This window comes from Bacillus sp. PK6-16 (genome assembly GCF_056530295.1).
In genome coordinates, this window is sequence record NZ_CP096511.1 from 173015 (window position 1) to 403700 (window position 230686).

Genomic DNA, 230686 nt, shown 5'->3' on the forward strand with positions numbered 1-230686 from the left:
GCACATGTTACGAATGAACAAGGTGCCATCTATTTAAGAGCAGATGAGCTACGCGGGGCACGTATTTATTTAGATGTTGTTAGTGTAGGAGCTACGATTAATATTATGCTAGCAGCTGTACGAGCGAAAGGTAGAACTGTTATTGAAAATGCAGCGAAAGAGCCTGAGATCATTGATGTAGCTACATTGTTAACAAGCATGGGAGCACGTATTAAAGGTGCTGGTACTGATGTAATCCGAATAGATGGTGTTGACTCTTTACATGGTTGTCACCATACTATCATTCCAGATCGTATTGAAGCTGGTACGTATATGATTCTAGGAGCTGCATCAGGAGGAGAAGTAACGGTTGATAACGTTATTCCTCAGCATTTAGAATCAGTTACTGCAAAGCTAAGAGAAGCTGGTGTTCAAGTTGAAACGAACGATGATCAAATTACGGTGAACGGTAATAGAAAGTTAAAAGTAGTTGATATCAAAACGCTTGTATATCCAGGTTTTCCAACGGATTTACAACAGCCGTTTACGACGCTTTTAACAAAGGCACACGGGACGGGAGTTGTAACAGATACAATTTACGGTGCCCGTTTCAAACACATTGATGAATTACGTCGTATGAATGCTCAAATTAAAGTAGAGGGTCGTTCGGCAATTGTAACTGGTCCTGTGTTACTGCAAGGTGCAAAAGTGAAGGCGAGTGATTTACGAGCAGGAGCGGCACTTGTTATTGCAGGGTTAATGGCAGATGGAATTACAGAAGTAACAGGACTTGAGCATATTGATCGAGGTTATGAGAATATAGTGGACAAGCTTAAAGGGCTTGGTGCAAACATTTGGCGAGAACAAATGACAAAGCAAGAAATTGAAGAAATGAAGAACGCATAAGTGATACTTCCGCAAGGGGGAAGCGAAGCATCACTACTTGCGGAAGTACACTTTATAGAAAAACACGGTTCACAAAATACGGCAGAAATATAAAGGCTTAAAGGAGAGGGATTATCGTGGAAAGAAGTTTATCTATGGAGTTAGTACGTGTAACAGAGGCTGCAGCTTTATCATCAGCGCGTTGGATGGGGCGCGGGAAAAAGGATGAGGCAGACGGTGCAGCAACATCAGCTATGCGTGATGTATTTGATACAATTCCGATGAAAGGTACAGTTGTAATTGGTGAAGGTGAGATGGATGAAGCACCAATGCTATATATCGGAGAGAAATTAGGTACAGGATATGGACCACGTGTAGACGTTGCGGTTGATCCTTTAGAAGGGACAAACATCGTAGCAGCTGGTGGCTGGAATGCTCTTGCTGTCATTGCAATTGCAGACCACGGTAATTTGTTACATGCCCCTGACATGTACATGGATAAAATCGCGGTTGGCCCAGAAGCAGTTGGGGCGGTCGACATTGATGCGCCTATTATTGATAACTTACGTGCAGTTGCGAAAGCGAAAAATAAAGATATTGAAGATGTTGTAGCGACAGTTTTAAATCGTCCACGTCATCAAGAAATTATCGAAGAAATTCGTAAAGCTGGTGCGCGCATTAAATTGATTAATGATGGAGATGTAGCTGGAGCGATTAATACAGCGTTTGATCGTACAGGTGTAGATATTTTATTTGGATCTGGTGGAGCACCTGAAGGTGTATTAGCAGCAGTTGCTTTAAAATGTTTAGGTGGAGAAATTCACGGAAAACTATTGCCACAAAACGAAGCTGAATTAGCACGTTGTAAAAAAATGGGTATAGAAGACATTAATCGTATCCTTCGCATGGAGGACTTAGTAAAAGGTGACGATGCAATCTTTGCAGCAACAGGCGTAACAGATGGAGAACTATTACGCGGTGTTCAATTTAAAGGTAGCGTAGGAACAACGCAATCCCTTGTTATGCGCGCAAAATCAGGCACAGTTCGCTTCGTAGATGGTCGTCATAGCTTAAATAAAAAACCGAACTTGGTTATTAAATAAAAAGCGTAAGCAGCTCGTTCAGAATGGGAGGGGGATGGAGCTTCTGACGTAGAGGCGCTTTTTGCCTCGTAGGAAGAAGTGAAGCCATCGACCATTCTAGCTGCTGAAGCTGGATTAAGTAAAAAGCGGAGGTGGCTTGCTCAGAAGGGGTGAAATGACTGACCCTTCTAGCCACCGACCATTCTAGCTGCTGAAGCTAGATTAAATAAAAAGCGTAAGCAGCTCCTTCAGAAAGGTTAAAATGGTCGATCTTTCTAACTATCGGAGCTGGAACTAAATTAAATACGAAGCGAAGACAAATTTTCTTGTCTTCGCTTCTTGTATTTGTGTTCCAACGTATTGATTAAAACTAGATAAAAGGGTTACAATAGTGAATATTACCCTACTTGAACTTATTGCCTTTCATTATTAATTATTTGCCTTCCGTATTTTTTCCCTTTACCCATGAAAAAAGAGAATAACGTTAAAGTGTGGTGTCTGAATGAATTTGTCAATTGCAGCATTAGAAAACATGAAATTAAAAGAGTTATACGAGCTTGCGAAAGAATTTAAGATTTCGTATTATAGCAAGTTAACGAAAAAAGAGCTGATTTTTTCTATTTTGAAAGCTCGAGCAGAAAAAGAAGGTTTCTTTTTCATGGAAGGCGTATTAGAAATTATTCAATCAGAAGGATTTGGATTCCTACGTCCTATCAACTATTCTCCAAGCTCAGAAGATATTTATATCTCAGCTTCGCAAATTCGTCGTTTCGATTTACGTAATGGAGATAAGGTTTCTGGTAAAGTACGACCTCCGAAAGAAAATGAACGCTATTTTGGGTTATTACAAGTTGAAGCTGTAAACGGAGATGATCCAGATTCAGCAAAAGAGCGTGTGCATTTCCCTGCATTAACACCATTATACCCAGATCGCCAAATGAAATTGGAAACGGAACCGAAAAAGTTACCGACACGCATCATGGATTTAATCGCACCAGTTGGATTTGGACAACGTGGTTTAATTGTTGCGCCTCCAAAGGCTGGTAAAACAAGTCTATTAAAAGAAATCGCGCACAGTGTTACAACAAATCATCCGGAAGCAGAACTAATTGTACTTTTAATTGATGAGCGTCCAGAGGAAGTAACAGACATTGAACGTTCTGTTAAAGGAGATGTTGTAAGTTCTACTTTTGATGAAGTACCAGAAAATCATATTAAAGTAGCTGAGCTTGTGTTAGAACGTGCGATGCGTCTTGTAGAGCACAAGAAAGATGTTATCATTTTAATGGATAGTATTACCCGTTTAGCTCGAGCTTACAACCTCGTTATTCCACCAAGTGGTAGAACATTATCAGGTGGTATCGATCCAGCTGCCTTCCATAGACCGAAGCGTTTCTTTGGAGCTGCACGTAATATTGAAGAAGGCGGTAGCTTAACAATTTTAGCAACAGCCCTTGTTGATACAGGATCACGTATGGACGATGTTATTTACGAGGAATTTAAAGGAACTGGAAATATGGAACTTCACTTAGATCGTTCATTAGCTGAACGTCGTATCTTCCCAGCGATTGATATTCGTCGTTCTGGTACACGTAAAGAAGATCTATTAATTCCAAAAGAACATTTAGACAAGTTATGGGGCATTCGTAAGACAATGCGTGATACACCAGACTTTGTTGAAAGTTTCTTACGTAAGCTTCGTCAAACGAAGACAAATGAAGAGTTTTTACAAAACATTGTTGCAGACTCGAAAAGGTATGTAACAACTAAGTAAAGGGAAAAAAATCAGGACTCGCTTATTTTATAGTAAGCGAGTTTTTTATGCTGTTTAGGTGATATTAAAGAGAGAGATAAGTGAGAGAACCTTAGCCAGTCAGAGCTAAACGAGCCGTCTACACTTTTAATTTCAAAAGACAAAAACAGGTAGTTGCAAAATGAAGTTAGCCTTGTTATAATTTCATCATATGTGTTTCATCAATATAGTTGTGTATGCAGCTGAAGATGAAAAACTCTGTTTCGAAAATGATTCAGGGCGGAAGGAGATGAAAAGAATGAAAGCAGGAATTCACCCAGATTACAAGAAAGTTGTATTCATGGACACAAACACAGGCTTCAAATTCTTAAGCGGATCTACTAAAGGATCTAACGAAACTGTTGAGTGGGAAGATGGTAACACTTATCCATTACTAAAAGTTGAGATCAGTTCTGATTCTCACCCATTCTACACTGGACGTCAGAAGTTTGCTACTGCAGACGGACGCGTTGACCGCTTCAATAAGAAATACGGTCTTAAGTAATAAAAACATAAAACAGGCAAGTGTATGTATTCGCTTGTCTGTTTTTTTTGCGAAAATATTATACCTTTACCCTACTTTTAACTGAAAAGTAGATGAAAGGAGAGCTTCATGTACTTAATAAATCAAAATGGCTGGATTGAAGTGATTTGCGGTAGTATGTTTTCTGGCAAGTCAGAAGAGCTAATCCGCCGTGTGCGCCGTACGCAATTTGCAAAACAACATGCAATTGTATTTAAACCATGTATTGATAATCGATATAGTGAAGAAGATGTTGTATCACATAACGGATTAAAGGTAAAAGCAGTTCCTGTTTCAGCTTCAAAGGATATATTTGAACATATTACAGAAGAGCTGGATGTTATTGCAATCGATGAGGTGCAATTTTTTGATGGGGACATTGTGGAAGTGGTGCAAGTATTGGCAAATCGTGGCTATCGTGTCATTGTAGCTGGTTTAGACCAAGATTTCCGTGGTCTACCATTTGGACAAGTTCCTCAGCTGATGGCGATTGCTGAACATGTGACAAAACTACAAGCAGTATGTTCTGTATGTGGATCTCCAGCAAGTCGTACACAACGATTAATTGATGGAGAACCAGCGGCATTTGATGATCCAATTATTTTAGTTGGAGCTTCAGAATCGTATGAACCACGTTGTCGTCATTGTCATGCAGTACCTGCAAACAAAGATAAGTAAAACTCGCTGCGCAAGGCGGGTTTTTTTCAAAATAGAGAGAATGAGCGGTTTGAGCCGCTTGCGCTTTTAAATATATCTAGTTCTGGTGGCTAGCTCTTCGCATCTAAGAACCTTCCGCCCGAAAGGTAAAAAGCACCTTTAGGTCGAAAGAACCTTAGTTGGTCAGAGCTGAAAGAGCCACCGCCACTTTTAAATATATTATCTAGCTCCAGCGGCTAGAATCTCCGGCCATTTCGCTCTCTCGCTCGAAGCAAAAAGCGCTTCAAGGTCGAGAGCTCTAATGGCCTGCGATTCTGAGCGAGCCGCTTGCGCTTTTAAATATATCTAGTTCTGGTGGCTAGCTCTTCGCATCTAAGAACCTTCCGCCCGAAAGGTAAAAAGCACCTTTAGGTCGAAAGAACCTTAGTTGGTCAGAGCTGAAAGAGCCACCGCCACTTTTAAATATATTATCTAGCTCCAGCGGCTAGAATCTCCGGCCATTTCGCTCTCTCGCTCGAAGCAAAAAGCGCTTCAAGGTCGAGGGCTCCAATGGCCTGCGATTCTGAGCGAGCCGCTTGCGCTTTTAAATATAATTTGCGTTTTTTTGAGTAAGTACCATATACTATTTGTATTAGATACTAGGATGTAGAGGTGAATGATGTGTTAGATCGTTTGCAAGCTGTAGAAAATCGTTATGAGAAGTTAAATGAATTGTTAAGTGATCCAGCGATTATTAGTGATTCAAATAAGCTTCGTGAATATTCAAAGGAACAATCTGATATACAGGAAACGGTAGAGGTGTATCGTGAGTATAAGGATGTTCGTGAGCAATTAAAAGATGCGAAAGCAATGTTAGAAGATAAGTTAGACGCAGAAATGCGTGAAATGGTAAAAGAAGAAGTTTCTGAGTTAGAATCACAAGATAAAACATTATCAGAGCGTCTGAAAATTTTACTTGTTCCAAAAGACCCTAATGATGATAAGAACGTTATCGTTGAGGTTCGTGGAGCTGCTGGTGGAGACGAGGCAGCTTTATTTGCTGGTGACTTATACCGTATGTATAGCCGTTACGCTGAGGTACAGGGCTGGAAAACGGAGATTATTGAGGCTAGCTATACAGAGTTAGGTGGATATAAAGAGATTATCTTTATGATTAATGGTAAAGGTGCTTTCGCGAAGCTGAAATTCGAGAATGGTGCTCACCGTGTACAACGTGTTCCTGAAACGGAATCTGGTGGACGTATTCATACATCTACAGCAACTGTAGCTGTATTACCAGAGGCAGAAGAAGTAGAAATTGATATTCATGAGAAAGATGTTCGTGTTGATACATTCGCTTCTAGTGGACCTGGTGGACAGAGCGTTAATACAACGATGTCAGCGGTGCGTTTAACGCATTTACCGACTGGTGTAGTTGTATCTTGTCAGGATGAGAAATCACAGATCAAGAATAAAGAAAAAGCGATGAAAGTATTACGCGCACGTGTTTATGATAAGTTTAGACAAGAAGCGCAAGCTGAGTATGATCAAAACCGTAAACAAGCTGTTGGTACGGGAGATCGTTCAGAGCGTATTCGTACGTATAACTTCCCGCAAAACCGTGTTACAGACCATCGAATCGGTTTAACGATTCAAAAGCTAGATCAAATCTTACAAGGTAAGTTAGATGATTTCATCAATGCCTTAGTGATGGAAGATCAGGCTCAAAAGATGGAGGCAGCTGAGTAATGCGTGTCTATGAAGCCCTGAAATGGGCTTCTTCTTTTTTACAGGAAAATGGACGAGATGAAAATGCGGGAGAAATTGTCCTTTGTCATGTATTAAAGGTGAACAGAACAGGATTACTTATGAATATGCGTGAAGAAATAACTGAGGAACAAGAGAAAAGCTTTACGGAGTTTATCCATAAGCATGTAGAAGGTATTCCTATTCAATATATGATTGGTTATGAAATGTTTTATGGACGGTCTTTCTTTGTGAATGAAGAAGTATTAATACCAAGGCCGGAAACAGAAGAGCTTATAGTGGGAGTATTAGAAAGAATCGAGCGCCATTTTGGTGATGAGAAACTACATGTAGCAGATATAGGTACAGGTAGTGGAGCGATTTCTATTACGCTTGCTTTAGAAAATAAAAATCTTCATGTGTATACAGTAGATATTGCACAAGAGTCGATTGAAGTTGCAAAAGAAAATGCAAAAGCTTTAGGTGCAGTAGTAACGTTCTATCACGGTGATTTATTGTCACCATTTCATAAAACGGGTCAAAAGCTAGATGTTGTTGTTTCAAATCCTCCATATATACCGGAAGAGGATTGGCGTGGTCTTTCTCCTGTTGTGAAAGAGCATGAGCCGAAGAGAGCACTTGTTGGTGGTGAAGACGGATTAGATTTCTATCGCCGTTTTATGGAAGAATTGCCGAATGTGTTGCAGAAGAAAGCGATTGTGGCGTTTGAAATTGGAGTAGGACAAGGTGAGGATGTAAAAAAATTGTTACAACAAGCTTTTCCACATGCTCATGTTGAGGTTGTTTTCGATATTAACGGAAAAGATCGTATGGTATTTGCAGAGATGGAGTAAGGTTCACACCTTACTCTATTTTTTTTTGTGGGAAAATTCATATAGATTTTGAATTTAATAGTTTAGAAAGATGAAAGTCTGTCCACACTGTTTGTAGAAGGGACGGTGGAGGAAATGAAAAAACAAGTTATTGCTTATCTTCTTATACTATTAATTGGTGCACAGTTACTTGTGCAGTTTGGATATATGAAAGCTGATGCGAAAGGGCCTTCAGTTATTCCGAAAGAGGCCGTTCGATTAAGAATTTTAGCAAATAGTGATTCAGATAAAGACCAGGCATTGAAGCGTAAAGTGCGTGATGAAGTAAAAGCACAAATTGATGGATGGGTAGCAGATTTAACTTCATTTGAAGAGGCACGCAAAGTAATTCAAAGTCATATTCCAGAAATCGAGAAAACGGTGGAAAATACGTTAAAAAGAGAAGGAAGTAAAGATTCATTTCAAGTGAAATTTAGTAAGAATGTAAAGTTTCCTACAAAGGTATATGGGAATTTTATTTATCCGGCAGGGGAATATGAAGCAGTCTTAATTACAATTGGGGAAGGTGAAGGGGCAAACTGGTGGTGTGTATTATTTCCACCGATGTGTTTCTTAGATTTTTCAAGTGGTACAGCTGTAAGGAAAGAAGAACATGTTGTGAAGGCTGAATCTCCTGAAGAGGAGCAAGTAAAACAAATAGATAATGAAGAAGTAGTAAATGTAGAAGAGAAAAAAGAGGATGAGGTAAAAGAAACGAAAGTTGTAAAGCGGGAAGCAGTAAAAAAAGTAACAGCTTCTGAAAAGAAAGTAGTGAAAAATGAAACAAAGGTCGAAGAGCAGCCTGTAAGTAAAGAAGAAACAAAAAATGTGGAAAAAGTGGAGAAACCTGTGGAGAAAAAACAAGAAAAGCAAAATGAGTATGTAAAAGTAGAAGAGGAAGAAAAAAAGCCAGAAGTTAAATTGTTTATTGTAGAAGCTTTTACATCTTTATTCTCTAAATAGTACTATTAATAAATCCCTCCTCATATATAAAAATGAGGAGGGATTTATTATGAAGAAAGTGTATTTTGCTACGAAAGCAGATGTGGAAAGATTACATTCTTTTTTCGGACAAGCTAATAAAAAAGATGATAAAATAAATGAGTTGTACGCACAATTTATGATTTTGGAAGAGGCGGAAGAAATACGAGCTGTAATTGGTTATGAACAAAGTGGGGAAGATGTACTTATTCGTTCTTGTTTATTCACACCTCATGTGGATAAACAGACTTTCTTATATTTTTTTGAAATGTTTTTGCAGTATATGAAAGAAAAAAGTGTTCAACAATTGTACTTACTAACAAATCATCCACAATCTGTACCGATCTTTCAGTTCTTTGACTTTTTTACTATAGAAAAGGATGAGGTTCCAGAGGGAATTCAACAGCTAGAACATTTTTGTAAAAATATAAAAGAGCAGAATGCAATAATACTAAATTGTCAGCTATTCACAAAGTTATCCACGGATTAATTGGGTTTATCCACATTTTGTGGATAAACCTTGTTTGTCTTTTGGATAAATCTCATAGTAAACTAAAAATAGACAAGTATTTAAGGCTAGAAAAGGACGTGGAAAAAAATGCATACAAATATGTGGGTTGTGGATAATGTTGTGGAAAGAAAAAAATATTATCCACAGTTACAAGAAGCAGCAAAATTATTAAGAGAAAATGAGGCGGTTGCTTTCCCTACGGAAACAGTATATGGGTTAGGGGCAAACGCGATGGATGATGAAGCAATCGCGAAAATTTTCGAAGCGAAAGGAAGACCGAGTGATAATCCACTCATTGTCCACATAGGTACAAAATCTCAGTTAGATGGGATTGTGACAGAAATTCCACCAGTTGCAGAGAAGTTAATGGCGCATTTTTGGCCAGGACCATTAACAATTATTTTGCCGAGAAAAGAAGGAATTTCAGAGAAGGTGACGGCAGGACTTAATACGGTTGGAGTAAGAATGCCTGATCATCCAATTGCACTTGCTCTTATTGAAGAGGCGAATGTACCTGTTGCGGCACCAAGTGCGAATCGTTCAGGGCGTCCAAGTCCAACATTAGCTTCTCACGTATATGAAGATTTGAATGGGAAGATTGCAGGTATTGTTGATGGTGGTGCAACTGGAGTAGGCGTTGAATCAACTGTAATTGATTGTACAAGCACGGTTCCAACAATATTACGTCCAGGTGGGATTACGAAAGAACAATTAGAAGCGGTGATAGGTACTGTTTCTTTAGATCCAGCTTTAAAGGATGAGAAGGAAAAACCGAAATCGCCTGGAATGAAATACACACATTATGCGCCGAAAGCACCACTTAGTATTGTTGAGGGCTCACGTGAGTTTATTCAGCATCTTGTGGATGAGAAGAAGAAAGAAGGATTTAAAGTAGGCGTATTAACGACAGAAGAGTACCAGTATGTATATAGTGCAGATGTTATATTATCTTGTGGTGTTAGAAGTGACTTAGCTAGCGTTGCGACTAAATTATATGATGTACTTAGAACATTTGATGCAAGTGAAGTGGATGTTATTTTTAGTGAGTCATTCCCTAATGAAGGAATAGGGAATGCAATTATGAATCGTTTAACAAAAGCGGCAGGACATCATATTATTATTGAATGATAAGGTAAGATTAGCAAACAGAATATTTCTCCTTGGATAAGCATATTGTGAAGTAGCACGTCCAAGGAGGGGCATGAATGACGTTTGAACAGCTAATACCTTTAATAATTATGGCATTCGCCTTAGGGATGGATGCGTTCTCGGTGAGTCTTGGTATGGGGATGATGCCCCTAAAGTTAAGACAAATCCTGTATATTGGTATGACGATAGGGATATTTCATATTATTATGCCGTTTATAGGAATGGTACTAGGTCGTTTTTTATCAGAGAAATATGGAGATATCGCACATTTTGCGGGTGCTATTTTATTAATCGGACTAGGGTTTTATATTGTATATTCGACCATTTTACAAAATGAAGAGACTAGAACTGCCCCTATTGGAATTAGTTTATTCGTATTTGCATTTGGCGTCAGTATAGATAGTTTCTCAGTAGGGCTTAGTCTTGGTATTTATGGGGCACAGACAATTATTACGATTTTACTGTTTGGATTTGTTAGCATGTTATTAGCGTGGATTGGTTTATTAATTGGGAGACATGCGAAAGATATGCTCGGTACATACGGTGAGATAGTAGGTGGTATCATTTTGGTTGGGTTTGGATTATATATCCTTTTTCCTATATAATTTTATGTAGGAGGGAATTATGAACAAGCTATTGGAATGGTATGTTAAATTTTTAACCTTCTTTCCTCGATGGCTAAGAAGACTTATAATTTGGGGTATTATTTTGCAAATTTCGATGTTAGGTTGGATTAAGTTAATTCGTGAATGGTGAGATAGTTCCTTTCTGTGAATATTTTGTTTGTACTATATTTATTACGCTAAAAATTACAGATATAGAAAGGATGAGATGAATGACGAGATTGAAGCAAGTTTTTGGTATTATTATTAGTTTTTTTGTTTTTTGGTTTAGTATGCTCGGTGTACAAATGTTTGCTGAGTTTTTAGATATTGAGTCATTGAAATTTGTTGCGGGAAAGACTGAGGCGGCGCGTGCCTTTTACTCTCCGTACCCGTTTTTAATTGTTTTTCTTATTACATTGCTTTCCCTATACTTCTTCGTAATTAAGCTAGGGAAGCCGAAAAAAGAGAAAATGCCTACTTTAGAGGAAAAGAAGGAAGAATTACAATGATAAAATCCCCTGCTAAAAAGCAGGGGATTTTATATTTGAGTGATGGAAGGAATCTAGCTGCCTCCGCTTTTAGATGTTATCCAGCTCCAGCGGCTAGAATCTCCGGTCATTTCGCTCTCTCGCATGAAGCAAAAAGCGCTTCAAGGTCGAGAGCTTGAAGTGCCCTGCGATTCTGAGCGAGCCGCTTCTGCTTTTAGATATATCTAGCTCCAGCGGCTAGAATGGTCGGTGGCTTCGCGTCTTCCTGCGAGGCAAAAAGCGCCTCTACGTCAGAAGCTCCATCCCCCTCCCATTCTGAGCGAGCCGCTTTCGCTTTTAAACTGGCCTAACTAATTCAAATTGTTCTCCTAATTTTGCATAGTTGTGTCCTGCTAGGCGGCTTATTGGTTTGAGTCCTTCGGCGTGAATGCGCCCTTTTTCATATAGATGTTCGGCAACGTGGAAACGAACGACACGTCCAATTAGTAGATCACAAGCTGGTGAGTCTTCTGTTCCACCAAGTGGAATTGCACGTTCTAATACGCATTCCATTCGAATATTTGCTTCTTTTACACCTGGAACGGAGATGACTTCACTTTCAATTGGTGTTAGTTTTGCTAGTTCAATTTCACTTTCATTTGGCGGGAGATTAGCTGCTGTTTCATTAATTGCTGCTACATATGATTCGTCAGAAATATGTACGACAAATTCACCTTTTTCAATTGCGTTTCGGGAAGTGTCCTTTCTTTCTCCGGCTTTTCGTTGTACAGATACTGAGATAAGTGGTGGATTAGCAGCGACAATATTAAAATAACTATATGGTGCGCCGTTTAATACACCGTCTTTTGTTAAAGAAGTAACGAATGCGACAGGGCGAGGGATGATACTTCCGGTAAGTAATTTGTAATTATCTTTTTCAGTTTGTTCATTTGGATTAATGGATAACATGCTTGTAATCCCCTTTCTAAATATGAATACTTATTGTTTGTTTACAAGATAACGATGAGAAAATCCTGCTGGAAATAATATTTTGTTTCATAAAAAGAACTTACTTCAATTGTAATGAAGTAAGTTCTTTTTCAAGAATCTCAAATTTGAGATAAAAATTAAAGTAAAACGTATGCGCCAGGTCCGATTAAAGCTACACCAACAGCAACAGCGATTAACATTAAGTTATATTCATATCCGTTTTGTGTTACCCAGTAACCATTTTTTCCGTGAACAGTGAAGATAGCCATTAACATTGTTCCAACGATAAATAATGAACCAACTACAATGAAAATACCTGATGCGAATAAGAAACCACCTAGTAATTCAGTTGCGCCAGCCATAAATGCCATAAATACACCAGGACGTAAACCGATTGACTCCATCCAGCCACCTGTTCCTTTTAAACCGTAACCGCCGAACCAACCAAATAATTTTTGAGCGCCATGACCCATGAATGTAATTCCTATAATAAGACGAATAATAAGTAGACCGAAATCCATCATTTTTAAAAACCTCCTAAAAGTTATTAACTTACCTTACGTAAGTAATAATAAAATAGTTACTTACTATAGTCAAGTGGATTTTGAAAAAAGTTTGAATTAAATTTTACAAATTAACAATAAAAAATAAAATGTAGTAAAGACCTCTAGACAAGTTGGGTAAAAAAAGAGAAAATATAAATAGAAGTTAACTTCTAATTGTTATTCAGACAATCAGAATTGACTGGAATTTTGTGAAGCGCTACAATAAGAGTCTATTAGTAATGACATAATTTATTTCGAAAGCGTTTTTACAGTATAATATTCGAAGTATGAAGTCTTACATGTATCCCGAGTTTTACTAGGGATTGCCCTATAAACTTTTAGGTAAATTATAAGGAGGACTATCCTATGTTTAAAAAATTATTCGGTCTTGGTTCAAAAACAAATGAAGAAACAATCGTAGCTCCATTAACTGGAGCAGTGAAAAATATTGAAGAAGTACCAGATCCAGTATTTGCTGGTCGTATGATGGGTGACGGTGTTGCAATTGATCCTACTGAAGGTGTAGTTGTATCTCCAGTTGATGGTGAAATCGTACAATTATTCCACACAAAACATGCTATCGGAATTAAAGCGAAAAACGGTACAGAAATTTTAATCCACGTTGGATTAGAAACTGTAAAAATGGAAGGCGAAGGTTTCGAAGCTCACGTTTCTGAAGGCCAAGCTGTAAAAGCTGGAGATAAATTAATCTCATTCGACTTAGAATTAATCCGTGAAAAAGCGAAAAGCACAATTACTCCAATTGTTATTACAAACACAGATGCAGCTGAGTCTATTAAGACAACTGTAGGCGTAGCAGCTACAAAAGGTTCAACAGAAGTAATGAAAGTTACAATGAAATAATTGCAATATAAGAGGAATCTGTTTCGTATGAAATGGATTCCTTATTTTTGTTGCGTGTTCAGTATGTATGTTAAAATACTCTAGGCACTTGGAAATAGGGTTTCACATATATGTGGATAAGGCGCATTTTTCTTAGAAAAAATATAAGAGAAATGCGCCTTTTGTATATTCACATTTCTTTTGTTCTATTCTAATGTAAGTTATGATGAATGATAAGAAATCGAATATAGGGGTGGGTTTGAATGAAACGAGTGTTATTTGTTTGTACTGGCAATACATGTCGTAGTCCAATGGCTGAGGCGTTGCTTCGTCATCACGGAGGAGATAAGTTTGAAGTGCAATCTGCTGGTGTTTTCGCCTATCCTGGGAGCGATGCATCGGTACATGCGAAGGAAGCTTTAGCTGAAAAAGGAATTTCAATTGATCATGCGGCGCAGCAAGTAAATGAAACTTTGCTTGATTGGGCTGATATTGTCGTAACGATGACAGAAAACCATAAGCAAATTGTGCTTGGGCATTATCCGAGCGTTGAAAAGAAATTAAATACGTTATATGGATTAACTGAAGGTATAGGCAAGGACATTTCAGATCCATTTGGAGGCTCGCTTTCTATTTATAAAGAAACGTTAGATGAGATGGAAAAACTTGTACAAACTTTACTGAAAAAACATTCAGTAGGTTGATGTTTCGTGTATAATACGATATTGGAGATCACTTCTTCCTATATGAGGTAGCGAGTGTGAAATGAAGATAATTGATTGAAACTTTGGAGGGGTAAAAATGAAAGTAGTAATAGCATCTGATCATGGCGGTATGAATATCCGCAAAGAACTTGTAAGTTTATTAGAAGAGTTAAATATTGAATATATTGATTTAGGTTGTGAATGTGAAGCTGGTTCTGTTGATTACCCTGACTTTGCGTTTCCAGCAGCTGAAATGGTAGCGAATGGTGAAGTAGATCGTGGTATTTTAGTTTGTGGGACAGGCATTGGTATGTCAATCGCAGCAAACAAAGTAAATGGTATCCGTTGTGCGTTAGTTCATGATACTTTCAGCGCGAAAGCGACGAGAGAGCATAATGACACTAACATGCTAGCAATGGGCGAGCGTGTAATTGGTGCTGGTCTAGCGCGTGATATCGCGAAAATCTGGTTAACAACTGATTATGAAGGTGGTCGTCACGAAAACCGCGTAGGAAAAATTAAAACATACGAAACAAAGTAATAGATTCTAACTATCAGTAGTGTGAAATATAATTTGGTGAACCAACCTGTGAAAGGAAGAGGCGTAATGACAGAAATCGTAAAGGTAAGAGAACAGCTACAAATGTCGCTTTCTGATTTCCAAGAACAAGCTTCATTACAAAGCGGTCAAGTTTTTGTAGTGGGTTGTAGCACGAGCGAAGTGCTAGGCGAAAGAATTGGAACATCAGGAACGATGGAAGTAGCAGAGGCGATTTTCTCTGAGTTAAAACAATTTCAAGAGCAAACAGGTATTGAATTAGCGTTTCAATGTTGTGAGCATTTAAACCGTGCTTTAGTAGTTGAGAGAGAAGTAGCGATAAAATATCAATTTGAAATTGTAACAGTTACGCCTGTTAGATCAGCAGGTGGTGCATTGGGGACATACGCGTATCACAATTTGAAAGATCCGGTAGTAGTTGAGTTTATTAAAGCTGATGCAGGAATGGATATTGGTGATACATTTATCGGTATGCATTTAAAGCATGTAGCTGTTCCGGTTCGTACAAGTGTGAAGGAAATTGGAAGTGCGCATGTAACGATGGCCAAAACACGTGGAAAACTAATTGGTGGAGCACGTGCTGTCTATGCGGCAGTGGAAGAGACTACCACTTGCCGTTAAATATGAGAAATTAGGAAGTCATATAGTACCTGTTTATCATAAGGTAAAAGGTATGTTGTCTGACTTTATAATAGAAGAAAGAAAAGACCGATTTTCGGTCTTTTTTTTCTTTTATGATATAGAAAGTCATGTTAGAATGTAGTTGAAAACATGAAGGTTCGAAAGAATTACAACCTGAATTTTCGTTTTTTCTGAATAAATAAGAAAAAACTGTTGGGAATCGATGTAATTCGTTCAGAAAAGGGGGATTTTGGTGGATCATTTAAAACGTCAAGATGAAAAGGTATTTGCTGCAATTGAGGCAGAACTAGGAAGACAGCGTTCAAAGATTGAGTTAATTGCTTCGGAAAACTTCGTAAGTGAAGCAGTAATGGAGGCACAAGGTTCTGTTTTAACGAATAAGTATGCTGAAGGATATCCTGGAAAACGTTACTATGGTGGCTGTGAACACGTAGACGTAGTAGAAGATATCGCACGTGATCGCGTGAAAGAAATTTTCGGCGCAGAGCACGTAAATGTTCAACCACACTCTGGTGCACAAGCGAACATGGCAGTATACTTCACGATTTTAGAGCAAGGCGATACAGTACTTGGTATGAACTTATCTCATGGTGGTCACTTAACACACGGAAGCCCTGTTAACTTCAGTGGAGTACAATATAATTTCGTAGAATATGGCGTGGATGCTGACTCTCACCGTATTAATTACGATGATGTATTAGCAAAAGCGAAAGAACATAAACCAAAATTAATCGTTGCAGGTGCAAGTGCATACCCTCGTGTTATCGATTTCAAGCGATTCCGTGAGATTGCAGATGAAGTGGGCGCTTATTTAATGGTTGATATGGCACATATCGCAGGTTTAGTAGCTGCTGGTTTACATCCAAATCCAGTACCACATGCACATTTCGTTACAACGACAACACATAAAACGTTACGTGGTCCGCGTGGTGGTATGATTTTATGTGAAGAGCAATTTGCAAAACAAATTGATAAATCAATCTTCCCTGGTATTCAAGGTGGTCCACTTATGCACGTAATCGCTGCAAAAGCTGTTGCATTTGGTGAAGCACTTCAAGATGATTTCAAAACATATGCACAAAATATCATTAACAATGCGAACCGCTTAGCTGAAGGTCTTCAAAAAGAAGGACTTACACTTGTTTCTGGTGGAACAGACAATCACTTAATCTTGATTGATGTTCGTAACTTAGAAATCACAGGTAAAGTAGCAGAGCACGTATTAGATGAAGTTGGTATTACAGTGAACAAAAATACAATTCCATTTGAAACAGCAAGCCCATTTGTAACAAGTGGTGTACGTATCGGTACAGCAGCTGTAACATCTCGTGGTTTCGGTTTAGAAGAAATGGATGAAATTGCGTCACTTATTGCTTATACATTAAAAAATCATGAAAATGAAGCTGCGTTAGAAGAAGTACGTAAGCGTGTAGAAGCGTTAACTAGCAAATTCCCAATGTATCCAAATCTATAATAGATTGAAGAAGACTGCCGAGACTTAATTGTTTTGGCGGTCTTTTTTTTGGACATATATTATTTTTAAAGTATGTATACAAATGATGAATAAATTTTGGCGATATAATGAAGGATACAGCTCCCATAATTGGTAAAGATACTAGATAGATTCATTGTAAAATCATGATTTTGCCAAATTTGCCCTTGAATATTAGTAGCGTTTTCTTTACAATCGTAAATAGTGTAAAAAAGCGTGCAAACGCATGAATATCATCTAAAGGAGAGATTCACATGGGAAAACTGTATGTATTTGATCACCCGTTAATTCAACATAAGATTACATATATTCGCGATAAGAATACAGGTACGAAAGATTTTCGTGAATTAGTGGACGAAGTAGCAAGCTTAATGGCTTTCGAAATTACTCGCGACCTTCCACTTAAGGACATTGAAATTGAAACACCTGTAAGCAAAGCGACAACAAAAGTGATCGCTGGTAAAAAACTTGGTTTAATTCCGATTTTACGTGCAGGTTTAGGAATGGTTGATGGAATTCTGAAATTAATTCCAGCAGCAAAAGTAGGACACGTTGGTTTATACCGTGACCCTAAAACATTGCAACCGGTAGAATACTATGTGAAACTTCCAACGGATGTAGAAGAGCGTGACTTTATCGTACTAGATCCGATGCTAGCAACAGGTGGTTCTGCGGCTGAAGCAATTAACTCTCTGAAAAAGCGCGGTGCGAAACAAATTAAATTAATGTGTATCGTTGCAGCTCCAGAAGGGGTAAAAGTAGTACAAGAAGAACATCCTGATGTTGATATTTATGTAGCAGCATTAGATGAGAAATTAAATGACCACGGATATGTAGTACCAGGTCTTGGTGATGCTGGTGACCGTTTATTCGGAACGAAGTAAGACAACTGACGAGCAGGGGAGATTCCCCAGCTCGTCTTTTTTGCTGTAAGCAAGTAGGGGAGGGGGAGAGGATAAATATACATCGTATATACAACATAAGTTGCATACACCTCACATATAATATAGAAGTCTTACGTCTGAGGAACACTATATTATGGAAGAAAAGCGTTATATCTCGAAAATATAATAGTGACAAACTTGTGAACATTTCCTTCTATTATAAAGAGAAAACTGTTAGAAATTGCATATATGTAACCAGTATTTAGAAGGGGAACGTTTTCATTTTTGGGAGGAAATGCCTAATACTCAAATTTTTAGATTTTTTACGATTTCTCGTTGACACTGTTAATACCCTATTGTATGCTAACAACGGGGATAGATGGTAGGGCTTTCAGTGACAAAATTACATCTATTCCGTGACGAAAATGTAAACTTTTTGTTTTGTATAGGATTTATGCAAAAAAATGAGTTATTATTAACACATCGTGAATGAGGGTTACATATTGGAGGGATGAATCCTTGCAAAAAAACGATCGCAGCCATATAAAAGCTTATGCTTTAATGTCAGGTATTCTTGCTCAATTAGTCGGTTCTATTCTTGTTGGAATCTTTGGTGGGCAGTGGATTGATAATAAGGTTGGAACGTTTCCGTTGTTTCTTATTATAGGGTTATTACTCGGACTAGGAACAGGGGTATACGCAATGATTCGACTCATTCGACATTACTATTCGGGAGAGCAATGATGATAGACGTACATGGACTTGTCCAAAGACAAAAGAAATATATGTACTACTTGCTTGCGCTTCTAGTGCTAGGATGGGGATTTACCTCTTACAAGGATGTATTTCTTGGACTGATTATCGGTACGATTTTCAGTTTTCTTAGTTTGCGCATCATTGCACGTAGAACAGACAAGCTGCTAGATCGCGTAACAAATGGAGAAAACGTGAAGTTCAAGGCAACAGCGGTAAGTACATATTCAAGATTCGCCACGATTGGGTTATTAATTTTATTTGCAGCCAAATATCAAGAGTTAATCGCGATGTGGGGCCTAGGTGTAGGATTGCTGACAGGATACCTTGTCATGATCATAGATTTTCTTTATTTAGAGTATAAGAGCAGGGAAGAGAGGTGAATTACTAGTGGAACACGGTAAATTAGTTGAATTTCTAGGTTTAACGTTCGATTTGTCATCAGTTATGATGGTTACTGTAGCAGCAGTTATTGTTTTCTTAATCGCTGTTATCGGAACTCGCAGCTTAGCTCTTCGCCCAACCGGGATGCAAAACTTCATGGAATGGGTGTTTGACTTCGTGAAAGGGATTATCAATAGTACGATGGACTGGAAAACAGGTGGACGTTTCTTAACGCTTGGCGTTACGCTTATCATGTTTATCATCGTATCGAACTTCCTTGGTTTACCATTCATGTATTCAGCAACTGAAGCTGGCGAACATATTGCATGGTGGAGATCACCAACGTCTGATCCAGCAGTTACATTAACATTAGCCGTGATGGTAGTTACCCTCACCCATTATTATGGAATTAAGATGAAGGGTACGAAAGAGTACGTAAAAGGTTATTTCCAACCTATGAAATTCTTATTCCCATTAAAGGTTATTGAGGAGTTTGCTAACACATTAACGTTAGGTCTTCGTTTATTTGGTAACATTTATGCAGGTGAGATCTTATTAGGATTACTTGCTAAGTTGGGCGGAGCATCAGTCCTTGGGGCATTAGGTGCGCTTGTACCAATGTTAGCATGGATGGGATTCAGTGTATTCGTTGGATCAATCCAAGCATTTATTTTCGTTATGTTAACGATGGTTTATATGGCTCATAAAGTAAGCCATGACCATTAATATAATTTAAGTAAGAAAAAATTTATTTTTTTATAATACAAAGGAGGACAAATTAAATGAGTTTAGGTGTAATCGCAGCTGCAATTGCAATTGGTTTATCAGCATTAGGTGCAGGTATTGGTAACGGTCTTATCGTATCACGTACAATCGAAGGTGTTGCTCGTCAACCAGAATTAAAAGGCGCACTTCAAACAATTATGTTCATCGGGGTTGCTTTAGTTGAGGCACTTCCAATCATCGGTGTAGTTATTGCATTCATCGTAATGAACAAATAAGGGAGACTCCCCTTACATAGATGGCGAAGAGTGTTTTTCCGAACTTTCTTCGCCATTGCTTTATGAACGAAACGTATGTCTTTTTTTTTCATATGATCAATTTAGATATTTTGAAGGGAGTGAATCCTTGTGCCAACTTTATTATTAGGAGCTTCCATTCCATTTGGAACGATTGCTTATACATTGTTCATTTTCTTACTTCTATTAGTAATGCTACGCAAATTTGCGTGGGGTCCTTTAATGGGCATTATGAAAGAACGTGAAGAGCATGTTGCTAATGAAATCGACGCTGCAGAAAGAAATAATGCTGAAGCGAAGAAATTAGTAGAAGAACAACGTGAGATGTTAAAACAATCGCGTGTTGAAGCACAAGAGTTAATCGAAAGAGCGAAAAAGCAAGCTGTAGATCAAAAGGATGTTATTGTTGCTGCTGCGAAAGAAGAAGCAGAATCAATTAAAGCATCTGCTGTACAAGAAATTCAACGCGAAAAAGAGCAAGCAATTGCTGCTTTACAAGAACAAGTCGCTTCTTTATCTGTTCAAATTGCTTCTAAAGTAATTGAAAAAGAATTAAAAGAAGAAGATCAAGTGAAGTTAATTCGCGATTATATTAAAGAAGTAGGAGAAGCGCGATGAGCAATGGGATTGTAGCAAAACGTTATGCTGTCGCTCTTTTTAAAATTGCAAAAGAAAAACACGTATTAGAAATGTTTGAAGAGGAATTACGCCTTGTACAAAACGTTTATGTAAAGAACGGAGAACTACATAGCTTTTTAACGCAACCGAACATTTCAAAGGAACAAAAGAAAACGTTTCTTGCAAACGTATTCGGATCTGTTTCTGAATCTATTTTAAATACGTTATATATTTTAATTGATAACAAACGCATTGATATCTTACCTGAAATTGCAGATGAATATGTTGTTCTTGCTAATGAAGAACGTAACGTAGCGGATGCAACTGTATATTCTACTCGTCTTCTATCAGAAGAAGAGAAGCTTAACATTGCTGAAGCATTTGCAAAGAGAACGGGAAAAGATGCAATTCGCGTGAAAAATGTTGTAGATGAAGATTTACTAGGCGGAATTAAAGTACGTATTGGAAATCGCATTTATGACGGAAGTTTACAAGGAAAATTAGCACGTATTCAGCGTGAATTAATGAAGAATAGATAGGGGTGAAGCACATGAGCATCAGAGCTGAAGAAATTAGCGCACTGATAAAGCAACAAATCGAGAACTATCAGTCTGAAATCGAAGTTAGTGATGTTGGTACAGTTATCCAAGTTGGTGACGGTATCGCGCGTGCTCATGGTCTTGATAACGTTATGGCTGGTGAACTTGTAGAGTTCTCTAACGGCGTTATGGGACTAGCACAAAACTTAGAGGAAAACAACGTAGGTATTATCATTTTAGGACCTTACACAGAAATCCGTGAAGGTGACGAAGTTCGTCGTACTGGTCGCATCATGCAAGTACCAGTAGGAAAAGAACTAATTGGTCGTGTTGTAAACCCATTAGGTCAACCAGTTGATGGTTTAGGCCCAATCAATACAACAAACACTCGTCCAATCGAAAGTCCAGCACCAGGTGTAATGGATCGTAAATCTGTTCATGAGCCACTTCAAACAGGTATTAAAGCGATCGATGCTCTTGTACCAATTGGCCGTGGTCAACGTGAGTTAATCATTGGTGACCGTCAAACTGGTAAAACAGCAGTTGCACTTGATACAATCATTAACCAAAAAGATGAAGATATGATTTGTATCTACGTAGCAATTGGACAAAAAGAATCAACTGTACGTAACGTAGTAGAAACACTACGTAAGCACGGTGCATTAGATTACACAATCGTTGTAACTGCATCTGCTTCTCAACCAGCTCCATTATTATACCTAGCTCCTTACGCTGGTGTAACAATGGGTGAAGAGTTCATGTACAATGGTAAACACGTATTAGTAGTATATGATGACTTATCAAAACAAGCAGCGGCTTACCGTGAGCTGTCATTACTATTACGTCGTCCTCCAGGTCGTGAAGCTTACCCAGGGGATGTATTCTACTTACATTCTCGCTTATTAGAGCGTGCAGCAAAATTAAGTGATGCAAAAGGCGGCGGTTCTTTAACTGCACTACCTTTCATCGAAACACAAGCAGGGGACGTATCAGCATACATCCCAACAAACGTAATTTCTATTACGGATGGACAAATCTTCTTACAATCTGACCTATTCTTCTCTGGCGTACGTCCAGCGATCGATGCGGGTACTTCTGTATCTCGTGTAGGTGGATCTGCTCAGATTAAAGCAATGAGTAAAGTATCAGGTACACTTCGTCTTGACCTTGCATCTTACCGTGAGTTAGAAGCGTTCGCTCAGTTCGGTTCTGACCTTGATAAAGCAACTCAAGCGAAATTAAACCGTGGTGCTCGTACTGTTGAGGTATTAAAACAAGGATTACACAAACCGTTACGTGTAGAGAAACAAGTTATCATTCTTTACGCTTTAACACGTGGATTCCTAGATGATATCCCAGTAGTAGATATCACTCGTTTTGAAGAAGAATTCCATGCTTGGTTAGATTCTAATGCGACTGACTTATTAGAAGAAATCCGCACAACTAAGAAACTTGCGGATGACGACAAATTTGCAGCGGCAATCAATGGATTTAAAAAAGTATTCGTAGCTTCTGAATAATAATAAAAAGTGAAGCCGACTGTTCAGCCCCATCGGCTAAGAGGCGGAACTAGATTAATAAAAGCGGAAGCGGCTCGTTCTGAATGTGAGGGGGATGGAGCTTCTGACGAAGAGGCGGTGTTTGCCTCGTAGGAAGAAGTGAAGCCACCGAACATTCAAGCCGCTGGAGCTAGATAGTATATATAAAAGGCATCTCGGGCTCTGAGATTGCTAAAGGTCATGTAAAGGAAAAGAGTAGGTGCACCTATTCTTTTCCTTCAATCATGAGCAAGAATATCTTGCAACGTAGATTAGGAAGAGGATTCTTACTAATCGTGCCAACTTCCGGAAAAAAGGTGGTGAAAACCTGTGGCATCTTTACGCGATATAAAAGCGAAGATTAACTCGACAAAGAAAACGAGTCAAATTACGAAAGCGATGGAGATGGTATCTGCATCTAAGTTAAACCGTGCAGAGCAAAATGCTAAATCTTTCGTTCCGTATATGGAAAAGATTCAAGAAGTAGTAGCGAGCATTGCGCAAGGAAGCAAAGGGATTAATCATCCAATGCTAAATGCGCGTCCTGTAAAGCGTACAGGATACATCGTTATTACGTCTGATCGCGGACTAGCAGGTGGTTATAACAGTAACGTATTACGTACAGTAAGTAACGTAATTCGTGAACGTCATAATATGGATTCAAACCAATATTCTATTATTGTGCTTGGACGACTAGGACGTGATTATTTAAAACGTCGCGGCTTTAACATTATTGATGAAGTAGTTGGATTATCTGACCACCCATCATTTACTGATATTAAAGACCTTGCTTCTCGAGCAATTGCGATGTTCGCAGATGGTGCTTATGATGAGCTGTACATTTACTACAACCATTACGTAAGTAAAATTTCACAAGAGGTAACGGAAAATAAAATTTTACCGCTTACTGATGTGGCGTCTGACAAACCGACGACAGCTTATGAATTCGAACCTTCTGAAGAAGAAATTTTAAAAGTACTATTGCCACAATACGCAGAAAGCTTAGTGTACGGTGCATTACTAGACGGTAAAGCAAGTGAGCACGCAGCGCGTATGACAGCAATGAAGAGTGCTACAGACAACGCAATGGAAGTTATCGATTCACTTACACTTTCATTCAACCGTGCGCGTCAGGCAGCGATTACGCAAGAAATTACGGAAATCGTTGGTGGAGCAGCAGCGTTAGAATAGGATTAAAAAGCGGAAGCGGCTCTTTCAGGAGAGTCGCGTAAGCTAAACTAATAAAAAATTAAAAGCTAATCTCTCTGATAGAGGTAGCTAATTAAAAGAAAGCTAGGAGGGAACCCGATGAATAAAGGGCGCGTTACGCAAATCATGGGTCCGGTTGTAGACGTTAAGTTTGATGGCGGAAAGCTACCAGAAATCTACAATGCCCTTACGGTAAAACAAAGCAACGAAAACGGAAGCATGAACTTAACATTTGAAGTTGCACTTCATTTAGGTGATGATACAGTTCGTACAGTTGCGATGTCTTCCACAGATGGACTTGTTCGTGGCACAGAAGTAGAAGATACTGGTAAAGCAATCTCTGTACCAGTTGGTGATGCAACACTTGGACGTGTATTCAACGTATTAGGTGATGCAATTGACTTAGATGGTGAACTTCCTGCGGATGTACACCGTGATCCAATTCACCGTCAAGCACCTGCATTCGAAGAATTATCTACTAAAGTAGAAATTCTTGAAACTGGTATTAAAGTAGTAGACTTACTTGCTCCTTACATTAAGGGTGGTAAGATCGGCCTATTCGGTGGTGCCGGCGTAGGTAAAACAGTATTAATTCAGGAGTTAATCAATAACATCGCACAAGAGCACGGTGGTATCTCTGTATTCGCTGGTGTAGGTGAGCGTACTCGTGAGGGTAATGACTTATACCACGAAATGAGCGATTCTGGCGTAATCAAGAAAACTGCGATGGTATTCGGACAAATGAACGAGCCACCTGGAGCACGTCAACGTGTTGCATTAACAGGTTTAACAATGGCTGAGCATTTCCGTGATGAGCAAGGACAAGACGTACTTCTGTTCATCGATAACATCTTCCGTTTCACGCAAGCGGGTTCTGAAGTATCTGCCCTTCTTGGTCGTATGCCATCTGCGGTAGGTTACCAACCAACACTTGCAACAGAAATGGGTCAATTACAAGAGCGTATTACATCTACAAATAAAGGGTCTATCACGTCTATCCAAGCGGTATATGTACCAGCCGATGACTATACTGACCCAGCACCAGCTACAACGTTCGCTCACTTAGATGCAACAACAAACTTAGAGCGTCGTTTAACGCAAATGGGTATTTACCCAGCCGTAGATCCATTAGCATCTACATCTCGTGCACTTTCTCCAGAAATCGTAGGAGAAGAGCATTATGAAGTAGCTCGTCAAGTACAGCAAACTTTACAACGTTATAAAGAACTTCAAGATATCATCGCTATCTTAGGTATGGATGAGTTATCTGAAGAAGATAAGTTAGTTGTACATCGTGCTCGTCGTATTCAATTCTTCTTATCTCAAAACTTCCACGTAGCTGAGCAGTTTACAGGTCAAAAAGGTTCTTACGTACCTGTAAAAAATACAGTTAGTGGTTTCAAAGAAATTCTAGAAGGAAAATATGATGACCTTCCAGAAGATGCATTCCGCTTAGTAGGTGGCATTGAAGAAGTTATTGAAAACGCGAAGAAAATGATGGCGTAAGGCCTTAGGAGGGACGAAGTATGAAGACATTTCCAGTCAGTATTGTAACTCCTGATGGACCGGTTTACGAAAAAGAAGTAGAAATGGTAAGTGTAAAAGCAGAGAGTGGGGAAATGGGGATCTTACCAGGTCACATTCCAACTGTTGCACCATTAAAAATTAGTGCAGTTCGTCTGAAAAATGGTGGACACACTGATTATGTAGCAGTAAGCGGTGGCTTTATCGAAGTTCGTCCAGATAAAGTGACTGTATTATCATCATCTGCTGAAGAAGCAAACCATATCGATATCCATCGTGCAAATGAAGCGAAGCGTCGCGCTGAGCAACGTCTGCAAGATAAACAAGCACATGTTGACTTTAAACGTGCAGAAATGGCATTACAACGTGCTGTGAACCGTTTGAACGTTTCCGATATGAAGTAAAAAAATCCGTAAGGGCTTTGCCTTTACGGATTTTTTTTTGTGTATTTTATGGATAATTTTACAAAACTGGTATAATTATATTGATGCTTGTATAAGTAGAAGTGTACAACAATTTATATTTCATAAAGGGGATGGATCAATGATTGGTGAAATGAAGCGAGAAGCATTGTACTCTTTAAAGGGAAAATGGGGACTAGGTGTTGGATCAACAATTTTATATTTTATTTTAAGTTATGTTGTTTCGCTGGCTGCAATGCTTATACTATTAATTCCAGGAATTATTATATTTCTCTCAGTTGTAAGCTTAACTGGATCATTTGAAGAGGAAACGATGTCAATTGGAGCAGGTATTACCTTTGGAATTTTTTATTGCATTATGATAATTTTGAGTAACGCATCGTATGGGATTACGTCATATGGTTATACAAATGTATTTTTACAGATTAGTAAACGAGAAGATGCTAAAGTAGATTACTTATTCGAAGGATTTCGTGGCTTTAAAAGAATGATGAAAACAATGTGGGCAATGCTTGCGATTTTGTTATATACAGGTACATGGATTCCGATGCTGTTAATAGGCTTATTTGCATTGTTAGGTGAAGAAGGGAATACGTCATTTGCAATAGCTTTCTTCGTACTATTAGCAATTTCAATTGTTGGTATGATTGTGATGTATTTTTCTTATGCACTGACGTACTATGTGATGATTGAAAATCCAGAATATAGTGTTTCGCAGGCGATGAAGGAAAGTAAGAATCTTATGAAGGGTCATAAGTTAGATTTGTTTCTTTTATGGCTGAGCTTCATAGGATGGGCTATTTTAGCGCTGCCTACTTTTGGAATAGGATTTCTTTGGCTTAGTCCGTATATGAGTACGACGACAGCACACTTTTATCGCTACATTTCAAAAGGTGAATTTCAATAGGAACATGCTATACTAATAGAATTATTGTGTATAGGAGGCGAGGCTACGCATGATTAGTGATTTAAAAGGAGAAGCACTAGATTCATTAGAAGGGAAATGGGGATTAGCTGTTGGAGCTACACTACTCATTTCAATTCTTATCACGGCTTTTAGTTTTAGTGTTGATTGGGGATTTTCTTTAATTTTCGGTTGGCAAAAAACAAATGGTTCACTTTCAACGAATATTCTTTCATTTTTTGTTACTGGACCGTTAACTTTAGGTGGATATTACCTTGGTTTAAATATCCTTCGTGAAAAGCAAGCTAGTATTGGTAATGTATTCATTTGGTTTTCAGAGGGAAAGAGATTTCTAAAATCATTTTTATTATATTTATTAGTAAATCTTTATCTTTTCTTATGGACGTTATTGTTCATTATTCCAGGTATTATTAAATCATTTTCTTATGCGATGACATACTTTATTATAAACGATCATCCTGAGTATTCACTGAACCAAGCTATTACAGAAAGTCGTCGTATGATGGATGGACATAAGATGGAGTATTTCATTTTATGTTTAAGTTTTATTGGCTGGTTTATATTAAGTTGTATTACGTTAGGGATTGGATTCTTATGGTTAATTCCATATTTCTATACGACATCTGCAGCTTTTTACGAAGAGATTGCAGAAGAATATTATGAGAAAAAAATTTAGCACTATAAAACCCCCAGTATGAATTATTTGTTCATACTGGGGGTTTTTTGTAGAAATTTTATAAATTGATTACTAGTAAGTGGTTTACTGAAATAGTAACCTTGCATATATTTACAGTTATGTTTTTGCAGAAACTTAAGCTGTTTTTCGGTTTCAATTCCTTCGGCAACAACTGAAAGATTTAAAGTATTTGCGAGGGAAAGTATTGTAGAAACGATGGCTCGTTCTTCAGGACGATGATCAGCTAATTGTGTAAATTCTCTCGGTACTTTTAATGTGTCGATTGGAAAAATTGATAAATAAGCAAGAGAAGAATACCCAGTACCGAAGTCATCAATGGAAGTTTGGATACCGTACTCTTTTAATTGCTTCAGTCTCAATAACGTTTCTTTCTCGTCAATCATTGCAATTCTTTCTGTTAACTCAAGTGTTACATATTTTGGGTCGACTTGCACGTCGTTTAATATTTGTGAAATGTTTTCGATTAATTGATCTTGCCGGAATTCTTTTGCGGATAAATTAACACTTATTTTTAAATTTTGGTAGCCAAAGGTATGCCATATTTTTAATTGGAGACAAGCTTCTTGTAATACCCAATGTCCAAGTGGGACTACTTGTGGCGTCTCTTCTACAATTGGAATAAACTCACATGGTGAAATGTCACCTAATAGCGGGTGTTTCCATCGTATTAAAGCTTCAGCACCGATAATTTTATTTGTTGTCGTATCAATTTGTGGTTGATAAACGAGATAAAATTCTTTGTTTACTAAAGCGATTGGCAAATCTTTTTCAATTCGAGCTTTTCGTTCCATTTTTTTATATAGTTCTTTCGTGTAAAGAGAGCTACCGTTTTTTCCTTTATTCTTTGCCTCGTACATGGCCATATCAGCATGCTGCAAAATGGATAGCGCATCTTCACCTGCTTCAGGATATATTGCAATTCCGATGCTCGGTGAGATTTGTAAATGTTGATTTTCGATTTCAAATGGCTCATTCATGGACGCTACAATCCTATCAGCTATTTTTTGGACATCTGGCTTTTTTTTGTAATTCTCGATAAGGATTGTGAACTCATCCCCAGCTAGCCGCGCGAGTTTCATATTTGATGTTGCTATTCTTTCGAGCCTTTTTGCTACTGCGATGAGCAATAGGTCTCCTACTCGATGACCGAGGGTATCATTAATAACTTTAAAACGGTCTAGGTCGAGAAACATAACAGCAAAAGGCTTTTTCGATATTTTTGCTCGTGCAATTGCCTGTTCTAAATGTTGATGAAATGCACGTCGATTTGCAAGCTCTGTTAAAGTATCATGGTATGCTAGGAAGTTGATTTGTTCTTGTTGTTGTTTGCTTTCCGTAATATCTTTAATCATTAAATAAACCCCAGAAATTTTCTCCTTTAAAAAGATCGGTACGGCGGTAACGTGCAAGTAGTAAATATCTCTGTTTTTATGGTAAGCCCGTATTTCTAAAGAAATAGAATATCCCTTTTTCACGCGATGAAAGGCGTTAATCATTTCTTCTAAATCTTCTTCGTATATGAGTGAGTAGTAAGGCTGGTTTAATAATTCATTCGTTTGATAACCGAGTAAAGTAGTACCAGCGTTATTTACTTTGAGAAAATTACCGTACAAATCTAATGTGAAAATTGGATCGGGATGATGCTCGTATAAAGATTTAAACATTTGTTGATTATGATAGAGTTCATTTTTCTGTTCTACTAAATCTTCTGTACGTAGTTTAATTTGTTTCTCGAGTTCTGAGTTGAATTGCATTTGAGCGATCAATAATATTTTATTTTGTTTTCGAACTAAACTATGACGTATGAGAACGAAAGAAAAAGTTATTATAAGTCCGATTACTATAATAGGCGCAAAAACGTATTCAACTAATATAAAAACAATAAGCATTACTACCGAAATATACGGTAATGATAATCGGATTGATTCGCCAATTTTAGGTGTTAGTAGTACTTGTTCTTGTTTTTCAGGCTTTTTTGTATGGAGAATACAGGCGATTGCTACTAGTACTAAGGTTACTTGATAGAAAGGAGTAACTGTAAACATAGAATACTCTGGTATGAAGTATTTTATATAAGCATAAATCGCATCTGTAGTAGCATATAAAATTAAAGCACTGCCAAGAAGTGCACCGACCTTTTTAGGTAATAAGGATAGTGGTTTGAATAAAAGGTTGATTCCTATTAAGAGAAAGAGTAAATCAGCCATTGGATAGGTAAGTTGAACAAATATGTCGATATAGGATGTTGTAAAGATATGAATAGTTCGTTCAATAAGTAAGTAGTAACTTAAAGTAAATTGGGCTGTAACGATAATACAAATATCACATAGCATAAAAAGTTTTTCTAATAAATCTCGGTTATAAATGATTTCGTATAGAAAGGCAAACGTAAAGCTAACTAAAAAAAGTAAGTAAAAAAAGTCAGATGGATCAACGAACGTATAGAAGTCCTTTACAATTAAACGCTGATAGGCAACGACTATATCACCGATAAAATAAGAGAGAGCTCCAACAGATAATATGATCCAAAATAAACGAGATAGCCCTTCTTTCATGTTTGAAAAATAAAGTATATAACTACAAGCGATAATATCAATTAATAGGGTGCTCGTTCCGATTAATAGCTGAAAAGGAAATGAGTATTCATATACAAAAGGCATTGCTACATAGTGAAGCGTTATAGACAGCAATACAATGCTTATAAGAATACTTACATGTGTTTGTTTTTTCATTTATATCACCTACGGTTTCTTGAAAAGCATATATAAGTTTTATATTTATTTTGCACAATTATAGCAAGTTGTAAAGATAGATTTTAATAATTCTTGTTTCTGTCTCCCAACATATCGACATAGGAATTTGAAGTTTGTTATAATGATTAGAATAGTTGCATTATTTAGAAAAATTTAAAAATAATAATTACTGCAACTAGGACATATTGTTTACTATGTGAACTTGTTCTTAATTTAGGGGGGAGGGTTTCACAATGGCAAGTGTATATGAAAATAGTTATATGATCGTTTTGATTTTCTTGCTATTAGGTATATTGCTGCCGGTAGTGGCTCTTACATTAGGAAGGATGCTGCGCCCAAATAAACCAAGTGCAGCAAAGGCGACGACGTATGAGAGTGGAATTGAGCCTTTTCATGATGCAAATATTCGGTTTCATGCTCGTTATTATATTTTCGCTTTATTGTTTGTGATCTTTGATGTAGAAACTTTATTTTTATATCCTTGGGCTGTTGCGTATGACAAGCTAGGTTTATTTGCATTAATTGAAATGCTCATCTTTGTTGTAATGTTGCTAGTTGGATTAGCGTATGCTTGGAAAAAGAAGGTGTTACAATGGTTATAAATTTTGAGGAATTACATCCAAATGAGCGAGCAGAATTAGAACGAAATATCTTTTTTTCTACATTGGAACAGTTGAAAGGATGGGCGAGGAGCAACTCTTTATGGCCGATGACATTCGGACTGGCATGCTGTGCAATTGAAATGATGGGGGTAGGCTCATCACATTACGATTTAGATCGATTTGGGTCATTTTTTCGAACTTCACCAAGGCAATCGGACGTCATGATTGTATCGGGAACAGTAACGAAGAAGATGGCTCCTATTGTTCGGCGTTTATATGATCAAATGCCCGAACCGAAATGGGTTATTGCGATGGGATCTTGTGCGACAGCAGGTGGTCCGTATGTAAATTCATATGCTGTTGTGAAAGGTGTAGACCAAATCGTACCAGTTGATGTGTATATTCCTGGTTGTCCCCCAAATCCAGCTGCTTTAATCTATGGAATTAATAAATTAAAAGAGAAAATTCGTTACGAGGCAAAGACCGGAAAGCAGGTGACGAATAAATGAGTAATCCAAATAAAGATTTAGAGGATCTGAAAAAAGAAGCAGCTAGGCGTGCGAAAGAAGAAGCGAGAAAACGCCTTGTAGCGAAACACGAGGCGGAAATAAGTAAACTTGAGGAGGAAGATCAAGAAAAAGAGAAAGCGCTACCAAAAAATGATGATATTACTATAGAAGAAGCAAAACGACGTGCAGCGGCAGCTACAAAGGCAAAAGCGGCGGCGTTAGCGAAACAGAAAAGAGAAGGAACCGAAGAAGTAACGGAAGAAGAAAAAGTGAAAGCCAAGGCGAAGGCAGTAGCAGCCGCAAAAGCAAAAGCGGCGGCGTTAGCGAAACAGAAAAGAGAAGGAACCGAAGAAGTAACGGAAGAAGAAAAAGCGAAAGCCAAGGCGAAGGCAGCAGCAGCTGCAAAGGCAAAAGCGGCAGCGTTAGCGAAGCAGAAAAGAGAAGGGACAGAAGAAGTAACGGAAGAAGAAAAAGCGAAAGCCAAGGCGAAGGCAGCAGCAGCTGCAAAGGCAAAGGCAAAAGCGGCAGCGTTAGCGAAGCAGAAAAGAGAAGGAACCGAAGAAGTAACGGAAGAAGAAAAAGTGAAAGCCAAGGCGAAGGCAGCAGCAGCCGCAAAAGCAAAAGCGGCAGCATTAGCGAAGCAGAAAAGAGAAGGAACCGAAGAAGTAACGGAAGAAGAAAAAGCGAAAGCCAAGGCGAAGGCCGTGGCGGCCGCCAAGGCAAAAGCGGCAGCATTGGCGAAGCAGAAAGCCTCGCAAGGTGATGGGGATTCGGGAGATGAAAAGGCAAAGGCAATTGCAGCGGCAAAAGCGAAAGCAGCAGCGGCTGCAAGAGCGAAGACAAAGGGAGCTGAAGGTAAGAAAGAGGATGAGCCGAAGCAGGAAGAACCGTCCGTAAATCAGCCGTATTTAAATCAGTATGTTGAGGCTATTAGGGAGAAGTTAGGAGAGGGTGCATTAGTAGATTCCTACATTAATAAACTGTCAAAGGATGTGCCAACTCTTGTGGTGGATCCCGAAAAGTATTATGAAGTGATGGAGTCACTGCGATGCCATGAGGGACTTGCTTTTGATTATATGTCAGAGCTACATGCGACGGATTTTGTGACACATATGGAAGTGTATGTTCATTTGTTTTCATATGGCAAGAAACAATCGGTAGCGGTGAAGGTAAAGCTAGACCGGGAAGCGCCGCAAGTCGAATCTGTGACAGCGCTTTGGAAAGGAGCTGACTGGCCGGAGCGAGAAGCATACGATTTGCTCGGCATTGTATTTAAAGGGCATCCGAATTTAACGCGTATTTTAATGCCAGATGATTGGGTAGGATATCCGCTTAGAAAAGACTATGAACCGTATGATGTGGAGGTGTAGCTATGATCCGCACGGAAGAGATGCTTTTGAATGTAGGACCTCAGCATCCGAGTACACATGGTGTGTTCAGGCTCGTAATTAAGATTGACGGGGAAATTATTAAAGAAGCTACACCTGTTATTGGATATTTGCATCGCGGGACGGAAAAGATCGCTGAGAGCTTACAGTATACGCAAATTATCCCTTATACAGATCGAATGGACTATTTATCAGCCATGACGAATAATTACGTCATTTGCCATGCTGTAGAGACGATGATGGGGCTTGAAATTCCAGAGCGTGCCGAATACTTGCGAGTACTTGCGATGGAGCTAGGAAGAATTGCGAGCCATCTCGTTTGGTGGGGGACGAATCTTCTTGATATAGGAGCGGTCAGCCCGTTTTTGTACGCGTTTCGTGAACGAGAGATGATTATAAATTTATTAAATGAATTATGCGGGGCACGGCTTACTTTTAACTATATGAGAGTTGGCGGTGTGAAGTGGGATGCGCCAGATGGTTGGATTGAAAAGGTGGAAGAGTTTGTTCCGTATATGAGAGAGCAATTAGCAGGTTATCATGATCTTGTTAGCGGTAATGAGATTTTCTTAAATCGTGTGAAAGGCGTTGGTATATATAGCGCGGAAGAAGCGATCTCGTATTCTTTAAGCGGAGCAAATTTGCGGTGCACTGGAGTAAACTGGGATCTTCGCAAAGATGAGCCGTATTCGATTTATGATCGTTTTGATTTTGATATTCCTGTTGGAAGCGTGGGAGATGCTTGGGATCGCTACGTTTGCCGAATGCAAGAAATCGAGGAGTCTTTAAAGATTGTTGAGCAAGCGGTTCAGCAGTTCCCGAAAGATGGAGCTGTGCTGGCAAAAGTACCGAAAATTATTAAGGCACCTAAGGGAGAAGCATTTGTACGTATCGAATCGCCGCGCGGAGAGATTGGTTGTTATATCGCAAGTGACGGAAAGAAAGAGCCGTACCGTTTGAAGTTTCGTAGGCCATCTTTTTATAACTTGCAAATTTTACCGAAGTTATTGAAAGGTGAAAACATCGCTAATTTAATTACGATTTTAGGTGGAGTTGATATTGTACTTGGGGAGGTTGATGGCTAATGATTGAGACGCTCTTACAATCACCTTCAAGCTGGACGAATTTCTTCATTTTTTTCGGATTAGCGGTACTTCTACTATTTGCAGTCCTTGGCTTCGTTACATATGGAATCTTGGCAGAACGGAAAGTGATGGGATTTATGCAAGGGCGGATTGGACCAAACCAGGTTGGAGGCCGATTCGGTTTACTGCAAACGGTAGCTGATGTTTTAAAACTATTATTGAAAGAAGATAGTATTCCGAAAGCAGCAGATAAACCGCTGTTTATATTAGCGCCTGTCATTGCATTTGCACCAGCATTTATGGTGCTTGCGGTTATCCCGTTCACTGATAAATTTCAATTTGCAGATATTGGAGTCGGGCTACTTTATTATATTGCTGTTTCCGGTATTACGACGATAGGTGTTGTAACTGGGGGATGGGCATCGAATAATAAATATTCCCTTTTAGGAGGGATGCGTGCAGCGGCGCAAATGATTTCTTATGAGATTCCGCTCGTAATGAGTGTAATTGGTATCGTTTTGCTGGCTGGTAGTCTGAATTTAAATGAGATTGTAGCGGCGCAGGAGAAGGTCTGGTACATTTTCGTACAGCCAATTGGCTTCGTCGTTTTCTTAATCGCAGCAGTTGCAGAGTTAAATAGGACGCCATTCGATTTGCCGGAAGCGGAGTCAGAACTTGTTTCTGGATATCATACGGAATACTCAGGTTTTCGCTGGGCGTTTTTCATGCTTTCAGAGTACGTATATTTCTTCGGGATGGCATCGTTAATTACAGTGCTCTTTTTAGGCGGATGGAATCCAGTCATGTTTCTTGGATTTATCCCAGGTGCCGTATGGTTTGCTTTGAAATTTAGCAGTGTAGTCTTTCTATTAATTTGGTTCCGCGTTACGTTCCCGCGTATAAGAGGTGACCAGTTAATGGAGTTTGGATGGAAAGTATTATTGCCGATTGCACTTGCAAATATTTTCTTAACGGCATTGATTAAGGAGTTATTCTTCTAATCTATGAGGGGGGTGCCAGTAAGAGATGAAAGGACTATTTAAAGGGTTAAAATATACATTAAGTAATTTGAGCAAGAAGAAGGTAACGTATGATTATCCAAATCAACCGTTGCCGTTGCCAGACCGTTTTCGGGGGATTCAAAAATTTTATCCGGAGAAATGTATTGTTTGTAATCAGTGCTCTAACATTTGTCCGACAGACTGTATTCAGTTAACAGGAAAGAAACATCCGGATCCTACGAAAAAAGGAAAAATTATCGACACGTATGATATTAATTTTGAAATTTGTATTCTTTGTGATTTATGTACAGAAGTTTGTCCGACAGAGGCAATTGTCATGACAAATAACTTTGAACTCGCGGAATATTCACGTGATGACTTATTTAAAAATTTGCAGTGGCTTGACGAAAACGACGAAAACGTCAGGAAGGAGAATAAGGCATGAATGGCGAGTTTGTAGCATTCTTTATACTATCCTTGTCTGCAATTATCGGCGGTGTTCTTATGTTGAACTTAACGAAAGTTATGCACATGATGCTAGCTCTCGTTCTGACATTTCTCAGCATTGCAGGTTTGTATTTTCTTTTGTCAGCCGAATTTATAGGCGTTGCACAAATTTTACTTTACTCTGGGGCAATCACAATTATTATGATTTTCGGCATTATGTTAACGAAACATAACGCGGAAAATGAATCGCGTCTTACTCTTCGAAAATGGATTATCTTCTTTGCAGTTGTAGCATTTGGAGCGGTTATGTATTTCGCTGTTAATAATGTTGATTTTGCAAATGAAAGCACACAAGGAAGTTTACCTCTCCATGAAAAAAACACACTTCAAATCGGTACACTTCTCTATTCAAAATATATTATTCCATTTGAACTAACTTCAGTTATTTTACTTGTAGCACTCGTTGGCGCAATTATACTTGCGAAAAAGGACGAGAAAGAGGAGGATTCCAATGAGTAGCGTTCCAGCTTCTGCATATTTAACACTTGCGATTATTTTGTTTTGCATCGGTCTATTTGGAGCTTTAACAAAGCGGAATACAGTAATCGTATTAGTTTGTATCGAATTAATGCTGAATGCTGCCAATTTAAACTTAGTGGCGTTTAGTAAATTAGGCTTATTTCCGAATTTAACAGGTCAAATTTTCTCACTGTTTACGATGGCTGTAGCGGCAGCGGAAGCGGCGGTAGGACTCGCTATTTTAATTGCTTTATATCGTAATCGTACGACAGTTCAGGTGGATGAAATGGATACGCTCAAAGGATAGCATTGTGACCGAAAAAGGGGGAAGGAAACAATGATCGATTATGCATGGCTCATACCGCTTTTCCCACTCGTTTCGTTTTTGTTACTTATTATATTCGGGAAGAAAATTAGAGAAGGAAGCAGCGTACTTAGTATTTTTTTCGTCTTTCTCTCCTTTATACTTGCGGTACTTGTGTTAATAGAAAGGTTTTCAGAAGCAAGCGTGAAGCATAAGTGGGTGTGGCTTAGAGCTGGAGATGTGGATATATCATTCGGCTTTGAAGTGACTGCATTAGGAGCTTTAATGTTATTTATCGTGACGCTTGTGAGTCTACTTGTACATGTGTATTCGAAAGGTTATATGAAAGGTGATGAACGATTACCGACCTTTTACGCATATTTAGGACTCTTTACATTTGCGATGTTAGGGCTTGTTATATCAACGAATTTATTACAACTTTATATATTTTGGGAATTAGTTGGCCTTGGCTCATTTTTACTTATCGGTTTTTATTTCTTTAAAGAAGAAGCGAAGGCTGCTGCAAAAAAGGCTTTTATTATGACCCGTATTGGGGATGTTGGTTTATTTATCGGGATGATTTTAATTTTTTGGTACGCAGGTAGTTTTGAATATGACGCAATATTTAGGGCGATTTATACAGGGGATCTACCTCCTTACATGATTACAATAACAGCGATATTAATTTTTATCGGGGCGATGGGGAAATCAGGGCAGTTCCCGCTTCATACGTGGTTGCCAGATGCAATGGAGGGGCCAACGCCCGTTTCGGCACTTATTCACGCGGCGACGATGGTCGCAGCTGGCGTATATTTAGTAGCGACGATGTTCCCTCTATTTTCAGCAAGTACAGTGGCGATGCAGACAGTGGCAATCGTTGGAGCTTTCACTGCAATCTTTGCGGCCTCTATCGCTCTTGTGCAAACAGATATAAAGAGGGTGCTTGCTTATTCTACAGTTAGCCAGCTCGGGTACATGATGCTCGCGTTAGGTTCTGCCGGTTATGTAGCTGGTATATTTCATTTAACGACACATGCTTTTTTTAAAGCACTACTATTTTTGGCGGCAGGAAGTGTAATTCATGCTGTGCATACGCAAAACATTAATAACATGGGCGGTTTACAGAAGAAGATGAAAGTAACTGGTACGCTATTTTTAATAGGTACCCTTGCCATTAGCGGTGTTCCGCTGCTTTCCGGTTTTTTCAGCAAAGATGAAATTTTAGCTGCGACGTGGATGAATGGCAATTACGTTTTATTTACTTTAGCGGTAATTGCGGCGTTTTTAACAGCGTTTTATATGTTCCGCCTTTATTTTCTTGTCTTTACTGGAGAAACGAAGACGAAGGAAGAAGTGCATGAATCGCCTCGCGTTATGACGTATCCAATGATTGTTCTCGGCGTTCTCGCAGTAGTGGCAGGATATATAAATACACCATGGTTTGGGACGTTTCTCGGAGATTGGTTGACGAAAGATGTAGGGTTTAAGGTTGAAGAAACGCATGGACCAGTTTGGATTATGATTGTTGCGACACTCGTTTCATTTGCGGGAATCGCTCTTGCATATTTCATATATAGCAAGAAATCAATTTCTAGGAATTGGGCTGGGGGTACGGAAACATCGCTTTATAATCTTTTGAAAGAAAAATATTATGTGGATGAACTATACAACATGACGGTGATCCCTATTACGAAAGGAATCGCTCATGTGCTTCGCTTATTTGAATTGTATGTAGTCGAAGGAATTGCAGTTTTAATTGCAAGTGTAGTGAAAGGCACAAGTAACCTTGGATCGAAACTTCAAAACGGGAATGTACAAGTGTACGGTACTGTAACGGCGGTTTCGCTCGCTGTACTCGTCATTATTTTGCTCTATACGGGAGGGGATTTACGATGAATGATTTGTTGTTAACGTTCTTCATTTTTTCCCCGCTTTTAGGAATTTTATTGCTTGTATTAACACCGAAAAAGGAATTGCGTACAGTGCGAGCGCTTGGCTTATTTGGGACGGCACTTCCATTTGGAATCGCTATCGTCCTCGCTTGTACATATGCTTCTGGAAAGAATTTGTCACTATTCGATGAAAAGATGAAATGGATTAAGTTCGGCGATTTTACAGCGGTAGATAAAAGGTGGTTTTCTATTTATTACGAGCTCGGTATTGATGGTTTGTCGCTTGTCATGATGGTACTGACGGCTCTTCTAGCGATGCTTGCAGCAATTGTAGCCTTTTCTATTAAAAGAAATTTAAAAGCATTTTATATGCTGTTACTCATGCTAGAAATAGGAATGCTCGGCGTCTTTGCTGCTCAAAACTTAATGTTGTTTTTTATCTTTTTTGAAATTACGTTGCCACCAATGTTCTTATTAATTGGAAAGTGGGGAAAATTGTCGAGTGAAAAGGCTGCGTATAGTTATTTAATATATAACGGTATTGGCTCAGCTATTTTGCTCATTGTTTTCTCAATTTTGTTCGCGAAAACAGGTACAACAAATATTGTGGAGCTGAAAGAGATATTAAGAAGCGTAAACGCAGAGGGAGCACTCGTCATCCCAAGTAGTTTGCAGCTTAGTGTATTTATTGCCATAATGATTGCTTTTGCAATTAAACTACCTGTTTTTCCGTTGCACCGCTGGATGGTCAATGTACACATAGAAGCGCATCCAGCTGTAGTTATGCTTCATGCGGGTGTTTTGCTGAAGATTGGAGCGTACGGTATTATTCGCTTCGGGAAAGGGCTATTCCCGGAATATTTTCACGATGTTGCAACACTAATTGCGATATTAGGCGTAATTAATTTATTATACGGTGCCTTTTTAGCGCTCATCCAAACAGACTTTAGGAAAGTACTGGCTTACTCTAGTATTTCGCATATGGGAATTGTGTTAATGGGACTTGCGTCACTTAATGCACCTGGTACACAAGGAGCGTTATTCCAGGTTGTATCGCACGGTTTAATTGCAGCCTTGCTGTTTTTCTTACTCGGTGTTATAGAACAACGTTTCGGAACATCAGACATTACAGCGCTTGGTGGACTCGCAAAAAGTGTCCCAGTACTTAGCGGCTTCTTCTTAGCAGGAGGAATGGCATCGCTCGGATTACCAGGGATGTCTGGGTTTGTTAGTGAATTTCTTGCCTTTCTCGGTTTATTTCAAGGAGAGCCCGTCATTGCTGCAGTCGGTGTGATTGGTATTATTTTAACCGCTGTATATGTATTAAGGGCGACACTTCAAGTGACATTTGGAAAGAAAGAGTGGGAAGCAAAATCTGATATACACGGATGGGAGTATGTCCCTGTTTTACTACTTATCTTTTGTATTATTGCAATTGGAGTTATGCCAGAAATACTAGGGGATCCGCTTCAAAATACATTGAAAACATTGGGGGTGAAGTAGGATGGATATGAATACGTTACTTAGCTTATCGTGGCATCTAATGGTGCCAGAATTTATTATTCTCGGCGCCGCCATCCTCCTTTCCATATGTGATTTATTTTTTAAGCTGAACCATAGATATGTAGCTCTTGGTGCGATTGCTGCCATCGTATTAGCAATCGTGTCATTAATTACTCTATATAGCGAACCAGCAGGAGATATTTTAAATGGATCGTTTGTGTTAGATGGATTTTCAAAAGGGTTTAAAACGTTGCTATTAGGTGCCTCAGCCCTCATTTTATGCACCGCAATGAGCGATGATAAGAAGAATCCAATCGAAGATAAAGGTGAATATTATTATTTATTTTTAATGGCACTTCTTGGTGCGATGTTCATGGCTTCTAGTGTTGATTTTATTACCCTTTTCGTTGGTTTGGAGTTACTTTCACTTTCTTCTTATATTTTAGTAGGAATACGAAAAAAGAGCCGTGCATCAAATGAAGCGGCAATGAAATACGTCATTAGCGGAGGAATTGGAACGGCGATTACGCTCTTCGGAATGAGTTATTTATACGGTATTACAGGTTCAACTAACATTGTAGATATGCAAAAGGTACTCACTGGGGAACTCGCTAGTGGTATTCAGTTATTGTTAGCTCTCGCATTTCTTTTATTGCTAGTTGGTCTCTCATTTAAAATTGCCACAGTGCCGTTTCATATGTGGGCACCTGATGTGTATGAAGGAGCGGCTACACCAGTTACTGCTTTTCTTGGAACGATTTCTAAAATTGCCGGGTTCCTACTCATTATTCGTTTGTTCCTTATGATCTTTGCAAGTGTATTAATACAAGGAGATATGCAATCTTTATATGGGCATATGAGTATATATATTGCGGTGCTAGCAAGTATTACGATGATTGTTGGGAATGTAGTCGCATTAAAACAATACAATATAAAGCGTTTATTTGCTTATTCGGGCATTGCTCATGCAGGATATTTACTCGTTCCACTTGTGGCATTATCACCATTTACGATGGATAGCATGTGGTTTTATATGCTGGCATACATGCTTATGAATATAGGGGCATTTGCTATCATCCACGGCTTAATCTTACAAAATAATGAGGAAAATATAACAATTTTCACAGGTTTATATAAAAGGTCGCCATTTACAGCGATAATGATGACAATTTTTATTTTATCGTTGGCTGGGATACCAGGAACGGCTGGCTTCATTGGAAAGATTAATATCTTTTTAGGCGCACTTCATGTAGAGCCAGCACATTACGTACTAGCTTCGATTATGATGGGTACGACAGTTGTTTCATTCGTATATTATTTCCGTATTTTACAACAAATGTTTTTCCGCACCGGAGAGACAGAAGAGAGAATACGGTTACCGTTAAATATAAAGGTTGTTATGAGTCTTTGTGCAATTTCGATTGTAATACTAGGGATTATGCCGATGATTGGGTACAATTTCTTTTATGAATATTTTCCATTAATGAAAGATTTCTTCTTCTTAGGGAACGTGGTACAATAGTGAAAATAAAAGGTGTGGAGTCAGTACTCTGCGCTTTTTATTTTGTGTTAACTTGTAATGTAGATATACGTTTTTAGAAAGAAAATCACGATGTAAAATGTAAGATGTCTATGTGCATTTGAAAAAGTGTAGCTCCTACTTATTATGGTATCGTTTTTATATTCTTTCATAAGTAGTAGCTGAGTAAAAAGGGGTCGATTTTTTGGCACAACTTTTAGGGCAACAAGCACTGATTGCCATTGTTTCGCATTTATTGTTTATTACCATTACGTGGTGGGCCTTACAAGGCATTCACATTGAGCGTTTAATGAAGTCCGGAAAAGTGCTGCAGACGCGAGTATTACTCATCTTAATTACAATTGCAATTGGGACATCTGTAAGTAACTTTTTCCTTGATTATTTAGGCTATTCGAAGAGTTTAACGTATTTAGTAAAGTAAGTGTATAGAACCTCAAATCTCCGTTAACAATGGGGATAGGAGGGGATGAAATTGAAGCTTAAAGCCATTCTTATTGTTGCACTTAGTGTTGTTTTATTTTTGGTCGGATATAGAGAGATGAAACCGATAAGCGATGAACAGAAAATGGAGAGCATGATCAAGGCTTTAGAGAAAAATGATGCTAAAGTAGAAAAATGGTCATGGTTAGCGAGAGAAACAAAAACAATTTCTAACATACATACGTTTCAAAAGTTGTTAAACGATGTGAAGGAAAAGGCAAATATTCAAAAGTGGGAAGTAGAGCAATCTCCAGATGGATATAAAGCTACATCCTATAAAAAGCTTTCTTCTTATGAAGAACGAGTAGTAGTAACTTGGAGTAAAGAAAATACTAAAGAAAACACTTTCATTATCTTTGAAGTAAGTGGGGCGAAATGGGACCCGAAGTATGTTCAAAACATGAATAAAATTTTTAGTGAAAAACCTATAATTTACACTTGTGTTCAAGGTGTACTGAATGATAAGATTGAAGGTGTTTTGCAAAATAAAACCAATCAGGTTTTGAAAGATCTTTCAGCAAGAGCGATCGAACAAGTAGAAGAAAGAGCATTTGTGTCAGTCTCCGCATACAATAAAAAGTGGGATGACGCTCTTTCAACAAATAGAGAGAAAATAAATGTGCAAATAGCAATACGTTCTACAGACAACAAAGATACAATTGTGGTTGGCACACCGATCATAACTTCTGAGTATTGAGTGAATAGATACTGAAAAAAGGACACGGAGGGGAATAATTTGGAAAAGATCATCGTCCGTGGCGGAAAGCGGTTAAACGGCACAGTGCGTGTTGAGGGCGCAAAAAATGCTGTATTACCTATAATCGCTGCAGCCCTATTAGCGAGTGATGGAAAGAATGTACTATCTGAAGTACCAGTTTTGTCTGATGTATACACAATTAATGAGGTATTACGTCATTTAAATGCTGAAGTAGTATTTGAAAATAATCAAGTAACAATCGATTCTTCTAAAGAACTAAACATTGAAGCACCATTTGAATATGTACGTAAAATGCGTGCATCTGTTCAAGTAATGGGACCATTATTAGCACGTAACGGTCGTGCTCGTATTGCACTTCCTGGTGGATGTGCAATTGGTTCACGTCCAATTGACCAACATTTAAAAGGCTTCGAAGCAATGGGAGCAAAAGTACAGGTTGGTAACGGTTTTGTTGAGGCATATGTTGAGGGAGAACTAAAAGGAGCTAAAATCTACTTAGACTTCCCAAGCGTAGGCGCGACAGAAAACATTATGTCTGCAGCTACATTAGCAAAAGGGACAACAATTCTTGAAAACGCAGCGAAAGAACCAGAAATCGTTGACTTAGCTAACTTCTTAAATGCGATGGGAGCGAAAGTACGCGGAGCTGGAACTGGAACGATTCGTATCGAAGGCGTTGATAAATTATATGGTGCAAACCACTCTATTATTCCTGACCGTATTGAAGCGGGAACATTCATGGTTGCAGCAGCAATTACTGGTGGAGACATCTTAATTGAAAATGCTGTACCTGAACATTTACGCTCAATTACAGCGAAAATGGAAGAAATGGGTGTTAAAATTATTGAGGAAAACGAAGGTGTACGTGTTATCGGCCCAGATAAGTTAAAAGCGGTTGATATTAAAACTATGCCTCACCCAGGTTTCCCAACAGACATGCAATCACAAATGATGGCATTATTACTACAAGCTGATGGAACAAGCATGATTACAGAAACGGTATTCGAAAACCGCTTTATGCACGTTGAAGAATTCCGTCGTATGAATGCTGATATTAAAATTGAAGGTCGTTCTGTTATTATGAACGGTCCAAACAGCTTACAAGGTGCTGAAGTAGCAGCAACTGACTTACGTGCTGCAGCTGCATTAATCTTAGCTGGTTTAGTATCAGAAGGTTATACTCGTGTAACTGAGTTAAAACATCTTGACCGTGGCTATGTAAACTTCCATAAGAAATTAGCTGCATTAGGTGCAACTATTGAACGTGTAAACGAAAAAGTAGAAGAAGTGAAAGAACAAGAAGTTTCTGATCTTCACGCTTAATTGAAATAGTCTCTATGTCTTTTGACATAGGGGCTATTTTTTTTGGTTATTACTGTTATAGTCAATAAATTCTATACTTATGCACGTACCAGTAAAAATATTTAGAAAATTTCCGTTTTATACTCTTCCCCTTAAGTATGTTCTAAAAGAAAGAGTTGTTCCATAAGAATGAATGGAGTAAAGCTTTTATATTGGGGGAAAATAGGATGAAATTTTCAAAGCCACTTTTTATTACAGTAGCGCTCTTAATAGCGCTCGTTATCATTGTACCTGCAGCCCTTGTTATTCCATTTGCGAAAGCAAAAGTAGGGGAAGAAACGGCCTCTAAAACTCCTCCAGCGATAGAAAGCATACCAGCTCCAGGAAAAGTAGATACAGCTGTTCAAGTTGCTGTATATCGCGAAAAACAGAAGAAGGTAGAAACATTACCAGTGGAGGAGTATGTGACAGGTGTAGTAGCTTCTGAGATGAATGCCAGTTTTGAAATAGAGGCACTAAAGGCGCAGGCATTAGCAGCGAGAACATTTGTAGTACAACGTATGCTAAGCGGAGGAAAGAAAAATAATGCGGACGTGACAGATACGGTGAAAGATCAAGTGTACAAAAGCAAAGATGAATTGAAGAAGCAATGGGGTAATAACTACGAAAATAATTTGAAGAAAATCGAAGAAGCCGTTTCAAAAACAGCAGGACAAGTTTTAACGTATGATGGAAAACCAATTTCAGCATCCTTCTTTTCAACGAGTAATGGCCGAACAGAAAATGCAGCTGACTATTGGGGAAATGATTATCCGTACTTGAAAAGTGTAGATAGTCCGTGGGATCAAGCCTCTCCAAAGTTTACGAGCGAGCAAACATTTACAGTAGCTGATTTTCAAAAACGTCTCGGTGTGAAAGTGCTAGCAGACGGGAAGGTTGGAAATATTAAAGACCTTACGGAAGGAAAGCGCGTAAAGGATGTAGCTTTTCAAGGAAAAACATTAACTGGAAAAGAAGTTCGTGAAAAGTTAGATTTACGTTCTTCTGATTTTACGTGGAAACAACAAGGAGATAAAATCATCGTTACGACGAAAGGTTTCGGTCACGGCGTTGGTATGAGTCAATACGGGGCGAACGGCATGGCAGCGGAAGGAAAGAAATATACAGATATCGTCGCTCATTACTATAAAGGCGTTGAAATAAAGACGATGAATGATTATGAAGGAAAATTGATGGTGAAGAAATAGGTGTCAGAACTCTGGCACCTATTTTTTTTCTGTTTAAAATATCATAATTTTCCATTAACTGTTTGATATAATAGGATAAAAAGGCATTTGGGGGAAATGAAATGGCGTTACTAGAGTTGAAACAATTAGGGAAGGCGAACCAGTTACCGGCAATTGAGCTAGAGGTGGAGAAGGGACAATGTATTGTTTTGCAATGCAATAATCATACAGCTAAAGTGTTACACCGCATCATTATTGGTGAAGAAGAGGCGTCGACTGGCAATGTACTGTTTGAAGGAGAAGCAATTGGAAAGAAAAATTATTCCCGCATCGGTTTTTGTTTTTTGAAAGATGAGGCATATGATCGTTTGAAGGTGAGAGAATACTTCAAATTTCTATTAGGGCTTTATGAATCAAAGATAAGTATAGAAGAAGTTGTGCAGTCTGTTGGTCTCCTAGATAAACTAAACGTTAAAATAGAAAAATTATCATTTTCAGAGAAACGCCGTCTTCATATCGGACGAGTGATGATTCATAATCCGGATTTAATCATTTTGGAAGAACCGGAGCAAAATGTAGATATAGAGAGTACGGTTATTATTCGAAAAGCAATTATGAAAATGAAAGAGCAAGGAAAGGCGATTTTTATTACGTCATCTTTCCTATCCGATGCCCTTTCGTTAACGGAAGATGTATACATACTAAACAATGATGGTGTGAAAAAAGTAGAAATTGAACAAGAGGAAGCAGAAAAAGTCGATGAAGAGAAGGTCGTTCAAATAATTCCGCAAATGAAGTTAGAAAGAATACCTGCGAAAGTGAACGATAAAATCATTTTACTTGATCCGATGGAAATCCATTTCATTGAAACGCAAAACGGAGTGACACATATTCACGTTCGTGAAGGAGATTTCGTATGTACATTAACATTAAGCGAACTAGAAGCAAGGTTAACAGGTTTTGGTTTCTTTAGATGTCATCGCTCGTATCTTGTGAATTTACAAAGAGTGCGAGAAGTGATTACTTGGACTCGTAACAGTTTTAGCTTAATTTTAGACGACGAAAGAAAAAGTTCAATCCCGCTTTCAAAAGGACGAATGGATGAATTAAAAGGTGTGATTGGGCTATAAAAAGTGCTCCAATAAGCTCAACATGCGATTCATTCACCGGTAAAAATACTCCTTTTACCGGTATTCTACTGCGTAATCCCTTTGTTTTTCATATGATTGAGTCAAGAAAAGCGAAACAAACGAACGAAAAGCGCTAAAGCGACTTTCATCTATAAAGAAGAAAAACAAAGGGGATGAAGAAATGACATTGGCAATTGAAATGAAAGATGTAATGAAAAGTTTCAGTGGAAAAACGGCACTTCGAAATGTAAATATTGAGGTGAAGCAAGGAGAGATATTCGGATTCCTCGGACCGAGTGGATCTGGTAAGACGACAACAGTAAAAATTTTAACTTCTCAATTGCTTCATAGTGTTGGAACGGTAAGAGTATTAGGGAAAGATATTACAGGACCAAGTAGCATCGATTACAAACGAATTGGTATTTTAACAGATAACAGCGGCTTATATGAAAGACTTAGCATTTATGATAACTTACTATTATTTTGTGACTTATACGATTGCAAAAAAGAACGAATCGATGAAGTACTAACACAAGTAAATTTATTAGATGATAAAAAAACACCAGTAAAGAAACTATCAAAGGGAATGAAGCAACGCGTCACACTAGCGAGAGCAATCCTTCATAAACCAGATATCCTCTTCTTAGATGAACCAACATCTGCACTTGATCCAGTAAACGTACAAAACATTCATAAAATCTTAAAAGACTTAAATGAAGAAGGAACGACGATTTTCTTAACGACTCACAACATGGATGAAGCAGAAACGCTTTGTAACCGTATTGCCTTCCTTTGTGGCGGAGAAATTGTAGCACTCGATACGCCAGAGAACCTGCGCTTACAATACGCTAAGGATCAAATAGAGGTCGTATTAAAAGGTAAACGAAAAGAAGTAGTGCAAAAAGATGAATTAGGCGCAAATCGTATTTCAGAATGGATGAAAAAGGGCGAACTGTTATCTATTCATTCACACGAACCAACGCTAGGCGATATCTTTATTGAAGTTACTGGGAGGGGATTATAATGACATTTTCAATGAGACGTGTATCAGCTATTTTTAGAAAAGAAGTACAAGATTTTAAGACAAATTCACAAGTGTTGTTAATGGCATTTTTACCAATTATACTTTCATTTTTGTTTAGCAGATTTGGAGTGGGAAAGGAAATGTTAGGTATTACTACTATAACGGCCTTCCTATTTGTCGCAGGCTTTGTTCAATCTATGGTAATTGCAGAAGAAAAAGAAAAACATACATTGCGTGTATTAATGCTATCACCGGCATCTTCGGTTGAAGTTCTACTTGGAAAGAGTTTATTAACATCGGGTCTGACGATGGTCATTTGTATTGCAAATTTATTCATTTTAGATCAGTTAAATATTAACCTTCCATTGGTAGGATTGATATTCTTATGCGGAACTATTTTGTTTATCGTACTTGGAACAATGATCGGATTACTTGCATCTTCTGTACCACAAACATCAATAATTGGAATGCCGATATTAATGACGATGTATTTGGCTGTACAGTTTGAGCCAATGGTTGAAAATAAAGTAATTAAGACGATGATTGGATATCTTCCAACATCTCATATTGTGAAAGCACTTAAAAGCTTAGTAGGTGGGGCGGGATTTAGTAGTATTAGTGGGCATGTATTAAATGTTGCAGTTTGGCTTATTATATCGCTCGTTGTATGTTTAATCGTATACAAAAAGAAACAATTAGACTAAAAACTGAGCTAAAAGTGCTCAGTTTTTTCTTTTTTCTATCATTTCCTCGGAAATTTTACAGTTCTTATACATATTTTTACAGATTTTGTCGAAAAGTAATTAGTTATACGTTGTATAGGATACGTGAATATTGTTCAAAATGATTGCTGAGGTGATGATGGAATGCGAGGAAGAAATAATAAAAAGTCGCAAAAGGTAGTACATTTATTTCAAAAAAGATGGGTGTTTCCGGCACTATACATTGCTTGTGCAGCGGTAATCTTAATGGTTGCGCTATGGTTCCAAGGAGCTAATCCGAAGAAGACTCCAAACCACGATCAAGCAACACCGTATACACAATCGGAAGATCCAGCAGTACCAGTAACGAAATCTTCAGAAGTAGTGAAAATGCCAGCTGCCGCGAATGCGGAAGTAGTCGTACAAAAGAAATTCTATGAAGATGCAGCAACTGAGGCGGAACAAGAAAAAGCACTTGTCTTTTATAACAACACATATTCCCCGAACAAAGGAATTGACATTGCTGCGAAGAATGGAAAAGAATTCAATGTTGCTGCTGCTTTAAGTGGTACAGTAACGAAAGCTGAAAAAGATTCACTTCTTGGTTATGTTGTAACAGTTGATAGTGGAAATGGTGTAGCGGTATCTTATCAAAGCTTAGGCAGTGTGAAAGTAGAAAAAGGTGCAAGAGTTGCACAAGGTGAAGTATTAGGAACATCCGGTCTAAGTGCAATGAATAAAGAGGCAGGCTCTCACGTTCACTTTGAAGTACGTAAAGACAATGTGGCTGTGAACCCTGAACGTTACTTAAATAAATCAGTAACAGAAATTAAAGCTGATGCAGGTGCTGCAAAGGCTACGAATGCTTCTGGTAAAAAAGCTGATGACAAATCTCAAAAAGAAGAGAAGTCAACGAGCACGAAACCTGAAAGTAAAACAGAAGACAAGTCTCAAAAAGAAGAGAAATCAACAAGCGGTTCAACTAGTGACAAAAAAGAAGAACCGAAGAAAGAAGAAAAATCAACAAATGGTTCTACAGAATCATCTAACGATTCTTCTTTACAAGAATAAGAAAGTGAAAAAGTCAGTTCTCACTAGGAGAGCTGATTTTTTTATTTCTATATAAAAATACTCAATTTCGAGAAAAAAGTTGCAAAAACAAGGAAAAATGACGAGATTCTCGAATATATATTACAAAAGGGAGGGGATACTGTGTCATTTTTATTTGTTCTGTCGACTGCTATTATTTTATTGTTTGTTTTATTCACCTTATATTATTATATTGCCGGTAAGAAAGAGGTTCCCCACCATCAATTATTAGAAGAAGAGTTTGAAAGAGAAGAATGACGCCTTACATATAAGGTGTCATTTTTTTTCGTCAAAATAGTCACTGTTAACGTATTTCTCACAAAAAAACGTAATTTTTCTTAACTTAGTCCGCAAAAATAGTGAACATGTAGCATATATCAGTAGTGCGGGCAATACAATGGTATAAACCAAAGCAAAGAGAGTGTTTGAGGTGAGAAATCGTGAATCATTTCATTATAAATCCAAGAATGTTTAACGCTTACAAACAGCACTCACACTTACTTCTTAGTCGTATGCAGCGAGGCTCATTTCACCCTTCTCACATCCAAATTAGGGAGGCGAGTGGTGTGCACGATTACATCAAAGAGAGAACTATCAAGATTGGTAAGTATATCGTGGAGACAAGAAAGACAGTGCGTGTCATTGCAAAGGAATTTGGAGTATCAAAGAGTACAGTCCATAAAGATTTAACAGAACGTCTACCAGAAATTAATCCAGAGCTCGCAAATGAAGTGAAAGAAATTCTTGATTATCATAAGTCTATTCGTCATTTAAGAGGTGGAGAAGCAACAAAGCAAAAGTATAGAAAAGAAGATGTAGAGAAGCCTGTACGTCAATAATGTTACAGTAGCAAACATTCCGTTCACATTCGGTAATATTTTTCAGAAGAATTCTTTTTGCGAATATTACGTTTCTGTTAAATTTATGATAAAATCAGAAATTAGGTGAAAAGAATTCGGGTGTAACCTGATTTTGAATATCGAGGAGGAAAAAACGGGAATGTTTGCGCGAGATATCGGAATTGACCTAGGTACGGCTAACGTATTAATTCATGTTAAAGGTAAGGGTATTGTATTAAATGAGCCATCTGTTGTGGCAATTGATCGTAATAGTGGTAAAGTATTAGCAGTAGGTGAAGAAGCAAGAAGTATGGTGGGACGTACGCCGGGTAATATTGTAGCAATCCGTCCACTTAAAGATGGTGTAATCGCAGATTTCGAAATTACAGAAGCAATGTTAAAGTATTTCATTAACAAATTGGACGTAAAGAGCTTCTTTTCAAAACCTCGTATTTTAATTTGTTGTCCAACAAATATTACATCAGTAGAACAAAAAGCAATTCGTGAAGCTGCTGAACGTTCAGGTGGTAAAACAGTATTTTTAGAAGAAGAACCAAAAGTAGCCGCAGTTGGTGCTGGTATGGAAATCTTCCAACCAAGCGGTAACATGGTTGTTGATATTGGTGGAGGTACAACAGATATCGCTGTACTATCTATGGGTGATATTGTTACCTCTTCCTCTATCAAAATGGCTGGCGATAAGTTTGATATGGAGATCTTAAACTATATTAAACGTAAGTATAAGCTATTAATCGGAGAACGTACTTCAGAAGATATTAAAATTAAAGTTGGTACAGTATTCCCAGGTGCACGTAGCGAAGAACTTGAAATTCGCGGACGTGACATGGTAACAGGCTTACCGCGTACAATTACAGTATGCTCTGAAGAAATTACAGAAGCATTAAAAGAAAATGCAGCTGTTATTGTACAAGCTGCAAAAGGCGTATTAGAGCGCACACCACCAGAATTATCTGCAGATATCATCGATCGCGGTGTTATTCTAACAGGCGGTGGAGCTTTACTACACGGTATCGACATGCTTCTAGCAGAAGAACTAAAAGTACCAGTATTAATTGCTGAAAACCCAATGCACTGCGTTGCGGTTGGTACAGGTATTATGTTAGAGAATATCGACAGATTACCAAAGCGTGCTTTGAGATAATTTGAAAGAACTAAGGCTAATGCCTTAGTTCTTTTTTTTCGTTTTTATATTTTTTTATTTTGATTTTTTGCGAAAATGGAAGGAAAATAGAGAAATATGAAGGAAACAGGTAAAATATTCATATATATGGTTAAATTTAATATTTCCTTAATTGAAAACGTTTATAATATAATGAGTCGAATACGACATTAAGGCAAATAATGTTTCAATACATATTGCCTTTCCCTAATTTGGGCATACACTCCTTTCCACCTCCGTGTCAGTTGCAAAAATGTGCAACTATTTTAATGGAATAGAGTGTGTGCATTTTTTTTTTTTTTAGGAAGTTGTGCTAAATATAAAATGTTACTTTGTAATGACAAACAATAAACAAAATGGGATAATAGCAATATGTCCAAGTGGTAAGACCAATATTAAAAAAGGGGCGATTGTTACATGCTAAATATAGAACAAATTAAAGAAATCATTCCTCACCGCTATCCATTTTTACTTGTTGATAAAATATTAGAAGTAGATGAAGGCAAAAGAGCGGTTGGGATTAAAAATGTATCCGCAAATGAAGAATTCTTTAACGGACACTTCCCTGACTATGCAGTTATGCCTGGTGTACTTATTGTAGAAGCATTAGCGCAAGTAGGAGCAGTTGCAGTATTAAAGAAAGAAGAAAACCGTGGAAGACTTGCTTTCTTTGCAGGTATCGACAATTGCCGTTTCAAAAAACAAGTACGCCCAGGTGATCAGCTTCGTCTAGAAGTAGAAATGACACGCGTACGCGGCCCAATTGGAAAAGGAAAAGCAATCGCAACAGTAGATGGTGAAGTTGCATGTGAGGCAGAAATTACATTTGCAATTGGTGATAAAAAAGAATAGATAGTACTAAAAAATCTCCTTGTGAAAAGACAAGGGGATTTTTTGTTTACTGCTATATAACGATGAAAAGATAATATGCAAACTAATCAGAAAATATCTTGTAAATAGATGGTAATTACCATATACTTACTTTATTATTTATTTAGAAAACAGGATAAGTGATAAAGGTAATAAAGAAATAAAGGCATTGTCATATTGTTAAGGTACTTAAGTAAGACAAAGTAGAATGTTATTGATTATGATGAGATATGGGGAAATCAGCAAAAATATTAATTAGACGTATGAAATCGAGCATAAAAGAGAGAAAAGGGAAATGTCGCATTTCACAAAAGGAGATTATGAATATGTTCGGGAGAAAGAAAAGAAAACCATTACGACAATTAATTACACATAAAGAGTCTAAATCGCGTATTACAGAACAATACCGTAACATTCGTACAAACATTGAGTTTACATCTGTAGATAATCATGTTCGTTCTATTATTGTTACTTCAGCCGATCCAGGTGATGGGAAAACGACAACAATCTCAAACTTAGCAGTTGTTTTTGGACAACAAGGAAAGAAAGTTTTATTAATTGGAGCTGACTTGCGTAAGCCGACGATACAAAACTTATTTGCCATTCATAGTTCAAATGGGTTAACGAACTTATTATCAGGACAAGCAAAACTTATGCAATGCATTCAAAAAACAGATATAGAGAACGTATACTTAATGGCAGCAGGTCCAATCCCGCCAAATCCAGCAGAACTATTAGGGAGCCGGGCAATGGACGAGGCGTTGCTAGAAGCATATAACGTGTTTGATATTATATTAATCGACACACCACCTGTCCTTGCGGTTACGGATGCACAAATACTTGCAAATAAATGTGATGGAATCGTACTCGTTGTACGAAGTGAAAAGACAGAAAAAGATAAAATCGTAAAAGCGAAACAAATATTAGATAAAGCATCAGGCAAAATACTTGGTGTCGTTTTAAACGATAAAAGAGAAGAAAAAGAGCAGTATGGTTATTACTAAAATATGAAAAAGCCAACAAAATTTTTGTTGGCTTTTTTGTTTTCTGAAAATTATTTATCAAGTTATACAGTGTAAAAAGCATGATATGATAAAATTTTTGGGAAATCATTGGAATGTGTTGTCATATTTAAGATTATTTTGTAAGATTAAACTTGTTTCTTGTGAACAAATACAGAACTGAATTATTAAAAATAAAAAATGTAAGATTTATATGTTATAATTTTTCCTATGTGTAAATTTTAGAAAGTTGGAGGAACCTATGGAAGAAACAATTAGTTTAAAAGAGTTATTTCATATCTTAAAAAAACGTTTAGCAATGATCCTCGTAATCGCCTTTGGTGCAGCTATTGTAAGTGCTATCATTAGCTTTTTCTTCATGACACCAATCTATCAATCTTCGACGCAAATTCTTGTTAACCAGAAGAAACAAGAAGGAACAGCCATTCAGTTGGGGGAAATTCAATCAAATATTCAATTGACGAATACATATAAAGTTATTATTAAAAGTCCGGTTATTTTGGATCAAGTGAAAGAAAAGTTGGGATTAGATCTTACGACTCAAGATTTAAATGGGAAAATTGAAGTAGTAAATGAAAAGGATTCACAAGTCGTAACTGTAACAGCAATAGATAAGGATCCAAAACTTGCTCGGGATATTGCTAACAAAACTGCAGAAGTATTTAAAGGTGAAATTGCAAAAATCATGAGTGTTGATAACGTAACAGTATTATCTAAAGCAGAAGTTGCAGAAAATCAATCTCCAATTAAACCGCGTCCAATGTTAAATGTGGCAATTGCTTTCATTGTTGGTTTAATGGCTTCGATTGGTCTTGCGTTCTTACTAGAATACTTAGATAACACAGTGAAAAAAGAAGAAGATGTGGAAAACTTACTCGGCTTACCAGTATTAGGTATTGTAGCTCGTATGGATGAAGAAACAATGAACGTGAAATCACATGCTCCATCATCAAGAAAAGTGAGGGGACAAACAATTGGCTCTTAATTTATTTAAAAAGAAAAAGAATCATCGTCAACGTCGTCAATTAATTGCTCATCAACAACCGAAATCACCAATTTCAGAACAATATCGTAATATTCGAACGAATATTGAATTTGCAGCTGTTGATACGAATTTACATTCATTAATGGTCACGTCTGCAAATCCAAGTGAAGGGAAAACGACAACGACAGCGAATATGGCTGTTGTGTTTGCTCAACAAGGAAAAAAAGTATTATTAATTGATGCAGATATGCGTAAACCAGCAATGCATCAAATGTTCCAAGTAGATAACATTTTCGGATTAACGAACGTATTAACACATAGTGAACGTTTAGAGAAATGTGTGCAAACAACACTAGTTGATAATCTACACTTTTTAGCTTGTGGTCCAATCCCCCCAAACCCAGCTGAATTGTTAGGTTCAAAATCAATGAAAGAACTTCTTGGACAAGCATATAGTATGTACGATCTAGTTATTTTTGATATGCCGCCAATTTTAGCTGTAACTGATGCGCAAATTATGGCAAATGTATGTGATGCTTCCATTCTTGTTGTTCGTAGTGAATCAACAGAGAAAGAAACAGCGGTAAAAGCAAAAGGATTGTTAGAATCGGCTAAAGGTAAATTGTTGGGCGTTGTTCTAAACGATCGTGAACGTGAAAACGGCTTATATTATTACTACGGTGCAAACTAATTTTAAAGTGAGATATGGTAGAAACATATCTCCTTTTTTCCCTTGAATATGAGTGATATCTCATATTCAAGGGAAAAAAGATCTTTATATGAGAGAAGGAGGATGAAACAAATGATAGATTTACATTGTCACATTTTACCTGGCATCGATGATGGTGCACAGACAGTGACTGATAGTTTAACGATGGCACAACAAGCCGTGTCAGAAGGAATACATACAATTGTCGCAACGCCGCACCATCAAAATGGAAAATATGTAAATGAACATACCTCAATTATTCATCACGTAAAACAACTAAACGATGAACTACAACAACATAATATCCCACTTACTATTTTACCTGGGCAAGAGGTCAGGTTATATGGCGATTTATTAGAAGACTATGAAGCTGGTAAAATCGTTACTTTAAATGAAACAAATAAATATATATTCATTGAATTTCCATCGAATCACGTACCTCGTTATGCTGAACAATTATTATACGAATTACGTGTAAAGGGAATGATTCCAATTATTGTTCACCCAGAACGTAATGCCGAGTTAATCGAGCGACCAGATAAGTTATATAACCTTGTTAATAAAGGTGCATTAACACAAGTAACGGCAGGTAGTTTATTAGGGAAATTCGGTAAAAAAATTAAAAAGTTTTCACTTCAACTTGTAGAACATAATTTAACACATATGGTCGCTTCAGATGCACATAACACAACTTCAAGAGGATTTCATTTAGCGGAAAGCTATGAATTAATTGAGAAAGAATTTGGAACGATTGTTATGAGTGATTTAAAAGAGAATCCGTATTTATTAATTAGTGGTAAAGCAATTTATAAAGAAGATCCAGAACAAATTCGTCGTAAAAAATTGTTCGGTATTTTTTAAATAAAGAATTGGTGATGTCTCCTAACCGTTATCAATGGGGGCACTCGGTCGTGCTGTGGGTAGAAATTTTTATTTCGAACCTACCTTAGACGCTTGTCGTCGGGAGTATGACGTGAGGATGGGTTAGATGCCCATAATTTATTTATGTTAGAAACTCTACTTATGGAGTTGTAAAGACGACCCTATAAGTAGGGTTTTTGTTATTGTTACATATGGATATAATAATATTTTTGGGGGGTACTAGATTTGAAAGAAGTAAGAAAAGCGATTATCCCAGCAGCTGGTCTGGGAACAAGATTTTTACCAGCAACGAAAGCGATGCCGAAAGAAATGTTACCTATTGTTGATAAACCAACAATTCAATACATAGTAGAAGAAGCGATAGAATCAGGAATTGAAGATATTATTATTGTTACTGGAAAAGGAAAACGCGCCATTGAAGATCACTTTGATCATTCTTTTGAATTGGAGCAAAGCTTACTAGAAAAAGGAAAGCATGAAATGCTTGAGAAAGTGCAAGCTTCTTCAAAAATTAACATTCATTACATAAGACAAAAAGAACCAAAAGGTTTAGGACATGCAGTATGGTGTGCACGTAAATTTATTGGAAATGAACCATTTGCGGTATTACTTGGTGATGATATTGTGCAAGCAAAAACACCGTGTTTACGTCAATTAATGGATCAATATGAGGACACACAATCATCTGTTATTGGTGTACAAACAGTACCAGAAAGTGAAACACATCGTTACGGTATTATCGATCCAGTTGAACAAAATGATCGCCGTTATCAAGTGCGTCAATTTGTGGAAAAGCCAGCTCAAGGGACAGCGCCATCTAATTTGGCAATTATGGGACGTTACGTATTAACGCCAGAAATCTTTATGTTCCTTGAGAATCAACAAACAGGTGCTGGTGGGGAAATTCAATTAACAGATGCAATTCAACGATTAAATGAAATTCAGAGAGTGTTTGCTTATGATTTTGAGGGAACACGTTATGATGTGGGAGAAAAACTTGGATTTATTAAAACAACCATTGAAATAGCATTACAGCAAACTGAATTGAAAGAAGAGTTAATAGATTATATACGTGTACTTGCAATGAAGGAAAATGTACATGTATAAAAGTGAGGTGAAAGGGATTGGATCTGGCAAAAATCTCAAGTAGAGATGTGGCAAAAGAAAAAAGTGAAGAAATTGATTTTGAAAAGGTAAATAGTCGTAAAGTATATTTAGTATCTAAACGTTGTATGGATTTTATTGGGGCATTATGTGGATTAATTGTATTATCGCCAATTTTTATTGTTATAGCATTTTTAATTAAATATGAAGATTCAAAAGGCCCTGTGTTTTTCAAGCAAGTTCGTGTTGGTAAAAACGGAAAAGAATTTTATATGTACAAGTTTCGTTCAATGGTAACAGATGCGGAAGAAAAATTACAAGATTTATTAAAATATAATGAAGTATCTGGCGCAATGTTTAAAATGAAGGAAGATCCTCGTGTCACAAGAATCGGTAAATTTATACGAAAAACAAGTCTTGATGAGTTACCACAACTATTAAATGTATTAAAAGGTGAAATGAGCTTAGTTGGTCCACGTCCACCACTTCCAAGGGAAGTGAAGGAATATACACAATATGATAAACAAAGATTATTTGTTACTCCTGGATGTGCAGGACTGTGGCAGGTAACTGAGAGAAATAGTGTAGGTTTTAAAGAAATGGTAGAGTTAGATTTAGAATATATTAATAAGAGAAGCCTATCCTATGATTTGAAGATTATTTTGAAAACAATTCAAATTATGATTAAGTCTAATGGTGCATCTTAGTAGTTAATGACAGAAAAGAGGTCGAAGAAAATGGATAAAAAGATATGTGTAATGGGATTAGGATATATTGGTTTACCTACTGCAAGTTTACTAGCAACAAAAGGATTTCAAGTGCATGGTGTTGATGTAAATAAAAATGCAGTTGAAATGATTAATAGTGGAAAAGTACATATTTATGAACCAGATTTAGATATTTTAGTTAAAGCAGCGGTACAAAGTGGGAAATTAAAAGCTTCATTACAGCCTGAAGAAGCAGATATTTTCATTTTGGCAGTGCCAACACCATTTAAAGATGGTCATAAACCAGATTTAGCATATGTAGAGGCCGCTGCAAGAACAATTGCGCCTGTTATAAAAAACGGAGATATTATTATTTTGGAATCAACAAGTCCAATCGGTACAACAGAAAAGGTTGCAGAATGGATTTTAGAGGAGCGTTCGGACTTAACAACTTCTGAAGAGATGCATAGTGATAAAGGAAGAGTTTATGTGGCTCATTGCCCAGAACGTGTATTACCAGGGCATATTTTAAAGGAACTAGTAGAAAACGATCGTATTATTGGTGGGTTGAATAAAGAATCTACCAAACGTACGGTTGAATTTTATAAACAATTTGTAAAAGGGAAAATTCTTGATACAAATGCAAGAACAGCAGAAATGGCGAAATTGACTGAGAATTCATTCCGTGATGTAAATATTGCTTTTGCAAACGAGCTATCATTAATATGTGACAAGTTAAATATTAATGTTTGGGAATTAATTCGTTTAGCAAATCGTCACCCTCGTGTGAATATTTTACAGCCTGGCCCGGGTGTAGGGGGACATTGTATCGCTGTAGATCCTTGGTTTATTGTAGATGCTGCACCGGAAGAAGCTAAACTTATACATACTGCAAGAAATGTGAATGATTATAAACCAACGTATGTAGTTGAAAAAGTAAAAGAAAAAGCGGATAGATTTAAAAATCCAGTCATTGCTTGTTTGGGATTAGCGTTTAAAGCAAATATCGATGACTTACGTGAAAGTCCTGCAGTGGATATTGTTAAACAACTGGCCGCATCTGGTGTAGGAGAAATTATTGCAGTAGAGCCACATGTTAATAAGCTACCAACAATTTTGGAGAATCAAGGGATTTCACTTTTGCCAGTTGAAGAAGCGGTAATAAAATCTGACATTATTTTAGTAATGGTCGACCATGAAGTTTTTCTTTCAATCGATTTTGATCAATTGAAAGAAAAAGTGGTTATAGATACGAAAGGTTTCATTAAGTAACGTGTAGTTATTTTGGAGGACAAAAATGTCTCATTTAGTAAATAAAATCAGTAAATTAAAGGGTAAACCAATTCATGTTATTCTGCATAAGGTTTTTCAAAAGTTATATGATAAATTTTATTATAGAATAAGAAAGATAATGGTTTATAGAAAAATGGTGGATGTAGAAGCAGAGCTTTTTAGAAATTTTGAGCCATCAGGTACATCTTTATTTGATTCACAAGATAGTAATTATTATGTGGAGAAAATAAAAGTATTGTCTGCTGAAACTACTATCATACAGGATGCAGAATTAATTTGTTGTCACGTTTTTAATCTTTTGGGATCGGGAGAAAAGGAATTAGGGAGAAAAATTCCTTGGAATAAAGATTTTAAGAGTGGATATATATGGGAAAATGAGTTTTATAGGGATATTAAAATTATAGAATTAAACAATAATGCGGATGTAAAAGTACCTTGGGAGCTATCAAGGTTTCAACACATCAATACATTAGGAAAAGCATACTGGATTACAAAAGATGCAAGGTATGCAAGGGAATTCCAAAATCAAATTATAGATTGGATTGAAAAGAATCCAGTTGAACTATCTGTAAATTGGGCTTGTACAATGGATGTGGCAATTAGGGCAGTGAATTGGATTGAGGGATATCAATTTTTTAAAGATTGTAAAGAGATTGACCAAGATTTTTGGATGATATTTCATAAGAGTATTTATCAGCATGGGAAATTTATTTTTAATAATTTGGAGAATAAAGGGGACTATACTGGGAACCATTATTTATCTAATATTGTTGGATTGATTTGGATTGGAATATATTTTGGAAGTTTTAAAATATCTAATTTATTGGACAGAAATATTCCACGAAGATGGTTAGATTTTGGTCTTCAAGAAATAAAAAAAGAAATGCAAATTCAAGTAAACCCCGATGGAACAAATTATGAAGCTTCGACATCTTATCATAGATTAGTAACGGAATTGTTTTTACTGACAACAATTTTATGTGATAAAAATAATATTAGTTTTTCTAATGAGTATATGGAACGTTTAGAGAAAATGTGTGAATTTATTATGCACCTCACTCAACCAAATGGAAGAAGTCCATTAATTGGTGATGCGGATGATGGTAGATTAATTATTTTTTCAAAGTATTATTCATGGGATAAAAGTGATTTTCGACACCTGTTAGCGGTTGCTGGTGAATTTTTTAATCGAAATGATTTTCGACATCATGGGAAAGTTTACAAGGAAGATGCTTTGTGGACGAATGGTAATTGGACTGAAATACAGCACAATAATAAACCAGTTGTTCAATCAAAAGCCTTTGAAGATGGAGGGTATTACCTCTTGAAAAATCAACAATTTCATTGCTTTATTCGAAGCGGAGAGCTTTCCTTTAGAGGAGAAGGTGTACATAGTCATAATGACCAATTGAGCTTTACTTTAAATGTAGCTGGAGAAGATATCTTTATTGATCCAGGTTCGTTTATTTATACAGCAGATTATAAAATGAGGAATTTATTTAGAAGTACTTGTATGCATAACACTATGGAGATATCTGGATATGAACAAAATGACTTTGAAGTACATAATTTATTTCGGATGAAGGAGCAAACATTTTCAAAATGTATATCCTTTAGTGAAAATAATTTTGTAGGTAATCACCGTGGTTATTTGGATAAAAATGGTGGGATACATGAGAGAAGTTTTTTACTTAGTAAAGATAAACTGAAAATTATCGACACTTTACTTGTTGATAAGCAATCTGTGTCTTATAAATTAAATTTTGTACTAGATCCTGATTCAATAGTTAGTTGTAATAATAATAAAGTAAATATTGTTAAGAATGATGTAAATCTTGTTTTGGAAATAATTGGAGATGCGGTAATAGCGCTAGAGGATGTTTACGTTTCTGGTGGCTATGGTAAGAAAAGAAAAAGTAAAAAAATTGTAGTGGAAAGTTCAGGTCAATCTATAGAAACATATATTTATTAATTAAAAGGGTGGTTAACTTGAGAGGCGTCATAAAAAGATTACCGTATAAAATTAAGCTTCCTCTATTGTACACAGCTTCTTTAATTCCACAGAATTTAAGACAAGGTAAGGAATATAAAGAATATGCTAGTTTTTTAGCAGGTTCTGATTCGTGGGATAGCAAAAAAATAGTAGAGTTTCAAAATTTACAGCTGAGATTATTAATTAAGCATGCATATGAAAATGTTCCATTTTACACAGAGGTATTTCATGATTATGGAATAAAGTCAGAAGATATAAAGGATATAAGGGATCTAAAACGATTACCTCTAATTAATAAAGAAATTGTTAAATTAAATAGAGATAAATTTATAGCAAAAAATTTTAGTAAGAATGATTTGAAGCCAACACATACAGGTGGTACCACATCGAGTCCTATGCATTTCTTTAATACAGATACAACTAATAATAGGGAAATTGCCTTTTTTAATCGTATATGGAATAAATATGGATACACTAACCAGGTATGTTTAGTATTAAGAGGGGCTGCTGGTAAGGAGGATGAGCTTTATAGATACAATCCTTACCAAAGGAGAATTGCAATTAATACTAGAAATTTAGATGATTCAAAGATGGAAGGTATTTTAAAGGTTATTGAAAAATTCAACCCACAGTATCTGCAAGCGTACCCATCTTTGGTATATCTATTTGCTAGGTATATTAATGATAAGGGTATTTCTGGAAAAATCGGAAACTTTAAGACAATTTTTTGCTCGTCTGAAAGAATGTATGATTTCCAAAGGAAAGAAATAAAGAGAGCGTTTAACGCAGATGTAATCGATTATTATGGGCATAATGAAGGTCTGATTTTAATGGAATATTGCCCTCAATGTAATTTATATCATGTTATACCTGAATACGGGATAACGGAGTTTGTTGATTCAAATGATGTATTGGTTTCTGGTAAAGGAGAAATAGCAGAAATTGTTGGAACTGGTTTTAATAATTATGCTTTTCCTCTTATCCGTTATAAAACTTCAGATATGGCTACTATTTCAGGGACAGACTTTAAGGGTATATGCGGTAAACCATATTTAAGTGTTCAAGAAATAGATGGAAGATCAGGGGATTTCTTAATAACTAAAAGTGGTAAATGTTATTCACCAACAGTTTTGGAATTTGCAATGGATTATGTTGAGAATTTCAAAGACTTACAGTTGATACAATCGTCTTATGATAAGGTAGAAGTTTTAATCGTACCCACTGAAGGGTACACAATTAAAGAGGGGAACCAATTTATCAATGAGTTGGCAAAAATCATTGATGATAAAATAAATATTGATATAAAGATAGTTGGAAAAATTGATCGTCCTTCAAATCAAAAGCATAGGTTTATTATTTCTAACATAAAGTAGTTTAATGCACTAACCGTGTTATTTATTGCAAATAAACATGAAGGAGCGCTCTATTCATGAAAGTCTCAATAGTTGGTTCAATCCCACCTCCAGTAGGTGGGATTTCTATTCATATAAAAAGGATAAAAAGGGTACTTGAAGTAAACGGAATTGAAAGCTGTGTCTATAATGAAGGTGGATGGGGAAATAGACAGGAACGTATTTATCCTATATCTAGATATAGATCTTTTATATTTAAGATACCTTTTATTCAAGCAGATCTTTTGCATATCCACTCTATAGATATGAAGCTTCGTATCTTATTAGGGGCTTATAAGCTTTTTGGAAAGAAAATTATTTTAACTATACATGGTGAAAGTCTTTCAGATCAACTAAAAACGTCAAATGCTCTTATGCGATTTTTACTAAGAATGAGCCTAAAGAAAATTGATAAGGTTATTTGTGTAAATCAATCATTATTGGATGAATTAATTTTATTAGGTATGGATAATTCAAATATGACCGTTATACCAGGATACATTCATCCTAAAGAGTATGAAGAAGATGTGATGGCAATACCCCAAAACGTCCATAACTTTATTGAAAAATCTCCGTTTCTTATTACGGCCAACGGATGTATTAGGTTCTATAAGGAAGAGGATTTATATGGGGTAGACATGCTTATTAATATGATGTATAAATTGAAAAATCAAGGGGTAAAGGCTCACTTACTATTTGCATTATTAGATAAGAAGAGTCAAACCGCAGAAGAGCGTGAATATTATAAAGAGCTTCAAGATAGACTACGTAAATTAGATTTAGAAGAGAATTTTATGTTTTATGAAGTGGAAAATACAGAGTTATATCCTATTTTACAAAAGAGTCAATTGTTTATTAGACCTACAAATACAGATGGATTAGGAGTATCTATAGCGGAAGCACTTTATTATAATGTTCCTTCAGTAGCAAGTAATGTATGTAATCGGCCTCAAGGAACGATATTATTTCAATCAAGGAACGATTTAGATTTATATCGGGTTGTAAATGATATCATTTGTAATCACTCTCGTTATGTAAAAAGAATAAGTAAGATAGAGATTAAGGATTATTCAAACGAATTAGTCGCAGCTTATAAAGAAATTATTAATGAATAGTTACTAAATATATGTATAAAAGGAGGAGAAAATGGAGTACAAAATTATTAGTAATAAAGAAGAATTCTATGATTTAAAAGGAGTATGGGAAGAAATGGAACGTGCAGATAGTACCATTTCTTACTATAGTACTTTCCATTTTAATTATACGTGGTGGGAAGCTAATAGAAAAAATATAAATCTTAAATTGTTTATAATTTGTGTATACCATAATAATTCAATAGTTGGAATAGCACCACTAATGCTCGAGAAAAATGGTAATATATTAAATTACTGGAAATTAATCTTTTTGGGAAGAGGGGACTCATTAAACTTTATTATTAATAGGCAACAAGGAAATGAAAGTAAAATTATAAAGGAAATCTTCCTAGGAATAGAACAAAATTCTAATATGTGGGATAAACTAGAGCTTACACATATTTCAGAAGAAAGTTTATTATTTTGGCATCTAATGAAAAATAATAAATATAATAAATATACTAATTATTTGGTGCAAAATCCTAAGATTAAACTACAAGATTATCGGAACTTTGATGAATTTAAAAAGAATAATGTACCCGCTAAAACAAATAAATTTGTTAATAAATTAAAAAAAGAAGTAGGATATAAATTTGAAGTAATTAATAATAAGTATGATAAAAACATATTTAAGGAAATAATTGAAATTCATAAATTAGAACAAGAATTCTTAAATCAACAAAAAGGAAGAACAGAAAGAGAAAGTCTATTTGAAGATCCTAGCAAAGCAGATTTCTTATATCAATTATTTAAGGATAACGAGAATATTCTTACTTTTGTTTTGTATTCAGGTGCAGGTGAAATTATAACTTATAATACCTGTTATAAATTCCACGATAAACTACATTTTTGGAATACGGGTTATCATCCTAGTTATGTAAATTATAATTTAAGTAAAGTTCGGATGTATGAAATTATAAATTATCTTTTTGACAATCAATTATATTACACAATTGATTGGGGAGCTGGAGGGTATCCTTGGAAGTTTGAATGGACGAATACATATTTAACTACGTATGCATTATCTATGTGGAATCCTAATAGTAAAAAAGCGTATTACATTAATAGATTGGCAAAAATCAAAAAGAAATTAATTTAAGGAAAAGTGGATAATATGAAAAGTGATAGTAAGAAGCTAGTTTCAAGTGGTGTGGTATATTTTGTATTTTCTATTTTGACTCAGGTTATCAATATGTTGTTAATCCCGTTGTATACCAATAATTTATCACAAATGGAGTATGGGAAATATGAATTATTGAATACCATTCAACAACTATTAGGGCTAGCAATTACAGTTGGAGTATATTCTGGATTAAAGAGATTTTATTATGAGACAGAGAATAAGCACCTATTAAAGAATACGGCTTTGAATTTTTCATTTTTATGGGGGGCTAGTGTATATGTATTTATCTATTTTCTCAGTCCAACCATAAGCGACTATGTCTTTAATGGTGAACAAGCAGCAATTGGTTATATAAGACTTATTGTAGTGAGTTCGATATTAACTTGCTTAATATCTATTTATACCAGCTTTTATGAAATGGAATTTAAGGCATTTCGTGCTGCTGTTATTCAACTATCTATCTTGACGATAACTTTTGGATTAGCATTTTATTTTGTAGCAATCAGAGAAGAAGGAATAATAGGTGCGCTCAAGTCTATTTCTATAGCAAATCTTATCGTTTTTGTAATATTATTCGTAGGTGATTTTAGAAATTATAAATTTAAAATAAATACGGGATATTTGAAAAATATGTTGAATTACGGTGGAGGGCTGTTATTAGGGCAAATATCGGCGTGGGTATTGAATTTAATTGATCGCTTTTTTATTAAAGACCTAATTAGTTATTCAGCGGTAGGGATATATTCATTATCATATAAAATAGGTATGCTGATTAATCCAGTTTTTATTGCTCCATTTGCACAAGTATTTACATCTTTCAAATTTAAGGCGTATAAAGAAGTTAACGGTAAGGAAAAAATACAAAAAATGTTTCATATTTATAATATGATAGGGTGTTTTTGTGTATTTGGTTTGTCGATTTTTGGGAAAATAGGAGTTAATATTTTAGCAAATGAGGAGTATTTAGAGGCATATAAAATCATTCCTTTAATTGCAATCTCATATTTTATTTGGGGTGTTGGACAGTTTTATTCTTTAGGTCTGCATATCGCTAATAAAATGGTTTCAAATTCTTTAATAGTGGTAATTAGTGCAGTTGTAAATATACTTCTTAATATTATATTAATTCCTAAAATTGGTGTTAATGGGGCAGCTATAGCTACTATTATCGCCTATATGATTGCCAATGTCTTTTATTATTATTTTAGTGAAAAGTACTATAGTTTAGGGCTAGGAATTTTTTATCCATATAAATATTTTATAGTATTTATTCTTTTATACGTGGTTTATTATTATTTTATTTCCTCCTTAGAAAATTTATATATAGAATTTTTCTGGAACCTTATACTATGTGTTATGTATATTGTATTACTAATTGTATTTAGGTTTACCAATATAAATGAAATCAAGATGCTTGTTAATAAGATTTTATCTAAAAAAAAATAAGGATAGTTGGGTGTTAATAGGTGACTACGAGTGAAAAAATTATATAGTAAGATTTATGGTAAGTTTTTTTTGATAATTAACGAATATTCTTTGCACATTGAAAATTATAAAATAACAATAGATTCAGGATATACCTTAAAAGAGATGAATAAAGACATTTTAATGGAATTAAAAAAGCAATACTATAATGAAATTGATCAAAAGAAATACGAAATTTTATTAGAGAGATTGCTAAATACCCATAATGAAATAGGGTATGTGGTAGTAAATAAACAGGAAGAAATATGTGGATACTATCATTTAGTAAAAAATGAAATGAAAAGTGGAGGATTAGGTAGACGGATAAATTTATCAAATGATACTGTTGTATTATTTGATGATTATACTTTTTTAAAGCATCGTGGGAAAGGTGTACATAAATATTCTATTGAGGCTAGAATAACTAAGGCACAAAAAATGGGGTTTAAAAAAGCAAATGTACTAGTTTATGAAGGGAACATTCCTTCTGAAAAAGCATACACATCATTTAATTTTAAAAAGAGCATTAGATACAAAGTGCTAAAGATTCTAAAACGTAAATTTATTTTTGTTAAGAGGTTAAAAAATGAATATTAAAATGGCAAAATGGCTAAATAATGCAGATGCACCAGTATTATTTATGATAGATGATTTGGCGAATGTTTGGGTGGATACAAATAAAGATGGAAAATTAGCCTTAGGTGGCGATTGGGGTTTCTGGAAAAACGAAGAAAAATCCTCTTTTCGTTATCTAAATGAAGTAATACTGAACGATTTTCCAAAAGTTAAAGTTACTTTTTTTGTTCCTGTGGGGACTAGGGTCGGAATGATAAAAAATCCAATACTTCCTTTCATATCTAAAAAGATAGATGCTGATGAAGAAACAAAAAAATTTTTTATGGAAATCCATGAAAACCCTAAGTTTGAAATTGCATATCATGGCACTACTCATGGTGAGGTTGGAGAATCAAATTTAGATTTTAAACAAGAGTGGGAATTATTTAGGGATGTAGAAGAAGCAATTAGAGTAGTAGAACACGGGAAGGGAATTTATAAAGATGCAATCGGAGTAAACCCCTCTGGTGGGAAATATTGTGGATATACTAGTAATGAATTTTCAGATGTGAGTATAGATAAAACAGGATTTACTTGGTGGTGCAGATATTGGAATCGTGGAGTTGAGGATGAATTAATTCCAAATATAACAGGGAACGATACAAATAAGATAACAAACTTTGACGTTAAAAAATTTGGTGACAATAAAGTAATAGATATACCCTCAACTATAAACGGGGCATTGTTAAATGATTTATTGAACAAGAATGATAAATCATTTAAAGGATTTATTAAAAGTATGTTGAAAAATCTTTTAATTAAAAAAAGGATGAAAGAATTAGATTTTTTATTAGAAAATAATTTAGTTATTAGTATTCAAGAACATATAGCACCTTCACGAGACGATGGCAGGAGACAAGGACCAAATATTTTTGATGATAGGTGCAGTTTATTATATATATTTAATTACTTGAAGGATAAAAATGTTTGGTATTGTACAGGTAGCGAATTAGCTGAATACGTAAGGACAAGGGACAATTGTAAGTTTAAACAAATAGATGAAAAAAGCTTTATAATAGAAAGCTCGGGGTATAAAAGTAAACAATTAATATCCTTATGTATAGATGAAGAAACAGTAAGTGGCATTCACCTTCCAAATGGCATTTATATTAAAAAAGATAAAAAGTATATTAATGTTCCAATTTTAGAGGGAATTTATACTTTAGAACAAAAAAAGTCTAACTTTAAAGGGAGATAAGATGTATAGCACAATTTTGAAATTACTCTATTTCTTTACTTTTGGATTAATTGTTCATAAGCAATTAGGTAATGCTAATGAAATATTAATATCAGCTTCGAGTGTTATAAGTGTAATATATATATTTGTTTTTCTATTAAATTTGTTGAATAAACATCAAAAAATTCCTCTCTCTCGCTTGGAAAATTTTTTGATTCTATTTGTTGGTTTATATATTGTATATACTTCTTTAAATGCACTATATGTTGATAAATCAGCTATAACGCAGCTTTTAATTGATAATATTTCTTATATCACATTTACTTTACTTCTTCTTGACTTTAAAAGGTACGAAGATATCAGAGAAAGTGTATTTCATTTTGTTACTTTGCTTTTTAGTGCATGTTTAATAACAGCGTTGTTTATTTTTTTAATGGGATATAGTAAGTTGGAAATTTCCTCTTCATCCCTGCATTTTATTTCATCTCAAGATTATTATTTTATGTTTGGTGAAAAAAGGTTATCTTGGTTAATGACCCATAAAGTAAGATTTGCTGTTTTTTGCTTGCTAGGAATTTTATTTATATATTATCATCAAAATTTCAATAGATTTTTAAAAATAATTTTTATTTCTTTGGGATTAATAGATATATATTTATCTAATTCTATGACAGTCTTGTTTTCGTCATTAATTTTATTCTTGTTTTTAGTGAATTTTAAAACTATTAATTATTACGTAAAATGGCTTGTTTTTCTAAGCTTTTTAGGTGGAGGTACTTTCTTAGTCTATAAATATTTATCAATATTGATTGAAAAAAGGGATATTTTCACTTTTGGTGGTAGACGATTTATTTGGCAGTCTGCAATAGAATTTATTCAAAGTAATCCATGGGGTGTAGTCAATATTTCTGAAAAATATGGTTTAACGACTTCATATTACGGAGGAGTAATATTTAATAATGCACATAATATATTTCTAAATGAATTTATGAAGCACGGTATTATAGGAGGAACACTATTTGTAATTATATACATGCTTATACAATTACAAATTTTTAAAAGTAATAGTAGGATGATAGGAGTTATCCTAGCTTTATTTATTAGCTGTATGATGGATGTTGTTTTTAGCATGGAGATGTTACCTATATTTTTATATGCTGTGCCATTAATTTTTTATGCGAATGACTTTAAATCAAAATTATAGATAGTTTTTAAAATAGTTATTTTATTGAAATGTATTATATAAAGGTGTGAAAAAATGAGAATTTTATTTATATCAACACAATTGCCGCCATTTATTGGTTCGGCTAATATAAGGGCGTTGAATTATATAAATTACTTAAATCGTTTAGGGCATGAAATAGATGTAATAGCAGTAGATTATCCAAGGGATTCTATAGCATATGATGAAAATTCTGAAGATGTATTTGATCGGGAAGTGAAAATACATAAGATAAGTCCAGGCTTAATTTATAATATGTCCTATACAAAAAAAATGAGTAACAAGATAAGTGATACTGGTACAGTTGAAAATAATAAGCCTAGTTTTAAAAAGAAAGTGGGCCTATTTGTTAAGAGGAATATTTTAATCCCAGATCCGTTTGTACAATGGATAAACCCAGCATTTAAAAAAGCATCATCGTTAGTTAAAGCTAATGGAGTATATGATTGTATGTTTTCGATGCATGAAACACCTTCCAGTCATGTCGTTGCTTCTAGGTTGAAGCGAAGGTTCCCTAGTATGAAGTGGATTGGGTATTGGAGTGACCCTTGGAATGGTGATAGCTTAAGAAAAGGTAGGTCGTTATTTAAAACAATTTTAGAGGAAAAGATTGAAAATAATATTGTAAAAAAAGTAGATAGGTTTTTATTTACAACAAATAGTACGCGTCAAATGTATATTGATAAATATAAGATAAATCCTGATGATACGGATATTGTATATCGAGGTTATGATGAAATTATATATTCAAATATAGAGAAGGAAAAGGAATTACCAGTAGAATTAAATAAGAACAAAATTAATATTGTACATACGGGAACAATTTATAAGGAATTACGTGATATTACGCCATTGTGTAAGGCTCTTGAAAAATTAAAGTATGATGATTATAATTTGTTCAAAAAAATACATGTGTTATTTATAGGTCAATTTACAGACACTCAAGATGAAAATAGGGTTAAAAATTTAGAGAATGTCACAGTAAAGCCCCTTATGCCATATAAAGATGCATTAAGGTATGTTGTACACGCTGATGCTTTGTTACTATATGGAAACAAAAATAGCACGCAAGTTCCTGGAAAAGTGTATGAATACTTAGGAAGTAAGGCTGCAATTGTCACTCTTCTAGGAGATGAGCAAGATGAGCTACAGCCATTAATGAATCAAGTGAAAAAAGGACCGGTAGTTTTAAATGAAGAAGAGAGCATTTTAGAGGCTCTTCAAGATATAGAGAGGAATTTGAATTCAGACCAAAATAATTGGAGTAAAGCAGCGGTAAATTACAGGTGGGATAATGTTGTTAAGGATTTAGAGGATAAAATTTTTAATTAATACAGGTGGATGTTGCATTTTGGTTGATTGATGTCTTTGAAAAGGAGGAGTATATATGATTTCAATTTTAAACTTCCTTATTAGTAAACTAAAGAAAACAGAATATAAATTAGACAGTAGTATAAAAACAATTGATATATTAGGGATTGTTTGGATAAGAGTCCTATATTTATGGCGGGGGATATACAGAAGAATTGGTACGGATAAATGTGGTAAGTTTTTATTTGTTGGAAAAAAAGTAGAACTAAAAGGGAAACGTTTTATAAAATTAGGAAATGGGATTACGATAGATAATCATGTTAGTTTAGATGCATTATCAATAGAAGGAATTTATATTGGAAATAATGTGCACATCGGCACATATACTAAAATGGCTTGTTCAGGTAGCTTGAAAAACTTGGGGAAAGGTTTGAAAATTGGGAATAATAGCGGAATAGGAGATTTTTGCTTTTTTGGAGCCGCTGGTGGAATTCAAATTGGTAATAATGTAATTATGGGACAAAATGTACGATTTCATTCAGAAAACCATAATTTTGATAGATTAGATATTCCTATTAAAGAACAAGGAGTTACGAATAAAGGAATCACCGTTGGAAATGATTGCTGGATAGGATCCGGAGCGGTCTTTTTAGATGGAGTAGAGGTGGGTGATGGCTGTGTTATAGGCGCAAATACCTTGGTAAATAAAAATATTCCAGCCTATAGTGTTGCCGTTGGAAATCCAGTGAAGATTGTTAAAAGTCGTCTTGAAATGAAGGAGAGAATAAATTGAAAATATTACATATCTCACTGGGGTTGCCGCCATATCGTACAGGTGGTTTAACGAAGTACGCAACGGATTTAATGTTTCAACAATCCAGTGAGCATAAAGTATTTCTTTTATATCCCGGAAAAATTACTATTTCAAAAAAAATAGCAATCCAAAAGAATAAACCATTTGGAAACATAGGGGTTTATGAATTAGTAAACCCGTTACCTATTCCTTTGTTAAATGGTATTAATCAACCACAATCATTTATGAAAAAAGTTGATAGGGGAATTTATGAAGCGTATTTAAAGCAAATAAATCCAGATATAATTCATGTCCATACTTTGATGGGAATACATAAGGAGTTCTTTGAAGCAGCAAAAGATCTATCTATAAAACTAGTATTCACTACACATGATTATTTTGGCCTTTGTCCTAAGGTCAATCTCATGGATGCAGAAGGAAATATTTGTGAAGATTTCAATTTTGGTCATAATTGTCTATCGTGTAATGTTAATGCCCTTAGTTTTCCGATGATTTATGTTATGCAATCCTATCCATATCGATATTTAAAGGATAGTAGAATTGTGAAATCATTACGTGAATTTAAAAAAAAACAAGTTAAAAAGAGTATAGGAGTACCTATTATATCGGAAGATGCAATAAAATCAGATGATAATTTAGCTACTCAATATGTGGAATTACGTAAGTATTATTTAGAGATATTTAAAATATTAGACTGTTTTCATTTTAATAGTTCCGTCGCAAAAGAGCAGTTCGAAAGCTTTTTAGATGTAAAAGGAAAAGTGATTTCCATTAGTCATAAAGATATTTATGATTATCGTCAAGAGCGTTTATATGAAAAGAAGAATAGCTCAATTTTAAGGTTTGGATACCTGGGTCCTGTAGATGTATATAAAGGTTTTTATACTTTAAAGGATACATTGGATTTCTTAAAGAAAAATGGATATGAAAATTGGCATTTAAGTGTATATGGTGGTTTTATAAATGATCCAGAAACGTATAATCCAAAGAATTATACGTTTTATGGGCGATATGAGTACAGTCAATTAGAAGAAATGTTTAATGGAATTGATTTGTTAATTATTCCAAGCATTTGGAAAGAAACATTTGGCTTTATTGGCCTAGAGGCTCAATCTTATGGTGTTCCTATTATGGTTTCTGAAAACGTCGGATTTAAGGACTTAATAGAAGACGGTGAAACTGGATTTATTTATAAGACGGATGGAAATGATTTTGCGAATAAATTGTCTCTAATATTGGACAATCCTTCGGTATTGGCAAAAATAAATGAAAATATATTAAAAATGAAATTCCCTTTCATTATGAAAAAACATACTGACGAAATAATAAACCTATATCAAGAGGTAAGAGCAGGAGTAGAAGAATAAATGAAACATGTATTTATCATCGGATCTAAAGGAATTCCCGCAAAATATGGTGGATTCGAAACATTTGTAGAATACTTAACAGCTCGAAAACAAAGTGAAGATATTCAATATCACGTATCTTGTCTAGCTCATGATAATGATGAGTTTAAGCATAATAATGCAAGATGTTTTAATGTCAAAACACCTGAAATTGGTAGTGCTAAAGCAGTAGCATACGATATTTTAAGTTTAAAAGAGTGTATCCGTTATATTAAAAGAAATAGCCTTACAAATTGCATTGTTTACGTGCTTGCTTGTCGTATTGGTCCATTCTTTTCCTTCTATAAAAATAAGCTAGAAAAAATGGGTGTAAAAGTATTTGTAAATCCAGATGGGCATGAGTGGAAAAGAAGTAAATGGAGCCCTGCTATCAGAACATATTGGAAAATATCTGAGAAGTTAATGGTTAAAAATGCAGATTTGTTAGTATGTGATTCTAAAGGAATTGAGTCATATATTAAAACAGATTATAAAAAGTATAACCCTAAGACGACATTTATTGCTTATGGCGCGGATGTTACATCGTCATCTCTAAAAGACGAGGATGTAAAACTAAATGAATGGTATAAGAAACATGATATAAGCGCCAATGAATATTACTTAGTAGTTGGTCGTTTCGTTCCAGAGAACAATTATGAGTTAATGGTCCGTGAATTCATGAAATCAAATTCTAAAAAAGACTTTGTTATTATCTCTAATGTCGAACAAAATCAATTTTATCAGGATTTATTAGCAACGACGAATTTTGATAAGGATCCTCGTGTTAAGTTTGTTGGAACTGTATATGATCAAGAACTATTAAAGAAAGTTCGTGAAAATGCATTTGCATATTTCCATGGGCATGAAGTAGGTGGAACGAATCCATCATTATTGGAAGCATTGGCGTCTACAAAATTAAATATGCTTTTAGATGTGGTGTTTAATAAAGAGGTTGGGGAAGCAGGAGCTGTTTACTTCTCTAAAGAAAGTGGATCCTTAGCTAACTTAATTCATGAAGTTGAGCAATATTCACAAGAGCAAATTAATAAATTAAGTAATAAGGCGAAAGATAGAATCATCCATGAATACTCATGGGAAAAAATTGTAACTGATTATGAATCTTTATTTTTAAAGTCATAAATTAGAAAGGGGATGAATCCGGACAGATTTATTCCCTATTTCTATGATATAAAAGGAGAGCGAGCAATTTATGAAAGGTATTATTCTAGCTGGAGGTAGTGGAACACGTTTATATCCACTAACACAAGCAGTATCAAAACAATTATTACCTGTATATGATAAGCCAATGATTTACTATCCATTATCAGTATTAATGCTTGCTGGTATTCAAGAAATTTTAATTATCTCTACACCACAGGATACACCTCGTTTTAAAGAGTTATTGGGAGATGGTTCACAGTTTGGGATAAAACTAGAATATGCTGTGCAACCTTCACCCGACGGTTTAGCTCAGGCATTTATTATCGGAGAAGAGTTTATTGGCGATGATTCTGTAGCTCTTGTTCTTGGTGATAATTTATTCTATGGACACGGTTTAACGAAACTATTACAAAGCGCCGCAGAACGCCAAGAAGGGGCAACCGTCTTTGGATATTATGTAAATGATCCAGAACGTTTTGGGGTTGTAGAGTTTGATGAAGGTGGGAAGGCCATTTCTATTGAAGAGAAGCCTCAAGAGCCAAAGTCACATTATGCTGTAACAGGTTTATATTTCTATGATAATCGTGTTATAGAGATTGCGAAGAATATTAAACCATCACCCCGTGGAGAGTTAGAAATTACTGATATAAATAAGGTTTATTTACAATTACAAGAGTTGCACGTTGAAATTCTTGGCCGAGGTTTTTCTTGGTTAGACTCTGGCACGCACGAGTCATTATTAGAAGCATCTCAATTTATTGAAACAATTGAAAAACGTCAAAGTTTAAAAGTAGCTTGTTTAGAGGAAATAGCATTTAGAAAAGGATATATTACCCGTGAGCAATTATTTGAATTAGCAGAGCCGATGAAAAAAAATCAATACGGTCAATACTTGATTCGATTGGCAGAACAAAGTAAACAAAAACAACCAATTTATCAATAAAGGAGTACTTATAATGAAGATTGTTGAAACTAAAATTCCTGATGTAGTTATTTTAGAGCCTAGGGTATTTGGCGATCATCGCGGATATTTTATGGAAAGTTATAATAAAGAGGTTTTTGATAAGCTTGGTTTAGATTACGAATTTATTCAGGATAATCAATCTTTATCTGTACCAGCCGGAACATTACGTGGATTACATTTTCAGTTAAATCCTAAAGCACAGACAAAGGTAGTACGCTGTATCACAGGTGCTATTTATGATGTAGCTGTTGATATTCGGAAAGGTTCACCTACATATGGACAATGGGTTGGTGTTATTTTAAGTGAACATAATAAACGCCAATTAGTCGTGCCGAAAGGATTTGCACATGGATTTTGTACATTAGTGCCAAATTCGACAGTGGCTTACAAAGTAGATGAATACTATTCTCCTAATCATGATGCTGGTATTCTATGGAATGATCCAGCCTTAGGAATCGATTGGCCGGTGAGTGAACCAATCCTTTCGGAAAAGGATACTAAACATCCATTATTAGAAGAAGCAAATATTAATTTTGTGTACGAGAAATAAGGAGGAATAACATGAAAGTATTAGTAACAGGTGGCGCAGGGTTTATTGGAAGTAACTTTGTTCGATATATGGTGAAGAAGTACCCAGAATATAATATTGTAAATTTAGATTCGTTAACATATGCAGGTAATTTAGAAAATCTAAAAGATATTGAGGAATTATCTAATTATAAATTTGTCAAAGGCGATATAGCAGATCGTCAGTTTATTAACCAATTATTTAAAGAAGAAAAGTTTGATTATGTGTTAAATTTTGCAGCAGAGTCACATGTTGATAGAAGTATTACAAATCCTGATATTTTTATTCAAACGAATATTCAAGGTACACAAGTATTACTAGATGCTGCTAAAAATGCGGAAGTAAAAAAATACTTGCAAGTTTCAACAGATGAGGTATATGGAACTTTAGGCGAAACAGGTTACTTTACGGAAGAAACACCTTTGGCATCAAATAGCCCGTATAGTTCAAGTAAAGCTGGTGCAGATCTATTAGTTCGTGCTTATCATGAAACGTTTGGTTTACCAGTAAATATTACACGTTGTTCAAATAATTACGGACCATTCCATTTCCCAGAGAAGTTAATTCCTTTAATGATTATTAATGCACTAAATGATAAACAATTACCTGTATATGGTGATGGTTTAAATGTACGTGATTGGTTACATGTTGAGGATCATTGTCAGGCAATTGATTTAGTACTTCATAAAGGTAAAAATGGTGAAGTGTACAATGTTGGTGGAAATAACGAACGTACAAATATTGAAATCGTAAAAACAATCTTAAAAGCATTGGACAAGCCTGAATCTCTGATTAAGTATGTTACAGATCGTCCAGGTCATGATCGCCGTTACGCAATTGATGCGACAAAACTCCGTGAAGAATTAGGTTGGTCACCAAAGTACAATTTTGACACAGGTATTGAGCAAACTATTAAATGGTATTTAGAAAATCAAGATTGGTGGAAAAATATTATTTCTGGAGAGTACCAAGAATACTTCAAGAATCAATATGCGAATAGATTAGAGGTATAAAACATGAAGGTGTTAGTAACAGGAGCTAAAGGTCAGTTAGGACAAGATGTAGTAAGTTTATTAAAAGAACAGACATGGGAAGTCTTTGGGTTCGGCAGAGAAGAGTTAAATATTACAGATGAAAAACAAGTAAGCGAGAAAGTATTATTAATTCAACCCGATATTATTATTCATACGGCAGCATATACACAAGTAGATCAAGCGGAAAGCGATGAAGAATCTGCTTTTAAAGTCAATGCTGAAGGAACAAAATACTTAGCTCAAGCTGCTGAAGCAGTAGGGGCAAAGTTTTGTTATGTAAGTACTGATTACGTTTTTGATGGAACAAAAGATACTCCATATAAACCGGATGATCAAACGAATCCTCAGACTGTATACGGTAAATCAAAATTAGTTGGAGAACAGTATACACAAGAGTATTGTTCAAAAAGTTATATTGTTAGAACGTCTTGGGTATTTGGTTTATATGGTAATAATTTTGTGAAGACGATGCTACGTTTGGCAGAGGAGAATAAAGAATTAGGGATTGTTCATGATCAAGTGGGTTCACCAACTTATACCACTGATTTAGCAAGATTTATTATTAGTCTTGTACAAACTGATAAATATGGAGTATATCATGGTTCTAATTCAGGGGTGTGCTCTTGGTATGAGTTTGCAAAAGAGATATTCAAGCAATCTAATATTGAAATAGTGGTCAATCCACTAAAGACCGAAGACTTTCCAAGGCCTGCCGCACGCCCTAAATACTCAGTGCTGGATAAAGGGATGATTGAAGAAAATGGATTTGAATCGCTTCAAAATTGGAAGGAAGCTTTAAAAGATTTTCTCAAGAAGCTATAAGATAGTGGAAGAATCAGTAGTTTACAAATGATTTGTAAATCTGTATAGTTTTATGTGGAATAATAGTAAGAATAAGGTTGTTGAATTTGTTATTTGAAAGAAGGAAAAACGATGAAGAAAAAGATTCTATTTTGGATTCTAGGTATCATTGGTGTTCTTGTTATTGCTGGTGGTGTATATGCGTATACTGTTTACTCTAATGTATCTAATACGTTAAATACAGTGCATAAGCCTTTGGATCGTGATAAGTCTGATAAACGAGATAAGAAAGTAGAAATTGCGGATAATAAACCTATATCTATTTTATTGATGGGTGTAGATCAAGAAGGTAATGGAACAGGTAGATCCGATTCACTTATGCTATTTACCTTAAACCAAAAAACAAAATCTATGAAAATTACAAGTATCCCACGAGATTCTTATACGGAGATTGTAGGGAAAGGGAAAAAGGATAAAATCAACCATGCATATGCTTTTGGTGGTATTGATATGGCTGTAAAAACAGTAGAGAATTTTCTTAACGTACCAGTCGATCATTACATCGAGGTAAACATGGCTGGATTCAAAGATATTGTAGACGCTGTTGGTGGTGTTGATGTAAATAATGATTTGGAGTTTACATCAAGGGAGCAACATTTTGCTAAAGGTAACATCCATTTAAATGGTGAAACAGCATTAAAGTATACTCGTATGCGTTATGAAGATCCACGTGGTGACTTCGGTCGTCAAATGCGCCAACGTCAAGTTATTCAAGCTGTAATTAAGAAGGGTGCAAGTGTATCTTCTCTAGCAAGCTACGGTGATGTATTAAAAGCAATTGAGAAAAACGTAAAAACAAGTTTAACGCAAGATCAAATGTTTGATATTCAAAAGAATTATAAAGATTGTATGGAGAACAGTGAAGAAATTCAAATTCCAGGCGACGGCCACAAAGCCGCTGATGGTATTTGGTACTACTATGTTCCAGAGGCAGCAAAACAAGATATAACGAATAAGTTAAGAGCACATCTTGAATTAACTAAGTAATATGTAATAACCCAGCTCCTTTGGAAGGAGTTGGGTTTATTTTTGCATGGATTTATATTAGTATTATATATTGTGAGATTAATAGATGAGGTGAATCGATGAATAAGAAAGCAGTACTTGTCCTTGTTGTTTTTGTATTGTTTGTTGCTTCGATTGTGAGCGGTAAATTGTACTGGAATAAGAAAGTTGCAAATGCAACAGGACAAACGAGTGAAGTAACGAAAACAAAGACTGAAGTGAAAGATAGCGGAGCAAAGAAAGAAGAGAAAAAAGAAGAGAAAAAACAAGATGCGAAGTCATCTTTTAATGAAGCATACGCGAAGAATTTGCCAGATGCAGTGAAAGAGAAGTTAAAGAAAGCTGCTGAGGATAAAAAGGCAGTAAACCTTATTATTGTTGGTGATGAAGCTTCTTCATCTGAAAAAGGTGCTTGGGCAGCTAAGTTAACGTCTAATTTAGAAACTGCTTACGGTAAAGGTTTATGGAATGTGACTGTAAAGGAATATAAGGGTGAAAGCACAGAAGAGTTAATCGCGAATAAGCGTGATAAAGAGATTGCGAAAGAGAATCCAGATGTAATTTTATTTGAGCCACCATTTATTACTGATAACGGTAAAACTGGTAATGGGAACTCTGTCGCAAATACACAGAAGTTCGTTCAAGCACTTTCTACTAGTGCAAAGGGTGCTACAATTATGATTCAACCATCAAATCCAGTGTATGGTGCGAAAAATTATCCGAAAGCGATTGAAGCATTAAAACAATTTGCAACGCAAAATAATTATACATATATTGATCATTGGGGAGCATGGCCAGATGCATCGACAAAGGCTATCCTACCATATTTAAAAGAAGAGTTTGGTTTCCCAACTGCTAAAGGTCATGAAGTTTGGGCACAATATGTAACGGATTATTTTGTAGCTAAATAATAAAAGGGGAGAGGGTATCGTCGACAAAATATGTTCGACAATACCTTCTCTTTTTTTATAGGATTTTTGCTATACTAAACTGTACTATAATACATGATGGAAGGAGGAGAATGATGAAAATACTTGTGGTTGATGATGAATCGAGTATTCGTAATTTGATTCGGATGCAGTTGGAGATGGAAGGTTATGAAGTGTTGGCAGCGGCTGATGGGAAAGAAGCTTTGGAGCGATGGAATGAAGGACCGGATGTATTGATTTTGGATGTTATGCTTCCGGACACGGATGGGTATGAGTTGCTTCGTTTGTTCCGTGAGAGGGATAGGGATATTCCGGTGCTTATGTTAACGGCAAAGAGTCAGATGAATGATAAGTTGCTTGGCTTGCAGCTTGGTGCTGATGATTATGTGACGAAGCCGTTTAATTATGCGGAGCTTATTCTTCGGGTTAAGAATATGGCGCGGCGTGTAAAGAAGACGGAGGCGGCTGTAAGTCATGAAGTAATTGAGGCTGGAGAGATAGTGATTTGTCCTAAGGAAAGAAAGGTACATGTGAGTGGACAAGAGATTCAGTTAACGTACCGAGAGTTTAATTTATGTCAGTTATTTGTTTCAAATCCGCAGCGTGTGTTTATGAGGGATGAGTTACTTGAGAAAGTATGGGGATTTGAGTATATCGGAAATACGAGAGCAGTTGATATTATGGTGCAGAGACTTCGAAAGAAGCTTGGGACGAGCGGAGAATATATTAAGACAATTTATGGCGTGGGCTATAAACTGGATTGTTAAGTGGTGATGGTATGTCTTTAAAGCGAAATATGGTGTTTGGAATAGTTGGGCTGTTAATTCCGATTTTTGTTCTTTTATATGCAGTTGTTTATATTACGTTAGAAAAGAATATGTATCATAACGCAGCAGATTCTTTAGAAAAGTTAAGTGTAGAAGCACAAATTTATACGATGAATTATTTAGAGAAGGAAGCAGAAGTGGATACGCTTGGTCCGAATTCACTTTTAATTGCGTCGTATTTAGCGAAGCGTATGGATGTCCGTGTGCAGATGATCGGGAAGAATGGCGATGTTGTTGCAGATACACAAAAAGGAGCATTGCTTCACCGTAACATCGACATTGAGAGTTCCTTGAAGGGGAAGAAGTCTTATGTTTTTGAGGAGGCGGATCCCGCGCCCATTCTTTTGTTTTCAAGCCCAGTATATTATGGAAACGATGTCATTGGAAGTATTCGTTTTATAAATGAGTTAACGGGTGAGAAGGAAGTTTTAACAAATGTGAGCTGGACGTTCTTAATGACATCTCTTTGTTTAGTAGCTACCGGTATTTTCTTTGCGATTCGTTTGGCGAAGTCTCTTCATAAACCGATTGATCAGTTGAGACAAATGGCACAGAGGCTCGCGAATGGTGATTATAAGAGTAAGATTGAGTTAAATGAGTACGTGGAAATCGCTCAGCTTTCAGCATCTTTTAACGCGATGGCCGATGGAATTGAACTGCATATTAAGCAATTGCAGGAGGAGAAGGAGAAGCAGAAAGATTTCCTAGACCGCATTACGCATGAGTTAAAAACCCCGCTAACGGCAATTATCGGTTATGTTGATTTAATTCCGAAGTTACAATCGAAAGAAGATGTACAGGAAAGTCTTCGTTATGTGGCTGTGGAAAGTGAGCGTTTATTATCACTTGTAGAGGAATTGCTTAAGTCCTCGAAATATGGAACGAGTACGTTTGAAGTGTCTCCTACAGTTGTGAACTTAAAGGAATTGGCAGAGGAAGCAGTTTCAATTGTGAAACCTCGTCTAAATCAGTTTGAAATTGAAGTGGTAAATGAGTTAACGGATGTACATGTTGTTGCGGATTTTGATAAGACGAAGCAAATTTTCTTAAATGTGCTTGATAATGCAATTAAGTATAGTGATGCTTCGCACATTCGTATGAATGTAATTGTAAATGAGCATGAAGCGAAGGTTTTTGTTCATGATGATGGGATCGGTATAGATGAAGTGGTGCTTGCAGAGTGGAATGAGTCTCCGAAAGGAAAGGCACTTCCTTCTAGTTATGGGAATGGTTATGGTTTGTATATTTGTCAGGAAATTATGAATAAGCAGGGCGGAAGCATGCGGATTGAGAGTAGTGAAGAAGTAGGTACTACAATATTCATTACATTTTTGCTTCCGAGAAGGATGGAAGACATAAAAAACTTGAAAGCGGTTAAATGATACATTTATGAAACAATTATGCGGTATTTTCGAAACAACGTTTTTTTATCTTGGAGGTAGGCAGAAATGAAAAGGCTATCATTTCAAATTCTTATGTTTGTCATTTGTATGATTGTTTCTCTTGTTTTGTTTTATGTTATGGAGAAGCAAATCTATAATCGAATTAACATTGTAAATGATAAACAAGCCGTTTTACAAAGGGTGAATGAATCTCTTCCAATTGAAGTGAAAGTAAGACATGAAAAGTGGGGGGAGATCGTTGTAACGGATGAAGTTCGTTTGCATACGATTGTTTCATTCTTTGACCGAATTCGAATAGAGCCTGAGAGCGTTAAGAGCCAAGAACAAGTATTTACTGGAGAAGTAACGTACTTGAATGGACATAAGCGTACTTTTGCAGTAGGTGACTTGTTCCAGTATGGGGAAAATGTATACGGAAAGAATGGCATGGATCCGATGATTTCAGCACTTCAAACGTATTTATTAAGCCTGTATTACACGCCAGAGCGTATTAGTGATTTCTTTGCTTCAGCAAAGGATGTCGTAGTACGTCAAGGTGATGTGGTACGTACTATCAATCTTACGCACATACTTGATTCTATTCGATACGCAAAGCAAATTACAGATTACGGAGAAATTCAGAAGTTATTACAATCGCAGAATGAACCGATTGCTTATATTACAGCTTATAAAACAGGTAAGCGTGTAAAGAATAATCGTGAAGATATTCTTACGATTTCTGTGTATCCATCTTACTTTGTTGTGCAATATCTCGGTGATAATAACGGAAATGTCATGTATATGAAAAGCTCTCTAGCAGAGTTATTCGTAAAGGAGAATGCGTCATGAGAAAGATAGCCTTTTTCTTCTTTTTGCTAGTAATTGGAGGAGCGATGTCTAGTTGCTCTCGAGATACAACCTCTATTAAATATAGTAAAAATGGTCTCCCTATTTTGGATGATCGTCATATTGTTGCGTATGTAGCGGCTCGTGAGGAAGTTGGTGAAGCGTTACTTTCATCATTTTGTAAGCCGCGCGGATGTACGTATGAATTTATTCGTCTTTCAACAGAAGAACTTCTTCGTAGAGTGGAAGAAGAAGCCGGAAATCCGAAGGCGGATATTATTATTGGCGGTACAGTAGATGCGCATCAAATGATGAAGCAAAAAAATCTTTCTATTCCTGTGATAAGCCAACATGCAAATCGTATTTCAAAAACTGTTAAAGATAAAGATGGTTATTGGTACGGTTATGAAGTGGAGAAGCTGGCAATTGCGATTAATAAAGAGCGGTGGAACGAGGAAATAGCGCCGCTCGGTCTCTCGTATCCGTTAAGATGGAAAGATTTATTGAATCCAGTATATAAAGGAAAGATTGTCATGCCCGATCCAAATGTTTCAGGTACAGCATATACGTTTTTTCAATCACTTATTGATACGTTAGGTGAAGAGGAAGCGAAGGAATATGTGAAGAATCTGGCGGAACAAGTTGGAGAAGTAACAGTGAATGGTTACATCCCAGCAGAACTTGTTGCGAGCGGTGAATATATGATAGGCATCAACTTTATGGGAGATCAGAGAATGCTTCAAAAACAAGGTTTTCCGATTTTAAGTAACGAACCTGAGCAAACAGGGTTATCTGTTAATGCGATTTCGAAACTAAAACGTGCACCGAGTGGTATTATTGCGGATTTATTTATTGATTATTGTTTATCAGAAGAAGCGGGGCATATTTTAGAAAAAGTGTCGTTTGGCGTACCAACGATGTTTGCGAAGAATGAGAAAGAAATAGAAGGACAGCCGGTTAGAAGAACGAACCAAAATATATCAAATAGCGGAATAATCGAGATATGGAATAGACAGCGTCTCTCTCTGAAGTGAGAAAAGGAGACGAAATTATATGTTTAAATGGCTCAAGCCAGCACCTGCAATTGAAAGATTGCCAGCGGATATGATCGATCGTGTATATCGATTACTACGTATTCGTGTGTTAATCGGGATTTCAGTTGGATATGCTGCTTATTATTTAGTTCGTAGTAACTTTACGTTATCAAGTACGTATTTAGTACAAGAATATGGTTTTAGTACAGCTGAAATTGGTCTACTAGGTTCAGTAATGGCAATTGTTTATGGATTTAGTAAGTTCTTTATGGGGAATTTATCAGATAAAGCTTTCGCCCAGCGCTTTATCGCAGTCGGTTTATTCTTATCAGGGCTTGTAAATATTTGTTTCGGCTTTGCATCATCATTTGGGATGATTGTTACATTACTTGTTGTTAACGGTATTGTACAAGGTATGGGAGCACCACCTTGTAGTATTGTTATGACGAAATGGTTCTCGAAGAAAGAACGCGGTACGAAAACAGGTCTTTGGAATATTTCACACAACGTTGGTGGAATGCTTGTGCCACCACTTGTCGGAATTGGTGTAGGTATTTTCGGTGAAAATCATTGGCAAGGCGGCGTGTTTATTTTCCCTGCGATTATCGCAATGGTAATTGCAGTGCTTGTTTGGATCAATGCGAAGGATACACCAGAATCTGAAGGTCTTCCTCCAATTGATGAGTATCGTAATGACTATGAAAATCTTGAAAAAGCAGATAATGCTAACAAGATGTCACCAAAAGAAATTTTAATGAAGTATGTAGTGAAAAATAAATTTGTATGGTTCTTATGTATTGCGAATGCTTTTGTTTATTTAATTCGTTTCGGTGTTATTAACTGGGTTCCACTTTATTTAACGACAGTTAAAGGATTTTCAAAAGCAGAAGCGCATGCGGCATATGCAATCTTTGAAGGTATGGCAATTCCAAGTTCATTAATCGTTGGTTTTTTAAGTGATAAATTATTTAAAGGAAAACGTATGCCATTATGTATTATTAGTATGGTTGGAGTTGTTATTGGTACGTTTATATATTGGCAAGCAACTAGCGTACTTGTTGTAAGTATTGCAGTTTCTATTATCGGTTGTTTAATTTATGTACCACAGTTCTTAATCGGTTTAAGTGCGATGGAATTAGTACCGAAATTTGCAGTAGGTACGACAGTTGGTATGTGTGGTCTATTCGGTTATGTAGGCGGAAGTCTTGTAGCTAACGCAGCAATTGGTGTTATTGTTGATAGTTCTGGCTGGGATGGTTGTTTCATCTTACTATTAACAGGAGCGGTTTTATCAACAATCTTCTTATTTATTGTTCAACGTGGACATGAGAGAAAAGATCCTAAAGCGGCGTAATATTTTGTTTGAAAAGCTATCCAATTGTTATATTGGATAGCTTTTTCTATATAATATAATCTTTTCTTAAATCTATCTTAAAAGATATAATGTCATATTTCTAATCATTGGAATTTTTGTTACAATATAAATGGATGTGTAAAACTTTGTAAAAAGATTGTAATAATATGTATTTTGTTTTCAGAAAGTTTTATACAATTTTTATATTAAACTATTAAGTTATAAAAAAGGAGCGGTAATATGTTACCAAATACGGTTCGTACTCCAAACAAGAAGAAGAAATGGATTATTATTGGGGTTATTGCACTAATTGTTATTGTAGCGGCAATTAATATTTTTGTTATGCAAGGTAAGAAGAAGGGTGCATCAACAAATGCTGATGCTGTAAGTTTTGAGAAAGTGACAGAGCGTAAGCTGAATAATACGAAGTTAATTTCTGGTCAGGTGAAGCCTGGTAATATTGAAAGCTTCTATGCAGATCCGGCCAAAGGGAAAGTGAAAGATATTGAGGTAAAAGAAGGGCAAGAGGTAGAGAAAGGCACGAAGTTATTCTCTTATGATAATGAAGAGATTAACCTTCAAATGAAGCAAGCTGAGCTTGATCAGAAGATGGCGGATATGCGTTATGATCAAGGGAAAAAGAAGATTGATTCGTTGAAGAAAGAAATTAAGAAGGCGAAAGATAGCGGAGCTGGGAAAGAAGTAACAGATCCGATGGACGAGCAAGTAAACGAGTTAGAGATAGGACAAAAAACAATTGACCTTGAGAAAGAAAAAGGAAAGTTGCAGAAAGAAGAGTTAAGTAAGAAGCAGAAAGAACTTACGATTTATAGTAATTTCGCTGGTGTTGTTCAAAAGTTAGATAAAGATGCGGCACAAAGTTCATCTCAAGCGTTAGGTGGTCAAGGAAAAGCGTTTTTACAAGTAGCTTCTAAAGATCCATTCCAAGTTCAAGGTACGTTAACTGAGCTTCAGAAGTCACAAATTCAAAAGGATCAAACATTCACTGTAACGGCGAAAGCAAATAATAAGAAGAAGTGGACAGGTAAGATTACAGAGGTAAGTGAGTTCCCAACAAGTGCAGAGATGGCGCAAGCTGGCGGCATGGGTGAAGCAACTCAAAATATGTCTCAGTATACATATAAAGCAAGTCTTGATAGTCAAGATGGTTTATCTCCAGGTTATCATGTTTCATTGCAAGTAAACTTAGAGAATAAGAAGATGATTGCTGTCCCAAGTAAGAGCATTGTAGCAAAAGGCGATGATGCATTTGTTTATGTTGAGGATAAAGGGAAGCTTCGTAAACAAAATGTGAAAAAAGGTTCTACTGATGGAGATTGGACAGAGGTTGTAGAAGGCGTAACAGTGGGGCAAAAGGTGGTTAAAAATCCTTCCGACGATGTGTATGACGGAATGGAAGTGAAAGAGAAATGATTACGTTAAATCATATTGCTAAAACGTATTATCAAGGAAAATTGGCAGTGCCGATTTTACACGGTATTAGTTTAACGATTCAGAGCGGTGAGTTCGTTTCGATTATGGGACCTTCTGGTTCTGGTAAGTCGACGCTTATGAATATTATCGGTTGTTTAGATCGTCCAACAGAAGGTGAATATATGCTGAATGACGTGAATATCTTAACAGCAGACGAGTCAAAGCTTGCTTTAATTCGTAATGAATATATCGGTTTTGTGTTTCAGCATTTTAATTTGCTGCCGCGTCTTTCCGCAGTGGAAAATGTTGAGCTTCCGCTCGTATATGGTGGCGTGAAGAAAGCGGAGCGTCGCAAGCGGGCTTTGGAGGCGTTAGGTAAAGTTGGATTGGCAGATCGCGTGCATCATTTACCAAATGAGTTATCAGGTGGACAGAAGCAGCGTGTAGCAATTGCAAGAGCGATTGCAAATAATCCAACGTTCATTATGGCCGATGAACCGACTGGTGCACTTGATACGAAGTCTGGTGAGCAAGTTATGGATATTTTCACGAAGCTTAATGCAGAAGGTACGACGATTGTTATGGTTACGCATGAAGAGGAAGTAGCAGCGTATTCTTCCCGCCGCATTGTACTGCGAGACGGGAAAGTTACAGAAGATAGAAGGTGTGCGATATGAGTTTACTAGATAGTATAAAAATTGCCTTATCTTCTATTTTAGCTCATAAACTACGTTCTGCTCTTACGATGCTCGGTATTATTATCGGGGTAGGTTCGATTATTACTGTCGTTGCAATTGGGCAAGGCGGGGAAGCGATGTTGAAGTCGAAATTCGCAGGTTCTGGTGGTAATAACCTTATGCCAATTCAATTTAAAACAGATATTAATGATGAATTTGCTATAGGTGGATTTGAAATACCGAAGTTAACGGAAGAGGATATTTTGGAAGTAAAACAAGTGAAAGATGTTTCACACGTTATTACAACAAATTCGACGACAGAGACACTTGATGTAAATGATAAAAAAGCAAGGCTGAATGTTATTGGACTTGATAATGAATATTTTGCGGTTAATAAAGTAAAGGTTGTAAAGGGCCGCTCCTTAAATGAATCAGATATTTCTCACGCGAATAACGTTGTGATGATTAGCACAAAAACAGAGGAGACGTTATTTAAGGACGTAAACCCAGTTGGACAAATTATTGAGATGAAGGGACAGCCAATGCAAATTATTGGTGTGTATACATCTGATAATGAGTTTATGGGATTTGAAATGGAAGAAGCGTTAATCCCTCTTACATTATGGCCTGTTTTATACGGAACTGATGATATTCAAAATATCGCCATTCAAGCTAAAAATGTAGACAATTTAGAAGCAGCAGGGAAACGAGCTGTTGATGTATTAAATAGTCGTAAGCCAAGTGAAATCCCAGGTAAATATGAACTGGTGAATTTAAAAGAACTCCAAGAAAATGTTTCTAAAGTAACTAGCATCATGACGATGATTATCGGTGGTATCGCTGGTATTTCATTAGTCGTTGGTGGTATTGGTGTTATGAATATCATGCTTGTATCTGTAACGGAGCGTACGCGCGAAATTGGGATACGTAAAGCGCTTGGAGCAACGCGTAGTAAAATTTTATTACAGTTTTTAATTGAAGCAGTTATGTTGACGCTTCTAGGTGGTTTAATCGGAATTGGCCTTGGGTATGGCGGAGCATATATCGTTTCTACATTCGCAAAATGGCCACCACTCGTTTCATGGGAAGTTGTCGTTGGAGGCGTACTGTTCTCGATGACACTTGGTATTATTTTCGGATTAATTCCAGCAAATAAAGCTGCGAAATTAGATCCAATTGAAGCATTGCGTTATGAGTAATTAATAGTGTAGTAGAACTACACATTACCGTTCTAGTGGGCGGTTCGTAGCCTCTTGCGTGAGGAAGTGAACCGCCCGTTAGAACGGGTTATATAAATAGAAGGAGGCGTTATAATGGAAGCTAATTTGAATACGCAAAAAGTTGGTGGAGAAAAGCCATCATTGTTCGGAATGATCACTTCTCCTGGAGTGCAGTTCGAAAGAATGAAAACGAGTAATGCAGTTTGGGGAGCGTTTTGGCTACTTGTTTTATTAGGTGGACTTATTGGGGGATTTGCTGCTTATGTATATTCTCTAACACCTGAAGCAATTGAGCTCAATAAGGAGTTAGGTGTTACTGTTTCAGCTGGAATGACATATGGTATGGGATTCGGTGTAGGTGCTCTTGGTATGGGATTTAGTTTCTTACTAAGTGCTGTAGTGTATAAAGTATTAATGGTGTTTATGAGCAATGATACTTCTTATAAAAAATTATTGGCGATTACTGTATATTCAAGTGTTATTTCATTAATTGGTGTATTAATAAATATAATTTTAGCTTATATTTTAGGTGGATCGGGTCAAGAAATGTACACTGGCCTAGGACCAATTTTCGCCTCGAGTAGTGGTGTTGTAAAAGGTATTGTAAGTAAATTTGAAGTGTTTACAATTTGGGGATATGTAGTTACATGGCTAGGTCTTCAAATTACAGCAGGTTTGACTAAAAAGCAGGCAACAATTATTACTATTGTTTTCTTTGTTTTAACTCTTGGAATCGGAGCTTTACAAGGTATGTTCCAATAAGGAAATAAGATAGAAAAGGTGGCTCTTCCAAGAGTCACCTTTTTTATTTTTACCCCTATTTCAAATACCACCAACAAAATTTCAAATACTATCTAGTGTAATTTTAAATTCTGTCGGTAGTATTTGAAATTACTCACAGTGAAATCTTTTCTTTATTTTTATATTGTGAAGGTACCGCGGAATACTAGAAAGGTATACCTTTTAGAAACGGGTACTGTGTGAAGCCAGCGACTTTTACAGAGGCAGTTGTTTTATATGAAGGGATGATTGTAAATCAAATAAAGAAATTAGGTATTCGTAAAGATTATGAAGAGTATTATCAATGTGGTTTAATTGGTCTTTGGCATGCGTATGAAAGATTTGATGCAAAGAAGGGGTATTTCCCTGCATATGCAGTTGTAACGGTGCGTGGTTATATATTAGAGAGATTGAAGAAAGAGTTCGCAGTGCAGGAGAGATGTGTATGTGTAGGTGAGTATGAGGATATCTTTCATTTTGAGGATGTTGAAATAAGAGTGAAGGATTTTATGAGCGTGTTAGATGAGAAGGAGAAGTATATTATTTTTGAACGTTTTTTTGTAGGGAAGACGATGGGAGAAATCGCTTTAGAGACGGAAATGACATATTATCAAGTAAGATGGATGTATCGGCAAGCACTTGAGAAAATGCGAGATAGTGTAAGAGGATAAATATTAATATAAGAATGGAAGGCAAGAGATGTTGCTTTCCATTCTATTTGTTAGTTTAATGTAGTAAATGTAACAAGGGGTTTTTAAATTGTAGTGAATCTTGCATGTTCATACGAGATAGTATGTATCCAGCTTTTAATAATTGTTGCTGCAATTTATGGGGACTGATAGATATTGTTGTTGTAGTGCCATTTGAAAAATGTATTTTAGCCTTTTTAATCTTTTGGCAAAAGTCTATATCGTGTATGTGGTTATAAAATAGCCATATACAGTTTGGAGATGAAGGAGATTCTGTTGGAAAAGTACAAATGTATTCCCGATGATTAATTGGAATTGGAACGTTTTGTTTGAATCTAAAATTTGTTTGGACTGCATTACGCCTGCCTTGATAAGTAGAGTGAATATGGGTTAAGCAAGATTTTTTGATGAGTTGTAATGCGGTTTGGCAGGAACGAAGATCATTTCCGCTACTGTCGATAAGTTTTGTACGATAATAAGGGTGATTGTATGGAACAAGCATCATAGTAGAACTAGAAATAATAATGTTATTTTCATCATTCATGATTTTAAGTCCTCCCTTATGAAATTAATATTTCGAATATAATTATATACGGAATAAGTAAACTTGGTGTTAATATTTTGTTTTGTATTGTAAATTTTGGCTATTCGTTTACAATCAATAGGTGATAGTCTTTCTAATTTGCATCGCTTGTACATATATATGAAAATAGAAAAGAGTAGGCGGTGATATAGTATGAAGAAAAAGTATATTATTATGGCTTTAGTTGTCGTTCTCCTAGTATATTTAGCAAACAGTAATCCGAGTAAAGGAGAATATACAGAATGGGCAGCGAAGCAGTTTATGAAGCGTAATGATGTGAGTAAGAAGCTAGATGAAGTTCAAAAAGAGAATGAAGAGGGTCTCCTTGGCGACTTGGCATCGGCCGGTAAAAAGTTAGCGAAAAAGTATGTTGAGCCACAAGTTGGGTTATTAATCGATCATTATACGAAGCGAAATGATTATATATTCTTCTCAACATATACGACTGAGTTTGATATAGGGGAAGAACATTATAAGTATGTATGCGTCGGTTTTTCAAAGATTTTTATCCCGATTGAAATGCCGAAGAAAAAAGACGAATCTGCAAAATGATGCAGATTCGTCTTTTTTATTTTATAAAGTAATTTGAACTTCAGATACATTTTTTTCTATAAGGCGAGCTCCCTTTTTTCTTGTATTTTCATCAATGGATGAAAATACAGATGAGGCAAGGATTGTATCCATTACTTGATTTACGACTTGTGCATCGATTGGTGTGATGGGCGTATCGATAGAAAAAACGACTGTTTTTCCATCTTCTTTTGCGAAAATCAACTCTAGTACTTGCATGTGTTATTCCCTCCTTTGTATTTATCCCGCTATTTACGGATTTGGGTCTGCCGGTTAAATTGCGGGCTAATAATCAGCGGGGATGAATAAAATCCCCACTGATCCAAGTTTTACTTTATAGTTTAGAAAGATCTGATGTGCTTACAAGTTGTACAGCGTGAAGTGGTGATGCTTGTAAGGAAGCTAGAGCATGAGCTACATTGTGTACTTGATCTAAGCTCGCATTTGTTTTAACACGTTTAAATTGTTTGCTCTTGAAAACTGTTTTGCCGTTCTTATCTAATCCGTTGTTTAAGACAAGACGTAAAGTTAAATCCATTACGATTGTTTCAATTGCCATGTGTATCACCTCCTTTCACTTTATAAATAGGGCATGAATGTCATGTTTTGGCGTGAAATTTTTTCTTTTTTTTGGTACCCTTAAAAGATTAAGAGAGGAGAATTCTGGATAATGAATCGTAAATGGTTATTTTGGATTCCTGTATTACTATGGATGGGGCTGATTTTCTATTCTTCGGCACAACCATATAAAAAGCAGGATATGCGTTCAGATATTGAACAATATGTAAATGTTGAATTTGTGAAAGAGCATTTTTCATGGGTATCTATCGATTATGGTGGAGGAACCCCTGTTAGTATTGCGAATAAAGGTGTAGGCGGATTTATTGAGTTTTTCCTTCGTAAAGGTGCTCATTTTATGGTGTTCTTTATGCTAGGTTCATTGATTTATTACGCTTTTCATCGATCAGGTCATTCGAGGAAAAGATGCTTTATATATGCCCTTCTTTTCGTTGCGGGTTATGCAACATTTGATGAAATTCACCAATGGTATACGGGGGACCGTACACCAATGTGGCAAGATTCATTGCTTGATACGTGCGGCGGGTTAACGGGGATTATAATAAGTAATTGGTTTTGGAATAGAAAAAAGCGCTAATCTCATTTCGAGATTAGCGCTTTTTTTGCGGGGAGTAAAACCTCCACTGATTAAAGTTTCACTTTATCCCGCATTAACGGGCAGTAAGACCCCCACCTCAAAATTCAGCGAAAGCAAAGGAGTTAGGGAGGTGATCAACTGCCCGTAAAAGCCCGATTGGTTCAACTAATAATCAGTGGGGATGAACAAAACCCCCACTGATTAAAGTTTCACTTTATACACCAAGTAATTCTTTTAGTTCGTCTGTTGATAGTTCAGTCATCCAGCTATCGCTTGTGATGACCGCATTGTTTAGAGATTGTTTTCTTTCTAGCATTTCATCAATTTTTTCTTCTAATGTTCCTGTTGTAATGAGTTTGTGAACATGAACAAATCGTTTTTGACCAATGCGATATGCGCGGTCTGTTGCTTGATTTTCCACAGCTGGGTTCCACCAACGATCGTAGTGAATGACATGGTTGGCAGCGGTTAAGTTTAATCCTGTTCCGCCAGCTTTTAAGGATAAGATAAAAATGTCATACGTTCCGTTTTGGAACTCCTCAATCATCTTGTCGCGATCTTTTTTCGGTACACTACCGTTTAAGAAGAGGACACGCTGGCCGAATTTTTCTTCTAGCACACGTTTTAGCATGTTCCCCATGCCGATATATTGAGTGAAGATGAGGCAACTTTCATTTTGATCTTTTATATTTTCGATGAGCTCCATTAACGTTTTTGTTTTCATAGAGCGTTCAACGACATTTTGTGGCTCTTCTTCTTTTAAATAAAGAGCTGGATGATTACAAATTTGTTTTAGCTTGTTCAGCATAAGTAATATAAAGCCGCGTCTTTCAATTCCACTTAATCCTTCGACATTTTGCAGTGTATCTTGAACAAGTTGTTCATATAAGGAAGCTTGTTCACCAGTAAGAGGACAGTAAGCTTTTTGTTCTTGTTTATCTGGTAAATTTAATGCGACTGTTTGATCTTTCTTCGTTCGGCGCAGTAAAAATGGTGAGATAAACCGTTGAACTTGCTGAATTTTTCCTTCATCACGATCTTTTTCAATCGGTGTGACGAAGCGACGTTGGAATTGCCCTAAGCTTCCGAGATATCCATGATTAATAAAGTCGAAAATGGACCAAAGTTCAGCGAGGCGATTTTCCATCGGCGTACCAGTTAAAGCGATTTTGTGATTTGCTTGTAAGTTTCGTACTGCTTTTGACTGTTTCGTATGTGGGTTCTTAATATTTTGTGCTTCATCCAAAATAACAGCATCCCAGCATAATGAAGTTAGTTCTTCCTCATCGAGCTGAGCCAATGCATAAGATGTTAATACAACATCTGCCGATTGAAGGAAATCTTCAAATGAATTGCCTTTATCTCTATTACTTCCGTAATGTAATTGAACACGTAAATTCGGTGCGAAACGCTCAAATTCTTTTTGCCAATTTCCAAGAACAGATGTCGGCGCTACGATTAATGCAGGGCCTGTTTTGAGATTGTTTTCTTTTATATATAGTAAGTAAGAGATTGTTTGAATACTTTTCCCGAGTCCCATATCGTCAGCTAGCAATGCTCCAAATCCAAGCTTTCGTAAATATAATAGCCATTCAATGCCGTGTTGTTGATACGGACGAAGTGTTGCGTTTAGTGAAGTAGGGACATCTACTTTTGGAATATCTCCAATATGAAGTAGCTTTTGGAATAGTTCCTCATAATATCCATCTAGTTCGATTTCAATATCAGTAAAAGGACTATCATCTTCTACAATTTCTGTTTCAGCCGTATTTGATAAATGTTGTTGCAAAACATCTTTCATCTCTAGTCCGTATTTATCGGCACGGTTCATGAGTTTCCTTACTTCTTCGATAAAGGCTGGATCTAGTCGCATCCATTGACCGTTTATATTAAATAGACGTTTGTTTTGTTCAACGAGTTCAAAAAACTCGCTTTCTGATAAATCAATGCCGTTCGTCGAAATTCGCCAGTCAAAATTAACGAGCGTATTCATACCGAAGAACGATTGTGTTTGTACTGTATTTTGCTTCAGCTGGACACGTAATTTCGGTTTTGTTGCTTTTAAATTTTGCCACCATGATGGTAGTAAAATTGTAATGCCGGCTGCAAGTAATTCATTGCTTGCTTCTGTTAAGAAGTTCCACGCTTCTGTTTCAAAGAGCTCATTTCGGAACGTATCTCCTTCTTTTAACCACGGTATGAGCTTACTAAAACCTTCTTGTGTTTCTGTAATACGTTCTTCGTAATCGTGCCATCTTTTCGGTAAGGAATCGATGTTTTCGTATACATATATGCGATGCGCCCCGCGCTTTGGTGTCACGATTGTTTCAAGCTTCCACATTTCAAATTCTTCTTGTGGTTCTTGCAGTCTTAGTCCGATTGTAAACGGAAGATCATCTTCAATATAACCAATTTTTCGAAGCCAATCTTCTTCATGTAGTGCTGTTTCCAATTGTCTTTTCGTAAAGTCGTAATGTTCATATAGTCTTTTAGCATCTTCCCAGCCGTCATTTGAGCGATTATCTTGTAATATGCTTTCATTAACTGCTGCTGAGAAAAGAGATGCTAATGTGTCATCTTCAATTGGCGTATTTTGAACTTTCCAAGATGGTTGCTTGGGCCAGTGCTCCATATCTGGTACGAAGCTACCACTCGTAAAGGCATCCCATAATTCATTTGCATCTTTTGTAAGTGCTGTAATAGGGCCGTTCAGTTGAATATGTGCAAAGGAATTCATCGGTTTGTTTGCAATGTATTCAAAGGCTTGTGCATTTGTTAGTAGCACACCTTGTTTTCCTTCGAAGGTTGCTTCTTTTAGAAACGTACCGTAGAAAGAAGTGGAGTGCCATGTGAATGCATTTCGTTTCCAACTTGTTACGGATAATGGAGTACCGCTGTCATCTTCTCCCCAAAGGAACCAACCTTGACTAACATGCTGGAGCCTAATTGTTACTTCAGTTTGATTGATCATCGATTAATTTTCCTTTCCGTAATTCCTCTTGTAGTGCACGCAGACGTGAATGGAGATTGGCGATGTGAATAATGAAAGCATCCCATTCATCGGTGCGTTTTAATCGTTTATATAATGTACGTAATTTCTTTAAGTAACGAACTGCGCGTCTATATGATTTACGATTTCGTTCTTCAATTGCCTCTACAGCAGCAAGATGATAAAGAGGAAGTGCTGCTTCTGGCGCTTCTTTCTCAATATCTTTCAGTGGTTCTTTTAACAGTTCAATTGCTTCAAACCCATATAAGAGATGAAGCTCTGCCCATGTGTGATACTGTTTTTTCGCGAGTACGTACTGTTCATAGTTTGTGAAACTATACGGTAATAGTTCTTGTAAAATCATTTCAAAACCAGCTTGTTCATTTGTATGTGTTGCGTATGTTTCATACATGATTACAAATAGCCGAACGATATCTTTTATAAAAATCGTATTTTCGTGATCTTGGAGCGTTTTCTTTACTTGTTTATACGTAAAGGAAAGCCAGTTTTTTGCACGATCCCACTGCATGGCACTTAATAGTTCTTCTAACCAATAGAAGTATAGACTCACAACAGAAGCAGGCTGTTTTTTTAGTAAGTCCATCGCTAGTAGATCTTCTTCATTTAAAAAGAGAAGGTGAGAAGACGCTAATGCTTTAGATAGTGGATTGATTTTCGTATCGATTCGTTTTTCTTCCTCTTGTATTTTCTCTTTATTGTTTAAAAGTTCACTCCATATGTGGCGATAAATGAAAAATCGCTCTTGTGTATAAGCGTCGGTAGAGAAGAATACTTCATGAACAAGACGAGCTGTTTCTTGCAAAATTATTTCAGACTCTGAAGGAATCGCTTCTGATTGTAAGTCCCGAACGATGGATTCCACTTTGTCTACAAATAGGCGAACGACATTAACAGGTTGGTGATAAGAATACGTTTTGTTTGCTTCGAATGCCTGGATTTCTTCTAATAATTTTTGAAAGCAGTAAAGTGCTGCATGTAACCTGAATAATTCATGTATGGCGATGACGCGCGGAGCTTTCCGCTCAAGCTTCGTATAGAAATCTGTAAAGATACTCATAAGAAAATACATTTGTTTATAAGTAAGGCGAGCTTGTTCTTTTTTAAATGATTCATATTCTTTTTCAAAATATGATTCCCAACTTTTATAATCCGTTTCTTCAAAAGCTGATGATTGCAATACTTGTCTTGCAGTTCGAATAGGAGGAAGGGAAGGTTTCGTATTATTTTTAAATAAAGTTAATACATCTCCTACTTGCCCGAAACTAGACGCTGCAGATAGTAATACAGCGAGCATATGCTCACATTGTGTTGGTGCGAAGCAATCACAATAACTTTCAGCGACATTACGAATCGGAATATGAACGCTATATACGTTGCCTTCCGCATCTACAGTTCCTGATAGTGTATAACCATCAAAGTCAACGTTGTAGACAACACCACTACGATATAGGTGCCGAGCTGTAGCGACATGTTCCTGATCAGCTGTTTGCTGTGGATCTAGTCCTTGAACGAACTCATTCGCAATCATCATAATTTCATCTTTCGTAATTGAGTGTTGCAGCATAATATTCCTCCGTACACATATTTCTTTCCTTTACCATTATAAACAAAAAATGCTCAAAACAGAAAAAATGAAATTTGGATTACATAACTTGAAAATCATGGTAATATATAAAATGTTAATTTCATATATGAATATATATGTATAGGAGGAGAAATGATTTGTCAGATTTACAGACGAAATTAGGTAGTGGAATGAATAAGTTACAAGAAGGAATAGAACAAGGGAAAATGAAGTTGCAAGTTGCACAAGAAATTGCTCAATTGAAAAAGGGAATGCAAGTGCAAATGCAGAAAAAAGCAGAGGTTCTATTAGAGGTTGGACAGCAAGTGTATGTTCAATTAAGAGGAAGTGGAGTAAATGAAGCGAGCTTAAAAGAAATGATTGCTCCAGTTCAAGAATTTGATGTAGCTATTTATCAAGCAAGAAAGCGCATTGTTGAATTGCAAAAACAACAAGGTGAAAAAGCTACATGCGAATGTGGTGGACCTTTATCAATAAATGATAAGTTTTGTGGTTCGTGTGGAAAGCCTAACCCGATGTTAGCAGTAGAAAATGAAGGTGAAACGGTAAATTGTATTTCATGTAATGAGCATATCGATAAAAACTCTACTTACTGTCCAGTTTGTGGAATTAAGCAAAGTGGGGAGTGAATTAAATGTATTGTCGCACATGTGGAAAACAACATGGTGAAGAAGTAAATTATTGCCCAAATGAAGGTAGTATGGAGATTGCAGGAGCTATAGATGCAGTAACATTAGAAAAAGATACTGCAAAATACTGCAGAGGTTGTGGCAGTGAAAATGCTCAAAAAAATTTATATTGTCAAAAGTGTGGGTATTCTTTATCTGTTGTGAAGAAAAAAGAACAAACTGTAAAATTGCCTACAATGGATGGTGCTCCTAAAGTTGAATTTAAAGCAGATAAAGCCGTTTTACAAAAAGGTTTTATTGGTGGGGCTGTTGCAAGTATTCTCATGTTAATTGCTGGTTGGATTGGTAGTTTATTATTTGCCTCTATGTTAAGTGAGATGTTTAGCAAATTTGCGAAAGAATTAGAAATGTTGCCAAGTTTTTATTCGAGTGCAACTTCTACGATGTTAAGTTACCATTTACTTGGTTTTACAGCTAACGATGATAGTGGATTGATATTTTCTTTATCTTGGCATACTCCATTTACATTATTATTAATCATTCCATTTATTATTTTCGCTGGTACAGGAATTTGGTTAGGGAAACAGCATGTTGCGAAAACGATTAAAGATCAAATCTTTATGGCAGCAACAGTTGGTATTATTTATGGAGTCTTTTTATTCATTATAAGTTTTATAGCATCACAATCTTTTGCAATCCCATTCTCAGAAGCAGGTAAGATTACGGTTGGCTATTCAGCGATGAAGAGTTTATTGAGTGGTTTTGTATGTGGGACATTATTTACCTTATTAGGATTTATTGCTCATACAAGCAAAAACAATATGGCAGCAGCATTTCAAGAGTTAATGCCATATGGAGCGTCTGTTTATTACGGTGTTTCGGCTATGATAAAAGGACTTTTAGTAACAGCAGTAGCGGTTTGTATTATGGCGTTAGTAAGTAAGGAAGACGGTATTGAACCATTAAAAGAAATAACAACTTTAAAATCTGAAAGTACATTATTAGCATTAGAGTTAACACCTCAATTATGGAGTATGGCTCATTTTGCGCCGTTAGAAGTATCAAGTCCAGCACTTAGTAAGGAATTTACTAGAATTGGTAAGAAATCAAATGCATATGAGAGCACACTATCGTTTTCATTTATATCAGGCGTCTCTGTAAATGGCGTAGAGCTTAGAGAGATATTGATTTCAAAAGGAGCAAATGAGGAAAGCCTTGCAGAATTTGATAGAGTGAATAACGTATTCCATTATGGTTTATTACTGCTTATTATTCCATTGTTCTTTATGTTTAGAGCGGGAAGAAAGTTAGCTAAATTACCGACTGCCAATATATATATTACATTAGCGGTATGTAGTGGTTCTTACACAATTATGATGATTGTAATGAATATGATTTCTAAGTTCCAAATTAATGTTTCAGGAACGGTAACAAGTTTATTTGGAACAAGCGGAACAGTACTATCTATGCAAAATTCATTTACATATTTAATTTTGTTTAGTTTTATTGTGACATATGTAGCAGCATTTGCTGGAATGAAATTAGCTAAAAAATAGGAGGAGAGCACGTTGAAGTTTTGTGGAACATGTAAAAAGAACGTTGCAGACCATTTGAACTTTTGTCCTGAGTGTGGGAGTAAAGTAGAAGTAATCGTTGATAACACTGCTGCTTCATATACAGAATTACAAAGTGAGACAAAATCAGTGAAAAGTAAGAAAAATTTATTTTTAATCATTGGTTTTGCCATTATTGCTGCATTATTATTTGGGGCATATAAATTTGGAGCATATAAGTTTTCAAAAGAAAAGCAAGTAAATGTAATGATTGAAGCATTCCAAAAGAAAGATATTAATGCAATTGATGAGTTTGTAAAAGCAAATGATTCAAGCTTAAAGATTAAGACAGAGGATCTTAAAGCGTACATGCGTTATTTAAAAGAGAATCCTTCTTACAACAAACAATTACTGTCTTATTTACAGAAAGAGACAGTAGATCAAAAGTTAACAAAAGATAAATCTTCATTTAAGGACGGGGAAATAGTAGAAGAGGGAAAAGAGTGGTTCTTATATCCAAAGTATAAGTTCAGCATGAAATCTTATTATATGAGCGTTAGTACAACTGCAAAAAATGCAGAAATATATGTGAATGACAAAAAAGAAGCAGAGCTTTCTAGTGATAAAACTTCGAAAGAGTTGGGGCCATACTTCCCAGGTACATATGTTGTAAAGGCAACGGCGAAGGCAGAACTTACTGAATTAGAAACAGAGAAAGAAGTAGATGTAGCGGATGAACAGAGCGAGAAGGTGAAAGTGGATTTATCGCTTGAAGGCAAGTATGTAAGCATTTCTTCTGATGAAAGTGATGCAACTGTATTTGTGAATGGGAAAAAACGTGGAAAATTAAATTATGGAAGTTATAAACTTGGTCCTGTACCAACAGATGAAACAGTAGAAGTACATTTAGAGAAAACTACTGATCTTGGTGTGATGAAATCTGAAAGTGTTAAAATTGGAGACCAAAGCACATATTACTTAAAATTCCCGAAAGAAACATCAAGTTCAGCAGTGGGCGAATTTGTAAGAAATCATATTTATGATAACGTACGTGCAATTTCATTAAATGATTTTAGTTTAATTGAAAATAATTATGATAAGAGCGGAAAATCGTATAAGGAAGACCGTGATTATATACAGTATTTACACAAAAAAGGAATTACAGAAGACTTATTAACAATGGAAGTTCGTAATGTAGAGCGTCAAAGTGCTACGAAATATAAAGTAACGACATATGAAGAGTACCATATTCGTTACGGTGATGGATCTGTGAAGTTCAAAAGTTTTAATAACGAACATATTGTAACTGTGAATGGAAATGGAAAGATGTTGTATCATTCTCTTGGTGCAAATAATACGTTGAAATCAGAAGATGTATCTGGTCCAACTCGTTAATATGTGAGAAGCTGTTCAATATTTGAACAGCTTCTTTTTTGTAGCTAAATCGATATTTCGTGTCGAACCGTTGATATATCGTAAGTTATGATAGATATAATCGGAAAATCGTTGATATATTGCGATTTATGATAGATATAATTGAAAAATCGTTGATATATTTTTTTACAATTATGAGTGTGTTTCCTTTAGTATCGCTTGTACATACGAATCATGTAATATTTGTTCTATAATTGGTAACATGTTTTGTTCAAATGGAATGTCGATAGGAAATGGCTTTTGAGAGCCTGGTTTTATTCCATATTGCACAATTTTGTAATGTGTATTGTTTTCAGACTTGAGCACAATTAACTTATAGCGATTATCATCGCCAGCGAGTGAGAAATCAATAGAAGTAGCGTTATATGTTACTTCATCTTTATATATGTACGGTTTTGGCGTACCAATCCAGTCTACTTTTGCTTGTACATTCATGGGCGTAGCCTCCTTATATGTATTATAAATAAATAAAAGCCAGCTCTCAATAAAGAGAACCGGCTTGTAATTTAGCAGTCATTGGTTATTTTAAAATTTTCACTTTAACAGTTTTGCGTCCCCATTTTTGAGCAGCGCTATCTGATCCAAGTAAGATATCAATACGGTTACCTTTAATTGCACCACCAGTATCTCCAGCGATAGCTTCTCCGTAACCTTCTACCCATACTTTAGATCCTAATGGGATTACTTTCGGGTCAACAGCGATCATTTTCATGTTTGGATTCGCAGTTAAATCATGACCCATTGCAGTTAATACACGGCCGCCATATGTGCCACCGTTTTCGCTCGGGTGAGCTGTATATGCTGTAGCTACAACTGTTAACTCACGACCACCAGATGGTGTGCTAGTTTCAGCAGCTTTCACAGCAGGCTTAGCAGCTGGTTTTGCTTGTGCTACAGGTGCTTGAGCCTTAGCTGGTGCTGCAGCTTTAGCAGGAGCAGTTGTTTCTTGTTTCTCAATTACAGGTGCTGTACCTGTTAAGAAAGGAACATGAACATAAGCTGTTTTCCCGTTATATTCAAATTGTAACCACTCATTTTGTACTTGGTTCGTTGTTTCGATTACATCGTCTTTCTTCAACTTTCCAAGAACCTCTGAGTTTGTGTTCGCTTCAGCACGTACGTTTAATACGTTAGCTGTTACGTAGTAGATGCTTTTTGTGAACTCTGCACTTACGAATGCGTCTTTACCGTCTAAAGTAATTTTTGACCATCCGTTCTCTGTATTTTGAACATCTATTTTATTACCGTTTAGTAATTTACCGACAACTTTTGATTCAGTAGTAGGGTTTTCGCGTACGTTTAGTACGTCTGTTGTTACAACAGTTTCTGCATTAGCAGATGATGTGAAAATCCCAAGACCAAAAACTGCTGCTGTTGCTATACCAATTAATTTTTTCATGATAGCCTCCATTGCGTTTGTTTTCGTGTCCTCATTATAGCAACAGATTTTTTCGGATTTGGGGAAAACACACAATTACAAACCATTCGTAATAAGTCGTTAACATCCTGTAATATAACAAAAAATATAGGAAAGCGTTTTTCATTCTATATGACTCATAGGTTTCTAGTTATATTCAAAATATTTAATACAACATGTTTTTTTCGACGTAAATAAAAATATTACAGGAATGTTACATGATGTTTACTAAACGATTACATTCCTTGAGTATTTTACCGTTTTATGGGTAATATAGTTATATAAACATAAACATTTTGTTTGTGAAGCTATAAACACGTGCTATATACTAGCAAAAAAACCGCATAATTGTTACAAAACGAAAGGGTTGCAAGGAAGAACTTTGCCCTTTTTTACATATGTAACACATCCTTTTTTAGGAAAATACATTCCTATCCGCGTTTTTCTCACACAATTTGACAGCAGTATTTCTAACTTGTAGCTCTTGCAGAGTGAAAAGGTTATACGAAAGGTAAGGCTGTCCATAAGAATTCGAATTGGTGAAGGTGAAAGTAAGAAAATCACCGCAAAATTATAGTTTTCTATCCGATTTTACATATCGGAATTTATGTTATTTACAAAAGCGAAACCTACGAAGGGGGATTTGATGAGGAAACTGACAAAAACATTCATCGTTTCATTAACATTATGTATTGCATTTACAATTTGGGGGATTATTCCCGAATCTATTATTGGAAAAGGTAGCTTAGGAAATGTAACAACCGCAATTCAAACTGCATTAGTTAGTAAGTTCGGGTGGTTTTATATTATTTCCGTGTCTATTATTTTAGGTGTGTCTATCTTTTTAATTGTTTCGAAATACGGTTCTATTCGTTTAGGTAAAGATGATGATGAACCTGATTATAGTTATATGACATGGTTTGCTATGTTATTTAGTGCTGGTATGGGTATCGGCTTAGTTTTCTGGGGCGTTGCCGAACCATTAAACCATTTATACGCACCTCCGTTTGGAGATAGTGCAACTGAGGAAAGTGCGCGCCTTGCACTGCGTTTTTCGTTTTTCCATTGGGGATTACATCCTTGGGGACTATATGCGTTTGTAGCGTTATGTATTGCTTACTTTACTTTTAGAAAAGGAAAAGCAAGTACGATTAGTGCGACAGTAGGTCCGTTATTTAAGGGCGGGGAACACGGGCGTATTGCTCATTCATTTGATGTGTTAGCTGTTTTCGCAACTGTATTTGGTGTTGCAACGTCATTAGGTCTTGGTGCGAAACAAATTGCAGGTGGTGTTAGTTATTTAACATCTATCCCGAACTCATTAACGACTCAGTTAGTTATTATTGCAATCGTAACAGTATTATTTATGTTATCTGCGCAAACAGGTCTTGATAAAGGAATTAAATATTTAAGTAATACGAATATTATTTTTGCATTTGCACTTATGATCATTGTATTATTTGCAGGTCCAACAAACTTTATTATGAATTACTTCACTTCAACAATCGGTTCTTATATTCAGGAATTGCCAAGTATGAGTTTCCGTTTAAGTCCATTAGACGAAGGTGGGAATCAATGGATTCAGTCATGGACAATTTTCTATTGGGCATGGTGGATTGCGTGGTCACCGTTCGTAGGTACGTTTATTGCTCGTGTTTCACGAGGTCGTACAATTCGTGAGTTTGTTATCGGTGTGTTACTTGTGCCGACCGTAATTGGTGCACTTTGGTTCTCAGTTTTCGGCGGAACAGGTATTCATATGGAGCTGTTTGGTGATGCACATATCTTCGACAAAGTGAAAGAAATGGGAACAGAAGTAGGATTATTCGCTATGTTCGATCAGATGGGCAGCTTTGGATCAGCTTTATCAGTTTTAGGTATTTTACTTATTGCAACATTCTTTATTACATCTGCAGACTCTGCAACATTCGTTTTAGGGATGTTAACGACACATGGTAGTTTAAACCCACCAAATCGTATTAAAATGATTTGGGGTATCGTTCTAGCCGCGATAGCTTCTACGCTATTATATATTGGTGGATTAGAAGCCTTACAAACGGCAGCTATCATTGCAGCATTCCCGTTCGTCTTTGTTATTTTCTTTATGATGGCAGCATTATTTAAAGAGTTACAAAAAGAAGGACGTATGAAGCGTCATTAATAATAGAAGGAAAAGAGCTGATTTCATATCAGCTCTTTTTTATTTCTCTATTTGCCTGTAAAAGTACGATTGGTGATGGCTAATGAAAGTTTCACTTTATATAGAAGGAATTTGAAATGCGGGTAGGGGAAATAAAATACTTTACCATATAAGTAGTATGCCTTTTATACGAAGAAAAAACGATAGGTTTCGACAATATTCGATACCTTACGAATTCTATTCGTATTTTTGTCAAAAATATGTCGGAAATGTGTTGTCACGTTTATATATATGTGCTATATTATTTCCTGTAAGCGATTTCAAATAGTTTTAAAGCGCATTCAAGGGGGACATCTAGAATAATGAAACGTTACGAAAGAAAGTGGAAGCATATTTGTTTGAAACGTGTGGCACATCGTAGTGTCCAAGAAAGCACGGAACCTAAGACTGAAACGCGCAAAGAACAGCAAGAGAAGCAATTGGTTCTACAAAAATAGCAATCACTTTTTCGTATATAAATGAAGGTCGATCGTTCGTTGGGGGATGGACGTGAAATTACTTTCAGCTAAGGGGTATTGTCTGATATATAATTTATACGGCAATAAATAAGCACAGAGCATACGGCGCTCTGTGCTTATTGTTATTATTTATCTTTTTTGAATCGAACTGTCTTATCCCAGCCAATGACTTGTTTCTTGCTCTTTGCACGTAAGTATAAGATTAAGCTACGAATAAATAAGTACGTAAAGAGCTGTGCGTACGTAAAGTACATAATAACGCTAATAAAAATATTAGTCGGTGTAAAGGTTCGTTCGACACTCTGGGCACTAAATAATTGAGAAACATATGTAATATATGCGACATACCACATAAATAGTAGCGGAATGCTATATTGAATTTGGAATATCCCGAGTAGCCCAATTACAAACCAAACGTTTGAAATGATTAGGAATAGCCAAAATACAACATACACTAGAACTTGTTGTAAGGAATGGACGAGAAGTTTTCCTTTAAAGAAACTTAATGACGAGAACATTTTTTCTAAAATGTATAAATTCCCTTGGAGCCAACGTGTACGTTGTTTAATAAGAATTTTTAAATGCTCTGGTTCTTGTTCCCAAGTAACTGATTCTGGGACGATTGGTAAGAGATAACCTTTTTGTGTAATTCTTAATGTTAATTCAGCATCTTCTGCAATTGCATAAGGGTCATAGCCACCAAGCTCTTCTAGTGCGGAGCGACGAAGAAGCATATTTGTTCCTGTCAGTGAGCCTGTTTGGAATAGTAACCAGCGTCCAGATTGCATAAGGAGCTGGAAGATTTGAAATTCCAGTGAAATCATTCGCGTCAGCCAGTTTCGCTTTTCGTTTACTGTACGAACATGTCCAACAGCTCCAACAGCATCTTCAGTTGTTTCAGCGTGCTCTACAAGCATTCGCAGTGCGTGTGGTTCAGGTTGGTTATCTGCATCGTACACACAGAAGTATTCACCATCTGAAATACTAAGGCCGTAGTTTAATACGCGTGATTTACCCTTCGGTTCACCGGACGGAACACGAATGTGACGAATGTGGGCATAAGCTTTGTCGAAATCATCGCCGATTTCAGGTGTTTCATCTTGAGAGTTATCATTTAATAAATAAATGGTTAGCTTTCCTGGATATTCAATCTTCGCCATCGCCTCTAAAGTATCTTTAATAACGACCCCTTCATTATGAGCAGGTATGAAAATATCAACGCTCGGATAATGTTCTAGCGTACGATCTTTTCGTTTACTATTTCGGTGAATTAAGCCCGCGATTGTTAAGAAAGAGTAGTAAACGAGTAAGCCAGAGAATAGAAAGGCCGTAAAAATAAGAACATATTTAATTGAAAATGTGATACTGATCCAAAAAACGAGTACGCAAAACAGAAGAAATAAAAGAAGTATAACGAGAGTCATCATAACAATGTCTGTCCTTTGTTTCCAATTTGCTCACGTGAAATTTTTATATCTCGGATTGCTTCAGCTGCAAGCCATTGCTCCATTTTTGGCTTTAGGCGGTTCATTACAATATCAGCACCAGCTTCATTTGTGTTTTGTAATAAAATAACTAGCGTATTATTATCATATTCAGCAGCAAGGTCAAAATCATTCCTTACCGTTTCAACTAATAAGGAAGCTACACGGTCCATAACACTTTCCTTCGTATATTTACTAAAGGAAGTGAAATCAAAGTAAATAATAATGCCTGTTTCGTTACGACGATTCATTGCAGTCGTTAATAACGCTTGGCGTCTCTCGAATTCTTGTCTCGTTAGTAATTTTGATTCTCCAATATATTGTTCCAACGTTCTCACACGCTCAGTTAAAGTTTTATTTTCATGAATCACTTTTTTCAATAGGTGAGTTGTTATGTATACAATGAAGAAGTTAGCTGCCATCAGGAAGTGGGTAATCATATATTGCCATTGAACTGATGTACTCCATAAATGAAGCCATGCTTGATAAAATAAATAAAATACGGAAATGATGGTTCCTAGTATGAAGAAAATAAATGCTGTTTTGTCAGCTAAAAATAAGAATAGTACATTTACGATTACGTATATTATTGTAAAAATGAGCGCATGCTCATAATTCGTCACATGTACAGTAGTAAAATAAAATACAATTTGTAGAATCCACATAGAGAGGATTTTATAGAACTTATCTTTCACAAAACTTTCCTCCTTAAAGCTATTTCATCCATAGATACTTGTAGTATGCGCAATTATTAAGAAATTGACTATGTCGTTAAATTCTTTTGAAGGGCAACAACAAGTAGTATTTCTATTTTCATCAGAAAAATAAAAAGATCTAAACATTATTGTATCATAATGTTCTTATATTTGGGATAAGGTGGTTGATAGATATATATAATACGTTTGGATTGCATGAAAAAAGTCTTCTCTTGGAGAAAGAGAAGACTCTATATAAGTTTATAGGAACATCATACCTGCAACTGCTGCGTTTAAGAAGTTCGCTAATGTACCAGCGATAACTGCTTTAATCCCTAATTGTGCAATTTGTTTACGGCGAGTAGGAGCTAAAGTTCCTGTTACACCTAATTGAATTGCGATAGAAGAGAAGTTTGCGAATCCACAGATTGCAAATGTTAAAATTAGATTTGTTTTGTCAGAGAACTCTGCCATGTGTGGCCCTAAGTTTGCGTATGCAACGAATTCGTTGATTGCAAGTTTTTGACCGATAAAGCTTGCTGCTTGTACAGCTTCACCAGGAGAAACCCCGATTAAGATTGCAAATGGTGATAATAAGTAACCGAAGATTAAATCAAGGCTAAGTTTAATATCGAACAGAGAACCAACCCATCCTAATAATCCATTTAATAAAGCGATTAATGCGATGAAAGCCATTAACATTGCTGCTACGTTAATAACAAGTTGCATACCTTCAGATGCACCGCGTGCAGCTGCATCGATAACGTTTGCGTCTTCACGTTCTGTAGAAAGTTCAACGTTATTATCTACTTTTTCTGTCTCTGGCATAATGAGTTTCGCAATTAATAAGCTTGATGGAGCTGCCATTATTGCAGCTGCTAATAAGTGCTCTAACGGAATACCCATTGCTGCATAGCCGACAAGAACAGATCCAGCAACAGCTGTCATACCGCTTACCATAATAGTGAAGAATTCACTATTTGTTAAGCGTGCTAAGTAAGGTTTAATTAAGATTGGAGCTTCAGTTTGTCCTAAAAATACAGTCGTTACTGAGTTTAAGCTTTCTGCTTTAGAAGTTCCAAGAAGTTTACTTAATGCACCACCAACGACGCTAACAAATTTCTGCATAATACCAAAATGATATAAGATTGCTACTAATGAACTAATAAATACGATTGGAAGTAGTGCTTGAATAAAGAATACAAATCCCCAAGGTCCTTTTGCGTTGACTAAATCCCCAGCAACGAACTTAATTCCCTCGTAAGAAAAATTAATTAATCCTTGAACACCGTCAGCAGCGTGTTTTAAACCTGCTTTACCAGCATCCCATCGTAATACGATAAATGAAAATGACATTTGTAATGCTAGCGCGATTAAAATTGTGCGCCAATTAATAGCTTTGCGGTTGGAAGATAGTAAGAATGCAATTGCTAATACTCCAATCACGCCGCCAATTCCCCATAAAAGATTCATGCAGTGTATGCTCCTTCCTCATAGTAAAAACAGTGTATAAACCAGTTGTCTATACGTTTACGAATATAACATCTTAAGTAACTTATCATAATGGACATCGGAGGTCAAACGTCTAATGAAAAGTTTAAATAAAAAGAAAATTCTTCAAAAAAACACATATGAAATAAATAGACATGAAATAGGTTATGTTTTTTATGGGAATATATACATTATGATAACGTTATGCATTGTTTTTGCAGAATAAAGTGTATGAAATGGAAGAATGGATACATTATTTTTGTAGAGAGAAGGTAGGAGAAAGGGAGTAATATGTTGAACTCATAGTAAAAAAGCCTTCTAGTAAACTAGAAGGCTTTGAAACTATTAATTAAGGTGCTTTCGTGTATCCTAAGAAGTGGCTCTTCCAATAAGATTTACTTAATGAATCGATTGCTACACCGTTATCTCCAGCTTGGATAAATGATCCGCCCCCAAGGTAGATACCCATGTGAGAAGGACCAGATTTATAAGTGTTTTGGAAATAAATTAAGTCACCAGGTTGTGGACTTGAAGTTTTTGGTAGGCTACTCCAATATCCTGCAACACTTTGGCGGTTAATGTTATGACCAAATTTCTTAAATACGTGGTAGATGTAACCACTGCAGTCAACACCGTTAGCAGAACTTCCGCCCCAAACGTATGGTACACCTTGCATTGATTTTGCATATGCAAGTACGGAAGAACTGTCGCCGCTATTGTTGCCTGTATTATTATTGTTGTTATTGTTTTGATTGTTATTTTGGTTATTGTTAGGCTTATTATCTACTGCGCCTCCAACTGGTGTTTTAGATAGGTAACGTGTTCCGATATAACCAGTTTGACCGTTGTAGTTAATTTTGCTCCATCCAGAGTTTTCAGAGATTACTTGAACCTTCTGACCTTGTGGAAGTGCGCCTATGATTCTATAATTTGTACCTTCGCCGCTACGTACATTTAGTGCAGAAGCATTAATGTAGTAGTCACCAATTGCCCCTTGGTTAGGCTGTTCAGGTTGTTTTGGTTGCTCAGGAGTAGTAGTGCCACCTTTAACGAATTTTACAAATTCGCTGCTAACAAAGCCTGTTTTTCCTTGGTAATTTACTTTAAACCAACCGTTTTCAGATCCAACTACGTTTAATGTTGTACCGTTTAAAACGCCACCAATTACACTATGATAAGCAGCAGGGCCTGTACGAACACGTAAAGATGTAGCGTTAACTACATAAGAACCGCCAGTTTGAATAGTTCCATTATTGTTTTGCTCTTGTTTGTTGCCTTCTGTAACGTTTTCGTTAGAACCGCCTTTTGTTACGTAGTCTTTGCTTATATAAGCAGTTTGTCCTGCGTAATTGATTTTGAACCAATCTTGAACTTCGCCAACAACTTGTACTACTTGTCCTTTTTTGACAGAACCTACAGTTGTGTGAGAAGTGCTAGGACCAGTACGAACACGAAGGGAAGATACATTTACTGTATAGTTTCCGCTTGCTGGTTTTACTTCTTGGTTGTTATTATTCGTATTGTTGTTTGAAGAACCTGCATTAGAAGAAACGCCAGATACGAATTCGCCACTTACATAACCTACTTGTCCATTATGGTTAATTTTCACCCAACCATTTTCTTGTCCAATTACGTTTAATGTTTGTCCTTCATATACACGTCCAGAAACAGAACTAGAAGTGTTAGGAGCTGTACGTACACGTAATACATCAGCGGTAACTTTATTGTTTCCACCTGTGCTTACATTGTTGTTTGCTGCTCCACTTTTTGATACAAATTCGCCACTAACAAAGCCTGTTTTTCCGTTAATGTTAATTTTGAACCAACCATTTTCTTCGCCAATCACGTTTAGTGATTGACCGTTATAAACGCGTGAGATGATGTCGTGAGAAGTGCTTGATCCCGTACGAACATGTAATACGCTCGCGTTTACCGTATAAGATGAGTTGTTTGACGCAGAAGCTTGGACAGTTGTAGCAGCCTTTTGTGTATTTTGTTCAGGTGCAGCTTGAACACTATCAAGTGTAGGTGCTGCTCCTCCTGCTACAGACACTGCCGCAAGACCGGCAAGATACTTTTTCATAATTTGTCGATTCCTTTCTGTCTGTAATGTAGTGAAGAAATATTTACCAACTGTTAAAAATTCTAAAGAGCATGTCGATTACTGTCAAGGCTTATGTGGGAATCTGAATATGACAAAAAGATTACAAGAAAAAATCAAGGCATAAATTTACACCTTGATTTCCATTTAAATGCATATATTGAATGTGAAAGGACAGAAATTATTCGGTTTTAAGAAGATGCCATATTGGATTGTAACAAGATTTGATTAAATGATTTTTGCAGTTTTTTGGTGATAGGCCCAACTTGCCCATCTTGAATCGCGGTTCCATCAAGGTGGGTCATTGGTAAAATTTCAATCGTTGTGCCTGTAAAAAAGCATTCATCTGCTTGATAAACGTCACGAACGCTGAAAAGTTCTTCCTGTACAGGTATGTGAAGAGTATTCGCTAAAGAAAGGACATATTGACGAATAATGCCATTTAAAATAAGGTGATTGGCTGGATGTGTGTAAAGAGTTCCGTTTTTAATTAAAAAGAAGTTGGAATGGCTTCCTTCCGTTACAATACCATTCCTTACGAGAAGTGCCTCTTTACAGCCTTTTCGTTCAGCTTTCGTAGCAGCTAGTACGTTTGGTAATAAATTTAATGATTTAATGTCACAGCGTAGCCATCGAGTATCGGGTTCTGATATAGCGCGTATACCATATTCAATCCATAACGCTGGTCTTTCTTTTTTTGTAATATAGGCATAAATTGTTGGAGGGTTGTCATATGAAAATATATGTGTGCGAGCTTGTACACCACGAGATACTTGCAAATAAATTGTGCCATCTTCATGGAAATGATTTTGTTCAATTAATTTGTAAAGTAAAGTGATGAGCTCAGCTTTTGAGAAAGGGAGCGATAATTCTATTTCTTCCATGGATCGATATAATCTCGTTATGTGCGGATCTAATAAATGAAAGTTCCCTTTATATAGGCGAATAACCTCGTAGACACCATCTCCGAACTGCGAACCTCTCTCTTCAAGTTCTATGTACGTTTGTTGTTTTGTTGTATCAATAACTTCATCATTCCAAAGTACAAATTTTTCGTATGCCAATTTCCGTCCCATCCTTTCGTAAGTACGTAAGTAACGTGAAACTTTCATTCATGCGAGATAAAAATTACTATAGTAATTTTTATGTAAGTAATTCTCTACATATGACCGTATATGTATTTGTAAATCATAGAGAAGTAAGGATGATTTACCCCGCATTAACGGGCAGTAAAACTCCTACTTAAAAATTCGATTGAAGCAAAGAAGTGAAGTGGGAGAATAACTGCCCGATTAGTGAGGACTGATTAAATTTTCACTTTACAGCATTTTGTATATACAAATTCGAAAATAAGAATGAGAATCCTGCTTTTAAATAAAAAAAAGCAACATTCTTATGGAATGTTGCACAAGGAGGGTAGCTATCTTTCATAGGGACATTGTCTCGTTGAATGTTTTGTGTATGGAAACAAAACATGTTGAAAGACAATTATAAGAAAGTAGAAACAAAAGATTTACACACTTCTTTAAGGGATCTTACGAAAGATGAGAGATAAGAAATATGTAGAACCTCGTTTACATATTTTATTATAGAGATTCTTCATTAACACTATGTGAATATTTGGTAAAGGTTATGTAATTTTAAAGTTAATGAATATAAGTAGTTGTATGGAAGAAAATAAAAAAAGAGGCTGAGATTACTCAGCGCTCTTCTTTTCTTCTTTAATAGCTGTTTTTACTTCACCAGTTTTGATCTTATTACTTTCAGAGAAGCGAAGTAAGTCACCTTCAATGATTTTATCAGACATGTTCAATTCATTTTGGGCACGATCAATTAGTGGTTGAGATTCTTCTTTCGGTAATTGTACAACTTCGCCAGTAGCACGGTCATAGAATGTACTGTTTGTGTACATGTATTTATCTGTAACGAAGCTACCGTCACGAAGAACAACAAATCCTTTATTATCAGGTGAGAATACATCATGACCGAATCGAACGTCATTTGTAGAATCTACACCAAGTAAGTTTAGAATAGTTGGTTTAATGTCAATTTCACCAGTTGGTTTCGAAATTGTTTTACCTTCTTTTTGACCTGGAACGTGAATAAACATCGGTGTTTTTTGTAAGTTCATATGGTCAAATGCAGTGATTTCTTCTTTTCCTAAGAACTGTGCCATTGCACGGTTATGGTTTTCAGAAATACCGTAGTGGTCACCGTAGAATACGATTACTGAGTTGTCGTAAATACCTTCTGCTTTTAGACGTTCAATAAAGTGTTTCATTGCTTCGTCTAAGTAACGAGCAGTTACCATGTAACGGTCAAATACGCCATCACCAGAATTGTATTCGTCAATTAATTTCGTATTATCATCGTAAGTGAATGGGTAATGATTCGTTAAAGTAAGGAAGCGAGTATAGAATGGTTGCTTCACTTGTTTTAACATATCAACAGATTGATCGAAGTACTCAATATCTTTTAATCCCCAGTTTAATTTTGTTTCCGGTGTAATCTTGTAGTCAAGCTCGTTGTAGTAACGATCATAACCAAGTGCCGGATACATAATGTTACGGTTCCAGAATGTTGCGTTGTTTGCATGGAATACTGCAGTGTAGTATCCTTGCTGACGTAAAATTTCTGGAGTTGCTGTATATTCATTGTTACCGTGTGTGAAGAATACAGCACCGCGGTCTAGTGGATATAAAGAAGTATCTACTAGGAATTCAGCATCAGATGTTTTACCTTGACCTGTTTGATGGAAGAAGTTATCAAAGTAATAACTTTCTTTCGTAAATTGGTTTAAGAATGGTGTAACTTCTTGTCCGTTAACTGTTGCACCAATTAAGAATGTTTGTAATGACTCAAGAGAGACAACAATTACGTTTTTCCCTTTTGCAGTACCGAACATATTTGGATCTGGTTTACTTTGTGTTGTTTTTACGTAGTTCTCTGTTTCTTGTAATTTACTACCGTCAGCGAATGCTTTTTGTGAACTTGATTTTGCTTGTAAGCCAAGATCGTATACTTGGTGTACATATAATCCTAAGTTTTTAACAAGCATAACGCGGTCGAATGAACGTGTTAATAGTTCTGGGCGTTCAGCTTCTGCAAGTCCTAAGTTTGCGAAGAAAATAGCAACTGTTGATACGAAGTATAGAGAACGCATCGGGCGTGCTACACGCTCTGTAGGTGCAAAGTTCTTCATTTTCTTCAATAGAACGAAGAATATGATAATGTCTGCAAATGCAAGGATAATTTTGTAGTTAAATAATTCTTTCACACTAGAACCTAAACTTCCGAAGTTAGATGTTTGTCCTAGCACCGGTAATGTAACGAAGTCATTGTAGAATCCGTAGAACATTACGTTACCAACAAGAACGATTGTTAAGACAAAATTAATTCCAAGTGCTATATAGTTACGTTTTTTCCCTTTTGCAAATAATGCAAGACCAACAAGCAGTAATGATGCTGCTAATGGGCTAAGGAATAAAATGAATTCTTGCATGAAAGATTCAAGTTTTAAGTCAAAGCTTGTGCGTGTAATAAGGTAAGTTTTCAGCCATAAGGCTAAAGCTACGAATAAAGTGAAACGCACATTTTGAAATTGTGATTTCAAGGTTTCTTTCATTCATTTCCACCCTTTCTCTATCAGGCTTGGTCGATTTTGGAGCGAAAAATGTTAAAATAAAAAATACATAGTTTTCTTGGCCATAATTAAAGGTTCTATATTCACCCATATACGACTATAACTATGCATACCCTTTTGGTTTCTTTTGTTGCTCATAAGCATAACGTCATTTCTGTATTATACAACAAAATTCATTTCTGAGAAACACTATAACATTTTACATTTTTTGTATAAGATTTGTCACTACCAGAGAAAACTTTAACATTCGTTTATATGTCCGTCAACTAGAAAATATAACAAAGGTAGAGCAGAATGTTAAGTGGAAGTGAAAATTTTCTTTGTTGAGAAATAAGAAACGAAGATGGGTAAGGGTTATCTAGAAATCTATTATATGAAGGAAATCGTGTGAAAATTAACGAACACTTGTTCTTTTTAAGTTTGTTTGTTACAATGAAAGTTCATTGATAGGTTTTGTGTAATTTCCATGAACTTTTACTGATAACATATTGTAGCTTATTTCTTTTTAAAAATAGGGAGGCTTTTTACATGAAACAAAAATTTTCAGTTGAAGCGTTTTGGAAGAAAGTAAAACATGTTGCAAAGCAAGCAGGGCAGTCGGTCATTTATGCAAGTTTATTACTGTTTTACGTTTTGCAAAGACCCGATGTTCCAAAACGAGTGAAAATTATTGTAATTGGAGCACTTGCTTATTTTATTGCACCGATTGATGCGATTCCAGATTTCATTGCTGGAATTGGCTATACGGATGATTTAGGGGCGTTAACGGCCGCACTAATACAGGTGTCGTTATACGTCAATGAAGATGTGAAAGATAAGGCACGAGTGAAGTTGGCAGAATGGTTTGGTTCGGATATAGACACAACATTTATCGATCAGAAATTAGGTCAATAGGTGAAATCTGTCATGAGGTGACAGGACGAACGTAAGCGAGGAAGTGCATTATGCCATCAGGAAGAACGCATACGAAAATAAACTTAATATCCCTTCCGGTTGTTTTGTTTTTGCTCTTTTCGTATGGATTAACAAATTTTGATTTTTTATTAACTTTTGCAATTGGTTTTTTAGTAGGTACTTCATTTTTAACACCAGATTTAGATACGTACAGTAATGCTTATAACAAATGGGGTTTCTTACGTATATTTTGGTATCCTTATAAGAAAGTAATGCCACATCGATCTTTCTTTACGCATACGATTATACTTGGTGATGTGATTCGTATTGCGTACATGTTAATTGTCTTTTCTCCATTTTTATTACTATTAAATGTAATCGCATTGGATGGTAATTTAATAGAAATTGCGCAGAAACATGAGGTTGAAATTGTAACATTCTTAATGGGAATTGTTGTGGCAAGTACGCTCCACATTATAGCGGATAAAGTGAATACACGCCGAAAGAAAATGATGAGAAAAAAGAAGAAACGCAGAAGATAAAGTGAACGAATTAGGAAAAGGGCCCCTTGCAATTTGCAAGGGGCCCTTTTTAAACAAACATTTGTTTAAAATTAAGCTTTCAGCACTTTAATTCCTTTTACAATGTTCCAGATGAAGTAGTATAAGCTGATGATTCCGCAAATAGCTAAGACAATCATTGATCCAATTCCAAGTGTTACATCTGGTTGATCAGATCCAAGACCCATAATTCCTAAAATAGTTACGCCAATGAATGTAGCGATACTTGGAATGATGTGTGTCCATAGAGCACGTTTTGCATGTGGTTTTGTTTCAGCGTCTCCTACAATCCAAACGATAATAGGGAATAAGATAGGGGCAAATAGTACACTAAAGTATGATAACGCAGCTAATATTTTATTTCCGTTCATATATATCACCTCATAAATAATTTCTGTTGTTATACTATTATTATGCAATAATTTTGGCAAACTTCCTATCGATGAACATTACAAGAACGTGACGATTTTGTAAGATTTTCTGTTAAATAATAAAATTTTCAAAAAAATCTTTTTTAATAGAAATTGTTATGGTACAGTATAAATGAAAGTTGTTGAAAACGTTTTCTTAAACGTTTTTTTATTTTAGACTTAAAGGTATGATGACCTGATAGTCTATTGATGGGGTTATTCTATTCAAAAGGGGATTCTTTAGGGGGAGAGAACAATGAACACATGGACACAAGTTTATGATCCATTCGGAAACATTTGGATTTCGGCAGCGGTAGCACTTATTCCGATTATCTTTTTTTTCTTAGCTTTAGCAGTTTTCCGCATGAAAGGGTATGTGGCAGGATTTATTACAGTTGTACTTACAGTTTTAGTAGCGTTATTCGCTTATAAAATGCCGTTCACGATGGCAATGGCAGCGACCGGATATGGTTTCTTATACGGATTATGGCCAATTGCTTGGATTATCATTATGTCGGTATTTTTATATAAAATTTCTGTGAAAACAGGTCAATTCGATGTGATTCGTGCATCGGTATTATCGATTACGAACGATCATCGTCTACTCGTTATTTTAATTGGATTTTCATTTGGAGCATTTTTAGAAGGAGCGGCAGGATTTGGGGCACCAGTAGCGATTACAGCAGCACTTCTTGCGGGGCTTGGGTTAAATCCTTTATACGCAGCAGGTCTTTGTTTGATTGCAAATACTGCACCAGTGGCGTTCGGAGCGATGGGAATTCCGATTACAGTTGCTGGACAAGTAACAGGTATTGATCCACATAAAATTGGACAAATGGCTGGGCATCAATTACCGTTCCTATCATTATTTGTGCCATTCTTTATCGTATTTTTAATGGATGGATTTAAGGGGATACGACAAACGTGGCCTGCGTTATTTGTAGCGGGTAGTTCATTTGCGATTACGCAGTTCATTACAGCGACATTTTTAGGACCAGAACTTCCGGATATTACATCGGCACTTGTAAGTTTAATTAGTTTAGCGCTGTTCTTAAAAGTTTGGCAGCCGAAAGAAATTTATCAATCTGGGCAAGCAAATAGTGAAGTAGCAGCAACAACGACAGTAGCATCGATGCCGAAACTAACGTTTGGAAAAGTAGTGAAGGCATGGTCCCCATTTATCGTATTAACGGTTATGGTAGTCATTTGGAGCCAAAGTTTCTTTAAGGCATTATTCACTCCAGGAGGGGCTTTAGAAAGTCTTGTATTTAAGTTTGAAATTCCAGGTCTGCATAATCTAGTAATGAAAGCAGAGCCAATTGTAAATAAACCAACGCCTTACGAGGCAATTCTGAAGTTTGATGTATTATCGGCAACCGGAACAGCGATTTTAATTGCGTGTATCATTTCCATGTTTATTTTGAAAATGAATGTAAAAGATGCAGTAGTGACATTTAAAGAAACGTTAAGCGAATTAAAAATGCCAATTCTATCTATCGGATTCGTACTAGGGTTTGCATTTATAGCAAACTATTCTGGTCTATCTTCTACGTTAGCGTTAGCATTAGCCGGAACTGGCGGACTATTCCCGTTCTTCTCACCATTCTTAGGCTGGATTGGCGTATTCCTAACAGGGTCTGATACGTCTGCGAATGCACTGTTCTCAAATTTACAAGCCATTACAGCGCAGCAAGTCGGCGTATCTGAAGTGCTTCTCGTTGCAGCAAATACAACAGGCGGTGTAACAGGTAAAATGATTTCCCCGCAGTCGATTGCGATCGCTTGTGCAGCGGTTGGTCTTGCTGGAAAAGAATCGGATTTGTTCCGTTTTACAGTGAAGCATAGTTTGTTTTTCGTAATTATTGTTGGTATTATGACTTATGTTCAGGCTTATTATTTAACGTGGATGATTCCATAAACAACAAAAGAAATAAACTTTTAATTTTCCAAATTATGGTGTATGATAGAAAGGTATTGAAAATTAAATCAGTGATAAACTAGGGGTGCCTAACGTATGCGTAGGCTGAGAGAGAAGCGCGTGAACTTCTTAACCCTTTGGACCTAATCTGGCTCGTACCAGCGTAGGGAAGTTAACGGCTTTACATAATGATGTCTTTATGAGCCAGGTCCTTATTTTTTTATGGACCTGGCTCTTTTTATGGAAGATGCGCAAATTGGGAATACCGACAGTAGTGGATAGGGTTGTTCAACAAGCAATCAGTCAAGTGTTTGGTTCAATATTTGAAAAACAATTTAGCGAATCTAGTTACGGCTTTAGACAAGGGCTCTTTTATGTTTGTATTTCGGAACTTCATCATATTTCTTTAAATAATAAGCACGGTAAGTAGCTTCACGAAATGGTACAGAGTTGGCAGCTTCAACCATGTAATAACGAAGATACTGGTTTCCCGTTCGTGTCATGGGTGTTCGTTCCGATTCAAAGTTTCCAGATTGCGATTTTTTCTAGTAAAGACCGGTGTATTTGGCCAATTGTGCTTCGTTCTCAAAGCGTTCAATTTGTCCAACTTCCGCAATGATTCCCGCGGCGTATACGACTCCAATGCCTGGAACACTTGTTAAATATCTCGCTTCTGGAATGGCTTAGAATAAAGCAGTAATGCTTTTTTCTATCTCTTTGATTTGTTTTTTCAATGTTTGAATCAATCGTGCATAAGTGGCTAATACAACGTCCACAGAGTCTTGAACGACCTTACCTAGTCGGTAGGAGTCACGTATGGCTTTCTTGATGGTTTTCGCTAAATCTTCCGGGTCGCTAAAGCGTCCTTTCCCCTTTTTCTGAAGAAGAGTAGCGAGTGCTTCTAGATCCATTTCTGCGATTTCATCCAACGAAAGGGAATCTGAGAGTATTTCCATCATCGTCGCACCAAAAACAGAGGTATTTAACTCTTTCGATAACGTATTACATTTGTAGTAAAGGTTCTTCAGAAAGTGTTGCTTACATTCTGTTTGCTGGTGAACGAGTTGATATCTAGATCGTGTTAAACGTTGAAGGGCAACGTATTTTTCCTCCTTGATAAGAAACTTATTATACCGTCCGATTCGTAAAAAATCGGCAATACGGAAAGCATCTATTTTATCGGTCTTATCTTCTTCAAAGAGTTTTTTATACCGATGGATGGCTTTTGGATTTTGTACGACCACTTCCACGTCTAAAGCCCTCAAATCCTTATCTTCCGTTAGGAACATGGAAGGACGGAAACTATAGACGGAAGTAGATTCCATACCAATGACAATTTTTTTATAGTTGTACAACTGATGAAAATGGAGAACATCCTCCTTAATGGCGTTGGCACCATTCACATCGTTTGAAAGACAAATTTCTTTCAAAACAGTGTCATGACTGTCAAGAAAACATACATCAAATTTTTCAGAGCTTACATCAATAGCTACGAATAATCTCAAAGAAAGGACCTCCTTTCTTTGAATAGTATTTGGAATGAGCTTGGATACTGTGGGATCTCCCTAGAGTCAAAAACATAGCCACAACCTCGCGTATGAGTATTCAATGATTGCCTTCATCTAAGCTGCCCCTCCCACCATTATGAGAGGTAAGTGAAGGAAACCGATACAGCTTGTGCGTATGCAGTGCATTTTGGTCTGGGTCACAGTCTTTTAACGTGGTCGAACTACAGGAAGAGTAAGCATATTCCCGATGGATCCATTTCCATACTTCCATTATCTAGGGAAATCCCCCAGTATCCAAGACTGAATTTTACCCATACATCATTTTTTTGATGTAGCTCTTGAAGATAAAAACTATTTAATTTTCAAGGAACAGTTATTAACTTAAAACTTATTATACGAGGAGGGTGTATCATGAAAAAAATATGCTTTGTATTAATTGTCGACGCTGGTATAAATTATGGTTCAATATTTTCTCTACCATTTTTAAGGAATCAGGATGATTTGAAGGGATATTTTTCTAAGTATTATGATGTTTCAATTAATTATATTAGGGATAAAAACTCAGTTGACTATTTGGTAGTTCCAAAACCGTGTCCAGCTTTTGATAATGAAAATAATCTTCCAATAATTGAAGTACCAGCAATCTTATTTATGGAAAAGAATTTTGAAAAAATAAAGACTTATATAGACAATTATTTTTCTAATAACTCATAAAGAAAATAAAAGTACAGTAAAAAGAAGTCCGATAAAAAATGAGTGGTGTAGAATATTTCTATTAATCATTCGTTTTTTATTATATTTACATATATTTTTTAAAAGAGGATTATAGACGTTCTGAAAAAAAATAATTATAACAAGAACAGTGTTCGTGCTACTATCTACGGTTATTTTTTGTACTAAGTAACCCTTTAACTAACAAGACAACAAAAATAATTAATATATTAAGGAAATTAAGTTACAATAAATGTAAGAGATTTTTCTTTGAGTTTTAGCTCTGAATAATAAAGATAGTTAAATCACTAAATGGAGGAGCGGGTCAATTTTGTTCCTTGTATAGTAAATTGTTACCTATCTCTATTGCAGGTTGTATGGCAGGTAACAGTAGCAGTTGTAGCGAAATACAGCAGAGACAAAGGCTCTTTGGCAAACGGGACTGATGAATGTATTTGGCAAGTAAAAAATGGTTCTTCCCGGAGTTAGTTGAAAAGTCTCATTCTCTCCAAAAGTAGAATCTTTGTCCGCAATGTGGAGAATTTGCATCGACCATACATGATTCTTTTAATAAGCTTTAACTTGTTTATGCTCCCTTCGGTAAGACCATTATTATTCTCATAAGTTACCGTATTTCTGACAGCTTCAATATCCCGGGCTAATCCATTCGTAAAGCTCTTAAACTCTTGCATATTAGTATTCTTAATTTTCTTAATACAATGATTGAGATTCTCAACACTTTTTGTGGTGAAGATGTTTTTAAACTCCCATGTTAAATCATAAACTATTTTTACAATAGGGTGTTCTTCGTAATTATTGTTGGTATTATAACGTATGTTCAAGCATATTATTTAACGTGGATGATTCCATAAAGAGAAAAAGAAATAACCTTTGCATTTTTCAGATTATCGTGTATGATGGGAAAGTATTGAAAATTAAATCAGTGATAAACTAGGGGTGCCTAACGTATGCGTAGGCTGAGAGAGAAGCGCGTGATCTTCTTAACCCTTTGGACCTGATCTGGCTCGTACCAGCGTAGGGAAGTTAACGGCTTTACATAATGATGTCTTTTATGAGCCAGGTCCTTATTTTTTTATGGACCTGGCTCTTTTTATTTTGGCATGCGCTGGCCATATCTCGTCCTTGTCACGAACAGGGGAGGCAACAAAGGTTATGAAACAGTCTGTTTCAGCTGAGCAAATTGAATTGAAATCGAGTTTACCAGGGAGTAAGAAAGTATATGTGGATGGACCACGAGAAGGCATGAAAGTACCGATGCGTGAGATTGAACAAAGCGAAACAAATGGCGTTCCAAATCCGCCAATTCGTGTGTATGATACGAGCGGCCCTTATACGGATCCTGAGTATAAAGTGGAGTTAGAAAAGGGAATTCCAACGCCGCGTCATTCTTGGATCATGGAGCGCGGGGATGTAGAGACATATGAAGGGCGCGAGGTGAAACCAGAGGATGATGGTGTGAAAGTGGCTTCGAAACATACACCTGTTTTCCCGCAAATGGATCGCCAGCCGCTTAGAGCGAAGCAAGGTGCAAATGTTACGCAAATGCATTATGCGCGTAATGGCATTATTACGTCTGAGATGGAATACGTTGCAATTCGTGAAGGAGTAGAGCCGGAGTTTGTTCGTAAGGAAATCGCAGAAGGCCGCGCTATTTTACCAGCGAATATTAATCATCCAGAAGCAGAACCGATGATTATCGGGCGTAATTTCCACGTGAAGGTAAATGCAAATATCGGAAACTCTGCTGTATCTTCTTCTATTGCAGAAGAAGTAGAGAAGATGACGTGGGCAACGCGCTGGGGTGCAGATACAATTATGGATTTATCTACAGGTAAAAACATTCATACGACGCGTGAGTGGATTATTCGTAATGCGCCTGTACCAGTTGGAACTGTGCCGATTTATCAAGCGCTTGAAAAGGTAAATGGAATTGCAGAAGATTTAACATGGGAAGTGTACCGTGATACGTTAATTGAGCAAGCGGAGCAAGGCGTTGATTACTTTACGATTCACGCTGGTGTATTGCTTCGTTACATTCCAATTACTGCAAAGCGTACGACAGGTATCGTTTCGCGTGGTGGTTCGATTATGGCGCAGTGGTGTTTATTCCATCATAAAGAAAACTTCCTATATACTCATTTTGAAGAGATTTGTGAAATTATGAAGCAGTACGATGTTTCGTTCTCTCTTGGAGATGGATTACGTCCAGGATCGATTGCAGATGCAAATGACGAAGCACAGTTTTCTGAGCTTGAAACACTTGGTGAATTAACGAAGATTGCTTGGAAACATGATGTGCAAGTTATGATTGAAGGGCCTGGGCATGTACCGATGCATTTAATTAAAGAGAATATGGAGAAAGAGCTTGATATTTGTCAGGGCGCGCCTTTTTATACACTTGGGCCACTAACGACAGATATTGCACCAGGTTATGACCATATTACATCGGCAATTGGAGCTGCGATGATCGGTTGGTTTGGAACGGCGATGCTTTGTTATGTAACGCCGAAAGAACATTTAGGTTTGCCAAACAAAGATGATGTACGCACGGGTGTTATTACGTATAAAATTGCAGCGCATGCGGCTGATCTTGCGAAAGGACATAAAACGGCTCATCAGCGTGATGATGCACTTTCAAAAGCACGTTTCGAATTCCGTTGGCGCGATCAATTTAATTTATCTTTAGATCCTGAACGTGCGATGGAATATCACGATGAAACGTTGCCTGCAGAAGGGGCAAAGACAGCTCACTTCTGTTCAATGTGTGGACCGAAGTTTTGTAGTATGAGAATTTCACATGATATTCGTGAATATGCAAAAGAAAATGATTTAGAAACGACAGAAGCAATTGAAAAAGGAATGAAAGAGAAAGCAGAAGAATTTAAAGAAGCTGGTAGTCATTTATATCAATAACACGTTACACCTCTTTACTTGATTGATCACACTGTAGTACCTAACTTTATTATAGAAGAAGCCCCATTTGCTAAGACGGTAGCAAATGGGGCTTCTGTTGTTTATAAGGCAAAGAAGAGATGTACCCAGTAGAATAAGAGGAATAGTGTGACGACTGTTGTGAGCGGGATAACGATAAGGGATACACTTAAATAGTCTTTCCATTTTACTTTAATTTTGTTTTGTTTCAGAATATACATCCAAATGAGTGAAGCTAGTGTACCAATTGGTAGTAATAGTGAACCGATGTCACTACCAATGATGTTTGCAAGATAGATTGTTTTTAATGTGACTGGATCTAGTCCCATTTCTGTTAATGTGATTGTACCAATCATAAGGGCAGGATGGTTATTGAAGACGTTAGAGAGGATGGATACAAGTCCGCCCATTGCAAAGCTAGCATAGAGTAGATGCTGATTCACAATTGGCTCGAGCCATTGTACAAGTGCAGCTGTTAATCCTGCGTTGTGGAGTCCGTAAATAATGACGTACATAGAGAAGGCGAAAATTAAAATGTGCCACGGTGTCTTTTTCAAAATGTCGACAGGGTTTGTTCGTAAGTAGTACCATCTCCAAATGAGAAGAACGAGTGAACCAAGTACTGCAACGATTTCAATTGGGATGGATAAGAAGGATGCAACGAATAGAAGACAGCGCATCAGGAAGACGAAACCTAATACTTTTAACATGAATCTTGTCCGTTTTTGTTTCGTATCAACAGAATTATTTCCTTTTAGTGGATGGAAGTTTTTCGTGAAGAAAATTTCTTCAATATCATATGAAGAAACAGGTAATTTTTTCGGAAGTTTTTTCTTCAAAACTGTATACATGAGCCATGACATAAATAATAAGCCTAATGTTGCAGGTACAAACATCATAGCAGTATGCATATAAAGAGTCATATTAACGATATTTAATGCAATTAAGTTTACGATATTACTTACACCAATTGGTGCACTAGATGCGGTAGCGATTAAAGCTCCGCTTAATAAATAAGGAATTTGTTGATGTGGTTTTAATTGAAGGTTTTTTAGAAGAAGAATTAAAATGGGAGTTGTAATTAAAATACTACCGTCGTTATTAAATAAAAGAGTCATAAGAAAACATAATAATTGAATATACCAGTATAGACGGCGTCCAGAACCTTTCGCTAGATTTGCCAGTTTCGCTGCGGACCAATGGAAGAAGCCGAAGCTTTCTAATATAACTGCCATGACGATGGTCGCTAATATTGTTATGGAAGCACCGCCAATTTTACTTATAATATCCATGACGTCTGGTTTTGATACAAGTCCAGTAATTATGATGATACCAGCTCCGATTGCTGCTGGCCACGCCTCATTCAAACCTCGAGGCCGCCAAAAGATAACGATCATCGTTAAGAAGAATACAATAATAGTAATCCATATTTCAATGCTCATATTTTGCCTACCTTTCTATTTTCCCTTGAACAGATGTAGCTTGTCTCAAGTTTATATTGGTAGTATATTCAGCAAAAAATAAGAAGAACTAGACGTATAACGAGATGAAGCGAATATGTGTTTTTCAAGCTAAAGGACAAGTGTCACGAATAGTGAAATAACTATTATGAGAGGAGTCTATAAATTATTGGGGCAGTAAAATAGTAAATGAAATTTATATGGGCAATTATGGAGATATATTGACGCAACTTAAAATATATCAGCGATTATTGAAATATATCGGCGCAACTTAAAATATATCAGCGATTATTGAAATATATCGGCGCAACTTAAAATATATCAGTGATTATGGAGATATATCGGCGCAACTTAAAATATATCAGCGATTATGGAGATATATCGACGCAACTCAAAATATATCAGCGATTTTTAAAATATATCGACTTATCGACAAAACATGACAAAAGGAGTCTATTCCAAAATGCCTTTTGGGACAGACTCCAAGACTATATTATTTTTCCTTCAAAAAAGTACGATCCTTCAAGAATAAATTCCAGAAGAAAATAAATCCTGGTAATAAAATTGCAATCCCAATTGCGTATAGAATGAGCAGTGCATAGAACGTTTCTGTCGTTGTGAAGCTTGTAAATACAGTTACGTCAGGATAAATAATATACGGTAAATGCGCGACGCCGTAAGCGTAGCTTGCAAATGCATATTGAGCGACGACAGCTAAAACGGCAATGCGAGGGTATCCTAGTGTATTGTATTTTTTGTTTGTCCACCAAAGGGACGAGTATCCGATAACGAATAAAACAATAGAAACTGTAAACCACGGGAATTGCTTTATTAATCCTTGCATAAGCCAATGTGTTTCTGGGTCCATTACAACGAGGGCGATGATTGCTGTAACGAGCGTTGCAGGACCAAGAATGATAGCATTTCTTCTATAAATTCTATACGTATCTTCTGAACTTTGTTCTCTCGCAAAATCAGCAAGAAAGAGAGAGGAGAGAAATAGTTCAGACGTTAGTCCGAAAAGCATATAACAGTAGATAACCGGGCTAGAAAGAAGTTTTCCATACAGGAGTACTTCTTTTCCTTCAGACATTGTAATATAGGCTCCCTCTGTAACGGGTAAAACGGTAATTAATAGTGCTGGAATTAAGAGACCAGTAATACCTGAAATAACCCGAAGAAGGTACTGATATTTTGGCAAGGAGTAAGCAAATACCATAAACGTACTACGTACTGCAACGAGCACTAAAATTAACATAACTGGTACGAACATTACTGTCGCAAGAGTAAAGGCCGCTTTCGGAAAGAAGCCGAGAAATGCGACAACGACGAAGACGAGAAACGTATTTGTTACCTCCCAAGTTGGTGATAAGTACCGATTCGCAAGTTTAGCAGCGAGCGTCGGATGTTTTGCGTATACCATGCCCCAAAAACCAGCTCCAAAATCAATGGACCCTAGTATACTGTATACGAAAATAAGGGCCCATAAGATGATGATTGCAATACTTTCCTCATGCATGAGAATCGCCTCCTTGATGTTGTAAATCATTCTTTAATGGATGTCTTCTAAAGAATGTCCGTAGAACAATGACTGTTAAAATAGCGAGTCCAATATATAAAATGATGAACAAAACAAATAAAGGACCGACGAAATCGGCGCGTGTAGATGCATCGACGGTACGTTGCATACCATAAATTGTCCATGGTTGACGACCGCTACAACTGAAAATCCATCCGAATTCAATACCGAGCATCATAATTGGTCCGCATGCGGTAGCCCCCCAAAGTAGCCACTTCGGTAGTTCTGTTCCCTTTTTTCGGTAAACGAAGTACCAATATAAGAGCGCAATTGCTGCAACTGCAAAGGTAAACGCAGCGGTGCCGACCATTAAGTTGAATAGTGTATGTGTATAAAATGGTGGCCATGTTTCTTGGGGAAATTCCTTTAGACCTTTTACGACAGTGCTAGGGTCTAGTCCCACTAATAAGCTAAGCATGTTGGGAATTTCAAGTGCATAGTTTAGTTCAAGTGTATTGGGATCCACAACTCCGCCAATGGATAGCGGTGCGTGTGATGTCGTTTCAAATAAAGCTTCAGCAGATGCAAGTTTTTCAGGTGAGTGTTTATGTAAGGCGATCGCTGATTCATGTCCTGAAAGCCACATCGTAGCGCCTGTAATAAATGTAACGACAAGCCCTAATAGCAGCCCTTTTTTATGATAAGCAATTTCACGTGTACTTAAATTTTTCTTCAATAATTTAAATCCAGCGATAGAAGCAATGACAGCCGCACCAGTTGCATAAGCCGTAATAACGACATGGAATGCACTTGTACCAAAACTCGGATTAAAGAAAGCTTTCCAAGGATCAACGTTAAAAACAGATCCATCTGGATTCATTGAAAAGCCTGCTGGTGTATTCATCCATGTATTTGCTGATGTAATAAGCACGGCGGATGCCGTGGCACCAAGCATGACGAAAAATAGCGAGATTAATCTCATAAATGGAGGAAGTTTATCGGCTGCATATACGTAAATCGACATGAATAAAGCCTCCAAAAAGAAGGCGAAAATCTCAATTTGGAAGGGAACAGAAATAACTTGCCCAACAATTTTGGCGAAACCAGGCCAAAGAAGTGAGATTTGCACACCAACGATTGTTCCAGTTGGAATTGCTACACCGAGAAGAATAGCAAACGCCTTTGTCCATCTTTTCGCCATAATGGCATAGTCGGAGTCTTTCTTCCAGTGATAGAGTATTTCGCTTATAAAAATCATCAATGAAAGTCCGACCCCAAGTGTTGCAAAGATAATGTGGAATGCTAATGAAGAACCGAAAAATGCTCTTGCTAATGTTACCGTATCCATATGTAAACTCCTCTTCTTTTTTGCCATTATTTTCTGATTGAATTGGAAGATTTATTCAAAAAAACTACCAAAAATATATATGTATTTAAAAAATGAATATGATAATATAATGTTGTAATATTTTGAATAGAAAGAAATAAATAGTTGGTCATGTTTTGTTTGTTTTTTGCTCAGGAATCTTTTATAATCTTTTATGCGAACATAAGTTCTGTTTTTAGAATGAAGAAGTTTATGTGAAATGGAGAGGGTGTTTTATGTATCCTGAAGTCATTAAAAAGATGGCATTTTCAAAAGAGCATAGAGATTTATTATTGAAGCTATATAATAAAGAAATTACACGTCGTGAATATGATCGACTTGTACAATCGCTATATAAACCTTCTAAAGAGGTTTGCGAGGGATAGAAATGGGGGGAGACAATCTAATAGATTGTCTTTTTTAAATTTATGTATGTTCTGATAAAATTAAGGTTAGCCTTACTAGGGAGGTGAAAAGATTGCGGAAACGTTTATATATAGGGATTGGAGTTATCTTCTTAATCGCTTTAGGTGGAATTGTATTTTGGTCAGCTTTACAAGGAAACCGTACAGAAAATTTTATTTTAAGACATATGGTGAATGACAATGGAACACTTGCCACGTATCGTTTAGTAGATACTAAGGCAGGTACGGGTGAAGCTAAGGGACGTGAAGCTTTATCAGAATCGGCGGGATTATGGTTACAGTATACACTTGATAAAGATGATCAGGCGTTATTTGATGAGCAAGTAAAGGTTATTCAAGATAATTTCATATATAAGAATCATATTGTTTTATGGAAACTCTCTGAAAAGGGAGAGAGGCAGTCAGCTACAAATGCACTTATAGATGATCTTCGTATTATAGAACAATTATATCGTGCTTATGAAATGTATAAGGAAGAGCGTTATAAAAACCTTGCCGATCAATTAAGTGATGCTGTACTTCGTTATAATAAAAAAGATAATTATTATGTTGATTATTATGATGCAGATGCAGGGAAACAAAATAATTTTGTAACAACATCATACATAAATCCGCGTGCATTCTCCTATATGAAGAAGTACGGCAAAGTTTCTGCTCAGCAATATCAGGAAGTCGTTCAATTTTTAGCAGATTATCCAAGGCATGGCTGGGCATTCCCAAAAGAGTATAAAGAAGATGGTACATTTACGTACGATAAAGAAGTGAATCTTATTGACCAATCATACGTTGCATATCATCGAAGTTTAGGTGGTCTTTCATCAGCTGCTTATTTGGAATTTATAAAGAAGAAGTTCCAGGAGGATGGAAAGCTATACGGTCGTTACAATTTAGAAACGGGAAAACAAACTGTGAATTATGAATCGCCGGCCGCGTATGGACTAACGATTTTGTACGTACTACAAACAGGTGATACAAAGTTTGCGAAGGAATTGTATGATCATATGGTCACATTCCGAAATGACAACGTATTTAGTAGATATTACGGTGGATATGTAACAGGTGAAAATAATAATACGCATATTTTTGATAACGTACTACCACTTTTAGCTGAAATGGAATTAAAAAAGAGTGAACAATAAAAGGTGCCACCATATGAGGGTGGCACCTTTTATTTGTTCATATAATTTTACGTCCTAATATTAGAGAAGTAGTCAATCACGAATTCACGGAATTGCTGAGCTGTTTTTGATAAGTAGCGTTTTTTTGACCAACTTAATCCGATGGTTCGCTGACAAGTGGGTTCAATAATACGCAACTTGCTCGATGCTAAAGTAGAGTTTTTTAATAAAGTTAAACTTGGAACAAAAGCGATGCCGAGACCTTGCTTAATGAGGTCACTAATCACGGTCGGTTCATCGACTTCAAAAGCAATATGTGGAGTGAAACCAGCTTCTTTACAAAATTCATCCGTTAAGTGCCGAAATCCATAACCAGTGTTCATACTAATGAACGGTTCGTCCTTTACTTCATGGAGGTGGATATTTTCTCGGCCTGATAAACGATGGCCTGAAGGGACGACTAAGAAAATTTCTTCTGTAATAAGTGGTTCCCAAACAATTTCTTCTCCTTCAATTGGCACAGAGGAGATACAAAAGTCAATTTCTATATTATCTAGTTGTCGTTTCATAGAAGGAGTGGATGCCAGAAATTGTTGGAACCGAACGTTAGGATGTTCTAGTAAAAAAGAGCCAAGTAGTTCTGGTAATATTCTCGGAATAGAAACGGCTAGTGTAATAGAGCTTTGTTGTAATTCGGCTAAATCTTTAATTTCTCGTTCCCCTTCGCTTAATTCATGAAAAATACGCTCTACTCGTTTTAAAAATACTTTTCCGAAAGAATTTAAAGTAATCTGTCGACCTTGGCGATCAAATAAAGGAACGCCTAAATCCTTTTCGAGTCTAGCTATTGTTTTGCTGAGTGAAGGTTGTGCGATATGCAATTCTTCAGCTGCCTTTGTCATATGTTCTAGTCGTGCGACTGTCTGAAAGTATTTTAACTGGAGCAGTTCCATTTCGAGTCTCCTTTCTATAGACCAAAAGGAATGAATTAATAATTAAAGATGTATTATACAGTATGGAAAGTGACGTGTATAGTAAATCTGTTAAACCATTCTAATGGTGTTAAATTCGGAGAAGGAGTATGTTTCATGAAGGGAATTCAACTTGTATTTAAAGATTGGAAAGCGATGTGGCACCATAAACATGGACGTATCGCTTTAATTTTTTTATTAATCGTTCCGTTAATTTATTCAGGATTCTTTTTAGCTGGATATTGGGATCCGTACGGAAAATTAGATAAATTACCTGTTGCGGTTGTGAATTTAGATAAAGGTGCTGCGATGGATGAGAAAACAATTCATGCAGGAGACGATTTTGTAAAAAATTTAAAGGAGAATAAAGAACTGGCTTTTCATTTCGTATCAGAAAAAAATGCTGATGAAGGGCTAAAAGAAGATAAGTACTATATGGTTGTTACGATTCCAGCTGATTTCTCTAAAAAGGTAAGTACACTTATGGATGAGAAACCAGAACCAGCACAATTGCAGTACAAAGTAAATCCGGGTAAAAACTTTGTAGCAGCGCAAATTGGAACGACAGCTGTTGAAAATATGAAAACAAAAATTTCAAATAGTATTACGAAATCTTATACAGAAGGTGTGTTTTCAAAGTTTCAAGACTTAGCACAAGGGTTGAGTGATGCAAGTAATGGTGCTGGGAAGTTACATGAAGGAACGACAGATGCAAGAAATGGGGCAGATCAGCTTGCAGATGGTATTCATCGTTTAAGTGACGGGACATCAAAAGTGAAAGAGGGAAGTGAAAAACTTGCTTCTAGCAAATCAGCCTTAACTGACGGAGCGAATGAGCTAAGTCAAGGAGCAACTTCACTTCATAGCGGTATGGAGTTATTAGCACAAGGTGAAAAAACGTTACAATCAGGGGTTAGTGAATTAAGTGCTGGTACAAATGAATGGGTGAGCGGAAGTGAGAAGCTTGCTGAAGGCCAAGTAAAAGCGGATGGTGCAGCTAATAGTATAAAACAACAATTAGAAGAGTACGTGAAAAATCATCCAGAAGTACAGCAAGATCCCGCTTTTCAAAAAATTGTTGCTACGTCTGATGGACTAGCTAAAGCAACAAGTATTTTAAATAATAGCCAACAACAATTAACACAAGGTGCGCAGAAGCTTGCAAATGGTCAGCATAAGGTTGAAGAAGGTATGAATACATTCGGAGTTAAGTTAAATGAAGCTACTGCTGGAACGAAAAAAATAGCAGATGGTGCTACAAATTTAGCTAGTGGATTTACGAAATGGGGAGCTGGATTTACATCATTACAAGAAGGTGTAAATCAACTTGCGAGTGGCGGAACAGAGCTGAATCATGGTGCTGATCAGTTAACGAACGGACTTGTTAAACTTGATGATGGTGCGAAAGAACTTTCTAGGAAATTAGGAGAGGGCGCAGAGAAGATAGCGGATATTCGTAATGATGATGCACGCAATACGATGTTCTCAGAGCCAGTTCAGTTAGTGAAGTCAACAGTTTCTGACGTGCCTAATTACGGTTCAGGTATTGCACCATATTTCTTATCGCTTGCATTTTATGTTGGCGGAATTATGGCATCGAATATTTTACCGCTTGGCCGCAGACAAAATATGAAGGTAAGCGGAACGGTACATTTTATTAATAAACTAGGATTGGTATATTTAATTGGACTTATTCAAGCGCTACTCGTAGATGTAGTTGTGCTAGGTGTTATGAAATTAGAAGTCGCAAGTGTGCCACTTTTTGTTTTATCAAGTATTGTTATTTCCTTTACGTTCATGACATTTATTCTTATGCTAGTAACAGTATTTGGTCTTGTTGGAAAGTTCTTAGCGGTAACCCTTCTTGTCCTGCAATTAGCGACGAGCGGAGGTACTTTCCCAGGAGAATTAAATATAGCTGTTCTTAGTAAAATTGGACAATTTCTCCCAATGTCTCATTCTCTTAGAGGATTACAAGATGTTATTTCTTTAGGAGATTGGTCGCAATTACAAATGCAAATTTTAATATTGTTATGTTATCTCGTTGTTGCCGGTGGAATTGCTTGGATCACGAGTCATATACAGCATAGAGAAACGAATGTAGAACAAGTTTCTTAAGATGAAATAAGCTATCCGATTTTTTCGGATAGCTTATTTTTTATTTACGTTCCATTACTGCAAAGTAATTATTTTCATTATCAGCAAAGTTGAATGCTCTACCAGTAGGTAAATCTACAACCTGTCCAACTGTGACATTTTTCTCAGAAAGATCTTTATATAGACGGTCTAAGTCATTTGAGAAGAACATAAGTGAAGGTGTATTTAGGTTTAGTTCAGGTTGCATCTTCGCGATTAACGCTTTATCGTGAAGGACGATGCTTGTTCCTGCTTCTTTCGCCGGTGCAATTTCAATCCAGCGGAAGCCATTTCCGTTATTTTCTTCCGCAATGATTTGGAACCCTACTTTTTCTGTCCAAAATTGTACTGTTTCGTCTTGGTTATTTACATATAGCATAATTTGTCCAACTTGATTAATCATAGGTGTCTCTCGCTTTCTTTTTATATGCGTATTATTATATCAAATATATGGCTTGAATAGTTTTTTATGATTTTTTCGGAATACAACCTTCGTCCATTTCATCTTTGTTGTAGGAGAAGGTCCTGTAATCCAAGTATGAAATGGTATTGTGCTACAAATGACCATTGTTGAAATAGAGATAATGGCCGTTAACACAAATAGTAATAGGGTATATAATATAGTATTTTCTTGCAGCGTGAATAAGGAAAGAAGTTTTGTGCATAGTTGCAAGAAGAATAAATGAGCTAAATAAGCACCATACGTGTAATTTCCAATGAAACGTAACGTTTTATATAAGAAACCACGACGCTGTACTATCATAATAGATAACACATACAGTATGATAATTTCGCATACTATATATAAAAACATAGATGGTTTTAAATAGGTAGAAACAGTTAAATGGATAGAGTTTGCTCCGTAAAAACTAAACAACTCATAATTGATGAATAAAAATAAGATGAAAAATAATATTGTTATAAGCGGGATATGTTTCATGACGAATAGCCGCCAAGTTTTTAGTGCTACAGCGGCAATGCCGCCCATAACGAAATAGAATGAGTAGAATAGAAATGATCGATCTGTATAATGTAAAATTGTTGAACTTGTTAATTTTTCTCCATTAAAAATATAGTGAGAAGAGAACCACATTAATAGAAAATATAGGCAAGCGAAAAAGGTCATATATTTATATATGTCTTTTTTATTTTCTGTTCGTTTTTGAAACCAATAAAAAAGTGTGCATAGTAAAGGGAACAATAAGTGAATTTGGAACATCATAATAACGTACCAAAGATGGGGCGCGGCTGTTCCGAGTAATAAACTTTTTATTCCACTTTGTAACGTAATAAGATCGTTTGTTGTTAATAAGTAAAGAATAGACCAAAAGAAATAAGGAATGAGTAAGTGTGTCGCTTTTTCAGAAATATATTCTTTATATACTAATTGCTTCGTATAGTGACGAATTAAGTGAAATCCAACGATAAATATGAATGCTGGTGCTGAGAATTTTGCAAGATTAAATAGCATGCCCATAATGAGGGATTGCTCAAGTAGGACATTTCCTTGATTCATTGTATATAATAAGGAACTTTGCAAAACGACAGCGAGAAATGCAATGCTTTGCAAAACTTTAAATTCAGGTGCGCTTTGTGTCATCGTGTTCATCTCCTTTTCCATACATGATTATAGTACGGAGAATGGATAATGGATGTGGAATATTTGTGAAGATTGTAACAAATTTGTGGCGAGAGGAGCTATCAACTTATCAACAAATAACGAAAGAAAGAGGATGCTCTAAACGAGCATCCTCTTTCTATTAAGCAAATTTGTTTTTGATCCAATTCTTACCTTCTACAAGGCGAGCTGTCATTACCGCACAAGCGTTATCTGCTGTTACGTTTAACATCGTTGCAGGTGGATCAATGATTGTACTAATTGCTGCGATAATTGGCAGTGCTTCTGGCGGGAAACCGTATAGAGATACAATTAACATTTCACCGATCATACCGCCGCCGGGAATAGCACCCATTACTGTTCCTACTAATAGAGAAACAACAAGTGCGATTGCTAATGTTTTCGGTCCTTCGAATTCCATGTTGAAAATACCGAATAAGAAAGCAATTTTTAATACGCCACCTAAAACAGAGCCGTCTTTATGAAGTGTAGAACCAAGAAGGACAACTGTTTCGCGAACGTCTGAAGAAATACCCATTTTCTTCGTTGCTTCTAAGTTCGCTGGAATACTTGCGGCACTACTACAAGTTGCAAGTGATGTAACTGTAGGAGAGACCATGTTCTTCCAAAATACTTGTACACCTTGTTTGCGACCTGCAAGGTATGCATAGAACGTGAAGAATACAAAGAAGTAGATAAGAGAAGCTGGATAGTATACCATTGCTGCTCGGAAGTAAGTTCCAAGAAGTTGTGGTCCGAATTCACCAACTAATGCTGCGAAGTAAGCAGCAAGTCCGATTGGAGCGTAGTACATAATGAAAGATACAACCTTCATTGAAATCTCTGCACCAGCCTGTAGGAATGTAGCGAATGGCTTTCCTTTTTCGCCAACTGCTGAAGTTGCAATCCCCATTAAGATAGAGAAGAAAATAAGAGCTAACATATTTTCACGAGATAGTAACTTAGAGAAGTCAGATACTGTTAAAATACCGACGATTTGATCTGCAACACTAACAGCTTTGCCGGCTTTGTCAGGTTGTGTTAGTTCTAGTACAACACCTTGTGCTGGCGGGAATATTTTCACAACAATAATCATAAAAATAGCAGCTAAAATACTTGTAAATAAGAAAGTCCCAGCCATACTAGACATAATTTTACCGAAACGTTTTAATCCATCCATATTAGCAATAGACGATGCGATGCTAAAGAACACTAGAGGTACAACAATCGTAAACATTAAGTTTAAGAAAATGTCACCAAGCGGCTTTAAAGCAACTGCATCGGCACCCATGAAATAACCAATGAAACCACCAATTAGGATAGAAGATAATAAAATAAGTGGAAAGCGATATGCCTTCATAAATATATCCTCCTATCAATTAAAAAAAGTCATACTGAATCATTATAGCGAGTTAGAGTTCTCTTTACTAGGAGAATACGGATAGATGGAATAGCGCGAAAACCAAGAAATTTTTGTTTTTAAGCTCGGCATACAGCAGGAAATCTAGACATATATATTTGTAACCTAGTGGTGGCAAGGAGTGCACCATAATTTAGGTAGAGAAAAAAGGGGAGGGAAGCGGGATGAATATTTTACTTTGCTGTGCAGCGGGAATGTCTTCCAGTTTGATTGTTACAAAGATGGAGAAAGCAGCAGAGACAAGAGGGATAGAAGTAACAATCTGGGCAGTATCAGGTTCTGAAGTGAATAGTCATATTGATAAAGCTGATGTCCTTTTACTTGGACCGCAAGTACGTTATTTATTACCGAAAATGAAAGAATTATGTAAGGATAAAGGGATACCTGTTGATGTCATTCAATCTGTTCATTACGGACTTTGTAATGGAGAAGCTATCTTGCAAGCAGCTTTGTCAATGAAACCATGAGGAGAGTGGGATAGATGATACGGTTTTTAGAGAAGTATGTGATGCCGGTAGCAGGGAAGGTTGCAGAGCAGAGGCATTTACAAGCAATTCGAGATGGAATTATTTTAACGATGCCTTTCTTAATTATTGGATCGTTTTTCCTCATTATTAGTGCACTGCCGATACCGGGATATAACGAGTTTATGGCAGGTTTGTTTGGTGAGAATTGGCAGAGAGCTTTAGGGTATCCAGTTAGTGCAACTTTTAATATAATGGCTTTAATAGCTGTTTTTGGAATCGCTTACAGGCTTGGAGAGTATTATAAAGTGGATGCTTTAGCATCCGGGGCATTGTCGCTTGTGACGTTTTTACTTGCGACGCCATTTCAAGTTGCATATATTATACCAAGTACAAAAGAAAGTGTACTTGTAGAAGGCGCTATCCCAGCTGCATTAATGGGAAGCCAAGGGTTATTTGTAGCAATGATTATTGCACTTATATCTACTGAACTGTATCGATTTATTGTACAAAAAAAGATAATTATAAAGATGCCAGAGACAGTTCCACCAGCTGTCACGCGTTCATTTGCGGCACTTGTTCCAGGATTTATTGTTGTAACAGTTATTTGGATTTTACGCTTAATTATAGAAAATACTTCTTTTGGCAGTATCCATAATATTGTAGGGCAAATTTTACAGGAACCACTTAGTGTACTTGGTGCTAGTCTTTGGGGCGCAATAATAGCAGTTATTCTCGTTCATGTTCTTTGGTCGTGTGGAATTCATGGTGCTACTATTGTTGGTGGTGTAATGAGCCCCGTTTGGTTGTCGTTAATGGATCAAAACCGAGTCGCTTTTCAAGCTGGGCAAGATGTACCAAATACGATTACGGCACAGTTTTTTGACTTATGGATTTATATGGGCGGTTCTGGTGCAACGCTTGCTCTAGTTGTCGGAATGTTACTATTTGCACGAAGTCAACAATTAAAAAGTTTAGGGAGATTGTCAATTGCACCTGGTATATTTAATATTAATGAGATGGTAACTTTTGGTATGCCGATTGTAATGAACCCACTTTTACTAATTCCATTCATATTAGTTCCAGTTGTGTTAACAATTGTTTCTTACTTTGCAATGGAATGGGGATGGGTCGCACGTCCGAGTGGGGCCGCTGTACCTTGGACGACACCTATTCTTTTTAGTGGATATTTAGGATCGGGCGGGAAAATTTCAGGTGTTATTTTGCAACTTGTTAACTTTGCGCTAGCATTCTTCATTTATTTACCGTTCTTAAAAATATGGGATAAACAAAAACTGGCGGAAGAAAAGGGGGAGTAAAGAACTAAAATGGATACGATAGAGACGAAAGCTTTTCATTTAATCTTGCATGGGGGAAACGCGAGAAGTTGTTCAATGGAAGCAATTGATTGTGCGAAGCGTGGGGAGTTTACAGAAGCTGAAGCTAAATTACAAGAAGCACTAGAGGAATTAAAAGAGGCGCACCGTGTACAAACGGAGCTTATCCAGAAAGAAGCTGGTGGCGAAAAGACCGAAGTTACTCTTTTAATGGTACACGCGCAAGATCATTTAATGAATGCAATTACGGTGAAAGAATTAGCGAGTGAGTTTGTAGAGTTATATAGGAAGATGTCGGTGGATGAATGAACCTTGCTTATGCAAGGTTTTTTTATCTCGAATTAACGGGCAGTAAAACACCCACTAATTAAAATTTCATTTTATGTATGTGCCCGTACCATCAGCGAAATGTTCATCCCACTGATGGTATTTTACAATCCTCCTTTTTTCGGATGAGTAAGAGTTATAATTAATCGGCAGTAACAATTTCTCCTATACCACGAATTAATCTTTTTATATGCATCCGCTCCGGTTTTAATATATTTACGATATAATCAATCGATATTTGTGGTTCAACGGTTGTACCGCAAGTATAACAGTCAATAGCTGCAAAATTTTGTTCCGGGTAAGTGTGAATGGAAAGATGGCTTTCTGATAATAACACTAATACAGTAACACCATATGGCTGGAACTCTTTTTTACTTACGTTTAAAACATGGGCACCAGAGTAATCTGCAGCTGTAACTAGATGATATTCTAAAAATTGCATATCATCTAATAGGGAAAAGTCCACTCCCCACAAATCTACTATTATATGCTTGCCAAAAGTAGAATATTCCATAGGGTAGCACTCCTTATTATAATATTGTCAAAACTTCATTTCCTGTTTGTAGCATTGATGTAAGATAAGATTTGATTCTGAATTTAAAAGAGCGAGGTTACGTTGTTCTAAATGTTCTTCTTTAAATTGAAATAAAGGAAAAAGAAGAGCAGGCAATGTTCGAGGAGTTGGTACTACATATAATTGTTCAATTTGATCGAGTACATGTGCAGAATTAGTAGCAAGATGAAATCCCCAGTCAGTTCCGAAAGAAGGAACGATTGTATGATAACTCTTCACAGTTAATCCAGCGTGTTCAATTGTATTACCGATACTCCAATATACTAGAGGTGCATCAGCAGGTGAATTAGATTGACAGACGAAAGCACCGTCTTCTGTTAAGAATGTAGCTATACGAGCAAATAGTTCGCTTGTATATAAAGTACTTAATAATTCTGTCGCTGGGTCTGGAAAATCAATAATGATTACATCGTATAAAGATGAAGATGAATTTAGAAATTCTTTTGCATCGCATACGTGCACGTTCACACGATTATCAAAAAAAGCATTTTTGTTTAAAGATACTATTTCTGGAACATTACGTGCCATATTAATCATTGCCTCGTCTAAATCAACAAGGTCTACATGTAGCACAGTTTCATATTTCAAAACTTCTCGTAAGGCAAGGCCATCGCCACCACCTAATATGAGAACACGTTTTGGATCAATTACTTTTGCCATAATCGGATGTACAAGTGCTTCATGATAAATTTGCTCATCAACGGAACTGAATTGTAGTTGCTTGTCCAAGTATAAGCGAACATCGTTTACTTGGACTAAATTAATATTTTGATAATTACTCTTTTCTTCAAATAGGCTCGTATGTTCACCAGCTTGTATTTCCTTTAGAGAAATTTCATCCCACACATCTAAGCTGTGTGAATCTGTAGGTACTATAGTTACATTTTCCGATTGTACTTGCTTATCTTGCTTATTCTGCTCATCCTGTTTGTCTTGTATATCATGCTTGTCCTGCTGTTCTAGTTCAAATTTGTCAGAGTCTAATTCAGAACGCTTGTCTTTTTTATAGCTTGTTATTCTATAAATCTTTATTTTGCTTTGTTTTCTATGTTTTGGCATAGGAATCCCCTTTCGAATTGTGTTATTTTATTCTATTTTATTTTATGTAATCTAGTAGAGTTTGCTTGGACAATAGAATAGATAGAAGACTGAGCCCAAGAAAATGTTGTTTTTTACTAGATTCCTACGATAAAAAAGTTTTTTTAGTGTTTTTTCATATTAAACACAACTAGACAACTAAACACTAATCTATTTTCATACAGTTATGTGTTAAAAGCGTGTTGTTTTATAACACACTGTGTGTTTTTTGGACGACACACTAATTGAAAGCGTTAACACACAAAGAAAATAGTCGAAAAAGTGCTGATTTTAGTGGTTTTAAAAAGTTGGCACGCTAATTGCATTAATAAATAGCGTAAAGAAAAATAAATAAAACATAAATTTTTTATACTACACAAGGGGGATTTTCAAATGAATATTTTATTATGTTGCTCAGCAGGGATGTCTACAAGTTTACTAGTTACAAAAATGGAAGCGGCTGCAAAAGCTCGCGGTTTAGAAGGCAAGATTTGGGCTGTATCTGGGGATGCAGTAAAAACGAATATCGATCAAGCAGATGTATTATTACTAGGACCACAAGTTCGTTACATGCTTTCTTCAATGAAAACGCTTGCTGATGAGAGAAACGTTGGAATCGACGTTATCAATCCAATGCACTACGGCATGATGAATGGAGAAGCAGTTTTAGATCACGCATTAACACTTAAAAAATAATTAGGGGGGAAGCGAAATGCAAAAGTTTATTGCATTCATGGAGAAATATATTGTTCCTGTCGCTGGTAAAATCGGGTCGCAACGTCATTTAGCTGCGATCCGTGACGGATTTATCGCAGTTATGCCACTTATTTTAGTTGGTGCACTGGCATCACTAATTAATGGTTTTCCATCTGAGGCTTTCCAAGATTTCATGAAAGGTTTGTTTGGTGAAACGTGGAAACAAGTTGGCGGTGGAATGTGGACTGGTTCTTTCGCGATTCTAGCACTAATCATAGCATTTACAACAAGTTATAACTTAGCAAAATCTTACGGCGTTGATGGTTTGTCAGCAGGTATTATTTCATTTGGTGCGTTAATTATTCTTACGCCAACAACACCGAAAGAAGGCGGATTGAACTTAGCTTGGACAGGTGCACAAGGGTTATTCGTAGCAATTATTGTAGCACTCCTTGTTACTGAAGTATTCCGTTTCTTCGTACAAAGAAACATTACTTTTAAAATGCCTGATGGAGTACCACCAGCAGTTTTAAGATCTTTCGCAGCTATAGTTCCAGCATTTGTTATCTTAACAGTAGTTGCAGGTATTCAATTAGCAGTGAAATTAGCTGGTACAAGTGTTCATGAATTTATCTTTAATACGATTCAATCACCACTGCAAAGTTTAGCAGGGACATTACCAAGTGCAATTGTCATTGTACTCCTTGTTCATCTTCTTTGGTTCTTCGGTTTACATGGTCCAAATATCGTTGGTGGTATTATTGAGCCGTTATACTTACCAGCATTAGAGAAAAATATGAAGTTATTCCAAGGTGGCACATCTGCATTTGATGTTCCAAATATTGTTACAAAACCATTCTTTGATACTTTCGTATATCTTGGTGGTTCTGGTGCAACATTAGCGTTCTTAGTAGTTGTATTACTTGTAGCAAAAAGTGCACAATTACGCGGTGTATCTCGCTTATCAATTGGTCCAGGTGCATTCAACATTAACGAACCAGTAATCTTTGGTACACCAATTATTTTAAATCCAGTTTTATTCTTGCCGTTTATCATAACACCAATTGTATTGGTAATTACTTCTTATACAGCTATATCTATTGGTTGGGTACCAAAAACAGTTGCAATGATTCCATGGGCAACACCACCAATTATTAGTGGTTATCTTGTAACAGGTGGACATCTTTCAGGTGCAATTCTACAGTTATTCAACTTTGTAATTGCGATGGTAATCTACTATCCATTCGTTGTATTATGCGACCGTTCTGTTGTTCGTACTGAAAAAGCAGCAGCACAAGGAAATAATAATTCTGTACCTATGTAACACAGTAATTGTTCTCACAGATAACACTATCTGTGAGGACAATCACCTTTATATCATGTTCAAAAAGATGAAAAACATCTATATGAACACTAAACTATCATTAATAAATTCATACTTTAATAGACATGTTCAAACTGAAGGGGTATTTAAATCGGTTGAACCTTATAGAGAGGGCGGTAATTATGATGACTACAGCAGAACAAATTCCATTCCAATTGATTTTAAATAGTGGTAACGCACGAAGCTTTGCGATGGAGGCACTTCAATTTGCCAAACAGGGGAAAATGGCAGAAGCAGATGAAGCGATGGTAAAGGCAAAAGAAGCGATTAATGAAGCGCATCATTTCCAAACAGAGCTCATACAATCAGAAGCAAGAGGAGAAAAAACAGAGGTTAGTGTTCTTTTAATTCACGCACAAGATCATTTAATGAATGCGATTACAGTAAAAGAATTAGCAGCAGAGTTTATCGATCTTTATAAAAAGCTTGAAGCGAAAGGGGAATAAAGCATGACTGGAATTAAAATTGCTACAATCGGCGGTGGATCTAGTTATACACCAGAGTTAATTGAAGGATTTATTAAGCGTTATGATGAGCTTCCTGTTCGTGAAATTTGGTTAGTAGATATTGAGGCAGGAAAAGAAAAGTTAGAAATCGTTGGTAACTTAGCGAAACGTATGGTGAAAAAATCAGGCTTACCAATCGAGGTACATTTAACACTTGATCGCCGTGAGGCATTAAAAGATGCTGACTTTGTAACAACACAACTTCGCGTTGGTTTATTAGAAGCACGTGCAAAAGATGAAGCAATTCCGTTAAAGTATGATGTAATCGGTCAGGAAACGAATGGTCCTGGTGGTTTATTCAAAGCGTTGAGAACGATTCCTGTTATTTTAGATATTTGTAAGGATATGGAGGAGCTCTGTCCAAATGCATGGTTAATTAACTTTGCAAATCCAGCTGGTATGGTAACAGAGGCTGTCCTTCGTTATACAAATATTCAAAGAGTAGTTGGTCTATGTAACGTTCCAATCGGAATTCGTATGGGTCTTGCAAGATTACTTGAAGTAGATGCGAGTCGTGTTCACGTTGATTTCGCAGGTTTAAATCATATGGTATACGGACTAGATGTATACTTAGATGGTGTAAGTGTAATGGACCGTGTGTTAGAGCTTGTGACAGATCCAGAAAAACAAATTACGATGGAAAATATCGCAGCGCTTAACTGGGAGCCAGACTTTATTCGAGGACTTCGTGCGATTCCATGTCCATACCATCGTTATTACTACAAAACACGTGAAATGTTAGAAGAAGAGAAAGAAGCTTCTGTTGAAAAAGGTACACGTGCAGAAGTAGTAAAACAATTAGAAAATGATTTATTTGAGTTATATAAAGACCCGAACTTAGATATTAAACCACCACAATTAGAAAAACGTGGCGGAGCTTATTATAGTGATGCAGCATGTAGCTTAATTACGTCTATTTACAATAATAAAGGTGATATCCAGCCTGTTAATACACGAAACAACGGAACAATTGCAAGCTTACCACATGATTCAGCTGTTGAAGTGAACTGTATTATTACGAAAGAAGGTCCAAAACCAATTGCAGTTGGAGACCTTCCAGTACCAGTTCGCGGTTTAGTACAACAAATTAAATCATTCGAGCGCACAACAATTGAAGCTGCTGTTACAGGGGATTATCATAAGGCGCTGCTTGCTATGACAATCAATCCACTTGTACCATCAGATAAAGTTGCAAAACAAATTTTAGATGAAATGTTGGAAGCACATAAAGAGTATCTTCCGCAGTTCTTTAAAAAGGTAGAGAAGTAAAAGCGGCGCTATTTAGCCCGCTTTTTTTATTCTATTAGGAGGTATTATGATGATTAAGTTAATTGTAAATGCAGATGATTTCGGTCTTACAGAAGGTACAAATTACGGCATTATTGATGGGCATATAAATGGACTTGTCAATTCAACGACGATGATGATGAATATGCCAGGAACAGAGCATGCGGTACGCTTAGCGAAAGAGTATAACCTACTCGGAGTAGGCGTACATCTCGTATTAACGGCAGGAGAACCACTGTTAAAGGATGTACCGTCACTCGTAGGGGAAAACGGATCGTTTCATAAACAAAGTGTTGTAAGGGAAGGGAATATAAATCCAGAAGAAGTTGAGAGAGAATGGACTGCTCAAATTGAGAAGTTTTTATCTTACGGATTAACACCAACTCATTTAGATAGTCATCATCATGTGCATGGTTTACCGATTTTACATGATGTTCTTGAGAGATTAGCGGCTAAATATAATGTTCCGATTCGTCGTTGTGAGGAAGATAGAGCGGTGCATCCATTTTCTGATGTGTTTTACAGTGACTTTTATGCGGATGGTGTGACGGAAGATTACTTTGTGAAGTTAAAAGAAAGAGTACAAGGTGAACAAACGGTAGAAATTATGGTTCATCCAGCTTATATTGATCCAGAGCTTGTGAAGCGTTCTTCTTACGTAATGGATCGTGTGAAGGAATTGCGTATTTTAACAGAGAGTGAGTTGCCAGAAGGCATAGAGCTTGTGAAGTTTTAATAGAAAAAACGACGGCTACATCATGCCGTCGTTTTTTCTATTTATAAAATGGACAGAATATATCCGCCAAAGGCTCCCAGTATAACGATAACCCAAGGTGGTGTTTTCCAAAAAGCTAGTAAGCAAAAAAGAAGCGAAGCGAAAACGAAATCTGAAGCATTTATAACTGTACTCGTCCAAATAGGATCGTAAAAAGCGGCAATTAAAATACCAACAACTGCGGCGTTAACACCAAGTAGTGCGCCTTGTATGAATGATATTTTTCTCACACTGTTCCAAAATGGTAAAACACCAATAACGAGTAAGAAAGCAGGGAGGAAAATCGCAATTGTTGCGAGTGTTGCCCCAAGCGTCCCGTTTAATACTGCTCCTATATAAGAGGCGAATGTAAATAGTGGTCCTGGTACTGCTTGTGTTAATCCGTATCCAGCTAGGAACTGTTCTTTCGTCATCATTCCGTTTTGTACGAACTCACCTTCAAGAAGGGGCAGCACGACGTGTCCTCCTCCAAATACAAGTGCGCCAGAGCGATAGAAACTATCAAATAAAGCGATGTAATAAGAAAACGGTCTTAATATCGGTAGCAGTAGTAATAGTCCAAAGAATAAGACGAGACAAGAAACTGCTATCTTTTTTGAAATAGGTACTTTTATACTTTGAGATTGGCTAATTGGTTGGTTGCGATATAAAAACCAACCGATAAAGCCACATAGTATAATAAGGATGACTTGTGTCCAACTACTTGGCCATAATAAGGCAATTGCGGCAGTTACAATCGCAATCGTCGCACGGTTGCGATCTGGAGTTAACTTTCGCGCCATTCCCCATATGGCATGAGCGACAATAGCTACTGCTACAAGTTTTAGTCCATGAATCCAGCCGGCACTTCCAAGATCGAACTGATTAAGGAATGAGGCGAAGAAAACCAAAACAAGTACAGACGGTAAAGTGAATCCAATCCATGAAATAATAGCTCCTAATAGTCCGCCTCTTAATAATCCAACCCCCATACCGACTTGACTGCTGGCAGGACCAGGAAGGAATTGACATAGCGCTACTAAATCTCCATAGCTTCGTTCATCCATCCATTTTCTTTTTTGCACGTATTCGTGGTGAAAATAGCCGAGATGAGCGACAGGACCGCCGAATGAAGTAAGTCCTAATTTAAATGAGACGAGAAAAATCTCTAATAATGTGTGAAAGATGTGTTTGTTTTTTTTCAAAATAACCTCCTATAATGTTTTTCTATGTGCATTATACAAGAGACTTTCAATCTACAGGAACGATTTTAATGTAAAGATTTTGTGAATCTTTTCTTTGTAATTAAAATTGAAAAAGTCATAAATGATTATGTCTAAACCATAAAGTAGTAGAAGTAGTGCTGGGAAATTTATATAAGGAGAATGCCTTATGACAACACATTTCTTTGCCAGGTTAACAGGTAAGAGGGAAGTGCCTCCTGTAAATACAGAAGCTTTTGGGGTAGCAGAGTTTATTTTTAGTGATGATTTAACGAAATTGCATTACAGAGTAATACTAAAAAATATAGAAAAGGTTACATCGTGTCAAATTCATTTAGGGAAGTCTACTCAAATTGGTCCTGTTGTTTTATATTTGTATGGTCCACTGGAGCAAGGGATTAGTTTGAACGAGGGAAGTATTACTGGTGTAGTGAATGTAGAGGATTTTGAGGGACCTTTACAAGGGAAATCATTTGTACATTTACTTCAAGAAATTATTCAAGCAAATGTATATGTTAATGTCCATACGAAATCACAAAAAAGAGGAGAAATAAGAGGGCGAGTTAGAAAAGTAAAGAAGTAGAGGAAAAGGCTGTCCATATGTTGGAACAGCCTTTTCTCATTATATAAGGTGCTAGTTTTAGCGATTATTGTCGGTAAATCGATATGTTTTGAAAATCGCTGATATAATCTGAGTTGCGCCGATATAACTCACGTTACGGTCGATATTTTTAAAAACGGCCTCAATTAATTTTTAACAGGCTGATTTTTAATAAAGAAGTCCATAACGTAAAATACTTCGTCATCAGGTATTTGTATTTCAAATGTATTTTCAATCGGTTGCAATGCTTTTTTTACTTTCATATACATCCAGTATTCATCTTGTCTTCTTTTCTCTTTATCAGGGTGAGGAAGAAGGCTTTCTCCTTTTTGAAGGCGGTCAACCATACAGCTCATATGCAGAATAACCCCCATTAAGCTATCAGGAGTTAGCTGTAAGGAAATTAATTCTTGAATTGTATTTAATGCGTAACGAATTGTTTTAATAAGTAATGTCCCATCGTTACGCTGCATTTGTTGTTCAAGAATATCCGCCATTTTTGCATATGTTTCTTCATACGTAATTAATTCTTGAATGGGCTGAATCGCTGTGTAGTTTACGATGTCTTGGAAATGATATGTTAAGCACGGCACTTGCACATCGAAATTCGTGACGATACAAATGATATTACGCTCTTTTTTTATGTTCTCGATCATTTTCGTTAAATCTTTTTCATGGACGATACTAATCGGAATAATTTCAATTAAGTCTTTATCAAATCGTAAATAGTTCTCTAACATTTTTTGAATAGCTAAAGCACTTCCTTCACCAGTTAAACAAGCTGTTAAAATAACAGATTTCATTGGAGAGAGAGGTTTTTTCTTGTCTTCTTGTACGTTTAAGTAAAACGGTGTTAAATTTTTTACTGTTTCATACAGCGCATCTAATGAATAACCGAGCTGAGCTTTTCGAGCTGCTTCTAGTGCATGTGGTGTGCTTGTCATCGAGAGAACACGTACAGGGATTTTGAACTCCGTTTCTAATATGTCACCGATATAAGCAAGTGATCCCATATCGACAAGTAAGAGAAGCCCATTTACATTTTGTAGTGTTTTCATATACACTTTCACACGTTCCAAGAAATCTTTCGGTGATTCGTGTAACGGCATATCAATACCGGTTACTTCCTCAATGCCGAGAAGTTCGTTTGCAACGTTTGCCATTTCAGTTGCGATACCATTACCGTGTGCTAATATTAATACTTTTACTTCTGTTTGTGAGGCAGGAATTGGATCAACAACGAAGAACATTGTTAAAAAGCCAGCTTCATCAATAGGCATTGTTATTTGTAATTCTTCCTCCAGTAGTTGAATGCATTGCATAGCTACGGAAAAAGCTTCTTTATATTTCGTACGAATTTGATTTAATTGTGGGTGATGTATTTGTTTTCCGCTTTGTAAACGTTGTAGAGTTGTCTGTACATGTAAACTTAAAGCAAGAAATACTTTTTCATCAAACGTCTTAGATAAATGCTTTTCAGCAAGTTCCGCTATTTTTTCACATACGGAAACGATATTACGATCCACAATTTTAAAAACATTTTCATGGCTTGTTTTTTTGGATATTTGGTTAAAATATTGTACGAAAAAGCTTTGAACATCATTTTCTATTAGTAATTCTAATTCTTCCTCTTCAATACCACGTGCTTGAAGTTCTTCGTATTTATAGTCAATATAATCGTAAATAGAAGAGCGTTTTTCATCTTCTGTTTTATGATTACTCCAACCTTCCTCACCTGTAAATACAAATGTTTCATTTGGTATTTGGTATAAGTGACGGCTCTTCCTTTCAATGAACAACCCTTCTTTCATATACCAAGGTAAATCTGTACTTGAAACATAGACAGAATCACGTTTCTTTGTGACCAAATCAGAATAGGCTTTCGCACAGGCAATTTGAACATCTGTTTTTAATTGACCGATGTTATTGGGACAATTGTAAAAGACGAAAGCACGCATTGCATTTGGGCTAACGTGAATGTCTTTTCGCAGACGAATTGCTTCATTTGTGAAAAATAGCTGTAGTAAAGCAAAGCGCTCTTTATGTGTACGCTCACGAAGTGGTGGCAGCGTAACAGTCATCGGTATACGTCTTGTAAATGTTTTTAATAAAAATGAATTTGGTTCTTCTGTTGTTGCAGTAATGATTAATACTTGTGCTTTACGTTCGTTCTCTGTTTCTCCAAGGCGGCGGTATACTCCGCGGTCAATAAAGGTGAAAAGCATTTCTTGTCCCTCTGGAGGCAGGCGATGTACTTCATCTAAGAAAAGAATTCCTTCATGTGCTTTTTCAATTAACCCTTTTTGATCACTTGCTCCTGTATAAGCTCCTTTTTTAATCCCAAATAATTGCCCGAGTAGTAACTGTGGGTTATTTGCATAATCAGCACAGTTAAAGACGATAAATGGTGCATCTTTGGGAAGCTGTTTAACTTCAATTGCATATTCGTGCATTAAAGAAGCAAACATAGACTTTCCGACCCCTGTTTCTCCCAGTAGTAAAGTATGCATACCGTTTGGAGGATAGAGAATAGAAGCTTTCGCTTTTTCAATTGCAATTTTAAGGCTCGTATTTTCAATTGCAAATGTATCCAATGAAGTTATGTCTTTTGAATGCGTTTCCAACGAAGTGTTCGTTTCTATGTAAAAACGAACAGGTCGCGTATTTGTTTTTAATAAACGTTTATCTTTTACAAGTTTGTTTAAATCGCTACTTACATTGGCGCGATCTAGTTGCAGAAATGTAGCGAGTTCTGATGCGGTTACACCTTCTGTATAATTGCCTTTTTGTATTGCGTTAAAAATGAGATCTATTCGTTTCATTTCTATTCACCTCGAAACTTCATCACTATTTAAAATTTTACACAAAAATGGGAAGGGTGGGAAGAGAAAAATAAAACAGCTTTAGCACATAGGCACTAAAGCTGTTACAATCTTGTGTCTTTCCAAAAATTTACCTTGAGATGAGAAGAAGGATTATAGGGAAGAAGTTTGTATCCTTGTGACTGTAAATAATCAATTACTTTTGGCAGTATTTGTACGGTTACACTCGAATCATGCATTAAAATGACTTCGACTTGTTCATCACTTTGATTACGTACTCTTTCGAGTATGGCAGAAGGATTGTCATAGCTTTTCCAGTCGTATGTATCGATCGTCCAATCCCACATTTTATACTGGGCCGATACAAGTGCGTCACGGTAATTCTTTTTTAAGTAAGGCATACTACCATATGGAACGCGAACGAGATGTGTATTTAATTTCGTAACTTGCTGGACAATGCTTTGTGTTTGCTCCATTTCTGCAATTAAAGTGGAAGGGTCACCAGTGTAAAGGCGTTTTACATCGTGTGACATACTGTGAAGTCCGATATAATGTCCGTCTTTAATTAATCGTTGCATTGTCTTTTTATAATGTGGTACTTTTCCACCAATAACAAAGAAAGTTGCTTTTCCGTTCTTTTCTTTTAAGATGTTTAAAATTTGTGTAGTATATTTGTTTGGCCCGTCATCAAATGTTAAGTACGCAATTTTTTGTGTAGGAGAAGTTGTTTCAGTATTTGGATGATATTCAGCAGGAATAACAGTTGTTGCTTCAGTATTAGATGATACGTACATAGTAATCGTTAAAAATAAAATAATACATTGAAATACTCGCTTGATCATAACATTCACCCTCAGTTTGACAATCAAGATGTAAAAAAGAAAACTTGATACTTTTCTTATTATGTATATCTTTCTCCAATAGAGGAACTCTCAAACAATCTATATTTTGGAAATATAAAATGAGAATAAAAAATAGCATCCTCTTATAAGAAAGAGGATGCTATTTGAATATTTCATAATTGAAAAGGCTATACTACAATTAGTCTTCGCGTTTTTTCACTTTTTTATAAAAGGAAATGATTGGTTTGTAGCGTTCATGTACAAGCCCGATTATTTCAGCGATGATTTCTGTGAAGAAAATCAAAGCGAAAAGAAGAATAATGGATAGCCATAACGTTGCACTAGTGAAAATAATGGCATTTACACTAAAGAAAATACCGAATGCGTATATAATTAGTACCGTTTTGCGATGAGAGAATCCCATTGCAAGTAAGCGGTGATGTAAATGCGATTTATCTGGTGCTGAAATAGGTTTTTTATTTACGATACGACGGATGATTGCAAAGATCGTATCAAATATAGGTACACCTAAAATGATAATTGGAACGATAAAACTGAATAACGTTACACTTTTGTATAATCCAAGTAACGATATAACAGAAATACAGTATCCTAAAAATAGTGCTCCTGTATCTCCCATGAAAATTTTTGCTGGATGGAAGTTGTAGAATAAAAATCCAATTGTACTTGCTAATATAATTAATGCGAGTGGCAAGATAATAGCTGTTCCAGTACCCCATGGGCTAGTGAAGGCCATATATGCTAGCGTTGCAAGTACGATAGATGAAATCCCAGCAGATAATCCATCTAAGCCGTCAATTAAGTTGATTGCATTTGTAATACCTACAAGCCAAAATACTGTAATTGGATAAGCAAGCCATCCAAGTTCAGTATCCCCAAGGAATGGGATATATAATACTTGCACTAATAATCCACTTTTTACAATCATAATGGCAACTAACAGTTGTCCACCGAATTTTACTCTCGCAGATAACTCGTACATATCATCTAAAATTCCGATGATTACAATGATAATCGCACCTAGCGTTATCGATAACATTCTTTGCTCATATAAGCCGCCGACAACAAATCCTACAGCTACACCAATAAATATTGCTAACCCGCCAAGACGTGGCATAATCTTTTGGTGCACTTTACGTGCGTTTGGCTTATCTGTCGCTCCTATTTTAAAAGCTAATTTAATAACTAAAGGAGTAACGACGAGTACAGTGATGAAAGATGCCAAAATGGCATAAATCACTTGTGAGTCCATTAATACCCCACCCTTTATAGTCTAACGTAATTTTTTTTTGAAAATATATTTATCTGAAAATTATGATGTTTATTTACAGGCTCATAACATATGGTATCACAAAAAGATTAGAATTCAATCTTTTTTTCTTTTTACGGTTAATGGAAGCGAATAGAATATATGACAATTGTATATAGAATGTTGAATCATATGAGAAGGTTAATCGTACTGGACTTCGGAATGTGACATTTCCTCTTTTTCTTCGATAGTGAATACTTTTATTTCAGTATTATAAGTGTTGCACGTAGAAATGAGTAAGTTTCGTGTTAAAATGTGGGAATTTATTACGCGTGACCTGGCAGCCTGATTCTCACTGATTAAGTTTTACTTTATAGTGCATTTAATTTTACAAAAACTTTAAAAAAAGTAAGGGAAGTAATTCATATAATGAAGAAGGAAAAGGGTTTTCTCATTTTTAACGTGAGAGGGGGAAGCACAGGGAGAGTTCTATATTTCATATCTTTTCTATTGTAAATTCCTGTGCGAAAAGGAAATGAAAATTACGATAGTAGGTACTGGATACGTTGGATTGATTACAGGAGTAGGATTGGCAAAATTAGGGCATTCAGTTACATGTTTTGATATAGATGATGAAAAAATTGAACGGATAAAACAAGGGGATTTACCTATTTATGAGGTTAGATTACATGAATTAATAAATTATGCATATGAGAATAATGCTTTAACTTTTACATCAAATAAAGAAGAGGCATTTGATGATGTAGAGTTTATATTTATTGCAGTTGGAACACCACCCTTATTAGATGGGACGGCAGATTTAACGTATATTCAGAGTGCTTGTAACGATATTGGATTATATGCGACGAACGATATTATTGTTGTTACGAAAAGTACAGTTCCAGTAGGTACAAATGATGTAATGAAGGGATGGATTGGGGAGAAGTTAAAAGGGAGGCATACAGTACATATCGTATCGAATCCAGAGTTTTTGCGTGAAGGTTCAGGTATTTATGATTTCTTTCATGGAGATCGTATTGTAATTGGAGCGGATAGTGAGGAAGTAGCAAGAAGAGTAGAGAGTTTGTATAGTGAATTATGTTTAGAGACGTATGTTACAGATATTAAAAGTGCAGAGATGATTAAATACGCGTCGAATGCCTTTTTAGCTACAAAGATTAGTTTCATTAATGAAATTTCAAATATATGTGAGAAGGTAGGCGCGAATGTATTGGATGTTGCCAAAGGGATGGGAATGGATAAGAGAATTGGTGCATCTTTTTTAAATGCGGGCATTGGCTACGGAGGGTCGTGTTTTCCGAAAGATACGAAAGCGTTGGTGCAAATTGCGGGAAATGTTGCTCATGATTTTCGTTTGTTAAAAGCGGTTATTGAAGTAAATAATAAGCAACAGCTGCTATTGATTGAAAAAGCGAAAAAAGTTATGAACATGAGTAAAAAGCGGATTGCAGTTCTTGGCGCATCCTTTAAACCGAATACGGATGATATTAGAGAGGCATCATCTCTTATTATAATAGAAGCATTACTTAATATAGGTGCAGAAATTGTTCTTTACGACCCAAAAGCAATTCAATATGTAAAAAATATATTTGGAGATGCTATACAATATAGTAGATGTATAGATGAATCGATTAGAGATGCGAGTGCGGTTTTCATCGTAACAGAATGGGAAGATATTCAAACTTATCCGTTAGAAAAGTACGTACAACTTATGAGGGAGCCTATTTTATTTGATGGGAGAAATTGTTATACTGATGAAGATGTTAAGAAACAAAAGATAGATTATTACTCGGTGGGAAGAAAAAGTATTTGTAATAGAAAAGTTTCTGTTATGCGTTAAAAAGGGATGTACTCATGCATATTTTTATATGTCATAATAGAAGCTGTAATTAGTGAAAGAAAAGAGGCAATCACATGACTGAACGTTTAAAAGTAATGACAATTTTCGGGACACGTCCAGAAGCAATTAAAATGGCACCTCTTGTATTAGAGTTGCAAAAACACCCAGAAAAAATTGAATCGATTGTGACTGTAACAGCACAGCATCGCCAAATGTTAGATCAAGTATTAAGTATCTTTGGAATTACGCCAGATTTCGATTTAAATATCATGAAAGACCGCCAAACTTTAATTGATGTTACAACGCGTGGTTTAGAAGGTTTGGATAAAGTAATGAAAGAAGCGAAGCCGGATATTGTACTTGTACATGGTGATACAACAACAACATTTATTGCAAGCTTAGCTGCTTTTTATAATCAAATTCCAGTAGGTCATGTTGAGGCGGGCCTTCGTACGTGGGATAAGTATTCTCCATACCCAGAAGAGATGAATCGTCAATTAACAGGTGTAATGGCGGATCTGCATTTCTCACCAACAGCAAAATCAGCAACGAACTTACAGAAGGAAAATAAAGATGAGTCACGTATTTTCATTACAGGAAATACAGCGATTGACGCGTTACAAACGACTGTAAAAGAAACATATAGTCATCCTGTACTAGAGAAACTTGGAAATGATCGTCTTGTACTTATGACAGCTCACCGCCGTGAAAACTTAGGTGAACCGATGCGTAATATGTTCCGTGCAATTAAGCGTCTTGTTGATAAGCATGAAGATGTACAAGTTGTGTACCCTGTTCATATGAACCCTGTTGTTCGTGAAATAGCAAATGAAATTTTAGGTGAACATAACCGTATTCATTTAATTGAGCCGCTAGATGTAATTGATTTCCACAATGTTGCAGCTCGTTCATACTTAATGTTAACGGATTCTGGTGGTGTACAAGAAGAAGCTCCATCACTTGGGGTACCAGTTCTTGTTCTTCGTGATACAACAGAGCGCCCTGAAGGTATTGAAGCAGGTACGCTGAAATTAGCAGGAACAGACGAAGAGACAATCTTTGGTCTTGCTGATGAGTTGTTATCAGATAAAGAAGCTCATGATAAGATGGCGAAAGCATCTAACCCTTACGGTGATGGTCGTGCATCAGAGCGTATTGTAGAAGCGATTTTACAACACTTTAATAAGTAAATAAAAAAAGGCCCAATCGGATAGATTGGGCCTTTTTTTTACGGCTGATTGCGCATAATCCACTCTGCATGAGCATTTGTAGAAGGTGGCGGATCAGTTGGTGTTTTATTTTGGTTTGTCTCTTTTTTTGTTTGTTCGTTAGAGTTAGAACTTGAATTTGAATCAGGATTTGAGTTGTTTTTTGTAGTTGGATTTTTTGCTTTTTCTCCTAATTCTTTTTCAATTTCGTTACGCACCGTTTCTACACTGATTGGATCTGGAAGGAAGTAATAAATACCGCCTATCTTTTTGTCTTCGCCTTCAAGCTTTAACGTTTGCATTGTAGAAGGATCAAATCCAGAAAGTTTATTGTAAAGAGCAAGTCCGTCTGAAATAGGAATGTCGGTTTTTATATATTTTCCAACGACAGCTGTTAAATCTTTAATTTTAAATACAGTAGAGGTGGAGTTTAGTTTATGAGCAACAGCGGCCAGTAATTGTCTTTGTCTAGCAGCTCGACCATAATCGCCATTTGGATCTTGCTTTCGCATACGGACGTAAGCAAGTGCTTCTTCACCGTTTAAGTTTTGCTGTCCTTGCTTAAATTGAATTTTTTTGTAGTAATCCACGTCAGAGCGCTCCCAGAAATCGAAGGGTACGTCAACGGTAACGCCGCCAACAGCATCAACGATACCTTTAAAGCCTTGGAAATCAATTTTCAGATAATGGTCTACAGGAACTTTTAGAAAGCCTTCGACAGTTTTGATTGCCATTTCTTCTCCGCCGTAAGCATGGGCAGCGTTAATTTTGTCTTCCTTATTTTTGCCAACAATTTTAACTCGAGAATCACGAGGAATACTCATAAGTGAAATCTTTTGCGTTTTTGGATTGACTGTTGCAAACATTAATGAGTCTGTACGACCATTTTGACCATCTGTCGCATAATCTTCTATACCCATAATGAGAATTGTAAAAGGTTCTTTTGTAATTTCTACATCTTTGTTTCTTAAATCTGATTTTTCACGAGTAAAACCACTATACATCCCCATAAGAGAAGAGTAAGAATTTAACACATAAACTCCTATGCTGCCAAATAAAAATGCGAAAATAAGGAAGAAGAAAAGTTTCCTTCTTCGCTTCTTTTTTATTCTGCTATTTTGGAGATGATAATAACGTTCTTCCATATATAATCTCCTTAGTTCGTTAGTTCATTTGTAGGGAAGTAATTCACTACATTAATCTTTGAAGGTGATAAATGGGTTATGCTTAGATAACATCTTGTTCTAAGTACAACATATCTCCTTCTGTGATTGTACATTTCCCGTTTGTTAATTCAATCATCCAATCTGCAAATGCTTGTTTGCCGTCTTCTTCTACATACGTATCAAATGTGACATTTTCTAGATAATGAATATCTTTAATGGCATATTTTGAATTGCGTAATTCATTTTCCACTTTGCCAAGTAATGTGTAATCAATCTCGGTTTGCATCACACGCATTAGTTTTCGCTGGACAACACCGACATGATTAATGCCTTCGCTTGTACACTTTCCATATGCACGAATTAATCCACCTGCACCAAGTTTAATGCCACCAAAATAGCGTGTTACGACAACAACGGTATCTTTTAGTCCACGTTTTTTAAGTACTTCCAGCATTGGTACGCCAGCTGTACCGCTAGGCTCGCCGTCATCATTTGCTTTTTGAATATGATCTTGTTCGCCAATTAAATAAGCGGAACAATTATGTGTTGCATTCCAATGTTGTTTTTTTATTTTTTGTATAAATTCTTGAGCCTCTTCCTCAGTCGTTGCTCGGCTAATATAACAAATAAATCTTGATTTTTGAATGACGATTTCGTGTTCGCCGTAGTCTTTGATTGTTAAATATTGTAATAACACTTGTGTACGCCCCTATCTATCAAAATGACTAGTACTTTCCATTTTAAAAGCGAGCCTTTTTATATTCAAACATTTTTTCTAAATATGCTGAAGTTTTTGGTGAGTATTTTATCTTTTTGTTGTAATTTGTCGAGATGGTAGGTATAATTTCAACCGGCATTTTCATGTATGGATGCACCATTTGTAGTTTTCGTGTAAAATTAGGAAATAAAACTTTTTATAAGGCAGGTACGAAAATGAAAATAGCTATTGTTACTGATAGTACGGCATATATACCGAAGCAAATTCGTGATGAACTCAATATATATATGATTCCATTAAACGTTGTGTTTGGAACAGAATCTTATCAAGAAGAAGCTGAAATTTCAGCAGATGATTTTTATGTGAAAGTACGTGAACAAGAGGAACTTCCAAAAACTTCTCAACCAGCAATCGGAAAGTTTGTTGAGCTATATGAAGAACTAGCTAAAGATTATGATGCAGTTATTAGTATTCACCTATCAAGTGGAATTAGTGGTACATATCAAACATCAACGACAGCTGGACAGATGGTAGAGGGTATTGATGTATACACGTATGACTCTGAAATTAGTTGTGAAGTACAAGGATTTTATGTGCGTGAAGGTGCAAAGTTAGCAAGTGAAGGAAAGAACCCAAAAGAGATTATCGCTCGTTTTGATGAAATGAAGAAAACGATGGACGCCTATTTTGTAGTTGATGATTTACATCATTTACAACGTGGTGGTCGATTGAATAGCGCGCAAGCTTTCATCGGCAGTCTGTTACAAGTGAAGCCAGTTTTATATTTTAGAGATAAAATCATTATTCCGTTTGAAAAGATTCGTACACGTAAAAAAGCATTAAAACGTATCATTGAAATTTTTGATGAACAAGCAAGTAAAGGTGTACCTATGGAAGCAGTTATCATTCATGCACAACGTGAAGAAGAAGCGAATGAATGGAAGAAAGAATTAGAAGCAAAATATCCTCACGTCACAATTCGTACAGGTTATTTTGGAGCTGTAATTGGTACGCACTTAGGTGAAGGTGCATTAGGTCTTGGATGGTATACGAAGTAATAAAGATATAAAAAGCTCTCTTTTTAAGAGGGTTTTTTTACGGGTATGTTACGTTTAGTTGACAAGTTAATATTTGGAAATGGTAAAATGTACGTAAAATAAAATAATGAGGAAAGTTTTATAACTTACTTTTTACAAGAAACTATATTATAATAGAAGAGAGGTGAAACATATGGAGCATAATTCTTGTTTATGTCCAAAGTTTGAGTCAGCTTTTACTCTGCTTAGTAAGAAGTGGACTGGCTTAATTATTAAATCTTTGCTTGAAGAGTCGAAACGTTTTAGAGAAATCGCAGATATTATCCCAAATATGAGCGATCGTATGTTGTCAGAGCGTTTGAAGGAATTGGAAAGCGAGGGCATTGTAGTTCGTAATGTCTATCCAGAAGTACCAGTTCGAATCGAGTATGGCTTAACTGACAAGGGAAAAGCGTTAGAAAGTGTTATGGATGAGGTCCAAAACTGGGCTGAGAAATGGATGAAGTAGCATTTCATTTGTATTCGTATATTTAATAAAACGTAAGGGATTCCTTACGTTTTTTCTTTTTTTACAGAAGTGAGAAAAGTATATAAATTTCTACACACATATACAAATTTTGCGCTAGAGATACATATAATATTACATTTGTTTTACAAAAACGTAACATTAGCAAAAAAAATCCCGAATTATGGTATAAATTTTATAGGTTATATACGGAAAAAGAAAAAGAAAGCGGTGTAAAAAATAAAATGAAAAAGCTAAAAATGACATCTTGCGCATTAGTTGCAGGGTTAATGTTTTCTGGGCTAACACCAAATGTATTTGCAGAAGATAAAATTTCTGACGTGAAATCACAAATTAATACACAAAATGACACTTTACATAAACAACAACAAGAACGTGATGAATTACAAAAACAAATGAATGACTTAAACAAAACAATTCAAGGTTTAGATAAATCTGTTCAAGAGAATGCTGCAAAGCTTGATGAAACAACGAAAAAAGTTTCTGATACTGAGCAATTAATTGAAAAGAAAAATAAAGATATTGCAGAATTACAAACAAAGATTGCAAAACGTGAAGAGCTATTAAGAAAGCGTTTAGTTGCACTTCAAGAACAACCAAATACGAACGTTGTAACAGAAGTTCTTGTAAACTCTAAAAACGTTGCAGATTTAGTTGATCGTTTAACTTCTGTTTCTAAAATTCTTGAGTCTGATGAAGATATCATGAAAACACAACAAGAAGATCAAGCTAGTGTGAAAAAAGATGTTGCAACGGTAAAAGAGAAACAAAAAGAATTAAAAGAAGCACAAGCTCAAATTGAAACTGCTAAGAAAGAACTTGACGCTGAAAAAGAGAAAAAAGCAGCAGCGGTAAACGATTTAAGCGGTAAAATGGATACAGTTGTAACTTCAATGACAAGTACGGAAGGTCAATTGAAAGAGCTTGAGAAACAAGCATTACAATTACAACGCATTGCAGAAGAAGAAGCACAAGCAAAAGCTGCACAAGAAGCTGCTGCTCAAAAACAAGCAGAGCAAGCTGCTAAAGCTGCACAAGCTCAGCCAGCACAAGCACCTGCAGAGCAAGCTGCACCAGCAAACAATGGTGGACAAGCTCAAAAAGAAGAGCCTAAAAAAGAAGAACCTAAAAAGGAAGAGCCTAAAAAAGAGGCACCTAAAGCAGAAAAGAAAACACCAGAGCAAAACTCAGCACCAACTCCACCGGATACTGGCGTAATTGGTAAAGCTAAGCAATATTTAGGTAAGCCATATGTTTGGGGAAGTGCATCTCCATCAAACGGTGGTTTTGATTGTAGTGGATTCATTTCTTACATTTTTGGTGTAGGTCGTCAAGACGTTGCAGGTTACTGGAACTCAGTTTCTAAAGTAGGTAGCCCACAACCAGGAGACTTAGTATTCTTCCAAGGTACTTATAAAGCAGGTCCATCTCACATCGGTATTTACGTTGGTAATGGTCAAATGATTCACGCTAGTGATAAAGGAATTGCGTACGGTGATATTAACAGCTCGTATAACCAAAAACATTTCTTAGGATACGGTCGATTCTAGGATTTATAAAAGAATAAAAAACGTGTATAAAGTCGATAGCTTACTATTTTATAAGTAGGTTATCGGCTTTTTTGAGTTTTTACGAGATGATGAGAAAGGTTTATAGTAGTGCTGGAGGTGATTGTTGATGCTAGCGGGGAAACAGTTGCTATTAGACGAACTTTCTTCAGATTTACAGAGGGAATTAAATGATTTGAAAAAGAAGGGAGAGGTCGTGTGTGTACAAGGTGTAAAAAAGAAGGCTTCTAAATATATGTGCCAACGCTGTGGAAATGTAGACCGGCGGCTATTTGCGTCGTTTTTATGTAAAAGGTGCAGTAAAGTGTGCACATATTGCCGGAAGTGTATAACGATGGGGAGAGTAAGTGAATGTACTGTACTTGTTCGCGGGATTGCTGAAAGAAAGAGAGAAAAGAATTCAAATTTGTTACAGTGGAACGGGACGTTGTCTACTGGCCAGAATTTGGCGGCGCAAGGAGTTATAGAGGCTATTAAGCAAAAAGAATCATTTTTTATTTGGGCTGTATGCGGGGCTGGGAAAACAGAGATGTTGTTTTACGGTATTAACGAAGCGCTTCAAAAAGGAGAAAGAGTTTGTATCGCAACGCCAAGAACGGATGTTGTTTTGGAATTAGCACCGAGATTACAAGAAGTATTTCCATATATAAAGGTAGCGGCTTTATATGGAGGGAGTGTAGATAAAGAAAAAGATGCAGTATTAGTCGTTGCGACCACGCATCAATTATTACGTTATTATAGGGCGTTTCATGTCATAGTTGTAGATGAGATAGATGCTTTTCCATATTGTGCAGATCAAATGTTACAGTACGCGGTAAAACAAGCGATGAAAGAAAAAGCGGCGCGTATTTATTTAACTGCGACTCCAGATGAAACGTGGAAGCGAAAATTTAGAAAAGGTGAACAAAAAGGTGTTATTGTTTCTGGACGATATCACCGTCATCCGTTGCCAGTTCCTCTATTTTGCTGGTGCGGAAATTGGAAGAAAAGCCTCAACCGTGAAAGAATTCCTCGAGTTTTACTACAATGGTTAAAGATGCACTTAAACAAAAAGTATCCTGTTTTTTTATTCGTTCCCCATGTACGATATATAGAAGAAATAAGCTCGTTATTGAAATCATTGCATAATAAAGTTGAAGGGGTACATGCAGAAGATCCGATGAGAAAAGAGAAAGTCGCAGCGTTCAGAAAGGGAGAAATCCCATTATTAGTTACAACGACAATTTTAGAGCGAGGCGTAACGGTGAAAAATTTGCAAGATGCAGTTTTAGGGGCGGAAGAAGAAATATTTTCAGAAAGTGCGCTCGTACAAATTGCGGGCCGAGCAGGGCGGAGCTTTGAAGCACCGTATGGAGAGGTCATTTATTTTCACTATGGCAAGACAAAGGCGATGGTGCGCGCGAAAAAACATATTCAAGGTATGAATAAAAATGCGAAAGAACAAGGATTGATCGATTAATGCATTGTTTACTTTGTGATGAGTGTTTTGTAGAAAAGGTTAGTTGGTACACTTTTTTTGTAAAGTGTCATAGAAAATATATATGTGATAGATGTGAGCAGAAACTTTCCTATATTATAGGAGAAATTTGCATGGAGTGCGGGCGACCTTTAGAATTTGTTCCTGCCTCATTTCAAGAAGACGGTATTTGTATAGATTGTATAAGGTGGATGAAAGAGGAGAAGTATCGTTCTTTTAAAAACCGTTCGTTATATATGTATGATGATGAGATGAAAGAAATAGTAGCGCAGTTTAAGTTTCGGGGGGATGCAGAGTTAGTGCACATTTTTTATCGTCCTTTTCGAAGTTTATTTCAAAAGTGTTTTGCCAATGTTTCAACTGTTATCGCTGTTCCGCTTAGTAAGGAAAGGGAAGTTGAACGTGGTTTTAATCAAGCTGAGTTATTAGCAACTTGTTTGCCTGTCAAAATTTCTTATCCATCATTAAGAAGAAGGGAAACAGAAAAGCAAAGTAAGAAGACACGTAAAGAAAGGGTGTCAGGAAGCAATCCTTTTTATTTTCAGGGAGAAGAGATGTTTTCTGGGCAACATATTTTACTCGTTGATGACGTGTATACGACAGGGATTACGGTCAGGCAAATCGGAAGTTTGTTATATGAAAGAGGGGCAAGGGAAGTATCTAGTTTGACACTTTGTAGAAGTTAATATGGCAGTGTCGAAAGGGATAAGAAAAAGGCGATAAGTCTTCTTTGACTTCATATGTTGTCATTCGTTATAGTCAAAATATGGGGCGAATACCCTGATTTTTAGAGTGAAGGGAATGGAATGAACATGCAAGGAAGAGTGAAATGGTTCAATGCAGAAAAGGGATTTGGGTTTATTGAGCGTGAAGATGGTGACGATGTATTTGTCCATTTTTCTGCTATTCAACAAGATGGGTATAAGTCATTGGAAGAAGGGCAACAAGTAGAGTTTGACATTGTAGATGGAGCACGTGGACCACAAGCAGCTAATGTTGTGAAACTGTAGGGTATATTGTTTTGGGAAGAGAAAGCTGCGTTTGTGGCAACGTTATATATATGTAGTAGAACCTCTTGTTTTTCGCAAGGGGTTTTTGTTATAGGGTAAGTTGTCAAAAAGTTGTTTCTTTTCTGTAACGAATTGTCCACAGAAATATTCGTTATTCACGATGTTAATAGGATAAAATAAAGATAGAAACGATGCATCTTTTCATTTCAACAAAAAACGATAAAAAAATCGCAATTCCACTAATTTTTTTAAAAAAGTTAGAAGGAGTTTTTAAGCCAATGTCGAAATTATAGTACATAGGCTTGAAAGGAGGAATTCATCTATGAAATTCAACATTCGTGGTGAAAATATTGAAGTAACTCCAGCATTAAAGGAATATGTAGAGAAAAAACTAAGTAAGTTAGAGCGTTATTTTGATACATTCCCAGAGATTAAAGTTAATTTAAAAGTATACTCTGACAAGCAACGTGTCGAGGTAACAATTCCATTTACTGATTTATTACTTCGTGCAGAAGAAACTAATAGCGATATGTACGCTGCTATCGATTTAGTAGTTGATAAAATTGAGCGACAAATTCGTAAACATAAAACAAAAGTAAATCGTAAGTTACGTGAGAAAGGTTCTATAAAAACGAACTTTATCCTTCCAGAAGCAGTAGCTGTTTTGGATGAGGTAGAAGAAGATGAATTAGAACTTGTACGTACAAAACGATTCGATTTAAAACCGATGGACGTTGAAGAGGCAATCCTGCAAATGGATATGCTAGGACATAATTTCTTCGTCTTCACAAATGCTGATACAAACGAAACTAATGTTGTATATGGCCGTAAAGATGGGAAATACGGTTTAATCGAAACTAAATAATAATTCGAAAGCGCAGCCAAATGAGGCTGCGCTTTTTTTGCTGAAAATAGATTTTTAAAAAACTTTTCTTAATTTAGAACGAGACAATCGGCCGATTGTTGTCATAGTTATAAGACAAGTGTTACAATTATCATTAGGTATATACATTTTAGTTTTTTTAATTAGGAGAAAAATTGGCATAACATACATTTGATTTTTATAACGACTGATTGTAATAGAGAAAAAGAAAAACAATCGGAAGTTTTATTTTAATAAAAAGAGGAGCGTATTTCCTATGATCGGTATTTTAAAAAAGGTGTTTGATGTAAATCAACGCCAAATTAAACGTATGCAAAAGACAGTTGAGCAAATTGATGCATTAGAGTCATCTATTAAGCCACTAACTGATGAACAATTAAAAGGAAAGACGCTTGAATTTAAAGAACGTCTAACAAAAGGTGAAACAGTAGATGATCTACTACCTGAAGCTTTTGCAGTTGTTCGCGAAGCGGCAACTCGTGTTCTTGGAATGCGTCCATATGGCGTACAGTTAATGGGTGGTATTGCCTTACATGAAGGGAATATTTCTGAGATGAAAACGGGTGAAGGTAAAACGTTAACATCTACATTACCTGTATATTTAAATGCTTTAACAGGAAAAGGTGTTCACGTTGTTACAGTCAATGAATATTTAGCACAACGTGATGCGAGCGAAATGGGACAACTTCATGAGTTCCTTGGCTTAACGGTAGGAATTAACTTAAATAGTATGTCACGCGAAGAGAAACAAGAGGCTTATGCTGCTGATATTACGTATAGCACAAATAATGAGCTTGGATTCGATTACTTACGTGATAACATGGTTTTATATAAAGAGCAGTGCGTTCAACGTCCACTTCACTTTGCTATTATCGATGAAGTCGATTCTATTTTAGTCGATGAAGCACGTACGCCGCTTATTATTTCAGGACAAGCTCAAAAATCAACAGAGCTATACATGTTTGCAAATGCATTTGTTCGTACGTTAGAAAATGAAAAAGATTATTCATTTGATGTGAAAACGAAAAATGTAATGCTAACAGAAGATGGTATTACGAAAGCAGAGAAAGCTTTCCATATTGAAAACTTATTCGATTTAAAACATGTAGCACTTCTTCACCATATTAATCAGGGGCTTCGTGCACACGTTGTTATGCATCGTGATACAGATTATGTTGTACAAGAAGGCGAAATCGTAATTGTAGACCAATTCACTGGTCGTCTTATGAAAGGTCGTCGTTATAGCGAAGGATTACACCAAGCGATTGAAGCAAAAGAAGGTGTAGAAATTCAAAATGAAAGCATGACGCTTGCAACAATTACATTCCAGAACTACTTCCGTATGTATGAAAAATTATCTGGTATGACTGGTACAGCGAAAACAGAGGAAGAGGAATTCCGTAACATTTACAATATGAACGTTATTGTAATTCCGACAAACAAACCGATTATTCGTGATGATCGTGCCGATTTAATCTTTAAATCAATGGAAGGTAAGTTCAATGCTGTTGTGGAGGATATTGTAAATCGTCATAAAAAAGGACAACCTGTTCTTGTAGGTACAGTTGCAATTGAAACTTCAGAGCTTATTTCAAAAATGTTAACGCGTAAAGGTGTACGTCATAACATCTTAAATGCGAAAAACCATGCTCGTGAAGCAGATATCATTGCAGAGGCTGGTATTAAAGGTGCTGTAACAATCGCGACGAACATGGCAGGTCGTGGTACAGATATTAAGCTTGGAGACGATGTGAAAAACGTTGGTTTAGCAGTTATCGGTACAGAGCGTCACGAAAGTCGTCGTATTGATAATCAGTTACGTGGTCGTGCTGGTCGTCAAGGGGACCCTGGTGTTACGCAGTTCTACTTATCGATGGAAGATGAATTAATGCGCCGATTTGGTTCAGATAATATGAAAGCAATGATGGACCGCCTTGGTATGGATGATTCTCAGCCGATTGAAAGTAAAATGGTTTCTCGTGCGGTAGAATCTGCACAAAAACGTGTTGAAGGAAATAACTATGATGCACGTAAGCAGTTACTGCAATATGATGATGTACTTCGTCAGCAACGTGAAGTTATTTACAAACAGCGTCAAGAGGTAATGGAGTCTGACAACTTACGCGGCATTATTGAAGGTATGATGAAATCTACAGTAGAACGTGCTGTTGCTCTTCATACACAAGAGGAAATTGAAGAAGATTGGAACATTAAAGGTCTTGTTGACTACTTAAATACAAACCTTCTTCAAGACGGAGATGTAAAAGAAGAAGAATTACGTCGCCTTGCTCCTGAGGAAATGAGCGAGCCAATTATTGCGAAATTAATTGAGCGATACAATGAAAAAGAAAAGCTTATGCCAGAAGAGCAAATGCGTGAGTTTGAGAAGGTTGTTGTATTCCGCGTTGTAGATACGAAATGGACAGAGCATATTGATGCGATGGATCACCTTCGTGAAGGTATTCATTTACGTGCTTATGGTCAAATCGATCCACTTCGTGAGTACCAAATGGAAGGGTTCGCGATGTTCGAGTCAATGGTTGCTTCTATTGAAGAGGAAATTTCTCGTTACATTATGAAAGCTGAAATTGAACAAAACTTAGAACGTCAAGAAGTTGTTCAAGGTGAAGCTGTTCATCCTTCTAGCGATGGCGAAGAAGCAAAGAAAAAGCCAGTTGTAAAAGGTGACCAAGTGGGCCGCAACGATTTATGTAAATGTGGTAGCGGTAAAAAATATAAAAACTGCTGTGGTATCGTTCAGTAATATAGGACGGTAGCTTAGGCTGTTTTGCAAACTTTTATATCAAAAATGTATAATTAAGAAGGATTAAACTCTCTCCGTAATAAGTGGAGAGAGTTTCCCTTGTTTTCATACGAAAGTAACAGCAATTACATAGAGGTGAAGGAAATGGAATTAGTAGAAATTAGACAGGAATTAGAGAAAATGGCTAAGCGATTAGCGGCTTTTAGGGGGTCTCTTTGACCTCCCTACTAAGGAGAAACAAATTGCAGAATTAGAAGAGAAAATGATGGGCGCAGGATTTTGGGATGACCAACAAGGCGCACAAGCTGTAATTAATGAAGCGAATGCGTTAAAAGATATGGTTGGAAAGTTCCGTCAGTTAGATGAGACGTTCGAAAATTTAGAAATCACGCATGAGCTTTTAAAAGAAGAGTATGATGAAGATTTACATGAGGAATTAGAATCAGAAGTAAAAGGATTAATTCAAGAAATGAATGAGTATGAGCTTCAGTTACTATTAAGTGATCCTTATGATAAAAATAATGCGATTTTAGAATTACATCCAGGTGCAGGTGGAACTGAGTCACAAGACTGGGGTTCTATGCTATTACGTATGTACACACGCTGGGCTGAAAAACGCGGATTCAAAGTAGAAACGGTTGACTATTTACCAGGTGATGAAGCTGGTATTAAGAGTGTAACTTTATTAATTAAAGGTCATAACGCTTACGGTTACTTAAAAGCAGAGAAAGGTGTACATCGTCTTGTACGTATTTCACCATTCGATTCTTCAGGGCGTCGTCATACATCATTCGTATCTTGTGAAGTTGTACCAGAGTTCAATGATGAAGTTGAAATCGAAGTACGTACAGAAGATTTAAAAATTGATACGTACCGAGCAAGTGGAGCTGGTGGACAGCACGTAAATACGACAGATTCAGCAGTTCGTATTACACATACACCGACAAATACGGTTGTAACATGTCAGTCGGAGCGTTCTCAAATTAAAAACCGTGAGCATGCGATGAAAATGTTAAAAGCGAAATTATATCAAAAGAAACTAGAAGAGCAACAAGCAGAATTAGATGAAATTCGCGGAGAGCAAAAAGAAATCGGATGGGGTAGCCAAATCCGTTCTTACGTATTCCACCCGTATTCTCTTGTAAAAGACCATCGTACAAATACGGAGGTTGGTAACGTACAAGCTGTTATGGATGGAGAGATTGATCCATTTATTGATGCTTACTTACGTTCTCGCATCTAATAAGCGAAAAAAAGCCAACGAAATTGTTGGCGCATGCTGAGGACAATAGAGGATATAAAGAATTTGATTTTATTTTTATAGATGAAGTAAAGAGGAAGAGAAGTTGGAAACGACAACTTCTCTTTTTGATGGGATTATATGTAGATTACAATGCTGTATATTGTTTTGTAAAAAGTAGAGAATAGTAAAATAGAGCGGTAATATGGTAAAGATTTATATAGAACTTTTCTAATTTTCCTTTTAAAAAGGATGCTTTATAGAAGTTTTTTTAGTTGTTCACAGAATTGAAACAACTTATGAAAGCTTTATTTTATCAAGGTTCTCACTGTATTTTTGAGGAATATGAAATACACCTTAGTTTTTCTATATAAAGATAATGCTTATAATGAAAATGAGTGTGTTAGGAATAAAAAGAATATCAACAATGGGGAGCGATAGAAGTGAAAAAGAAATTGTTGGCTATTGCGCTAGGGACATCGGTTGTTTTTGCTTTAGGAGCATGCGGAAATAAAGAAGAGAGTAAGTCTTCGAAACAGTCTGCAAGCACAGACAGCGCAGAACAAATTTTCCAAAGAAGTTGTGCGGGATGTCACGCAACAGATTTATCAGGGGCAACTGGACCTGATTTAAGAAAAGTAGGCGGTAAGTACGACGCTGCAGATATCGAAGAGATTATTAAAAAAGGCCGCGGTTCAATGTCACCAGGACTTATTCAAGGTGAAGATGCGAAAAAAGTGTCTGAATGGTTAGCTGAACATAAATAAAAAAGGTGAAATGGACGAGTTGATAATATAGTCAACTCGTTTTCCTTTTTTCTGGTATGTAACATAACTGTAACAAAAATGTATCCAAATTGGAAACCGTTTGATGTTACAATGGGGTTTGTAGAATTTTGCTGAAATATATTACATAGAGTGGTATTGCTTATGAGAAAGCATAAGTAAACTATCTTCAACAAGGATGACTAAATGAAAATGAAGGATGTCTTTTGTTTTCAGATGTACAGAAAAGTATTTCGAAAAAAATCATTAAGTATTGGGTGATAAATAATGATAAAAATGACGAATGTTTATAAGGAGTACCCGAATGGTATGAAAGCCATTGCTGGTCTTACAGTTAACATTAAACAAGGTGAATTCGTATACGTAGTTGGACCGAGTGGAGCCGGAAAATCTACATTTATTAAAATGATGTATCGTGAAGAGAAACCATCTACAGGATCTATTAATGTAAATGGACTTACTATCGAAACATTGGCAGAAAGAGACGTTCCGTATTTTCGTCGTCAATTAGGCGTGATTTTCCAAGATTTCAAATTGCTACCTAAATTAACGGTATATGAGAATGTTTCGTTTGCTTTAGAAGTAATTGAAGAAGAACCGGATGCAATTCGTGAGCGTGTAACAGAAGTTCTAGGTCTTGTAGGCCTTGAAGATCGTGCAGACGCACTTCCAAGTGAGCTTTCGGGCGGGGAGCAACAACGTGTGGCTATTGCAAGAGCAATTGTAAATAGACCAAAGGTTGTAATTGCCGATGAGCCAACAGGTAACTTAGATATTGAAACAGCTCTTGATATTATGAATATTTTTACTCGCATTAATGAGCGCGGCACAACGATTGTTATGGCGACGCATAATGCAGATATCGTAAATACAATCCGTCATCGTGTAATCGCGATTGAAGGCGGAAAAATTGTTCGAGATGAGATTGAGGGAGGATACGGATATGAAGGCTAAGACCCTTAGTCGACATTTGCGAGAAGGTGTAAAGAATCTATCACGTAACGGATGGATGACATTTGCTTCTGTTAGTGCAGTAACAGTTACATTATTACTTGTAGGTGTCTTTTTAACAGCGATTATGAATATGAACCATTTTGCGACGAAAGTAGAGCAAGATGTAGAGATTCGTGTACACATTGATCCAGCTGCAAAAGAAGCGGATCAAAAGAAATTAGAAGAAGATATGAGTAAGATTGCAAAAGTAGATTCTATTAAATATTCTTCTAAAGAAGAAGAGTTAAAACGTTTAATTAAAAGCTTAGGTGATAGTGGAAAAACGTTTGAGTTATTTGAACAAGATAACCCACTTAAAAACGTATTCGTTGTAAAAGCAAAAGAACCAACCGATACAGCGACAATCGCGAAGAAGGTTGAAAAAATGCAGTTTGTTAGTAATGTTCAGTACGGAAAAGGGCAAGTTGAACGATTATTTGATACTGTAAAAACTGGTCGTAACATTGGGATTGCGTTAATTGCTGGTCTTTTATTCACAGCGATGTTCTTAATCTCTAATACAATTAAAATTACAATTTATGCTCGTAGTACAGAAATTGAAATTATGAAACTTGTTGGTGCAACAAACTGGTTTATTCGTTGGCCATTCTTGCTAGAGGGATTATTCTTAGGAGTATTAGGATCAATTATTCCAATTGGCCTAATTCTAATTACGTATAATTCGTTGCAAGGTGTGTTTAATGAAAAACTTGGCGGAACAATTTTCGAGCTTCTACCATACAGTCCGTTCGTATTCCAATTAGCTGGTTTACTAGTGTTAATCGGTGCTTTAATCGGTATGTGGGGAAGTGTAATGTCAATTCGTCGCTTCTTAAAAGTATAAAAAGTTGCAAACATAATTCGTACAAGCTTATCATATAGTAGAAATAGGTAAAGGCATCACACACTGTGTGATGCCTTTTGCTACACCACCTGTGTGTTTTGGAAAGGGGAATTCCGCATTGAAACGTAGAGTTGCAATTATTGGAATGGTTGTTGCATTTTTAATTGGTGCTGGCGGAATGTTTGCAGGCATGTCTGTATTTGGGGTTAACCCATCAGAAGTAACGCAAACAATTTCGAGTGGGAATGCTAGCACTGCGCAAGGGAATTTGGCAAAAATTAATGAGGCGTATGCACTAATTGATTCACGTTATGTGGAAGACGTGAAAGATGAAAAGTTAGTTGAAGGTGCAATACAAGGTATGTTGTCTACGCTGAAGGACCCTTATTCCACGTATATGGATAAAGAAACAGCCAAACAGTTTAGTGAATCGCTTGATCCCGAATTAGAGGGGATTGGGGCTGAGGTGAACAAGACGGACGGTAAGCTTATTATCGTATCGCCAATTAAAGGTTCACCAGCAGAAAAGATAGGAATTAAACCGAATGACCAAATTTTATCTGTAGATGGAAACAGTGTGAAAGACTTATCACGTGAAGAAGCAGTATTAAAAATTCGTGGTAAAAAGGGAACGACTGTCGCAATTGAAATTAAACGTGCGGGAGTAACTGATCCGATTGTATTTAAAATTAAGCGTGAAAAGATTCCGATCTTTACAGTGTTTAGTTCTGTGAAGCAAGAGAGCGGAAAAGATATCGGTTATATGCAAATCACTTCTTTTGCTGAAAATACAGCGAAAGAATTTAAGGATCAGTTAAAAGAGTTAGAGAAGAAAAATATAAAAGGCTTAGTTATTGACGTGCGTGGTAATCCTGGTGGCTACTTAAATAGTGTAGAAGATATACTAGGGGAAATTATGACGAATAAAAAGCCGATGCTACAAGTAGAACAGCGAAATGGTGAGAAGAAGAAATTCTCTACGGAACTGAAAGAGAGAAAACCATATCCAATTTCAGTATTAATTGATAATGGAAGTGCTTCTGCTTCAGAGATTTTAGCGGGTGCGCTAAAAGAAGGAGAAGGATACGATTTAATTGGTGAAAAGACATTTGGTAAAGGTACTGTCCAGCAAGCTGTTCCATTTAAAGACGGCAGCAACATTAAATTAACGATGTTTAAATGGTTAACGCCGGATGGGAACTGGATTCATAAAAAAGGAATCGCGCCAACAGTAGAAGTGAAGCAACCAAATTATTATCATGCGACACCAATTCAAATTGAAAAAACACTTTCATACAATTCAAATGATGTACAAGTAAAACATGCTCAGGAAATGCTTAAGAGCTTAGGTTATGTACCAGGTCGTGAAGATGGATACTTTAGTAAAGAGACAGAATCGGCTTTGAAAGCATTCCAAAATGCAAATGAAATGGAAGCGACAGGACAGCTTGATAAAAAGACAGCTGAAGCGATTCAAACTAAAATTATCGAAAAAATCCGTTCTGGAGAAAATGATCTACAATTACAGTCAGCATTAAAATTAATGGCAAAATAAGAAGAAATACAGGCAGTTTGCTGCCTGTATTTTTTTGTGTTAAACAAACGTTTGTTTAGTTATGATAATATAAAAAGAAAGAATGATATAAATGGTGGTGAATGAGTTCGTGGAGGCGTGGATTTTTGAAATAATGCGGGCAGTTGGACGTTTTTTCTTACACCCTGCTGTCTATATATTTGTAATAAGTAGTATCTTCGTTGGATACTTACGTATGTTAAGAGAACGAAAAGATTTTTCTTTTAAAGTTTATGATATTTGGTTTGAACTGCGAACCTCTCTATTTGCAGGGATTGGATACGGATTAGTAGTATCTATTATTACGATTGGGCTTGGACTTGTTGTTTCTAAAGCAAGCTTATGGGCCATTTTAATTTGGACGTTACTATTTGGATTAACGGCTATGTATCGATGTTTATCGGCGGCTTATACATTTAGCATTGCGATTGTATGTGTTCTATTATCTTCTAAGCTACCAGTTTCCTTTTTACAGCTTCGAGAAGGTGAAGAGAGTACCATTGTATCCCTTGTTATTTTACTAGGCGTTATGCTTATTGTAGAAGGCTTATTGATTTCTAAAAACGCAGTAGGATATTCGACGCCGAGGATTAGGCAGGGGAAGCGTGGATTAAAGATTGGTTTACACGAATCAAAGCGTTTATGGATCGTTCCTATTTTTATTCTTGTACCGGGTGATGCGGTAACGCAGTTTATTTCATGGTGGCCTGTCGTTTCAATAGGTTCAAATGCATATTCTCTATTCCTCGTTCCATTTTTAATTGGATTTATGAGAAGGATTAGAAGTTATGAGCCGACGGAAGCTTTATTATTTACAGGAAGACGTGTGTACGGATTAGCAGGACTTGTGCTCGTTTTAGGAATCGCAAGTTACTGGTGGCACGTACTTGCAATTATCGCGATGGGAGTCGCTATGCTTGGGCGTTTCACAATTTCGATGCAAGAAAAAATTGCCGATGAAACAAGACCAGCGTATTTTGCTGCACGCAATGATGGGCTGGTTGTACTAGATACAATTCCAAATACAATTGGAGCAGAGCTGAAATTACTGCCTGGAGAAATTATTACGAAAGTAAATGGAGTCATTCCAAAAAGCGCCGAGGAATTTTATGATGCGCTTCAAACGAAGACGACAGGAGCATTTTGTAAATTAGAAGTATTAGATACAAATGGTGAGCTTCGTCTTGCACAAACTGCATTATATGCTGGTGGACATCACGAATTAGGTATTGTATTCGTTGAACAGGAGCATGAGTGGGATTCGGAAGCGATGTAATAGAAGGAATGGTATCACCTTGTGGTGGTACCTTTTTTGTTTTTGGGGGATGGGAGAGTAGTTAGTAAATGAAATTTATATCGGCGATTATCCGAATATATCAGCGCAACTTGAAATATATCGGCGATTTTGCAAATATATCAGCGCAACTCGAAATATATCGGCGATTATTCGAATATATCGACTTTCCAGCAAAAAAACGACAACTATCGCAAAGCTTATTTTCAGTTTCATAGACGGATAACTTGAATAATTATTTGATAATGGTTATCATTTAGGGAGTCTTTTTAATTTTGGAAAATGGAGGTAAGATATGCTGCGTAAATTTTTCTCGTACTATAAACCGTATAAAGGTTTATTTATACTCGACTTTTCTTGTGCGGTTGTCGCAGGATTATTAGAACTCGGCTTCCCGCTTATCGTAAATCAATTTATTGATAAGTTATTGCCAGGGCAAAACTGGACGCTTATTTTATGGGCTTGTTTCGGTTTACTCGCAGTTTATATGTTAAATGCAGGCTTACAATATGTCGTTACATATTGGGGACATATGCTTGGTGTTAACATTGAAACAGATATGAGGCAGAAATTATTTGATCATATTCAAAAGCTATCATTCAGATTTTTTGATAATAATAAAACAGGTCATTTAATTTCACGCCTTACAAACGATTTAATGGAAATTGGGGAAATTGCTCACCATGGACCAGAAGATTTATTTATCGCCGTAATGACTTTAGTTGGGGCATTCTCATTTATGATGATGATCAACTGGAAGTTAGCGTTATTAACGTTCTTCGTCATTCCATTCCTATTATGGTTAGCGCTGTACTTCAATAAAAAAATGACAGGTACATTTAGACGTTTATTCTCAGATGTTGCTGATTTTAATGCATGCATTGAGAACAATGTTGGTGGAATTCGTGTTGTACAAGCATTCGGAAATGAAAAGTTTGAGAAAGAGCAATTTGCTGTTAACAACGCTCGTTTCCGTACAACAAAATTAATGGCGTATAAAATTATGGCGTTAAATTCGTCGATTAGTTATATGCTCATGCGTCTCGTAACGCTCTTCGTCTTAATATGCGGTACATGGTTTGTTCTGCAAGGAGAATTAACGTACGGTGGATTTATCGGATTCGTTCTATTAACGAATATTTTCTTCCGCCCAATTGAAAAAATTAACGCGGTAATCGAAAGCTATCCGAAAGGAATAGCCGGTTTTAAAAGATATGTAGAGCTTCTTGAAACAGAGCCTGACATTGTAGACTCTAAAGATGCAATGGAAGTGAAGCATGTACACGGTGATATTCAATATAACAACATTACGTTTGGATATGAAAACAAAGAACCGATTTTAAATGACATTAGTTTGAAAATACATGCAGGTGAAAAAGTTGCGTTCGTTGGACCATCAGGAGCTGGGAAAACGACGTTATGTAGCCTATTACCACGTTTTTATGAACAATCATCTGGATCGATTCAAATTGATGGAATTGATACGAAAGATATGACATTATCTTCACTTCGTAAGCAAATTGGAATTGTGCAGCAAGACGTGTTCTTATTCTCAGGAACAATTCGTGAAAATATCGCTTACGGAAATTTAAAAGCATCAGAAGCTGAAATTTGGCAGGCAGTAAAACGTGCGCAATTAGAAGATTTAATTTACTCACAGCCGGACGGTTTAGATACTGTTATCGGTGAGCGCGGCGTGAAACTTTCAGGTGGACAAAAGCAGCGTCTAGCTATTGCTCGTATGTTCTTGAAAAACCCCCCAATTTTAATATTGGATGAAGCAACTTCTGCATTAGATACAGAGACAGAACTTGCGATTCAAAAATCGCTTGCGGAGCTATCTGTTGGCCGTACAACATTAGTTATCGCTCACAGACTTGCAACGATTAAAAATGCAGATCGCATCGTTGTTGTAAATAAAGATGGTATTGCAGAACAAGGTTCACATAATGAATTAATTGAGCAAGGTGGAGGATACAGTAGGTTATACGAAGCTCAGTTTAGTTCGTAAATATAATTTGTACAAAATTAGTGCACCATAAGTAGGTGAAAATCTCATATGGGAGGCTATAAAGTATGATTGTAACAACAACGTCTACAATTCAAGGAAAAGAAATTATTGAGTACATCGATATTGTCAATGGAGAAGCGATTATGGGCGCGAATATCGTTCGTGACCTTTTCGCCTCCGTCCGTGACGTTGTCGGCGGTCGTGCGGGTGCTTATGAAAGTAAATTAAAAGAAGCACGCGACATCGCAATGGAAGAGATGAAAACTTTTGCAAGACAAAAAAATGCAAATGCAATTGTTGGTATCGACGTGGATTACGAGGTAGTTCGCGAAGGAATGCTAATGGTTGCTGTGAGCGGGACTGCTGTCCGTATCTAAAATGAAAAGCCGTGCTGATGCACGGCTTTTTGTATTCTATGTCGAAGATTCAATATTTCTTGGGAAATGTGGAATGCCCCGTCGATATATAGGGAAGACATTAGAGTGCTTCTTTACATTTTTGAATTTGAGTTAATAATTTTGCGTATTCTTGTTCGAGAGATGTGATGTCATCGTGATGATTTGGAATGGAAATCCGGCCGATGACTTCTGTTAATTTTGTTTGTAATCGTAACATTTCTTGCTCAGTAACGTTTACAGAATCTCCGGTGGTTCTTTTTGTGTATTGCTCGTAATTACCGTGGAAGATTCTTGGTTCATTCTCATCTACTTGTAGAATATGGTCTGCAACAGAGCGAATAAAGGCACGGTCATGGCTAATGAAAAGTATTGTGCCAGGATATTCTTGTAACATGGTTTCTAATTCTTCTTGCGTCGCTAAGTCTAAATAGTTTGTCGGTTCATCTAGCAGAAGCATATTATAGTTTCCTAAAAATACTTTTGCGAGTGCAACCTTCATTCGTTCACCCCCGCTTAGAACGTGCACAGGTTTATGAACATCCTCACGGCGGAATAGAAGTCGTGCAAGTATTGTGCGAACGAATGCTTCTGTATAGTTTGTTTCTTCTAGAACATTTTCTAAAATGGTTTTATCTGTTTTTAAAATAGATAATGTTTGTTCGAAGTATCCAATTTTACAACTTTTCGATAGCTGCATGCCACGCTCGTTTGTGAGAAGCATGTTGAACAAAGTGGTTTTGCCGCTTCCATTTGCCCCTAAAACGGCAAGCTTTGCACCAGGGGCAATAGTTCCATTCATATTTTTAAATAGTATACGGTCGCCTATTTTCTTTGTTGCTTTATTGAATTGTACTGCCACCTTACTATGAATGGGTGTATGGTATTGCACGTCAAATTGAGCTTGAGAAAGATCCTTTGGCTTTTCCTTCTTTTCTAGTTTTTCGAGACGTGTCTCTAATGCTTTCGCTGCTTTACTAACCTGTTCTTGGCCATGAGCCCCACTTAACCTATAAAGTCTAGATTCAGATGAACTGAACCGTGTTGGGATTTTTGTCATGTTAGAAGCACGTTGCTTTCTTTGTAGAATGGACTGTTCTAAACGATTTTTTTCTTGTATATATTGCTCATATTCTGCTTGTTTTTGTATTCGTTCACGTTCTTTTTGTTTTCGATAGTTTGAATAATTACCTTTGTACTCTTGAATAATACCGTCTTCAATTTCAATAATTTTGGTACATATATTATCTAGAAATTCACGGTCATGCGATATTAAAACAAGTGCCCCTTTATAAGATGAAAGTGCCTTTTCTAATTGCTCTGTACCGACCATATCTAAGTGGCTTGTTGGTTCATCAGCGAATAAAATGCCTGCATTTTGTTCGAGAGCATGCGCAATCTTTAGTCGCATTCGTTCACCGCCGCTCATTGCGTCGGTAACGTTTGAAATACTCCATTTTCCTTTTGCGAGAGAAGAAGCGGTTTCCGGTAGTTCTTCGCTGAGCTGAGGAATGATGGCGATAGAACTATGATGAGTTACTATGCCTCTGTCAGCTTCTATTTCTTTACTTAATATTTGTAATAACGTAGATTTACCAGCTCCGTTGACTCCGACAATTCCTATGCGATCCTGTGCTTGAATTTCCAGTGATGGTAATGTAAATAGTGTGCGATCACCAAAGCTCTTTTCAATATTACGTGCGAATAAAATAGTCATAAAAAAACCTCCCTAGTTTCACTAGAGAGGATAAACGTCGCCCTTGTATGTAAAAAATCGTACATAAATAAACGATTTTTTACATGATCGTTTCGAAAGAAAGTATCGACAAATGGACAGACTAATCCCCTGCTAGTTTTCATCATTTTTGTTCACTATTTGTGATGGATGAAATAAATAAGAGAATTAGAACTTCATTGGTCAAAGTACCTTCCTTTCATAATATTACTTTTATTGTATGCGCATACAAAAGGGTTTGTCAAACTTATTTCTGTTCGCTATTTTTGAATTTATTATTATACAATTGTGCTTTTGCCAGCGCCTCAGCATCGTTTTTAATTTCATCCAGTCCATTCGCATCTCCAATAACATAACCTTCAAATGAAGAACCAACAAAATCAAAGATATATTGGAATTGAGCAATAAGCGGTAATGCTTTTAGCTTTGGATTATCCCCGCCAACGATGACAACATACATTTTTTTGCCTTTCATTTTTTCTTTGAAATGAAGAGATGTATCGCGCAAGCTTTGCGACCAGCGATCAACAAAGTTTTTCATATGTCCACTCATTCCGTACCAATATAATGGTGTAGCAAAGATAATCGTGTCGTGCTCTAGCATGCGTTTGGTTAACTGCTCATAGTCATCATTTACGGATTGGAATCCTTCTGCATCATGACGTTGGTCTGTAATAGGATAGACGGTATGATCACGCAAATAAATTTGTTCTGTTTCAATGTCCTCTATCATCATATGTGTTAAAGCTTCTGTATTTCCGTTTTGTCTTGAACTGCCATGTATAACAAACATGTAATCATTCCTTTTCTTTTGCTTGTTTTAGGAGTGAAACGTGTTTTTGCAAATTCGTTTGGATGTTGGAAAGTAATGTGATTTGCTTTGTTACTTCATTGAGTTTATCTTCGTAAAGCGTAAGGATACTGCTGCAAGGATTGTCGTACAGGTGCGGTTCAATTTCAAGGCAGCGCAGCATCCTTGCCGTCTCTTCTAAATTTAAGCCGATTTGTAAGTACATTTGAATAAGCTCCACTTTTTCGATGGCACTTTCATCAAAATCACGGTAGCCATTTGCAAGGCGCTTAGAAGGGAGTAAGCCCTTTTCTTCGTAATGTCTTAGTGATCTTTCACTAACGCCAGTTTCTTTTGATAATTCTCCAATTCGCAATGTATTTCACTCCTTTTACATGTATTGTAAACCTTCACACTAATGTGAAGGTCAACTCTGTTTTTTCGCAAAAGAATCTACATGATTTAAGAACACTTGAATGGCTTTAGATGGAATGAAATATTTACCGCGCACGATGGAAAACGGACGGATTAGTTGTTCATTTGGAACTTCGACGTGGAATAGTTCTTTTGCTAATAGCTCTTTCCGTACAGTCCAATCAGAAAGGATAGCGATGCCAAGCCCGGCACTAACAGCTTCCTTTACGCTTTGGATACTACTGAATGTAAAGAATCGTTTCATTTTTAAATGGTGTTGATGAATAAAGCGGTCACTATAAGCGCGTGTACCAGAACCACTTTCTCTTAATACCCATACTTGATCTTGGAGTGTACTTTCATTTATTTCATTTGTGCGGAGTAATGGATGATTTGGCGGGACGACGAGCTTCATTTCATCTTGCATAAATGTTTCAACATCTACGTCGGCGTATACGACTTGTCCTTCCACTAGGCCGATATCAATTTGATTAGAGCGAAGGCTTTGCAAAACGTCTTCTGTATTTGAGATGAAAGTATGAACTTCGACGTGTGGATTTTCATTCGCATAGTTAGCCAGTATTTTTGGAAGTAAGTATTCGCCAATTGTAAAACTAGCACCAATGCGAAGTGTTCCTGTTACAACGTTATGTAGTTCATTAATTTCTTGTTTAGCATCTTCGTAAAGAGAGAGCATTTGCTTTGCATGTATATATAATATGTTTCCAGCTTCAGTAACTTGGACGTGCTTCGGGGAGCGTTGAATAAGCGTAGTGCCAAATTCGTTTTCTAAGTTGCGTATATGCATACTTACTCCAGGCTGTGAAAGGTTTAATAATTCTGCTGCACGGGAGAAGTGTTTCTGTTCAACGACAGTAACAAAAATTTTTAAAATGTCTACGTTCATATAATGGGCTCCTTTCTTTTTCTATCATCTTATCATAAGTATTTCTGATGATAGAGATTTGGTATTGGTATTAAACTTATTATAGAAACTCTCTTATAATGTAAGTAGAAAGAACATGCATGTTCCAATACGATTATTGGAGTGGTTCAAAATGGAACAAACACTTGTTATACAAAAGAAGAAGCGTTTTGGATTTTCGCAAGGAATTGGGATTACATTATTAATCGCAATTGCTGCGAAATATTTAGCAGAGCTTCCATTTTTAAATATTATGGGACAATTAGTAATTGCTATTCTAATTGGGATGGTTTGGCGCGCTGCAATTGGAGTTCCTCACGATGCGATAGCAGGAACGAACTTTGCGAGTAAGAAGTTGCTGCGCTTTGGGATCATCTTACTTGGAATGCGATTAAATCTTGTTGATATTGCGAAGGCGGGACCGAAAGTATTGGTCATCGCGGCGGTTGTTATTACATTTACTATTTTTGTTGTATACGGACTAACGAAAGTATTTAAAGTAGAAAAGAAACTTGGGATTTTAACAGCATGCGGTACGGCAATTTGCGGCGCAGCCGCGGTCGTGGCAATTGCACCGCAAGTGAAAGCGAAGGACGATGAAACAGCAGTTGGGGCAGCAATCATCGCGATTTTAGGTACCATATTTACGCTTATTTATACGTTATTATATCCAGTGCTTGGTTTATCTCCGTACGGTTATGGTGTATTCTCAGGTGCGACGCTTCATGAAATCGCTCATGTCATCGCAGCTGCGGCGCCAGGAGGAAGTACTGCTGTAGACATCGCAGTTATTGTGAAGTTAACGCGCGTAGCAATGCTTGTGCCAGTAGCGATTTTAATTGGTCTATGGTTTGGTAAGAGTGAAGGTAGCAAAGAAAAGAAATCGTGGCGCGAACTTCCAATACCATGGTTCATTTTCGGGTTCTTAGCGATGAGTGCAGTGCATTCGCTCGGGATTATTCCAGAAGTTGTTGCGGGATACATTGTTGTTCTTGCTTACATGCTTATCGCAATGGCGATGGCAGGGCTCGGTTTAAATGTAGAGTTTAAAACGTTCCGTAAATTAGGAAGTAAAGCATTCGTGGCAGGGCTGATTGGCTCGGTTTGCTTATCGGTTCTTGGATACGTTCTTGTATATGCGTTAGGATTTATGTAGTAGAGGAGAAAGCTGTTCCCGATGGTATTTGGGAACAGCTTTTTCTTATGATTATAGTAGCGCTACGGATGTCGGTATATTTGAAAAATCGCCGATATAAATGGAGTTGCGCTAATATATTTGGGAAATCGCCGATATAATTTAAGTTGCGCTGATATATTTAAAAAATCGCTGATATAAATTGAATTACTCTTGTACTTTGTTAGAGTAGATGTTCAATGAAATATTTTTCTAAAATTTGTAAAGATATCTTTACTTGTAACTGGAAAATATTTATAATTCAAGTAAAGATATCTTTACTTTTGAAGGTGGATCCTATGGGTGTAAAAAATAAAATTAAAGAATTAAGAAAGCAACATCATATAACGCAAGTTGAAATGGCAAAGGCGATGCAAGTGACGCGGCAGACAATCGTAGCGATTGAAAACCACCATTACAACCCGAGTCTAGAGTTATCTTTAAAAATCGCCAAATATTTTGGAGTGAAGGTGGAGGAAATCTTTACGCTGGAGTAAGGGGAAAGAAAATAAATGATAAGCTTGAGAGATTTCAATTAGATTAAACGTTTAAATATATAAGGATTGGTTTTGGTTTATTAATAAGTACGGCATCAACGAGTGTGTTAGCAACAAAGAATAATAGATAGAAAAAGGGGAACTGGGATGGGATTACCGGTGTTATGTGTCGCTACAGCTATATTTTCGCTTCTTTGGGGAATGCAAAACTTTTCTCGTAATCCAGTGCCGAGCATTTGTATTATGATTGGTACTGTAGGTTTATCGTATTATTTATTATTATTAGCCCATTATCATAAAACGGCAACGAGTGTTGTTGTTGGAGCACTTATTTTATTTTGTGGGCGCGCCATACAAAAGGGGTTATTTCCATAAAAGCTGTTTATACACTTTGTATAAACAGCTTTTTGTATTTTTTTTACAAAACGCTTGAAAGTTACGTAACGTCATCTTTTATAATGAAAGGGAAGAGGTGATGGTAGTGATTTCAATACAACAATTGACGAGAGAAACAGGGGTTACAGTACGTACACTACGTTATTATGATCAAATAGATTTATTAAAGCCGAGCGGAAAAACAGAGGGTGGACATCGGTTATATAGTGAAAATGACGTTATTCGTTTGCAACAAATTTTATTTTTGAAAGAAATGGGATTTTCATTAAAAGAAGCTGCGAATATGTTAGTAAAAGGTGAGCTGGATTTAAAAAATTCGCTTGAAAAACAACTTCGCTTTGTACAGGAAGAACAAAAGAAATTTAATCGAATGGAGCGTGTTTTACAAGCGGTTGTTTATTCGGTAGATGTAGAGGGAGAACTTGATTGGAAAGTTATGTTTGAACTTATTCAGCTTTCGAAACAGTCTCCTCGTATACGTGAAATATTTCAAAATGAAGTATTTTCAAAGGAAGAACAAAAGTTGCTTCATAATTTGCCGAATATGAGTGAAGAAGATCCGAATGTTTTAGAATGGGTAGATTTATTAAAGCAATTACGTAATTTTATGAAGGAAGGTAAAGAAACTGCAAGTGATGAGGTACAACGGGCAACGAAGAAATTAATGCAGAAGTGTTTAGAAATGGCTAATGGTGACGAGGTGTTTTTAGATAAGTTATGGGAAGTTAGAAAATCGAAGGAAGATTCACAGAAAATGAGCATGTATCCAATTGAAGAAGAACTTTTAGTATATATGGATGAGGCTTTTCGTATTTATGATGAAAGGGAGAAGGATAAATGAGTATACTCGCAGAATATCGTTGGTATTTTTTAATTGGGGCAGAGATTGTATTTTGGTTATCAGCTATCGGTTTCTTTTTACTTCGCTACGGATTCCGTTTGAAAAAGGCGAGCTTTATTATGGGGATTGTACTCCTCGTAAATGAAGTGTTTATTTTAACTTTAGGAGTAGTGGACTATTATCAAACAGGAAAGTTCTCTAACTTTCAAATCATTACTGTAATCATTTTATTATATGCAGTTTTCTACGGGAAAAAGGATTTAAAGAAGCTTGATATATTTGTACAAAAATCAGTTGCGAAATGGCGTAATGAACCGGCGCCTATTATTGAAGAACAGGTAGAATTAACAGGCATGGCCTATACAAAGCAGGAAATAAAAAATTGGATATTACATCTTGTTTTATTCGTTGGTGTGCACATATTCTTTTTCTTCGCGTATGGATTTATTCCATTTGAACAATGGGGTAATTGGTTAGAATCGGGAATCGTTTTAAATAAAGCTGCAAGTCGCGTGAGCCAAGTGTGGGCGATTGTATTTTTAGTTGATACAGCAATTTCATTTTCATATGTGATTTTTCCGAAGAAGGAGAAAGGAAAAGAAAAGCTACTTTCATAGTTAAAAGTAGCTTTTCTGGTATACAAATAAATTTTATAGGAGAGGATGACAATAGAAAAAAGAACCAGTTGTATATGTCTATTTCTCTTTAGTTTAGTAGCATGTTCACCATCTAGCACTATAATTGATAAGAAGAATGATATCATTGTAAAGGAAGCAGGAACTTCCAATCTAGATAAATTCGAACAGTTCGTTATGAACGTTGATCAAGGGAAAGTTGATAAAATAAGAATTGTACAGTATACCGATGAAGGTGACCCGGTTTTTCAAACGTTAGAGCATAGTGGGAAAGATATCCTTTATGTGTTAGATAGTAGACAAGACAAGTTTGCTGGTGACCATAAAGGATTACATAAAGATAGTTGTAAAAGTATTGTTAAAGAGCTGCGCGAATCAGAAAGTACTTATCGGTTAACAGATTGTATGAATGAAGCTGGGCGCAATGGATATGACTTAGTATATGTATCTAAAAAATAGAATTAGTAGAGGAAGGAAGTATTTACTCCTTCCTTTTTCTATGTGTATATTGTCGAAAATTTTACCGAATATCTGTTCGTTTTTTTAGGTTTTTTATAGGTATTCGTGGTAAAATAATAATACAGATTTTTTATGAGGAGGTCGGATTATACTTGGAACATCAATTTGAAATTGTCTCAGCGTATTCCCCCCAAGGTGATCAGCCGGTAGCTATTGAGAAGCTTGTAGAGGGAATTAATAGTGGAAAGAAAAAGCAAGTGTTGCTTGGAGCAACAGGAACGGGTAAGACATTTACGATTTCAAATGTCATTAAAGAAGTGCAAAAGCCAACACTTGTCATGGCTCACAATAAAACGTTAGCAGGACAGTTATATAGTGAGTTGAAAGACTTTTTCCCGAATAATGCAGTTGAATATTTTGTTAGTTATTACGATTATTATCAGCCAGAAGCGTATGTGCCACAAACAGATACGTTTATTGAAAAAGACGCACAGATTAATGATGAAATTGATAAATTACGTCACTCAGCAACGTCTGCATTATTTGAACGGGATGATGTAATTATCGTTGCGAGTGTTTCATGTATATATGGTTTAGGTTCTCCAGAAGAATACCGCGAGCTAGTTGTTTCACTTCGAGTTGGTATGGAAAAGGACCGCAATCAATTGCTTCGTGAACTTGTTGATGTACAGTATGGGCGTAATGATATTGATTTCAAGCGCGGTACATTCCGTGTGCGCGGAGATGTAGTTGAAATCTTCCCGGCATCACTTGACGAGCATTGTATTCGAATTGAGTTTTTTGGCGATGAGATTGATCGTATTCGCGAAGTAAATGCGTTAACAGGAGAAGTATTAGCAGAACGTGATCATGTAGCAATTTTCCCGGCATCTCACTTCGTTACACGTGAAGAAAAGATGAAGGTCGCTATTGAAAATATAGAAAAAGAATTAGAAGAGCGTTTAAAGGAATTAAATGATAACGGCAAGTTGTTAGAAGCGCAGCGTATAGAGCAGCGTACACGTTATGATTTAGAAATGATGCGCGAGATGGGATTTTGTTCAGGTATTGAAAATTACTCCCGTCATTTAACACTTCGTCCAGCGGGGGCAACGCCGTATACGCTATTAGACTATTTCCCGAAAGATTTCTTAATCGTTATGGATGAATCGCACGTATCAGTACCGCAAGTAAGAGCGATGTATAACGGGGACCAAGCGCGTAAGCAAGTGCTTGTGGATCATGGATTCCGTCTGCCGTCAGCTTTAGATAATAGACCGCTCACATTCGATGAGTTTGAAGAGAAAACGAATCAAGTTATTTATGTTTCAGCAACGCCAGGACCGTATGAATTAGAGCAGTCGCCAGAAGTAATAGAACAAATTATTCGTCCAACAGGGCTTTTAGATCCACCAATTGATATACGACCAATTGAAGGGCAAATTGACGATTTATTAGGAGAGATTCAAGATCGTATTGCAAAGAATGAACGTGTATTAATTACGACTTTAACGAAGAAAATGTCAGAGGATTTAACGGATTACTTAAAAGATGTAGGAATTAAAGTTAACTATCTTCACTCTGAAATTAAAACGTTAGAACGTATTGAAATTATCCGCGATCTTCGCCTCGGTAAATTTGATGTACTTGTCGGTATTAACTTATTGCGAGAAGGATTAGATATTCCGGAAGTATCACTTGTAGCTATTTTAGATGCTGATAAGGAAGGGTTCTTGCGTTCAGAACGTTCATTAATCCAAACAATCGGTCGTGCCGCGCGTAATGAAAACGGCCGCGTTATTATGTATGCAGATCGTATAACGAAATCTATGGGAATTGCGATTGAAGAAACGAAGCGTCGTCGTAGTATACAAGAAGCTTACAATGAAGAGCATGGTATTACGCCGAAAACGATTCAAAAAGGCGTTCGTGATGTTATCCGTGCAACGACAGCTGCTGAAGAGACAGAAACATACGAAGCAACTCCTGCTAAGAAAATGACGAAAAAAGAGCGCGAAAAGACAATTGCGAAGATGGAAGCAGAGATGAAAGAAGCAGCAAAAGCGTTAGACTTCGAGCGTGCAGCTGAACTAAGAGATTTACTATTAGAATTAAAAGCGGAAGGGTGAAAAAAGTGAGTAAGAGCAAGGATTTTATCGTTGTAAAAGGTGCTAGAGCACATAACTTAAAAAATATTGATGTAACCATTCCGAGAAATCAGCTTGTTGTTGTAACGGGATTGTCTGGTTCGGGGAAATCATCATTAGCATTTGATACGATTTATGCAGAAGGGCAGCGCAGATACGTAGAATCGTTATCTGCGTATGCGCGCCAGTTTTTAGGACAAATGGATAAGCCGGATGTGGACACGATTGAAGGATTATCACCAGCAATTTCAATCGATCAAAAAACGACGAGTCGTAACCCACGTTCAACTGTTGGAACGGTAACGGAGATTTATGATTACTTACGTTTATTATTTGCACGAATTGGTACGCCAATTTGTCCGAATCATGGCATTGAAATTACGTCACAAACAGTAGAACAGATGGTAGACCGCGTTCTTGAATATCCTGAACGTACGAAATTACAAGTGTTAGCGCCTATCGTTTCTGGGCGTAAAGGTGCGCATGTAAAAGTACTTGAAGATATTAAGAAGCAAGGTTATGTTCGTGTTCGCGTTGACGGTGAAATGCTTGATGTATCTGAAGATATTGCGTTAGATAAAAACAAGAAGCATTCCATTGAAGTTGTAATTGACCGTATTGTTGTAAAAGAAGGAATCGCAAGCCGTCTTGCTGATTCACTTGAAAGTGCATTAAAGCTTGGCGGGGGACGAGTGTTAATCGATGTTATGGGAGAAGAGGAACTTCTGTTTAGTGAACATCACGCTTGTCCGCATTGTGGTTTTTCAATTGGAGAATTAGAGCCGCGTATGTTCTCATTCAATAGTCCGTTCGGAGCATGTCCTTCTTGTGATGGACTTGGTTCAAAGCTAGAGGTAGATTTAGAGCTTGTTATCCCGAACTGGGATTTATCATTAAATGAACATGCGATTGCACCTTGGGAACCGACAAGTTCACAATACTATCCACAACTTTTACAATCTGTATGTAATCACTACGGCGTTGATATGGATATGCCTGTGAAAGATATACCGAAAGATTTATTTGATAAAGTGTTGTACGGAAGCGGAGAAGAGAAAGTTTATTTCCGCTATGTAAATGAATTTGGTCAAGTAAAGGAAAATGAGATTTTATTTGAAGGTGTTATTCCAAACATTGAACGTCGTTATCGTGAAACGAGTTCCGATTACATTCGTGAGCAAATGGAAAAGTATATGGCAGAACAAGCTTGTCCAAAGTGTAAAGGTGGACGCTTAAAGCCTGAGAGTTTAGCTGTATTTGTTGGCAATAAAACGATTGCTGACGTAACGAAGTATTCAGTTCAAGAAGTACAAGAATTCTTCTCGAATGTAGAGCTAACGGAGAAGCAACAAAAAATAGCTCATTTAATTTTAAGAGAAATTCAGGAGCGCGTTGGGTTCTTAGTGAACGTTGGTTTAGATTATTTAACGTTAAGCCGTGCCGCAGGAACTTTATCAGGTGGTGAGGCGCAGCGTATTCGTTTAGCGACGCAAATTGGTTCTCGTCTAACTGGCGTACTTTATATTCTTGATGAGCCTTCAATTGGTTTACACCAGCGTGATAACGATCGTCTTATTCGTACATTGCAAGAAATGCGTGATTTAGGCAATACGTTAATTGTTGTTGAACATGATGAAGATACGATGATGGCTGCTGACTATTTACTTGATATAGGGCCTGGTGCAGGTATTCATGGTGGACAGGTCGTTTCAGCGGGGACGCCGGCTGAAGTTATGCAAGATGAGAATTCATTAACAGGGAAGTATTTAAGTGGTAAAGAGTTTATTCCAGTTCCACTTGAAAGACGTAAAGGTGATGGACGTAAAGTAGAGATTGTCGGCGCAAAAGAGAATAACTTAAAGAATGCGAAAATGTCATTCCCACTCGGTACGTTTGTAGCGGTAACAGGGGTATCTGGTTCTGGTAAAAGTACGATGATTAATGAAGTACTATATAAATCGTTAGCTCAAAAGTTATATAAAGCGAAAGCGAAGCCAGGTACTCATAAAGAGATTAAAGGTCTTGAACATTTAGATAAGGTAATTGATATTGATCAATCACCAATTGGTCGTACACCACGTTCTAATCCAGCGACGTACACAGGTGTATTCGATGATATTCGTGATGTGTTTGCACAAACGAATGAAGCAAAAGTGCGCGGATATCAAAAAGGACGTTTCAGCTTTAACGTAAAAGGTGGCCGTTGTGAAGCGTGCCGTGGTGATGGAATTATTAAAATCGAAATGCATTTCCTACCAGATGTGTATGTTCCGTGTGAAGTTTGTCACGGTAAACGATATAATCGTGAAACGTTAGAAGTGAAATATAAAGATAAGAATATTTCTGAAGTGTTAGGGATGACAATTGAAGATGGAGTAGAATTCTTCGCCAATATTCCTAAAATTAAGCGTAAACTTCAAACGCTTGTAGATGTTGGGCTTGGTTATATGAAATTAGGTCAACCAGCAACAACATTATCTGGTGGGGAAGCACAGCGTGTGAAATTAGCTTCTGAATTACACCGTCGTTCTACAGGTCGTACGTTATACATTTTAGATGAGCCAACGACTGGTTTGCATGCGCATGATATTGCACGTCTTCTAGAAGTGCTGCAACGTCTTGTTGAGAGCGGTGAGACGGTACTTGTAATTGAACATAATTTAGATGTAATTAAAACAGCTGATTATATCGTTGACCTTGGACCAGAGGGCGGAGATAAAGGTGGACAAATCGTTGCTTCCGGAACGCCAGAGCAAGTAGTGAAAGAAGAGCGCTCATACACAGGTAAGTATTTAAAAGAGATTTTAAATCGTGATAAAGCAAGAATGAAAGAGAAAATAAAAGAAGTAGAGTTATCGCAATAAGTTTATTGATGAAAACCGAGTGGAAATGACGCTCGGTTTTTATTGTATAGGGGGAGAAGATGGAGTTTTTAGAGGTGTTAAGGAAGAAATATATGAAGGTAAGAGAGTTTCAAAGTTGGGGTGTATATTTTCGCAAGCGCTGGGAGGATCACTTTGCAAATCATTTAAGTGATAAAGAAAAAGAAGATATTTTTCTTTATGGAGATAAGTATGCATGTGGTTATCTATGGCACATATTTAGTTATGAGAAAAAGAAGTGTTTAGAGGGTAAAGAAGCGGAAAACGCGTTTCATAATGAAGTGAAAAAGGATTGCTATATATTCTATCAACATTGTGAAGATGTACTGCTAATAAAAGATGCGAGTTTATTACATATGGATGATATATTACGGGAGACGTACGATATGTATAAAGGCGATATCTATATTGTAGATAAAGATTTCACTTGGACTTTTGTAAAAACACATGAGCATAGATGGTGTGGTCCTTATTTTGCGAGGAAGTGTTAGTAGGTATACAAGCATGAAAGATAGAATAAGTTGATATAAGTGTTCGTATCATACTTGCGTTTATTATCTATTAGCGTATGATGAAATATATATGTTTAAAAGGATGTGTGACGAAATGAGATGGATTGTATCACTTCTTGTAAATAGCGTTGTGTTAATCGCTGTATCGGGACTTTTAAAAGGGATTGCACCAGATGCATTTTACGTAGCAAATATACAAACTGCAATTATTGCTAGTATTATATTGGCGGTTTTAAATGTGTTCGTAAAGCCGTTTTTAATTTTAATTACGCTACCAATTACTGTTGTAACTTTCGGCTTCTTCTTAATTGTTATTAATGCGATTACGTTAAAAATAGCAGATTCATTATTAGGAGATGCTTTTAATATATCAGGATTTGGTGTAGCGATTGTTGCGGCAATTTGTATTTCAATTTTTAATATGATAATTGAAAAGGCAATTGTTGAACCTCTATATGAAAAAAAGAGAAAGTGACAAAAAGAAAAACATTTCATTATTCGTATGAAATGTTTTTTTCTATTTATTAGAAACCGTATTTCTTGTTTCCAGAAAAAAATGGTACAATATCCGATAGAATGGAATTTTACATCAAACGAGACTGAACCCGCAGCGGAGTGGAGGTTTATACATATGCCGAAAGTAAGGACAAAAGATTTAATTGAACAATTTCAATTGGAGTTAATCAGTGGTGAAGAAGGCATTCATCGTCCGATTGATACAAGTGATTTATCACGACCTGGAATTGAAATGGCAGGATTTTTTACATATTATCCAGCAGATCGTGTGCAGCTTCTTGGAAAGACGGAGCTTACGTTCTTTGACACGTTAACGTCAGAGCAAAAACAAGAGAGAATGAAAGCGCTTTGTACTGAGGAGACGCCATGTATTATTGTAACTCGTAATCAAGATGTACCAGATGAGTTATTACAAGCATCACGTGAATCAGGTATGCCTTTATTACGTTCTTCTCAAACGACAACTAGATTATCAAGTCGTTTAACAAACTATTTAGAAGGTAAGTTAGCACCAACAACTGCTGTTCATGGTGTGTTAGTAGATATTTACGGCGTTGGTGTTTTAATTACAGGTCAAAGTGGTGTTGGTAAAAGTGAGACAGCTCTTGAGCTTGTAAAGCGTGGTCACCGCCTTGTTGCGGATGATAGTGTAGAAATTCGTCAAGAAGATGAAGACATGTTAGTCGGAAGTTCACCAGATTTAATTGAGCATTTATTAGAAATTCGTGGTCTAGGTATTATTAACGTTATGACGTTATTCGGTGCAGGGGCAGTGCGAAATTATAAGCGTATTACACTTGTTATTAATCTTGAAATTTGGGATCAAAAGAAAAATTACGATCGCTTAGGTCTTGATGAAGAGAAGATGAAGATTATTGATACAGAACTTACGAAGATTACACTTCCAGTTCGTCCTGGTCGAAACTTGGCTGTTATTATTGAAGTAGCAGCGATGAACTTCCGTTTAAAACGTATGGGAGTCAATGCAGCACAGCAGTTCTCTGAACGATTAATGAGTGCAATTGAGTTAGGAAATCAGGAGTAAACTTTGGAGAGGGAGGTCATATACATATGCTGTTAGCTTCTGTACCACAGCTTGACCGTGTAGCTATCCAACTTGGGCCGTTTCCTGTGTATTGGTATGGGATTATTATCGGTACAGGTGTGCTATTAGGTCTTTGGCTGGCAACTCGCGAGGGAGAAAGGCTAGGTATTCCAAAAGATACATTTGTTGACCTTGTATTAATTGCAGTGCCGATCGCTATTCTTTTTGCGAGAATGTACTATGTTATTTTTGAATGGGAATATTACGCACAAAATCCGAGTCAAATTATTAATATTCGTCAAGGTGGTTTGGCGATTCATGGTGGTTTGATCGGGGCTGTTATTACCGGTGTTCTTTTTGCGAAGCGACGCGGGGTTTCTTTCTGGAAGTTGGCAGATATTGCTGCACCAAGTATTTTACTAGGACAAGCAATTGGCCGATGGGGAAACTTTATGAACCAAGAGGCGCATGGTGATGAAGTAACGAGACAGTTTTTAGAAGGTCTTCATTTACCAGATTTCATTATTAATCAAATGTATATTGAGGGTGTGTACTATCATCCGACGTTTTTATATGAATCATTATGGAATTTTGCAGGCGTAATTTTACTACTTGCATTAAGAAAAGTGAATTTACGTCGCGGGGAGTTATTCTTCACATATTTAATTTGGTATTCAGTAGGACGCTTCTTCGTAGAAGGCTTACGTACAGATAGTTTAATGCTAGGACCACTTCGTATCGCACAAGTAATGTCAATTGGACTTGTTGTTATTTCTATTATTTTCATTATTGTGAGACGAAAAATGGGGCAAGCTGATAAAAGATATTTAGAAAATTAGAGACAAGTAGCATCTTATTATAAGATGCTGCTTCTTTCATATTCAGGAAGGCGAAAGGACTAAGGCGATGAGAATAAATACAGTGTTATTTGATTTAGATGGAACTTTAATTAATACAAACGAACTTATTATTTCTTCTTTTTTACATACTTTAAATACATATTATCCAAATCAATATAAGCGTGAAGATGTGTTGCCATTTATCGGTCCATCTTTGCATGATACTTTCAGTAAGATTGATGAAAATAAGGTTGAAGAGATGATTACAAGCTATCGCAAATTTAACCATGATCATCATGATGAATTAGTAGAAGAATATGAAACTGTATATGAAACAGTTCGAGAGTTGAAGAGGCAAGGTTATAAAGTGGGTATTGTTACAACGAAAGCGAGACAAACCGTTGAGATGGGATTACAGTTGTCAAAGCTTGATGAATTTTTTGATGTTGTCGTGACAATTGATGATGTAGAGAATGTGAAACCACATCCAGAGCCACTTCAAAAAGCGCTTGAATTATTAGATGCAAAACCAGAAGAAGCATTGATGGTTGGTGATAATCATCATGATATTGTCGGTGGTCAAAATGCGGGGACGAAAACAGCTGCGGTTTCATGGACGTTGAAAGGTAGAGCTTATTTAGAAGCTTACAAGCCAGACTTTATGCTAGATAAAATGAGTGATTTGCTACCGATTTTGTCTAATATGAACCGTTCATAAAGGTCCAAGTAAGTTAGTAGAGGAGCGAGCTAAGTGCGACGGACAACGCGCTATCCTGTTTCAGGAGAAAATTCATTATGGAATGTGTATAAAACAGTGTCTTTTTGGAAGGTAATGACAAACTTTATTATTATCCAAATTGCACGTTACACGCCATTTTTATCTGTGAAGAATTGGTTGTACCGCACTTTTTTACGGATGAAAGTAGGAAAGAAAGCATCATTTGCGCTTATGGTAATGCCGGATATTATGTTCCCCGAAAAGATAACTGTGGGAGAGAATTCGATTATTGGCTATAACACAACGCTTTTAGCACATGAATATTTAATTCGTGAATATCGACTTGGGGAAATCGTTATTGGAAATGAAGTGATGATTGGAGCGAATGTAACAATATTACCAGGTGTGAAAATTGGAGACGGTGCGACTGTCTCAGCTGGCACACTTGTTCATAGAGATGTACCGAGTGGTGCTTTCGTAGGTGGAAATCCAATGCGTATTATTTATACGAAAGAGCAAATGACCGCCAGAGAAGGTTCATGGTGAAAATGTAACATTTCTCCTCTTTTTTTATGAATAAAAAGGAAATAATTGAGTATAATATACTGTTTTGTTTTTTACGGAATCGTTTATACTTATAGATAGAAGAATGTGTGAACGAAGAAAACAAAAAACTGGAGGATATATGGGGAAAAATCAAAGGATATATAAGGAGAACGGACAAGTTATCTCTTTTAATCAATTAGCGGACTTCTTTTATAAAAAAGGGATGAGAGCTTACAAAGGACAAAAATTGCAAGATGCAATTAAATATTTTCGAAGAGCGGCACAAAGTGAGAAGGAGCCGTTTATTTTATGTCAATTAGCATCAGTATTATCTGAGGCTGGTGAATATCAAGAATCGAATCAAATCTTCTTAAAGTTAGTTAGATCTAATCCAGAACTTGAACAGTGCTATTATTTTATTGCAAATAATTATGCATATATGGGGTTATTTCAACAGGCGAAGAAATATGCAGATCGTTATTTAGAAGTTGCAAAAGAGAAGGAATTCGTAGAAGATACATTAGAACTTCTAGAGATTATGGAAGAAGAAGCAATGGGTGCGGAAGAGATTGAAGATGAAGATGATTTAATTGTTATGCAGGAAGAAGCGAATCGCTATATTCGTAATGGACAATTGGAAGAAGCAATTGCTACATTAGAAATTGTTACGAAAGATTATCCGGAATTTTGGTCAGGTCATAATAATTTAGCCATTGCACATTTTCAATCTGGTAATGTAGACAAAGCACTGAAGTTAACAGAAATGATTTTAGAGAAAAATCCTGGTAATATACATGCGCTTTGTAATACGCTTATTTTTCTATATTCAATTGGAGAGCATAAACAAGTAGAAGCGTTAGCGGGACAGCTAGTTTCGGTATATCCGATTTCATTTGAACATCGTTTGAAACTGGGAACTACACTTGCAACAATTGGTTATTTCGAGCATGCATATAAATGGTTCAAATTATTAAAGCGTCAAGGATATGAGGGAGACGTTAGTTTTTATTATTGGTTTGCATATTCTGCTTATATGGTGAAAGATCAGCAACTAGCTGAAAAAATGTGGCAATATGTCGTGGAATTGCATCCTGATAAAAAGGGAAAAGAACCGTGGAATGCGCTGAATTTAGCAGATGAAGGACAAAACGTGTTATTTGAAGAATTACGAAAATCATTTCAGCAAAGTGCGACGCTAGAAGAACAAATGCTAGCTTTATATTTAATGAATGAATTGTCAACGCCGGAGAAGGTGGGATTCTTCTTTGATATAACACAAGCGAAGAACGGTGTTCCCATCGTATCACAACTTGCAAAGTACTTCTTTTTACTTAATAGTCATAAGAGTATTCCAGCTGATTTACAGCAATTTGAGCAGTGCGCGAGAATCGCGGATGCATTATACAATTATACGAAAAAAGATGATGAATTAATTGAAGAGTGTTTACACTTTTGGTTTTGTACGTTCATACGTTTATATACATCTGGAGACATATTTACAAATGTGTACGGCTGGTCAGCTGCGATTGAATACATTGTACGCGGCGAACAAGGAAATAAAATGACACAGTCGGAGCTTGGAGATGTATATAATGTATCTGTAGCGACTGTCCGAAAGTATGTGCAAGCTGTTAAGCGTACGCACACATAAGATAAGCAAATCATTGGGAAAAAAATGATGCTAACAGTATAATGAGGGTAACTTAATTGTGTAGGAATGGATAGGAGTGAATAGTGTGTCAGAAGAAAAAATTTATGATGTCGTTATTATTGGTGCAGGACCAGCTGGTATGACAGCTGCAGTATATACATCTCGTGCAAATTTAAGCACATTAATGCTTGAGCGTGGTATTCCAGGTGGCCAAATGGCAAACACGGAAGATGTAGAAAACTACCCAGGTTATGAGTCTATTTTAGGACCAGATTTATCAAATAAAATGTTCGAGCATGCGAAGAAATTTGGTGCTGAATATGCATACGGTGATGTGAAAGAAGTCATCGATGGTAAGGAATACAAAACAATTATTGCTGGTAAAAAAGAATATAAAGCACGTGCAATTATCGTTGCAAGCGGTGCAGAGTATAAAAAAATTGGTGTACCGGGTGAAACAGAACTTGGCGGCCGCGGTGTATCATATTGTGCAGTATGTGACGGAGCATTCTTTAAAGGAAAAGAACTTATCGTAATTGGCGGTGGAGATTCTGCTGTTGAAGAGGGTGTGTTCTTAACGCGCTTCGCATCAAAAGTAACGATCGTTCACCGTCGTGACACGCTTCGTGCACAGAAAATTTTACAAGACCGTGCTTTCCAAAACGAAAAAGTAGATTTCATTTGGAACCACACGATAAAAGAAATCAACGAAGCAAGTGGTAAAGTAGGAAGTGTAACACTTGTGGACGTAAATAGTGGAGAAGAGAAAGAAGTCAAAACTGACGGCGTATTCGTATACATCGGTATGTTACCTTTATCAAAACCATTTGTTGAACTAGGTATTACAAATGAAAATGGTTACCTTGAAACGAACGAGCGTATGGAAACGAAAATTCCTGGTATTTTCGCAGCTGGTGATGTTCGTGAAAAAATGCTTCGTCAAATTGTAACTGCAACAGGTGACGGTAGTATTGCAGCGCAAAGTGCACAACATTACGTAGAAGAATTATTAGAGGAATTAAAAACTGTATCAGAAAAATAAGGGATAATATACCTTGTGAGAAGAAAGCTACCGACAGGAGCTTTCTTCTTTTTTTGTGTGAAAATGTCAAAGTTTTGTCAAAAAATATAAGGATTATAAGCTTTCTTATTGATATACTGGACTTTACGGAAAAAATCACTATAAGAAATGAGGAATTTATTCAGTATGGAATGGCGTAATATATATCGTGGATTTTGTATGGGCGTTAGTGATTTAATTCCTGGTGTGAGCGGCGGTACAATCGCTGTTGTGTTAGGGATTTATGAACAATTGCTTGCGGCAATTAGTGGATTCTTTAGTCGTGAATGGAAAAAACATTTAGGATTTTTAATTCCACTTGCAGCTGGTGTGGCAGCGGCATTTTTAACGTTAAGTCACGTTATTAAATATTTACTTGCAAATCATTATGAACCGACTCAATTTTTCTTTCTCGGTTTAATTATTAGTATATTACCGATGTTAATGAGAGAAGCTGATGCAAAGTCGTCGTTTAAAGGTAAACACATTGTTTTATTAATAGTTGCAGCAATTCTTGTTGCGATTACAGCTTTCTTTAAACCAGATAAGGCAGCAGATCCAATTACGACGTTAACAATTTTAAATGCAATTGGTTTATTTTTCGCAGGATGGATGGCTAGTATGGCCATGCTGCTTCCTGGAATTAGTGGATCGTTTATTTTATTAATTATTGGTGTGTATCCAACAGCAATTAACGCTTTAACTACACTTAACTTACCTTTAATCGTGGTTATCGGTGCTGGTGTTATGGTTGGATTTGTTGTAAGTAGTAAAGGCATTAGTTTTTTATTAGATCGTTATAAAAGTATGACATTTGCGGCAATTATTGGACTTGTAATCGGTTCGATTGTAATTGTATTCCCTGGGATTCCGACTGGCGGATTTTCAATTATAAGTTCAATTATTACCTTTGTTTTAGGATTTGCGATTGTTACTTATTTCGGTAAGAAATAAGTACTTTAATCCCCTTGGCGATAAAAAGCGTTAAGGGGATTTTTCATGCTATTCATTAAAAGTCTAAGCATTTACATTGCTTGTTATAGAAAGCTTTTTTAAAATTGCTGAGTAGCATATGCTTAGCGAAAGAGGACTGGCTCCTTCGTTGTAGCAAACTGTTTTTGATAGTATAATGAAAGAAGTATGCAGTGAGGAATTTTACTGCAAGTAGCTGAGGTGAAGAAACATGCAAAGAGTGACAAACTGTGTGTTAATTAGAGATAATGAAGTACTCTTACTCCAAAAACCTCGTCGAAATTGGTGGGTTGCACCAGGCGGGAAAATGGAGCGTGGTGAGACTGTAAGAGATTCCGTTGTTCGCGAGTATCGTGAAGAAACAGGTATTTATTTGAAAAACCCAGCGTTAAAGGGGGTCTTCACCTTTGTCATCCAAGAAGGTGATAAAGTTGTTTCTGAATGGATGATGTTCTCCTTTTTAGCGACAGATTTTGCAGGAGAAAACAAACTAGAGAGCGAAGAAGGCATCATTGGTTGGCATACATTTGATAAAATTGATGATTTAGCAATGGCGCCAGGAGATTATCACATTATTGATTATTTAATTAAAGGAAATGGCATAATCTACGGTACATTTGTATATACCCCAGATTTTGAGTTGCTTTCATATCGATTAGATCCGAGTTAAACCGTCAAGGAGAGGATACAATGACAGAGAATAATGATATAAAAATGGTAATTATTACAGGGATGTCTGGAGCTGGAAAAACAGTAGCTTTACAAAGTTTTGAAGATTTAGGATATTTTTGTGTGGATAATTTACCACCGATGTTATTGCCAAAGTTTATTGAGCTTATGGCGGATTCAAAAGGGAAAATGAATAAAGTGGCACTTGGTATTGATTTACGTGGCCGCGAGTTTTTTGAACATTTATGGGGAGCACTTGATGATTTATCAGAACGTACATGGATTATTCCTCATATTTTATTTTTAGATGCGAAAGATAGTACGCTTGTAACTCGTTATAAAGAAACGAGACGTTCGCATCCACTTGCACCAACTGGTTTGCCGTTAAAGGGAATCGAAGCAGAGCGTAATTTATTAACAGATATGAAGGCACGAGCGAATATTGTGCTTGATACATCGGATTTAAAACCGAAAGAATTACGTGAAAAAATTGTTCACTTGTTCTCAACAGAAACTGAGCAAGCATTTCGTGTAAATGTTATGTCATTTGGATTTAAGTACGGTATTCCAATTGATGCAGATTTAGTATTTGATGTTCGTTTTTTACCAAATCCATATTACATTCCACATATGAAGCCATTAACAGGACTAGATGAAGAAGTTTCTTCGTATGTACTGAAATTTAATGAGACACATAAGTTTTTAGAGAAGTTGACGGATCTGATTACTTTCATGCTGCCTCATTATAAAAGAGAAGGCAAAAGTCAACTTGTAATTGCAATTGGATGTACAGGTGGACAGCATCGTTCTGTTACGCTTACAGAATACCTTGGGAAACATTTGAAACCAGAGTATAGTGTTCATGTATCTCATCGTGATGTGGAGAAGAGAAAGGGCCATTAAGGGATGAAAAAAGAGAGAAAGCCTAAAATTGTCATCATGGGAGGCGGAACTGGACTCTCTGTTTTATTAAGAGGATTAAAGCAATATCCTGTTGATATTACAGCAGTTGTTACAATTGCTGATGATGGTGGCAGTTCGGGTAGATTACGTGATGAGCTAGAAATTCCACCTCCAGGTGACATCCGTAACGTACTTGTTGCGTTATCGGATGTAGAGCCACTGGTGGAAGCTTTATTTCAGCACCGTTTCACAACAGGAGACGGACTGAAAGGTCATGCGTTAGGAAATCTATTGTTGGCAGGTATGACCTCGATTACAGGAGACTTTTTCCATGCAATTACAGAAACAAGTAAAGTATTAAATGTTAGAGGACGTGTATTACCAGCAGCGAATCAAAGTGCGGTACTTCATGCGGAACTTGAAGATGGGGAAATTGTAACAGGTGAATCAAAGATTCCTTATTACGGAAAGAAGATTAATCGTGTCTTTTTAACTCCAGAAGATGTAGAGCCATTGCATGAAACGTTGGCTGAGATTAAACGAGCTGATTTACTTGTTTTCGGTCCTGGAAGTTTGTATACGAGTATATTGCCCAATTTAGTTGTTAACAAAATTGGAGACGCTGTTCTTGCTGCAAAGGCGAAGAAGGTATATGTATGTAACGTTATGACACAAGCGGGTGAAACGATGGGATATACTGCTTTTGATCATGTGCAGGCGTTACACGATCATTTAGGGCAACCATTTATCAATACTGCAATTGTAAATAACCGTGAGATTCCTTGTGAATTACGCAAGTCATATGAGGAAGAAATGTCTACACCAGTTGTAGTGGATGAAGAACGTTTTGTTGAAAATAATATTGATGTTATTCAAGAGGGATTAGCGAAGTATGATGATCATGTTGTAAGGCATGATACGTTAAAGTTAGCGTCCATTTTATATTCATTGTTATAAATATGCGTTGCCTCGTTTGAGGTAGCGCTCCTCATTCATATAGGACAAGAATTTTGTTCCATAATAATCGTATAAGGAGGTGTTGACTGTGTCATTTGCATCAGAAACAAAGAAAGAGTTGACGAATCTTGAGATGAAGGAATGCTGTGAGAAAGCAGAATTATCAGCGTTACTTCGAATGAACGGGTCGCTTTCTTTTTCAAACCGTCGTCTATCTATCGATATTCAAACGGAAAATGCGGCAATTGCAAGAAGGATTTATACGCTTTTGAAAAAAGGATATGACGTGACGGTAGAATTGCTTGTCCGTAAAAAAATGCGCTTGAAGAAAAATAATGTATATATTGTGCGGCTTGTTGAGAAGTCTCGCGAAATATTAGCTGATCTTCATATCGTTCGAGATGACTTTTCATTTATTCGAAATATATCACAAGAATTGATTGAGAAGAAATGTTGTAAACGATCGTACTTACGTGGCGCATTTTTAGCAGGTGGTTCGGTAAATAACCCAGAGACATCATCTTATCATTTAGAAATCTTTTCGTTATATAAGGAACATAATGATGCTATATGTGAACTGATGAACGGATTTGATTTAAATAGTAAGACGTTGGAAAGAAGAAAAGGGTACATTACGTATTTGAAAGAAGCAGAAAAAATTACAGAGTTTTTAAATATTATAGGTGCTCATAATGCACTTTTAAGATTTGAAGATATTCGAATCGTACGTGATATGCGTAATTCTGTAAATCGTTTAGTGAACTGCGAAACAGCTAATTTAAATAAAACAATTGGTGCAGCACTAAGACAGATTGAAAATATTCGTTATATTGATGAGACAGTTGGTCTTGATATTTTGCCGGATAAATTACAAGAGATTGCACAATTACGAAGAGATTATCAAGATGTAACATTGAAAGAGTTAGGTGAGATGGTATCCGGGGGGAAGATTAGTAAGTCGGGTATTAATCATCGTTTGCGTAAAATCGATGAAATCGCAGAGAAATTACGCGCGGGGGAAACGTTAGTAAAAAAATAAGAGGTTAAAGGGGAAATGGAGCTGTGGTTCAAAAACGAGTTCAGGTTTCATTAAAAAACGGTTTACAAGCACGTCCGGCTGCGTTGTTTGTACAAGAGGCAAATCGCTTTCATGCAGATATCTTCATCGAGAAAGATGGAAAGACAGTAAATGCAAAGAGCATAATGGGGATTATGAGCTTAGCAATTGGAACTGGAAGCATGATAACAATTACAACAGAAGGTTCAGATGCAGAAGAGGCTTTAGAAGCATTAGCTGCATATGTACAATAAGAAGCTATCGCGTATATGCGATAGCTTTTTGTTTTTGCGGTTTACTTAAAGGGAGTTTTCGGGATAGGGGGTATGTAGGTGGTTTGTCCTTGTCGTAGATTGTCGGTAAATCGATATGTTGTGTCGAACCGTTGATATATTTAGGTGAATACCAGGGTGGGTATCCAGACGGAGGTGCATGATAATAAAAAAGCGCCCTGTAATAGGGCGCTTTTTTTATGTATCTAGCTCCAGCGGCTAGAATCTCCGGTCGCTTCGCCCCTTCATTCGAGGCAAAAAGCGCCTCGGAATCAGGTGCTCCATCGCCCTGCGATTCTAAACGAGCCGCTTTCGCTTTTTTTATGTATCTAGCTCCAGCGGCTAGAATCTCCGGTCGCTTCGCCCCTTCATTCGAGGCAAAAAGCGCCTCGGAATCAGGTGCTCCATCGCCCTGCGATTCTAAACGAGCCGCTTTCGCTTTTTTTATGTATCTAGCTCCAGCGGCTAGAATCTCCGGTCGCTTCGCCCCTTCATTCGAGGCAAAAAGCGCCTCGGAATCAGGTGCTCCATCGCCCTGCGATTCTAAACGAGCCGCTTTCGCTTTTTTTATGTATCTAGCTCCAGCGGCTAGAATCTCCGGTCGCTTCGCCCCTTCATTCGAGGCAAAAAGCGCCTCGGAATCAGGTGCTCCATCGCCCTGCGATTCTAAACGAGCCGCTTTCGCTTTTAGTTGTATCCAGCTCCAGCGGCTAGAATCTCCGGTCGCTTCGCCCCTTCATTCGAGGCAAAAAGCGCCTCGGAATCAGGTGCTCCATCGCCCTGCGATTCTAAACGAGCCGCTTTCGCTTTTAGTTGTATCCAGCTCCAGCGGCTAGAATCTCCGGTCGCTTCGCCCCTTCATTCGAGGCAAAAAGCGCCTCGGAATCAGGGACTCCATCGCCCTGCGATTCTGAACGAGCCGCTTTCGCTTTTAGTTATTAACGATTTGTAAAGATCTTATCGATTAAACCGTATTCTAAAGCTTTTTCTGCTGTCATGAAGTTGTCGCGGTCTGTGTCGCGTTGTAGTACTTCAAGTGGTTGACCAGTGCGGTCAGCAAGAATTTGGTTTAGTTTTTCACGTAAGAATAGGATACGTTTTGCAGCGATTTCGATTTCAGTCGCTTGACCTTGTGCTCCACCAAGTGGTTGGTGAATCATTACTTCACTGTTTGGAAGTGCGTAACGTTTTCCTTTTTCACCTGCTGCAAGTAAGAATGCACCCATAGATGCAGCCATACCGATACAGATTGTTGATACTTGTGGTTTAATAAACTGCATTGTATCATAGATTGCCATACCCGCTGTGATAGAACCACCAGGGCTGTTGATGTAGATGTGAATATCTTTTTCTGGATCTTGAGATTCCAAGAATAAAAGCTGGGAAACGATTGAGTTAGCTACGTTGTCATCAATTGCACTACCAAGCATAATGATGCGGTCTTTTAATAGTCGAGAGTAAATATCGTAAGCGCGTTCTCCACGATTTGTTTGTTCAATTACTGTAGGAATTAAATTCATCTGTTATTTCCTCCTTATAAAGCTTTCTTAGTCTTATAATACAATTATGGTCAATAAAGGTCAAACGAAACCACTTTAAATCAAAAAAATATGTAGTTGTACCATGAAATATTCGCTATGTTTTCGAAATTCCCTGCTTATGTATCTTCAACATCATAACCGAATTACATAAATTTAAACGTTATGAAAACTGGAGAAAAAAGAAAAGAACGCCTTTTAACTGAAGCGTTCTTTCGATAATTAGTCTTTTAAAAGATAGGTTACTTTATTTAAAATCTTTTCGATTTGTTTCGCGTTTTTACTATACATTTCGCTTGCTGATTTCGACTTTGTTTCTAAGGAAAATAGTTCGAGATCAGCATGACATTTTTTTAAAGATGCTAATAATAAAGGTTTGTTTTGAGGAGAAGGCATCTGGAGTTTGTCATTGTAAATGTCGATAGTAAGTTGTCCGTATGAATCCACTTGACCGAGGAAGACATTTTCAATAACAACACCGAGTTTTTCTAATTCTGAATGTAGCCAAGCGCGGTTATGTCCGCTTGCTGAAAGAGGTTCATCTAGTACATTTCCATCCATAATAACAGTTTGTGGTTCTTTCTCGTTTGGTACTTTTAAACCGATGTCTTTTGCTGTAAGTGGCTGGGAATCTTTCTTTAATAATACATTTAATTCTCCGCTTGGTTCTAAGACAGCAAATTCGACTTCAGCTACGCTGAACGCACTTTTTCCACGGAGAAGTTCCAGTAATTCGTCACTCGTATATTTTTCTTTCTTCAAGTTATCTTCGAGTATCTTTCCGTCTTTTATTAATACGGTAGATTTCCCTTCAAAGAAGTCCCGAGCTGTTTTGTTCTTTAAAGAGAGGATTCCTGTTAAAAAAGGTACCACAGCGAAAATGAGTATCGCAAAGACGCCGTGAAAAAATTTTGAATCGAGCCCTGTAGATACTTGGGCAGCGATGTCACCAATCGTCATTCCGGCTATGTATTCAAAAAAGGAAAGCTGAGAGATTTGTCTTTTCCCTAACCATTTCGTAATAGCGAATAAAATAATTAATATGAATACAGAGCGAAGAATGACAAGTGTCCATTCCGGCAGGTGAGACATAGTCGTTTCCTCCAGTCTACTTAAAACCCTTTATATTGAGGTTCTTCACGTTCTAATACTGAAATTCTATCCTTTAAATCAGCGATGACGCTGTCCATTTCTAACATACATTCATGAAATACGCGTTTTGATTCTTCGTCTTGTGAATTTAATGAAAGGGAGCTTAAACTTGCTTGGGCGCCCCTTACACTAGCAAGGCAAGTTTTTACGCTAGCGATAACAGTCATATAAATACCTCTTATCCTTTCGGTTTGAATAGTAATGCTCCAATGAAGCCGAAAATAATAGCTGCTGATACACCGGCGCTCGTTACTTTAAACATGCCGGTAATAACGCCAACGATGCCATGTTTTGCAGCTTCTTCCATTGCGCCATGAACGAGGGCATTACCAAAGCTTGTAATAGGTACAGTTGCCCCGGCTCCAGCGAAATCAATTAATGGCTCATACAAATTAAATCCATCTAATATAGCTCCAGCAACAACGAGTGTTGCCATTGTATGAGCGGGTGTTAGTTTGCCGACATCAAACATAAGTTGGCCGATTACACATATGAGTCCGCCAATGACGAAAGCCCAGAAAAAAATCATTGCGTTGCACCTCCAAATTCAATCGAAACGGCATGAGCGATACACGGAATCGTTTCTTCTTGTTGGAATGTAAGTGGAGATAGTAAAGCGCCTGTCGCAACGACAAGTATTTTTTTGAACTCTCCTCTTTTCATTCGGTTTAATAAATGACCGTACACGACTGTTGCGGAACATCCAGGCCCACTAGCACCAGCTATGACAGGTTGTCCTTCTCTATAAATGATAATTCCGCAATCTTGAAATTGTTCGCTCGTTACTTTCGTTCCGTGTTTATGTAGTAAGTCATAAGCAATTTCGCGTCCTACATGTCCGAGATCACCTGTTACGATTAAATCGTAGTAAGAGGCATCAATTTGGCGTTCACGTAAATGGGCTTCAATTGTATCAACTGCAGCTGGAGCCATTGCGCCTCCCATATTAAACGGATCCGTTAATCCCATATCAACAACTCGCCCAATCGTTGCAGATGTTACTCTTGGACCATGGCCAGTATCGCTTAAAATAGCGGCTCCTGCTCCGGTTACTGTCCACTGTGCAGTAGGCGGCTTTTGTCCACCGTATTCGGTAGGGTAGCGGAATTGTTTTTCTACAGCAGTATTATGGCTTGAAGCTCCAGTTAATAAATATTTTGCACCTTTTGCATTTACGATACTTGCTCCAAGTGCTAAACCTTCCATAGAAGTAGAGCAAGCCCCGAATAATCCGAGATAAGGAGTGCCCAGTGTGCGGCAAGCAAAGCTTGTTGGAGTAATTTGATTAATTAAATCTCCTGCGAGTACGAATTGAATATCATCTTTACGAAGCTCTGCTTTTTCAGTAGCGCGACTACAAGCTTCTTCGAATAAAATTTTATGTGCTTTTTCATAGGAATCTTGTCCGAGCCATAAATCTTCATGAAGGATATCGAAGTCTTCTGGGATGTTCCCCTTTGCTTCAAATGGTCCACCGACAACCCCTGTTGAGATAATGACTGGTTTGTTTTCAAATACCCACGTTCGGTGTCCTTGTAACATTTATAGCCCTCCCCATTGAACGAGAATAGTTTTAATAAGTGCGATGACGAAAGCGGAAAATACACCAAATAAAATAACAGAACCAGCTAGTTTAAACATATTGCCGCCAACGCCAAGGACAAATCCCTCCGTTCGATGCTCAATACATGCGGCAATAACAGAGTTACCAAATCCAGTAACAGGTACAGCTGTACCTGCTCCGGCAAACTGTCCAAAACGATCATATATACCAAATCCAGTTAGTAACATGGAGATGAAAATGAGAGTTGCGACTGTTGGATTGCCTGCTGAGCGTTCAGTGAAATCAAAATATGTGATGTAAAAAGTAGAAATGAGTTGTCCGATGAAGCAAATAAAACCACCGACGAAAAAGGCTTTTATACAATTTTTTAAGACAGGTCGTTTCGGTTCGCGTTCTTGTTCGAATTTTTTATACTCCTGTTGTACAGGGGTTAAGTTTTTATCTTTACTAGCCATTGCAATCCTTCCTTTTCTTTTAAAAAGCGTTAAGTGTTAGACTCCATTTTTTTACCAATGAATTTTAATTGTTTATTAATTTCATCTTTAGATACTTCTTTTTCCTTAATTTTTCTTTCGAGTTTTTCGAGTAACATAAAGATTTTTTTATCTGTACTGACACGAACATCGAAAGTAGGGTGCTCATCACTTAGTTGCTTTTGAAGCTTTTTACGCAGCGGCTTTAATCCAAACCTTTCGTGATGCTCAGGTGTAACTGCTATGTAGAGATCTAAATTTGAATTTACTGCTGTGCTTTTTATAATTTCATCCATAGCGAGAGCTCTTTTTTTCGCTCCTTGTGATATAGATTGATTAAAGGATTCCGTACTCGTCTTTGTTAACTTTGGACCTTTTTCTTTCTCCGTTCGTTTTGCTTCTTCTTTCACTTTTTTATCTAAAGGACTATTATCACATCCGGTAAAAGAGCTAAATAGAAGTGCAAATAATGCGGTTATGAGGCCGAGTTTTCGCATAATTATCATTCCATTTCTATTGCAATATGTAATGTGATAGAAAAAGGATGACTGCATATCATCCTTTTTCTATTTCACAGCAAATCTGATTCGTTATTGCTGTGAGTATTGTGGTTCTTCTTGTTGGACTTCTTCAACGCGTGGGTTTAAAGAATCGATAATCGTTTGTGTTTGCTGCGCAGCTGTTTGGAAAAGTTGCTTAGCTTGTTGGTTATCCGTATCAAGAGCGAATCCCTCTAAGCTAGCTTGTGCACTTTTTAATCCAGAAACAGTTTGCTTTAATTTTGTAATTACAGTCATTGAATGAAGCCCCCTTTGGAATATCAATTCAAAGATTATAATTTGTGAGTTGGGGTGAATTTATGATTGGAAAATTTAGGGGTGGAATAGATTTTATATGCTTTTAGCTAAGGTGTATAAGGTATTATGGGGATATTTTTATTGATTTAGATGGATTTTATTGCTATTATTATGAGAAGAAAATGAAGTGTTTTCTATAATCATGCGCCCATAGCTCAGTCGGATAGAGCGGTGGTTTCCGGTACCACGTCTGCCGGGGGTTCGAATCCCTCTGGGCGCGTCAAAAAGTCCTAACTTACGTTTTGTAGGTTAGGACTTTTTTATTTATCTCATTATTTGAGGGTTAAACAAAATAAACTGATGGAAGTCTCATTTTATATGTGTACTTTCAAAATGCCTTGTCTCATTGCTTCTGTTAAAGCTTCGGAGCGTGATCCTACTTTTAATTTTTTGAAGATTTTTGTTAGGTTGTATTCTACAGCTCTTGAACTCATGTACAGTTCATCAGCAATTTGTTTATTGCTACTTCCTTTAGAGACGGATTCTAAGATTTCTAATTCTTTTTGTGTAAGAAGAGCGGTTTTATTTTCAAGTTGTTGAGTCGTTATATCGTCTGTACGTAGTTGACGTAATAACGAAATAGGAAGTAAAGTATATCCGTTTACAGCTGCACGAATTGCCATTAATAGCTCTTGCTGAGAAGCTGATTTACTAATAATTCCGCTGATACCAGAGTTTATTAATAAATTGAATTGGGATACGTATTCAAAACCTGTATATAAAATGATTTTTGCATCTGTTTGAATATGTAATATTTTCTGGGCGAGTTCAATACCACTACAATTGGGCATATTCATGTCCAAGAGGTATACGTCAAAAGGTGTAGCATCACTTTTTATAAGTGCTTCCTGTTCATTTAAAATATATTCTGCTTGCATATCTTCTTCTAATTCAATCATGCTCTTTGTTCCTTCGCCTACAATTTGATGATCATCTACAATTAATACTCGAATCATTATTTACCACCTCGGAACTGTAATGTTTATTTGAAGTCCTTTTTTAGCTTCGGATACTATATGTATTTCTCCACCAATTGATTGAAGCCTTCCTTTTATACCGGAAAGCCCCATATGCTGCTTAGGAGAGTGGGGAGTGTCTATATTAAAACCTTTGCCGTTGTCTCGGTAGTCTAGGAAAATACAGTTATTCTCTTCCCATAAAAAAATCGATACGATGGTTGCCTCGGAATGTTTATCTGCGTTAGTTAGTAGTTCTTGAATGATACGATATAAAGATAAAATTTTGTCAAAATCGTAATGATGTTCTTGAATTGATTCATGATCAAATTGAATTTGAAACTGCACGCGTAATTGTGTTTGGGCTAGCAATTCTCTTAATGCACCAATTAAACCAGCATCTGATAAAAGTGATGGACGCAATTCATTACATGTGTCGCGAATTTGTTGTATTACATCGTGCATACCGAAGGGATTTTTTTTAGTTCATTTTTTAATTCTAGTGGAACGGATTTGTTTTTTAGTAAAGAGTCTAGTTTGCGGTACCATACGATTTGATCTTGTAATGCAGAGTCGTGTAAATCTGAAGCGAGTCGGCGCCTTTCTTGTTCAGAAATTTGAAAGAGTAGGCGTGATAAGCTTGCAGAATTTGTTTTGGATTCTAAACTCTCCTGCTCTAGAGAATGAATAATTTCATTAATGGTATACAAGTTTTCGTAAATAAGACGGACGTATGTCGTGACAGTGATGAACCATGATTTTTCATGCGTATTATATTTAATATTATTCACTTTTCTTCCAATCCAGATGTAGTGTTTTATATGTTTAGTAGAGTATAAGTAAATGCCGATGCATCCATCATCCTCTAATAAATCATTAATTAGTAATGCTGCCATACTCCATTTTTTCTTTTTAGAAAGTGTGAAATCTTTCGTTTGTCCATACCCGTTGCATTGTGTATATGTGTTGTCTTTCATATCATATTGAACAAATTGAACAAAAGAAGGTTTCAACATCGAAACGATTTCATTAGTGAATTTTTTCTCTAACTCTTCTGTTTTCATAATAGATGATAGCTGTGCGGTAAACTGTTCAATGTTTACGTATAAGTTTGTTTTAGTCCGAAAGAGGTGATTACGGAATGTAAAATCTAATCTTTCTTTTAATATGAGAAATAGAATGTTTAACGGGAAAATAATAATAAAACTTTGCAGCAGTCGAGAGAGAAAATTGTCTTTGTCATAAATGCTCCAGCTCGTAATGATTGCAATTAATAGAGTTGGGATTAGTGACAGAAATGCGTAATATCGTAAACGATCAAATACAAAATCTATATCAAAAATCTGCTTAGTCGCTACTAAATAAAAATAACCGATTGGAAGAGCGATTAGGAACATAGCTCCAATATCTGCTGAGAGAATCGGTGTACTGAATATTGCATCTGGAAGAGCATAGAGTGTAACGAACGGAAAGAAGGCAATGGAATGGATCGTGAGCATTAATTTTAAAAATGGTTTATGTACTGTATTGTGATATTTGATATAGGCACGGATTAAAAAGTATATGCAAAAGATAATATTTATTGAAAGGTAAATTAGTTCTAATCCATCGGTATTAACTACGGGAAATGGAATGAACATCATTAAAATAGAGAGTGATAGTAAAATGATGCCAATTGCAATGTCGATTTTTAGAAATCTCATAGAAATGACGTATAGTTGTTTTTTCTTGAATAATTCATTCAATAATAAAATGAGAGACATAGGTGTACCTTGAAATACAATACTTAAAATAATGAGGGCGATAAAATCACCTTTACCAGATTCAACTGCAATTAGAAGACTTGAGGAAGTCATGAATAGAAACGTGATCAAAAAGAATGTTTCTCGGTTCAAAGGCTTCTTGGTATAAAGAAAAATAGATAACCCTAAACAAATAAAAGCGAGTAGGAAGGGGAAGTATACAGAAATGATTTTGTCACGATAATCAATGAAATGTTCTGTTCCTTTATAAGTTTGAGTAATATCGTCTTTTTTAACTTGTATTTCAGATGCAGTTAGTGATTGGTTTTGATATCCAGGAAGTATTCCTAAATGAGGTTTCTCTTTATTAATTGAATAGATTATATCTCCTTCTTTTAAGTCTGTATGAAAAGCCCAACCGGAGGAATTAATTTTTGCTATTGTGTATGTAGCTGAGTCTGTTTTAGAAATAAGAACGCCGCTATATGGTTGGTTTATTTTATATAAGATATAGCCTTGTAAACAAAAATACAGGATAGTTACACATGAAATGAAAACGAAGTTACGTTGTATCTGCAACGGTTTGGACACCTCTCTTTGTAGGTACATCATTTAATTTCTGAATATTTTTATAATAACATTTAAGAAGTTTTCATACAATCAACTTCATCTGTTGAAATTGCGGTGAACCACATAAGAGTGGTTCGCTTTTTTTACGGTAAATACAGTACGGATTGCGGGCAATAGCATCAGAAAGAAGTCTATGATAAAGATACAACTTAACAAGTCAATGAAGGAGGAAATAGTTATGAAAAAGTTTTTGTTGATGGTAGGCGGGATTGTATTAGGAATGGCGGTTATTTATTTCGTAAAAAGCTAAAAGGAGCTGTTATGGATGGCATTTGAAATTCAAGGATTAAATAAAACATTTGGTGAATATAAAGCCGTTAATGATTTAAATATACGTGTAGAAGAAGGTGGAATTTTAGGGATGCTGGGCCGAAATGGTGCTGGTAAGACGACAACGATTCGTATGATCTTAGATTTAATCAAACCGGATAGCGGCCAAATTCTATGGAATAATCGCCCTTTTTCAAAGAAAGACCTATCTATTGGCTATTTACCAGAAGAGCGTGGATTATACCCGAAAATGAATGTAGTGGAGCAATTGGTGTATTTCGGCAAGTTAGAAGGAATGCCAGCTAATCTTGCAAAAAGGCATGTGTTACAATGGCTAGAAAAATTAGAAATGACACCACATTTAAAGAAGAAAACAGAGGAATTGTCAAAGGGAAATCAACAAAAAATCCAATTGATTTCAGCGATATTGCATAATCCGGAATTCATCATACTAGATGAACCATTTAGTGGATTGGATCCTGTAAATGCAGAGATGTTAAAAAATGTTGTGCTCGAGTTAATTGCGCAAAGAAAAACGATTATTTTTTGTAGTCATCAAATGGACAGTGTAGAAACGTTCTGTGAGGAAATTTGTATTATGAAAAACGGTCAACTTGTATTATCGGGTGCCTTGTCAGATATTAAGAAAAGTTATCAATATAAATATATGACGTTGCAAACGGAAGGGGATATTGAACCTATTCTTAAGGAGAAGAATTTCAATTTTGAAAAAGTTAATCGTACGTTCATGATTAAAGTTAATGATGGAGAGGATGCATTTTCGCTGCTTGAAGATATTAAAACTAAACAATATATCCGAGATGTTTCTATTAAAGAACCTTCTTTACATCAAATCTTTGTTGAAAAGGCGGGTGCATAAGTAATGAGGAATTTCTGGATTGTTTTAGGGCAAACGTACTGGGACCGTGTGAGAACGAAAATATTTATTGGGATGACATTGCTATTAATAGGAGGAGGGATATTCTTATTCTCTTTTCCAACTTTAGTACAAAAGTTTTCTGGAGAGAAAGAAAAAGCAAAGGTTGTATTTATTTCTGAAGTACCTAATGTTACGGTGGATCAATCTAATCTTAGTAAAGCTCTTCCAGAATGGGATTGGTCTTTGGGAGATAAAACAAAATTAAATCAATATAAGCAAGAATTGTTAGATAAGAAAGTCGAAGCGCTCTTTATATTAAAAGAGGGTGCGGGTGCTGAACCAGTATTAGATTACTTTATGAAGCTAGATAATCCTAAGTTGATTCAAAGTGCACAGGTATTTGTACAAAATCAGTATTTTCAAAGTGCGGTAGTTAAGCAGCAGTTATCAGAAGAGGCTGTGAAATCACTGACGATGAACGTGCAAGCGACAAAACAAAACTTAAATAATGAAGAAACAAGTTCATTTTTACTAGTATATTTATTAGTAGCGATTATGTACTTAGCAATCACTTCATATGGAAATGCTATCGCGACAGCAGTTGCATCAGAGAAAGCCTCACGTGTTATGGAAGTGATGGTCACAAAAGTATCTCCTGTCCATATGGTTTTCGGGAAAATTTTAGGAGTCGGTCTTGCTAGTTTGACACAGTTATTTATCTTCTTCTTTAGTATGGCGCTATATATTAAATCTGGAATTTTTAAAGTATCGGATTCGTTTTTTGGAGTGAATATTGATGTAAATATGATTACAGGTGAGCACGCTGCATATTTCTTGTTATATTTTGTTCTCGGTTACTTCGTTTATGCGGCACTTTTCGCAGTGTTTGGTTCTATGGTAAGCAGGCCAGAAGAATTATCTGGAACAACGATGCCAATTACTCTTATATTGATGGGGAGCTTAGTGGTGGAGTTATTAGTAGTACTTGATAACCCTGAAGGGCTAGTATCAAGGGTGACATCATATGTACCGTTTACAGCTCCAATTAGTATGATAGTTAGGATTATTAATGGGTCTGTGAGTGGTATGGAAATTGCAGCGTCTATATTGGTTCTGTTAAGTAGTATTAGCCTGATTTCTTTATTTGCTGCGAAAGTATATCCAAAGGGTATTTTGCGAAGCGGTAAGAGCTTGAAGTTATTTCAACTTTTGAAAAATAGTTGATTAGTGGAAGAGAAGATGGGATCTTCTCTTTTTTTTATTGCTCATTTTAATATCTTGTATTAATATTTACTATTAGTACTTAGTGTTAAAAAATAAATATTATTATTTTCTTTCAATATTATTCAAATTTCGGTTGTAAGTTGTAAATCTCATTAATACATATAAATTAATAATATTTTGGAATGGGTGTCTGCGTGAGGATTCTCCTTTTACCAAACTTATTGTACAATAGAAACAAGGGGGAGATTAGTTTGAAGGCAAGTCTTTTACAAGAACAAAGCTTACGTTTGGCAATGACACAAGAGTTAAGGCAAGCGATTACAATGCTCCAGTATAATGTACAAGAATTATCGGAGTTTTTGTATGAGCAATCGTTAGAGAATCCCCTTATTGAGTTAGGTGGTTTTGAGAGGGAGAAGAAAAAGAGCTCTAACAACAGTAAAAGTACCAGCAAACAAGTCGAGAATCAGATGGAGATCTACAGTGTGGATTCTACAACGATTCAGCAACATTTATTAAATCAAATACAGTATTATAAAATAGATGAAGAAGAGCGAAAAGTAGCTTCTTTCATTATTATGAACATGGATGGAAATGGATATTTACAAGAAACGAATGAAGAGTTAGCAGAGCTCCTTTCTGCACAGATTCATGTAGTCGACCGCTCTGTAGAGCTTGTCCAATCACTGGAACCAGCAGGGGTAGGGGCGCGTAATATTCAGGAATGTTTAACTTTACAATTGAAGCGCTTACAAAGACGTAATGGATTAGCAGAAGAGGTTGTAGAAGATCATTTCGCTTATTTCGTGAAGAAAGATTGGCGAAAGCTTGTTCAAGTGTTGAAGTGTAGTAATGAGGAATTGCAGAGTGCGGTAAATTGTATAACGTCATTACAACCAAAACCAGGTCTTGCGTTTTCTTCAGATAAACCACTTTACATTGTACCTGATATGGCGGTGAAAAAAGATGGCGATCGCCTCGTCTTACAAATGAACGAGAGAAATATGCCGAGAATTGAAATTCATTCTGAATATAGTGCGCTTCTTAATAATAGTGAAAGTGAAGTAGCATCTTACGTATCAGAAAAGTATCAGCATGTGCAGTGGATTATGCGCAGTTTGAAGCAGAGAAAACAGACGCTGCTGCAAGTAATGACTATTATTATGGAAAAACAACGTGATTTCTTCTGGAAAGGTCCAGAGTATTTAAGACCTCTCGCTTTAAAAGAGGTAGCGGAAGAGTTAAGTGTGCATGAATCGACAATTAGTCGTGCGACGCGAAATAAATATGTTCAAACACCACACGGTTTATTTGAGATGAAATCGTTCTTTAGCAATGCCGTTTCGACGACTGAAGATGAAGCAGTTTCTACAAAACGTGTAAAACAATTTATTCAAACGCTAATTGGGGCAGAGGATAAGAAAAAGCCACTTTCAGATCAAAAGATTTCAAAATTATTAGAAGAAGAGCATGAAATTGTTATTTCTCGAAGAACGGTGGCGAAGTATAGAGAACAAATGCATATCCCAGCTTCGTCATTACGAAAAACGATCGGATAGGTGAAGAAGATGAAAGTTGTACTGTATACTAAAAAAGATTGTGGCCTTTGCGTGAAGGCAAAACAAGTTTTACAGGAAGTACAATGTGAATATTCTTTTCAAATCGAGGAAATAGATATATATGAAGATAATGACCTTTTAGAAAAATATCACTTAATGATTCCGGTTGTAGAAATGGACGGAAAACAAGTAGAATATGGTAACATTCACAAAGGTGTCATAATAAACTATATAAAGAATGCAGTTAAGAGTTGAATAAGTTTCTATCTCCTGTTACAATAATACACGTAGCAGGGATTATTTTTTTAACCTATGTGGGACACAAAATGTCACTACGGGACGTAAAGTGACCACGAGGGAAAATGAACCGATGTAGTGAGGAGAAAAGATATGCGCTCATGGATTCAGAACACAAAAAAATTATTACCTGATCTGCTACCTGTTATGCAAACGAGAATGCAAATTCTTCAATACATTAGGCTCATGCAGCCGATTGGAAGAAGAAACTTATCAGCAAGTCTCGGTATGACAGAACGAGTATTGCGAAGTGAAGTTCAAGTTTTGAAAGAACAAAACTTAGTTCACGTCGCTTCTTCTGGAATGACTTTGACAGAAGAAGGAACAGCTTTAGTTCTTGCTTTGGAAGACTTTATGAAAGAAATTTCCGGGTTAAAGGTTTTAGAAAAGCAACTTAAGGAAACATTAGACTTGGATGAAGTTTTCGTTGTCCCTGGTGATAGTGATGAATCACCTTGGGTCAAACTGGAGATGGGCCGTGCTTGTGTGACTTGTATAAAAGACCGTCTGACAGCGAATAATATCGTTGCTGTGGCTGGAGGAACTACGCTAGCTGCTGCTGCGGACATGATGCAACTTGATTGCAAAGATTTACATATGCTATTTGTCCCAGCACGTGGTGGAATTGGAGAAGGCGTCGAGTTAGAAGCCAATACCATTTGTGCCAAGATGGCGCAAAATACGATGAGTAATTATCGCTTATTGTATGTTCCAGATCATGTTAGCAGCGAAGCATATGCGTCTATTGTGACAGAGCCTTCCGTGAAAGAAGTTCTTGAGTTGATTCGATCTTCCAATATCGTCATTCATGGAATAGGTGATGCGTTAACAATGGCACGTCGCAGAAGTACTTCAGAAGCAGATTGGTTAAAGATTCAGGCAAGCGAAGCAGTTGGCGAAGCTTTCGGTTACTACTTTAATGAAGAAGGAAATGTTGTTCATAAAGTAAGAACAGTTGGTATGCAACTAGAGGATTTACAAAATGTATCTCACGTTGTTGCAGTCGCTGGAGGTTCTTCAAAGGCAAAAGCAATACAGGCTGTAATTAAACAAGGGCACACTTCAATTCTAATTACAGATGAAGGTGCAGCAAAACAGTTAACAAAGGGTTTTACCCTTTAATATAATCCCCCAAGGAGGAAATTCAAATGACTAAAATTGGTATTAATGGATTTGGACGTATCGGACGTAACGTATTCCGCGCAGCTCTTAACAACTCTGAGGTAGAAGTAGTAGCAATCAATGACTTAACAGATGCTAAAACATTAGCTCACCTTTTAAAATATGACACAGTTCACGGAACTTTAAATGCAGAAGTATCTGCTAACGAAAACAGCATCGTTGTTAACGGTAAAGAAATTAAAGTTATCGCTGAGCGTGACCCAGCTCAATTACCATGGAGCGACTACGGAGTAGAAGTAGTAGTAGAATCTACTGGCCGTTTCACTAAAAAATCAGACGCTGAGAAACACTTAGGTGGATCAGTTAAGAAAGTTATCATCTCAGCTCCAGCTTCTGACGAAGATATCACTGTAGTTATGGGTGTTAACCACGAACAATACGATGCAGCTAACCACAACGTAGTATCTAACGCTTCTTGTACTACAAACTGTCTAGCTCCATTCGCTAAAGTATTAAACGAAAAATTCGGCGTAAAACGCGGAATGATGACAACAATTCACTCTTACACTAACGACCAACAAATCTTAGACTTACCACACAAAGATTTACGTCGTGCTCGTGCAGCAGCTGAAAACATGATCCCAACATCTACTGGTGCAGCTAAAGCTGTAGCATTAGTATTACCAGAACTTAAAGGTAAATTAAACGGTGGCGCTGTACGTGTTCCAACTGCTAACGTTTCTCTAGTTGACCTAGTTGTTGAACTTGACAAAGAAGTAACAGTTGAAGAAGTAAATGCAGCATTCAAAGCAGCAGCTGAAGGCGAATTAAAAGGTATCCTTGGATACAGCGAAGAGCCATTAGTATCTATCGACTATAACGGATGTACAGCTTCTTCTACAATCGATGCATTATCTACAATGGTAATGGAAGGTAACATGGTTAAAGTACTTTCTTGGTACGATAACGAAACTGGTTACTCTAACCGCGTAGTAGACTTAGCAGCTTACATGACTTCAAAAGGTCTTTAATTCTTAATTATATAAGTTATCAATGACAAAACGAGGGAGAGGGTTTGTTCCCTCTCTCTCTTCTTTCGTTTTAAAAGCAAATGTGTTAAGCTTTTGAGTGGGTTTTGTCAATCCTAACTAGTAGTCGGAGGGAAATCCAATGAACAAAAAATCAATTCGTGACGTAGATTTAAAAGGTAAGCGTGTATTTTGCCGCGTTGATTTCAACGTACCTATGAAAGAAGGCAAAATTACAGATGAAACTCGTATCCGTGCAGCTCTTCCTACAATTCAATATTTAGTAGAGCAAGGTGCGAAAGTTATTTTAGCAAGTCACTTAGGCCGTCCAAAAGGTCAAGTAGTAGAAGAAATGCGTTTAACTCCAGTAGCAGCACGTTTAGGCGAGCTTCTTGGTAAAGACGTTAAAAAAGCGGACGAAGCATTCGGACCAGTTGCACAAGAAATGGTTGCAGCAATGAACGAAGGCGACGTATTAGTTCTTGAAAACGTACGTTTCTATGCGGGCGAAGAAAAGAACGATGCAGAACTTGCGAAAGAATTTGCAGCACTTGCTGACATCTTCGTAAACGATGCATTTGGTGCAGCTCACCGTGCTCACGCTTCTACAGCAGGTATCGCAGACTACCTACCAGCAGTATCTGGTCTATTAATGGAAAAAGAGTTAGATGTACTTGGTAAAGCACTTTCTAACCCAGAACGTCCATTTACAGCTATTATCGGTGGTGCGAAAGTAAAAGATAAAATCGGTGTAATTCGTCATCTATTAGACAAAGTAGATAACTTAATCATCGGTGGTGGACTTGCTTACACATTCGTTAAAGCTTTAGGTCATGAAATTGGTCTATCTCTATGTGAAGACGACAAGATCGAACTAGCTAAAGAATTTATGCAACTTGCAAAAGAAAAAGGCGTAAACTTCTACATGCCAGTTGATGTTGTAATCACTGAGGAATTCTCTGAAACTGCAACAACTAAAATCGTTGGTATCGACTCTATCCCTTCTAACTGGGAAGGCGTGGACATCGGTCCTAAAACACGTGAAATTTATGCAGATGTAATTAAAAATTCTAAGCTTGTTGTATGGAATGGACCAATGGGTGTATTCGAAATGACTCCATTCGCAGAAGGTACAAAAGCAGTAGGACAAGCATTAGCAGATGCAGAAGATACATACTCTGTTATCGGCGGTGGTGACTCTGCAGCAGCTGTTGAAAAATTCGGTATGGCTGATAAAATGAGCCACATTTCTACTGGCGGCGGTGCGTCATTAGAATTCATGGAAGGTAAAGAGCTTCCAGGTGTAGTTTGTCTTAACGACAAATAAGTAGCAGCCAAAGAAAAAGGACGGTGCAAAGCATGCGTAAACCAATTATCGCAGGTAACTGGAAAATGAATAAAACTCTATCAGAAGCAGTTAGCTTCGTAGAGGAAGTTAAAGGTCAAATCCCAGCAGCTTCAGCTGTTGATGCAGTAGTTTGCTCTCCAGCTCTATTCTTAGAGCGCCTTGTAGCAGCAACTGAAGGAACTGACTTACAAGTAGGTGCACAAAACATGCACTTCGAAAAAAATGGTGCATTCACTGGCGAAATTAGCCCAGTAGCACTTAGCGACTTAAAAGTTGGCTATGTAGTACTTGGCCACTCTGAGCGTCGTGAAATGTTTGCTGAAACAGATGAGTCAGTAAACAAAAAGACTATCGCAGCATTTGAACATGGTTTAACACCAATCGTATGTTGTGGTGAGACTTTAGAAGAGCGCGAAAGCGGAAAAACATTTGATCTAGTAGCAGGTCAAGTGACAAAAGCACTTGCAGGTTTAACAGAAGAGCAAGTTAAAGCAACTGTTATCGCTTATGAGCCAATCTGGGCTATCGGTACAGGTAAATCTTCTTCTTCTGCAGATGCAAACGAAGTATGTGCGCACATCCGTAAAGTTGTTGCAGAAGCTGTTTCTCCAGAAGCTGCAGAAGCTGTTCGTATCCAATACGGCGGTAGCGTAAAACCAGAAAACATTAAAGAGTATATGGCACAATCTGACATCGACGGCGCTTTAGTTGGCGGTGCTAGCTTAGAGCCAGCTTCGTTCTTAGGTCTTCTGGGGGCGGTAAAATGAGAAAGCCAACAGCTTTAATCATTCTTGACGGTTTCGGACTTCGTGAAGAAACTTACGGGAATGCTGTAGCACAAGCTAAGAAACCTAATTTTGATGGTTACTGGAACAAATTCCCTCACACAACGCTTACAGCTTGTGGCGAGGCAGTAGGTCTTCCAGAAGGTCAAATGGGTAACTCTGAGGTTGGTCACTTAAATATCGGTGCTGGCCGCATTGTATATCAAAGCTTAACACGCGTTAACGTTGCAATTCGTGAAGGTGAGTTCGATAAGAACGAAACGTTCCAAAGTGCAATTAAAAGCGTAAAAGAAAAAGGTACTGCACTTCATTTATTCGGTTTACTTTCTGACGGTGGTGTGCACAGTCACATGAATCACATGTTTGCTCTTCTTCGCTTAGCAGCTAAAGAAGGCGTTGAGAAAGTATACATTCATGCATTCTTAGATGGCCGCGATGTTGGACCAAAAACAGCACAAAGCTATATCGATGCAACAAATGAAGTAATTAAAGAAACAGGAGTAGGACAATTCGCGACTATCTCTGGTCGTTATTACTCCATGGACCGTGACAAGCGTTGGGATCGCGTAGAAAAATGTTACCGTGCTATGGTGAATGGTGAAGGCCCTACTTATAAATCAGCAGAAGAGTGTGTAGAAGACTCTTATGCGAACGGTATCTATGATGAATTCGTATTGCCGTCTGTAATTGTTAACGAAGATAACACGCCAGTTGCAACAATCAATGATGATGATGCAGTTATCTTCTATAACTTCCGTCCAGACCGTGCAATTCAAATTGCTCGTGTATTTACAAACGAAGACTTCCGTGAGTTCGATCGTGGTGAAAAAGTACCTCACATTCCAGAATTCGTATGTATGACACACTTCAGTGAAACTGTAGATGGTTACGTGGCATTCAAGCCAATGAACCTTGATAACACTTTAGGTGAAGTTGTTGCGCAAGCGGGATTAAAGCAACTTCGCATCGCGGAAACTGAAAAGTATCCGCACGTTACATTCTTCTTTAGCGGTGGTCGTGAGGCTGAATTCCCAGGAGAAGAGCGTATCTTAATTAACTCACCAAAGGTTGCAACGTATGACTTGAAACCTGAAATGAGCATTTACGAAGTAACGGACGCTTTAGTAAATGAAATCGAAAATGATAAACATGATGTTATCATTCTTAACTTTGCGAACTGTGATATGGTTGGCCATTCTGGGATGATGGAACCAACAATTAAAGCAGTAGAAGCAACTGACGAATGTTTAGGAAAAGTTGTAGAAGCGATTCTTGCAAAAGATGGTGTAGCACTTATTACTGCTGACCATGGTAATGCGGATGAAGAATTAACTTCTGAAGGAGAGCCAATGACAGCTCATACAACTAACCCGGTTCCTTTCATCGTTACTAAGAACGACGTAGAATTACGTGAAGATGGTATCTTAGGAGATATCGCTCCAACAATGCTTACACTTCTTGGTGTTGAGCAACCGAAAGAAATGACAGGTAAAACAATTATTAAATAATTTGCTTATATAAAAAGGAGAGAATTTATTATGCCAACAATTATTGATGTTTATGCTCGCGAAGTCCTTGACTCTCGTGGTAACCCAACTGTAGAAGTAGAAGTTTATACAGAAAGCGGCGCTTTCGGACGCGCTATCGTACCAAGTGGTGCATCTACTGGTGAACACGAAGCAGTAGAATTACGTGACGGTGACAAATCTCGTTACCTTGGTAAAGGTGTTATTAACGCAGTAAACAACGTTAACGAAATTATCGCTCCAGAAATCGAAGGTTTCGATGTAACTGACCAAGCTGGTATCGACCGTGCTATGATCGAATTAGATGGCACTCCAAACAAAGGTAAACTAGGCGCTAACGCGATCCTTGGTGTATCTATGGCAGTAGCTCACGCAGCAGCTGACTTCGTAGGTCTTCCATTATACCGTTACCTTGGTGGATTCAATGCAAAACAATTACCAACTCCAATGATGAACATCATCAACGGTGGTTCTCACGCTGATAACAACGTTGACTTCCAAGAGTTCATGATCTTACCAGTTGGTGCTCCAACATTCAAAGAATCAATCCGTATGGGTGCTGAAGTATTCCATGCACTTAAAGCTGTATTACATGACAAAGGTCTTAATACTGCAGTAGGTGACGAAGGTGGATTCGCTCCAAACCTTGGTTCTAACCGTGAAGCTTTAGAAGTAATCATCGAAGCTATCGAAAAAGCTGGTTACAAAGCTGGCGAGAACGTATTCTTAGGAATGGACGTTGCTTCTTCTGAGTTCTACAACAAAGAAACTGGTAAATATGACCTTGCAGGCGAAGGCCGTACTGGCTTAACTTCTGCAGAAATGGTTGATTTCTATGAAGAGCTTTGCAAAGACTTCCCAATCATCTCTATCGAAGATGGTTTAGACGAAAACGACTGGGATGGTCACAAATTATTAACTGAGCGTATCGGTGATAAAGTACAATTAGTTGGTGACGATTTATTCGTAACTAACACTCAAAAACTTGCTGAAGGTATCGAAAAAGGTATCTCTAACTCAATCTTAATTAAAGTTAACCAAATCGGTACTTTAACTGAGACTTTCGAAGCTATCGAAATGGCTAAACGTGCTGGTTACACAGCAGTTGTATCTCACCGTTCTGGTGAAACTGAAGATGCTACAATCGCTGACATCGCAGTTGCAACTAACGCTGGCCAAATCAAAACTGGTTCTATGAGCCGTACTGACCGTATTGCTAAGTACAACCAATTATTACGTATCGAAGACGAGCTAGGCGAAGTAGCTGTTTACGATGGTGTAAAATCTTTCTATAACATCAAACGATAATTGTAGAAAATAAACGACAGACCGTGAGAAATCACGGTCTGTTTTTTTTATGCTAAAATTGTTCACCCGTCATAAGTGACATGAAATGTTTGAAGAAGCGGTTATAATCAAAATCAATTGCTATTTGATGACTCGGCCAATCAATAAATGGTTTAGATTCTCCTAAAGAGCGAAATTCTCCAATGCTTGCCCCCTGTGCATAAGATTCTGTCATGACAACGATAGGTGATTTGTGATAGGTAAACATAGAGTTATCAAGTAAAGCGAGTATTGGTATTGTGTCATGGAAGGGGCTCCCCTTTAAATGTGGTAGGGCGTCTTTATAATATCCGTAGTAATAATGATCAAATAACGGTTTGACAAGTGGAGCTTTTCCTTTTGCCTCAATGTATTCTGCCATTTCTGGTGTAATGATGGAGTATTGAGTGACGTTTAATGGGTATATGTACATGTTAGCTGTGGATTGAAGGACTATATTAGCGGCAGTAGGATCGCCATAAAAGTTTGCTTCGGAAATAGGGGTAACATTACCAGGATGTAAAAAGGCACCGCCCATTACGTAGTAAGATTTAATTTGTTTCATTAACTGTTTGCACATGATAAACAAAATTGCTAGGGAGGTAAGTCTTCCTAAACTCACAATAATTAATTCATCCTTATACTGTTCAATAAGAGGAATAACTTCAAAAAAATTCTCCATTTCTCCGTTAGTCACATTCACCTTTGGAATAATTGGACCGAGCCCCTGTTTTCCATGTACATCCGTAAAAAACGCAGGTGGGGCACCAGTAAGGGGACGTTCTGAACCACCGAATATCTTGATATTTCTATTCTTTGTTTCGTTATTAAAAAAATGAGCATTTTCTACGGCCATTTTTTTTGGAACATTGCCGTAATCAGCAACGATACCGACGATTTCTACTTCATCGATAAAGAATGCTAAGAGGAGAGCCATCGTATCATCAATCCCAGGATCACAAAAAATGAGAACTTTTTTGGGCATATGTTCACCACCTATCTTGTTTATCCCGTACAAACCAGCTTGGTGAGGGCTAATAATCAATAAGGATGAGGGGAATCTCATGGATTAAAGTTTCACTTTATATATATGTAAGTTTAAGAATAAAAAGATTATTTTATTGAAATAATAGTCTTTTAAATTCAGAAAATAAAAACTTTTTATATTAGGTCAAGGTTTTTGACGTAATTTTCGTTTAGAAATGCAGTCGTATCAAGGTTGTAAGCGTATAACATAGGCTGTTTTTGCTGTCAAGTTGATAAATTGCAGCTTTTTACAATTTATACTATGATAAAGATATTAACAGAAGATCGTATAAACATGAGGGATGATGAACATGAAATTTACAAAGATTCTTGTCCAAATTGCTGCTCTTTACGTGTTTTATATGGTTGGAACTTGGGTGCAAGAAATGTTAAATATTCCGATTCCAGGAAGTTTGATTGGAATGTTCCTCTTACTTGTTTTACTTAGCCTAAAAGTTCTTCCAGTGAAATGGTTCGATTTAGGAGCAGAAACACTCGTTGCTATTATGCCGTTTTTATTAATTCCGCCAACGCTTGGCCTAATGAATTACGGTGCTTTTTTTATGAGTAAAGGAATTTCTCTTTTCATTACAGTTGTAGCGAGTACATTTTTAATTATTATTGTCGCAGGACATACAGGACAATATCTTGCGAATAGGAAGGAAAGAGAGTCGCGATGAGCCAAATATTAATCGGAGTCGGTTGGGTTCTTTTTACGGTGCTATTATATCAATTATCTAAAAAAATCTATAAATTATTTCCAACACCATTCACCATTCCAATGCTTGTAGCAACTGGATTAATGGCTTTCCTATTTATCGTGCTTGATATACCATATCAACATTATATGGAAAGTGGTGGTGGCTGGATTGCAAAGCTACTTGGACCCGGTGTTGTAGCATTTGCAATTCCTCTTTATAAACAACGTCATGTTCTGCAAAAATATGTTGTACCGATTGCTGGTGGCGTATTAGTAGGTACAACAGTTGCAATCGCTAGTGATTTTGCGATTGCTTCACTTATGGGAACGGATAAAAGCTTAATCTTATCGTCTTTACCAAAATCGGTGACAATGCCAGTTGCGATGAGTGTTTCAGAGCAAGTTGGTGGTGTACCTTCCTTAACAGCAGCTTTTGTTGTTATCGCAGGTATTACTGGAACGATTACAGGACCCCTTTTATTAAAATGGAGCCGTGTTACAAACTCAGTTGGTAAAGGTATTGGATTTGGATGTGCTTCTCATATTATGGGTGTTATGAGAGCAATGAAAAATAACGAACATGAAGGTGTTATTGGATCGGTAACAATGACATTAACAGCCATTTTGACATGTTTACTTGGACCGTTATTTGCGATGATGTTTATGTAATAGAAGAAAAGCGAGAGCGCCTCTATAGCTCTCGCTTTTCTATAGAATTTATGCTACAGTTACAATAACTGAATCTTTGTAGGAGGTACGCCAAGTGCATACGTTATTATCAGTTTTACTTATTATTGTATCGATTTTAATGATTGTTATGGTACTTATGCAGTCTAGTAATAGCTCAGGCCTTTCAGGTGCAATTTCAGGCGGTGCAGAGCAATTATTTGGTAAGCAAAAAGCACGTGGGATTGAAGCGGTATTAAACCGCATTACAATTGTTTTAGCTGTATTGTTCTTCGCATTAACAATTGGTGTTACGTACTTGAACTTATAGAATTGAAAGAAGAAGCGTTAGTAAAATGTACTAATGGTTCTTCTTTTTTTGTTTTGCCATTTGAAAGATGTTTCTAATTAGATTATAGAAATATAAATATGGTACACTAAGATATAGAAAGAATACGACTAGATTACAGAAGAGAAAGAGGAGAAGTACATGATGAAATTAGCATCTCCGAAACCATTTACATTTGAGGGTGGAGACCGCGCTGTTTTATTACTACATGGATTCACAGGGAACTCAGCTGATGTACGTATGTTAGGGCGTTTCTTAGAAAAGAAAGGCTACACTTGTCATGCGCCAATTTATAAAGGGCACGGTGTACCACCAGAAGAGCTTGTTCATACAGGTCCTACAGATTGGTGGCAAGATGTAACGGAGGCATATCAGCTTTTAAAAGATAAAGGTTTTGAGAAAATTGCTGTCGTTGGATTGTCACTTGGCGGCGTATTTTCTTTAAAATTGGGTTATACAGTACCGGTTTTAGGTGTAGTACCAATGTGTGCACCTATGTATATTAAGAGCGAAGAAACGATGTACCAAGGTATATTGGCATATGCCCGCGAATATAAAAAACGTGAGCAAAAATCACCAGAACAAATTGAACAAGAAATGTTGGAATTCCAAAAGACACCGATGAATACATTAAAAGCATTACAACAATTAATTGCTGACGTACGTAACAATGTGGATATGATTTATGCGCCAACATTTGTTGTACAAGCACGTCATGACGAAATGATTAATACAGATAGTGCTAACATTATTTATAACGGTGTAGAATCTACGTTAAAAGACATTAAATGGTACGAAGACTCTACGCATGTCATTACACTTGATAAACAACGTGACGAGCTACATGAGGATGTATATAACTTCTTGGAGCAACTAGATTGGTAAGATCTAGTTGCCTCTTTTTTTCATAAGGAATTTTTTGTGAAAACTGTAAAAATCATAAGGGGAGTATTGAAGTTTCACTTTATACATCCCCTATCTTTCGGATACACTAAATAATATAAGGTTTTAAAGGAGGTATTTTTGCTTGGAAGAAATCATACAAGAACATATTGATAAGTTGTTATTATTTATGAGAGAAGAAGCGTATAAACCGCTAACGATACAAGAGTTAGAAGAGGCATTTGGGATTGAAGGTTCTGAGGGCTTTAAAGATTTCGTAAAGGCACTTGTAACGATGGAAGAAAAGGGACTTGTTATTCGTACTCGTAGCAACCGTTACGGTCTTCCTGAAAAGATGAATTTAGTAAGAGGTAAGTTAATTGGACATGCACGTGGTTTTGCATTCGTTGTACCAGATGAGAAGAAAACGGGAGACGATGACCTTTTCATACCGCCTACAGAATTAAACGGTGCGCTTCATGGCGATACAGTATTAGCACGCCTTAGTTCCCAATCGAGTGGTTCGCGTCAAGAAGGTTCAATTGTACGCATTTTAGAACGCGGAACGAAAGAGTTAGTTGGTACATATACAGAATCGAAAAACTTTGGGTTCGTTATACCTGACAATAAGCGCTGGACAAGTGACATTTTCGTATTGAAAAGTGCATCTATGGGCGCTGTAGAAGGTCATAAAGTAGTTGTGAAAATTACGAGCTATCCAGAGAATCGTTTAAGTGCAGAAGGTGAAGTTATTCAAATTCTAGGTCATAAAAATGATCCAGGAGTAGATATTTTATCTGTCATTCATAAACATCACTTGCCTTTAGCGTTCCCTGAAGAAGTGATGGAACATGCCAACAGTGTACCAGAAACGATTTCAGAAGAAGATTTAAAAGATCGCCGTGACTTGCGTGACCAAATGATCGTAACGATTGACGGTGCAGACGCAAAAGATTTAGATGATGCTGTTACAGTAACGAAACTTGAGAACGGTAACTACAAGCTAGGCGTTCACATTGCGGATGTAAGTCATTACGTTCAAGAAGGTTCTCCAATTGATGTAGAAGCAGCGGAAAGAGCGACGAGTGTGTATCTTGTTGACCGTGTAATTCCGATGATTCCACACCGTCTATCTAACGGTATTTGTTCATTAAATCCGAAAGTAGACCGTCTGACATTATCTTGTGAAATGGAAATCAACAACTTAGGTGATGTTGTTAAACACGAGATTTTCCAAAGTGTGATTAAAACGACAGAGCGTATGACTTATGCTGACGTAAGAAGCATTTTAGAAGATGAGGACGAAGAGTTAATTAAGCGTTATGAGCCGCTCGTACCGATGTTTAAAGAGATGGGTCAATTGGCACAAATTTTACGTGAAAAACGTATGCGCCGTGGTGCAATTGACTTTGACTTTAAAGAAGCGAAAGTATTAGTGGATGAAGAAGGAAAACCGACAGACGTTGTCATGCGCGATCGATCTGTATCAGAGAAGTTAATTGAAGAATTTATGCTTGTTGCGAATGAAACAGTAGCAGAGCACTTCCACTGGATGAACGTACCATTCATGTACCGTGTCCATGAAGATCCGAAAGAAGATAAGTTAGAGCGTTTCTTCGAGTTTGTAACGAACTTCGGATATGCGGTAAAAGGACGTGCGAATGAAGTACATCCTCGTGCGCTGCAACAAATTCTTGAAATGGTTCAAGGGCAGCCAGAAGAAGTAGTTATTTCAACAGTAATGCTTCGTTCTATGAAGCAAGCGCGTTACGATGCGGATAGCTTAGGACATTTCGGTTTATCAACTGAGTTCTACACGCATTTCACATCACCAATTCGTCGTTACCCGGATACAATCGTTCATAGATTAATTCGTGAATACATTATTAAGGGTAAAGTCGACAACGAAACGCAAGCAAAATGGCGTGAAAAATTACCTGAGATTGCAGAGCATTCTTCTAATATGGAACGTCGTGCTGTTGAAGCAGAGCGTGAAACAGATGAGATGAAAAAAGCAGAGTATATGGTTGATAAGATCGGTGAAGAGTATGACGGTATGATTAGCTCTGTAACAAACTTCGGTTTATTCGTAGAGCTTCCAAATACAATTGAAGGTCTTGTACACGTTAGTTATTTAACGGATGATTACTACCGTTATGATGAGCAACATTTCGCTATGATCGGAGAACGTACAGGAAACGTATTCCGCATCGGTGACGAAATTACAATTCGCGTTATTAACGTAAACAAAGACGAGCGTGCAATCGACTTTGAAATCGTTGGCATGAAAGGCACACCTCGCCGTAAGTTCAAAGATCGTCCAGTCGTTATCGAGCAGCCAAGAACAGGCAGAAAGAAACGCGGTGGACGTAGCGAGCGCAGTAATGACCGCGGCGGTGAACGTGGCACAGGTAGAAAATTTGACCGTGGTGGTAAAGGAAAAGGAAGAGGATCTGCATCTGCATCCGCTTCTGCTAGCCAGCCGGGAAAAAAAGATGGTAACGGTAAGAAGAAAAAAGCATTCTTCGAAAACGTACCAGGATTCAAGAAGAAAAAGAAAAAGCGTAAGTAAGAAAAGGATGGCTTCGCTTTGATGAAAAGCGAGGCTTTTTCTTTTTTATTGGTGGCTCGAGAGCGAGCCACTTTCGCTTTTTGATGGAATCCAGCTACAGTGGCTAGAATGTTCGGCGGCTTCGCTTCTTCCCGAGAGGCAAAGAGCGCCTCAAGGTCAGAAGCTCCATCCACCTCACATTCTGAGCGAGCCACTTTCGCTTTTTGTATAATCCAGCTACAGTGGCTAGAATCTGTTGGCCATTTCACTCCCTCGGACGAAGCAAAAAGCGCTTCTCTGTCGGGAGTTCCAATGTCCAAAGATTCTAAGCGAGCCACTTTCGCTTTTTGTTTACATTTGTTACAATAGTAAAAATAGAGGAGGGACGTTATATGCCAAAGGGTACAGGTAAGGTTATTGCACAAAATAAAAAAGCATTTCATGATTATTTCATCGAAGAAACATACGAAGCAGGGCTTGTCCTTCAAGGAACGGAAATTAAGTCGATTCGCGCTGGACGCGTAAACTTGAAAGATGCGTTTGCACGTGTACATAATGGTGAAGTATGGGTTCATAATATGCACATTAATACGTACGAACAAGGGAATCGTTTCAACCATGATCCACTTCGTACGAGAAAATTACTTCTGCATAAAAAAGAAATTGATAAACTAGCGGGCGCTGCGAAAGAAACAGGTTACGCATTAGTTCCACTTAGAATTTATTTAAAAAATGGATTTGCAAAGATGGCACTTGGTTTAGCAAAAGGTAAGAAGCAATACGATAAACGTCACGATTTAAAAGAGAAAGAAGCTAAACGTGAAATTGCACGCGCGTTCCGTGATCGCCAAAAGATGTAATACAGATATTTACATTTGTAAAATGGAGCGCGTATGTTATAATAACTTATGTAAGGTTGTTGCACATTGAAAAACAGCTCTTAGTAGCTATCACGATATTTTCTTCGTATGCTCCATTTTTATCATGGGGACGTTACGGATTCGACAGGGATAGTTCGAGCTTAGGTTGCGAGTCGAGGGGATCGGCCTCGTTAAAACGTCAAAGCCTATAATTGGCAAACAAAACAATCTTTCTTTAGCTGCTTAATTGCACTAAAGGTTCCTCCCTCCATCGTCCATGTGGTAGGGTAAGGGACTCAAACTAAGTGGACTACGCCGGAGTTCGCCGTCTGAGGACAAAGGAAGAGAACAACCAGACTAGCAACTTGGAAGCCTGTCGATAGGCCGAAGAGTTCGCGAAATGCTAATATATCGACTACACTCGTAGAAGCTTAAGTGCCGATATTTTTGGACGTGGGTTCGACTCCCACCGTCTCCACCAATACATATTTGGTGGTTTTTTATTTTGTATGATATGAACCATAACTTTGCCAGGTTGGCGAGGTTATGGTTCTTTTTGTTTGTGGTTTTATAGAATGCTGAAGTTGATGGGACGATATCTCTGAAATAGAAAATAAAGAAATGGTTATTGACGATAAGCAGGTAGATAATATAGCTGCTAGTAAACGCCCAATTGTTGAGTTCTTATTATTTTTTCACTTTATTCGAATCTTCATATGTTTTGTGTTTTTATCCATACCTATTGTAAGATTATATAGAGTTCTCCTAATAAACTGTTTTAATGGATTATTTAGGGGTTTTAAATTTATAAATCTTAAATTATTTTTTTGGGATAATTTTTTTATCTAAATAATTTATATTGAAGTAGAGGTGAACCATCGGTGAAGCAGGTGTTGGTGATTAAAAATGAACGGTCTTCAGCAAAGAAAATCGTAAGCGGTTTAACGCAAGAAGGCTACTTCATTTTAAAACTTCACAATGAAAACGAAGGTTTAAATATAATATATGAACAAGATTGGGATATTATCATATTGGATTGGGATTCATTAAGTATATCTGGACCAGAAATTTGCAGACAAATACGACTTGTTAAAACGACACCGATCATTATTGTGACTGACAATATTTCTAGTAAGGATTGCGTAGCAGGGTTACAAGCAGGAGCAGATGATTATATAAGAAAACCATTTGCGAAAGAAGAATTAGTAGCAAGAGTTCAAGCAATTTTAAGGAGAAGTGATTGTAACCAGCAAAAGGAGACAAACTTTTTTCAGTTTAAAGATCTCTTTGTTGATGCATCTAGCAATATTGTGAAAAAAGGTGGCAAAAACCTCTCGCTTACTAAGCGGGAGTACGATTTACTTGTATTTTTAATCAAAAATAAAAACACAATATTGAGCCGTGAAATGCTTTTGAATCAAGTATGGGGATATAATATAGTAGTAAATCCAAATGTAGTAGACTTATATATTGGGTATGTAAGAAAAAAGTTAAAGTGCGAGAAGAAAGAGAGATATATTCAAACGATACACGGCAGAGGCTATTCAATGATTGAATGATAAAATAAGGTAATAGAAAACGAGTAAAACTATTTCATTCAGTTTTACTCGTTTTTTTGTTAAATGTGATAATCAAATAGTTTCTGAGAAATATTAATAGATGAAAACTGTAAAAAGAATATTTCTATCAGGCAATGGATTATGAAAACATTAGCTATTAATGAGCATCTTTTGGGTAGTGTGGAGGGGACGATTCTAGCTCGCATTAGTTGAGAACGGATATACTGAAAGTGTCTACTCGAAAAAAATGGACACGCTCTGAAGAATAAAGGTTAATCAATACGCCCGACTTCACATATTACTTTCTATGCCTGATTTTATGAATTCGCACCATTCACAAGATTTTCACAGAATTAATGACTATACTAATTAACAGGATGTTCAAATGAAAATGATTATCAATAGCGATTCAATTGAATAAAAGTTACCTTCTAATTCAATCTATGGATGTCATCATTTTCGAAATAAATCACACTATAAGGAGTATACATATGAAAAAATCTATGCTTTTAAAATTAGTGAGTATTCTAGCAGTTTTCACTTTAATGTTAGTAGCTTGCTCAGATTCAAGTAAAGAAACTTCGAAGGCTAATAATAAAGATAATGGTAGTGATAAGCCAAAAACGGTTGAAATCACTGATGCTCATGGAACTGTTAAAGTACCTGTAAACCCAAAGAATGTAGTTGCTTTGGATAACAGAACTTTTGAAACTTTATCTGATTGGGGAATTAAATTAGCGGCTGCTCCAAAGGATATCATGCCTGCTGATTCAGCATATAAAAAGGATGAAAAAGTTCAAAATATTGGGAATCACCGTGAACCAAATCTAGAAATTATTGCAGCGGCAAACCCTGACCTTGTAATCGTTGGTCAAAGATTTGCTGACCATTACGAAGAAATCAAAAAATTAGTACCAAATGCAGCAGTTATTGATCTTAATTTTGATGTTTCTGAGAAAGCTACTAAGCCTGGCGAAAACTTAGTAAAAGGACTTAAAGATTCTACAGTTACTTTAGGAAAAATCTTTAATAAAGATAAAGAAGCTAAACAATTAGTAGCTGATTTTGATAAATCTATTGAAAAAGCAAAATCTGCTTATAACGGAAAAGATAAAGTTATGAGTGTTATCGTTACTGGTGGTAATATTGGTTTTGCTGCGCCACATTCTGGTCGTGTTTGGGGACCAATGTATGAAATTTTCGGTTGGACTCCAGCGTTAGAAGTTTCAAATTCTACTGCAGGTCATAAAGGTGATGACGTTTCTGTTGAAGCTATTGCACAAACAAATCCTGATTGGATTTTCGTATTAGATCGTGATGCTGCAACATCTGATGCAGCTAAGTCAACACCTGCTAAGGATGTTATTTCTAAATCACCTGCTCTTCAAAACACAACTGCTGTTTCTAAAAAACAAGTTATTTATGCACCAGAAGATACTTACACAAATGAATCAATTCAAACTTATATAGAGTTATTTGGAAATATGGCAAAAACTTTAGCTAAGTAGTGTAAAGGGGTACGAAACAGTGTCAAAAAATATGATTTCTAGGGTTGAGAATATTTCTCAACCCCAGTTTTATAATCAAAATAAAATATGGACAAAACCTTTTATAATAGCAGTTATAGTTGTTATAATTTTAGGGATTATATCACTGTTTACTGGAGTTTATGATATACGTGGACAAGAGGACGGGACAGAGATGTTTTTCATAACTCGTGTTCCGAGAACAGCTGCATTAATGCTTACTGGAGCTGCGATGGCGATGGCAGGGCTCGTAATGCAACTCATTACACAGAATCGCTTTGTTGAACCTACTACAACGGGGACTATTGAATGGTCAGGCTTAGGCCTGCTTTTTGTGTATTTATTATTTCCTGCCCCGACTTTAGTTCAAAGAATGACTGGTGCAATCATTTTTTCTTTTATAGGAACTATGATTTTCTTTCTATTTTTAAGAAGAGTTAAGCTTCGTTCGTCTTTAATTGTTCCGATTATTGGATTGATGCTTGGAGCAGTAATTTCTGCAGTGTCTACTTTTTTAGGACTCCTTTTTCAAAAGACGCAAAGTATTGAAACTTGGTTTGTAGGTTCATTTGCTAACATTCAGGTGGGAAGATATGAATATTTATGGCTGATTGTTATCATTACTTTTCTTATTTTTATGTATGCTAATAGATTGACTTTAGCTGGACTAGGAGAAGATGTCGCAACAAGTCTTGGAGTTAATTACAATAGAATTGTTCTTTTTGGGACTGCTCTTATCTCTGTTGCAGTTGGAATTGTTGCAGCTGTTATTGGACACTTACCTTTCTTAGGATTAATTGTGCCAAATATCGTTTCAATGTTTAGAGGTGATGATCTTAGGAGTAATTTACCCTGGGTTTGTGTGATCGGAATGGGATCAATAACTGCCTGTGACATCATTTCTCGAACAATTATACAGCCTTTTGAATTACCTGTTTCTTTAATACTTGCAACAGTGGGAGCAGTCGTGTTTATTACTATTTTATTGAGACAAAGAAAACCAAGGAGGCTACGATGATCACATTAGAATATAGAAAAAAAGAAAATGTCGAAATCGATTCTAGCCTTCATAATGAAAGTAGATCAGCTAGCGCTTTTCGGTCTAAGAAGGAAGCAAGACGTTATTGGATTTTACTGATAACATTGATTGCTTTAGGTCTTCTTTCTTCATATGGACTTTTAGTTTATAACAATCCAGTTCCGATAGATTCACCTTCTTTTATCCCAGTCGTTAAGAGAAGGATAGTAGCTATTGTTGCAATGATTATTGCTGCGGTTTGCCATAGCTTGTCGACAGTTGCTTTCCAATCTATTACGAATAATAAAATTATTACTCCTTCACTTTTAGGTTTCGAATCACTTTATTCAGCAATTCAAACGAGTACAGTATTCTTCTTTGGTGCTAGTGCGTTAATAAATTTTAATGGAATTGGCTCATTTTTATTCCAAGTTGTTGTTATGGTCTTCATGAGTTTAATACTTTATGGATGGTTACTTTCCGGTAAATACGGGAATTTACAACTTATGCTTTTAGTTGGAATTATTATTGGTACCGGGCTAAATTCTGTGTCAACTTTCATGAGAAAACTACTTGCGCCTTCAGAATTTGATATTTTACAAGCAAGATTATTTGGTTCTGTTAATCATGCAGATCCTGCATATTTTCCTATTGTAATTCCTATGATCATAATTGTAGCGGTATTAATTTTTGCTCATTCTAAGAATTTGAATGTTTTGTCACTAGGAAAAGATGTTGCTACTTCTTTTGGAGTTAAATACCAACCTAGTGTAATTTATACGCTTGTATTAGTAGCTATTTTAATGTCCATTTCAACAGCTCTAATTGGGCCACTTACTTTCTACGGCTTTTTAGTGGCAACTTTGAGTTATCAGGCAGCGTCAACTTATGATCATAGATATATTTTTCCGATGGCTTTTGCTATAGGATTTTTAATAATGACGAGCGCATACTTTTTAATGTATCATGTATTCCATGCTCAAGGTGTAGTTTCAGTTATTATTGAATTATTTGGTGGAATCATATTCTTAACTATAGTTTTAAGGAAGAGGGCTTTATGATAAAAATTGATAATGTTAAAAAGTTCTATACTGATAAGGTAAAAATAGGACCTTTGGATATTGAAATACCAAAAGCAGGCTTTACTTCTTTAATTGGACCAAATGGTGCTGGAAAGTCAACGACACTTTTGATGATTGGCAGACTTTTAGATATGGATGAAGGCCAAATTCAGGTAGCAAATATGGATGTTTCTGAATCTAAATCGAAAGACTTAGCAAAAGTTTTGACTATATTGCGACAAGAAAATCATTTTGTAACTAGGCTTACAGTTAGACAATTAGTTGGATTTGGGCGCTTTCCTTATTCAAAGGGAAGATTGACTAAAGAAGATGAGGTTATCATTTCTAAATATATCGATTTCTTAGATTTAACTAGTTTAGAGAATAGATATTTAGATGAGCTTTCTGGTGGTCAAAGACAAAGGGCATATGTAGCGATGGTATTGTGCCAAGAGACGGAATATGTACTTTTGGACGAACCTCTGAACAACCTTGATGTTGCTCGTTCTGTTCAAATGATGGAGCATTTAAGACGTGCAGCTAATGAATTTGGAAGAACAATTTTGACTGTTATGCATGACATAAATTTTGCAGCTAAATACTCGGATAAAATTTGTGCGATGAAAGATGGACAAATTGCTGCTTTTGGAACAGTAGAAGAGGTTATGGACTCAACACTTTTGACAGATATTTTTGAAACAAAAATAGAGATTATTAATGGTCCTTATGGGCCGATCGCAGTTTATTAGTTATAAAATGTGAAAAAATACTGTAGCTTGCGTAGATTATGCAAGTCACTCTAGTTGAAGTTGCTGTCTGTATTTTATAGGCAGCAGCTTTTTTTATGTGATTACTTATAAAATGCAAAAGAATGCTTCACCTTTTCAAGTATGTACCAAACGAAAAAAATATCTCTGTATAACTTTTTAAAAGAATTCAGCTTGTTTTTTTATATGTAATATTGCATATCAGAGTGTATTGATAAAAGTGTAAGGGGTCACTATAATGAGGGCATAAAGATAAATCAAAATTTCGTAGCAATAAAAAGGAGGAAATAATATGGAAATCGCAATGGCAGTTTTAAAATTTGTAGGTGGCGTAATCCCGTTAATTCAAGAACTTTTAAAAGCATTTATGTAAATTTATTAGTTAGCAATCATTATCATATTTTACTAAAAAAAGAACGGGGTGATTTTTCTGAATATTAAGAAAAACACTAAAAGAAGAAAGTTCCTTGCATGTTTATTAGTTAGTCTATGCACTATTAATTACTCATCTATTTCCTTCGCAGAAACACAAGCAAGTAATGCAACTGATGTAACCAAAAATGCTAGTGGTATTGATACTGGTATAGCAAATCTTAAATATAATAATC

222 protein-coding genes, 1 tRNA gene, 1 other RNA gene, 4 pseudogenes and 2 riboswitches (2 of these 230 cut by a window edge) are annotated in these 230686 nt (G+C 36.7%); of the genes and pseudogenes, 178 read left to right on the forward strand and 50 right to left on the reverse strand.

Features of this window, described 5'->3' with window-relative positions; translation table 11 throughout:
* The 13 genes from murA (M1D66_RS00785) to M1D66_RS00845 all read left to right on the forward strand — a co-directional run.
* Nucleotides 1–885 carry the 3' portion of a UDP-N-acetylglucosamine 1-carboxyvinyltransferase gene (gene murA, locus M1D66_RS00785; protein WP_000413254.1) on the forward strand. 405 nt of this gene lie to the left of the window's left edge, so only the last 885 of its 1290 coding nucleotides appear in the window; its start codon lies beyond the left edge, outside the window; it ends in the stop codon at nucleotides 883–885.
* A gap of 116 nt (nucleotides 886–1001) precedes the next feature.
* A complete protein-coding gene (glpX, locus tag M1D66_RS00790; RefSeq protein ID WP_000442340.1) occupies nucleotides 1002–1967 on the forward strand; it encodes a class II fructose-bisphosphatase in 966 nt (321 codons plus the stop codon).
* A 481-nt stretch (nucleotides 1968–2448) separates the two neighbouring features.
* A complete protein-coding gene (rho, locus tag M1D66_RS00795) occupies nucleotides 2449–3720 on the forward strand; it encodes a transcription termination factor Rho (RefSeq protein WP_001053903.1) in 1272 nt (423 codons plus the stop codon).
* Between the two features lie 277 nt (nucleotides 3721–3997).
* Nucleotides 3998–4243 carry a type B 50S ribosomal protein L31 gene (locus M1D66_RS00800; protein WP_000643433.1) on the forward strand — a complete coding sequence of 82 codons (246 nt, stop codon included), beginning with the start codon at nucleotides 3998–4000 and terminating at the stop codon, nucleotides 4241–4243.
* Nucleotides 4244–4351: 108 nt separating this feature from the next.
* On the forward strand, nucleotides 4352–4939 hold the full coding sequence (locus tag M1D66_RS00805; RefSeq protein ID WP_000280859.1) for a thymidine kinase: 588 nt from the start codon (nucleotides 4352–4354) through the stop codon (nucleotides 4937–4939).
* A gap of 639 nt (nucleotides 4940–5578) precedes the next feature.
* On the forward strand, nucleotides 5579–6646 hold the full coding sequence (gene prfA / locus M1D66_RS00810) for a peptide chain release factor 1 (protein WP_000887064.1): 1068 nt from the start codon (nucleotides 5579–5581) through the stop codon (nucleotides 6644–6646).
* A complete protein-coding gene (prmC, locus tag M1D66_RS00815) occupies nucleotides 6646–7497 on the forward strand; it encodes a peptide chain release factor N(5)-glutamine methyltransferase (protein WP_001267066.1) in 852 nt (283 codons plus the stop codon). The genes prfA and prmC overlap by 1 nt, the downstream gene beginning before the upstream one ends.
* 114 nt (nucleotides 7498–7611) lie before the next feature.
* Complete coding sequence (gene spoIIR, locus M1D66_RS00820) at nucleotides 7612–8478, forward strand: stage II sporulation protein R (protein WP_016125750.1); 867 nt, start codon at nucleotides 7612–7614, stop codon at nucleotides 8476–8478.
* Nucleotides 8479–8527: 49 nt separating this feature from the next.
* Entirely contained in the window at nucleotides 8528–8986 is a 459-nt protein-coding gene (locus M1D66_RS00825) for a GNAT family N-acetyltransferase (RefSeq protein WP_000758437.1), read from the forward strand.
* 108 nt (nucleotides 8987–9094) lie between these two features.
* Nucleotides 9095–10135 carry an L-threonylcarbamoyladenylate synthase gene (locus M1D66_RS00830; RefSeq protein ID WP_000557361.1) on the forward strand — a complete coding sequence of 347 codons (1041 nt, stop codon included), beginning with the start codon at nucleotides 9095–9097 and terminating at the stop codon, nucleotides 10133–10135.
* Nucleotides 10136–10212: 77 nt separating this feature from the next.
* A complete protein-coding gene (locus M1D66_RS00835) occupies nucleotides 10213–10761 on the forward strand; it encodes a manganese efflux pump MntP (protein WP_000142475.1) in 549 nt (182 codons plus the stop codon).
* Between the two features lie 19 nt (nucleotides 10762–10780).
* Nucleotides 10781–10912: a hypothetical protein gene (locus tag M1D66_RS00840; protein WP_001037634.1), complete on the forward strand. Its 132-nt coding sequence runs from the start codon at nucleotides 10781–10783 to the stop codon at nucleotides 10910–10912.
* Nucleotides 10913–10991: 79 nt separating this feature from the next.
* Nucleotides 10992–11270 carry a DUF3935 domain-containing protein gene (locus tag M1D66_RS00845; RefSeq protein WP_000197472.1) on the forward strand — a complete coding sequence of 93 codons (279 nt, stop codon included), beginning with the start codon at nucleotides 10992–10994 and terminating at the stop codon, nucleotides 11268–11270.
* Between the two features lie 315 nt (nucleotides 11271–11585).
* On the opposite strand, the gene M1D66_RS00850 is transcribed toward M1D66_RS00845, so the two are convergent.
* Complete coding sequence (locus tag M1D66_RS00850; protein ID WP_000949046.1) at nucleotides 11586–12197, reverse strand: flavin reductase family protein; 612 nt, start codon at nucleotides 12195–12197, stop codon at nucleotides 11586–11588.
* A 158-nt stretch (nucleotides 12198–12355) separates the two neighbouring features.
* Nucleotides 12356–12742 carry a DoxX family protein gene (locus M1D66_RS00855; RefSeq protein ID WP_000968616.1) on the reverse strand — a complete coding sequence of 129 codons (387 nt, stop codon included), beginning with the start codon at nucleotides 12740–12742 and terminating at the stop codon, nucleotides 12356–12358.
* 387 nt (nucleotides 12743–13129) lie between these two features.
* Between M1D66_RS00855 and M1D66_RS00860 the strand changes: the two genes are divergently transcribed.
* The 19 genes from M1D66_RS00860 (at nucleotide 13130) to M1D66_RS00950 (ending at nucleotide 27494) form a co-directional block, all read left to right on the forward strand.
* Nucleotides 13130–13627 (forward strand): PTS sugar transporter subunit IIA, encoded by a 498-nt coding sequence (locus tag M1D66_RS00860; RefSeq protein ID WP_000473665.1) that lies wholly within the window; start codon nucleotides 13130–13132, stop codon nucleotides 13625–13627.
* Between the two features lie 242 nt (nucleotides 13628–13869).
* Nucleotides 13870–14310, forward strand: a complete 441-nt coding sequence (locus M1D66_RS00865; protein WP_000832373.1) for a low molecular weight protein arginine phosphatase — start codon at nucleotides 13870–13872, stop codon at nucleotides 14308–14310.
* Between the two features lie 97 nt (nucleotides 14311–14407).
* Nucleotides 14408–14851 (forward strand): ribose 5-phosphate isomerase B, encoded by a 444-nt coding sequence (rpiB, locus tag M1D66_RS00870; protein WP_000869542.1) that lies wholly within the window; start codon nucleotides 14408–14410, stop codon nucleotides 14849–14851.
* Between the two features lie 66 nt (nucleotides 14852–14917).
* Nucleotides 14918–15490: a TIGR01440 family protein gene (locus M1D66_RS00875; protein WP_000136386.1), complete on the forward strand. Its 573-nt coding sequence runs from the start codon at nucleotides 14918–14920 to the stop codon at nucleotides 15488–15490.
* 253 nt (nucleotides 15491–15743) lie between these two features.
* Nucleotides 15744–16985: a serine hydroxymethyltransferase gene (gene glyA / locus M1D66_RS00880; RefSeq protein ID WP_000349806.1), complete on the forward strand. Its 1242-nt coding sequence runs from the start codon at nucleotides 15744–15746 to the stop codon at nucleotides 16983–16985.
* Between the two features lie 272 nt (nucleotides 16986–17257).
* On the forward strand, nucleotides 17258–17887 hold the full coding sequence (gene upp, locus M1D66_RS00885) for a uracil phosphoribosyltransferase (RefSeq protein ID WP_000517539.1): 630 nt from the start codon (nucleotides 17258–17260) through the stop codon (nucleotides 17885–17887).
* A 379-nt stretch (nucleotides 17888–18266) separates the two neighbouring features.
* Nucleotides 18267–18380, forward strand: a complete 114-nt coding sequence (locus tag M1D66_RS00890) for a DUF4024 domain-containing protein (protein ID WP_000232962.1) — start codon at nucleotides 18267–18269, stop codon at nucleotides 18378–18380.
* Nucleotides 18381–18406: 26 nt separating this feature from the next.
* The gene (locus M1D66_RS00895; protein ID WP_001171223.1) at nucleotides 18407–18631 is read left to right on the forward strand and encodes an AtpZ/AtpI family protein; all 225 of its coding nucleotides are present in this window, start codon (nucleotides 18407–18409) and stop codon (nucleotides 18629–18631) included.
* Nucleotides 18631–19023, forward strand: a complete 393-nt coding sequence (locus M1D66_RS00900; RefSeq protein ID WP_000567600.1) for an ATP synthase subunit I — start codon at nucleotides 18631–18633, stop codon at nucleotides 19021–19023. Before M1D66_RS00895 ends, M1D66_RS00900 begins: the two co-directional genes overlap by 1 nt.
* A gap of 7 nt (nucleotides 19024–19030) precedes the next feature.
* Nucleotides 19031–19750, forward strand: a complete 720-nt coding sequence (gene atpB / locus M1D66_RS00905) for a F0F1 ATP synthase subunit A (RefSeq protein WP_000399871.1) — start codon at nucleotides 19031–19033, stop codon at nucleotides 19748–19750.
* A 56-nt stretch (nucleotides 19751–19806) separates the two neighbouring features.
* Complete coding sequence (gene atpE / locus M1D66_RS00910) at nucleotides 19807–20025, forward strand: F0F1 ATP synthase subunit C (protein ID WP_000052064.1); 219 nt, start codon at nucleotides 19807–19809, stop codon at nucleotides 20023–20025.
* A 129-nt stretch (nucleotides 20026–20154) separates the two neighbouring features.
* A complete protein-coding gene (gene atpF / locus M1D66_RS00915) occupies nucleotides 20155–20661 on the forward strand; it encodes a F0F1 ATP synthase subunit B (protein ID WP_001142624.1) in 507 nt (168 codons plus the stop codon).
* Complete coding sequence (gene atpH, locus M1D66_RS00920; protein ID WP_000064683.1) at nucleotides 20658–21200, forward strand: F0F1 ATP synthase subunit delta; 543 nt, start codon at nucleotides 20658–20660, stop codon at nucleotides 21198–21200. The genes atpF and atpH overlap by 4 nt, the downstream gene beginning before the upstream one ends.
* 11 nt (nucleotides 21201–21211) lie before the next feature.
* The gene (gene atpA / locus M1D66_RS00925; RefSeq protein WP_000027512.1) at nucleotides 21212–22720 is read left to right on the forward strand and encodes a F0F1 ATP synthase subunit alpha; all 1509 of its coding nucleotides are present in this window, start codon (nucleotides 21212–21214) and stop codon (nucleotides 22718–22720) included.
* A gap of 348 nt (nucleotides 22721–23068) precedes the next feature.
* Entirely contained in the window at nucleotides 23069–23929 is an 861-nt protein-coding gene (gene atpG, locus M1D66_RS00930) for a F0F1 ATP synthase subunit gamma (RefSeq protein WP_000157696.1), read from the forward strand.
* 117 nt (nucleotides 23930–24046) lie between these two features.
* On the forward strand, nucleotides 24047–25453 hold the full coding sequence (gene atpD / locus M1D66_RS00935; protein ID WP_001032595.1) for a F0F1 ATP synthase subunit beta: 1407 nt from the start codon (nucleotides 24047–24049) through the stop codon (nucleotides 25451–25453).
* A gap of 20 nt (nucleotides 25454–25473) precedes the next feature.
* A complete protein-coding gene (atpC, locus tag M1D66_RS00940; protein WP_000847211.1) occupies nucleotides 25474–25875 on the forward strand; it encodes a F0F1 ATP synthase subunit epsilon in 402 nt (133 codons plus the stop codon).
* A gap of 139 nt (nucleotides 25876–26014) precedes the next feature.
* Nucleotides 26015–26800, forward strand: a complete 786-nt coding sequence (locus M1D66_RS00945) for a DUF975 family protein (RefSeq protein ID WP_242554920.1) — start codon at nucleotides 26015–26017, stop codon at nucleotides 26798–26800.
* A 49-nt stretch (nucleotides 26801–26849) separates the two neighbouring features.
* Nucleotides 26850–27494 carry a DUF975 family protein gene (locus M1D66_RS00950; protein ID WP_000622462.1) on the forward strand — a complete coding sequence of 215 codons (645 nt, stop codon included), beginning with the start codon at nucleotides 26850–26852 and terminating at the stop codon, nucleotides 27492–27494.
* 23 nt (nucleotides 27495–27517) lie between these two features.
* Here M1D66_RS00950 and M1D66_RS00955 read toward each other — a convergent pair whose 3' ends face one another.
* Nucleotides 27518–30247, reverse strand: coding sequence for an EAL domain-containing protein (locus M1D66_RS00955; protein WP_242554921.1), 2730 nt, complete (start codon nucleotides 30245–30247; stop codon nucleotides 27518–27520).
* A gap of 254 nt (nucleotides 30248–30501) precedes the next feature.
* Here M1D66_RS00955 and nuoA point away from each other — a divergent pair, with 254 nt between their 5' ends.
* The 58 genes from nuoA to M1D66_RS01245 all read left to right on the forward strand — a co-directional run bounded on the left by nuoA (nucleotide 30502) and on the right by M1D66_RS01245 (nucleotide 88694).
* Entirely contained in the window at nucleotides 30502–30870 is a 369-nt protein-coding gene (nuoA, locus tag M1D66_RS00960; RefSeq protein WP_000179273.1) for an NADH-quinone oxidoreductase subunit NuoA, read from the forward strand.
* Nucleotides 30861–31379 carry an NADH-quinone oxidoreductase subunit NuoB gene (gene nuoB, locus M1D66_RS00965; protein WP_000236331.1) on the forward strand — a complete coding sequence of 173 codons (519 nt, stop codon included), beginning with the start codon at nucleotides 30861–30863 and terminating at the stop codon, nucleotides 31377–31379. The genes nuoA and nuoB overlap by 10 nt, the downstream gene beginning before the upstream one ends.
* Nucleotides 31376–32749, forward strand: a complete 1374-nt coding sequence (locus M1D66_RS00970; protein ID WP_242554922.1) for an NADH-quinone oxidoreductase subunit C — start codon at nucleotides 31376–31378, stop codon at nucleotides 32747–32749. Before nuoB ends, M1D66_RS00970 begins: the two co-directional genes overlap by 4 nt.
* Nucleotides 32750–32751: 2 nt before the next feature.
* On the forward strand, nucleotides 32752–33852 hold the full coding sequence (nuoD, locus tag M1D66_RS00975; protein WP_000621434.1) for an NADH-quinone oxidoreductase subunit NuoD: 1101 nt from the start codon (nucleotides 32752–32754) through the stop codon (nucleotides 33850–33852).
* A complete protein-coding gene (gene nuoH / locus M1D66_RS00980) occupies nucleotides 33852–34853 on the forward strand; it encodes an NADH-quinone oxidoreductase subunit NuoH (RefSeq protein WP_000573426.1) in 1002 nt (333 codons plus the stop codon). The genes nuoD and nuoH overlap by 1 nt, the downstream gene beginning before the upstream one ends.
* A gap of 25 nt (nucleotides 34854–34878) precedes the next feature.
* Complete coding sequence (gene nuoI / locus M1D66_RS00985; RefSeq protein ID WP_000677191.1) at nucleotides 34879–35298, forward strand: NADH-quinone oxidoreductase subunit NuoI; 420 nt, start codon at nucleotides 34879–34881, stop codon at nucleotides 35296–35298.
* Nucleotides 35295–35819 (forward strand): NADH-quinone oxidoreductase subunit J, encoded by a 525-nt coding sequence (locus tag M1D66_RS00990; RefSeq protein WP_242554923.1) that lies wholly within the window; start codon nucleotides 35295–35297, stop codon nucleotides 35817–35819. The genes nuoI and M1D66_RS00990 overlap by 4 nt, the downstream gene beginning before the upstream one ends.
* On the forward strand, nucleotides 35812–36126 hold the full coding sequence (gene nuoK / locus M1D66_RS00995) for an NADH-quinone oxidoreductase subunit NuoK (protein ID WP_000100079.1): 315 nt from the start codon (nucleotides 35812–35814) through the stop codon (nucleotides 36124–36126). Before M1D66_RS00990 ends, nuoK begins: the two co-directional genes overlap by 8 nt.
* A 30-nt stretch (nucleotides 36127–36156) precedes the next feature.
* Nucleotides 36157–38019: an NADH-quinone oxidoreductase subunit L gene (nuoL, locus tag M1D66_RS01000; RefSeq protein WP_242554924.1), complete on the forward strand. Its 1863-nt coding sequence runs from the start codon at nucleotides 36157–36159 to the stop codon at nucleotides 38017–38019.
* Complete coding sequence (locus M1D66_RS01005) at nucleotides 38016–39518, forward strand: NADH-quinone oxidoreductase subunit M (protein ID WP_242554925.1); 1503 nt, start codon at nucleotides 38016–38018, stop codon at nucleotides 39516–39518. Before nuoL ends, M1D66_RS01005 begins: the two co-directional genes overlap by 4 nt.
* Before the next feature lie 7 nt (nucleotides 39519–39525).
* Nucleotides 39526–41040, forward strand: coding sequence for an NADH-quinone oxidoreductase subunit NuoN (gene nuoN, locus M1D66_RS01010; RefSeq protein ID WP_002180561.1), 1515 nt, complete (start codon nucleotides 39526–39528; stop codon nucleotides 41038–41040).
* A gap of 202 nt (nucleotides 41041–41242) precedes the next feature.
* Nucleotides 41243–41479 carry a DUF1146 family protein gene (locus M1D66_RS01015; RefSeq protein WP_000057889.1) on the forward strand — a complete coding sequence of 79 codons (237 nt, stop codon included), beginning with the start codon at nucleotides 41243–41245 and terminating at the stop codon, nucleotides 41477–41479.
* A 51-nt stretch (nucleotides 41480–41530) separates the two neighbouring features.
* Nucleotides 41531–42235: a YwmB family TATA-box binding protein gene (locus M1D66_RS01020; protein ID WP_000767916.1), complete on the forward strand. Its 705-nt coding sequence runs from the start codon at nucleotides 41531–41533 to the stop codon at nucleotides 42233–42235.
* Nucleotides 42236–42274: 39 nt separating this feature from the next.
* Nucleotides 42275–43579: a UDP-N-acetylglucosamine 1-carboxyvinyltransferase gene (gene murA / locus M1D66_RS01025; RefSeq protein WP_000411274.1), complete on the forward strand. Its 1305-nt coding sequence runs from the start codon at nucleotides 42275–42277 to the stop codon at nucleotides 43577–43579.
* 206 nt (nucleotides 43580–43785) lie between these two features.
* Nucleotides 43786–44805 carry a stage II sporulation protein D gene (gene spoIID / locus M1D66_RS01030; RefSeq protein WP_000672663.1) on the forward strand — a complete coding sequence of 340 codons (1020 nt, stop codon included), beginning with the start codon at nucleotides 43786–43788 and terminating at the stop codon, nucleotides 44803–44805.
* 101 nt (nucleotides 44806–44906) lie between these two features.
* Entirely contained in the window at nucleotides 44907–45914 is a 1008-nt protein-coding gene (locus M1D66_RS01035) for a LytTR family transcriptional regulator DNA-binding domain-containing protein (RefSeq protein ID WP_242554926.1), read from the forward strand.
* Nucleotides 45915–46095: 181 nt separating this feature from the next.
* Nucleotides 46096–46938, forward strand: coding sequence for an ABC transporter ATP-binding protein (locus M1D66_RS01040; protein WP_000170866.1), 843 nt, complete (start codon nucleotides 46096–46098; stop codon nucleotides 46936–46938).
* On the forward strand, nucleotides 46938–47642 hold the full coding sequence (locus tag M1D66_RS01045) for an ABC transporter permease (protein WP_000144450.1): 705 nt from the start codon (nucleotides 46938–46940) through the stop codon (nucleotides 47640–47642). The genes M1D66_RS01040 and M1D66_RS01045 overlap by 1 nt, the downstream gene beginning before the upstream one ends.
* Nucleotides 47643–47804: 162 nt before the next feature.
* Nucleotides 47805–48710, forward strand: coding sequence for a stage II sporulation protein SpoIIQ (spoIIQ, locus tag M1D66_RS01050; protein WP_001214925.1), 906 nt, complete (start codon nucleotides 47805–47807; stop codon nucleotides 48708–48710).
* A gap of 141 nt (nucleotides 48711–48851) precedes the next feature.
* Nucleotides 48852–48986: a hypothetical protein gene (locus M1D66_RS01055; protein WP_000008901.1), complete on the forward strand. Its 135-nt coding sequence runs from the start codon at nucleotides 48852–48854 to the stop codon at nucleotides 48984–48986.
* A 308-nt stretch (nucleotides 48987–49294) separates the two neighbouring features.
* The gene (gene spoIIID / locus M1D66_RS01060; RefSeq protein ID WP_000544012.1) at nucleotides 49295–49567 is read left to right on the forward strand and encodes a sporulation transcriptional regulator SpoIIID; all 273 of its coding nucleotides are present in this window, start codon (nucleotides 49295–49297) and stop codon (nucleotides 49565–49567) included.
* Between the two features lie 160 nt (nucleotides 49568–49727).
* Nucleotides 49728–50729: a rod shape-determining protein gene (mreB, locus tag M1D66_RS01065; protein WP_000457978.1), complete on the forward strand. Its 1002-nt coding sequence runs from the start codon at nucleotides 49728–49730 to the stop codon at nucleotides 50727–50729.
* Between the two features lie 435 nt (nucleotides 50730–51164).
* Nucleotides 51165–51599, forward strand: a complete 435-nt coding sequence (gene fabZ / locus M1D66_RS01070; RefSeq protein WP_000931959.1) for a 3-hydroxyacyl-ACP dehydratase FabZ — start codon at nucleotides 51165–51167, stop codon at nucleotides 51597–51599.
* Nucleotides 51600–51943: 344 nt separating this feature from the next.
* Nucleotides 51944–52621, forward strand: a complete 678-nt coding sequence (locus M1D66_RS01075) for a CpsD/CapB family tyrosine-protein kinase (protein WP_242554927.1) — start codon at nucleotides 51944–51946, stop codon at nucleotides 52619–52621.
* A 259-nt stretch (nucleotides 52622–52880) separates the two neighbouring features.
* Nucleotides 52881–53624: a YveK family protein gene (locus M1D66_RS01080; RefSeq protein WP_044306735.1), complete on the forward strand. Its 744-nt coding sequence runs from the start codon at nucleotides 52881–52883 to the stop codon at nucleotides 53622–53624.
* A complete protein-coding gene (locus M1D66_RS01085; RefSeq protein ID WP_044306734.1) occupies nucleotides 53614–54315 on the forward strand; it encodes a CpsD/CapB family tyrosine-protein kinase in 702 nt (233 codons plus the stop codon). Before M1D66_RS01080 ends, M1D66_RS01085 begins: the two co-directional genes overlap by 11 nt.
* Before the next feature lie 111 nt (nucleotides 54316–54426).
* Entirely contained in the window at nucleotides 54427–55194 is a 768-nt protein-coding gene (locus tag M1D66_RS01090) for a tyrosine-protein phosphatase (protein WP_242554928.1), read from the forward strand.
* A gap of 246 nt (nucleotides 55195–55440) precedes the next feature.
* Nucleotides 55441–56322, forward strand: a complete 882-nt coding sequence (galU, locus tag M1D66_RS01095) for a UTP--glucose-1-phosphate uridylyltransferase GalU (RefSeq protein WP_242554929.1) — start codon at nucleotides 55441–55443, stop codon at nucleotides 56320–56322.
* A 17-nt stretch (nucleotides 56323–56339) separates the two neighbouring features.
* Nucleotides 56340–57026 carry a sugar transferase gene (locus M1D66_RS01100; protein ID WP_044306731.1) on the forward strand — a complete coding sequence of 229 codons (687 nt, stop codon included), beginning with the start codon at nucleotides 56340–56342 and terminating at the stop codon, nucleotides 57024–57026.
* A 30-nt stretch (nucleotides 57027–57056) separates the two neighbouring features.
* A complete protein-coding gene (gene wecC / locus M1D66_RS01105) occupies nucleotides 57057–58298 on the forward strand; it encodes a UDP-N-acetyl-D-mannosamine dehydrogenase (protein WP_044306730.1) in 1242 nt (413 codons plus the stop codon).
* Between the two features lie 25 nt (nucleotides 58299–58323).
* Nucleotides 58324–60291: an alginate lyase family protein gene (locus M1D66_RS01110; protein WP_044306729.1), complete on the forward strand. Its 1968-nt coding sequence runs from the start codon at nucleotides 58324–58326 to the stop codon at nucleotides 60289–60291.
* 17 nt (nucleotides 60292–60308) lie between these two features.
* Nucleotides 60309–61685, forward strand: a complete 1377-nt coding sequence (locus M1D66_RS01115; RefSeq protein ID WP_425592563.1) for a phenylacetate--CoA ligase family protein — start codon at nucleotides 60309–60311, stop codon at nucleotides 61683–61685.
* Nucleotides 61686–61741: 56 nt separating this feature from the next.
* Nucleotides 61742–62818, forward strand: a complete 1077-nt coding sequence (locus tag M1D66_RS01120) for a glycosyltransferase family 4 protein (protein WP_242554931.1) — start codon at nucleotides 61742–61744, stop codon at nucleotides 62816–62818.
* A 31-nt stretch (nucleotides 62819–62849) separates the two neighbouring features.
* Nucleotides 62850–63935, forward strand: coding sequence for a GNAT family N-acetyltransferase (locus M1D66_RS01125; protein ID WP_044306726.1), 1086 nt, complete (start codon nucleotides 62850–62852; stop codon nucleotides 63933–63935).
* Between the two features lie 15 nt (nucleotides 63936–63950).
* Nucleotides 63951–65405 carry an oligosaccharide flippase family protein gene (locus M1D66_RS01130; RefSeq protein ID WP_044306725.1) on the forward strand — a complete coding sequence of 485 codons (1455 nt, stop codon included), beginning with the start codon at nucleotides 63951–63953 and terminating at the stop codon, nucleotides 65403–65405.
* A gap of 30 nt (nucleotides 65406–65435) precedes the next feature.
* The gene (locus tag M1D66_RS01135) at nucleotides 65436–66020 is read left to right on the forward strand and encodes a GNAT family N-acetyltransferase (protein ID WP_044306724.1); all 585 of its coding nucleotides are present in this window, start codon (nucleotides 65436–65438) and stop codon (nucleotides 66018–66020) included.
* Complete coding sequence (locus M1D66_RS01140; protein WP_052508612.1) at nucleotides 66010–67236, forward strand: hypothetical protein; 1227 nt, start codon at nucleotides 66010–66012, stop codon at nucleotides 67234–67236. Before M1D66_RS01135 ends, M1D66_RS01140 begins: the two co-directional genes overlap by 11 nt.
* A gap of 1 nt (nucleotide 67237) precedes the next feature.
* Nucleotides 67238–68419: an O-antigen ligase family protein gene (locus tag M1D66_RS01145; protein WP_044306723.1), complete on the forward strand. Its 1182-nt coding sequence runs from the start codon at nucleotides 67238–67240 to the stop codon at nucleotides 68417–68419.
* A gap of 54 nt (nucleotides 68420–68473) precedes the next feature.
* Nucleotides 68474–69769: a glycosyltransferase family protein gene (locus tag M1D66_RS01150; protein WP_242554932.1), complete on the forward strand. Its 1296-nt coding sequence runs from the start codon at nucleotides 68474–68476 to the stop codon at nucleotides 69767–69769.
* Between the two features lie 55 nt (nucleotides 69770–69824).
* Nucleotides 69825–70541 (forward strand): acyltransferase, encoded by a 717-nt coding sequence (locus tag M1D66_RS01155; protein ID WP_242554933.1) that lies wholly within the window; start codon nucleotides 69825–69827, stop codon nucleotides 70539–70541.
* The gene (locus M1D66_RS01160) at nucleotides 70538–71929 is read left to right on the forward strand and encodes a glycosyltransferase (protein WP_044306720.1); all 1392 of its coding nucleotides are present in this window, start codon (nucleotides 70538–70540) and stop codon (nucleotides 71927–71929) included. The genes M1D66_RS01155 and M1D66_RS01160 overlap by 4 nt, the downstream gene beginning before the upstream one ends.
* Nucleotides 71930–73087, forward strand: a complete 1158-nt coding sequence (cps2T, locus tag M1D66_RS01165; protein WP_242554934.1) for a beta 1-4 rhamnosyltransferase Cps2T — start codon at nucleotides 71930–71932, stop codon at nucleotides 73085–73087.
* A 70-nt stretch (nucleotides 73088–73157) separates the two neighbouring features.
* Nucleotides 73158–74051 (forward strand): glucose-1-phosphate thymidylyltransferase RfbA, encoded by an 894-nt coding sequence (gene rfbA, locus M1D66_RS01170; RefSeq protein ID WP_242554935.1) that lies wholly within the window; start codon nucleotides 73158–73160, stop codon nucleotides 74049–74051.
* A 13-nt stretch (nucleotides 74052–74064) separates the two neighbouring features.
* The gene (rfbC, locus tag M1D66_RS01175) at nucleotides 74065–74622 is read left to right on the forward strand and encodes a dTDP-4-dehydrorhamnose 3,5-epimerase (protein WP_070757647.1); all 558 of its coding nucleotides are present in this window, start codon (nucleotides 74065–74067) and stop codon (nucleotides 74620–74622) included.
* Between the two features lie 11 nt (nucleotides 74623–74633).
* Nucleotides 74634–75653, forward strand: coding sequence for a dTDP-glucose 4,6-dehydratase (rfbB, locus tag M1D66_RS01180; RefSeq protein ID WP_000866932.1), 1020 nt, complete (start codon nucleotides 74634–74636; stop codon nucleotides 75651–75653).
* Between the two features lie 3 nt (nucleotides 75654–75656).
* Nucleotides 75657–76496 (forward strand): dTDP-4-dehydrorhamnose reductase, encoded by an 840-nt coding sequence (gene rfbD, locus M1D66_RS01185; RefSeq protein WP_000866890.1) that lies wholly within the window; start codon nucleotides 75657–75659, stop codon nucleotides 76494–76496.
* Between the two features lie 111 nt (nucleotides 76497–76607).
* Nucleotides 76608–77522, forward strand: coding sequence for a polyisoprenyl-teichoic acid--peptidoglycan teichoic acid transferase TagU (tagU, locus tag M1D66_RS01190; RefSeq protein WP_000727065.1), 915 nt, complete (start codon nucleotides 76608–76610; stop codon nucleotides 77520–77522).
* A gap of 98 nt (nucleotides 77523–77620) precedes the next feature.
* A complete protein-coding gene (locus M1D66_RS01195; RefSeq protein WP_001034221.1) occupies nucleotides 77621–78451 on the forward strand; it encodes an SGNH/GDSL hydrolase family protein in 831 nt (276 codons plus the stop codon).
* Nucleotides 78452–78564: 113 nt separating this feature from the next.
* Entirely contained in the window at nucleotides 78565–79236 is a 672-nt protein-coding gene (locus M1D66_RS01200; protein ID WP_065212341.1) for a response regulator transcription factor, read from the forward strand.
* Between the two features lie 11 nt (nucleotides 79237–79247).
* Nucleotides 79248–80678, forward strand: coding sequence for a HAMP domain-containing sensor histidine kinase (locus M1D66_RS01205; protein WP_242554936.1), 1431 nt, complete (start codon nucleotides 79248–79250; stop codon nucleotides 80676–80678).
* Between the two features lie 66 nt (nucleotides 80679–80744).
* On the forward strand, nucleotides 80745–81527 hold the full coding sequence (locus tag M1D66_RS01210; protein ID WP_242554937.1) for a DUF3919 family protein: 783 nt from the start codon (nucleotides 80745–80747) through the stop codon (nucleotides 81525–81527).
* A complete protein-coding gene (locus tag M1D66_RS01215; protein WP_001225641.1) occupies nucleotides 81524–82558 on the forward strand; it encodes an ABC transporter substrate-binding protein in 1035 nt (344 codons plus the stop codon). The genes M1D66_RS01210 and M1D66_RS01215 overlap by 4 nt, the downstream gene beginning before the upstream one ends.
* A 19-nt stretch (nucleotides 82559–82577) precedes the next feature.
* The gene (gene pgtP / locus M1D66_RS01220) at nucleotides 82578–83912 is read left to right on the forward strand and encodes an MFS transporter (RefSeq protein WP_000477601.1); all 1335 of its coding nucleotides are present in this window, start codon (nucleotides 82578–82580) and stop codon (nucleotides 83910–83912) included.
* A gap of 240 nt (nucleotides 83913–84152) precedes the next feature.
* The gene (locus M1D66_RS01225; protein ID WP_000937316.1) at nucleotides 84153–85346 is read left to right on the forward strand and encodes an efflux RND transporter periplasmic adaptor subunit; all 1194 of its coding nucleotides are present in this window, start codon (nucleotides 84153–84155) and stop codon (nucleotides 85344–85346) included.
* Nucleotides 85343–86023, forward strand: coding sequence for an ABC transporter ATP-binding protein (locus M1D66_RS01230; RefSeq protein WP_242554938.1), 681 nt, complete (start codon nucleotides 85343–85345; stop codon nucleotides 86021–86023). The genes M1D66_RS01225 and M1D66_RS01230 overlap by 4 nt, the downstream gene beginning before the upstream one ends.
* Nucleotides 86020–87222: an ABC transporter permease gene (locus tag M1D66_RS01235; protein WP_000054370.1), complete on the forward strand. Its 1203-nt coding sequence runs from the start codon at nucleotides 86020–86022 to the stop codon at nucleotides 87220–87222. Before M1D66_RS01230 ends, M1D66_RS01235 begins: the two co-directional genes overlap by 4 nt.
* A 114-nt stretch (nucleotides 87223–87336) precedes the next feature.
* Nucleotides 87337–88005: a YknW family membrane protein gene (gene yknW, locus M1D66_RS01240; protein ID WP_000387955.1), complete on the forward strand. Its 669-nt coding sequence runs from the start codon at nucleotides 87337–87339 to the stop codon at nucleotides 88003–88005.
* Nucleotides 88006–88223: 218 nt separating this feature from the next.
* Nucleotides 88224–88694 (forward strand): sigma-70 family RNA polymerase sigma factor, encoded by a 471-nt coding sequence (locus M1D66_RS01245; protein ID WP_098771218.1) that lies wholly within the window; start codon nucleotides 88224–88226, stop codon nucleotides 88692–88694.
* A 55-nt stretch (nucleotides 88695–88749) separates the two neighbouring features.
* Here M1D66_RS01245 and M1D66_RS01250 read toward each other — a convergent pair whose 3' ends face one another.
* Nucleotides 88750–89256, reverse strand: coding sequence for a competence protein ComK (locus tag M1D66_RS01250; RefSeq protein ID WP_000997459.1), 507 nt, complete (start codon nucleotides 89254–89256; stop codon nucleotides 88750–88752).
* 192 nt (nucleotides 89257–89448) lie between these two features.
* On the opposite strand from M1D66_RS01250, the gene M1D66_RS01255 reads away from it, so the two are divergent.
* Nucleotides 89449–89847 carry a DUF4359 domain-containing protein gene (locus M1D66_RS01255; RefSeq protein ID WP_000731405.1) on the forward strand — a complete coding sequence of 133 codons (399 nt, stop codon included), beginning with the start codon at nucleotides 89449–89451 and terminating at the stop codon, nucleotides 89845–89847.
* A gap of 21 nt (nucleotides 89848–89868) precedes the next feature.
* Here the strand turns inward: M1D66_RS01255 and M1D66_RS01260 are convergent, their stop codons facing one another.
* Together M1D66_RS01260 and M1D66_RS01265 are read right to left on the reverse strand one after the other, a co-directional pair.
* Nucleotides 89869–90084, reverse strand: coding sequence for a DUF2922 domain-containing protein (locus tag M1D66_RS01260; RefSeq protein ID WP_001197591.1), 216 nt, complete (start codon nucleotides 90082–90084; stop codon nucleotides 89869–89871).
* Between the two features lie 115 nt (nucleotides 90085–90199).
* Nucleotides 90200–90424 carry a DUF1659 domain-containing protein gene (locus M1D66_RS01265; protein WP_000963861.1) on the reverse strand — a complete coding sequence of 75 codons (225 nt, stop codon included), beginning with the start codon at nucleotides 90422–90424 and terminating at the stop codon, nucleotides 90200–90202.
* Nucleotides 90425–90535: 111 nt separating this feature from the next.
* On the opposite strand from M1D66_RS01265, the gene M1D66_RS01270 reads away from it, so the two are divergent.
* On the forward strand, nucleotides 90536–91021 hold the full coding sequence (locus tag M1D66_RS01270) for a VanZ family protein (protein WP_001080707.1): 486 nt from the start codon (nucleotides 90536–90538) through the stop codon (nucleotides 91019–91021).
* A 214-nt stretch (nucleotides 91022–91235) separates the two neighbouring features.
* Here M1D66_RS01270 and M1D66_RS01275 read toward each other — a convergent pair whose 3' ends face one another.
* Nucleotides 91236–93992, reverse strand: a complete 2757-nt coding sequence (locus M1D66_RS01275) for a DEAD/DEAH box helicase (protein WP_000610119.1) — start codon at nucleotides 93990–93992, stop codon at nucleotides 91236–91238.
* Nucleotides 93976–95595: an SWIM zinc finger family protein gene (locus M1D66_RS01280; protein ID WP_016123792.1), complete on the reverse strand. Its 1620-nt coding sequence runs from the start codon at nucleotides 95593–95595 to the stop codon at nucleotides 93976–93978. Before M1D66_RS01280 ends, M1D66_RS01275 begins: the two co-directional genes overlap by 17 nt.
* Nucleotides 95596–95753: 158 nt before the next feature.
* On the opposite strand from M1D66_RS01280, the gene M1D66_RS01285 reads away from it, so the two are divergent.
* From M1D66_RS01285 to M1D66_RS01295, 3 genes are read left to right on the forward strand one after another with little or no spacing between them, the layout of a single operon-like run.
* Nucleotides 95754–96245: a zinc ribbon domain-containing protein gene (locus M1D66_RS01285; protein ID WP_001281753.1), complete on the forward strand. Its 492-nt coding sequence runs from the start codon at nucleotides 95754–95756 to the stop codon at nucleotides 96243–96245.
* A 5-nt stretch (nucleotides 96246–96250) separates the two neighbouring features.
* A complete protein-coding gene (locus M1D66_RS01290; protein ID WP_242554939.1) occupies nucleotides 96251–97801 on the forward strand; it encodes a zinc ribbon domain-containing protein in 1551 nt (516 codons plus the stop codon).
* A 12-nt stretch (nucleotides 97802–97813) separates the two neighbouring features.
* Nucleotides 97814–99193, forward strand: a complete 1380-nt coding sequence (locus tag M1D66_RS01295; protein WP_242554940.1) for a zinc ribbon domain-containing protein — start codon at nucleotides 97814–97816, stop codon at nucleotides 99191–99193.
* Between the two features lie 171 nt (nucleotides 99194–99364).
* Here the strand turns inward: M1D66_RS01295 and M1D66_RS01300 are convergent, their stop codons facing one another.
* Both M1D66_RS01300 and M1D66_RS01305 read right to left on the reverse strand, forming a co-directional pair.
* A complete protein-coding gene (locus M1D66_RS01300) occupies nucleotides 99365–99667 on the reverse strand; it encodes a DUF3910 family protein (protein WP_001102541.1) in 303 nt (100 codons plus the stop codon).
* A gap of 85 nt (nucleotides 99668–99752) precedes the next feature.
* The gene (locus M1D66_RS01305; protein WP_000733328.1) at nucleotides 99753–100631 is read right to left on the reverse strand and encodes a cell wall-binding protein EntA; all 879 of its coding nucleotides are present in this window, start codon (nucleotides 100629–100631) and stop codon (nucleotides 99753–99755) included.
* Nucleotides 100632–101295: 664 nt separating this feature from the next.
* Here M1D66_RS01305 and opuD point away from each other — a divergent pair.
* The gene (gene opuD, locus M1D66_RS01310; protein WP_001229103.1) at nucleotides 101296–102810 is read left to right on the forward strand and encodes a glycine betaine transporter OpuD; all 1515 of its coding nucleotides are present in this window, start codon (nucleotides 101296–101298) and stop codon (nucleotides 102808–102810) included.
* A gap of 622 nt (nucleotides 102811–103432) precedes the next feature.
* Here opuD and M1D66_RS01315 read toward each other — a convergent pair.
* The 6 genes from M1D66_RS01315 to M1D66_RS01340 form a co-directional block, all read right to left on the reverse strand.
* Complete coding sequence (locus tag M1D66_RS01315) at nucleotides 103433–104734, reverse strand: glycosyltransferase family 2 protein (RefSeq protein ID WP_000988755.1); 1302 nt, start codon at nucleotides 104732–104734, stop codon at nucleotides 103433–103435.
* A complete protein-coding gene (locus M1D66_RS01320; RefSeq protein ID WP_242554941.1) occupies nucleotides 104731–105486 on the reverse strand; it encodes a nucleotidyl cyclase domain-containing protein in 756 nt (251 codons plus the stop codon). The genes M1D66_RS01315 and M1D66_RS01320 overlap by 4 nt, the downstream gene beginning before the upstream one ends.
* A gap of 261 nt (nucleotides 105487–105747) precedes the next feature.
* Entirely contained in the window at nucleotides 105748–106959 is a 1212-nt protein-coding gene (locus tag M1D66_RS01325) for a NupC/NupG family nucleoside CNT transporter (protein WP_001051019.1), read from the reverse strand.
* A 367-nt stretch (nucleotides 106960–107326) separates the two neighbouring features.
* Nucleotides 107327–109060 (reverse strand): C40 family peptidase, encoded by a 1734-nt coding sequence (locus tag M1D66_RS01330; protein ID WP_086385590.1) that lies wholly within the window; start codon nucleotides 109058–109060, stop codon nucleotides 107327–107329.
* Between the two features lie 209 nt (nucleotides 109061–109269).
* Nucleotides 109270–110154: a D-amino-acid transaminase gene (locus M1D66_RS01335; RefSeq protein WP_086385589.1), complete on the reverse strand. Its 885-nt coding sequence runs from the start codon at nucleotides 110152–110154 to the stop codon at nucleotides 109270–109272.
* A 620-nt stretch (nucleotides 110155–110774) separates the two neighbouring features.
* Complete coding sequence (locus M1D66_RS01340; protein ID WP_086385588.1) at nucleotides 110775–112703, reverse strand: LTA synthase family protein; 1929 nt, start codon at nucleotides 112701–112703, stop codon at nucleotides 110775–110777.
* A gap of 546 nt (nucleotides 112704–113249) precedes the next feature.
* On the opposite strand from M1D66_RS01340, the gene M1D66_RS01345 reads away from it, so the two are divergent.
* Together M1D66_RS01345 and M1D66_RS01350 are read left to right on the forward strand one after the other, a co-directional pair.
* Entirely contained in the window at nucleotides 113250–113615 is a 366-nt protein-coding gene (locus tag M1D66_RS01345; protein WP_000810369.1) for a YkvA family protein, read from the forward strand.
* 50 nt (nucleotides 113616–113665) lie between these two features.
* Nucleotides 113666–114157: a metal-binding protein gene (locus M1D66_RS01350; RefSeq protein ID WP_001139061.1), complete on the forward strand. Its 492-nt coding sequence runs from the start codon at nucleotides 113666–113668 to the stop codon at nucleotides 114155–114157.
* Between the two features lie 71 nt (nucleotides 114158–114228).
* Here M1D66_RS01350 and M1D66_RS01355 read toward each other — a convergent pair whose 3' ends face one another.
* On the reverse strand, nucleotides 114229–114546 hold the full coding sequence (locus M1D66_RS01355) for a magnetosome magnetite crystal formation protein family (protein WP_001014099.1): 318 nt from the start codon (nucleotides 114544–114546) through the stop codon (nucleotides 114229–114231).
* Between the two features lie 295 nt (nucleotides 114547–114841).
* Between M1D66_RS01355 and lldP the strand changes: the two genes are divergently transcribed.
* Nucleotides 114842–116503 carry an L-lactate permease gene (gene lldP / locus M1D66_RS01360; RefSeq protein ID WP_086385587.1) on the forward strand — a complete coding sequence of 554 codons (1662 nt, stop codon included), beginning with the start codon at nucleotides 114842–114844 and terminating at the stop codon, nucleotides 116501–116503.
* 71 nt (nucleotides 116504–116574) lie between these two features.
* A riboswitch (TPP riboswitch) is annotated at nucleotides 116575–116690 on the forward strand.
* A 169-nt stretch (nucleotides 116691–116859) separates the two neighbouring features.
* On the opposite strand, the pseudogene M1D66_RS01365 reads toward lldP, so the two are convergent.
* Together M1D66_RS01365 and M1D66_RS01370 are read right to left on the reverse strand one after the other, a co-directional pair.
* Nucleotides 116860–117183 (reverse strand): annotated as a pseudogene (locus M1D66_RS01365) (transposase).
* Between the two features lie 3 nt (nucleotides 117184–117186).
* Complete coding sequence (locus M1D66_RS01370; protein WP_425592565.1) at nucleotides 117187–118008, reverse strand: IS110 family transposase; 822 nt, start codon at nucleotides 118006–118008, stop codon at nucleotides 117187–117189.
* A 414-nt stretch (nucleotides 118009–118422) separates the two neighbouring features.
* Here M1D66_RS01370 and M1D66_RS01375 point away from each other — a divergent pair, with 414 nt between their 5' ends.
* A complete protein-coding gene (locus M1D66_RS01375) occupies nucleotides 118423–118725 on the forward strand; it encodes a hypothetical protein (protein WP_000717619.1) in 303 nt (100 codons plus the stop codon).
* A 482-nt stretch (nucleotides 118726–119207) separates the two neighbouring features.
* Here M1D66_RS01375 and M1D66_RS01380 read toward each other — a convergent pair whose 3' ends face one another.
* Nucleotides 119208–119519 carry a transposase gene (locus M1D66_RS01380; protein WP_375363827.1) on the reverse strand — a complete coding sequence of 104 codons (312 nt, stop codon included), beginning with the start codon at nucleotides 119517–119519 and terminating at the stop codon, nucleotides 119208–119210.
* Nucleotides 119520–119522: 3 nt separating this feature from the next.
* Between M1D66_RS01380 and M1D66_RS01385 the strand changes: the two are divergent.
* Both M1D66_RS01385 and thiC read left to right on the forward strand, forming a co-directional pair.
* Nucleotides 119523–119594, forward strand: a pseudogene (locus M1D66_RS01385) (L-lactate permease); the annotation flags it as partial.
* A gap of 71 nt (nucleotides 119595–119665) precedes the next feature.
* Nucleotides 119666–119781: riboswitch (TPP riboswitch) on the forward strand.
* Nucleotides 119782–119895: 114 nt separating this feature from the next.
* Nucleotides 119896–121656 carry a phosphomethylpyrimidine synthase ThiC gene (gene thiC, locus M1D66_RS01390; RefSeq protein ID WP_242554942.1) on the forward strand — a complete coding sequence of 587 codons (1761 nt, stop codon included), beginning with the start codon at nucleotides 119896–119898 and terminating at the stop codon, nucleotides 121654–121656.
* A gap of 101 nt (nucleotides 121657–121757) precedes the next feature.
* On the opposite strand, the gene M1D66_RS01395 is transcribed toward thiC, so the two are convergent.
* The 3 genes from M1D66_RS01395 to cydA all read right to left on the reverse strand — a co-directional run bounded on the left by M1D66_RS01395 (nucleotide 121758) and on the right by cydA (nucleotide 126001).
* Complete coding sequence (locus tag M1D66_RS01395; protein WP_000021123.1) at nucleotides 121758–123116, reverse strand: arsenic transporter; 1359 nt, start codon at nucleotides 123114–123116, stop codon at nucleotides 121758–121760.
* A 511-nt stretch (nucleotides 123117–123627) separates the two neighbouring features.
* Entirely contained in the window at nucleotides 123628–124653 is a 1026-nt protein-coding gene (locus tag M1D66_RS01400; RefSeq protein ID WP_000544187.1) for a cytochrome d ubiquinol oxidase subunit II, read from the reverse strand.
* A complete protein-coding gene (cydA, locus tag M1D66_RS01405) occupies nucleotides 124646–126001 on the reverse strand; it encodes a cytochrome ubiquinol oxidase subunit I (RefSeq protein WP_000381979.1) in 1356 nt (451 codons plus the stop codon). The genes M1D66_RS01400 and cydA overlap by 8 nt, the downstream gene beginning before the upstream one ends.
* Before the next feature lie 254 nt (nucleotides 126002–126255).
* On the opposite strand from cydA, the gene M1D66_RS01410 reads away from it, so the two are divergent.
* Together M1D66_RS01410 and M1D66_RS01415 are read left to right on the forward strand one after the other, a co-directional pair.
* Nucleotides 126256–126405, forward strand: coding sequence for a hypothetical protein (locus M1D66_RS01410; protein WP_000283179.1), 150 nt, complete (start codon nucleotides 126256–126258; stop codon nucleotides 126403–126405).
* Between the two features lie 92 nt (nucleotides 126406–126497).
* Nucleotides 126498–127583, forward strand: a complete 1086-nt coding sequence (locus M1D66_RS01415; RefSeq protein ID WP_001231665.1) for a hypothetical protein — start codon at nucleotides 126498–126500, stop codon at nucleotides 127581–127583.
* Nucleotides 127584–127630: 47 nt separating this feature from the next.
* Here M1D66_RS01415 and M1D66_RS01420 read toward each other — a convergent pair whose 3' ends face one another.
* Nucleotides 127631–128515, reverse strand: coding sequence for a LysR family transcriptional regulator (locus tag M1D66_RS01420; protein ID WP_000421926.1), 885 nt, complete (start codon nucleotides 128513–128515; stop codon nucleotides 127631–127633).
* A 135-nt stretch (nucleotides 128516–128650) separates the two neighbouring features.
* Between M1D66_RS01420 and M1D66_RS01425 the strand changes: the two genes are divergently transcribed.
* Nucleotides 128651–130651 carry a YhgE/Pip domain-containing protein gene (locus tag M1D66_RS01425; protein ID WP_000676364.1) on the forward strand — a complete coding sequence of 667 codons (2001 nt, stop codon included), beginning with the start codon at nucleotides 128651–128653 and terminating at the stop codon, nucleotides 130649–130651.
* A 40-nt stretch (nucleotides 130652–130691) separates the two neighbouring features.
* On the opposite strand, the gene M1D66_RS01430 is transcribed toward M1D66_RS01425, so the two are convergent.
* The 3 genes from M1D66_RS01430 to M1D66_RS01440 form a co-directional block, all read right to left on the reverse strand.
* Nucleotides 130692–131072, reverse strand: coding sequence for a VOC family protein (locus M1D66_RS01430; protein ID WP_000610162.1), 381 nt, complete (start codon nucleotides 131070–131072; stop codon nucleotides 130692–130694).
* A 39-nt stretch (nucleotides 131073–131111) separates the two neighbouring features.
* The gene (locus tag M1D66_RS01435) at nucleotides 131112–132269 is read right to left on the reverse strand and encodes an acyltransferase (RefSeq protein ID WP_000194344.1); all 1158 of its coding nucleotides are present in this window, start codon (nucleotides 132267–132269) and stop codon (nucleotides 131112–131114) included.
* Nucleotides 132270–132429: 160 nt separating this feature from the next.
* On the reverse strand, nucleotides 132430–133647 hold the full coding sequence (locus M1D66_RS01440; RefSeq protein ID WP_000649362.1) for a dicarboxylate/amino acid:cation symporter: 1218 nt from the start codon (nucleotides 133645–133647) through the stop codon (nucleotides 132430–132432).
* Between the two features lie 224 nt (nucleotides 133648–133871).
* Here M1D66_RS01440 and M1D66_RS01445 point away from each other — a divergent pair, with 224 nt between their 5' ends.
* From M1D66_RS01445 to M1D66_RS01455, 3 genes are read left to right on the forward strand one after another with little or no spacing between them, the layout of a single operon-like run.
* The gene (locus M1D66_RS01445) at nucleotides 133872–134174 is read left to right on the forward strand and encodes a PTS sugar transporter subunit IIB (RefSeq protein ID WP_001023557.1); all 303 of its coding nucleotides are present in this window, start codon (nucleotides 133872–133874) and stop codon (nucleotides 134172–134174) included.
* Nucleotides 134175–134188: 14 nt separating this feature from the next.
* Nucleotides 134189–135490 carry a PTS cellobiose transporter subunit IIC gene (gene celB / locus M1D66_RS01450; RefSeq protein WP_000617789.1) on the forward strand — a complete coding sequence of 434 codons (1302 nt, stop codon included), beginning with the start codon at nucleotides 134189–134191 and terminating at the stop codon, nucleotides 135488–135490.
* A gap of 9 nt (nucleotides 135491–135499) precedes the next feature.
* Entirely contained in the window at nucleotides 135500–135817 is a 318-nt protein-coding gene (locus M1D66_RS01455; RefSeq protein WP_000379645.1) for a PTS sugar transporter subunit IIA, read from the forward strand.
* A 160-nt stretch (nucleotides 135818–135977) separates the two neighbouring features.
* Here M1D66_RS01455 and speD read toward each other — a convergent pair whose 3' ends face one another.
* Nucleotides 135978–136349: an adenosylmethionine decarboxylase gene (gene speD / locus M1D66_RS01460; protein ID WP_000456823.1), complete on the reverse strand. Its 372-nt coding sequence runs from the start codon at nucleotides 136347–136349 to the stop codon at nucleotides 135978–135980.
* A 27-nt stretch (nucleotides 136350–136376) separates the two neighbouring features.
* On the reverse strand, nucleotides 136377–137468 hold the full coding sequence (locus M1D66_RS01465; RefSeq protein ID WP_086385583.1) for a polyamine aminopropyltransferase: 1092 nt from the start codon (nucleotides 137466–137468) through the stop codon (nucleotides 136377–136379).
* Nucleotides 137469–137879: 411 nt separating this feature from the next.
* On the opposite strand from M1D66_RS01465, the gene M1D66_RS01470 reads away from it, so the two are divergent.
* From M1D66_RS01470 to chbG, 5 genes are all read left to right on the forward strand, one after another.
* A complete protein-coding gene (locus tag M1D66_RS01470; RefSeq protein WP_001023569.1) occupies nucleotides 137880–138182 on the forward strand; it encodes a PTS sugar transporter subunit IIB in 303 nt (100 codons plus the stop codon).
* 16 nt (nucleotides 138183–138198) lie between these two features.
* The gene (gene celB / locus M1D66_RS01475) at nucleotides 138199–139506 is read left to right on the forward strand and encodes a PTS cellobiose transporter subunit IIC (protein WP_001168822.1); all 1308 of its coding nucleotides are present in this window, start codon (nucleotides 138199–138201) and stop codon (nucleotides 139504–139506) included.
* Nucleotides 139507–139688: 182 nt separating this feature from the next.
* The gene (locus tag M1D66_RS01480) at nucleotides 139689–140012 is read left to right on the forward strand and encodes a PTS lactose/cellobiose transporter subunit IIA (protein WP_000989055.1); all 324 of its coding nucleotides are present in this window, start codon (nucleotides 139689–139691) and stop codon (nucleotides 140010–140012) included.
* Between the two features lie 3 nt (nucleotides 140013–140015).
* Nucleotides 140016–141341 (forward strand): 6-phospho-beta-glucosidase, encoded by a 1326-nt coding sequence (gene celF / locus M1D66_RS01485; protein ID WP_000145762.1) that lies wholly within the window; start codon nucleotides 140016–140018, stop codon nucleotides 141339–141341.
* 49 nt (nucleotides 141342–141390) lie between these two features.
* On the forward strand, nucleotides 141391–142095 hold the full coding sequence (gene chbG, locus M1D66_RS01490; protein ID WP_000593496.1) for a chitin disaccharide deacetylase: 705 nt from the start codon (nucleotides 141391–141393) through the stop codon (nucleotides 142093–142095).
* Between the two features lie 41 nt (nucleotides 142096–142136).
* Here the strand turns inward: chbG and M1D66_RS01495 are convergent, their stop codons facing one another.
* Nucleotides 142137–143318 carry a chromate transporter gene (locus M1D66_RS01495; protein WP_242554943.1) on the reverse strand — a complete coding sequence of 394 codons (1182 nt, stop codon included), beginning with the start codon at nucleotides 143316–143318 and terminating at the stop codon, nucleotides 142137–142139.
* A 187-nt stretch (nucleotides 143319–143505) separates the two neighbouring features.
* On the opposite strand from M1D66_RS01495, the gene exsM reads away from it, so the two are divergent.
* Entirely contained in the window at nucleotides 143506–143919 is a 414-nt protein-coding gene (gene exsM, locus M1D66_RS01500) for an exosporium regulatory protein ExsM (RefSeq protein WP_000207046.1), read from the forward strand.
* Nucleotides 143920–144083: 164 nt separating this feature from the next.
* On the opposite strand, the gene M1D66_RS01505 is transcribed toward exsM, so the two are convergent.
* The 3 genes from M1D66_RS01505 to M1D66_RS01515 all read right to left on the reverse strand — a co-directional run bounded on the left by M1D66_RS01505 (nucleotide 144084) and on the right by M1D66_RS01515 (nucleotide 148874).
* A complete protein-coding gene (locus tag M1D66_RS01505) occupies nucleotides 144084–146759 on the reverse strand; it encodes a sigma-54-dependent transcriptional regulator (RefSeq protein ID WP_242554944.1) in 2676 nt (891 codons plus the stop codon).
* A 104-nt stretch (nucleotides 146760–146863) separates the two neighbouring features.
* Nucleotides 146864–147601: a polysaccharide deacetylase family protein gene (locus tag M1D66_RS01510; protein WP_000597149.1), complete on the reverse strand. Its 738-nt coding sequence runs from the start codon at nucleotides 147599–147601 to the stop codon at nucleotides 146864–146866.
* A gap of 199 nt (nucleotides 147602–147800) precedes the next feature.
* Nucleotides 147801–148874, reverse strand: a complete 1074-nt coding sequence (locus tag M1D66_RS01515) for a glycosyltransferase family 4 protein (protein ID WP_000378319.1) — start codon at nucleotides 148872–148874, stop codon at nucleotides 147801–147803.
* A 532-nt stretch (nucleotides 148875–149406) separates the two neighbouring features.
* Here M1D66_RS01515 and M1D66_RS01520 point away from each other — a divergent pair.
* Both M1D66_RS01520 and wecB read left to right on the forward strand, forming a co-directional pair.
* Nucleotides 149407–150732: a UDP-glucose dehydrogenase family protein gene (locus M1D66_RS01520; protein ID WP_086385580.1), complete on the forward strand. Its 1326-nt coding sequence runs from the start codon at nucleotides 149407–149409 to the stop codon at nucleotides 150730–150732.
* A 74-nt stretch (nucleotides 150733–150806) separates the two neighbouring features.
* Nucleotides 150807–151922, forward strand: a complete 1116-nt coding sequence (wecB, locus tag M1D66_RS01525; RefSeq protein WP_000140145.1) for a non-hydrolyzing UDP-N-acetylglucosamine 2-epimerase — start codon at nucleotides 150807–150809, stop codon at nucleotides 151920–151922.
* Between the two features lie 38 nt (nucleotides 151923–151960).
* On the opposite strand, the gene M1D66_RS01530 is transcribed toward wecB, so the two are convergent.
* Complete coding sequence (locus M1D66_RS01530; protein ID WP_000392797.1) at nucleotides 151961–153085, reverse strand: LCP family protein; 1125 nt, start codon at nucleotides 153083–153085, stop codon at nucleotides 151961–151963.
* A gap of 82 nt (nucleotides 153086–153167) precedes the next feature.
* The gene (locus M1D66_RS01535) at nucleotides 153168–153803 is read right to left on the reverse strand and encodes a YigZ family protein (RefSeq protein WP_086385578.1); all 636 of its coding nucleotides are present in this window, start codon (nucleotides 153801–153803) and stop codon (nucleotides 153168–153170) included.
* 236 nt (nucleotides 153804–154039) lie between these two features.
* On the opposite strand from M1D66_RS01535, the gene M1D66_RS01540 reads away from it, so the two are divergent.
* From M1D66_RS01540 to M1D66_RS01615, 16 genes and pseudogenes are all read left to right on the forward strand, one after another.
* On the forward strand, nucleotides 154040–154882 hold the full coding sequence (locus tag M1D66_RS01540) for a DegV family protein (RefSeq protein WP_000684725.1): 843 nt from the start codon (nucleotides 154040–154042) through the stop codon (nucleotides 154880–154882).
* A gap of 172 nt (nucleotides 154883–155054) precedes the next feature.
* Entirely contained in the window at nucleotides 155055–155369 is a 315-nt protein-coding gene (locus M1D66_RS01545) for a winged helix-turn-helix transcriptional regulator (protein ID WP_000400857.1), read from the forward strand.
* A 138-nt stretch (nucleotides 155370–155507) separates the two neighbouring features.
* Nucleotides 155508–156937, forward strand: a pseudogene (locus M1D66_RS01550) (C40 family peptidase).
* A 127-nt stretch (nucleotides 156938–157064) separates the two neighbouring features.
* Nucleotides 157065–158414 (forward strand): ATP-dependent helicase ComFA, encoded by a 1350-nt coding sequence (gene comFA, locus M1D66_RS01555; protein WP_242554945.1) that lies wholly within the window; start codon nucleotides 157065–157067, stop codon nucleotides 158412–158414.
* A complete protein-coding gene (locus M1D66_RS01560; RefSeq protein ID WP_033666421.1) occupies nucleotides 158414–159118 on the forward strand; it encodes a ComF family protein in 705 nt (234 codons plus the stop codon). The genes comFA and M1D66_RS01560 overlap by 1 nt, the downstream gene beginning before the upstream one ends.
* 126 nt (nucleotides 159119–159244) lie before the next feature.
* Nucleotides 159245–159442 (forward strand): cold shock protein CspC, encoded by a 198-nt coding sequence (gene cspC, locus M1D66_RS01565; protein WP_001990088.1) that lies wholly within the window; start codon nucleotides 159245–159247, stop codon nucleotides 159440–159442.
* A gap of 322 nt (nucleotides 159443–159764) precedes the next feature.
* On the forward strand, nucleotides 159765–160307 hold the full coding sequence (gene hpf / locus M1D66_RS01570) for a ribosome hibernation-promoting factor, HPF/YfiA family (protein WP_000671185.1): 543 nt from the start codon (nucleotides 159765–159767) through the stop codon (nucleotides 160305–160307).
* A gap of 274 nt (nucleotides 160308–160581) precedes the next feature.
* The gene (gene secA, locus M1D66_RS01575; protein WP_000579385.1) at nucleotides 160582–163089 is read left to right on the forward strand and encodes a preprotein translocase subunit SecA; all 2508 of its coding nucleotides are present in this window, start codon (nucleotides 160582–160584) and stop codon (nucleotides 163087–163089) included.
* 144 nt (nucleotides 163090–163233) lie between these two features.
* A protein-coding gene (gene prfB, locus M1D66_RS01580) for a peptide chain release factor 2 (protein WP_096001716.1) occupies nucleotides 163234–164332 on the forward strand; the annotation gives its coding sequence in 2 pieces (ribosomal slippage) (nucleotides 163234–163305 and nucleotides 163307–164332; 1098 coding nt in all).
* 440 nt (nucleotides 164333–164772) lie between these two features.
* A complete protein-coding gene (cccB, locus tag M1D66_RS01585; RefSeq protein ID WP_000727971.1) occupies nucleotides 164773–165096 on the forward strand; it encodes a cytochrome c551 in 324 nt (107 codons plus the stop codon).
* 327 nt (nucleotides 165097–165423) lie between these two features.
* A complete protein-coding gene (ftsE, locus tag M1D66_RS01590; RefSeq protein ID WP_001986924.1) occupies nucleotides 165424–166068 on the forward strand; it encodes a cell division ATP-binding protein FtsE in 645 nt (214 codons plus the stop codon).
* Nucleotides 166058–166951, forward strand: a complete 894-nt coding sequence (gene ftsX / locus M1D66_RS01595) for a permease-like cell division protein FtsX (protein ID WP_000645027.1) — start codon at nucleotides 166058–166060, stop codon at nucleotides 166949–166951. The genes ftsE and ftsX overlap by 11 nt, the downstream gene beginning before the upstream one ends.
* Before the next feature lie 118 nt (nucleotides 166952–167069).
* Nucleotides 167070–168506 carry a S41 family peptidase gene (locus tag M1D66_RS01600; RefSeq protein WP_000830313.1) on the forward strand — a complete coding sequence of 479 codons (1437 nt, stop codon included), beginning with the start codon at nucleotides 167070–167072 and terminating at the stop codon, nucleotides 168504–168506.
* Nucleotides 168507–168597: 91 nt separating this feature from the next.
* Complete coding sequence (locus tag M1D66_RS01605) at nucleotides 168598–169800, forward strand: PDZ domain-containing protein (protein ID WP_086385576.1); 1203 nt, start codon at nucleotides 168598–168600, stop codon at nucleotides 169798–169800.
* A gap of 313 nt (nucleotides 169801–170113) precedes the next feature.
* Nucleotides 170114–171829 carry an ABC transporter ATP-binding protein gene (locus tag M1D66_RS01610; protein WP_242554946.1) on the forward strand — a complete coding sequence of 572 codons (1716 nt, stop codon included), beginning with the start codon at nucleotides 170114–170116 and terminating at the stop codon, nucleotides 171827–171829.
* A 65-nt stretch (nucleotides 171830–171894) separates the two neighbouring features.
* The gene (locus M1D66_RS01615) at nucleotides 171895–172206 is read left to right on the forward strand and encodes a heavy metal-binding domain-containing protein (protein ID WP_000637523.1); all 312 of its coding nucleotides are present in this window, start codon (nucleotides 171895–171897) and stop codon (nucleotides 172204–172206) included.
* Between the two features lie 100 nt (nucleotides 172207–172306).
* Here the strand turns inward: M1D66_RS01615 and abc-f are convergent, their stop codons facing one another.
* From abc-f to M1D66_RS01635, 4 genes are all read right to left on the reverse strand, one after another.
* Entirely contained in the window at nucleotides 172307–173941 is a 1635-nt protein-coding gene (abc-f, locus tag M1D66_RS01620; RefSeq protein WP_025686684.1) for a ribosomal protection-like ABC-F family protein, read from the reverse strand.
* Nucleotides 173942–174206: 265 nt separating this feature from the next.
* Nucleotides 174207–174752 (reverse strand): flavodoxin family protein, encoded by a 546-nt coding sequence (locus M1D66_RS01625; RefSeq protein WP_000497611.1) that lies wholly within the window; start codon nucleotides 174750–174752, stop codon nucleotides 174207–174209.
* A 4-nt stretch (nucleotides 174753–174756) separates the two neighbouring features.
* Complete coding sequence (locus M1D66_RS01630) at nucleotides 174757–175125, reverse strand: MerR family transcriptional regulator (RefSeq protein ID WP_025686682.1); 369 nt, start codon at nucleotides 175123–175125, stop codon at nucleotides 174757–174759.
* Between the two features lie 51 nt (nucleotides 175126–175176).
* On the reverse strand, nucleotides 175177–176070 hold the full coding sequence (locus tag M1D66_RS01635) for a LysR family transcriptional regulator (RefSeq protein ID WP_001099987.1): 894 nt from the start codon (nucleotides 176068–176070) through the stop codon (nucleotides 175177–175179).
* Nucleotides 176071–176221: 151 nt separating this feature from the next.
* On the opposite strand from M1D66_RS01635, the gene M1D66_RS01640 reads away from it, so the two are divergent.
* The 22 genes from M1D66_RS01640 (at nucleotide 176222) to M1D66_RS01745 (ending at nucleotide 196818) form a co-directional block, all read left to right on the forward strand.
* Nucleotides 176222–177244, forward strand: a complete 1023-nt coding sequence (locus M1D66_RS01640) for a YeiH family protein (RefSeq protein ID WP_000438432.1) — start codon at nucleotides 176222–176224, stop codon at nucleotides 177242–177244.
* A 317-nt stretch (nucleotides 177245–177561) separates the two neighbouring features.
* A complete protein-coding gene (locus M1D66_RS01645) occupies nucleotides 177562–177759 on the forward strand; it encodes a helix-turn-helix transcriptional regulator (RefSeq protein ID WP_000538359.1) in 198 nt (65 codons plus the stop codon).
* Between the two features lie 147 nt (nucleotides 177760–177906).
* Complete coding sequence (locus tag M1D66_RS01650; protein ID WP_000524139.1) at nucleotides 177907–178134, forward strand: hypothetical protein; 228 nt, start codon at nucleotides 177907–177909, stop codon at nucleotides 178132–178134.
* Between the two features lie 100 nt (nucleotides 178135–178234).
* Nucleotides 178235–178996 carry a MerR family transcriptional regulator gene (locus M1D66_RS01655; RefSeq protein WP_000260370.1) on the forward strand — a complete coding sequence of 254 codons (762 nt, stop codon included), beginning with the start codon at nucleotides 178235–178237 and terminating at the stop codon, nucleotides 178994–178996.
* On the forward strand, nucleotides 178993–179613 hold the full coding sequence (locus tag M1D66_RS01660) for a hypothetical protein (protein ID WP_000025221.1): 621 nt from the start codon (nucleotides 178993–178995) through the stop codon (nucleotides 179611–179613). The genes M1D66_RS01655 and M1D66_RS01660 overlap by 4 nt, the downstream gene beginning before the upstream one ends.
* Nucleotides 179614–179658: 45 nt before the next feature.
* A complete protein-coding gene (locus M1D66_RS01665; protein WP_000151275.1) occupies nucleotides 179659–180090 on the forward strand; it encodes a DUF4362 domain-containing protein in 432 nt (143 codons plus the stop codon).
* A 152-nt stretch (nucleotides 180091–180242) separates the two neighbouring features.
* Nucleotides 180243–182219 carry an excinuclease ABC subunit B gene (uvrB, locus tag M1D66_RS01670; protein WP_000401008.1) on the forward strand — a complete coding sequence of 659 codons (1977 nt, stop codon included), beginning with the start codon at nucleotides 180243–180245 and terminating at the stop codon, nucleotides 182217–182219.
* A gap of 5 nt (nucleotides 182220–182224) precedes the next feature.
* Nucleotides 182225–185101 (forward strand): excinuclease ABC subunit UvrA, encoded by a 2877-nt coding sequence (uvrA, locus tag M1D66_RS01675; protein ID WP_000045561.1) that lies wholly within the window; start codon nucleotides 182225–182227, stop codon nucleotides 185099–185101.
* 59 nt (nucleotides 185102–185160) lie between these two features.
* Complete coding sequence (locus M1D66_RS01680; RefSeq protein ID WP_000394745.1) at nucleotides 185161–185610, forward strand: DUF4275 family protein; 450 nt, start codon at nucleotides 185161–185163, stop codon at nucleotides 185608–185610.
* A 115-nt stretch (nucleotides 185611–185725) separates the two neighbouring features.
* The gene (locus tag M1D66_RS01685; protein WP_001267308.1) at nucleotides 185726–186106 is read left to right on the forward strand and encodes a phage holin family protein; all 381 of its coding nucleotides are present in this window, start codon (nucleotides 185726–185728) and stop codon (nucleotides 186104–186106) included.
* Nucleotides 186107–186262: 156 nt separating this feature from the next.
* A complete protein-coding gene (hprK, locus tag M1D66_RS01690) occupies nucleotides 186263–187192 on the forward strand; it encodes an HPr(Ser) kinase/phosphatase (protein WP_001127250.1) in 930 nt (309 codons plus the stop codon).
* Nucleotides 187193–187218: 26 nt separating this feature from the next.
* Nucleotides 187219–188031, forward strand: coding sequence for a prolipoprotein diacylglyceryl transferase (gene lgt, locus M1D66_RS01695; RefSeq protein ID WP_000922850.1), 813 nt, complete (start codon nucleotides 187219–187221; stop codon nucleotides 188029–188031).
* Between the two features lie 67 nt (nucleotides 188032–188098).
* The gene (ppaX, locus tag M1D66_RS01700) at nucleotides 188099–188749 is read left to right on the forward strand and encodes a pyrophosphatase PpaX (RefSeq protein ID WP_012593369.1); all 651 of its coding nucleotides are present in this window, start codon (nucleotides 188099–188101) and stop codon (nucleotides 188747–188749) included.
* 33 nt (nucleotides 188750–188782) lie between these two features.
* Nucleotides 188783–189295: an acyltransferase gene (locus M1D66_RS01705; RefSeq protein ID WP_001255083.1), complete on the forward strand. Its 513-nt coding sequence runs from the start codon at nucleotides 188783–188785 to the stop codon at nucleotides 189293–189295.
* Nucleotides 189296–189434: 139 nt separating this feature from the next.
* Nucleotides 189435–190946: a tetratricopeptide repeat protein gene (locus M1D66_RS01710; protein ID WP_000517720.1), complete on the forward strand. Its 1512-nt coding sequence runs from the start codon at nucleotides 189435–189437 to the stop codon at nucleotides 190944–190946.
* An 85-nt stretch (nucleotides 190947–191031) separates the two neighbouring features.
* Nucleotides 191032–191988, forward strand: coding sequence for a thioredoxin-disulfide reductase (gene trxB, locus M1D66_RS01715; protein ID WP_001288078.1), 957 nt, complete (start codon nucleotides 191032–191034; stop codon nucleotides 191986–191988).
* Nucleotides 191989–192153: 165 nt separating this feature from the next.
* Nucleotides 192154–192960, forward strand: coding sequence for a DUF368 domain-containing protein (locus M1D66_RS01720; RefSeq protein ID WP_000455197.1), 807 nt, complete (start codon nucleotides 192154–192156; stop codon nucleotides 192958–192960).
* Nucleotides 192961–193189: 229 nt separating this feature from the next.
* Nucleotides 193190–193648, forward strand: a complete 459-nt coding sequence (locus M1D66_RS01725; protein ID WP_001190080.1) for an NUDIX hydrolase — start codon at nucleotides 193190–193192, stop codon at nucleotides 193646–193648.
* A 20-nt stretch (nucleotides 193649–193668) separates the two neighbouring features.
* Entirely contained in the window at nucleotides 193669–194550 is an 882-nt protein-coding gene (gene rapZ / locus M1D66_RS01730) for an RNase adapter RapZ (RefSeq protein ID WP_000138459.1), read from the forward strand.
* 3 nt (nucleotides 194551–194553) lie between these two features.
* Nucleotides 194554–195507 (forward strand): gluconeogenesis factor YvcK family protein, encoded by a 954-nt coding sequence (locus tag M1D66_RS01735; RefSeq protein ID WP_000712188.1) that lies wholly within the window; start codon nucleotides 194554–194556, stop codon nucleotides 195505–195507.
* 88 nt (nucleotides 195508–195595) lie between these two features.
* Nucleotides 195596–196546, forward strand: a complete 951-nt coding sequence (whiA, locus tag M1D66_RS01740) for a DNA-binding protein WhiA (protein ID WP_000006558.1) — start codon at nucleotides 195596–195598, stop codon at nucleotides 196544–196546.
* 23 nt (nucleotides 196547–196569) lie between these two features.
* On the forward strand, nucleotides 196570–196818 hold the full coding sequence (locus tag M1D66_RS01745; protein WP_000250307.1) for an HPr family phosphocarrier protein: 249 nt from the start codon (nucleotides 196570–196572) through the stop codon (nucleotides 196816–196818).
* A gap of 956 nt (nucleotides 196819–197774) precedes the next feature.
* On the opposite strand, the gene clpP is transcribed toward M1D66_RS01745, so the two are convergent.
* The 8 genes from clpP to M1D66_RS01785 form a co-directional block, all read right to left on the reverse strand.
* Nucleotides 197775–198356, reverse strand: coding sequence for an ATP-dependent Clp endopeptidase proteolytic subunit ClpP (gene clpP, locus M1D66_RS01750; protein WP_001049162.1), 582 nt, complete (start codon nucleotides 198354–198356; stop codon nucleotides 197775–197777).
* Nucleotides 198357–198596: 240 nt separating this feature from the next.
* Complete coding sequence (locus M1D66_RS01755) at nucleotides 198597–199466, reverse strand: DUF421 domain-containing protein (RefSeq protein ID WP_000018924.1); 870 nt, start codon at nucleotides 199464–199466, stop codon at nucleotides 198597–198599.
* A 20-nt stretch (nucleotides 199467–199486) separates the two neighbouring features.
* On the reverse strand, nucleotides 199487–199693 hold the full coding sequence (locus tag M1D66_RS01760) for a DUF1657 domain-containing protein (protein WP_000215909.1): 207 nt from the start codon (nucleotides 199691–199693) through the stop codon (nucleotides 199487–199489).
* A gap of 11 nt (nucleotides 199694–199704) precedes the next feature.
* Nucleotides 199705–200055: a stage V sporulation protein AE gene (gene spoVAE / locus M1D66_RS01765; protein WP_000575919.1), complete on the reverse strand. Its 351-nt coding sequence runs from the start codon at nucleotides 200053–200055 to the stop codon at nucleotides 199705–199707.
* Nucleotides 200052–201068, reverse strand: coding sequence for a stage V sporulation protein AD (spoVAD, locus tag M1D66_RS01770; RefSeq protein WP_000938972.1), 1017 nt, complete (start codon nucleotides 201066–201068; stop codon nucleotides 200052–200054). The genes spoVAE and spoVAD overlap by 4 nt, the downstream gene beginning before the upstream one ends.
* Nucleotides 201069–201545 carry a stage V sporulation protein AC gene (spoVAC, locus tag M1D66_RS01775; protein ID WP_000146953.1) on the reverse strand — a complete coding sequence of 159 codons (477 nt, stop codon included), beginning with the start codon at nucleotides 201543–201545 and terminating at the stop codon, nucleotides 201069–201071.
* A gap of 29 nt (nucleotides 201546–201574) precedes the next feature.
* Entirely contained in the window at nucleotides 201575–202060 is a 486-nt protein-coding gene (locus M1D66_RS01780; RefSeq protein WP_001228545.1) for a YhcN/YlaJ family sporulation lipoprotein, read from the reverse strand.
* A 93-nt stretch (nucleotides 202061–202153) separates the two neighbouring features.
* Nucleotides 202154–202360, reverse strand: coding sequence for a DUF1657 domain-containing protein (locus M1D66_RS01785; protein ID WP_000216166.1), 207 nt, complete (start codon nucleotides 202358–202360; stop codon nucleotides 202154–202156).
* A 204-nt stretch (nucleotides 202361–202564) separates the two neighbouring features.
* Here M1D66_RS01785 and M1D66_RS01790 point away from each other — a divergent pair.
* Nucleotides 202565–202640 (forward strand) — tRNA-Arg (locus tag M1D66_RS01790).
* Between the two features lie 94 nt (nucleotides 202641–202734).
* On the opposite strand, the gene M1D66_RS01795 is transcribed toward M1D66_RS01790, so the two are convergent.
* The gene (locus tag M1D66_RS01795; RefSeq protein ID WP_000621765.1) at nucleotides 202735–203376 is read right to left on the reverse strand and encodes a response regulator; all 642 of its coding nucleotides are present in this window, start codon (nucleotides 203374–203376) and stop codon (nucleotides 202735–202737) included.
* 3 nt (nucleotides 203377–203379) lie between these two features.
* Nucleotides 203380–205730 (reverse strand): annotated as a pseudogene (locus tag M1D66_RS01800) (sensor histidine kinase).
* Nucleotides 205731–206013: 283 nt separating this feature from the next.
* Between M1D66_RS01800 and M1D66_RS01805 the strand changes: the two are divergent.
* The 10 genes from M1D66_RS01805 (at nucleotide 206014) to eno (ending at nucleotide 217095) form a co-directional block, all read left to right on the forward strand.
* Nucleotides 206014–206898 carry an ABC transporter ATP-binding protein gene (locus tag M1D66_RS01805; RefSeq protein ID WP_242554947.1) on the forward strand — a complete coding sequence of 295 codons (885 nt, stop codon included), beginning with the start codon at nucleotides 206014–206016 and terminating at the stop codon, nucleotides 206896–206898.
* A 3-nt stretch (nucleotides 206899–206901) separates the two neighbouring features.
* Entirely contained in the window at nucleotides 206902–208122 is a 1221-nt protein-coding gene (locus tag M1D66_RS01810) for an ABC transporter permease (RefSeq protein WP_001243610.1), read from the forward strand.
* A gap of 251 nt (nucleotides 208123–208373) precedes the next feature.
* Entirely contained in the window at nucleotides 208374–209681 is a 1308-nt protein-coding gene (gene rpoN, locus M1D66_RS01815; RefSeq protein WP_242554948.1) for an RNA polymerase factor sigma-54, read from the forward strand.
* 9 nt (nucleotides 209682–209690) lie between these two features.
* Entirely contained in the window at nucleotides 209691–209936 is a 246-nt protein-coding gene (locus M1D66_RS01820; RefSeq protein ID WP_000869730.1) for a glutaredoxin family protein, read from the forward strand.
* Nucleotides 209937–210071: 135 nt separating this feature from the next.
* The gene (gene cggR, locus M1D66_RS01825; RefSeq protein WP_001258185.1) at nucleotides 210072–211100 is read left to right on the forward strand and encodes a gapA transcriptional regulator CggR; all 1029 of its coding nucleotides are present in this window, start codon (nucleotides 210072–210074) and stop codon (nucleotides 211098–211100) included.
* 26 nt (nucleotides 211101–211126) lie between these two features.
* Nucleotides 211127–212131, forward strand: a complete 1005-nt coding sequence (gap, locus tag M1D66_RS01830; RefSeq protein ID WP_000161236.1) for a type I glyceraldehyde-3-phosphate dehydrogenase — start codon at nucleotides 211127–211129, stop codon at nucleotides 212129–212131.
* 139 nt (nucleotides 212132–212270) lie between these two features.
* Nucleotides 212271–213455 carry a phosphoglycerate kinase gene (locus M1D66_RS01835; protein ID WP_001036350.1) on the forward strand — a complete coding sequence of 395 codons (1185 nt, stop codon included), beginning with the start codon at nucleotides 212271–212273 and terminating at the stop codon, nucleotides 213453–213455.
* Nucleotides 213456–213487: 32 nt separating this feature from the next.
* Entirely contained in the window at nucleotides 213488–214243 is a 756-nt protein-coding gene (tpiA, locus tag M1D66_RS01840) for a triose-phosphate isomerase (protein WP_001231038.1), read from the forward strand.
* A complete protein-coding gene (gene gpmI / locus M1D66_RS01845) occupies nucleotides 214240–215769 on the forward strand; it encodes a 2,3-bisphosphoglycerate-independent phosphoglycerate mutase (RefSeq protein WP_001231152.1) in 1530 nt (509 codons plus the stop codon). Before tpiA ends, gpmI begins: the two co-directional genes overlap by 4 nt.
* A gap of 30 nt (nucleotides 215770–215799) precedes the next feature.
* The gene (gene eno, locus M1D66_RS01850; protein WP_098582535.1) at nucleotides 215800–217095 is read left to right on the forward strand and encodes a phosphopyruvate hydratase; all 1296 of its coding nucleotides are present in this window, start codon (nucleotides 215800–215802) and stop codon (nucleotides 217093–217095) included.
* Nucleotides 217096–217147: 52 nt separating this feature from the next.
* Here the strand turns inward: eno and M1D66_RS01855 are convergent, their stop codons facing one another.
* A complete protein-coding gene (locus M1D66_RS01855) occupies nucleotides 217148–218098 on the reverse strand; it encodes a nucleoside hydrolase (RefSeq protein ID WP_001125067.1) in 951 nt (316 codons plus the stop codon).
* A gap of 352 nt (nucleotides 218099–218450) precedes the next feature.
* Here M1D66_RS01855 and M1D66_RS01860 point away from each other — a divergent pair, with 352 nt between their 5' ends.
* From M1D66_RS01860 to alo, 13 genes are all read left to right on the forward strand, one after another.
* Nucleotides 218451–218819 carry a CidA/LrgA family holin-like protein gene (locus tag M1D66_RS01860; protein WP_000673222.1) on the forward strand — a complete coding sequence of 123 codons (369 nt, stop codon included), beginning with the start codon at nucleotides 218451–218453 and terminating at the stop codon, nucleotides 218817–218819.
* Nucleotides 218816–219508 carry an LrgB family protein gene (locus tag M1D66_RS01865; protein ID WP_000078309.1) on the forward strand — a complete coding sequence of 231 codons (693 nt, stop codon included), beginning with the start codon at nucleotides 218816–218818 and terminating at the stop codon, nucleotides 219506–219508. Before M1D66_RS01860 ends, M1D66_RS01865 begins: the two co-directional genes overlap by 4 nt.
* Before the next feature lie 94 nt (nucleotides 219509–219602).
* Nucleotides 219603–219836: a preprotein translocase subunit SecG gene (gene secG / locus M1D66_RS01870; protein ID WP_000557262.1), complete on the forward strand. Its 234-nt coding sequence runs from the start codon at nucleotides 219603–219605 to the stop codon at nucleotides 219834–219836.
* 162 nt (nucleotides 219837–219998) lie between these two features.
* Nucleotides 219999–220739 (forward strand): carboxylesterase, encoded by a 741-nt coding sequence (gene estA, locus M1D66_RS01875; RefSeq protein WP_000761986.1) that lies wholly within the window; start codon nucleotides 219999–220001, stop codon nucleotides 220737–220739.
* Nucleotides 220740–220926: 187 nt separating this feature from the next.
* Nucleotides 220927–223308, forward strand: coding sequence for a ribonuclease R (gene rnr / locus M1D66_RS01880; RefSeq protein ID WP_479831941.1), 2382 nt, complete (start codon nucleotides 220927–220929; stop codon nucleotides 223306–223308).
* Between the two features lie 371 nt (nucleotides 223309–223679).
* The gene (gene smpB, locus M1D66_RS01885) at nucleotides 223680–224147 is read left to right on the forward strand and encodes an SsrA-binding protein (RefSeq protein ID WP_001123919.1); all 468 of its coding nucleotides are present in this window, start codon (nucleotides 223680–223682) and stop codon (nucleotides 224145–224147) included.
* A 126-nt stretch (nucleotides 224148–224273) separates the two neighbouring features.
* Nucleotides 224274–224628, forward strand: a transfer-messenger RNA (tmRNA) gene (ssrA, locus tag M1D66_RS01890).
* A 400-nt stretch (nucleotides 224629–225028) separates the two neighbouring features.
* Nucleotides 225029–225706 (forward strand): response regulator transcription factor, encoded by a 678-nt coding sequence (locus tag M1D66_RS01895; RefSeq protein ID WP_086385565.1) that lies wholly within the window; start codon nucleotides 225029–225031, stop codon nucleotides 225704–225706.
* A 491-nt stretch (nucleotides 225707–226197) separates the two neighbouring features.
* A complete protein-coding gene (locus tag M1D66_RS01900) occupies nucleotides 226198–227214 on the forward strand; it encodes a siderophore ABC transporter substrate-binding protein (protein ID WP_000749447.1) in 1017 nt (338 codons plus the stop codon).
* A gap of 19 nt (nucleotides 227215–227233) precedes the next feature.
* Nucleotides 227234–228250, forward strand: coding sequence for an ABC transporter permease (locus M1D66_RS01905; RefSeq protein WP_000042077.1), 1017 nt, complete (start codon nucleotides 227234–227236; stop codon nucleotides 228248–228250).
* A complete protein-coding gene (locus M1D66_RS01910) occupies nucleotides 228247–229311 on the forward strand; it encodes an iron chelate uptake ABC transporter family permease subunit (protein WP_000631245.1) in 1065 nt (354 codons plus the stop codon). The genes M1D66_RS01905 and M1D66_RS01910 overlap by 4 nt, the downstream gene beginning before the upstream one ends.
* Entirely contained in the window at nucleotides 229308–230060 is a 753-nt protein-coding gene (locus M1D66_RS01915; RefSeq protein WP_000590071.1) for an iron ABC transporter ATP-binding protein, read from the forward strand. Before M1D66_RS01910 ends, M1D66_RS01915 begins: the two co-directional genes overlap by 4 nt.
* Nucleotides 230061–230499: 439 nt before the next feature.
* Nucleotides 230500–230686: the 5' portion of an anthrolysin O/cereolysin O family cholesterol-dependent cytolysin Alo gene (gene alo / locus M1D66_RS01920; protein ID WP_242554950.1), read on the forward strand. The gene runs 1352 nt beyond the window's last position; the window shows 187 of its 1539 coding nt (coding positions 1–187); the start codon lies at nucleotides 230500–230502; its stop codon lies beyond the right edge, outside the window.

Excerpts from the sequence above, each read along its gene's own strand:
- hprK (WP_001127250.1), top strand. The coding sequence starts at position 186,263 with ATGCCGAAAGTAAGGACAAAAGATTTAATTGAACAATTTCAATTGGAG.
- M1D66_RS01205 (WP_242554936.1), top strand. The coding sequence starts at position 79,248 with ATGTCTTTAAAGCGAAATATGGTGTTTGGAATAGTTGGGCTGTTAATT.
- M1D66_RS01640 (WP_000438432.1), top strand. The coding sequence starts at position 176,222 with ATGGAACAAACACTTGTTATACAAAAGAAGAAGCGTTTTGGATTTTCG.
- M1D66_RS00865 (WP_000832373.1), top strand. The coding sequence starts at position 13,870 with ATGAAACGAGTGTTATTTGTTTGTACTGGCAATACATGTCGTAGTCCA.
- M1D66_RS01470 (WP_001023569.1), top strand. The coding sequence starts at position 137,880 with ATGAATATTTTATTATGTTGCTCAGCAGGGATGTCTACAAGTTTACTA.
- lgt (WP_000922850.1), top strand. The coding sequence starts at position 187,219 with ATGCTGTTAGCTTCTGTACCACAGCTTGACCGTGTAGCTATCCAACTT.
- M1D66_RS01665 (WP_000151275.1), top strand. The coding sequence starts at position 179,659 with ATGACAATAGAAAAAAGAACCAGTTGTATATGTCTATTTCTCTTTAGT.
- M1D66_RS01340 (WP_086385588.1), bottom strand. The coding sequence starts at position 112,703 with ATGAAAGAAACCTTGAAATCACAATTTCAAAATGTGCGTTTCACTTTA.
- rnr (WP_479831941.1), top strand. The coding sequence starts at position 220,927 with ATGAGAGAAGAAGCGTATAAACCGCTAACGATACAAGAGTTAGAAGAG.
- M1D66_RS01625 (WP_000497611.1), bottom strand. The coding sequence starts at position 174,752 with ATGTTTGTTATACATGGCAGTTCAAGACAAAACGGAAATACAGAAGCT.
- M1D66_RS01215 (WP_001225641.1), top strand. The coding sequence starts at position 81,524 with ATGAGAAAGATAGCCTTTTTCTTCTTTTTGCTAGTAATTGGAGGAGCG.
- M1D66_RS01140 (WP_052508612.1), top strand. The coding sequence starts at position 66,010 with ATGAATATTAAAATGGCAAAATGGCTAAATAATGCAGATGCACCAGTA.
- M1D66_RS01820 (WP_000869730.1), top strand. The coding sequence starts at position 209,691 with ATGAAAGTTGTACTGTATACTAAAAAAGATTGTGGCCTTTGCGTGAAG.
- spoIID (WP_000672663.1), top strand. The coding sequence starts at position 43,786 with ATGAAATTTTCAAAGCCACTTTTTATTACAGTAGCGCTCTTAATAGCG.
- spoIIR (WP_016125750.1), top strand. The coding sequence starts at position 7,612 with ATGAAAAAACAAGTTATTGCTTATCTTCTTATACTATTAATTGGTGCA.
- M1D66_RS00950 (WP_000622462.1), top strand. The coding sequence starts at position 26,850 with ATGATTAGTGATTTAAAAGGAGAAGCACTAGATTCATTAGAAGGGAAA.
- M1D66_RS01080 (WP_044306735.1), top strand. The coding sequence starts at position 52,881 with ATGGAAGAAACAATTAGTTTAAAAGAGTTATTTCATATCTTAAAAAAA.
- nuoI (WP_000677191.1), top strand. The coding sequence starts at position 34,879 with ATGAAAGGACTATTTAAAGGGTTAAAATATACATTAAGTAATTTGAGC.
- thiC (WP_242554942.1), top strand. The coding sequence starts at position 119,896 with ATGAAACAGTCTGTTTCAGCTGAGCAAATTGAATTGAAATCGAGTTTA.
- M1D66_RS01480 (WP_000989055.1), top strand. The coding sequence starts at position 139,689 with ATGATGACTACAGCAGAACAAATTCCATTCCAATTGATTTTAAATAGT.
- M1D66_RS01560 (WP_033666421.1), top strand. The coding sequence starts at position 158,414 with ATGCATTGTTTACTTTGTGATGAGTGTTTTGTAGAAAAGGTTAGTTGG.
- M1D66_RS01110 (WP_044306729.1), top strand. The coding sequence starts at position 58,324 with ATGTCTCATTTAGTAAATAAAATCAGTAAATTAAAGGGTAAACCAATT.
- M1D66_RS01835 (WP_001036350.1), top strand. The coding sequence starts at position 212,271 with ATGAACAAAAAATCAATTCGTGACGTAGATTTAAAAGGTAAGCGTGTA.
- wecC (WP_044306730.1), top strand. The coding sequence starts at position 57,057 with ATGGATAAAAAGATATGTGTAATGGGATTAGGATATATTGGTTTACCT.
- M1D66_RS01780 (WP_001228545.1), bottom strand. The coding sequence starts at position 202,060 with ATGCGAAAACTCGGCCTCATAACCGCATTATTTGCACTTCTATTTAGC.
- M1D66_RS01210 (WP_242554937.1), top strand. The coding sequence starts at position 80,745 with ATGAAAAGGCTATCATTTCAAATTCTTATGTTTGTCATTTGTATGATT.
- M1D66_RS00840 (WP_001037634.1), top strand. The coding sequence starts at position 10,781 with ATGAACAAGCTATTGGAATGGTATGTTAAATTTTTAACCTTCTTTCCT.
- M1D66_RS01610 (WP_242554946.1), top strand. The coding sequence starts at position 170,114 with ATGCTGCGTAAATTTTTCTCGTACTATAAACCGTATAAAGGTTTATTT.
- atpH (WP_000064683.1), top strand. The coding sequence starts at position 20,658 with ATGAGCAATGGGATTGTAGCAAAACGTTATGCTGTCGCTCTTTTTAAA.
- cydA (WP_000381979.1), bottom strand. The coding sequence starts at position 126,001 with ATGGATACGGTAACATTAGCAAGAGCATTTTTCGGTTCTTCATTAGCA.
- M1D66_RS01860 (WP_000673222.1), top strand. The coding sequence starts at position 218,451 with ATGAAATTTACAAAGATTCTTGTCCAAATTGCTGCTCTTTACGTGTTT.
- chbG (WP_000593496.1), top strand. The coding sequence starts at position 141,391 with ATGATTAAGTTAATTGTAAATGCAGATGATTTCGGTCTTACAGAAGGT.
- nuoA (WP_000179273.1), top strand. The coding sequence starts at position 30,502 with ATGGCAAGTGTATATGAAAATAGTTATATGATCGTTTTGATTTTCTTG.
- M1D66_RS01290 (WP_242554939.1), top strand. The coding sequence starts at position 96,251 with ATGTATTGTCGCACATGTGGAAAACAACATGGTGAAGAAGTAAATTAT.
- M1D66_RS01785 (WP_000216166.1), bottom strand. The coding sequence starts at position 202,360 with ATGACTGTAATTACAAAATTAAAGCAAACTGTTTCTGGATTAAAAAGT.
- M1D66_RS00990 (WP_242554923.1), top strand. The coding sequence starts at position 35,295 with ATGAATGGCGAGTTTGTAGCATTCTTTATACTATCCTTGTCTGCAATT.
- M1D66_RS01155 (WP_242554933.1), top strand. The coding sequence starts at position 69,825 with ATGATTTCAATTTTAAACTTCCTTATTAGTAAACTAAAGAAAACAGAA.
- secA (WP_000579385.1), top strand. The coding sequence starts at position 160,582 with ATGATCGGTATTTTAAAAAAGGTGTTTGATGTAAATCAACGCCAAATT.
- M1D66_RS01615 (WP_000637523.1), top strand. The coding sequence starts at position 171,895 with ATGATTGTAACAACAACGTCTACAATTCAAGGAAAAGAAATTATTGAG.
- M1D66_RS01045 (WP_000144450.1), top strand. The coding sequence starts at position 46,938 with ATGACATTTTCAATGAGACGTGTATCAGCTATTTTTAGAAAAGAAGTA.
- atpA (WP_000027512.1), top strand. The coding sequence starts at position 21,212 with ATGAGCATCAGAGCTGAAGAAATTAGCGCACTGATAAAGCAACAAATC.
- M1D66_RS01420 (WP_000421926.1), bottom strand. The coding sequence starts at position 128,515 with ATGGAACTGCTCCAGTTAAAATACTTTCAGACAGTCGCACGACTAGAA.
- rapZ (WP_000138459.1), top strand. The coding sequence starts at position 193,669 with ATGACAGAGAATAATGATATAAAAATGGTAATTATTACAGGGATGTCT.
- M1D66_RS01410 (WP_000283179.1), top strand. The coding sequence starts at position 126,256 with ATGTATCCTGAAGTCATTAAAAAGATGGCATTTTCAAAAGAGCATAGA.
- M1D66_RS00890 (WP_000232962.1), top strand. The coding sequence starts at position 18,267 with ATGGTAGGGCTTTCAGTGACAAAATTACATCTATTCCGTGACGAAAAT.
- M1D66_RS01655 (WP_000260370.1), top strand. The coding sequence starts at position 178,235 with ATGGTAGTGATTTCAATACAACAATTGACGAGAGAAACAGGGGTTACA.
- M1D66_RS01440 (WP_000649362.1), bottom strand. The coding sequence starts at position 133,647 with ATGAAGGCATATCGCTTTCCACTTATTTTATTATCTTCTATCCTAATT.
- clpP (WP_001049162.1), bottom strand. The coding sequence starts at position 198,356 with ATGAATTTAATTCCTACAGTAATTGAACAAACAAATCGTGGAGAACGC.
- M1D66_RS01260 (WP_001197591.1), bottom strand. The coding sequence starts at position 90,084 with ATGCAAGTACTAGAGTTGATTTTCGCAAAAGAAGATGGAAAAACAGTC.
- M1D66_RS01795 (WP_000621765.1), bottom strand. The coding sequence starts at position 203,376 with ATGATTCGAGTATTAATTGTAGATGATCATCAAATTGTAGGCGAAGGA.
- tpiA (WP_001231038.1), top strand. The coding sequence starts at position 213,488 with ATGCGTAAACCAATTATCGCAGGTAACTGGAAAATGAATAAAACTCTA.
- M1D66_RS01660 (WP_000025221.1), top strand. The coding sequence starts at position 178,993 with ATGAGTATACTCGCAGAATATCGTTGGTATTTTTTAATTGGGGCAGAG.
- M1D66_RS01755 (WP_000018924.1), bottom strand. The coding sequence starts at position 199,466 with ATGTCTCACCTGCCGGAATGGACACTTGTCATTCTTCGCTCTGTATTC.
- M1D66_RS00945 (WP_242554920.1), top strand. The coding sequence starts at position 26,015 with ATGATTGGTGAAATGAAGCGAGAAGCATTGTACTCTTTAAAGGGAAAA.
- M1D66_RS01760 (WP_000215909.1), bottom strand. The coding sequence starts at position 199,693 with ATGACTGTTATCGCTAGCGTAAAAACTTGCCTTGCTAGTGTAAGGGGC.
- M1D66_RS01250 (WP_000997459.1), bottom strand. The coding sequence starts at position 89,256 with ATGAATGATGAAAATAACATTATTATTTCTAGTTCTACTATGATGCTT.
- M1D66_RS01235 (WP_000054370.1), top strand. The coding sequence starts at position 86,020 with ATGAGTTTACTAGATAGTATAAAAATTGCCTTATCTTCTATTTTAGCT.
- fabZ (WP_000931959.1), top strand. The coding sequence starts at position 51,165 with ATGCTAAATATAGAACAAATTAAAGAAATCATTCCTCACCGCTATCCA.
- M1D66_RS01075 (WP_242554927.1), top strand. The coding sequence starts at position 51,944 with ATGTTCGGGAGAAAGAAAAGAAAACCATTACGACAATTAATTACACAT.
- M1D66_RS00860 (WP_000473665.1), top strand. The coding sequence starts at position 13,130 with ATGTTTAAAAAATTATTCGGTCTTGGTTCAAAAACAAATGAAGAAACA.
- M1D66_RS01195 (WP_001034221.1), top strand. The coding sequence starts at position 77,621 with ATGAATAAGAAAGCAGTACTTGTCCTTGTTGTTTTTGTATTGTTTGTT.
- M1D66_RS00800 (WP_000643433.1), top strand. The coding sequence starts at position 3,998 with ATGAAAGCAGGAATTCACCCAGATTACAAGAAAGTTGTATTCATGGAC.
- M1D66_RS01150 (WP_242554932.1), top strand. The coding sequence starts at position 68,474 with ATGAGAATTTTATTTATATCAACACAATTGCCGCCATTTATTGGTTCG.
- M1D66_RS01130 (WP_044306725.1), top strand. The coding sequence starts at position 63,951 with ATGAAAAGTGATAGTAAGAAGCTAGTTTCAAGTGGTGTGGTATATTTT.
- prmC (WP_001267066.1), top strand. The coding sequence starts at position 6,646 with ATGCGTGTCTATGAAGCCCTGAAATGGGCTTCTTCTTTTTTACAGGAA.
- M1D66_RS00825 (WP_000758437.1), top strand. The coding sequence starts at position 8,528 with ATGAAGAAAGTGTATTTTGCTACGAAAGCAGATGTGGAAAGATTACAT.
- M1D66_RS01445 (WP_001023557.1), top strand. The coding sequence starts at position 133,872 with ATGAATATTTTACTTTGCTGTGCAGCGGGAATGTCTTCCAGTTTGATT.
- M1D66_RS01035 (WP_242554926.1), top strand. The coding sequence starts at position 44,907 with ATGGCGTTACTAGAGTTGAAACAATTAGGGAAGGCGAACCAGTTACCG.
- ppaX (WP_012593369.1), top strand. The coding sequence starts at position 188,099 with ATGAGAATAAATACAGTGTTATTTGATTTAGATGGAACTTTAATTAAT.
- M1D66_RS01265 (WP_000963861.1), bottom strand. The coding sequence starts at position 90,424 with ATGGCAATTGAAACAATCGTAATGGATTTAACTTTACGTCTTGTCTTA.
- M1D66_RS01540 (WP_000684725.1), top strand. The coding sequence starts at position 154,040 with ATGAAAATAGCTATTGTTACTGATAGTACGGCATATATACCGAAGCAA.
- M1D66_RS01680 (WP_000394745.1), top strand. The coding sequence starts at position 185,161 with ATGGAGTTTTTAGAGGTGTTAAGGAAGAAATATATGAAGGTAAGAGAG.
- M1D66_RS01810 (WP_001243610.1), top strand. The coding sequence starts at position 206,902 with ATGAGGAATTTCTGGATTGTTTTAGGGCAAACGTACTGGGACCGTGTG.
- M1D66_RS00900 (WP_000567600.1), top strand. The coding sequence starts at position 18,631 with ATGATAGACGTACATGGACTTGTCCAAAGACAAAAGAAATATATGTAC.
- M1D66_RS01200 (WP_065212341.1), top strand. The coding sequence starts at position 78,565 with ATGAAAATACTTGTGGTTGATGATGAATCGAGTATTCGTAATTTGATT.
- spoVAE (WP_000575919.1), bottom strand. The coding sequence starts at position 200,055 with ATGATTTTTTTCTGGGCTTTCGTCATTGGCGGACTCATATGTGTAATC.
- atpC (WP_000847211.1), top strand. The coding sequence starts at position 25,474 with ATGAAGACATTTCCAGTCAGTATTGTAACTCCTGATGGACCGGTTTAC.
- M1D66_RS01350 (WP_001139061.1), top strand. The coding sequence starts at position 113,666 with ATGCCATCAGGAAGAACGCATACGAAAATAAACTTAATATCCCTTCCG.
- M1D66_RS00850 (WP_000949046.1), bottom strand. The coding sequence starts at position 12,197 with ATGTTATCCATTAATCCAAATGAACAAACTGAAAAAGATAATTACAAA.
- M1D66_RS01430 (WP_000610162.1), bottom strand. The coding sequence starts at position 131,072 with ATGATTAATCAAGTTGGACAAATTATGCTATATGTAAATAACCAAGAC.
- wecB (WP_000140145.1), top strand. The coding sequence starts at position 150,807 with ATGACTGAACGTTTAAAAGTAATGACAATTTTCGGGACACGTCCAGAA.
- nuoN (WP_002180561.1), top strand. The coding sequence starts at position 39,526 with ATGAATACGTTACTTAGCTTATCGTGGCATCTAATGGTGCCAGAATTT.
- M1D66_RS01520 (WP_086385580.1), top strand. The coding sequence starts at position 149,407 with ATGAAAATTACGATAGTAGGTACTGGATACGTTGGATTGATTACAGGA.
- M1D66_RS01465 (WP_086385583.1), bottom strand. The coding sequence starts at position 137,468 with ATGCCAAAACATAGAAAACAAAGCAAAATAAAGATTTATAGAATAACA.
- M1D66_RS01355 (WP_001014099.1), bottom strand. The coding sequence starts at position 114,546 with ATGAACGGAAATAAAATATTAGCTGCGTTATCATACTTTAGTGTACTA.
- rfbC (WP_070757647.1), top strand. The coding sequence starts at position 74,065 with ATGAAGATTGTTGAAACTAAAATTCCTGATGTAGTTATTTTAGAGCCT.
- M1D66_RS01395 (WP_000021123.1), bottom strand. The coding sequence starts at position 123,116 with ATGAGCATTGAAATATGGATTACTATTATTGTATTCTTCTTAACGATG.
- M1D66_RS01280 (WP_016123792.1), bottom strand. The coding sequence starts at position 95,595 with ATGCTGCAACACTCAATTACGAAAGATGAAATTATGATGATTGCGAAT.
- M1D66_RS01530 (WP_000392797.1), bottom strand. The coding sequence starts at position 153,085 with ATGGAAGAACGTTATTATCATCTCCAAAATAGCAGAATAAAAAAGAAG.
- M1D66_RS01545 (WP_000400857.1), top strand. The coding sequence starts at position 155,055 with ATGGAGCATAATTCTTGTTTATGTCCAAAGTTTGAGTCAGCTTTTACT.
- opuD (WP_001229103.1), top strand. The coding sequence starts at position 101,296 with ATGAGGAAACTGACAAAAACATTCATCGTTTCATTAACATTATGTATT.
- M1D66_RS01090 (WP_242554928.1), top strand. The coding sequence starts at position 54,427 with ATGATAGATTTACATTGTCACATTTTACCTGGCATCGATGATGGTGCA.
- M1D66_RS01425 (WP_000676364.1), top strand. The coding sequence starts at position 128,651 with ATGAAGGGAATTCAACTTGTATTTAAAGATTGGAAAGCGATGTGGCAC.
- M1D66_RS00805 (WP_000280859.1), top strand. The coding sequence starts at position 4,352 with ATGTACTTAATAAATCAAAATGGCTGGATTGAAGTGATTTGCGGTAGT.
- M1D66_RS01865 (WP_000078309.1), top strand. The coding sequence starts at position 218,816 with ATGAGCCAAATATTAATCGGAGTCGGTTGGGTTCTTTTTACGGTGCTA.
- lldP (WP_086385587.1), top strand. The coding sequence starts at position 114,842 with ATGAACACATGGACACAAGTTTATGATCCATTCGGAAACATTTGGATT.
- M1D66_RS01400 (WP_000544187.1), bottom strand. The coding sequence starts at position 124,653 with ATGCATGAGGAAAGTATTGCAATCATCATCTTATGGGCCCTTATTTTC.
- pgtP (WP_000477601.1), top strand. The coding sequence starts at position 82,578 with ATGTTTAAATGGCTCAAGCCAGCACCTGCAATTGAAAGATTGCCAGCG.
- M1D66_RS01330 (WP_086385590.1), bottom strand. The coding sequence starts at position 109,060 with ATGAAAAAGTATCTTGCCGGTCTTGCGGCAGTGTCTGTAGCAGGAGGA.
- M1D66_RS01635 (WP_001099987.1), bottom strand. The coding sequence starts at position 176,070 with ATGAACGTAGACATTTTAAAAATTTTTGTTACTGTCGTTGAACAGAAA.
- M1D66_RS01120 (WP_242554931.1), top strand. The coding sequence starts at position 61,742 with ATGAAAGTCTCAATAGTTGGTTCAATCCCACCTCCAGTAGGTGGGATT.
- M1D66_RS01725 (WP_001190080.1), top strand. The coding sequence starts at position 193,190 with ATGCAAAGAGTGACAAACTGTGTGTTAATTAGAGATAATGAAGTACTC.
- hpf (WP_000671185.1), top strand. The coding sequence starts at position 159,765 with ATGAAATTCAACATTCGTGGTGAAAATATTGAAGTAACTCCAGCATTA.
- M1D66_RS01505 (WP_242554944.1), bottom strand. The coding sequence starts at position 146,759 with ATGAAACGAATAGATCTCATTTTTAACGCAATACAAAAAGGCAATTAT.
- spoVAC (WP_000146953.1), bottom strand. The coding sequence starts at position 201,545 with ATGGCTAGTAAAGATAAAAACTTAACCCCTGTACAACAGGAGTATAAA.
- gpmI (WP_001231152.1), top strand. The coding sequence starts at position 214,240 with ATGAGAAAGCCAACAGCTTTAATCATTCTTGACGGTTTCGGACTTCGT.
- M1D66_RS01720 (WP_000455197.1), top strand. The coding sequence starts at position 192,154 with ATGGAATGGCGTAATATATATCGTGGATTTTGTATGGGCGTTAGTGAT.
- M1D66_RS01510 (WP_000597149.1), bottom strand. The coding sequence starts at position 147,601 with ATGATCAAGCGAGTATTTCAATGTATTATTTTATTTTTAACGATTACT.
- celF (WP_000145762.1), top strand. The coding sequence starts at position 140,016 with ATGACTGGAATTAAAATTGCTACAATCGGCGGTGGATCTAGTTATACA.
- M1D66_RS01275 (WP_000610119.1), bottom strand. The coding sequence starts at position 93,992 with ATGATCAATCAAACTGAAGTAACAATTAGGCTCCAGCATGTTAGTCAA.
- ftsX (WP_000645027.1), top strand. The coding sequence starts at position 166,058 with ATGAAGGCTAAGACCCTTAGTCGACATTTGCGAGAAGGTGTAAAGAAT.
- M1D66_RS01710 (WP_000517720.1), top strand. The coding sequence starts at position 189,435 with ATGGGGAAAAATCAAAGGATATATAAGGAGAACGGACAAGTTATCTCT.
- abc-f (WP_025686684.1), bottom strand. The coding sequence starts at position 173,941 with ATGACTATTTTATTCGCACGTAATATTGAAAAGAGCTTTGGTGATCGC.
- M1D66_RS01900 (WP_000749447.1), top strand. The coding sequence starts at position 226,198 with ATGAAAAAATCTATGCTTTTAAAATTAGTGAGTATTCTAGCAGTTTTC.
- rho (WP_001053903.1), top strand. The coding sequence starts at position 2,449 with ATGAATTTGTCAATTGCAGCATTAGAAAACATGAAATTAAAAGAGTTA.
- M1D66_RS00845 (WP_000197472.1), top strand. The coding sequence starts at position 10,992 with ATGACGAGATTGAAGCAAGTTTTTGGTATTATTATTAGTTTTTTTGTT.
- estA (WP_000761986.1), top strand. The coding sequence starts at position 219,999 with ATGAAATTAGCATCTCCGAAACCATTTACATTTGAGGGTGGAGACCGC.
- comFA (WP_242554945.1), top strand. The coding sequence starts at position 157,065 with ATGCTAGCGGGGAAACAGTTGCTATTAGACGAACTTTCTTCAGATTTA.
- M1D66_RS01605 (WP_086385576.1), top strand. The coding sequence starts at position 168,598 with ATGGTGGTGAATGAGTTCGTGGAGGCGTGGATTTTTGAAATAATGCGG.
- M1D66_RS01650 (WP_000524139.1), top strand. The coding sequence starts at position 177,907 with ATGGGATTACCGGTGTTATGTGTCGCTACAGCTATATTTTCGCTTCTT.
- mreB (WP_000457978.1), top strand. The coding sequence starts at position 49,728 with ATGTTTGCGCGAGATATCGGAATTGACCTAGGTACGGCTAACGTATTA.
- M1D66_RS01685 (WP_001267308.1), top strand. The coding sequence starts at position 185,726 with ATGAGATGGATTGTATCACTTCTTGTAAATAGCGTTGTGTTAATCGCT.
- speD (WP_000456823.1), bottom strand. The coding sequence starts at position 136,349 with ATGGAATATTCTACTTTTGGCAAGCATATAATAGTAGATTTGTGGGGA.
- rfbB (WP_000866932.1), top strand. The coding sequence starts at position 74,634 with ATGAAAGTATTAGTAACAGGTGGCGCAGGGTTTATTGGAAGTAACTTT.
- M1D66_RS01455 (WP_000379645.1), top strand. The coding sequence starts at position 135,500 with ATGGATACGATAGAGACGAAAGCTTTTCATTTAATCTTGCATGGGGGA.
- M1D66_RS01335 (WP_086385589.1), bottom strand. The coding sequence starts at position 110,154 with ATGGGACGGAAATTGGCATACGAAAAATTTGTACTTTGGAATGATGAA.
- M1D66_RS01005 (WP_242554925.1), top strand. The coding sequence starts at position 38,016 with ATGAATGATTTGTTGTTAACGTTCTTCATTTTTTCCCCGCTTTTAGGA.
- M1D66_RS00835 (WP_000142475.1), top strand. The coding sequence starts at position 10,213 with ATGACGTTTGAACAGCTAATACCTTTAATAATTATGGCATTCGCCTTA.
- rpiB (WP_000869542.1), top strand. The coding sequence starts at position 14,408 with ATGAAAGTAGTAATAGCATCTGATCATGGCGGTATGAATATCCGCAAA.
- nuoB (WP_000236331.1), top strand. The coding sequence starts at position 30,861 with ATGGTTATAAATTTTGAGGAATTACATCCAAATGAGCGAGCAGAATTA.
- celB (WP_001168822.1), top strand. The coding sequence starts at position 138,199 with ATGCAAAAGTTTATTGCATTCATGGAGAAATATATTGTTCCTGTCGCT.
- M1D66_RS00955 (WP_242554921.1), bottom strand. The coding sequence starts at position 30,247 with ATGAAAAAACAAACACATGTAAGTATTCTTATAAGCATTGTATTGCTG.
- M1D66_RS01230 (WP_242554938.1), top strand. The coding sequence starts at position 85,343 with ATGATTACGTTAAATCATATTGCTAAAACGTATTATCAAGGAAAATTG.
- M1D66_RS01805 (WP_242554947.1), top strand. The coding sequence starts at position 206,014 with ATGGCATTTGAAATTCAAGGATTAAATAAAACATTTGGTGAATATAAA.
- spoVAD (WP_000938972.1), bottom strand. The coding sequence starts at position 201,068 with ATGTTACAAGGACACCGAACGTGGGTATTTGAAAACAAACCAGTCATT.
- M1D66_RS01125 (WP_044306726.1), top strand. The coding sequence starts at position 62,850 with ATGGAGTACAAAATTATTAGTAATAAAGAAGAATTCTATGATTTAAAA.
- cps2T (WP_242554934.1), top strand. The coding sequence starts at position 71,930 with ATGAAACATGTATTTATCATCGGATCTAAAGGAATTCCCGCAAAATAT.
- M1D66_RS00970 (WP_242554922.1), top strand. The coding sequence starts at position 31,376 with ATGAGTAATCCAAATAAAGATTTAGAGGATCTGAAAAAAGAAGCAGCT.
- M1D66_RS01145 (WP_044306723.1), top strand. The coding sequence starts at position 67,238 with ATGTATAGCACAATTTTGAAATTACTCTATTTCTTTACTTTTGGATTA.
- M1D66_RS01735 (WP_000712188.1), top strand. The coding sequence starts at position 194,554 with ATGAAAAAAGAGAGAAAGCCTAAAATTGTCATCATGGGAGGCGGAACT.
- gap (WP_000161236.1), top strand. The coding sequence starts at position 211,127 with ATGACTAAAATTGGTATTAATGGATTTGGACGTATCGGACGTAACGTA.
- M1D66_RS01325 (WP_001051019.1), bottom strand. The coding sequence starts at position 106,959 with ATGAATCTTTTATGGGGAATTGGCGGCGTGATTGGAGTATTAGCAATT.
- M1D66_RS00830 (WP_000557361.1), top strand. The coding sequence starts at position 9,095 with ATGCATACAAATATGTGGGTTGTGGATAATGTTGTGGAAAGAAAAAAA.
- M1D66_RS01270 (WP_001080707.1), top strand. The coding sequence starts at position 90,536 with ATGAATCGTAAATGGTTATTTTGGATTCCTGTATTACTATGGATGGGG.
- M1D66_RS01515 (WP_000378319.1), bottom strand. The coding sequence starts at position 148,874 with ATGGACTCACAAGTGATTTATGCCATTTTGGCATCTTTCATCACTGTA.
- M1D66_RS01435 (WP_000194344.1), bottom strand. The coding sequence starts at position 132,269 with ATGACACAAAGCGCACCTGAATTTAAAGTTTTGCAAAGCATTGCATTT.
- nuoH (WP_000573426.1), top strand. The coding sequence starts at position 33,852 with ATGATTGAGACGCTCTTACAATCACCTTCAAGCTGGACGAATTTCTTC.
- M1D66_RS00855 (WP_000968616.1), bottom strand. The coding sequence starts at position 12,742 with ATGATGGATTTCGGTCTACTTATTATTCGTCTTATTATAGGAATTACA.
- M1D66_RS01915 (WP_000590071.1), top strand. The coding sequence starts at position 229,308 with ATGATAAAAATTGATAATGTTAAAAAGTTCTATACTGATAAGGTAAAA.
- rfbA (WP_242554935.1), top strand. The coding sequence starts at position 73,158 with ATGAAAGGTATTATTCTAGCTGGAGGTAGTGGAACACGTTTATATCCA.
- upp (WP_000517539.1), top strand. The coding sequence starts at position 17,258 with ATGGGAAAACTGTATGTATTTGATCACCCGTTAATTCAACATAAGATT.
- M1D66_RS01645 (WP_000538359.1), top strand. The coding sequence starts at position 177,562 with ATGGGTGTAAAAAATAAAATTAAAGAATTAAGAAAGCAACATCATATA.
- M1D66_RS01855 (WP_001125067.1), bottom strand. The coding sequence starts at position 218,098 with ATGCCCAAAAAAGTTCTCATTTTTTGTGATCCTGGGATTGATGATACG.
- M1D66_RS01225 (WP_000937316.1), top strand. The coding sequence starts at position 84,153 with ATGTTACCAAATACGGTTCGTACTCCAAACAAGAAGAAGAAATGGATT.
- celB (WP_000617789.1), top strand. The coding sequence starts at position 134,189 with ATGATACGGTTTTTAGAGAAGTATGTGATGCCGGTAGCAGGGAAGGTT.
- ftsE (WP_001986924.1), top strand. The coding sequence starts at position 165,424 with ATGAAAGCCATTGCTGGTCTTACAGTTAACATTAAACAAGGTGAATTC.
- eno (WP_098582535.1), top strand. The coding sequence starts at position 215,800 with ATGCCAACAATTATTGATGTTTATGCTCGCGAAGTCCTTGACTCTCGT.
- nuoL (WP_242554924.1), top strand. The coding sequence starts at position 36,157 with ATGATCGATTATGCATGGCTCATACCGCTTTTCCCACTCGTTTCGTTT.
- M1D66_RS01300 (WP_001102541.1), bottom strand. The coding sequence starts at position 99,667 with ATGAATGTACAAGCAAAAGTAGACTGGATTGGTACGCCAAAACCGTAC.
- cggR (WP_001258185.1), top strand. The coding sequence starts at position 210,072 with ATGCGCTCATGGATTCAGAACACAAAAAAATTATTACCTGATCTGCTA.
- atpE (WP_000052064.1), top strand. The coding sequence starts at position 19,807 with ATGAGTTTAGGTGTAATCGCAGCTGCAATTGCAATTGGTTTATCAGCA.
- nuoK (WP_000100079.1), top strand. The coding sequence starts at position 35,812 with ATGAGTAGCGTTCCAGCTTCTGCATATTTAACACTTGCGATTATTTTG.
- M1D66_RS00875 (WP_000136386.1), top strand. The coding sequence starts at position 14,918 with ATGACAGAAATCGTAAAGGTAAGAGAACAGCTACAAATGTCGCTTTCT.
- smpB (WP_001123919.1), top strand. The coding sequence starts at position 223,680 with ATGCCAAAGGGTACAGGTAAGGTTATTGCACAAAATAAAAAAGCATTT.
- cspC (WP_001990088.1), top strand. The coding sequence starts at position 159,245 with ATGCAAGGAAGAGTGAAATGGTTCAATGCAGAAAAGGGATTTGGGTTT.
- exsM (WP_000207046.1), top strand. The coding sequence starts at position 143,506 with ATGACAACACATTTCTTTGCCAGGTTAACAGGTAAGAGGGAAGTGCCT.
- M1D66_RS01315 (WP_000988755.1), bottom strand. The coding sequence starts at position 104,734 with ATGATGACTCTCGTTATACTTCTTTTATTTCTTCTGTTTTGCGTACTC.
- spoIIQ (WP_001214925.1), top strand. The coding sequence starts at position 47,805 with ATGCGAGGAAGAAATAATAAAAAGTCGCAAAAGGTAGTACATTTATTT.
- M1D66_RS01305 (WP_000733328.1), bottom strand. The coding sequence starts at position 100,631 with ATGAAAAAATTAATTGGTATAGCAACAGCAGCAGTTTTTGGTCTTGGG.
- M1D66_RS01345 (WP_000810369.1), top strand. The coding sequence starts at position 113,250 with ATGAAACAAAAATTTTCAGTTGAAGCGTTTTGGAAGAAAGTAAAACAT.
- M1D66_RS01375 (WP_000717619.1), top strand. The coding sequence starts at position 118,423 with ATGAAAAAAATATGCTTTGTATTAATTGTCGACGCTGGTATAAATTAT.
- tagU (WP_000727065.1), top strand. The coding sequence starts at position 76,608 with ATGAAGAAAAAGATTCTATTTTGGATTCTAGGTATCATTGGTGTTCTT.
- yknW (WP_000387955.1), top strand. The coding sequence starts at position 87,337 with ATGGAAGCTAATTTGAATACGCAAAAAGTTGGTGGAGAAAAGCCATCA.
- M1D66_RS01255 (WP_000731405.1), top strand. The coding sequence starts at position 89,449 with ATGAAGAAAAAGTATATTATTATGGCTTTAGTTGTCGTTCTCCTAGTA.
- nuoD (WP_000621434.1), top strand. The coding sequence starts at position 32,752 with ATGATCCGCACGGAAGAGATGCTTTTGAATGTAGGACCTCAGCATCCG.
- rfbD (WP_000866890.1), top strand. The coding sequence starts at position 75,657 with ATGAAGGTGTTAGTAACAGGAGCTAAAGGTCAGTTAGGACAAGATGTA.
- atpD (WP_001032595.1), top strand. The coding sequence starts at position 24,047 with ATGAATAAAGGGCGCGTTACGCAAATCATGGGTCCGGTTGTAGACGTT.
- M1D66_RS01040 (WP_000170866.1), top strand. The coding sequence starts at position 46,096 with ATGACATTGGCAATTGAAATGAAAGATGTAATGAAAAGTTTCAGTGGA.
- M1D66_RS01910 (WP_000631245.1), top strand. The coding sequence starts at position 228,247 with ATGATCACATTAGAATATAGAAAAAAAGAAAATGTCGAAATCGATTCT.